A 230,686-nucleotide genomic window follows, 5' to 3' on the forward strand; every position below is an offset into this window, starting at 1 on the left:
GTGACATATTCTTCGGTCTTGAACCCCAGCGGGAAGCGCACGCGCAACCAGTGGTCTTTGACTTGATTGTCGAAATCAATGGCGACCTTGAGTTGTGGGCTGTCGGCTTCGAGCGTCACGGTGATGCCAACGGCGCAGGCTGTGGTGTGCTCACTGCGTTTTAGATCGATCACCTCTGTGGGTAGGTCAAAGCTGTAGTTTATCTTGAGTGCTGCGCTGAACGGGCCGTTGTGGATGGCTTCGATTTGAGCGCTTACGTTGCTGCTGCGGATTGGATGATCCTCGGGTAGGGCATCGACAAAGAAGTGGCCACCGCGATCGCCGACGTCTTCGAGTTCGAGTAAGTCTGTGTAGGTTTCGCCTGTGGATTTATCGGTGAGGCAGAGGGTGCCGTTTGCACTCACTTGCACACAGAGGTGCTCGTTTTCGAGCGTGTTCTCGGCAGTCTGGATCTTATTTGCGATGGCAGGCGGTTCGCCTGCGACGAGGCGGAGGTTTTGGTAACCTGTGCCTTCAAGTTGAAGTGGAAGGGCAATGCGCACGAACGGGGAGTCCTCATGGAGTGGTTCCTTGTAAGGGAATGGCCGTGTGCGGTGGCGCGTTTCAATGCGCTCTAGGATTTGATAATTCAGCTCGGTGCCGTCCGCGGCGAGTAGGCGGAAGCCATTCTCAGCGAGTTCGGGCGTGCTGAGGAAGAAAGATGCTTCGATCACTTCATTGCGCGGGTAGGCGAGTGTATTGAAAATAGTGATACAGTGATCGGATTCACTTTCGACGTTGGCGGCAATTCGTTGAGCGCAGTCTTTAATGATTTCCTCGGCGATGCGGCGCGTCTGTCGGAAGCGTGATCGCATGTCGTGGTCGGTTTCGTCGCTGTAGCTGCCGTAGATGGAGTCGTGGAAATGGTTGCGCAGGAGGTCGCGCCATGCGGCTTCGAAGAGGCCTGGGGCGATGCGTTTCCCGAGTAGCTTCTGTTGCAGTGCGGCGAGGGGCTCTGCGATTTGGCAGAGCAGGATTTCGCAGGCGTGGTTCTGCTGCTTGATCCAGACGCGGTTGGAAAGTGTGCCAGGCAGCACGGCTTGGGCGCTTTCGGTGGCTTTGTGTTTGAGGAGGCTGGGTTCGCGTTGCTCACCTTCGAGGGAGACGTCGACCTTGTCCCAATCGGCGAGTGCGGCGTCGGCATACGTGTCTAAATCGGTATGTGTGACTTGAATGCCGTTCTTTTCAGCGGGAGCGAGGTAGGGCTTGAGTTGCGCGTAGTGAGGCGCATCCCATGCGGCATGGTCAATCCCGTCGAAGAGTAGCACTGCGCCGGGTTGCGTGCAGGTGGCCTCGGAGGCTGAGTAATGTGCGAGGTCTGCGGCGAAGCGCTCCACGCTTGGTGGCACGTCGAATTTGTTGACGTTGCGCACATGCACCCCATAGCCCCAATAGCTGTTTTGACCGAAACGGTAGCAGGGCAGGGTGCTGCCGTCGGCACCGACCCAGTCGAGGTGGCGAATGTCGGGGCGGTTCGTGCCGCGCCAGATGAAGCCCATCTTGAAATCGAAGCCTTTGGCGAGCTGCGGCGCTTGGCTGGGCATACCAAAGACGTCGCAGCAGAAAAGCACGCGCGAGGGCTCGCCTCCTGCTCGACGTGCGACTTGCATGCCGTATTCGAGGTTACGGATCAGTGACTCGCCCGAGGGAATGAAGAGGTCGGGCATCGTATACCATGGGCCGAGTTTGATCTGGCCTGATTGCACGCGTTGCTCGAATTCCTGCCGGCGCTCTGGACGCACTTCGAGGTAGTCATCCATTGGGCTAGATTGGCCGTCCATTTGAAAGGTGCCGACTAGGCGTCCATCGTTGAAGCCATCGAGCACGTCATCGAGTATATCTACGAGGCGGTAGCGGAAGCCTTGGAAGTCTTGATAGAATTCGCGATCCCAGTGTGTGCTAAGGACGTAGTGATAGGTGTGTTCGGTGGACATATGAAATGCTGAAATGCTGAAAACTTTAAGGAATTGAGAGCTTGTGGCTTAATCGAGCGGGCGTCGCCACCAGCCTGCGCCTTTGGATCCCATGTAGAGCCAGTCGTGGCCTTCGACGTGGATTAGGCGCTGTTTGACGGGATAAGGGAAGGGGTGATCGCCTGTGAAGTCTGTCCAGTGCGCGGTGCCGTCTGCTTCGAGTGTCGCGAAGAAGACGCCGTAACCTTTGGCTTGCGACCATTCACTAGTGTAGGCGAGTGCGATGCTGCCGTTTTTGGCAGTGAGGCCTTTGATGTAGAGTTCCGAGGGGAATTTCTTGAGCCACTCAGGAGTGGCACGCAGTTGAGCAATGCCTGTGCGGTCGAGGGCCCGCTGCCAGTTGATGCCGCCATCGATCGAAATTTCGAGGAATTGATCGCCATGGTCGTCAACGCGGATAAGCCCGAGCCCAGTTGATCCGAGGTGATCCCACACGGCGATTTGCGTATTGGTCGTTTCGGACCTGCGGATGACTTCCCAGCTCCAGACGCCGTCAGCTTGACGGGTGCCTTTAAACAAATCTTCGCCGACTTCGTGTGTCGCATCGCGTGTGCCGATGCCCCAGAGCACATTTGGATCATGCGGATCGACCGAGAGCCCAACGCCCTTGTCGTTGATGGTGAATGGACCGTTGGTGTCTGCTGAAATATTGACTGCGTTTTGCTCGCCGCGAATGAATGCTTCGATGTCTTCAATCATCCATGTGTGAGCGCGTCGTGTGCCGATGTAGACACGACCTTTGTGGTGGGGATCTTGGATGATTTGATTGTAAAGTTTGTCGGGTAGGCCGCCGAGTTCGGCTGGTTCGCCGCCAATTTTGATCCACTTGTCTTTGGGGGACATGTGTTCTAGGCGTTTATACCAGAGTGCGCCGCGTTCGGATGAACCGCCGTAGCCAGAGGAGGTGTGTGCGAGCACGATCGGTGGTTCAAAGTCGCGTAGGATTTGGATCGCGTTGCTGCGTGGTAGGCGTAGGCCGACTGCCCATGAGTAACCAGAGTCATAGCTTTCTTTGATTGCGTTGTCGCCATTGGATTGTGCGCTGTAGTTTTTATAGGCTTCGCCATCGAAGATAAAGGTGCACTGCGCGCCCCGTGTGCGGTAGAAGCGCACGCCATCAATTGTCTGCACGTAGCGTGTGTAGATGTTCTGCCAGTCGTAGCGGCTGTTGTATTGGTCGAGCTCCTTATCGGAATTGGTGGTGATGGAGCCGCGAAACATTGTTTGGTCGCCGGTCGTCCAGATCTCGGTGTTAGGCCATGAGGCAGGTGTGAACTCCCAACTTAGCGGACGTGTGGAGTAGTGCTCCCAGCCAGTGTCGAAATCGACACGTGAGTGATGATCGTAGAAGAAGATGCGCTCCCATGAGGCGGTCTCGTTTTCGATATGCACGAGTGTCAGGCCTTCGCGATTGCTGACGGGAGCCAGTGCGATGGTGACTTTGCCGTCGCTTGATTTACAATCGCTCTCGGGCATCCAGTAGTTGTTATTATTACGCCTGCCTGCGTCGAAACTCGGGTTATTGGCGGAAAGGTCGATCCAGTCGCCGTCTGCTGTTTTACTAAACAAATGTGTGAGGCCAGTTTGGGGGTTGCCGATGTGGTCGTCGGGCGTGCGGTGTGCGGGCTGTTCGCTTGTTGCGACACGGTAGGTGGCGAAGAGTTGCTTGCCATCAGGGCTCCAGCATGCGCCCCAGCAGTCGCCAGTCTTGGCAGGTGCATCGACGAGTTGCCAGGTGTCGCCGCCGTTTTCAGAAAGATAGACTCCGCGCAATGAACCTGCGAGAATTTGAGTCGGCTGAGCTGGGTTGTGATAGACGGTGAACACATCTTTGCGACCAGTGACGCCTGTTTCGAAGTGATGGAATTGCCATGATTTACCACCATCGCTGCTACGGTAGATGCCTGGAGTGCCAAGTGGGCTGACGTGGCGACTGCGTGCTCTCCAGCGCATACGTGCGCCGGGGGCGGCGATCAATTCGTCCGTATTCTGCGGGTTGATCGAGAGGAACATGATCGGCTGATCAATTTCTGTGGCACGTTCCCAATTGCGACCACCGTCGAGGCTGCGCTCAAATCCATGTAACTGCCCCATGAATAAGTGGTTCGAGTTCCCAGGTTTTGCGCGCACGAACAGGATGTTATTTTCGGCGGAGTTCTCTGTGATCAGTTGCCAACTGGCACCATAGTCGTCGGTGCGGTAGGCGCCTTCCATGTCAGAGCTGTAGTAGGCGCGTCCGGGGATATTCGGGTCAAGGTCGACGCTTTGGATCTGACCGCCTGCGCCTGGATTCATATTTTCCCATTGGGCTAGACTTGTTAAACAGAGAGCGAAGGAGGATAGGCAGAGCAGTGCCTGTTTTAATGAGGGAGCAAACATGATTTGAGATCGATATCGTTTTACGTATGAATAAAAACGTGCCTCCGATTATGGTAGGCACGTTGAAAGTAACAGATACTGTATGTAATTTATGGCTATTTCTGTCCGGTCCAGAACAGGCTGCCTTCAGGATTGTTAGGATCAGGGAGCTCCTCCTGTGAGATGGAGCGCACGCTTAGATCTGCGAATAGGACATTGATTGAGCCACCATGGCGTGTGGCAGCATCCGTTACGGCTTTAAACGAATTGCCTGCTGGACCAGCGATCGCATGTTGCGCATCCATCGCGAGTGCGGTGCGAGCGGGGAATTCGAATTTCAAAGGTGCGATGGCGGCAGAGTGAGGGCCTTGCTTTTTTCCGTCGATCCAAACTGGATTGGACGGTAACGCTTTATTGAGTCCATAGCCGTTGCGGTTGTTATTCACCTCGACCCCCTTGTTGATGAGGTCGTGTTCAGCTGCAGGGCATTCCCAGATTGTGCCTGTTTCATTATCGTCTCCGGATTCTATTTGGCTCTTTCCTCTGCCAATGTATCTGGCCAAGTCTTCGCTGTCCCACATTTTCCATCCAGCATCCCCTTGTTTGATGCCGGGAGAAGGGTAGCTGCCATTGTGGTCTTGTTTGTAAAGCTCGAGGAGTGGACCGATCTGTCTGAGATTCGCAACGCAGCGTGTGTTTTTTGCATTTTGGCGAACTTTACCCATTGTAGGGATCAAGATGCCCGCGAGCACTCCGATAATTGCGATCACCGTTAAGAGCTCAATGAGGGTGAATCCTTTTGTGTGTGGTGGGGTATGTGGGATTTTTGGCATGGGGGCAGAGGTGGTCTTTTGTTGAATGTATGCTAAGGATGCATAAAATGCTAAATATTGCAATATTAAATATCCATTGGTGATAATTGAACTTTTTCGATACGAGGGGGTGCATGAATGCGTGCACAGAAATTTAGGCGTATCTTGCCCTTTCGGATGCGAGTCGCTTTTGTTTTTTTGATTCGTCTACTGTAGCTCATTTTTCTAGCGAAAAGGGTGTTGGCGTAGGCCGTGATATCGACGATTTTGCGTGACGGGGCCGACTGCTTATGGCTCGTTTTTTACGAGAAACAGTGCTTCACGTGCTGGTAACAGGATCTCGTTTCCGATTTGGCTACCGTCGTTCCAATCTGGATCGACCAGGCCTTCAATCCGGCGATACGTGTGTGACGGATCAATGGAGTGTATGTCAAAAAGGATGTTGTCGTGCTTTGACGTGTTTAAGAGCACAAGGCCATTTTCAAAGCGTCGGTGCATGACTTCCGCGCAGCCCTTGCGTAGTGATAGGTGCGTCAAGGCGACATGTCCTTGTTCGGCTCCGCTTAAGATCTCGAGTTGCATTGATCCGCTTGCGGGCGCGGTCAAAGTTAACCGTGTGGTGTCTCCATTGCGTATTAACAATCCCCATTGCTGTTTTCCAGGCTGCCCGTTGACTACTAGGCGAAAGCCGATTGGCAGGGGGATGTCGCGATATTTTTCGCCGAAGCGATCATAATAGGGATGCCCTTTTCCTATATATTGAATGGTGAATTCCTCGCCCTTTTTGACGTCACCAAGGACTTCTGGCGTCTTGAGTGTCACCATGGCCGCGCGTGCATATCCTTTTGTGAGCGAAGAGGTTTTCCATGCATTGTGGGGTAGTTCGGTAAACACTACATCATACGACAAGGCCGACAGCTCGGGGTTCACTTGGAAATCGATCGTCTTTACGGTAGTATCTGCTATTTCTGGCGACAGTTTCGTGAAGTGTGCATAGGACAACAGTTCGTCGCCTAGGTGGTTAGAATGATACACTCGGTCTTCGAGTGGTTGGCCAAGCCAGCGGTAACGCTGGAGTGAACCTGCATTATACTCATCCCAAGGATATTGGTTTTTAGCCAAAACATAGGGCTTTGCCGTATCGCCAACGATTTCCGCATCCGCGATGTGTAATGTCCGATCCCATGCGTTGTTGGACTTCGGAATCCACGCTCTAGATGCTTCATACACGCACACGCCGTTTCCCATACACGCCACAGCCATGCCTAGGCGTGCGTAATTGTTATGCATGAAATATTCGAGTTTGTTGGTGTATTCGGGGTTGTGATACGCATCAGTGGGAAATCGCATTGCGTTGAAGCTGATGTTAGGTGGCTGCGCATGGTCACACCACCATAGGTGCATGTTGATGTTCTCCGACAGCTCATCCCATTGCTGTATTCCCGGAAAATCCTCATTCTCCGCACCGTTGATCAGTCCTGGGAAACGCTGGTCTCCCATCCATCCGCCATCTTGCACGATGAGTAGATTTTCGCCCAGGCCTGCATCAAAGTCGGAGCCGAACTTCAGATATTCAAAGATGTCACGCATCCCGATGCCGTGCGCGTTGATCCCGTCAATATAGCCGTGGTCGACGATGCCATCTGCGTTGATGTCCGTCCCTTCATGTGGCGCGAAGGTAGGCACGTCGAAGCTGAATCCATCGAGTCCTGATATGCACTTGCGATAATAGTCCGCCAAATGCTTCGCTACATATTCGGCTCCATTCATGCCGGTTTTAGGATCACGCGGGCCGAATTTCGAGCCATTGAGCACCCACAGATTTTCATACTTCGCGAACTTTGTTTGAAAGCCGAGTTGCGACTTGCCTGCTGCATACGCATGCCAGCCCTGTTGCCCTACTTGAGGTAAGCGGCGAAACGTCACTCGCTTCGTATGCATTTCGATCTTCAGCACCTGTAAGAATTCCGACTGTGTATAATCGGGGTGGCCTGCATCATCGAGTGCATAGACCAGTGCTTCTAGGTAGGGTTTACGGACTCGCTTCTGCGCGGCCGCTTGCTGCATGTATTTTTTCCAGAGTGGCGGAATCGCATCAAAGGTGAGGGTGAAGGTCTCCTCGTTGGATGCGATGTTTTCATGGAATGTTCTCGGATACGTTGCTAAAAAGTAGCCATTGAAATCAGGGTAGGGGTAGTAGTCTTCATCGTAATAGTGATCCCCGTGCTGTGCGTATACGGCTTGCTTTGGACGGGTGCGTGGAAAGGCATTCCAATAATATTGTAATAGCACCCGAGCCTCTGGTTTTCGTCTTTTGAATTCTAGAGCCAAGGCTTCATTCTGACGATAGTTCTGATGTTTTGCCGTGTGGACGATCACTTGATCTAGGTGCATTAGCTCATCGATCGACTCCCAGCTAATACGCTTAAAATGTGATACGATGGGGTAATCTCCAAAGGTGCCATCGTCCGCAGGGAGGTAACAAGCGCTCGCCAGTAAGAGAACCAAATAGCGTTTCATTCGGGGAATAAACAGCAGGAGGTTTTGGGGCATGGTCGGGTGGCTTATGTTCGGTGGGCAGACTGGATTGTCTGTGTCACTTCTCAGAGCTACTTACCTGTCATCTGCTTGATGAACGCGACTTCTGCGTCGTCGAAGGCGGTGCCGTCGCTGCGGAAGATGTCGTGAAACCATTGCTTGGGCTCAGGGAGTGGTTCGCCTTCGGCAAGGACGGGATGCACCTCCCATGGGCGGCGGATGTCTTTGCCATCCTTACTCGACCAGGGCCATATTGTTGCGGACTTTCCGGAGACGAAGCCCCAGTTGATTGCACCGATGTTGTGCTTTTTGAGCACGGGTAGATCTTGTTGAAAAAGGCTGTTCGGGCGTGCCATATACTCAGTGCATAAGGCTGGGCGCCCGGATTCGGTGTATTGAGTGCAGAGGCGTTCGAGTTCATCGGGGCCGGCGTAGCAGTGGAAAGACTGTATGTCGGAATTCATCTGCGCGAGTGCGATGTTGCGCTCGCCGACGCTGCCTTCGGCTGTGGAGCAAATCGGCTGGCTTGGCGCTGCAGCGCGCGCCCATTGCCATGCGTGCAGGAGTAGCTTCGCGCTTTGATCGCCAAACCAGTCGCCTTCCTTCTGTGCGGCAAGTTCGAATTCGCGGCCTGGTTCGTTGTAGAGCTCCCACATGAGGACGCGTGGATCTTGGCTGAAGTGTTGGATGGTGTCTTGCACGTAACCTTTGAGGCGTGCGCAATCGGCAGCCGGAAGCGTTCCTTCATTGTAGGCCATCGCGACATCGCGGGCGGGGGAATTCATCCATCCTGAATTGTGATAGCTATGAACAGGCGTGGGTTGCGTGCCGATCTCTGGGAAGGGGCGGTGGCAGTCATCAAAGAAGACAAAGATGACACGGATGTTGTGGTGTTGGCAGATGCTAAGGAAGTGATCCATCCGATCATAAAGCCCGTTAGTGTCGTGTGCCCATACTAGGTCGTGTAAATAGACACGCAGTGTGTTGAAACCGATGTTTTCAGCCCAGCCGAGTTCCTTGTCGATTGTTGCAGGGGCGTAAGTTTCGGCCTGCCACATCTCAAGCTGGTTGATTGCGGTGGCGGGCAGGTAGTTGCAGCCGATGAGCCATGGCTGGCTGGCATACCACGCTTGGGCGTGTTCGAGCGACCAGCGGCCAGCGATTTCAACAGCTTCGATCTCGATGTCGTGGCTAGATTTGTGGGCGTCTGCGCTGACTGCGCCGAGTGTTGCGTTCTGTGTATTAGCCATGGTTAGAAAGAGGTTTGTAATAGGTGTGGGCGTTCGGCATGTAGCTGCATGATGAGTTCGCCAAATAAGGTGTTAGTCCATGCGAACCATTTGCGCGTAAAGATACTCGGGTCGTCTTTGTGGAAGGACTCGTGCATAAAGCCAGTATGGTCGTGCGTGCTACGCAGCATCGCTAAGCAGTGTAGGATCTCATTATCGTCTTGGCTGGTAAGCGCGCGTAGAATGATCCCCATCGGCCAGATTTTTTCTTTGCCGGTATGTGGACTGCCTTGTCCTTCGGCGGCACTACCACGGAGGAAGTAGGGATTGTTCTCGCTGAGTAAGAAACGGCGGGTGTTTTGATAGATCGGATCCTTTCTTAAATCGGGGTCGAGGTATGCGAGCGACATGAGTGATGGAACATTGGCATCGTCCATAAATAAACGGTTACCATAGCCGTCGACTTCATAGGCGTAGATTTTTCCAAAGTGCAAATGATCGACTATGCCATATTGAGTGACCGCAGCTTCGATTTCTGTGGCAAACACGGCGCACTCATTGGCGAAGTCATTGTCTTCTAAGTCGTAGCGATAGATGGAAGCGAGCTGCCTAAGTGAGAGTGCTGCAAATACATTGGAAGGTATCAAAAACGGCAAGATTGTGGCATCATCAGATGGACGAAACATGGATGCGATGAGGCCGACGGGGCGCAGTGGATTTCCAGTGCCCTCGAAGACCGGGGCGTCAGTCATGCGGTCTGAACTGCGGAGGAAGCGGTAGGGCGTGGTGCCGTCCTTGCGCTGTTCCGTGCGCAGGGTTGCCACGAGTAGGCGCATCGCTCGATCCCAATCGTCATCGAGCACGGTGGTGTTTCCAGTTAGATCGAGATATTCGTAAGCCAATCGCACAACATAGCAGAGTGAGTCGATTTCCCACTTACACTCGTGCACACCGTTGACTGGAGAGGGCGAGTCGCTGGCCCATTTGCTTGGTTTTTGTTGGTCTTTGTAAAACGCGTTGGCATATGGGGATTTCAGGACGCACTGTGCTTGTCGGTTAACGAGACCTTTGACCATTGCGCAGGTCTTAGTATCATTTTGGATGAATGGCATGTAGGGCCAGACTTGAGCGGTCGAGTCGCGTAGCCACATCGCATCAATATCGCCTGTGATTACGAAGGTGTCATCACGCCCTTCGGTGTGCGTATAGTCGACGGTGGTATCGAGCGTATTGGGAAAGCAATTACCAAAAAGCCATGCGAGCTCTGGATCGGTGATGTCGGACTGAACTCTTTGAACGGTTTGATCGACGAATGCGCAGCTGAAAGTTCGTTGGTCGGGAGCGGGACGTAGGCTGTTGAATGAGGTCATGGTATATGCGACATCGTATGATTAATAGATCGCTAATGACAGCGAACTCGTGTAAGCGTGTCGATTCTATTTTAACTGCTGTGTTGTCTTTTCATGTATAATATGTCTATTTTTAGTTTTTTATGTTTCCTTTTAGTGGTTTGCGCGGTTGCGCGTGCAGAGGTGAGTCTGCCCCATATATTTGGCGATCATATGGTGTTGCAACGCGATCAGGTGAATCTGGTCTGGGGAAAAGCGGATGCGTTGGAATCGATCATAGTGACGATCGCAGAACAGAGTCATACGACTGTAGCAGATTTAGATGGTCGCTGGCGCGTGGAGTTGGAGCCATTGCTTGCTGGAGGGCCGTATGAATTAAAGGTGGCTGGTGAACATACTGCGAAAAATTATAAGGATGTTTTGGTGGGCGAGGTGTGGATTTGTTCTGGTCAGTCGAATATGAAATGGCCGCTGTCGCGTAGTAATCATGGTGAGCTCTATGCATTATCGGCAAATCAGCCCGAGCTGCGTTTGATAACAGTGCCGACTGTCGGCCGTGCGACCGCTCAGGATGATTTCGGGGGAGCATGGGCGGTTAGTTCGCCAGGTGTCGCAAGTGATTTCTCGGCAATTGGCTATTACTATGGCTTGCGCCTGCAGCAGACTTTAGGTGTGCCAGTCGGTTTGATTGATTGCTCGTGGGGTGGTTCGACTGCGGAGACATGGATTCCGCGCGATCGCTTAGAGGCGAGCGGTGATTATGCTGATTTGATCGAACGCGCTGAGGCAAAGGTATCTGCATATAGCGATGCAATACATGAGGAGCGCCTAGCGCAGCATCGGGCATGGGTGGCAGCAGGGCGTCCTGACCCGAAAGTTCCTTGGGTGAATGATCCGCGCACAGGTAATCATCGGCCTGCGAATGCTTACAATGGCATGCTGCATCCTATCCAAGGCTATGGCATGCGTGGCGTTATTTGGTATCAGGGTGAGTCGAACAGTGGGCGTGGCTATCAATATCGTGACCTCTTTCCGCTGGTGATTCAGACTTGGCGTGATTTGTGGGGGCAAGGCGACTTTCCATTTTATTGGGTGCAGTTGGCTGACTTTAAAGAAGAGGTCACTATGCCGAGTGAGAGTTACTGGGCCGAACTGCGCGAGGCGCAGACGATGGCGCTTGCTTTGCCGAATACAGGGCAAGTGGTGATTATTGATCAGGGCGAGGGGAAGGATATACACCCGCGTAATAAGTTAACGGTGGCAAATCGTTTGGCACGCATCGCGTTGGCTAGGGACTATGAATACGAGGTGGCCTATCAGAATCCACGCTATGCATCTATGCTGCCTGATGCTGAGGGGCTGATGGTGAGCTTTAAGAATACGAGCGTGGAAGGCCTGCGAGCATATGATACTCAGGAAGTTGCTGGGTTTACTATTGCTGGTGCGGATCGTGTGTTTGTGCCTGCTCATGCTACAGTGATCGGCACGCATCAGGTGAAGGTTTGGTCTGATCGTGTGACGGATCCCGTTGCGGTTCGTTATGCCTGGGCGGATAATCCAGTTGCTAATTTGCAGGATCGTAATGGGCTGCCAGTCACCCCATTCCGCACAGATGACTGGCCCGGGGTATCAGTCGAGTCGCGTTAAACCTAGATTCAGGAGTTAGAAGTTAGGAGTCAGAAGTTAGTCTTTGATTATGAAGCCTTTGTAGATTCTCCTATAGCCGCCCTCCGAGCGCAGCGACACTCAACCGAAGGGCGAAGCCATTTGGCGAGCGTCTAAGACGCCATAAAACACTGATGCTCAGCTTCTAACTCCTTCCTCCTAACTTGCTTCGCCATCTGCGGCAGACCTCCGTCTAACTACTCTTTTAAGGTTAAAGGCCTTTCTGCGTTGGGCCGGGCTTGCGCTTGCTCAACGTCGCCGCAATGCCAGGGGGCGTATTTTGGTAGGCGTGTTCGTTTGCACGCGCCCTACCTGGTGTGTGTGATTAGGCGCAGGCTCATGATTTCGAAGGCTTCAAAGGCGACGGATTCGGCGTTCACTGCTTCGTTGGTCTCGCCTGCGAGGTTGGTCTTTTCAATCGTCCATCCTTCAGCGAGTTTAAGTCGTGCGCTGCCTGAGCGGCCGAGTGTTTCGTGGAGGCGTAGTGTCCAGCTGCCGTCGGCGTTGGGCACAGACCAGTGTGGGATGAGTGAGTCGCCACCTTCGATGGCGAGGAGCCCGGCATGAGTGACGTCTGCGCTGCATGGGATTGCGGGCTGCAGTAGGCGCTCGGCGACGGCCGCGGGCTGCTGTGCGCGTGGTAAATCGGCATGGTAGTGTCCGATGCGCAGCTCAAAGCTGGATTTGCCGAGATCGATGAAGTGTGGTCGCTCAGTGTTGCGGCGTAGGCTCTTGGTGACGGGGCCGAGGTGTGTTTCTTCGCCGGTGTAGGCCACGGTATGTAGCAGGCTGACGCCGAGGTTGCCATGATCGCAAGAAAAGCCGTAGCAGGCATCGGTGATGACGGAGAGGCCTTGATGTTGACTATCGTCGGAGACGGTTGCCCAGCGGCTGCCGGGCACTTCCCATTGTGGATAGTCGATGATGGAGGTCTTGATCTGTGGGCGTTGTGTGCTGCCGAAGGCGCTGCCGAAGCGTGCGTAGCGGCCTTGGTAATTGGTCGGGAACTGCAGCTTGAGCAGGCGGCGTTCGGCCTTGAAGTCCATGTCGATGCGCAGGTGCAGGTCGTGCGCTTCGGGGCTCAGTGTGTAGCAAATCGTGAAGCTGCCGAGCGCTTCGATGGTGCGCTCAAAGGTGAGGCTGGCGGTGCCGTTCTCATCGATCGTGGCGCTAATCGTCTGCGCTTCGTCGGCGTGGCCGGCCATGGTGCGGATCGGTGCTTCATCGATATCCCACGCAGGGAACTGCGGGTTGCGATCCACTGCGCTTTGTAGCTGTGCGAGCGGTTCGAGCATCTCTATGTTAGATCCATTGATTTGTAATGAGCTGATTTCGCCCTTACGATTGAACTGTGCTTGTAGTTGGTTGTTGCTGAGACTGAGTGTGTCGGCATCGGCCAGTGTGGCTGTTGCGGTCACACATGATAGCTGCGCGGGATCACTCACGGAGAGTGGCGGCAGTGTGACTGTGTTGAGGCTGCCGTCAGTATCCGTAATAGTGATACGTTGCTCAATCGGCAGCGGGTTGAGCCAGTTGCTCGAGTCGCCTGTGAGTTCGGTGGCTGCGTTACTGCGGGCATCTTGGCTGATGGCACTCATCTCGTCGACAAAAGCATCGGTCACTTCAAAGACAGCTGCGCCGGTCACGCAGTCGTGGAATTGAGCAAAGCTGACGCGCTTCCATGGGGCGGTTGGCACGGGTGCACCGCCTTGTAGAACGCGCGTGGCTTCCCAAAGTTGCAAGCCAGTTTCGGCTTGGCGATAGGCGAGCTTGAGCTTCCGGTTTGTCGTAGCAACGCCGCGGTGTGCTTCGAGGTATAGTTCGCCCTTGTGGGCTTCGAGGTCGTCCTTTCGCGCGCCGAGGCGGTCGAAGAAATTGCTGAGTCGATCCCACTTGTTGGCAGGCAGACCATGGAGGTTTTCGGTGCGGCGGGCGTATTCGCACATTTCCGCAGTGGGACCGCCGCCGCCGTCGCCGAAGCCAGTGGGCAGGAGCACTTCGGGGTGCACATGGGCATCCTGATGGCGGATCGCATTTTCGGTCAGCTCGCGCACATCGCCGTAGCCGTTGTAGCTTTGGATGTTTTCCGGAGCGATGTGGGTGATCAGTTCGTTGCCGTCGGGGCCTTGCCAGCGGAAGGAGGTGCGCTGGAAGGTATTAAAGCGGTTCCAAGTCGGCTTGTTGCCGAAGAAGTAGCGCAGGCCATGCTGCGCGGCGATGGAAGGTAAGCTGCCGGAGAGGCCAAAAGTGTCAGGAAGCCAGAGGATCTCGGAAGGAGCGCCGAGTTTGCTGCGGAACCAGTCTTGGCCGATGGCAAAGGCGCGTGAGAGTGCTTCGCCGCAGGGTATGTGTGTGTCGGACTCAACCCAGAGCGCGCCGAGGGCTTCCCAGCGACCTTCGGAGATGCGTTGTGCGACGCGTTCCGATAGCTCCGGCGCTGCCGCTTCGACCGCATCGTAGCTGGCAGGTTGCGAGTAGCCGAATTGTAATTCAGGGTAGCGCTCCATGAGGTAATCGACATTGGCAAACGAATGAACCGCTTTTTCGATGCCGATGTGCTCAGGCCAGAGCCAGACGAGATCGATGTGGCAGTGGCCGGTGCGAATGGCTTGGAAGTGTTTGTCTGCGCCTTCGAATGTTTGATAGATTGCGTCGAGTTGAGCCGATGCAGTTTCGAGATCGTCGCTATCGATGGTGTCGGCGACAGTGGCGAGACGGCCGAGTAAGATGCGGTCGACTGCTTCGATATTGGTATAATCGGGGATGACGCCACTGTCTTTGTTGAAATTGGAATTGGGAGTTTCTTGCTTCGTGTAGCGGCAACGAATGCGGTCGTGCAGCACACGTAGGTCGTGGTAGAGCTTCCACGTGAGTGTGTCGCGCTGGCAGAGGGCAGGCGGCATGAAGCGACTGCCGTGACCGTCGAGTCCGCTGGCATCTGGGTGCCAGATGGCGCTTTGCACGCAACGCGCTTGTATCCAAATTTCGGAGACAGTGGTTGGTAACTCGAAGTAGCGGTGTGCAGGGTCGAAGCCGAAGGCGACTTTACCATCAATCCATGCGATGGCTTCGGCCTGGTCAGGCCAATGGAGAAACAGGCCGCCGCTAGTGGCGGGCACTTCGAGGCGGAACCATGCTTGATCCCAGAGCTGCCCCCAGTTACGCGGGCCGGTCCATTCCTCGGAGGGCAAGGCGCGCGCTTCATCGAGTGAGATGCGTGCTTCGCCTTGATAGTGGCAATGCACCTTCGGGCGATGAGCGAGGCTGTAGAATTCGTTGTTAAGGCGCACCAATTGTTTGTGGATACGGTAAAAAACGTGAGAGGGGTGTGTGAGTGGATCCATTGGAAAGTGTTTCTGGTCGGGGCGCTGGTCGCGTCTAGTGTTTACTCTTTAGAATAAAAAGTAGCAGTCGTATGTGTGACGCTTAGCGGTGTGTTTGCGTCGTATATGTAAATGTAGCGTAATTTTTGGGGTTATTACAATATAAAACACACATTTATGGATATGTATAATGCGATGCCTGTGGTGTGCGGTGGTGCGCGGGCGATTCGTCAAATTAAATGTATTACTATGCAATACATTTAATTTGACTTCAGTGTTACGGTGTTCGAGCTTGGGCGTATGGCTGTGAATCTATATCAATCGATTTATCGGGAACTACTTCGCCAGATTTTGGATGGGCGTCTGCCAGTGGGGCAGGAGATTCCGACTGAGGCGGCTTTGATGCAGTTGTTTGATGCGAGTCGAGTGACGGTGCGTAAGGCATTGGATGCTTTAAAGCGTGAAGGTGTGCTTAGTTCGACCGCTGGGCGCGGGACGGTAGTGATGGAGCGTGCCGGTGGCTTTGGGTGCGATTTGGATATGGTGGTGATGGTCGCGCCAGTTACGGATCCTTTTTACTATGCATCGATGGTGGAGAAAATGGATGATCTCGTTGCGGAGCAATCAGCGGTCTTGTTGAGCAAGTATGACACGAAGGGGCACTTGCTTGAGGATTCAGATTTATATTTGAATTTGTTAGATCGCGGAGTGAGGCATGTTGTGTTGTGGCCGCATGTGCATCAGCAGGACTGGAGTTTACTTAATCGTATGCGCGCGGTTGGAATGAACATGGTTGTATTAGACCAGCCACATCCAACCGCTGCGGCGGATGTCGTGGCGTTGGACGCGGTGCAGGGGATGGATGCGTTTGTAAAGGCGATTGAGGCCGAGATCGGAGTGGGGCATTCGTATTTGATGTTGGGCCATGATACGGCGTTACCGAGTGCGCATGCGCGTCAGGATGCCTTCGAGCAGCGGCTTGGTGGGCTGGGTTCGGTGCAAGAGTTGCCGCGCTATGCTGATGATGCTGAGCGCGATGCGGCCGTGTTGGCGACGCTAAGGCAGCAACTGAAGGATGATTCGAAGTTGCGCGGGATTGTCTGCTCACATGGTGGTTTAGGGTTGGCGACTGCGCGTGCAGTGGAGCAACTCGGACGGACAGATGTGGTGGTCGCGAGTTATGACTATTTGCCAAGCATGGAAGGACATACGCTGTGGGCGTTGAGGCAGCCGTTTGAGGCGATGGCGCAGGCGGCGATGGAGAGTTTGCGCGCACAAAGCACCGAGCCATATCAGTGGCGCGCGCGTATGCAGCTGTTCCCAGGGGAGCTTGTCGGGTTGGGGCGGAAACTTGGAAAGCGGAAACGCTGAAAAACGGAAACTTGGAAACACTGAAAACTGAAAAGCTAAAGTTTAAACAGGAAGCACTTATGACAAATCGATTAGAACAAAATACGGCGGAGGCGATTGAGCTGCTGCAACAAATGAACGCGTTCTCGACGCAAATTGAAACGGCGGCGGTTATCGTGGCCGAATCGTTGCGATTGGATGGTCGTATGCTGGCTTGCGGGAACGGCGGCAGCTCTTCGGAAGCAGGGCATCTGACGACAGAGCTAGTCGTTCGCTATAAGAAGGATCGCAAGGCTTACGGTGCGATTTGCTTAAACACGAATGGCGGGGATTTGACGGCGATCGGCAATGATTACAGCTTCGAGCAAGTGTTTGAGCGGCAAGTCGAGGCCTATGGGCGTAAGGGCGATTGCTTGATCGTGTTTACCTCCAGTGGGCAGTCGCAGAATATCCTGTTGGCACTGCGTCAGGCGAAAGCGCAGGGGATGAAGACGATCGCATTCCTCGGTAAGGATGGCGGTTTTTGTATGAATGAAGCGGACTGCACAATCTGCGTGCCGCATTTTGAGACGGCACGTGTGCAAGAGGCGCATCTGCTGCTGCTACATACATTGTGTGATCTGGTGGAGGCAGAGTTGGGTCATGCGTGAGAAGCAAACAACGATGTATCTCGGCGTTGATATTGGCGGCACCAAGTGCGCGGTCTGCGTGGGCAGCGATGCGGGTGAAGTGCTCGTGCGCGAGGTGGTGCCGACGACGGATTGCGAAGCAACGGTGACGTGGATCGTGGCGACTGCGAAGCGCTTAGCGGAAACCTATGGCGATGAGCTAAAGGCGGTGGGCATTTCTTGCGGCTCACCAATGGACTCCCAGGCTGGTTTGATTTTGAGCCCACCAAATTTACCAGATTGGGAGCGCGTCGAAATTGTGCGCCACTTACAGGAAGCGACGGACTTGCCTGCGTATTTGATGAACGATGGCAATGCGGGCGCGTTGGCGGAAGGGCTGTTTGGTGCGGGGCGCGGTTGTTTAAATTATATCTTCCTGACCTGCGGCACTGGGATGGGCGCCGGAATCGTGGTGCATGGTCGCGTGCTCGAAGGGGCATGTGGTATGGCGGGCGAAGTCGGGCATGTGCGGTTGAGTGCCGATGGCCCGATCGGCTTTCACAAATCGGGCTCGTTTGAGGGCTGGTGCAGTGGCGGTGGGTTTGCGCAATATGCTGGGATGTCGGCGAAAGAGGCGGGGGCTTTGGCGGTGCAAGGGGATGCGCGGGCGCTGGAATGGTTTACGACGTTTGGCGAATATTTAGGCAAAGGCACGGCGATGTTAGTCGATGTGCTCAATCCGGAACGTATTGTCATCGGAGGTATTTTTCCACGTGCGGAGCAGTGGATACGCGCTGAGATGGAAGCCGCATTGGAACGCGAAGGATTAGCGGCGAATGTCGCAGCGTGCGAAATCATGCCAGCAGAGCTGGGCGAGCGCATCGGTGACTTGGCAGCATTGGCGATCGCGCTGTATGGATTGAATGGAGGATCGCTGTGAAGGTCGATTTTGTAAGGGGCTTTGCTTGCGAAGGCCGCGACAGCACTGAGACCTATCAAACGTAAGCAACCGCTTTTTAAACCACCAATGACTTCCTGTTCACTATTCGCGATTTGACCATTTGCACATGTGCGGTCTTCGCGAGCAAAGCCCCTACGGGAGAATGATGAAACAACTGAATGTCCGACTTGTTATTTGTGATCCAGTGAACGCGTTGCTGATCCAACCGCAGAGCGCTGTGTCTGATCGCCCTTCGTGGGTAGGGGCTTTGCTTGCGAAGACCCCGACAGCACTGAGGCCTATCAAACGTAAGCAACCGCTTTTTAACCCCCAATGACTTCCTATTCACTGTTCGCGATATTGACCATTTGCACGAGCGCGGGCTTTGCTTGCGAAGACCGCGACAGCACTGAGACCTATCAAACGTAAGCAACCGCTTTTTTAACCACCAATGACCTCCTATTCACTATTCGCGATTTGACCATTTGAACATGTGCGGTCTTCGCGAGCAAAGCCCCTACAAAAGAATTATGAAAAAACCAAATGTGTTACTTGTTATCTGTGATCAAATGAATCCGTTGTTGGCCTCTGCTTATGGCGATAAGGTGGCGGTGATGCCGCAACTTGACCGGTTGGCCGAAGAGGGCACGGTGTTTGAGCATGCGTATTGTAATAGTCCGCTGTGCACGCCGTCGCGAGCGAGTATGATGACGGGCCGCACCATTTTTGATATGCGCTGCGCGTATGATAATGGTAGCGAGTTTAGCAGCGAAATTCCGACGTTTGCCCATATGTTAAATCGCGAGGGATATCGCACGATTCTATCGGGGAAGATGCATTTTATCGGCGCAGATCAACTGCACGGTTTTCAGGAGCGGTTGATGCAAGATGTGTATCCTGAGGATTTTCTATGCACACCGAAGGGCTGGGGTGTCGATCCAGAATCACATCAGGCCTATGGTCGTGCGCTATATGATGAAGTCGGCGTAAGTGATTGGAATACGCAGATTCAATACGATGAAGAGGCGCATTTTCAGGCCTTGAAGCGTATACGTAAACTCGGGCGTGAGAGTGATCCGTTTCTATTGACGGTGTCCTATACGAATCCCCATTCGCCGTTTATGGCGCCTAAGCGTTATTACGACCTCTATGAGGGCGTGGATATTCCGCTACCTGAAATTCCTGAGGATATCGAAGCGAGTTTGGACTTTTACAATGCGTATTTGGCGCATGATTTCGGACTGTATAAGCCGGACGAAGCTAAGCTGCGTGAAGTGGTGCGGAGCTACTATGCCCAGTATACTTACATCGATGATAAGCTTGGTGAGTTGCGGGCGGCACTGGAGCGTGAGGAGCTGGCTGACGATACGATCGTGATTTTTATCAGTGACCATGGCGAGATGATGGGGCAGAAGGGCTTATTCGAAAAGCGCACTTTCTTTGAAGCATCCACACGTGTGCCGCTGGTGGTTTCGATTCCAGGTGCGCAGCAGCCGGCACGTGTGTCGCAAGCGGTATCGCTGGTGGATCTGTTTCCGACTTTTGCGGATTGGGCAGGCAGTGAATGGCCTAGTGATCGCCTCGCAGGTGCGAGTTTGTTGCCCTTGCTCACAGAGGGGGCGGCTACAGTGGCGGAGCGTCCGTTGATCACTGAGTATTATGGTGAGTCGGTTTGCACGCCGTTTCGCGCGGTGGTTTCAGAGCGATTGAAATATGTGCATTTCCCGAAGGAGTCGGGGCGTGATATGTTGTTTGATCTGAGTAGTGACCCCGAGGAGAATTGTAATGTCATTGCGGAGTCGCGCTATGCGTCTGCAGTGAAGCGACTGCATGCGGAGGTGACGGATGGTTATGATTATGCGTCGTTTGATGCAGAGATCCAGCAGAGCATTGCGGATCGACAATTGATACTCGGCAGCGTGCAAGACATGAGCGTGCGGCCATGGCGTCACTATCCAGATGTGAAGGATGTGATGTGGCACTGGTTACCGAAGCAAAAGAAAGGTCAAGTGGTGGGTAGGGGCTTTGCTTGCGAAGACCGCGACAGCACTGAGCCCTCGCAAACGTAAGTAACCGATTATTAACCACCAAAGACTTCCCATTCACTATTCGCGATATTGACCATTTGCACATGTGCGGTCTTCGCGAGCAAAGCCCCTACGAAGAAATTATGAAAAAGAAACTTGTTATACATATGGTCGCGAATTCCCACTTTGATCCTGTTTGGCTGTGGGGACTTTCGCAGGGCATGGACGAAGCGATCTCTACTATGCGCACGGCGTGTGATCTGTTGGATGATTTACCGGAGCTGGTGCTGACGCGTGGTGAGGCTTGGGTGTATGATGTGGTGCGGCGTGCCGATCCTGCGTTGTTTGAGCGTGTGAAGGTGCATGTGGCATCACGCCGGCTACATGTGGCGAATGGTTGGTGGGTGCAGTCGGATTGTAATCTGCCGCTGCCGCAGTCGTTGGTAAAACAGGGTGAAATTGGCCATGCCTTTATTCAGGAGCACTTTGGTATACATCCGATCGTGGGTTATAATGTTGATAGCTTTGGACATACCGCGACCCTGCCAGACTTTTTGAAGGCAGGGGGCTTGGAGTATTATATTTTTATGCGGCCTGGTGAGGAAGAGATGAATCTGCCGCATGTGCCGTTTCGTTGGGAATCGCCGAGTGGCGAGTCGATTCTGTCGGTGCGCATCGGTATTTATCAGAGCAATCCGCAACACACGGTGCAGGCCAATATTGAATGGGCGATTGAACGTGCGGATCGTGACTTAGGTCATGCGATCTGCTTCTTCGGGCTGGGCGATCATGGTGGTGGGCCTTCGCGTGCGGAAGTGCAATGGGTATTGGATCATCGGGTTTTTTCAGCCGATGTGGAGCTGCGTATGAGCGATCCATTGGCGTATTTCCGCTGTATTGAACAAGCGGTTGCGGCGGGTGATTTTGAGCCGCCGGTGATCAAGGGGGAGCTGCAGCACCATGCCGTGGGCTGCTACTCGGTGGTGCGCGATATTAAAGTCAAGGCGCGCGAAGCAGAGCAACTTGCCTTGCAGGCCGATGGACTGCGGCAAGTGCTGGGTGCTGTGCCGTGGGATGATGAGGAGCGTGTGCAGTATGATCGCGCGTGGAAGAAGTTATTGTTTAATCAGTTTCACGACATCTTGCCCGGCACGTCGATTCCAGCGGCGTGTGAGGAGGCATTGGACGAGATCGGCTATGCCGCGACGGGCTTTCGCGATCTAGTGAATGGGCGCTTTCGTGCCTTCATTGCGCAGCAACCCGCGGATGAGCGGCAGCGTATTGTAATTGTGAATACCGGCGAGGCCGACTTTGATGGATTGGTCGAGTTCGAGCCGTGGATCGGTTACTACTGGTGGGATAAGACGATGAGTGACCGTATTTGTCTGGTGGATGAGGACGGGCAAGACGTGCCGGTGCAGTTTGTGCAACAGGCGGCGGGCTTCCGGCTGTTTCGTCTGTTGTTTCCTGTCAAGATCACAGGGCGCAGTTCGAAGCATCTATTTATCGTGCGTGAGCGTGATCCAGCGACGGTGCCGAGTATTGTTGCGGCTGAGGCGAATCAGCTCACGCGTGAGGGCTTGCAGGTGCGTCTCGGGAACACGGGGATCGAGGCATTGGTGCTGGATGGCAAAGACTACCTAAGCGCAAGTGGACTGCGGCTGTCGGTATTGACGGATACCACGGATACTTGGTCGCATAAAGTGGTCGGCTACGAAGAGCCGCATGTGGGCGACTTTGAGATCGAAGGTGATTGGGTCGCGTTCGAGCAGGGCCCGTTGCGCGCCGGGTATATGGGGCAGTTCCGCTTCGGGCATTCGCGCGCGACAGTGAAGGTCTCGGTGAATGCCGTGGACGGCAGTGTGCGTCTGTCGTTGCGGGTCTATTGGGCGGAAACGCATAAGATTTTAAAGCTAGTTGCGAGTCCCGGTTTTGCAGTGACATCGCGTCTGGATGGTTGCCCGGGTGCATTCATCGAGCGTGCATTGGACGGTAAAGAGTATCCGCTGCAGGACTTGATGTCGGTCGGAGAGCAAGCGGACGGTGCGCGTTTGAATATAGTGAGTGCGTCGGTGTTTTCTGGTGATGTGAGGACGGATGGTGATATGCGCGCAACTTTGCTGCGCAGTGCGTATTATGCGCACCACGAACCGTATGAGCCAGAGGTGACTGAGGACTTTAAGGTGACGGATCAAGGCGAGCATTGTTTTGAGATCTTGCTGTTGCCACAAGCTAAGCGTGATGATGCCGCAGTGCGTGCCTTGATCGGAGCGCAGCGTGATCCGTTGCTGATCGGTGAGACCACCAAGGGCATGCCGAAGTTTGTGAAGCTTGGCGATGTTTGGTAGGGGCTTTGCTTGCGAAGACCGCGACAGCTCTAAGCTCTCGCGGACGTAAGTAAGTGATTATTCAACGCCAAAGACTCCAATGCATTTCTCGCGATCTATGGCATTTGCACGTGCGCGGTCTTCGCAAGCAAAGCCCCTACGGGAGAATTATGAAACAACCGAATGTCCGACTTGTTATTTGTGATCCACTGAACGCGTTGCTGATCCAACCGCAGAGCACTGTATCTGATCGCCCTTCGTGGGTAGGGGCATTTGCTTGCGAAGCCCGCGGCAGCACTGAGCTCTCGCGGACGTAAGTAAGTGATTATTCAACGCCAAAGACTCCAATGCATTTCTCGCGATCTATGGCATTTGCACGTGCGCGGTCTTCGCAAGCAAAGCCCCTACGGGAGAATTATGAAACAACCGAATGTCCGACTTGTTATTTGTGATCCACTGAACGCGTTGCTGATCCAACCGCAGAGCACTGTATCTGATCGCCCTTCGTGGGTAGGGGCTTTGCTTGCGAAGCCCGCGGCAGCACTGAGGCCTACCAAACGTAAGTAATCGATTTTTAACCACCAATGACTTCCTATTCACTGTTCGCGATATTGACCATTTGCACGTGTGCGCTCTTCGCGAGCAAAGCCCCTACGTTTTAAGCGATCAGTTCTACTGCACTGGTTGCAAGTAGACGGTCGATTGGCATAGGCCGCCTTCGTTGATGTGAATTGGGGAGAGTTGCTCTAGCTCGAAGTAGCTTTCGTCTTTGTAGTCGGGGCTGGTGTAGATCTGCGTCATGTGGCCTAAATCTGGAATCTCACTTGCGGTGAGTGCCTGTGAGTCAGGTGAGATCGTAATGCCGTGGCCTTCGCTGTTGCTTGTGCGGATCGTGGTCGGGGCCATGCCGATTTTGGATTTGTGGTGGTGCCACTTTAAAGTGCCGCCTCGTTCGTGTGGGATTAGCAGTCCTGAGATTCCCATGTTGTCGGGGCCAAAGAAGACGGTGCTGTTGGTCGTGGTAGGTTGTGCTTCAACTTGAACCAGGGTGTCGGCACGCACTGCGAAGATTTGTATCGCAAACCAGGACGCATCGGTCTGTTGCCATGTGATCGTGCACTCTAGGCCTTGTTTTGGGTGCCAGCGGTAGGTTCGTGTTATCGATGGGCGATCGCTTTCGGGGGATTCCAGTGTAAATTGAATACTGTCGAGTGTTCGTCGTATGCTTGTAGGGCTGGCGGGGCTTAATTCCCAGTTGCGTGAAGGGGGCCATATCCAGCGGTCTTGCGGGCCTAGCCAGACTGCATGGGCTCCCCAGTGCGGGATTCCGAAAGTGCTTTTACGAGTTGTGTGGTGTGGCGCAAAGTGAAGTAGGTTGCGGTTCGAATCGTGGTGTAGTAATGCAACTAGTCGACCGTGTTGAGGGCTCACCACTGCGGTCCATTTTCCTTGAGTGCATTGGTAGGTGGGGAAGTGCAGCCAGGTTGCGGGCAGCCATGTCGTATGCGTTGTCACTTTGTTTAGTTTCTGCATATGGACTGAAGTTGAGAATACTGTGGTTTTTTACAATCAGGATTAGCAAGCGATGTCATCGCCACTCTTTGTGGTTCTACTGGTGTGTGATCTTCCACAAAAAAAAGCGTAGGTGTAAACCTACGCTTTTTGCTGAAATGATTGGTCTTTCTTATTAGTCGATTGCGACTAACTTGAAATTCTTAACGGTAAAGGAACCGCCTTTTTGGAGTTGTTTCTCGATGACAAGCAATGGGAAGGTGCCGTCACTCAGTTCGGGGTCGAAGGTGAATTTAGCTTCGATCATTTTCCACTTTGGATTGAGATTATTCCATGTGGTCATTGGCTTGAGTTTGCCTTTGCCGTCTACGGAACCGTCGCCCTTGGCTTCTGGTAGGCTGAGGATGACTGCCACACGGCTTTCTGATTTAGCTGACATGCTGAGCGCGTATCGCTTGCCTGGCACCAGATCTGAGTCTGGTGTGAGTTTAAGCACGGCCATGTTTTTGCCTTTGGCTTTGTTGAGATCAACCTTGAGCTCGCCAGTTTCATTGTAACTTGGCTGATACTTGGAATAGGGTGGTGTCCAGAAGTTTACTGCGGGCTGTGCCGCGAACAGGTTGTCGGCTGCGTTTGCAGTGATTGCTGTGAGCAGAGCCACGGCTGTGCTGAGGAGGAGCGTTTTTAGTTTCATAATATTTTTTAATTAAAAATTAGTTAGGTATGATGACGCGAGCGACGGTGTAGGCCGGGATGACGAGTGTGCCGACATCGTAGATACTAAGTTCTTCTGCGAGCTCGGTGTTGCGCGGCATTTGCCCTGTTAATTGTTCTTCAGTGAGTGTGATCAGTTCGATGGTGCCGCGTTTGCCAGCAAGTTGCTCTAGCTTGATCGTTGCTTCTTTGGCATCGCGATTGACGATGAATGCTTCGTGGCTGTGAGCTTTACGGACGATCGAGACAAGCTGTGGAGCCCCAACTTGTGCGGCTTCATTTGGAATCGCGACGGTTTCGGCATCTGCCCAGAAGTTGCCGAAGAGTTTGAGCAAATAGTAGGTGGCGAAGTAATTGATTTCGCCGCTTTCCTTATTGTATTCGAAGGTGCCAAAAAGTTCTTGGTAAATTTGGTGGTAGGTGATGATGGGGGCGTCGTCACTGATGCAGATATTCTCATGCATGACGGCTGCGATAAAAAGCAGCTGTGCGCCGGTGCCCTTCCATGTGGCTAAGCCTTTGGTGCCCATGTTCCACTCAGTGATCCAGAGAGGCATGTCGTCGCGGTCGTGCTTGTGAGAGAGCTCGACGAGGTGTGTCATGAAGCCGTCGGGGTAGAGCACTTCATCGAGTTTTTTGTCGATGCCAGCATCCACTGCAATGCCTTGCCCGCCGTAGTAGTCGTGGTGCACGATGGCATCGTAGAAGTCTTCTTTGGCGAGTGCTTTATTCCATTTAGTTTCGTATTTGCCTGGTTTGTTGAAGGGGCCGAAATTGGCGCCGAGCTGGATTGTCGGGTCGTAAGCTCGTATGGCTGCAGCGAGCGGTTTGCAGTAGTTGATGTAAGCCTCGACGTCGTTGTGTGAGCGCGGATCCCAGTAGACTTCGGTGCCGAGCTCGATGTGTTTGAGCTCTCCACCGTAACTCTTGATCGTATCGAGCAGGCGGACGGTGCTTTCCGGTGTTTCATGGTAGATGTTGAGCGAATACATGGGGATCATGTTGTTCGTCTCACACAGCTTCACCCATGCTTCCATGTTCAGCTTCTTACCAGACTCCTTGAACATTTTGAGCACGCGGGCAGCCCATTTCGTTTTATCGTCTGCTTGCGTCTCAAAGGAGTCTTTTTCCCACAAATAGTTGTTCGAGATCGTTCCTCCTGGGAAACGTAGACCCGTGGCATTGAGCTCAGCAGTCGCCTCGCGGAGCACATCGCTACCGTAACCCAGATCCACAAATAGTGTGGGTAGTGTCAGGTTCGAATTGTATGTGTTGATGTATCGTTCTGCAGGACGAAAGTCCTCTGGATTGAGTGATACTTTAAGTGCTTCGGCTGTGGCTAAGGTGTGAGCTGCGAATGCTGCGGTCAGGCCAACTATTAGGTGTTTGCTGAATCTATTCATATTTGGGAGTCGGGCACGGGGGGAAGAGTGTGCTCTTTTGTAGGGTAGAACTACTCGCCTTCCTTTGGGATGAATGCAAACAAAAAAGAATTAAAACTTAAATAACAATTAATAAGATCAACTAGGCATATTAATCAAGAAGTCCGTTATTGTTTCTGAATTCTGATGGGTAGCTGCCTTCTCCGATGATGTAGAGTGTATAGCTATAGGGGGGGAGGGTGATTGGTGTGTTGGCTTTGATCGTGGTGTTCGATGCTATTGGTTTTACTTCGAGGGTATTGTCATCGTTGCCCGATTCTAAGGAAGGGGCGGTTAGTAGCCATTGGATGCCAGAGCCCAATGCGGGTGAGTTTGGTTCGAATTGGACGGTTTGGTGCTCGCCAGTTTTATTGACGACTCCGATGGCGACATTACCGTTGTTGTGGCGAAACGCTTTGACGTTTAAGTTGGGGATTTGCAGCACACTATATTGTTTGGAGCCAGTGAAAGTTCCAGCGCCGATAAGTGTTTCTTGAAATCGATCTGTGGCGTAGTTGATTAGGGTTTGATAGCCTTCTGCGGCATAGCCTGCGGGGAGCCGGTAGATTGAGCCTTTGCCTTTATCTTTGTATTCGACCATACCTGCATAGGTCTCCCACATCTGATGAACGTAAAGCCCTGGGTTCATGCCTGGGCGGGTGGTCATGTTGAGCGCGAAGTCGACATTCGCGATCGCATTTGCGAGTTTGTTTTGGAGTTTCGACTGATTGTTGGGTAGTGCGAGATCGTGCCACTCGGTGTGCCAGACGGGAACGGCACGGCCGAGGTATTGTTCTTGAAACGATTCAATATAATAATGGTAGCCGTAATTTGCGCTGAAGGCCCATGCGATCTCCTTTTCGGGAGTATCTTTGATGGCGCGTATGTATGAATGTTCAGAGATGCCTTGATACCATGTCTGATCTTTCAGTGCAGGGTTCCATTGGACGTAGGGCGAGGTGGCTTTCTTTAAATTGTCTTTGGCTTCGTATAGGTTCTTTTGTGAGGCTCCGTTAGCGATGAAGTAAAGTTGCACATCTGGGTTGATCTCGTGTTGGCGTGCACGCACGCGACGCGCGACCTCGGAAGCGATTTCATTATAGACGATCGCGCCTTCGTAGATGCCATCTTTGTCTGTATCGTTGTGATTGTAGTCGGGATAGCGGCGACGCCATGTGAGTTCGTTGCCGAATTCCCAGAGCTTTACTTGGGCATTGAGTTTGTGCTTCGTCTGGCCGTTGACTTCCATCGTCTCATCGGACGGGCCGTTGATGTATTCGAACCAACGGACAGCATTTTCGATGACGGCTCTACGACCTTCCTCGGTGCCGACGGTAACCGATTCGCTTTTACATGAATAGAGGTTAAAGACGAGTAGGGGCTCGACGCGCGCATTGTCGTTTGGTTCACCAGCCATGAGGTCGCAGAGTGTCAGGAAGTCATTGATGGCCAGCTTGCCAGAGTTCTTCTGATTGTTGAAGTAAGTGAACTCGGTTTCCCAATCGAAAAATTGCGAGACTGTGCCTCCGGGGTAGCGCAGGGTGTTTGAGGATAGGCTTCTGTATTCTTTAACGCTTTCAGGATCCGAGTAATCGTTCTGAGAATTAACCCGCTTATTCGTATTTTGACCGACCAGCATACCGGGGAATTTGACCGAATCGGCAAGTTGGATTGTGATCGGATCCGCGAAGAGAGCCGAGCCGATGAGGGCGAGTCCGAGTAGGGGGTGTAAGAGTTTGTTTATCATTGGATATGGTGGGTGTAGTCGTTTTGCAGTATTAGAGGGTTAGCGATGGTTCATGGGGTGTATTAGAGTGAATTAAAGTGAGGTGTGTGGTGACGCCGCTTGCGGCTGCCCTGCGTCGGAGTGGTGTTTGTGGTGACTGGCTTGGGCTCTGCATATACGCGCAAGCGCGATAACCACATTGTCTTGGTTCGGTGACCGAGCGGAATTGTGGTGACGCCGCTTGCGGCTGTCCTGCGTCGGAGTGGTGCTTGTGGTGAGTGGCTTGGGCTCTGCATATACGCGTAAGCGCGATAACCACATTGTATTGGTTGGGTGACCGAGCGGAAGTGTGGTGACGGCGCTTGCGGCTGTCCTGCGTCGGAGTGGTGCTTGTGGTGAGTGGCTTGGGCTCTGCATATACGCGCAAGCGCGATAACCACATTGTATTGGTTGGTGGCCGAGCGGAAGTGTGGTGACGTCGCTTGCGGCTGTCCTGCGTCGGAGTGGTGCTTGTGGTGAGTGGCTTGGGCTCTGCATATACGCGCAAGCGCGATAACCACATTGCTTCTGTAGGTGATACATTCATCTTCGCTTGTCTGGCAATTGATCGGTGGGTCTCTGCAGTTTCAAAAAACCAAAGTTTGATTCTTCAGTGGTGCCAGTGTTGTCGGTATCCAGAAATACGATACAACCACCATCGCTTGTGAGTTGTAAGTATTCTGCTGCGTTATGGCCTGCGTGTGGTGTGTGATGGATGTATTGTGCGATCTTATGGCCACTGGGCGCGATTTTTAGGACGATGGCTGCCCATGTGTTAAACGGATCGTTGGAGTCGGTGACATTTTCAGGCTCAATGCCAGAACCCGCGGCGAGCCAGAAGCTGCCATTGGTATCGATTTGTATGCCGTAGCATTCGTCGAAGATTAAGTGAGGATTACCACCAATGAGCTCTGCAAAGTGCTGCTCCCATATCGTTTCTCCTGAGGTTGATATGTTTTGTAGCCAGACGTCCCATCCCGATTCTGCGTTGGCTCTGCGGTGACCCGCGAGTGCATAGCCCGTTTGTGTGATTGCGAAGTCGTAGCATTGCTCGTCGGCAGTGCTGCCGATGTGATAAGACCTTTGAGTCATGCCTTGAACATCAGTGAGCAGTAGCAAGGCATCTTGATGGTCGATGTCGTTGGTTGCGCTCCAGATGGTGCTGGCTATTGCGTAGCCGTCTGTGTGCGGGTCGACTTTGACTTTGCTGCCTTGAGCGACAGTGGTCAGCGCGCGCTCCCAGATCGGAGATCCACTGCTATCGATTTTTATTAGTAGGCCAGTGGAGTCTTCGGCGATGAATGGGATTTGGGGGCGTGGGCTGTCGATATAGCCAGTGGCAACAAATGTGTCCTCAGTGGCTCTTGCGATGCTGCGTAATGCGCCGCTGCGGTTGCAAGGGTAGCTCTGTCTCCACAGGGGGGCGCCGTTTTTGTCGAGTTTGATGATGGCTGGCTGACTGCGTGTTTTGTCTAGCCCGAGGCAGCCGGCGATCACGTAGCCGTCATCTGTTTCGACAACGCTGCGGGCTTCGTCGTTTTGACTTGGTTGCCCGATGATTTGCTGCCATTGCAATGCGCCGAGTGCATCCACTTTGATGATTAGTATATCGTAATGCCGGCCGAGTTTTTCTTCAGTTTTACCAACGGCGAGGTAGCCACCATCGGTGCATTGGATGCCTTCGATCACATGTTCACCGTGATCAGTGCCATGGCCGTGCAGCCACTCTTGCTGAATGTTCGGTTGCGCATTCATATTGGTAAGCAAAATGAATGCGAGGATCGCTTTGTTTAGAAGCGGTTGGAGCTGTGTGGGCATTTGGGGAATTAGGAAGTGGGGATTCTAATTCATTATTGAGTGTTCAATGTTGGACGTTTGATGTTGGACGTCCCCATCCAAGTTCTCCAAAGATTGCATGGTGTGTGTCGGTCCTTCTACGTGGAGAGAGTCGCCTTTTTGGAAGATTCGATCCATCCGTGGCGAGCGGGCAGTGAACTCGGGATCCCAGCCGTGATAGACGATCCAATCGGTCTCGGGTGTTTCTAGGATCATGTGGTGCCCTGGGCCTTTGACCGTGTCGCTGCTGGATAAAATGGGGCTGTTTTTTGCTTCGGTGAATGGGCCGAGTGGCGACTGACCGGTCGCGTAGCGCACTTGGTAGCGATCTGTTTTCCAACCATGGATACTGTAGGTTAAATAATAGGTGTCATCTCTTTTCAACATGAAGGGGCCTTCTTGCCAGCCATGTGAGTTGACGATACATTTTGGATCGCCTGCGGTGCGGCGCATGTCGATCAGCTTATCGACATAGATTTGCCCTGCTTTTTTGCCTTCAGGATCTCCAAATTCAGTCACGTAATAAAGATACCATTGGCCGTCGTCGTCCTGCCACGCGTGTCCATCGAGGGAGGGAGTCGAGACGACGAGACCTTGATCCACGAATGGGCCTAGCGGTGAATCGCTAATCGCGAGGCCGACTCGGTTGCCTTCATTGCCGGGCAGTCCAGCGCGGCAACCCGTGTAATAGAGATAGTAGCGGTTGTCGTAAACGACGACTTCGGGTGCCCAGAAGTTGTTGCGGTTCCACGCATCTTCATCGCCTCGCTCAACAGCGCCACATTGAAACGTCCAGTTCACTAAATCCTTCGACGAATAGATCGGGAGCTTACGCCCATCCGGAGCGCCTCCAGTGGCAATTAAGTAGTATGTCTCACCATCTGAGTAGATGAATGGATCAGCTAAATTCGCATCAATAATCGGATTAGTGTAGGTTGTCGCGTTCATCGCTGGAGTGGTATGCTTCGTTTCCAGTGAGGGTGGTGCAGTTGTTTCTTTGTTGTGGTGATTGGCTACTGCGGGGCACGATTGTGTCGCTCCGATCAGAGTCGTGGCTAAGGTGATCAATATTTTCATAGACAAAAAAAGACGCCTACCTACTTAAGGTGCGTCGGTCGCGCGTAGCATAAAGAAGCGCCGGTTGGAGTTTTCCGTGGGTGAGGCATCGAGTTCGATGCTTTTGTATGTAGGGGTGTCAGTGACGGATATGACCGCAGGGTGCGCGGTATTGAAAGCATCTGTATCGGTGCTGCTCCAAACGGGAGTGGTTGCGGCGAGTCCGTTTAGGTCGTCATCGGCCATGATCTCGACGATGCCATTTTGACTGTTGGAAATACGGAATCCGACTTCGTGCTGACCGTTTGTGCGTGTGGTTAAGTCGATGACTTTGCGCGAAGCGCCGTTGAGAGGGTCGCTGCCGGTCGCCCACTCCATGTAGTTGGTGATGTTGTCGCCGTCGGCATCGCCATCTTGGCCACGAGCCATGTCGGGTGGGATATTAAGGAGCTCCCATTGTGCGTAGGTGGAGGGCGTGGTCGTGCGATTGTCCACGACGTGCTCAAGATAATCACGGATCGCTAGGTAGTTTGAGTCGTAAGCGAGATTCACGTATTCTTCTGGATCGGCGAGGGAGTCATAGAGCTCGTAGTAAATCTCTTCTGGGTAAATATGATTGGTGTCATTGCTAACATTCCAGCGAACGAATGCGTAACGTGCGGTCTGCACGCGTTCACCGTTTGCGCTGACTTGGGTTGCAAGATGTTTTGTGCTTCTGAAGATGAATGCCTTGGACGGTAGGTTGATGCTCGGATCTTTGAGCACGGGGACGAGCGATTTGCCATCCATCTCTGCGACGTGTGCCGGCAGGGGCAGGTCTGCCCAGTCGACTAGAGTGGGGTAGATATCGACGAGCTCGGCGATGGTGTCCGTGCGAGTGCCAGCGGGCACGGTCCCTGGATCCCAAACGATTAAGGGCACCTGCGTGGTTCCACTTAATAAAATATGCTTTTGGAGGCGCTTGTTGCGACCATTGTGCCAGCCATGATCAGTCGTGAGAACGATGAGTGTGTTATCGAGGACGCCCTCATCCTCGAGTAGCTGGATGGCACTGCCGACTAAATAGTCGGCCCATGAAATACAGGCATAGTAGGCGTGAATGACTAGCCGCCAATCGGCTTCAGTGAAAGTCACGCCGTCATGTCCGCCGAGGGTCCATGCGTTGGGGGGCTCCCATCCCTCTGGAACCTCTGGCAGTGTCAGGCTGGCACGATCGTAGAGATCCCAGAAGCGCTTGGGGCACGTCAGTGATGTATGTGGTTTATGGATACCATAGGAAATAAAAAAAGGCTTTTCGCGATCCCAAGTGGTTTCGACGAACTTTTCGAGTTCAAGGAAGTTGGCACCGTCCATGTATTCCTCGTCTGCGTCGTCGCGTCCCATGTTGGTGCCTGCGCCAGTGGCAGCGTCTGTGGCGGAGTCGAACTTTCGCTCGATCGATTCCACGCGATAGAAATTTGAAATGAGTTTTCCGTCTTCATCGCGGATTTTTATATCGCCGTCGTCTTCTTCACTGACGGTGACATCAAAGTCACCTGGAGTCGTATGGCTGATGTCGTGAAAGACTTTACCGATGCCTGCGGTATGAAACCCGTTGTCTTTAAAGTGTCGTGGGAGCGACTTGAAATTAGGGACGTAATTGCTGTTGGGGTTGCCGTTATTAGGGTTGATCGGTTGGTTGAAGACATAATCAGTCGGGCTGCCGCTTTTAGTGCGGATGCCAGCGAGGAAGGAGTTGCGACTCGCGCTGCAAATCGTGCCGTTGGTGTAGGCGCGGTCGAAGGTGAGGCCTTCGGCGGCGAGTTGGTCGATATTGGGCGTAGAGACTTCTGCGTTTCCGTAGACGCCGACGTCCATGTTTAAATCGTCGATGATGATGAATAGGATATTTTTCTGTGCAATCGTGGCACCTGCGGGAAGCAGAGCGCAGAGCGACAGGCAAAGTGTGGCAGCTAGGCGAAGCGTGTTCATGGGGGAGCTGGGGGGGGGGCTGGGTGGTTTGGGGTGGTTTTGGGTAAGCGGTTGCAGGGCTAATCACTTTTAAGTGTTAGTCGTTTATGGATCTTGTCCTTGGGCTGTGGGGATAAAAAAGCGGCTACCCCCAATTAAGGAAGTAGCCGCTAACCCTATAATATAACCCTATATATTAAATGAAAAGTTATGACTGGCGGCGGCGCAGCGCGACGGCGCTGAATGCGCACATGCCCGCGAGGAGTGCGTAAGTGCCGGGCTCTGGGACGGGCACAACATCTGCGTAGGATGATCCGAAGCGGATTTCGTCTGCTGACCAGTCATTGGCGGCCTTTCGTGTGCGAATGCGGAAGAAGTTGTAATTGTCGGCTGCAGTCGCTTCTGACGATACAATTGTTGTGCCTCCTGATGGCGCGAGATCTGTGGATCCTATGTTGGTTGGATTGATCGTTAGTGACAAGTTGCCAGCTGTGTTCATATTGAACACGAACAGGTATGTTGTTGCTTCAGCCATCGCGAACGATGCTGCGGATAGGTTGCCATCGTTGTCTAGGTATGCTAGAAGGCCATTAGATCCGTCGCTTTGGATGCGTAAGCCAGCTTCATCATTTCCCGAGTTGTCAGCATTTGCTAAGCCAATGTGGAGCATGTCCGTCCCTGCAAGTTGACCGCCTTGGGCGTCGTCAAAGCTAAACAGGAAGCTCATCCATAGGTCTGGATTCGCACCTGGAGTGAATGTTGTTGCACGTGTTAGCGACTGTTGTCCGTTTACACTTTTAGAAATGCTGCCACCAGCTGTTGAAAGTGAGCCAAAGCTTAAGCTGGACGCGCCGACTTGGACATCTGTTGATTGGTCATCGACCCACGCGCCATCCCAGCCTGCGTCTGCAGCTGAGCCGTTGCCGTTTAGGTCGCCAGCCGTGTAAGAGAAAGACTCTTCGCTAACGAGTGTGGCATGGGATAGTGACGCTGCCAACGCAAAAGGTGCAACAAGTGTGAGTGTTTTGGATAATGGTGTATGCATGGGTTTTTAGTTGGGGGTTTCTTGGAAGTTGAACTGCAATAGATCGTATTGATGTGGGCTAGTCAATAGGAAAGAACGTTTTTTTTGCGTAAAGTGTCGAAATGAATGCTTATTGAATGCTGTGTTGATTCGATCTGAGTCGTTTTAATAGGCTTTTTGATGCTTTTTTCTAATAATTTTGTGGCGTGTGAGATGCCTTCTAATGCTGTTTATTACGGTATTGGCTGGGCGTTTGGCCTATGTGTTATTCTGAAATAAATGATGAAATGTTCGAGCGGAAGGACGCAGTTTTTCTGCAATGGATGACACGCCCATTTGGTTTCTCTGGGTAACTTGCAGCGTGGTTGATGCGTTGCTGCATTATGGCCTTGTGGGGAGATGTATCTTACATCGGCATGCGTGTCTTTCGATCCGTAGTCACCTTGTATATTCGGGGCAGGAAAATTGTGTAGCACTATTGACGCGATCAAAGGAAAGCGTCACCTGCAGCTCGATGCACAGCCGATGTGTCGTCTGTATTGTAGCCTGTCGGAGAAATATGTGTCGCCTGCGTGTTGAGCTTCGGCACCGCGCAGGCGTGCTGAAGGGCGTGTCGATTTGACAGTAGAAGCGTGCGTCCAGCTGCTTTTCAGTTTTATAAGCGACAGGATGGCACTGCTACTTTAGCTTAGAAGTGAGGCTATCGCGCTTGCGCGCATACTGCGGAGAGGCAGCCACGTATCCCATACGAGACTCTGCTGCAGGATAGCCGTAAGCGGCGTCGCCACAGCTTCAAGCTCCGCCCAGAATTGCAGTCCGACACCTGCTTCTGTCATTTTAATGGCAAACCTTATACTGTGGTATAAATATCTCACCTTGAGTCTTTACGGCTGTTTCCTATTTGAATTATATGCTGTATGTTGAAAAGAGACGCTTTACTTGAATTTCCCGAAGGACAGATCCGCGTGGTATTAGATACGGATGCCTACAACGAAATTGATGATCAGTTTGCGATTGTTTATACGGTGCTCTCGCCCGAGCGGATGCGATTGGAAGCGATTTATGCGGCGCCGTTTTTGAATCAGCGCTCGGAGAGTGCGGCCGATGGCATGGAGAAGAGCTTTGAGGAGATTGAGCGCTTGCTTGGCTTTTTGAAGACAGGTGATCGTATTCCTGCATATCGTGGCTCGTTGGCTTTTTTGAAAGATGCGCCTGAGCCAGTGGCGACGCCTGCTGTTCAAGACTTGATCGAGCGCGCGCGCGAGCGCGAGCAGGGGCCGTTGTATGTGATGGCGATTGGTGCGATTACGAATGTGGCTTCGGCTTTGTTGCTGGCGCCCGACATCGTCGATAATGTGGTAGTGGTTTGGCTCGGTGGTCACGCGGATCATTGGCCGCATAATTATGAGTTCAACCTGCGCCAAGATCCATATTCGGTGCGTGCGGTGTTGCAGAGTGGTGTGGCAGTGTGGCGTGTGCCATGCGTGCCGGTGGCGGATCACTTGATGATGACGACCTATGAGCTGGAAGCTTACTTGCTGGGCAAGGGGGAGCTGGCCGATTATTTATGTAAGATCTTTCGCGAGTATCGCGAACATGAGGGTGCCTGGTCGAAAGTGATTTGGGATATCGCCGTGGTGGCTTGGTTGTTGAATCCGGACTGGGTGCCGAGTGAGTTAGCGCCGAGTCTAGATTTGCCGTTGGAAGATCCATTGAAGTGGGATTATGCGAAGACGGGATCTGTAGTGCGCACGGCAACGATGGTGCATCGCGATGCCGTGTTTACCGATCTCTTTCAGAAGGTGTTGGATTGGTCGGCGCAGGAGTAGTTCGACGGGCTGCGTTTGGAGTAGTGATGGCGGCGTTTGCGCCTGTCTTGCGGTGGAGTGGTGCTTGGGGTGAGTGGCTTGCACGCTGCGGAATGCGCGCAAGCGCAATAACCACACATCTTGTATGTTGGAGCTGTGGTGACGCCGCTTGCGGCTGTCCTGCGGCGGAGTGGTGCTTGGGGTGAGTGGCTTGCACGCTGCGGTATGCGCGCCAGCGCGATAACTACACATCTTGTATGTTTGAAGCTGTGGTGACGACGCTTGCGGCTGTCCTGCGGCGGAGTAGTGCTTGGGGTGAGTGGCTTGCACGCTGCGGTATGCGCGCAAGCGCGATAACTACACATCTTGTATGTTTGAAGCTGTGGTGACGCCGCTTGCGGCTGTCCTGCGGCGGAGTAGTGCTTGGGGTAAGTGGCTTGCACGCTGCGGTATGCGCGCAAGCGCGATAACTACATATCTTGTCACTAGTGTTCGTAGCAAATCCAGGACACGAAAAAGGGCTGCTTCCGAAGAAGCAGCCCTAACCCTATTATATAACCCTATATGAACATTAAATGATGCGGTATTTAGCCGCTCGCATGCCCTACTTCAGCAATGTGAAGGAGTAGGGTGCGAGTGTGAGCGTATCGTTAACTTTCGCTGTGGTGACTTCTACGTCGGCTGATGTAGCGATGTAGCGATCTGGCTGACTTGTTGTCTGGACGGCTTCGCTAAACTTTTTCGCCAGTTCACCGGATTGCACGGTCACGGGCTCTGGAGTGAAGTTGATTACAATCGCTTGTGTGGATTGCTCGCCTTTGCTGTCGCTGAAGATCCAGCCGCGCACCATGGGGATGTTGTGATCAATGCCCTTGAACTGTGTGCCTGCCGCTGCGCCGAAATCAATCGGAGTGGCTTGGTCGCGTCCAGTGCCAGCGTCAGCGAAGAGCTTCGAGGCGAGGCCGCAAGCAGTGGGGCTCCATGGATCGGATTTGAGGCCTCTTTCAGGAAGGATACCTGCGAGTGAATCTTCGTTGGGATGCACTGCGGCAAACAGTGCCGTGCCGACTGCATTATGCAGGGTCGCCATTTGCACGCGCTTGTCGCGGAGGAAGCCGTCGTAAGCTGCGCCGAGGGCAATGGTCTGTGTCCATGTGCCACGCACGCCGCCGAACCAGTCGTTGGTGTTGAACTCAGTTGCCCAGATTTCTTTATCCACCATCTGTGTTTGTGACATGACTTTGAGCCAATCTTTGGTTGGGGTCAGGATGGCGTGTTGCACGGCTGCGGGATCTTGCAGTAGTTCGCGTTGCTTTTGCTGCTGCGCTTCGTTGCCCCAATGGCCTGATGCGGGACGTCCGGCAAACATGCCGATGCCTGAGTATGGGTGCATGGTCATCGCGTCGACGTCGTCGGAGAGCATGGGTGCGACGCGGGCATTCCACGTTTCACGCCGTTCGCTGGTGCCTTTGGAGACGCCGGCGGTGCCGACTGCGGCTACTTGCGCTTCAGGGAAATCACGCTTGATCGCGGCGGCCCATTTGTTGGCGCCCTCCGCATAGCTTTCTGGCGTTGGGAACTTGACGTGCACGAGTGGTTCCGCGCCAGGACCGAAGTAGTATTCGTTGCCGAGCTCGACGTATTGGATCGGCATACCCATTGCTTTCGCGCGGTGAAGTTGCTTGAGTTGATCTTCGAGATCGCGTGTCACCATGTTGAGCATGAAGACGGGCTCGAAGCCCACTTCGCGTTGCCCTTTGGCAAAGTCTTCAAGTGTGTAGCGGGTCTTTTGTGGCACCAGACGCTTTGTCCAGTGGAGGAATTGACTGGAGTCGATGTCTTGCTCGAGCCAGCCGATGTTCCAGTCCCAATAGTTGCCAATCGTGCCGGCAGGGTAGCGCATGTGGCCGAGGCTTACATCGCGCATGCCTTGGCTAAAGCCTTCATTGTCCCATGGCGCGGAGCCGAGGCCGGAGAGGTTGCCGTTGATACCAAAGAAGCCGCGTGCGATTGTGTGAGGCTCCCCAATTTCTGGCGTGAGTGCTTCTTTGACGGTGAATACCGGCTCTGCGAGGAAGGCAGTGCTGCCAAGTTGGTCGCCGATGATATCATTGTCGCCAAGGCGCACGCTTTCACCTGAGATTTCAAATTCCTGAATGATCGCGGCTTGTCCTTTTTTACCGAAGAGTTTGTAAACCGTGAGTTGTGGCTTCATCGGGTAGGAAGCGAAGCGAGGATCTCCGAGGTCGACGTTGTGCTTGATGGGGCCGTTAATCAGTGACTTGCCCTTAAGTAGGAAGTCGACGGTTTCGCCCTGAATGTCGAAAGTCAGGTCTGTGTTTTTACCGATACGTTTGCCTAGGAAGGTTTCTGAAACAATGACCGTTTGCTCGTCACCCGTCTCTGCTGTAATTTCGAGATGAAGGGTCATCTGACCTGCTGCGCGCACCATGCCCACTTTCGCGAAAATGGCTGGCTTGCTTTTCTCGGCAGCAATACCAAAGACGAGTCGTCCCGCTGGGGAGGTGCCATAAGGGGTGACATCGAGCTTGGATAATTTGACCTTGAGAGTGAGGTCGAGATCCTTGTCGGTGCGAATGTAGGGTGATTGGCGTGAGAGATTCGCGAGGGAGAATCCGGGCGAGGGCTGACCTGCAAGTTGCGCGTCGGACACGAGTCGTAAGCCATCGGCTTGCAGCGTGGCTGTCCCTGTTGGGCCAGCACCCTTTGCTGCCCAAAATTTCGGTTTCCAGTTGTCTTTAAAAGTGCTTTGGGCGTCTGCGCCGATGAACGAGTCAATTGCTGAGTCTCCATGTAAGGGGGAGAGCAGTGCGCAGCATGCGCAGGCAGAGAGCATTGAGAGGTAGAGGCGTGGTTTTTTTATATGCATAGTATTTCTAAATAGTAGCGAGTGGAGGTTATTTCTCTGGAAATGCGCACTTCTGTATCGGGCATGATCTATTGTAGTTATATTAGAATTTATAAATATCAAACATCAAATGCTATATTGTTATTAATAACCAATAAATATCACATAAGTATGCATTGTTGATTTTAAAGCGAGTTGTTTTTGCAGGGGGACCTATCCGTGAAATTCGGTGAAGGCGCCATCTGTAGGCCTAGTTCAAAGGCGATGCCGATCAGATCGAGCAGCTGAAACGCATTGATGTGCTCTATACTCAACTACGCAAAAGCCACACGATGCCGCTTTAGACTATGTTATGCCGACTGATGGCTTTTTCTGGTAGAATTTGTAACTCGCGATGAGTGGCGGTTGATGTTTTACTAGGTTTAGTTACAGGATGGTATTATTCAATCGAGTCGTCGCTTTAAGCATTTTCTCTTGGGTTCTGCGGTTGATGTCATCTGTCAATCGTCTGCTTTATGTTGAATTGAGACGCTTTGTCGGCGGGGCAGTGGTGCGCACGGCAAGATGGGTGCATCGTGATGCCGTGTTTACCTTTCTATTTCAGAAGGTGTTGGATTGGTCGCGCAGGAGTAGGTTTCCTTCAGCTTGCGATTGAATTCTTTGAGCAGCAACGAGTGGGAGGGCCTTTGCTTGCTAAGTGCTCCGTGCTAAAAGGATCGCCGAAGCCAGCTGCTACTTCAAAGAAGTTTCTATTTTTAGGGCAACCCGTTCTGCAAGGAATGCACTGCCTTCTGGGGTGTAATGAACGTCCTTTATTTTTTGAAATTCTTTGAGGTGTGGGCGCATGGCAGCATGCAAATCATTGATTTCGATGGAGTGCGCCGCCATGACTCCGTTGGCAATCGCATTATACGCGAGCTCATCGCTGCTGATGCGGTTGACAGTGCCACCAGGAACGGGGGTTGTCGAAGCCCAGATTAGCTTCGCGTTCGTCAGCTTCAGTTGGCTGACTAATTTGTGCAAATTCTGGCGATACAACTCTGGGGTAACCAGAAAGTCATCGTTGATGTCTTCGGTCCCCTGGCGATCGTCCACTCCATCTGTGACCAAAGGATTGTGACGTTTCAGATCATGTAGCCCCCAATTGAAATGTATCACATCCCATTCGACGTCGCTGAGCCACTGACTCAACTCTTGGAGACCTCGATACGTCCAGCCGCCATTGGTCGGGACGCGATAGACATTTGCTTTTCCCGCGAGTCGCTCTCGAACGGGGATGGTATATCCGATTGAAATCGAATCTCCAATGAGCAAGACATTTGGAAGCGCTGCGTCTGCTTCGACGAAGTCGAAAGCGGGATTCTGACTTAGCATGCTTGGGTTGGCAATTGGCACGCGTTTTTTGACTTGCTCCCAACTGTCTCGATTTGTGTATGCGTCAGGTATTAGAGCCTTTCCTGAGGGAAGGGCCTTTACTGAGTGTGTCATTGAGATTGTTATGAGTAGGAAGGCAACGTAGCGAAAGCGGAGTTTCATTGGTGTGTGTATGACTGTTCGATTCGCACAGTCTGTGTTCTTACTGCACACGCCCTGAGAGTAGTGCATCGCGCACCCAGGGGTTGTCCATGGGGTCGTGCGTTTGCTTATGCCATGCGGCTAACTCTTTCCTTAGATCACTGATGGTCTCGGTGCAGTTGGCGTCTTTGATGCGGTTCTCTAATTCGTGTGGATCGTTTGTCAGATCGTAGAGTTCGTCGATGTCGGTCGCATTCCACACGTATTTCCATTCGTGGGTGCGCACCATGCGTTGTGTGTAAAGGCCGAACTGATTGCCGTCGTAGGCGGAGTAAATAGTTTCGCGTGGCTTGACCGACGGGTCTAGCAGCGACTGCCCGCTGAAGGTTTCAGGCACGGGCACGCCGGCGACTTCGCAGAGTGTGACGGGAATATCGATTGCTTGTGAGACGAAGTGCTCGATATTGGCGTTCTGTTTGATACCGTTTGGCCAATGTAGGATCAGCGGCACGCGGGTGACGTCGTCATACATAATAAAATGCTTATCGAGCATGCGATGGCCGCCGCACATGTCGCCGTGGTCAGACGTATAAATGATGAGTGTGTCGTCGAGAATGCCGAGTTGTTCAAGGTGCTCCATGAGTCGACCGATTTGATGGTCGAGTAGGGTGATATCGCCGAGGTAGCGGCTGACAACGGGTGCCCAGTCTAGCCAGCTGAAGTCGGCGATGTTCCAGGTCTCTAGTTGTTGTTTCTGTATGTAGGGCTTGTTGACGAATTGATCGTCGAAGCTACCCCAAGGCTCAATGCTGTCGGGCGCATACATCGAGGCATACGGCTCTGGCACTCGGTTGGGCAGGTGTGGCGCGAAACTATCGAGACGAATGAGGAACGGTGCGTCGGTGGCGGCGCGTTCTGTTATGCGATCTAACGCGCGATCCATTAACCAACCGAGCTCGGATTGATCGGCGGTGATGTGTGGATCAGTGCAACCGAGGAAGGCGTCGATGCCGATTTCGGAGGTGACGGGATCCAGTGATTGAAGCCCCTCCGCTGCGCGCCATTGGTTGTAATCGTGATCACTGAGATAGCTGCAGTAGCCGAAGTCCGTTGGCGTGTGCTCAGGAGTGACATGCCAGCGGCCAATATAGTCGCAGCTCCAGCCGTGTTCGCTAAATGCCTTTGCCCAGGTGTTGATGCCGGGCTGTATGTATTTGGGCGACGGGCCATCCCAGTTGTGAATCGTGCCGTGCTCGGCAGCCCACATGCCTGTCTCTAGGCAGGTGCGGGCTGGCGTGCAAACTGGCGCGGGTGTGTGCGCTTGTTTATGATTCAGCCCATTCGCAGCCATCCGATCCATGTTGGGCGTTTGCACCAACGGGTGGCCATTGCAACCGAGGCAATCAGCACGGTGCTGATCGGATTGAATCAGAATAATGGCTTTAGGGCGGACGGTGTGTGACATGTAGAGATCTATTGAGATTGGATGGGATTAAGATGCGCCGAAGCTAGTGTCTTCTTCGATGACATGGCCTTTCGGATAGAGCTTACGCATGCAGTAGATGACGCCGACGGCGGAAAGCACTGTGATGACCGCTGAGACAGTGAAGAGTGTCCAAAGTGCGAGGAAGAAACCGACTGAGGTGAAGATCGCACCGAAGGCTAGGCTCAGGCTGACGATTGTCATGCCCCAGAGGAGTGGCATAGAGTCGCCATGGTAGGAGTCTGGATTACGGTCTGCGACAGGACCCCAGTAGCCGTATGGGCGTAGGCGGCGATAGAAGCTATCGAGCTTTTCTTTGGGCTCAGGGCCGTGGAAGTAGATCGCAAACAGGCTGGCCAGCGAACTGACGCTGACGATACACATAACGCGGATCGCATAGAATGCGTCGTTGTGAGTGGAGTTGGTGAGTTCGCCGATCCATGCGACGAGGTTGGCGCCCACTGGAGTGAAGAAGATGAGGACCACCATGATAAGTCCCGCGGCCTGGCCGTAGATTTCGGCGATGCCGTTGGCGCGCCACCAGATCCAGCGTAGTGGTTTGATCAGGCCAGAGGAATTGTGCACGGTCATGGCAAAGATCATGAGCATCAAAATATCTTCGACGAATACGGCGACTAAAACTGATGAAACCGTCAGTAAGCTCATGAAGATACGAGTGACTTTGACGTAGTGCTTCGGGCTCTTGTCTTTGACTAAATAAGGACGGTAGAGGTCATTGACGAAGAGCGAACCACTGATGTGGATGTTGGTGTCGAGCGACGACATGAAGGCGAATAGGAAGGAGGCGACCATGAGGCCGAGCAATCCGACTGGCATGTATTGTGTCACTAGTTCTGGATATGCCATTTCGTAGTCAGGCATGATGTTACCCGCAGTGTCGGTGATTGGGTTCCAGTTCTCGATCAACGAGGCATCAGAAATTAGGAAGATCGAAGCGAGGCCGCAAATAAGGAACGGCCAAGGTTTGATGACGAAGTTCGCAATCGTCGAGAAGTAGTGTGTGTAGAGCACTTCGCGCTCGTCTTTGACAGTGAGCATGCGCTGCACCCCAGGGTTGATATTGCCTAGGCTAATCAGTGGTTGGATGAACCATAGCACGATCAGTGCGGGGCCGAATTCAGGAACCATACTGAGTAGTTTTGTTCCCATGCCATCTTCGAGGCCGAGCACGCTGTCGCGGAGGCCGACATTCCAGCCTACATCTTTGAATACAAAGAAGAAGAGATAGTAAGACGCGCCGACTGCGATGATGAGTTCGACTAAGTCTGTCCAGACCACACCATACACACCCGAAGCGGAGGCATAGGTGAGTGCGAGAATCACTGTGCCGATGACGACGACCCAGTCGGACGGGATATTCAAACCTGCGACGGCGAAATATTCCGGTAGGCCAAACATCACACGGGCGATTTTTTTCATGGCAACTAAGCCGATCGCTGACCAAATGCAGCCATTAATAATACCGAGCACGGCGACATCATAGGTGCGGGCGCATTGTGCGGCTTTGCCTGAGTAGCGGATGTCGTAAAATTCGACCGCTGTGGTCAATCGCGAGCGGCGCCATAGTCGAGAGAAAAAGATAGTCGCGAGGCTGCCAACGATGATCCCTTGCCATGTGAACCAGAGTCCCGAGAACCCATCGGTGCGGATCTTGCGCGCATCGGATAGAGGCGTCGAAGCGTTGAATCCGGTCGCGACGACCGAGGCGCCTGCGAGCCACCAGGGCATTTTTCGACCACCGAGGATGAACTCGTCGGTGCTGCCGCCAGCCTTCTTGGCAAACATTGAGCCGTAGAGGGTAATGCCGAGAAGGGCGGTGATGATAACTGTGTAGTCGATCCAATGCATATGCTAAGAGGTTTGTTCCCTTGCGCTAGTTGTAGCTGATCATGTTATATGGTCAGTTCGGGCTTGGGGTGATTATTGCGAGATAAATGAGCTTTAGAATGAGGGGTTTGGTAAACCTGAGATACTTAAAGTCTTAATTTATTGACTAAAGGTCAATGAAGAATATTTATTTTTCAAATGAAATTTGTAAGATATTCTATTTATAGCCCTGTTCAGCGTGTGCTCTTCGCTTTGTTCATGTTTGGTTGCTGTGCTGTGTTGTCGGCCGAGACGGCTAAGCCGAATGTGTTATTGATCTACACGGATGATCAGGGATATGCGGACTTGAGTATTTATGGAGCGCCGCAAATTCAAACGCCACATATTGATGCACTGGCACGATCAGGCGTGCGGTTGACTAGTTTCTATGCCGCGGCATCGGTTTGCACACCTAGTCGCGCCTCCTTATTGACGGGGCTCTATCCGCCTAGAACTGGTTTGAATGGAGTCGTCAATGAACACGCGACGATTGGCTTGGATGCTGAGTCCACGACGACGATCGCTGAAGTGCTTTCCAGTGCAGGCTATGCGACTGCGGCAATTGGGAAGTGGCACCTTGGCCATCATCCGCAGTTTTTACCGACACGCCATGGCTTTGATACTTTTTATGGAATTCCTTACAGCAATGATATGGAGCCCTACGTATTCCTACGCGATGAAGCGGTGATTGAGAATCCTTACGAGCAGGCAACGCTTTCGCGTCGTGTGACGGATGAGGCGATTCGATTCATCGATGCTAGCGCCGAGAAGCCATTCTTTATTTATTTGGCGCACCCGATGCCGCATAAACCACTCGCGACGACTGCAGCATTTACCGGTCGTTCTAAGGCCGGGCCGTATGGGGATGTGGTAGAAGAGTTGGACTTTGAGGTCGGTCGCTTATTGCAGCACCTCAATGAGCGTGGTTTGCGCGATAATACGATCGTGGTGTTTACTTCTGATAATGGTCCATGGCAGCCTTGGAACCGTGTGGACTATACTGCAGGCGGTAGTGCCGGAATGTGGCGTGGGCAAAAATCAAATCAATACGAAGGCGGCTTTCGTGTGCCAGGGATCGTGAGTTACCCCGGGGTGATACCTGCGGATCGTGTGCTCGATGGTATGTCGAGCCAGCTGGATCTGTTCGAGACCTTGCTGGCTTGGTGCGGTATCGCAGAAGCAGACATCCCATCAAATGATGGGCATAACATGGCAGAGTATTTTATCGGCACCGCGAAGAAGTCGCCACGCGAGCATTTCTTCTATTACCACTATGGGAAGCTCTGCGGTCTGCGTCACGGTGATTGGAAGATCATGTTTTCACGCAAAGTGAAGGATGACCATTGGCATGCATATGGCGACGATGCTGCTGCGGCGACCGAGTTATTCGGCGACCCTGACACCGTGCTGCCTGAGCGCTTGTTCAATCTGCAACTCGATCCGGGTGAGGCCAATGACGTGGCTGCGGATCAGATCGAAGTCATTCAGCACCTGAACGCGATTGCTACAAAAGTGCGTGCTGATTTAGGCGATAATCGTCTAGGGATCAAGGGCACTGGCCGTGGCGAACCTGGTCGCGTTGCGGAGTAGGGCCTTTGTCTCTGTCGATGTGACTGGCGTCGCATTGCTACGCTTGCTCTAGGGCGGAAAAATCCCAGCCATAGCTGGGGGAGGACTTTTCTATGTGAGTGATTACAGCTACGGTTTACTGCGCGCGGTTGCGCAACTTCAACCAGTCTAAGAGTGCCTTGCCCCATGGGTGATTGGCGGCGAGTCCGATGCCGTGGCCGGTGTTTTCGTAGAGGTGCATAGTGGCTTCGACCTTGGCGCTGGTCAGTGCTTGGTAGAGGCGGATCGCATTTTCTACAGGCACGGATGGATCGTTTTGTCCATGTGCGATAAAGCAAGGAGGCGTGCCCGTGTTGATGTTGTTCTCAATCGAAAATGCTTCTGCGTCTGCTTCGCTGTGACCGGGGCCGAGTAGATTATCGCGTGAGCCTCGGTGCGCGCAGTTGTGTGTGAGGCAGACGACGGGATAGATCATGGCAAAGCAATCGGGCCGTGTGTCGATTGCTTTGAGTGCGTCTTCGAGCAAGCCGTCGGCGTGTGTTGGTTGGGTAGCGACTGTGCCGCAGAGGTGGCCACCGGCGGAAAAGCCTATGCAGCCGACTCGATTGGGCTCGAGGCCGTCGGTTTCGCTGGCTCGCTGGCGTAGGATGCGGAGTGCGCGTTGTGCGTCGAGGAGTGGCACGGGGTGGCGCTGTGGCGAGTGGCGATACTCGAGCACCGCTGCGGCGATGCCATGGGCGGCTAGGAATTGCGCGGGACGGTGCCCTTCCTTGGTGGTCGAGACCATGCCGTAGCCACCACCAGGGAGGATGAGCATTGACTGGCCGGTGCGGTATTCATCACTGGGTAAATAGTAGGTGAGTCGTGGGAGCACATCGTCCTCTGAGGATGCGTAAGGTGTCTGGTTGGTTGGCCAGACTGGGATAGATTCTGGAAGGTTGTGTGAGTCTGCGTATTCCATGTGTGTGCTTAGCTGTGTTTGGTGGGCTCGGGCAATTTAAGTAGGACAAGTATTGCTCCGATATTACAGAGAATTGCGATGAGGAATGGGAGTGTGAAGCCAGTGAACTCAACGAGTGCGGCTGCGCCGAGTGCGTAGAGGATCAAGAAGGGCGCGGAGAGTGTGCCAGCGAGTGCGATGTGCGTGGGGCGCTTTTTAGAGCCTGCATGATTGATGACGAGCAAGTCGCTGCAAATCTGCTGGCTGGTTTTGTTCATCGCTTGAAAAATGAAGGCGACAGAAAGAGCGGCGATCGAGATACTGAGTAGTGGAATGGTCAGTGTTAGGATGCAGAAGAGCGCTGAGAGCATGAGGCATTTACGAGCGCCGATACGTGCACTTAGGTGGCCGAATGCGATCGAAGTCACTGTTGCCCCGATCGTGCCGAGTATGACAAACCGGCCGATATCGGCATTGCTGCAGGCTGCCACTTTGATCGCGTAAACCATTAAGAATGCGAGTGCGATGGTGTTGGATTGGCCTAAGATGCGGGCGAGTGTGATGCGCTTTAGATCCGAATCGTTCTTGAAAATTTGTGGAAGGCTCGCGAGGTAGGTTCTTAGATCGGTGTGCTGATAGTCGTGAGCAGGGCGACTGGCGGGTTCGCGATTCAGATTAAAAAAGAAGAAGGAGAACCACAACATCATGGCGGATAGCCCGAAGATGATGGTATAGTTGTAGGGAAATGCGAGCGCGTCGTTCTTCATGATGTAGCCCACCAAGAAACTGCCCGCGATGGTGCATGCGCTACCGATGAGTGCCATGTGGCTGAAGAGTGGGCCGAGCTTGTGTGATGGCATCGACTTGGCCATCAGTTCGCTCCACGCGGGCTTGCCGATACCTGCCATGATCCACGAAAACAAAGACGATAGGATGAAAAGTGCGATCAGTGCATTGTTGTGGCGATCTGCTAGCAACGGCAGGGCGATAGCGAACAGGAGCCATGGGATACGCTGCAGAATACAAATGATACGCAGGAAGGGAAAGACGCGAGGCATGCCTTCGACTTTAGAGGAGAACAGTAGTTGCGGCAGTGTTGAACCGATCAGCATCAGTGATGGTATCAGCGAAAGCACTACATTGCCTGCCCCGAGGTAGATGAGTAATGCGGGCACGATGACTTCGCGGGATGCGATATTGATCCCGAAGCTGTAGAACCCGACGTCGAATATATTGACGAAGTAATTTCGTTTATATCCGTCTTTTAAATAGTTTTCGTAGGTGCGTTCGCAGTATTCCATGTAGAGGTCGTGCTGGCATCACACGGTGCTTTGCGATTTCAGGTGGCAGCAGCTATGTGTCTGCGTCGCTTGAAACAGTGCAGGCTTAAGCCGAGGAGGCCCATGAGCAACGCATAGGCTGCAGGTTCGGGTATGTCTTGATAGGCTTGAAGGTTGTCGATCGCTACAACGGTGCGCTTGCCCCCTATCCCCATGAGACTGACTTGTCGGAAGCGAAGGATCAGGTCATCGTCTGCTTTTAGCTGCTCTTTAATATGACCTTCAAGGTTGCCCAGTGTCGTCCATTTGTGCAGTTCTGATGGTTCTGTATTTAGAATATCGAGCGAGGGGAGTTTCTTGAAGTTGAGAGTATCCATTTCATCTACGGTAGTCGCTAATCCTTGTGGATCGATCGCGTAAGAAACCTCCCATCCGACACGACGTCGATCTGTCTGTTGTAGTAGAAAGGCGTCGAAGCTGACGAAGCATTGATCAGTGTCTTCGAGGAATTTGATCCGGAATTCAAAGGCTTCGACCCTGTCATTTGCGGGGCAATAAGCGAAGGCGCGATTGCCTGGATGGGTCGGTTCTGCCGCATAGAAGCCACCTTTGATTCGGTCTGTTTCCCCCGCAGTTATAATGCCAGCAGCGTAGGATCCACTTATGTTTGAGCTGACAAAGCCATTGTCGTTGGCTGCCCAGAATTGGTCGCCTAATTGGCCGGGCTTCATCGATTCTGATCGTCCGCGCCCAGCATAAGCGGAATTGTTTACTTGGTTGATTGAAGTGGTGAAGTCGACGACTGGTGTCCTGCCGTTCTCAAAGTGCAACTGAGCATGTGTTTGAGTTGCACTTAGGATCGCGAGTAGTGAGATGGAGAAGTATAAAGATTTCATGGCGGTAGATTTGAGGGTAGGGCGCATACCCTATCGTCTGGTATCTACCTTCGTCAATTGGAAATAATGCTACATTGATATAAATAGACCATTAATAGTATAAAATTGTGTAATTATAACCTTTTAGGGCGGTTAGGACTCTAGGTATGCTTGGTCCGGCCAGCGTGTTTCAGCATCGACGAGCTTGTTCATCAGTTGCATTCGCCTGTGGGGGAGCTGTTTGTGGTTTGGTTCTGAATGCGCGAGGTTTATGATTTCGTCCGGATCTTGCTTTAGGTCATAAAGTTCTTCAAAGCCCGATTGATGATAGATATATTTCCAATCATGATCTCGTATCATTTTTGCTCTTATATTGATCGATGTATTTAAGTAGAGAGCAGATTGTTTTTGCTGGTATGCGGTGCATGGCCGTGGCTTGGCATCTGGTGCGACGACGAGTTTTAGCATCTCTGGTTCTTGGCCGCCTTGGCAGAATACGAAGTCGCGATGCGTATCGCTGTCGCCATTCATTACCGGCAATGCGGATCGACCTGCGATGCCTCGGATTGGGGCGTATCCCATAAACTCAAAGAGGGTGGGAAATATATCGATACTCTCGACGAGTGCATCGGAGGATCCTTTCTGGATGCCACCTCCCCACATCATGAGCGGGACTCGGGTGATGCAGTCGTAGAAAGAGGTATCCCACTTTTCGGGCAATTGATGCTCGCCAGCGAAGTCCCCATGATCTGACCAAAAGACGACGATGGTGTCCTCTGCCATGCCTTTTTCATGCAGGTAGTCATTGATACGTTTGGTTTCATGGTCAATGAAGGCGACCATATCGTAGTAAGTCCCGATTACTTCGATCCAATCCTCGTCGGTCATGCGATCGAGACCATATGCTTCGTGAAGTGCTTTATGGTAGCCTGGCTTATCCGTTGGATCATCGAATGTCGGCAGCTTGATTTTGGAGCGATCAGTTACACCGTAGAAGTTTGAAGGAGCACTGTAGGGTGGGTGTGGTAGTCCCCAATTGAGCCATAGGAAAAACGGCTTTTCTGGATCGCGTAGTTGATCAATCCACTCGAGTGCACAATCGGTTTGTGTGGTATCTTTAAAGTCTTCGTATTTGTTTGGATCTTTACCCACCCAATATGACCCGCGGGGCATCGGTGTTTGGATTGGCTCGAGCTGTTGCTTGCCTGGTCCATCGATGCGGTAGTCGAAGGTGAGGGGCATTGTCTCTGCATCAACCACGTGGTTCTTGCCGATGAGTGCTGTCTGGTAGCCGTGCTGCTCCTTGAGGGTGCGAATGTGGTTGGGCTCGTGTGGAGCCGTGTGAATGTCGAGCGTGCGATGCCCGAGCTCATGCGGGTAGGTGCCGGTGAGTAATGAGCAGCGTGAGGGTGTGCATTTCGGGTGCACCGTGTGGCATTGCTCGAATTGATAAGCTGCCTCCGCTGCGAGCTGATCGATGTGCGGACTGACGGGGTGTGTGTTGCCATAGCAACCGAGTGCGGTTGCCTTCATTTCATCGGGGCACAGGAGAATGATATTTCGTTTTTTCATGCTGAAGCAGGTCGGTTGCTCGCGGCAAGGCACAGCCTTGCGGGATTTTACCTATGCTTCAGTGAAAATGGCCACTTGTCAACGTGGCATATGAAAATGGCTAAAAAATCTATTTAATAGCAATAGCCAGCATTCTTAGGGCTATTGGTTTGGAGTTCCTTGCTGTTGGCCGCGGCGGAATTGTAAGGGACTGACCGTGAACGTTTGGCGGAATAGCTTGAAGAAGTGTGGCAGGTTGTTGAAGCCGCAGTCGTAGGCGATTTCTTCCACGCTTTTGGTTGTCATCAAAAGTTGATGAGAGACACTTTGCAGGCGTATGTCGTTGACGAAGTCGGTAGGAGTTTGCTCGTAGAAGCGTTTCATGCTGCGAGAGACGTGCGCGGGTGTCTTGCCGCTGATGCGCACGAGCGCATCGACACCTTCGGGTAGTGGTCGTTCTTCGCGGAAAATTTCCATCGCATTGACGAGCCAGTCTGGAGCGATTTTGGTTTCTTGGAAACGTAGCGGAATGAGCGGTGTGAGGTTTAAAATAAAGCGGTCGATGGCTGCGGGTTCGCGTGGTTCAAGGGCGAGTGTCTCGATCGCGTCATGCACGGCAGCGAGGCGTTCTTCGTCTAGGTGGAATGCGGCCTTGCTGATGTCGTCGATTTGAAACCAGCTGAACTGGTTTGGGTAGCGACGCTTGGCATGCGTGACGACAGAGGGCTTCATGCCGATATTCGTAATGAACAGCTCGTTCTTAGAGGAGGCCGTTACTTTGTGTGCATCCTTTGGGGTGATGATCAGCACATCGCCTTTGGAGATTTTGTAACGGTGTCCGTTGATTTCGTGCGTGCCTTTGCCATCTTCAACGAATGCTAGGTCATAGAAGTTCTGTGCATGGTAGAAGCTGCCTTTGCCCTTATTGAATTTGGAGCGAAAAACGTGGTGACTATGTTCGGCGGGAAAGAAATCATCCCAGTTGTAGGTCTTCTCGATGGCTTTAGTTGGCTTTTTCATATGCTGTGTTGACCAAGCATTAGATCAATTTCCGGCAGGGGGAAGTAAAAAATACGTATATGAGTCTGTTGGGCGTTATTTAACGTCTGGATTGCGCACGAGTTGCACTTTGACGTGTTCATTGTCGTTGATGGCAAACACGAGGATGCTGGACGAGGTGCTAAGTGGCCAGCGCTTGCGATAGATGAGGTTCCACTTTCCTTCTTGGTCGGGCGCTGCGATCGAAGCTTTTAGCTGTGGAATAGAGGGACTGTTGAGCTCTAGATCTTTCGTCATATCTGCAAAGTGGCTTTGATTCGGTTGCAGTGTGAAACGGTCTTCGCCCAGAGCAAAGGCGAGGGAGTCGTTGCTTAGATTATAGATGCTTACGTGTGCGGGCATAAACATTTGACCATTGTCTAGGCGCTTCACTTGCAGGCGATCGGCGTTGGGCGAAATGAGTAAGACCGAGCGCTTGCTGTCAATGGGCACCGAGGCCACGGGTTGGTCAAACTTCAAGCCTTCTGCATTGGTGCCTTCCCTGTAGATAACCATGGGGCTGGGGCCGTAGTAATCGTAGGTGGCGGAGAGTCCGCGATGTGGCACTTTGATCCATTCTTTCTTTTGCCCTTTAAGGACGTATACTGGGTGTGGGATAGGAGCCCATCCCAGACATTGAAATTGGGTGCGAATCGCATCATCGGCAGCATCCAGTAGCAGGCTTGTGCCGATAAATAAAAGGAATATGCGTAGTGTTTGTAGCATTTTGGGTTGGTTAAAGTTCATCCTTAGTGAGCCAGCGAAAGCTGATGATTTTAAATTTTCGACCATAGGTGCGTGCTGCTTGGGAGAGGGCTGCGTTATTATTGCTAGTATATTTCCATTTGTCGTTTTGCCATGTTTTGATATATGCGGGCTCTTCGCTCGGCGAGTCGTCGATATATTCGGGGTAGCGCTGCACGATGGCTTCACACCATGCTTCGCCATTGGCCTGCCCAGTTATTGGATTCAAGGTGTTGCCATAGCTGCGGATGGTAAATGTGTCTGAACGGGGCGTGAGCACAGGAGCAAGTGTCTTCAGGAGATCAGGCTGTAGTAACCATCCCGTATTGCCAGCAGACTGATCGCTAGCGAGAGCTTGTGTGCGGAATGTGCCAGTCCAGTCGTCGTGAGGATTGTATTGAGCGGGCTGCGTGAGGCCAGGGCTGGTGGTGTTGACGGTGTCATCAAGTGCTGCTTGTAGCGCGGAGCGATTGCCCAGATCCGTGTCTTCCAAGCGACGGTTGACGAAGTCGGCCATAGATACGAAGGGGCCACGCTCGCGGACTTGCTCCACGATGCTTGTTGCGAGTGTATCAAGTTCTGCGCTACTGAGGGCTCGGAAGCCGCTCCAACTGCTATTGATGTCAGTGGCTCTGTCTTGCGCGTTGTCGCCAAAGCGCAGCAGTGGGAACTCATCGTTGAGGTTAATGCCGGGGATGTTGACTGTTTGCAGGTGGCCGAGCAGTGCCTTCCATGCTAGAGCGGACGTCGAGTTGACGTTAAATGCGCCATCAACCATTAGGTGTGCGGCGGCGGTGTCGAAGTCGCTCAGCTCTGTCATACTGACGGTGCGGACAGTAGGGACGATGCGCGGATTAGGTAGTTGCCCGCCAGCGAGCAGATAGGTTTCGTCGAACTCTTGATTGAAGGGGGGAGTGGTATTGTTGTCTCGCGCGCTGCTTTCGTCGGGCACCGAGGAGAAGAAGTAGTCGTCGAAGAGGGCTTCATTATAGAGATAGCTGGCGTCGGGTAGGTAGTAGTTCAGGCTCCCGCTGCCGGATGCTTTGCTGAAACTGCGCACGGCGTATGTCTCGCCGATCTCTGTAAAAGGTGAGGCATATCCGGAGCCGATGGTGTAGGTCGGCTGCACATCGTAGATGCCTAGATTTGCGTGCATCAGGCTGCCGACGGATTGCAGAGGGTAGCGCGGAATGTCGTAGACGATGATGTTGTCTTGGCCGCCGGGGCCGAATTCGTTACCCCAGCGTGGCACCCCGTTAATCATATTTTCGATGCCGGGCGTGACGAATGCGCTGGAAGGATCATAGACCTCAGTGGACCATAGGAAACCATCTGGATTGTTGTCGGTAACTTGCAGGAAAGCTTGTGCGGCTGGGTTAAATTGCGCGAAGAGTGGCAATCCCTCACTTGCCGGGCGATCCGCAGGTAGGGAGAGGGATGCGAGGTAGCCGAGCACTTGCACGCCGCGGAATGAGACGTCGTCAACAATGTCTAGGTAGCGATCGGCGTTATTCAGTAGCTCGTTGCCACTACGGTTATAAGCGAGGCCATCAACGGCGGCTCCGGCTGGGCTGAGGTCTTCGATGTTGGTCGCAGAGTTAAATAGGCGGCGGACCGTGCGTCGGCCGCTGGTGCCAGCTTGGGAATCGAGCGATGGGATGGAGGCTGCGATCGCGCGGGCGCGGGTGTTGCCGGCGTTCGCGATGCGTTCGTTGGCGCTGTCGCCATTGACGTCGCTCATGTAGAGGTCGATCCCCCAACTGGTGTCAGTGTCGTATTCGGAGCGTGCTTGCACGTGGTAGGAGATGCCGCTGATAGGTGTGCCACGCGGGATGAGAGTTTTATGTGGCAGTGCGGCCGAGACGATCCCGTTGAGTGTCGTGGAGGGATTACTGGCGCTGGAGACTAATACATTGCCGCCTGTTTTGGGTTCGGCAATGCCATCCATGGCGAACATTTGAATTTGACCGGGAGCAATTGGAGTATCGGACTCGATTTTAAGATTGAGCACATTGTAAGGATCCATGCCGACTAGATCGAGGCGCGATTGCTTTTCTTTGCGGCGTGTCAGGCTTCCTAGCAGTAAGGCTTCGCTATCAGCAAAATTTGCTGCGGAGTCTCTGCTTGGTTTATCGGAGGGCACGTTAAATATGAGTGGATTACCAGAACCATCTAGTATCGCGAAATCGTATTCGGCGAGATTAGGCACGCTGTTCTTATTAACGTGTCCAGAAAACCAACGGATTTCGACTTCGAAATCGTTCAAGCTGACGTTGTAAGGATTCCACACCATGGCATACGGACGCACGATGACGTGTAGTGCGAGGTTGTCGCGTAGTGCGTCGGCGAGTGCGGATTCTGCGGGATCGCTGGTATTGAGCTGCTTGTAGTATTTAGTGAGTGCAGCGGGTGTGGCGGAGATGCTTAGATTGGTGAGAATGCGTTCCCGCGTCCAATAGGCATGGTCACCGTTGGCATCGGAGAAATTGAGATCCCACAGGTCGGCGGCTGTTGCGCTACTGAGCGCGAGCTCGGCGACAGTGCCTAGCACTACTGGTGCGATGACGTGTTGAATCGGCTGTTGGCGCTTATTGTTGACGTTGACGGAAGTCTCTTGGTTGTGGATTGGATTGTGTAAGCCAGCATCGCTGGCGCCTGGGCCACTCGTGTAGAGCCAGCGTGTGGCGTTGGCATAGGTGGAGGCAGTATCTTCAGACGGCACAAACTGAGTGTTGGTTGTAGCAAAAGGCCCCGGGCCACGTGGTTCAAATGCGGTGCTATTATCAGTCGGATCGGTAAAACCAGCCGGGCCGTCGTTGTTGATGTTTTTGATGTAATAATAGTTGCTGGTGCTATTGTAGTCGCCGACTTGATCCTCTGCGGGCGCGGAGCCATCGCCGAAGCCTGCTAGCCATAGTGGATAGGGGCGATAGCTATTGGCATAGGATTGCGCGACATCCCACAGTCCACCTTTGAGATAGTAGTCGCTATTAGTGCGCACCCACCACATCGGACGTCCCGCTAGGGTGGTGTCAAACTGATCGCCGAGCCCGCGCGAGAGATCCTTCTTTAAGCCGCCATCGCGAACATTGGACAACACACCAAAACTATGTGCTGTCCAATGATCCGCCAGTTCGATGATTTTTTCTTCTTTCTGAGTGGGGCTATAACTGGTGCTGCTTAAAATGTTACTGGTGTCGAAGTATTTTGATAGGTCTTCCTTCCAGTCATCATCACTGAGGCTGAGCTCGGTCCATTGGTTGAAGGCCGGGCTGAAGTTGTTCGCAAGGGCGAGTAAATCTTCTTCAGTCGTGCCAGCAGGGGCAAAGCTCTCGTTGCTGTTTATTTTTATTTTCACACCTTCATCGCCGATCCACCAAGCGTATCCGCCAGTGGTGGCGCCTGCGTCAAGGATGGGCACCACACCGGCCTCGGTTTCGATCGTGATTACGCCGGGGCGCCCTGTGGCGAGGCGTTGCTTCGTGCGTAGCAGTGCGACCGTGCCGAGGCTGGGGTTGATGCTCTCCAGATCTAGCGTGTCGAGTGAGGTGATTGGCTGTTCGGAAGAGAGTAGCCATTCTGGGCCATTCTCCCACGTCAGGGCATTGATTCCGGTGGCGGCATCTTGTGCAGTGCTGTTGTTCGCACCTTTTCGCACGCTCCACTTGTGGATGTCAGTCGCGCTGAGATTCGCATCGATCTGGTTTGCAATATCATTTGATTTCCAGACTCCAGTCACTAGCTTCTGGCTATCAGCGATAGTCGCTCGATCACTTAGGATGTCAGCCGTTGCAGTGATGCGCGCATCTGGGCCAGCGGTCTTTTGTAGGTCAGCTAAAGCGATGTTGAGACCCAATAGCGCATTCTGACGTGCCGATTGAATCTTTGTATTCCGCGCGGACTGTTCGGTCTCAACCTGTATTAAAGTGACCATGCTCAGAATCAGCAATAGCACGAATGCCATCAGTGACAGTGCGATTACCAATGCAAAGCCGTCATTTCTTTTATTACTGTGGATAGTCATTCTAGGAGGTAGTAGATTCTTGGAGGGGAGTATTGAAATAATACTCATCTCTAGTTGAGGTATGTCAACCAAAAGAAGTATAATGAGCATTTATTGACATAAATATCAACGTGGGATACATAATAACTTCAATGATTTGCTATTGAGATCCCTTGTTTAACAGGGGCAGGTGGACCCTCCCAAGGCTTACATTGAGCATTTGCTGGGTGAATGGCCAAACTGCTTTTTGAAGGCTCGCGAGAAGTAATAGACGGACGAGTAGCCGAGTTCGCTTGCGGTTTCTGAGATGCTTCGTTGCTCGCGTATTAACAAATCGCGCGCGCGGTTGAGCTTGATCGTATTCTCGAACTCACGAGGTGAGTAGCCGGTCTCTTTTTTGAATGCGAATCGAAAGCGCGAATAGCTGACACCCAATTCACTTGCGAGGGCTTCAAGGTTAGTATGCGTCGATAAGTTGTTCAGCATCGTAGCCTTTGCCAGAATCACCAGCTCTGCATCTTTACTCTGTGACCTACCGACAGTTAGCGCACCTGATTTAAGAAATGCGAGTATGAGGGGCACATGACTCGCGAGCACTTGCTCCTTGGCGGCGATGGGTTGCTGTATCCAGTGTAGAATTTGATCGAAGTGCTTGATCAATGCATCGCCCTGGGCGACCTTGCAGATCGGCTCCTCAGGCGAGAAAAAAGACCCCATGATGCGGCTCGCTTCGCGGCCAAGGAACCCCGTCCAATACTCCGACCAGCCAGTTTCTGGATCAGGCTTATAGCGATGCCATTCATTCGGGAACAGCAATATGGCATCGCCACTATTGACTATCGTCTCCGACAGGGAGCGCGATTCGAAGGTGCCAGACCCTTTAGTGATGTAGACGACCTGAAATTCGTCCAAGGTTCGACGACCATCTGTGTCAAAAAGGTGACTCAATGGGTGACCTGTATGGGGGTATTTTGAATGCGGCGGCACGCTTTGGCGCCCCGCGTGAATTAACCTCCAGCCCCATTCCTTTGCCTGCTGGTCTGTTGGGAGGTAGCGACTGAAACTTTGCGGACTATGAGACATGAACTCATTGAGTTTAGTAATGTCAAAAAGTGCAAATACAATGTCAGAGGGTGTATTCCAATTGTTAGTATATGGGGGTATAATTTGGCGTTTTAACCAATCCTGTAGAACTATGTTTACTCAAGTAAAAGAATTGTATGCGTCGCTAGGCGTTGATGTGGAGCAGGCCCTAGAGGCCATGGCAAAGACGCCGATTTCATTACACTGCTGGCAAGGCGATGATGTTGTCGGCTTTGAGGCTGGCGCTGGTGCGCTTGGTAGTGGCCTCGCCGTCACGGGGAACTATCCTGGCAAGGCGCGCACGATTGCTGAATTACGTCAGGACTTGGAGAAAGTCCTCTCTATGCTGCCAGGGAAGCATCGTTTAAACCTACATGCGATTTACGGTGATTTTGGCGACGAATCTGTCGATCGCGATCAGATTGAAGTGAAGCATTTTCAGAGCTGGATTGATTGGGCGAAGGAGCAAGGGATTGGGCTGGATTTCAATCCATCTTGTTTCTCGCATCCGAAGGCAGATGATGGCCTGACGTTGAGCCACCCCGATCCAGAAATCCGTGCTTTCTGGATTGAGCATTGTAAGCGTAGTCGAGTGATCAGTGCAGCGATGGGCGAGCAACTCGGAACTGCTAGTGTGATGAATGTCTGGGTGCCAGATGGTATGAAGGATATGCCGGCGGATCGTCAGAGCTACCGCCAGCGATTGTCTGACAGTTTGGATGAAGTCTTTTCTGAAAAACTAAACCCTGCGCACCATATTGATGCGGTGGAGTGTAAGCTCTTTGGTATTGGGTCGGAGAGTATGGTGGTTGGCTCGCATGAATTCTACATGGGGTATGCGATCAAAAATCAGACTGCGCTTTGCCTCGACGCAGGTCACTTCCATCCGACCGAAGGAATTGCAGATAAGATTTCTTCCGTGATGATGTATGTGCCAGAGTTGTTGCTGCACGTGTCTCGCGGTGTGCGGTGGGACAGTGACCATGTGGTGCTGTTCGACGATCAAACGCAGGCAATTATGCAGGAACTCGTCCGCTGCGACGTGCTGCCGCGCACTCACATTGGTCTCGATTTCTTCGATGCATCGATCAACCGAATCGGCGCATGGGCGATCGGCACGCGTGCCGCTCAGAAGTCTTTGCTCCTTGCGTTGCTGGAACCTCGCGAGCAATTGCGAGCAGCAGAACTTGCTGGTGATTATACCACACGCTTAGCCCTGCTTGAGCAAGCGAAGGCATTGCCATGGTCGGTGATCTGGGAGGAGTTCTGTAAGCGTAATGAAGTTCCAGGTGAGATGGCACTTCTAGATGCGGTTAAGCATTACGAAGCCACCGTTCTTGCTGGTCGTTGCTAATGGTGTGTGGCACAAAAAAACGGAGCACGTCTGTGCTCCGTTTTTGAAGGTGGTTTGGCGAATGGTGTTTTAGACCTGTAGGTAAACGCGGCCGTTTTCGCGTTTTACGGGATAGGTGACCAGGCTGGCTAGCTCGCCTTCGCCGAGAAACTCGCCCGTGCGGAGTGAGAAGGTGTGCTTGTGCAGCGGACATGCAACCTTGGGCTCTCCGTTTTGGGTGCCCGTTAGGCCGCGGGATAGCACCATTTGTCCGTTATACGGGCTCTGGTTTTGCACGGCATACCATTCGTCGGTGTTGAAGTGGAAGACGGCGATCTGCAGTGCGTCGTGTTGGATGCAGATGCCGAGGCCTTCGGGGAAGTCGGCTTCGCTGCCGGCTTCGATCCAAGTTGTTTGTTCAAGTGTGTCTGACATGAGAATTAGGAATTAGGAATTAGGAAATGTGTGTTAAACGCTGGTGAGTTCGCCTTCGAGAGCGGGTTTGATCTGTGTGCGCTCGCGGGTGAATTTGACGTTCGGGTCGACGGCGTCGCTGTTGCCGAAGTGTTTGAAGAGCTTGAGCTTTTCAGGGTCTTCGATCGCGTCCTTCCACTCGCAGTGGTAGGTGTCGACGAGGTGCTTCATCTGCTGGTCGAGATCGTCGCAGATGCCGAGTTTGTCGTCGACGATGACTTCGCGCAGGTGATCCATGCCGCCTTCGAGTGAGTCGACCCATACCGAGGTGCGGGTGAGACGATCGGCTGTCTTGATGTAATACATCAGGAAGCGGTCGATATATTTGGTGGTCGTTTCCTCATCGAGGTCGATTGCAAATAGATCGGCGTGGCGTGGCTTCATGCCGCCGTTGCCGCCGAGGTATAGGTTGTAGCCTTTCTCGGTAGCGATGATGCCGAAGTCTTTGCTTTGCGCTTCGGCACATTCACGGGTGCAACCACTGACGGCTGACTTGAGCTTATGCGGCGAGCGGATGCCTTTGTAGCGATTCTCCAAACGGATCGCGAGGCCGACACTGTCTTGGACGCCGAAGCGGCACCAGTTGCAACCAACACAGGATTTAATAGTGCGAAGGGATTTTCCGTAGGCGTGGCCACTTTCGAAGCCAGCGTCGATCAGCTTGCGCCAGATCTCGGGGAGGTCGTTGAGTTGAGCGCCAAATAAATCGATGCGCTGTCCGCCGGTGATCTTGACGTAGAGGTCGTAGTCTTTGGCGACTTCGCCGATCACGATCAGCTTGTCGGCTGTGATTTCACCACCTGGCACGCGTGGCACGACGGAGTAGGTGCCGTTCTTCTGAATGTTCGCGAGGAAGCGGTCGTTGGTGTCCTGTAGCTTGGCGTTTGATTTAGCGATGACCTTGTCATTGTGAATCGATGCGAGGATCGAACCGATTGCTGGTTTGCAAATTTCGCAGCCGTGTTCGCCTTTGCCATGTGTGCCGAGGAGGGCGTCGAAAGTGGTGATGCCGGAGACTTTGACGATATCGTAAAGTTCGGTGCGGGTATGAGCAAAGTGCTCACAGAGATCGGTGTTGACCGCTTCGCCGAGCTCGCCGAGTTGATAGTTGAGCAATTTGGTGACGAGTGGCACGCAGCCGCCGCAACCAGTGCCAGCTTTAGTCATGCTCTTAATATCGCCGAGTGTGCGCACGCCGTCGTTAATGATGACGCCGCAGATCGCGCCTTTGCTGACGTTTTCACAGGAGCAAATCGTCGCAGTGTCAGGGAGTGCTGCTGGGCCGCCGCCGATGTCCTCGGAGCCATCACTGGCTGGAAGGATCAACTTCATCGGATCTTCGGGAAGCTCCATGTGGTTGAGTGTCATCTGTAGTAGGGTGCCGTATGCTTCGGCGTCGCCGATTAAGATGCCGCCGATCAGATACTTGCCATCTTCCGTGAGGATGAGGCGTTTGTAGACCCCTGAATGCGGGTCGGTGATGGTAATATTTTTATGCGGCTCCTTGGTTTCGATGTTACCAAAGCTGGCGACGTCAGTGCCGATCAGCTTGAGCTTCGTTGACATGTCAGCACCAGTGAAACCAGCTTCGCCGCCGACGAGCTGGGTTGCGACTGCATCGGCCATGGTGTAGCCAGGTGCGACGAGACCATAGATGAAATTATTGTAGAGTGCGCACTCGCCGATCGCGTAAACATCTGGATCGCTAGTGAGCAGTTGATCGTTGACGAGGATGCCGCCGCGCTCGCCGACTTCGAGGCCGGACTCACGAGCAAGTTCATCGCGTGGGCGAATACCTGCGGAGACGATGATCATGTCGACATCGAGTGAGGTCTCGTCCTTGAACTCCATGCCGGAAACTGCGCCTTCGCCTGCGATGTTGGTGGTCGCTTTGTTGAGGTGCACGGAAATGTTACGAGTCTCGATGATGTCCTTTAGGATCGCGCCGCCTTCGTCGTCGACTTGTCTGGCCATGAGGCGTGGAGCAAATTCGACCACGTGTGTTTCGAGGCCAAGGTCTTGTGCGGCTTTCGCGGCTTCGAGGCCGAGGAGGCCACCGCCGATGACCGCTGCCTTCGATGCGACTTTGGCGTGCTCCATCATACCTTCGAGATCTTCGATGGTGCGGTAAACAAAGACGCCCTTTTTATCGATGCCAGGCACGGGTGGAACGAATGGCGAGGAGCCTGTTGCGAGCACTAGCTTGTCATAGCTGACTTCAACGCCTTTCGCAGAGATGACTTTCTTTGCCGCACGGTCAATCGTGACGGCTTTGTCTTCGAGGTGAATGGTGATGTCATTTTCCTCATACCATTTGAGTGGCTGTAGTGTGAGGTCTTCAGCGGTCTTACCGGTAAAGTATTCGGAAAGATGCACGCGGTCGTAGGCTGGGCGTGGTTCTTCACAAAATGTGATGATGTTAAATTGTTTGTCGGTGTCCTTCTCAACGAGTCGTGAGCAGAACTTGCAACCGACCATACCGTTTCCGATGACGACGATGTTTTGTTTTTTCATATATATAAGAGTGTTAAATTCGTTTTAGGAGTTTGTGGGTGGTTTAGCGTGTGCCGTGCCAGCTTTTAGTATGCGCGATATTTAACTATGAATAATTTACATGAATTATATTAATGAAAATGGGTTGCTGGTTTAAACGCATGGCAATGGGAGAAATCACTTGATTTGAATCTTCACATAGCTGTCTGGCTGTGGCATCTTGCGCCCTTCGTTTTATTTCACGAAACACTGACTTGCATGAACCACGAACAACCTAAGAACCCTTTACACGGCTATACGCTCGAGCAGATCGTCATCAGTCTCTCTGACTATTATGGATGGGACGGCCTTGGCGGTCGTATTGAGATTCGCTGCTTCAACGAGAATCCGTCGGTTAAATCTAGCCTGAAGTTCTTACGTCGCACGCCATGGGCGCGTAAGAAGGTAGAGGAGCTGTTTGTCTATACACTTGAAAAATACGGCACAGATGAGGCTTCGGAGGAAGAGGCGGCGTCTGAAGGTGAGGGGTAGCGGACTTTGGGCGATTATCTTGATGGACATTTGATGACGCGCCGAATGGCACTACCCTGAGATTCGAGTTGAATTCGTAGGGGCTTTGCTCGCGAAGACCGCAATAACACTGAACACTATCGTGTCTCCTTCGCCTTAAACTCCTTTAGCCGCCTGCGACTCAGTTTTCCCAACAATAATATTCAGAATTGTTGAGATTGTCTCCGAGTAAATTCCCGCTACGTCGCGTTTATTCAATCATCCACTGTCCTTTGAATCGTGCCAGTTTAGGTGTGCTTGCGTTACCTTTGGGGGATTCGGTATCGCTTCGCCATTTTTATCTTTAACTCTGTGCGCTCTTCGTTCCTATCTTAGCGCATGAATTTGATTACACCAGATGTGCGTTCCCAGATAACAGAGGTCACCCGTCGTGCCGGCCATATTTGGAGGTATCTTTGACGGGGATACCAAGACGATACAGATCGCTGAGTTAGAGGCGAAGATGGTTGAGCCGGGCTTTTGGGATGACCAGAAGTCGGCACAAAAAGTGATTGGCGAGGCGAATCGCATGAAGGCGATGATTAATCCGACCAAGGCATTTCGTGTCGAGTTGGATGATTTGGCTGCTATGCTTGAATTGGTCGATGAGATGGCGGACGATCCTGATGCCGAGTCGTATCAGCAAGAGGTTTTGGATACTTTGGCACGCATGCAACCGAAGTTGGATGAGCTTGAGTTGGCCTCTTTTTTGAGTGGGCCGAATGATGGCTGTAATGCGCTATTGACTGTGAATTCGGGTGCGGGTGGCACGGAGTCTTGTGATTGGGCAGAGATGTTGTTTCGCATGTATTCACGTTGGGCCGAGCGTGCAGGTTTTTCGGTGGAGGTGCTCGATATCGCTCCGGGTGAAGAAGCGGGCATTAATGCCGCGACGATTCGTATCTCGGGGCCGAATGCGTTTGGCTATGCCAAGGCAGAGCGTGGAGTGCACCGGTTAGTGCGCATTAGTCCGTTTGATTCGGCGGCGCGGCGGCATACGTCCTTCTCGTCGGTTGATGTGATTGCAGAGTTGGAAGACGATGCGGATATAGAGATCGATCCATCGGATCTTCGCACGGATGTGTATCGTGCAAGTGGTAAGGGCGGGCAGCACGTTAATAAAACTGAGTCGGCAGTGCGCTTAACGCACATCCCGAGTGGTATCGTGGTGACCTGCCAGAATGACCGTTCGCAAATTAAAAATAAAGCCACTGCGATGCGCACGTTGAAGTCTCGCTTGTATGAAAAGCAAGAGGACGAGAAGCGCAGCGAAATGGAGAAGTTTTACGGCGAGAAGGGCGATATTGCTTGGGGCAATCAGATCCGCTCGTATGTCTTCCAGCCGTATCAGATGATCAAGGATCTGCGCACCGGTGTGGAGTCTGGTAATATCCAAGCGGTCATGGATGGTGCGCTCGAACCGTTTATTCATGCATGGTTACGTGCCGGTGGTCCGACTTCGCGTAAATCTGCGGCTGAGAGAGAATTTGGAGATGAGTGAGATGGCAGAAGAAGTGCAGGGTTTGAGTCATGCGGCTGTGGTTAAGGCCTTTTCTGAGCAGAGCTTGTTTGAGAACAAGACTTGGCGGTATTCGCCTGTGGCGTTTCCGTTGGATGCAAAACAAGTGGCTGAGATCGCATTGATCGGGCAGGCGTGTTACGATTTCTACCGCGCGCATGAGTCGCTTTATTTGCGCTCGGCAACGGGGAAGAATTTACTACGTAATCGCGAACTTAAGGCGCCGTGGGTTGCGGAGTATCTAGACCGCGGTAAGCCAGACGCGCTGATCGAGCATGCGCGTTCGAAGGCGCTGCGGGGTTCGACGCCAATGGTGGTGCGTCCGGATTTGCTGATGACGGAAAACGGATTTGCGCTCACTGAGATCGATTCGGTGCCAGGGGGGATCGGGCTGACTGCATTTTTAAATCGGCTGTATGAAGGTGTGCATGCCGATGCTCTGATTGGGGCTGGCATGCAGGATATGGTGGAGGCGTTTTATCAAGCGCTCTGCAGTCGCGCGCCGGAGGTCATTTCGCCAATGATTGCCATTCTTGTCAGTGATGAGGCTGCGACGTATCGACCTGAGATGGAGTGGGTCGCCGAGGAGCTACGACTACTCGGACGTCGCGTGTATGTGTATCATGCCGACGATGTGATGCCGCTCGGGGATACGATTTGTGTGCCGATGGATGGTGAACCGCAGCAGGTCGATGTGATCTATCGCTTCTGGGAATTGTTTGATTTGGCGAATGTATCGATCGCTGAGCATTTATTGAAGGCGCGTCGCGAGTCGCAGCTGAGCTTGACGCCGCCGATGCGGCCGTTCCAGGAGGAGAAGCTGAATCTGGCGCTCTTCCATCACCACATGTTGGAGGATTTCTGGAAGGAGGCGTTGCCGAAGGCCTCGTATCGCGTGTTAAAACGAGTGATTCCGCAGTCGTGGATCATGGACCCGGTGGAGTTGCCGCCCAATGCCGTGTTGGATGCGCCCTTGATTGGTGGTAAGCCGATGACTAATTGGTTGCAGTTGGCGGATGCGAGTAAGAAGGAGCGTAATTTGATCATTAAGATCAGCGGATTCCACGAGAGCGCATGGGGCGCACGGAGTGTGACCCTGGGGAGTGACTCTTCGAAGGCCGACTGGGAAAGTGCGATTCAGCAGGCGGTCACCATGGCCGACACCTCGCTGCATATTCTGCAGACTTACGAGAAACCGCGTCGTTTGCGCCACCCTGTCTATAGTGAAGATGGCAGTCTCTATCAAATGGAGGGACGTATGCGTTTGTGCCCGTATTATTTCGTCGATGAAAAAGCGCAGCGTGCGCACTTGCATGGCGTGCTGGCGACATTGTGCCCTGCCGACAAAAAAATCATCCACGGTATGAAGGATGCGGCCTTGTTGCCCTGCGTGCTCGCAGATTGATACCATAGATAGCGATGAGTCCGGTTTGGAGAGGTTTTGCTGGGTTATTCGCAGTTGTTTTCCTTGCTGTCTATGTGACTCAGATGGAGGACAGAGCTGAGGCAGAAGCGGCTCTGATACGCGAAGTTGATCCGATTGAGGTAGCCTCACTGGCATACGAACGTGGTGACCTTACTTTCTATGAAGTGTGGTTTTCACGAACAGACAAGGACGGGCGAGAGGTGGGTGGTTGGATTTTGCTTGGTCAGAAAGAGATCCCTGAAGGGCTCTTAGGCGCTTATCCTGATCGATTCCAGTTCCGCAATTCCAAACATTTTGGCTTAACGCATGAGCAGAACTTATTCAGTCGAAGGGCACGTAAATGGTCACTCGCATACAATACTCACCTAGCAAAACTCCTATCTCCTGAGCTAGCGAATCCCTGAAGTGGGCAAATGCCTAAAATTGCGCCATGTTGGTGTTTTTTTGGCATCCTTTTAAGAGTGAAAATACGCATTATCACGCGTGCGCCCTGTGTGTAAACTGTTGAATACGTGAGGTTTTTTGTATAGTTGCGTGCGCGTAGCGTTTCAACTTGTTCGTTGCATAGATTTTACAAAGAACTGGCCTCTTTTGTGCTTTCACTCTTTCAAATTTTCAAAAAATAGTTAATTTTTTCGCTTTAAATATTACTGCGTCGGCAGAATTTTATAAATTTCCACACATAAATACGTTATGACCAATACAGCAAAAAAAACCGCAAAACCTGCGGCTAAAAAAACCGCAGCCAAAAAGGCTAAGGTTACAAAAGCGACAGATACATCCTTTCGCTTTAGCACTGAATCTACCAAGGACTCGATGAAAGCATCGATTCTCAATCACTTACGCTTCACGCTGGCACGTCACCCAGAGAACGCGACGAAGGACGAGTGGTGGACTGCGACCTGTTACGCCGTGCGTGACCGAGTGCTTGATCGCTTCATGAAGACTCAGGGTGTGCACCATGAGAAAAAGGTGCGCCGTGCTTACTATTTGAGCTTGGAGTATTTGATGGGCCGCTTGTTGGTTAATAATTTGCACAACTCGGGCTTGTTTGAACAGACCCGTGATGCGCTGGGTGAACTCGATCAGGATTTCAATGCCATCGCGAATGAAGAGGCGGATATGGGGCTCGGTAATGGTGGACTCGGTCGCTTGGCTGCATGTTTCCTCGATTCCTTGGCATCGTTGGATCTCCCAGCGATTGGCTATGGTATTCACTACGAATTCGGTCTGTTCCGTCAGGAGTTTAAAGACGGTTACCAAGTTGAGCATCCGGATGCATGGATGGAGAAGGGCTGCCCTTGGGAGGTGATGCGCCCGAATTTTGCGCAAGAAGTTCAGCTCTACGGTCGTGTTGAGCATCATATGGATGACAAAGGCGCTTTCCGTCCTGTCTGGGTCGACCAGAAGACCATTGAAGGGGTGCCATACGACATCGCGATCGTCGGTTATGGTGGCGAGACTGTGAATTTCCTCCGTCTTTGGGATTCAAAGGCATCGAGTGAGTTTGACTTCAACATCTTTAACGATGGCGGGTATGTTGACGCCGTGCGTGAAAAGGCAATGGGAGAGACGATCTCCAAGGTGCTGTATCCGAATGACTCGACAGAGAATGGTAAGGAACTTCGTTTGGTTCAGCAGTATTTCTTCGTGAGTTGCTCGTTGAAGGATATCATCCGCCGCTTCCTTGCGAATCACAGTGATTGGTCTGAGTTCCCTGAGTTCAATGCGATCCAGCTCAACGATACGCACCCTGCGATTACTGTCGCTGAGCTTATGCGTTTGTTGATCGATCAATACGGCCTGAACTGGGATGACGCATGGGCGATCACCAGTAAGACCTGTAACTATACAAATCATACGCTTCTTCCTGAAGCGTTAGAGAAGTGGAGTGTGCCACTCTTTGAGAAGGTGCTTCCTCGCCACTTGGAGATTATCTACGAGATCAATGCGCAGTTCCTCGAAAATGTAGTTGAAGCTAAATGGCCTGGTGACAGCGCTAAGAAGGCTGAGCTTTCAATCATCGAAGAAGGTCATCCAAAGATGATCCGCATGGCATATTTGTCAGTCGTTGGTTCTACTAAGGTCAATGGTGTGGCAGCGTTGCACACTGATTTGCTGAAGAAGAATCTGTTCAAGACCTTCCATGAATTGTATCCGAACAAGTTGATCAACATGACCAATGGTATTACACCGCGTCGTTGGTTGCTCGCATGTAATCCAGGACTCAGTGAATTGATTTCGGAGAAGGTTGGTTGCGATTGGCCGAAGCACCTTGATAAGCTGCAGGGCATTGCGAAATTCGCAGACGATGCAGCATTCCAGAAGCGCTACATGGATATCAAGCGTGCGAACAAGCAGGCATTTGCTGACTTCGTGCTCGAAGATTCCGGCACGGTGATTAGCCCAGATGCGATCTTCGATGTGCAGATCAAGCGTCTGCACGAATACAAGCGTCAACACCTCAACGTGCTGCACATTCTGACGCTTTACCGCCGCTTGCTGAACGATCCAGATTACGACATGAATCCACGTGTATTCATCTTTGGTGCGAAGGCTGCACCAGGGTATGCACTGGCGAAGAACATTATTCGTGCGATTAACAAAATTGCTGAACTCGTTAACAACGACGAGCGCATCAACGATAAGATCAAGATCGTCTTCCCGCAAAACTATCGTGTCACGATGGCTGAGAAGATGATTCCAGCAGCCGACATTTCTGAGCAGATCTCGACTGCAGGTAAGGAAGCATCTGGCACGGGTAACATGAAGCTTGCGCTGAATGGTGCACTCACAGTTGGCACACTCGACGGTGCGAACGTTGAAATCGGCGAAGAAGTCGGCGATGAGAACATCTTCATCTTCGGTAACACGGTTGATGAAGTTGAAGCACTCAAGGCTCAAGGCTATAACCCATACGATTACTACAACAGTAATTGGGAGCTCAAGTCTGTGATCGATTGGTTGCGCTCGGACTACTTCACTCCTGGAGAGAAGGATGCATTTGCTCCGCTTTGCAATAGTCTGCTAGAGGGTGGCGATCCGTATCTCTGCTTGGCTGACTATGCTGATTACGTTCGCGCTCAAGAAGATGCAGATAAGGCATTTAGCGACAAGAAGCGTTGGGCAAAGATGGCGATCATCAACACTGCGAGCATGGGTAAGTTCTCCTCTGACCGCACGATTAGCGAATACGCCGAGCAAATCTGGAACTTGAAGCCAGTTAAGATTGGTAAGTAAGCCAACCGCTTAAACCGCATTACACCGAGGCCGGTGCGCAGCATATTTTTATGCAGAGCGCACCGGCCTCTTTTTTGTCGAGTTACACCGCATCGATCACTGTCTGATCTGAATCGTTGCTTAATTCGTATCCTCGAAACTCTGTTTCGGGGATATTTTATCAAGTATTCTGATTTTCAATAGGGTATCTGATTGTCTCGAATAGATAATTTTCCGGAACTTGAGCGTGAAGACGTAGTTGGCCACCTAAAGCAAGCCGCTTACTTCACCGCGAACCAAGATACTCGTCTGCATACTTCGCACTTGATTTTATAGGGTCTTGTGGCGAGTTTGAGGCTCACTTTTATGCAATACGATTTAGACGATACTCCTTTGATTCTTACTCCTGCAGAAGCCCGTGTGCTGGGTTGCTTAATGGAAAAGTCGGTTACGACTCCTGATATTTATCCGTTGTCATTTAACGGCTTGATTACTGCCTGCAATCAGAAGACGAATCGTAATCCAGTCGTCGAATATGACGACGAGATCGTCGCAGAGGCAGTAGAAGGTTTGCGAGAGAAGCACCTGCTGTATCGTGTGGATGGTGCAGGTTCGCGAGTTCAGAAATACAAGCATCGCGTGGATGAACGCTTTGGCATCGTGCCTGCCAGTCAGGCCTTGCTGACGGTCTTGCTGCTGCGCGGTCCGCAGACCGGAGGTGAGTTGCGCACTCGTAGCGAACGTATGCACTCTTTTGCTAATACTGAAGCTGTGGATGAAGAGATCACTTCAACCACTGAGGACCTATCGTTCCCGCTATGGCGCCGTTTGCCGCAAGCACCTGGGCAAAAAGAGGCGCGTTACATGCACTTGCTATTTGGCGAAGAAGTTGCGGCAGAAGTGCCTACACCATCGTCGGTTGCCGTTGAACCTGCCGTGGCTTCAGTGCAACAGCGCAATGAACGCATCGCAGAGTTGGAAGGTCGAGTCGATCAGTTGGAATCCGAGCTCGCTGCAATGCAGGCAGCCTTTGCGGAGTTCCGCACGCAGTTTGATTAATCCGATTCAGATCAATATTTGATCTGGATCGGGTCTCAGTTCGTAGCCTCCATGTGTTGCTCTCCGGGCTATGCAGGACGCAGTCGAAACTTTGTTTCGGGGGCGGGGCTTGCCGGCTGCCATTAACCTGCGGTGAGCAAATGTCCTGACAGGCAGGAATGCCTGTATCACTTTACAAGCTGCGGACGACTGCTTTGGCGACGCCTTGCACGCAGAGTTCGGTGACAGGGTAGAGCTCTGGGTAGAATTTGTTTTCGGCTTTTAAATACGGTGGTTCACCAGCTTTTTGGATGTAGCGTTTGAGCGTCGTCTCGCCATCGATTAGGGCGGCTACGATGTCGCCATCGTGTGCGTCGCGAGGCTCGATGATGACCATGTCGCCATCGTAAATTTCGGCATCGACCATACTCTCGCCACGCACTTGGAGTGCGAAACTGCGGCGACGGCTGGAAAAGCCTGCGCTTTGAATGTCGACTTGTAGACGGCCAATCTCACCAGCTGGCTCGACGCGGTCAGGATAGCCCGCTGCGATTGCGCCCATTACGGGGATGTCGACAACTTCAGTCGCTTCCTCAGGGATCTCGGGCATGTCAGGTGAGTCGGGGCGATTGATGCGAAAGGTGCGGGCTTGGCCGGGGATACGCTCGATCATTTCCTTCTTCTCGAGGGCGCGGAGGTGCCCCATTACGGCATTGGTGCTAGCGAATCCGAACTTCTCCTGGATCTCACGAATACTCGGCCAGTAGCCGTTGCGCCATTCGTAGTTCTCGATGAAAGTGAGGATTTCTTGCTGCCGTGTGGTTAGATCTTTCATAGTGTTCACTTGTTTAGGTGAACGATTGAGCATTGTCAAGCCGAGGCTTTGCTCGAATTGTTCAAAGGCGCTGCCTCTCACGGTTGGGGATCGCCGTAAAAAGCGAATATTCTTAAAAGGCGAGATCGCCGCCCTTCGCTTTTGCTATCTCACAGGACTCTTTGTTGGGGACGTCGCGTATCTGCGAAGTGCTTACGATCTGTGGGTGCAGAGGTATGCTTATCTCGTTCGCTCTCAGTTATTGCCGAGGACGAATATGCGGCTGGTATGGCGGAGGTCTGCGGCACGACCGAGCTCGCCTAGTCCGGAGATTGCGTGACAATGTCAGTGTCGCAGTTTCGGTAGGACTTCCTGTCTGTTACCGATTCTCGGCTTCCTCTCGAGCGGCTTTGGTCATGCGAACCACGTTGCGGACGGGGTTCTTCGTGACGACGTTACCTCCAGTGGCGCGGCCGCGGACGGCGAGATCGCGGAAGAGGATCTCTTCTTCGGTCTTACGTAGGCGAGGGGCTGGCTTGAGGTTGACTTTCACTGCATCTGGATCGCCGCCTTCAGTGGCGTAGCAAGAGATGTAAAAGACGCGCGAACCAGCCTTACCTTTAGTGAGGTCGTATTCTTTGTCGCGTGTGACCCCGCCGATGGTGAAGTGCTTAGCCACTGTCGGGCCGGTGCGTCCATCGCGATACACCATACAGTAGGTAAGGGCGTTGGGCTCAGCGCGGTTAAACACGTTGAGGTGCAGGATGTTTTTTCCAAAGAAGGCCTTCTCGCTGACCTTTGAGACGATCAGCTTGCCTTCTTGATTGATGGAAATGATATCATCCATGGTAGAGCATTTACAGACGGACTCGTCCTTCTTCATGCCGTAACCTGCGAAGCCTTCCTTGTAATCGACGTAGAGGGTCTCGTTGGCGATGACCACTTCGTGCGCGAGGACTTTTTTGAAGGAGGCGAGCTCGGTTTTGCGCTCGCGACCTTTGCCGTAGTTTTTAATCAGCTCCTTGAACCAGCGGATGGTGTATTTGGTGAGCTGCTTAAGGTGGCGTTGTGTTTCCTCGATCCGTTCTTCGAGGCCTTTGATCAGTTCGTCGGCACGAATCGCGTCGAACTTCGAAATGCGCTTAATCTTGATTTCGAGCAGGCGCAGGATGTCGTCGCGGGTGATTTCGCGCTTAAAGAGCTTCTTGTAGGGCTTGAGGCCGACATCGACGGTTTCGATCACGGCTTCCCATGTCTCTTCCTCTTCGATGCGGCGGTAAATGCGCTTTTCGATGAAGATTTTTTCCAGTGAGGAGAAGTGCCACTTCTCTTCGAGCTCGGCGAGTTCGATTTCGAGCTCCATCTTGAGCAACTCGCGAGTTTTCTCGGTTGCTAGGTAGAGAAGGTCTTGGGCTGAGTAGAAGTGCGGTCGATCGTTCTCGATGACGCAGATATTCGTCGAGATGGAGACTTCGCAATCCGTGAAGGCGTAGAGTGCTTGTTCGGCAGTCTCTACGTCGACGCCAGAGGGTAGATAGACGAGGATCTCGACGGTGTCGGCAGTGTTGTCCTCGACGCGCTGGATCTTGATCTTGCTCTTTTCGTTAGCGGAAATGATCGAGTCGATCAGCGAAGTGGTGGTTTTGCCGAAGGGTAGCTCAGTAATGGCGAGCAGGTTCTTTTTACGCGCTTCGATGCGGGCGCGGCATTTCACGCGGCCACCGCGCTTGCCGTTATTGTATTCGGAGACGTCGGCGATGCCGCCGGTCGGGAAGTCGGGCACGATCTCGGGCGTCTCTTTGCGTAGAAACGAGATGCAGCCTTCGAGGAGTTCGATGAAGTTGTGCGGCAGGATCTTACAAGAGAGGCCGACGGCGATGCCTTCGGCGCCTTGCGCCAGAAGTAGGGGGAATTTGACCGGCTGGGTCTCGGGTTCCTTGTTACGTCCATCGTAGGAGGCGAGCCAGTTGGTGGTCTTCGGATTGAAGACGACTTCGAGGGCAAATTTGGATAGGCGCGCTTCGATGTAACGTGCGGCAGCGGCGGAGTCGCCGGTCAGGGTGTTGCCCCAGTTGCCCTGCATGTCGATGAGTAGCTCCTTTTGACCGAGTTGCACCATGGCGTCGCCGATGGAGGCGTCGCCGTGCGGGTGGTATTTCATCGTGTTGCCGATGACGTTGGCCACTTTGTTGTAGCGACCGTCTTCCAGCTCGCGCATGGAGTGGAGGATGCGGCGCTGCACTGGCTTGAGGCCATCGTTGGCGTGCGGCACGGCGCGTTCAAGGATGACGTAGCTGGCGTAGTCGAGGAACCACTCGCTGAACATGTCGTCCACGTGGCCAGAAAGTGGCTTTTGCTCGAAGATGTCCTCGGTCTCTTCTGGGGCCGTTTCTAGCTCGGTGCCGCTCTCTGCGTCGAGCGCTGGCTCGGTGCTGCTGTCGTCAGCAGGAGTGTCGAGCGGGAATTCTAGGTTGTCGTCGTCTGAGGGCTTTTTGTTACGAGGCATCTTGGGAAAGCTGTAGGTCGGGTCCGTCGAAGGGCAGGGCTTCGATCAATTGCTTATTTGAGAGATGGAGACGGATGGGTTTGGTTCAAGAGTGAATTGCAGGTTTGTTGTGATTGGTGGAGAGTTTTTTTGGATAATGCCCCTTTTTGCTTACCATGTGCACGCTTTTTGCTACGCTTGAGTCATGTCTACTAATGATCACCCTAAGACTGAACATCAGGCGCTTTTAAAGTGGACTGAGAAAATGATAACACTTTGCGAGCCAGCTACCGTGCACTGGTGTGATGGCTCGCAAGCCGAAGCTGATGGCCTTTTCGCCGAGATGGTGAAAAAGGGAATGTGCGTGAAGCTCAATGAGCAGAAGCGGCCGAATAGTTACCTGTTTCGTTCCGATCCCAACGATGTGGCACGGGTGGAATCAAAGACTTTTATTTGTTCGCAAAATAAAGATGGTGCGGGCCCGACGAATAATTGGGAAGACCCACGGGAGATGCGTCATAAGATGAAGGAGCTCTTCAAGGGCTGCATGCATGGGCGCACGATGTATATCATTCCATTTAGTATGGGGCCAGTCGGTGGGCCAATCTCGAAGATCGGTGTCGAAATTACGGATTCGCCGTATGTCGTCGTTAATATGCGCATTATGGCGCGTATCGGTGATCAAGTGCTTAAAGTGCTGGGGACAGACGGCTTTTTCGTGCCATGTCTGCACTCTGTCGGGTGTCCGTTGGACGAAGGGGTGGAAGATGTGGCCTGGCCTTGTAACCCGAAGGATACACATATCGTGCATTTCCCTGAGGAGCGCACGATTGTTTCTTACGGTTCTGGCTATGGCGGCAATGCGCTGCTGGGCAAGAAGTGCCTCGCGCTGCGCATCGCATCGACCTTGGCTCGCGACGAGGGCTGGATGGCTGAGCACATGTTGATTCTTGGCGTGGAAGAGCCGGATGGGCGTAAAACGTATGTGACTGCTGCTTTCCCGAGTGCTTGCGGCAAGACGAACTTCGCCATGGTCATTCCTCCGAAAGAGATGGAGGGGTATAAGGTGACGTGTGTGGGCGACGACATTGCATGGATTAAGCCTGGAGAAGACGGTTGTCTCTATGCGATCAATCCCGAAGCCGGATTTTTCGGTGTCGCTCCTGGCACGTCGTATCAGACAAACCCCAGCGCGATGGATTCTTGCTCGAAGGACTCCATCTTTACCAATGTTGCTTTAACTGACGACGGTGATATCTGGTGGGAGGGCATGACGGAGGAGGCTCCAGTGCATTTGATCGACTGGAAGGGCAACGATTGGACGCCTGAGAGCGAAACGCCGTCCTCGCATCCGAATAGCCGTTTCACTGCACCAGCAGAGAATTGCCCGGTCATTGATGAAAACTGGGAAAAGCCTGAGGGCGTGCGAATTCATGCGATGGTCTTTGGTGGGCGCCGTATGAGTGATGTGCCGCTCGTTACCCAAGCCTTCAACTGGGGGCACGGTGTGTATCTCGGTGCAACGACTGGTTCGGAAATGACGGCTGCGGCTGAGGGCACGATGGGTGCGCTGCGCCGTGACCCGATGGCGATGCTGCCGTTCTGCGGGTATCATATGGGCGATTATTTCCGCCATTGGATCAAGATGCAGCGTAGCCTCAAAGAGACGCCGCGCGTGTTTAATGTGAACTGGTTCCGTAAGGATTCTGAAGGTAAGTGGCTCTGGCCTGGGTTCGGTGAAAATATGCGACCACTACGTTGGATCGTCGAGCGGGCGACTGGCCGTGCTGGTGCGAAAGAGAGTCCGATCGGCTGGATGCCGCGTTATGACGACCTCGACTGGCGTGGTATGTCTGATTTTACGGAAGTCGACTTTGATAAGTTGATGCATATCGATCGTGATCGACTCAAAATGCAGACGCTGCAGCACGAAGAGCTCTTCCTGAAGCTCTTCGAGCACTTGCCGAAGGAGATGATCTTCGAGCGTGAGTTGTTGATATCGCGTTTGTAGGCGAGGGGGTATGATCCGCTGAGCCTGCGCTTGTCGGCGAGTTTCACTCGTATCAATTGAAACTCGTCGACGGTATTGTTACCGAAAAATCTTGGCATGATCGTTGTGCGCTCGTTTGATCGCCGCACGATGAAACCATTCTTCTGCCTACTTACGCTGCTACTTCTTGTCTCCTGCAAGAATACTGAATTGACCCTAATCAACACTGGTTCGGACCCGAATTGGTTGGGTGAGCCTCATTATGAAGTGCTGGTGGCCGTGCTCTCGTATAACCCCGAATTACGTGTGATGTTTGAGAATGAGATGGTCGAGGAGCTGAAGAAAGAAGGAATCAATGCGGTGCCGTCGTTTACGGTCATGCCGAAGTTGGCTTCCTTGAATGCTGCGACATTCACTAAATTTCTCGATGCGGATCCGACTTTGGCTGTTCTTTTTGCTCAGGCAAAGAATGTGCAAAAGGAACAGACTAGTTCGACGGCAGAGGAGCCCAATGTCTTCTCAGGTTTGTTTGGCGGCGGAGAGTGGGATACCACATTCGTGGCGACGATGGAGACTGCGCTCTACGTGAATGGGCAAACCGATGCTGTCTGGTGGAATCGAGTGCGCTTGGAAGCTAAAGAGACAAAGGTTAAGGAAGTCGTTGAGCGGTATGTGCGTAATACCATCAAAGCGATGAAGCAAGGCGGCGCAGTTAGCCGTTTAAAGTAGCCTCGGGTTGCGGGGGGAGGTTGAGAGCGTTGTGAATGTTTGTCGTTCGCTAAGTCAGTTGGAGACGGGGCCCAAAAAAGACAGGGACTCCTGACTCGATGGTCAGGATGTCCCTTTATTGAGCAGGGTTACTGCTGAGGGCGTAGCCGACTACCCCTGAATCGGCGTAACGCCTTTCTTCAACAGAATGTTACCGTATTTCGCGGTCTCACCGGTCATGACGACGGCGAATGCTGCTTCGGCGCGGTCGTAGAATGCGAACCGGTCAATGCGTGCGATCGCGGGTGCTTCCGGTGCGTGCTTATCGATTGCTGCGCGGTAGGTGCTCTCAACTTGTGGATCGAGCGAATCACCTTCGACGGCGGCCATCATCACGAGTGGGTCGGGCACATAGGCGTCGAGCTCTAGCAAGGGTAGGATTGCCTCGAGTAGGGCGTCGATCTTTAGGCCGTCCGCGCGGATGACTTTGTCGTTGAAAGAATCCGCTGGAAAGTGTGCATCCGCGAGGATGATTTCGTCGCCATGCCCCATTTTTGCTAGAGTGGCGAGTAGTTCAGGGGAAATGAGTGGAGAGATACCTTTGAGCATGATGAGAATTAAGAATTAAGAATTAAGAATTAAGAATTAAGAATTTGGAGACTGAGACAAAAAAACTCCCGTGCCGCCTAGGGCAACACGGGAGTTTCGAAAGTGTTAGTGAACGTCGAACACCGAACGTTCAATATCGAATCTTGAATTGCACGACCACGATACGGGAAGCTTCATTCTATTCAAAGTTGGACGTTGGACGTTCGCTCCTGCTTAGGTGTAAAGCGGGCCGTAGGACTCGCAAGCGCGGAAGTCTGCGCCTTCGCGGTCGGATGTGCCGAATGCGTTCCATGAGCTCGGGCGGAAGATGCGCTCTTCACCCACATTGTGCATGTAGACTGGAATGCGGAGCATCGAAGCGAGTGTGATGTAGAGATCACCAACGTGACCGGCAGTCATGACACAGTGATTTGCGCCCCAGTTGTTCATCACTTCATAGGTCGAGCGGAATGCGCCTTCCCCTGTGAGGCGTGGTGCGAACCATGTAGTCGGCCAGCTTGGGTTGGTGCGCTCGTCCAGTGCGTCGTGCACGTTTTCTGGAAGTTCGACTGTCCAGCCTTCAGCAATCTGTAGGCAAGGGCCGAGACCCGCAGCGAGGTTGAGGCGAATCATTGTAGCCTTCATGCCACCCTTGGTCTTGAAGCGTGTGCTCATGCCGCCACCTGGGAAGTATTCCGTGATGGATGGGTGCCAAGTGGTGTTCTTGAGGCTTGCTGCGGCTTCCTCGTCGGTGATTTCCCAGAAGGGCTTCATCGTTGGGTTGCCATCCGCATCTTTCTGGTCGCCTGTGCCATCAAGTGCAGCAGGGCCGGAGTTGATCAAGTGGAGTAGGCCGTCTGCACCAGCGCCTTCGAGCTTGTAGCCGTCAGCAACACGAGCCACTGCATCAGGGCTCCAGTAAGTGCGAAGGTCAGCGAAAATCTGTGCGCTGTTTGTCAGGAGTTGACCAAACAACATGCCAGCGCCGTTGAGAGCGTCGTTCTCTGTCGCGACGATGTAAGGAGGGCGTTTGCCGTTCCAATCGAAGGATGTGTTGAGGATCGCTTCCATGAAGTCGCCATTCGGGAAGTGGTCTGTCCATTGGCGTTGGCCTTGAAAACCAGCAGCGATCGCGAGGTGACCTTGGGCTTGCTCGCCGAAGCCAGCTTTTGCGAGCTCGTCGTTGCCGACCATCAAGTCGCGGGCGATAAGCGCCATCTTGACCGAATCAGTCCACTCGGAGTCGAGTTGCTCACGGCTGCGTTGTGTGTCTTCGCTGTTGTAGTCTTTGCCTTCTGGGCAGTTTTCTTTCACCCATTCGAGGGCTTTATCAAATTCAGCTTGGTCGTAGATGCCCTTGTTCATGCGGCCGACGAACTCTGTCATGTCGATTGCTTCAACACGCATGCCGAGTGTGCGCTCCCAGAATGAGGAGTCGACGACGGAACCTGCGATGCCCATCGAAGTGCCACCCATTGAGAGGTATGCTTTGCCCTTCATGAAGCCAACTGCGAGACCTGCACGTGCGAAGTTGAGGAGCTTCTCAACGACGTCTTCTGGCATTGTTTCGTCACCAGCTTCTTGCACGTCCTTACCATAAATACCGAAGGCTGGGATGCCTTTTTGAGTGTGGCCAGCAAGTGCTGCTGCCAGATACACAGCGCCAGGACGCTCGGTGCCATTGAAGCCCCAGATCGCTTTCGGGCGATGTGGATCCATGTCCATGGTCTCAGAACCGTAGCACCAGCAAGGGGTGACAGTGAGGCTGAGGCCAACGCCTTCGCGCTTGAATTTTTCTTCACAAGCAGCTGCTTCACGCACGCCGCCGATGTTGGTGTCTGCGATCACGCATTCGACCGGGCTACCGTCTGGATTGCGAAGCTCTTTCGTGTAGAGAGCAGCGACGCGCTTTGCCATGTTCATTGTGATGTCGTCAAGCGACTCACGGACGCCACCAAGGCGTCCATCAATTGTGGGGCGAATACCAATTTTGGGAAAAGAGAATGGATAATTATTCATGACCCGCATCATAGCTCAAATCGCACTTGCCTGTTAGTGATATTACTGACTGTCTATGGATATTATTGAACAGAAAATGACGCCACTTATTGTATGGAAAGATCCTCTTTAGAATTATCGCCTCAAGTCCGTCAGGGGCGCTATGCAAACTTCTCCAGATCAGTTGATGCAGCTGACTATATCTTTATGGCAGGCTATGAGGAGTGTGCGCCAGATTACTTTATTGAACGAAATGATTCTCCGTTCTGGACGCTTGAAGTGATTGTCGGCGGGCATGGTTTCTATCGTGAGGGCAAGCAGATGCGTCAATTGCGGCATGGGGCAGTCTTTACGCATGGGCCTGGAGTGGCTCAGCATTTTGGTAATGAGGAAGAGCGACCGTTTCGTAAGTATTTTTTTGTCCGTGGTGGAGCGGCATTTCCTGAGGCATGGGAAGCGATTGGGCTCCATCCTGGGCGTATGTTACAGCTCGGCGATGTCTCGTCGCTGGTCGGAATATTGGACAGAATTGTGGATGAAGGGGAGCAGAGTGATGTGCAGACGGCTCCCGTCGTCGACGGCTTAGAATCTGTGGTCTTGGCGCTCATTGCACGCCATCAAGGCTCTGCTAGCGGTGAGAAATCTGCCTCTCGCGTGGTGTATGACTTAGCGATGGATATTCTGCAGCGCGAATATAAGAACCTGCACGCCTTGTCGGACTTATCGAAGCGTTCGGGGTATAGTAGCGAGTATCTCTGCCGGATCTTTAAAAAGTATCACGGCGAGTCGCCGTATCAAGTATTACTACACAGAAAAATGAGCGCGGCATGGCTTTTATTGCGCGATGGGCAACTCCAAGTCGGCGCCGTCGGTCGGGAGCTCGGCTATGAAGATCCACTCCACTTTTCGCGGGTTTTTCGGAAGGTCATGGGCTGTGCGCCAAGCTCAGTCGGCGCGCGGTAGGCACAAAAAAACTTTCGATGGTGTGTCGGAAGTTTTTTATATTGGGGTGTCTAGTCTCCAAATGAATGGTGGAGGTGGCGGGAGTCGAATCCGCTATCTATTTCGCCGTTAACTACCCGTAGTGGTGCTATTTCACTGTGTATTAGCTGGTTGCGAAGTAATCGTCATTTGCCCGATTTCGTGATTTTTGCAGCTATTTCGTGGTTTTTGAAGCTATTCCGTCATAGTTCTGTCAATGTGTCATGGGGCTATTCACTGCTGTTAGATCAAGGAATTAAGAGATTCGAGCTTTGTTCAACACTATGATACGACTTTATGATTATAGATGAACTACTCTACCAACTGAGCTAAGGTGTCTTGCGGGGTTGGCATCGAATGTAGTCCCGAAACGCTTCAGCATTGTCGAGGAATTGCATTTGTTCTTCGGTTTTTTCGTTACTAGTTTTCTTCATTGCTGGTTTCCATGGTTTCTGATTTCGCGACCGCTCAGCCTTCTGGCTTTGCCGCAGGGAAACCACCTCAAAATTTCATCAACTCACGGTATGCCGCCAATGACAGCTATCTGTTAGTTCGATCCCAGACTGAGCAGCCATCTTGAGAGATTTGCGAACCAAGCCACTAAGTGGTAAACACCGGTTCGTAAATCTCTCTTTTTGTATATACTTACGAAATACTGATGCTGTTTACCACTTTGTCGTTGGTTCGACTTTCGAGTGATTGAGCTTTTCAAATCCCCTCTTTTGAGAGCGATTCTCATTAAAGTGGTAAACACCTTCAAGCAGACTTGATTCTAGTTTCGATAGCCTTGATTTGTTTAGCGGGTGACAACTCGATAAGCTGTTTTCTGAAGCTTCTGCTCACTGAGCGGATCTCCGTCGGTTGACGTAGAGAGCTTATTAAGATTTGAGCTCCTTCAGATAATTCAAGCCATTTCAGCACATGAGATACGGCACCATTGCTTAGTGCTTTAGATCGGGCGAACTCATTCTGCCCAATGCTCAACTCCTCCATTTCCTTTTTCCAGCGGATCGCTCGGTGGATTTCGTGCTCGGTTTTCTTGGGGCGCTTTCTGGTTTTGGGTGCCTTGTGTCCGCACTCCTTGTGGACGGGGGAGAGTATGGCGCAATTCTCCGTCGGTTTCTTTCGGCAGTGGGCGATTTCTAAGGGGATGGTAAATCCGCTCTTTCGGCCTGCGCTTGGATGTTCTTCGCCGAAAAGCGTGTGTATGGCTTCGGTGCGCAGGCGCACTTCAACACTGAGATGTCGTCTGGAATCCCTGTTGCGTCGAGCGTTCTCGTTTATGGGGTCTTTGGCCTTTCCTCCGTCTCGGACGATGATGGATTTGAATAGCAGCCTGTAGAGCTCTCGCTGCTCGTCTTCTGGTAAGCATTTAACCGCCTCTGCGAAGTGGGAGAGGGCGTTCTGAAATTGCTCAGTCGTGAGCACATCAGATTTTAGTATATCGACTTCACGGTTTAACCGAATCTCCTCAGCAACCAGATCGTTTTTCTCAACGGTAAGGGCTTCAATTTTTTCCTGTAGCTTTTCGCCTACGGCTGTTCCTGTTAGTTGGAGAACTTTTTCGACTACCTTGTCCACTGCAGTGTCCAGATCTTTCAACTGACGACGAATCGCCTGACGCTCTTTCGATAATCCGCGAATCTTGGTGGTTTTTACCTTGGGAGCGCTTTCGACAAGTCTTGTGGCTACTTCCGGATTGGCTGCAATCTCGCCGAAAGCTTCCATCAAAAGTGATTCCATGAGACGTGCGGGCACCCGACCAATATCGCAAGTCGATTCATCTCCCTGTTTCTCATGCTTCGAGCAAAGGTAATAAAAGTATTTCTGCATGGAGCCGTCCGACTTTCGCTTTGTCGAGAAGCTTGGCTTCATGGCCGAGTTGCAACAACCGCATCGGATGAGTCCTTTGAGTGGCAGGAAATTCTTGTCCCTTTTCTGAGTGATAACCTCTTCCTTGCGAGGCCGGCTATCCAAAGCGACTTGGGCTTTATCCCAGATTTCATCGGAGACGATGGATTCCGCTGCTGAAGGGAATTCCTCTGCATCGTGAATAAGCACGCCCTTATAGATCGGGTCTCGCAAGAGAGTAAGGACGTTCTCGATTCGGAACCGCTTGCCCCCGGTGACCTTTCCTTTGTTTGAGACGCGCGTGCGCGTCCTGATCTTTCTAACGTTCAGATCGTTAACAATTTCCATCGGCGTCATGCCTTGTATCACCATTTCGAAGATTTGTAAGACCACCTTGGCATCTTCCGGTACGATATAAAGTCTGCCCTTTTCAATGCCGTATCCTGGTTTGGGTACCCCGCCGTGCGTGAGGTCTTCTTGGAGGCGTGATAGTATGGAACGCCTAACATCCTCTGAAATAATATTACTGGTAAGTTCTGCGAGAGCCCAGAAGATGCTACGCACGAATATCTCATAGGATGTGTCAGTTCCTCCAGGTTGTGTCGTTGAAACCAGGCGTACTCCATGTTCTGCAAGCGCCTGATCAAACTCGTGTCCCAATCGGCTGTTTCGGAAGGCTCGGCTGAGCCCGTAAACCAAGACAACGTCGGCTTTCCCCTGAGACACTAGTGTCCGAACCCTATTAATTCCATCTCGTTTGTCGTTCCGTCCAGTCCGGCCATCATCCGAGATGATTTCAACAATATCCCACCGCTCTCTAATACGATACATCTCCTTTGAGAACTTCCGGCAGCAGTGGGTCTGGCTTTTGATCGAGTCCTCTTCCTTATTGTCTAGCTGCTTCTGGCTGGAAACGCGTGCATAGATGATCACGCGCACAGTTTTAATGTCTCGTCAATGTTTTGTTGTGCACTCCCTTTGCGCACTGGGCCTGAATGCTGTGCGTTGGAGTGGGTCATTGGTTTCTTCCTTTCTCGGTGGCGCAATAGGTCCTACCGGTTTTGTTTAAATAGTCATGCTGAAGGAGTTCTCGTAAGTAGCGACCAGCGGTGGCAGGGCTAATCTTGCAGTTCTGCTCGATTAGTTGCCTAGTGGAAGCGCAATTCTGGATCACATGGTTTAGGATCAGTTTGTGCGTCGGTTTCAGTATGATCTGAGACCCGAATCGATCCCTGTTCATTCCTTCAACTTCATTGATAGAAGGGGAACTCTGTTGATTGTGTAACCACGCTGCTTTGTGAAGCAGGCTTGTAAGCCTATCTTCACCGTTAATTACATTTTCCGACTGTCGTTTCTTGCTGATATAAGCTATTTCGAAATAACTTTCTAAAAAACAAGAACTTTTTGATTTTTAATATCTGAGCAGAAAAACTTTAGCTGAGAACTGAGCACTTCGTTGTTACTGGTTCCAAAGTATCTATAGGACGGGCCTGCTTCATAAGTACCATAGGGCGTAGCTAACGCGAATGTCAGGGAGGCGCGTGCGCTTTTACTGTCTATTTACATATCGCGGTAGCTCTGTCCCTATGGACGGAGAGGCAGATTTCTAGGGTTTTTTAGGCGTTTCTACCGACTAGAAATAAAGTTTTAGGGTTTTTTAGGTCTGTATCCGGTATTTTGATACAAGTGAAGTAGCTTTTTAGGTTTTTTGGGGCATCCGGGCGCAGGTTTTTGTAATAAAATACAAATTTTTAGGCCAGTTGCGGGGCCGTTCCTTTTTTACTATAAATGTAGTGGCGGTGGCTACTGTCATGACGCCTCAAATTATAATACAATATAGAAAGTCATAAACATGAATAAACAAATCATCCTTCAAATCTTCGAAACTCATACTGGGGATAGTGAGCAATCGTATCTCGAGTATGTCATGTATTGTGGTGGCGTCGAAATCGCATCGGGAACAGTTCGCTTGGAAGATGTTGGCGGACTCCTTGAACATCGTGGTCCAATGAACACTGTTATTCCCATCTCCGATCTCACTGCACTAATCGCTCTAGATTATTCAGCCAATGTGTTCCCATATGTAAATAATGATCCAATTGTATATGATGAATGGGTAGCTAGCAGCTATAAAAAGCGACTCGTGCGTGGCTATTCGATTTTGACTGATGACCTCATCGCGGTGCTGCCGTCCAGAGTAAGACGACTTGTCAGAGCAGTTGAGGCTGAAGAGGAATTTCTCGAGATAGCTGATCATGAGTATGAAGATGTGCCGTTTTGATTCACTCTCGGCAGGTTCCCCTTTGTGGGGAGCCTGCAGTAGGCAGGTTTCTTAGTCTTGACTGAGTTCCATGCACCCGAGTTCATGTAAAGCGAGCGGATGCTCGTCGATGCCGTGTATTTCCTCGTTATTGATCTGGTAGTGAATGCAAACTGCGACCGCGGCCGATGCTAGGCTGGTGATTTTGTCATCACTCCAGACTTCATAATGCTCAGGCATTCTGAGCCAAGTGGTCTCGTCGGTATCTCGCGTTCGGAAGTCGTAAGGTAGGTCCGTGCCTTGATATACTGAAAAGCAGGCTACAGAGCAGCTTTGAGCATCGTCGAATAGATTGAAGTGTTCCATGTAGGAATCATAACCTGTATACTGGATACGAGAACCGTCAGCAAAGTTCACTAGACTGCGCTCATAGTAGTCTGTTTCATATATTTGGCTAACCATTCTCACAACTTTTGTCCGTAAGGCTGGTGTCAGGGTTACTCGATCTTCACGATCGCGGTGCTTGACGATACAGTGATTGAATATCGGATGCTGTATCAGTTCTTGTGCCCGCAACACCTTGTTGTCGCCAAGATCCAAATATTCCATGTCATCGGAGGATATGCGGATTTTTGGAATCACAGAGCCATAGGGGATTCGAATGAGCTCGACCCAGTCTTCCAAAAAATGATGCCTGCTTGAGCACAACTTGTGGTTGAGCGACCAATCAAGAGCTTCCTGACTGTTGGCAAGAAGGACTTCTTGATGCCCTTTTCGCAACACAAATTCTCCGGTCGTCGACAACAATAGTTCCTTGTCGTCTGTGTCCGTCTTGGCTGTATATAATCGGCGTGCTCTTCCTATTTCACTGATTTTCCGGAAGGTATACATGTGCTTAACCTCCAGTTAATAATCATATAGTTCCGGTGCCGATTCGTAAGGAAGTATCCCTAAGTCTTGCAGGATTTCTAGCGGATACATGTCGGGCGAATAATTGTACTCGTAATTGATTTGGTAATGCATGTTCCAGGCGATTCCCAGCAGCGCAAGCTTCGTGGGAGTGTCGGTCTTATTTAAGTTGTCGAGATGAACCTTGAGCCATGTGACTTCGTCAAATTCCCGTTGCTTGAAATAGTGTGGAAGGTTCTTTCCTGAAAACACGGAGTAAGTTTCCAGTTCATAGCAGTGTTCGTTAGTCCTGACGTAGAACATCTGAACAAATTGCTCATTGTTGCTGTACCCGATTTGGTCGCCGCTCGGCAACAGAACACACTTCCCCGTGTAATAGTCGGACTCAAAGATGCATTGCACGAAGCACACTACCTTCTCGCGCTGCTTGTTGTTTAGGCGAATGACTTCTTCTTCTCCTCCTTCATGCTGCACGATGCAGGTGTTGTAGGCGGGGTGCTGTATCAATTCTTCGATTCTTAGATTTGGATCGACTGGTGACTCTAATTCTGCGGAGCCACCAAAATATGGGCGAACTTCGGGGATGACTGATTTCCATGGAATACGAACTACTTCAGTGCAGCGTTTGAGGAACTCCGCTTTGTCATGACATAGATCGTGATCAACCGCCCACTCTATGGCTGCTGATTGAGAGGGAAGGATGATTTCTTCCGCACCTCGACATCGAAGGTATTCATTCGTTGTGGCGCGGTAGAGTTCTTCGCTGTTTTCGTCAGACTCTGTTTGAAAAAGAAGTCGGCCGCGGCCGACTTCGCTTAGTGTTTTGAATGTTTTCATTATAATTGATGGTTGATTTGTTTTTTTAGGCTACCTGTCAGTGCTTATTATCTCCCTTTTGGAAGATTGCTTCGAAGTTCAACTGCTATTTCCAAAAACATTCCCTTTATTAGAAGGGATGGGGAATAATTTCGGGACAGTGATATCGGTTGCTGCTGGACTGTTTGAAGTCGCCCCCAGTAAAGAGCTGGGGGCGGTGCTAGATCAGGCGGTTCGTTTCAAAAGCGTGACCGAATGAATTCAACTACGTCGTTGAGAAGTATGAATGCGTGAATTACAATGTATCCGATTATGTGAAAGAGCCAAATGAGTGGGCCATACGCGATGGTTTTGCTTAGGGGAGTGGGATCTCCCGGATCGAGTGTGGCTTCGATGTCCATGCTATGGCACATGTCTATCCAGCTGTAAGTCGCTCCAGCTAGAGACCAAACGATGATAAGAATTAGGATTAAAGTTTTCATTTTTTATGTGAGATCGAAAACGACCAAAACTGTGTTAAATCGCTTTGCCGAGAAGCGGATGAATTCCCCATCAATCACGAGTCTGGCGTCAGATTCAGGATCTTTCCGTCGTTCCAGTTCGTAATCTCTCCAGATTACATAAACGAGTTGCTGTTGTTGTCCCTCCTCTGAGATATCGTCGATGTAGTCGACGAGACGCTCAGTTAATAGCATAAAGGCATATGGGGCTTTCGGTTCGATCCCCCACATTTTATATGGTGAGTTGAGTGATGACAATTCATGCACTTTGGTTCTTTGCTCTCGGGCGATAAAGAGACGATCGAACTCTGTGAGAATTACGAGAGTCTGGTCTGCGAGCGTAAGATGAACTTCGGACAGCGTGCGAGCAATGCAGTCATGTGTGACGTGTTGCGTCACCATGAAGACTTCATGTATGTCTTCATTATTATGGTCGTGGAAATATGCGAGCGAAGGGCTCTCAAATGCGATTAGCGGTTTTTTTGCCTTTTGGTCGTAAAGGATGAATGTCATTGGTGGGATACGCATGAGTTGAGTTCTCGCGGCACCCTTTGAGATGATCTGTGCATTGGCCCAGTTTAGTGTTTTTAGGTCTATTTTGTTCATTTTATTAGTTAGTAAGTTTTGGCGTAATTATACGGTTTATTCACCGTGATATATGGTTGAATATTTGTGGTTCGCGCTCCGGTTTCTCCATGCGTAGAGTAGATATATCGAAGCGATTAAAAGAAAATGCGGCAGGCTCGTTGAGAGCCTGCCGCGTGGATATTATGATTCTATGTTGTTAGGATTATGGCTTAGTCTTGTTCACCTCCTTCCTCTTTGGTCATTAGGATGTGTCGGCCACATTTTAATTCTGTCACCGAGAATTCGCAGAATTCGCTATCAACTGTAATCACCTGATCGACCAGCGAACCTGTCTTTGAGCGGTTTAACTCCATCCATAGGTGTTTCATTATGTCTTTTGAATCGCTGGAATCCGTATACCCGCTGAGTTCATGAATCAGGTTGTTTGATAAGATCATACGGTCATACGGATGCTCGAATGGGAGACCCCATTTTTGCATAGGAGATAACGCTGTTTTGGCTTCTTTTTCAGTCATTTCCAACGTTTCGCCTTTGGTGATACAGTCGTTTGTATCAAGGTAGTATAGTGTCATGTCTTCGGTGCGGATGCGTAATTCCGTAAAGTCATGAGATTTTTGGCAAATCTGGCATTCGCATTTCATTACGATGAAATCGTTGATCTCAAGATCTAGAGAATTGATGAGGGTTGAAAATGCCTCTGAACGAAATGCAAAAATAGGATCCTTTTTCCATTCGACGGTGATGGCATACTGGTCGAGATCGTAGCGCCAAATTTTGGGTGCTAGTTTCTCGCTACTGATCAGTAGGGCATTGGTGAGGTTGATGAATTTTGTTGGGAGTTCTTTCATTATTGTATTGGCTTTGTAAATACAAACGGGGCAGCTGTATCGCTGCCCCGTTTGTTACGTGAGTGTTGTTGAGTGGTTATATTGCTTTTTGCTGATTTATTTTTAGGTCAAGCTCGGCAACGTATTGATCTGCGAGTATTCGTAATGCTTTCAGATGTGGATGTATGTTGATGCTGTTTATCAAAATGTCGGCATTCACATTTGTGAGCGCTGGGAGTTGCTTGTTTTTGATACTCAGTGAGCGTTCGACTGATTTCATTTTTGATCGACTGGCGGTCTTGTAGAGATGCCCTGTCCGCAGGTGGCGCTTTGGCACGACTTGAGATACAAACTCTTCGGCTGCTATACGGTGCACTTTCCAATTTCCGAATATTTTTTTGAGTGTGAGTATCTTTCGGTGTTTGAACAGTAGTAGGTGAACTGTAGTATTCTCTTCATCGGATTCGATGATGTGAAAGTAGGGCAACACTAGCAGATGCGAATTCCATCGGCATCGGATCCGTCCATGGAGTTGAGGCAACGAAAACGTGTTTCGCTGTTCCCATATGGACTGATGTTTCGTGACTTGATTGAGACGATTGATGATTTCAGCCGGAGCATTCCGGCACGACTTGATTTGACGCGTTAGCGTCGCTTGTTTAGTATGCATTATTGATTTGATTATGGTTAAACGCCGATGGCGTTGTTGATCGACCTGACCAACACCCAAACCAATTACAGAGAGTCTCAGGACTCGGTGAAACCGAGACAGGAGACTCTAGAATTATGAGATCTGTGAGACTGCGATTTTTAAAGGTTCCAGTATCGAATGTCTTAGAATTGCCCGTTGACCTTTTTGGGCATGGTAAACAAATGCCAACGCAGCCCGCTGCGAGCGGAAGCCTTTGCTCGCGTGCCACCGATCTGCTGCACTCAGTGACGGGATAACACGGACGATAACTCCATCGGCCTCGCTGGTGCTTAAATAGCAAACGTCTCGGGTATGGTGAAAGTGGCCGACATGGAACTCTCGATGCTGCGTATTGCCCCAGTCTGATGCGGCTTCAGTGGCCATTAACATTGGTAGTGACCGAGCTTTTTCCTCATGACCGTGCGCATAGCCCAGTAAGTTTACTCCGAATCGTATGTATTTCCTAGGCTGATCGCAGTGATTTTGCACCTCCACGCTGTGAGTCGACTCATAGAGTGCGCTGAGTAGCTCGCCGAACGCGATACTGGATATGGAGTCATGATTGCCATTTATGATGAGAACTTTCACTGGAGCCACGCGACGAAGGGTTTCGACAGTCTCGCGGAGTAGTTTTACTCCCTGCCTGAAGTGATGTGGGAAATTGCCACTGACATCCTGTCGTGTGCCTCGACTGGTGGTGTTGCGAAGGTTGTCGACTGTCAGAAAATCACTACCTATTGGCAGGACAATTTGCTCGATGTTATAGGCGAATTTTGCCTGGGATAGAAGATCTGCAACTGCGTTTCGATACAGTTGACAGGCAATGTCCACGTCGTAGGCCTCAGCCGTCTCTTCCACGCAGGAGTAGCGACCTAGATGAAGATCCGGGATCGCAAGTTCTAGGAGGTGGCCATTCTGATTCTGATTATAGCAGAGGTCTATTGGAGTAGGAGCTATATCTCTGATTTCGGAAATTAGATTCCGGATTCCCGCCATGATGTCGGTTTCTTCGTTAGGTATTGAGGGAGTGGCGATCTTATTGCTAATCCCCAAAATGCCCTTTGCCCATTTAATCGCGTCACCAGAAGGCTTCTGGTTCGAGGAAAGCCGTTTCTTGGCGATGGCTTTGAGTTCGCCAGCGCGCCCGGAACTGACATCAAGCCACGCTTGTAACTGACGCCCAGTTGCCTTCTCGGTTAGTGTGAGGATTGCCATCATCTTGTCGACTTTCGTTGGGTTTTCCCATGTTTTCTGCCCGAGTTTTTTGCGCGCATATGTCATTAACGAAGCGGCATGTTGGTAGCGTTTTCCGAGTCTTTCTGCGAATTTGTGGATAGTAATATTGGGTTCGGCCTCCATTATTTGGATGGCGAGTTCCTGCAATGTTCGTTTTGATTTTGTCATAATATTTAGTTTGGTTTTGAGTTGATTTTAAATCGCGAGAGCTACGAAAAGCCTTTGCGTGTGGAGCAAAAAAAAAGATCCGCCGATAAGGCGGATCTTTGAGGAGTGTCATTTTTTGGGAATTTATGTGGTCACGTCGCGGTGAAGGCGACACGACCGCATGGGTATTCTCTGATGACAAAGTTTCCGAGCTCACTGGCGATCACCTGGGGATGATCGCCATGGTAATTCATCCCGTTAGCCAGTGTATGGCGATATACGCTCCAGAGATGTTGGAGTGTGTGGCTTGGATTTGAGTGTGAGGCGGAAAGATTGATCTGTTCGATTAGATCCGATTCCATTAGCATCCGATTAAACGGATACGTAGGTGGTAGATTTTCGTAGTAGGTTAGGACTGGACGCAGGTCGTCGTCTTTATACAAATCTAATTCCTCAAGATGAGTCATTGTATAACTCGCTTCGTTTGAGTCGAAGGCCGCAATTTGACCATTTTGGAGATGAAGGTGAATCAAGGGGGCATCATTATTCGCATTGTAGATGTCGATTTTGACGATGGCATCAGTGATCCTATTTAGCAGTCTGGAAAAACCTACGGATTTGAATTTCAAGATGGGCTCATTTTTTAGAGGTTGAAAGACGGCGTATGTGTCGAGGTCGATTCGGACCAAGGTGTTAAGACAAATAGGAGCACTCAGTATGGTGTGTTCATTGGTTTCAGTTTTAGATAGAATTATCATTTCATTAAAAAGGAGTTGAAGTGACGTGTTTGGACACGGCTTAACCACAAGGATTATAGCAAAAAAAAGCGTTAGTAGCGTTTTGTAGCCTCAGAATGAGGCCCGCAAAACTCTAGGCACCAAACGGGTTATCTCCCCAAGCAGTTAAATCGGTGAAAAGAGCCGCAGAATGCTGAACGTTCACCGTCTCTATGTGCTCAACAGTGAGCACTATATTATTGCCATTATACACATGAGGCAGAGCACGTGGAACGTGTGCACTGCCTCATTTTCGACCCCATCATTTTGGGGGAATGAAAGTACCTTCGTTATGCGCCTCGTTTCCCGGCCTGTTGAGGGAGGCCGGGGCGCACAGAATCAGTTGTTTATTGGAGAGGTCGTTTCATTTTCTTGTCATCGTTGTTTTTGATAGACGAATGACAATGCTTCCATGAACTCCAGTTGTCACTGTGTAGCGCTGAAACAACAGATAGTATTCATCCGGCAGTTCGACGACTTGAAATGGCCGCGTTTCAGGAGCGGTTACATCTGGCCAGGTTTTTGCAAAATACTCACCGTTGAATCCCTTCAGGTTGAGTTGATCCAGTATCTGTTTTCTGAGCGTAGTCGGGTCTGAATCATCGGTTAGTGGATCGTAATTTTTCCACTCGTTCTCTTTCCGGATAAAATTAAATGCTTTGTGACGAATCGCCCCGTAGGCTCCACCCGCGTAGACATGACTGTGGGCGATGACACTCAAGCGGTTGCTATCCAGATGGATGAGCCGGAAATCCATTTCGATTACGCGAAATCCTGGATCCGCTGGGTTAAGATTTTTCGCCGTTTGGGCGAGATCATCGCGGATTCTGTCTAATTCAGTAATTCTATATTTTTCGAGAATCTGGTTGGGGATTTCGTAGTCCGATTTCAAGAAACGTAAACTCTGATAGCGTTCAATTAATTCCGTTTCGAAAAATGCGGTTTCGTTATGATGGATTTTAGAGTATTCGACCTGATTGGGGTGGGCAATATTGGGCTCGTCAATCCCTCGGTAGTTGAGCAGCTCTTCGATTGTTTGGCCCTGTGAAGTAGATTGAGCGATGATTAGGAGGCTTAAGGTTAAGTAGAGTTTTATAGAGCGCATAGACTGGACTTTCGCTCCAGTCAGTTGGGAAATGCGAGCTTTTGATTTAAAATTCTGAAGACAGCAGAATATGGGCAAAGTCATTTTATTCTGGCCAGTGATTTACAGGAGATGTCCACTATCTGTGTGCGCTTATGGCTTGGTATTATTCAGCGACTATGTCTATCTAGTGTCTTCGCGCCATTGCATTGCGGTGGCTCTATTAAAAACGATTAAATACAATGACAAAAGGTGAACTCGTAGAAGCGCTCCAGCAGGAGCTAGGACTAGAAAGTAAGGCGGAAGCCACACGTACGCTTGATGCGGTGGGTACTGTTTATCTCAAAGCTTTGAAAAAGGCAGCGAAGGGAATCAAAAAGCCTAAGAAGGGCGAGGGTTCGGTTAAGCCATCCGTGGTTGCACCGCTTCCAGGCGTTGGCAATTTTTACATCGGATGCTCTGCACCCAGAAAAGGACGTAACCCACTTGATGGCTCGGTAGTCAACGTGAAGGCTAAGAAGAAGGTTTCCTTCAAGGCTGCGCCTACTGTGAGCGCTAAGCTTTAAGTTGAGCTTCCAGTTTTAGGATTTTTCAAAAAGCTCCAGACTTAACAGTCTGGAGCTTTTTTATTGCCATGGGATGGGCTCGACTCAGTAACAAGCAAATCTGCGACAACAAAGACCGAATAGCCGCATCTTATTAATTTCCTTATAGGATTGGGCTGACTGAGTTTCTGGTTTTTCGGGTTTTTTGGCAATTATACTACAGGCGCCACTAAAATTTCAGGTTTCTTAGGCGCCGCAGCTATACTTCCGACAATGTGAGGGGTTATAGCGGCGGAATTTTCCTATTTTATATGCACTGAATCGTTAATCTTACGTTTTTTCGCCCATTTCAGAAAACGTCTTGTAAATTTCGCTCTTAATCAAAAAGCGATAATTAGATGACGTTTTGTAATGATAGATTTTTAGGAATGGATAGGGGTTCTTTGTCCATTTCAGCATATATTTGTCGTGGCTCCGTCATCTTCGGGGACGGTTTCTATAGTTCGAGACTAGTCCGGAATACAAATGTTTGGGGGTTCTCCGCCGCGGTGGCGGAAAAGTCCCAAGCTCTAAAAAAAGGAGTTAGTTATGGCGAAAAAGCAAAATTATGATCGGGTGCTGAAAGATCCGGTCGCACTAGACGAGATTAGAAAATGGGTGAATGCCTGCCGGTCGGGATTGCGACCGACTTTATCAGCCTGTGGATTGGTAAAGGAAATTGGATATCAAGGTTCTGAGTTGAATCGAGAATTGGTGGCTTTGATTAAGCTCGACGCAAGCGATTCGAAGTCTTTTTCGGCTTCTGTTGAAGAGGCATTAAAGAAGCCAGGGATACGTTCTAAACTTTTTCCTCAGCTAGCAGCCCTGATCTTTAATTTGAATCCATTGGATCAACTGACCCGATTGGTTAGTTTTGCAGGTCTTGACGCAGCATTAAGTAAGGTCTCCGCTCCGGTTGAGTCGTTGACCGTCGTCATGAATTCCGAAGAGGTAGATCGAAAAGCGCAGTCTGACGCTATCGTCCTCGCGGCCGATCAAATATTCAATGCCCTCGGAAAGATGGATGGAGAGCGAAAGCTGCTAATGTTGCGGATCGTTTGCCTAATCCATTTGGCATTTCGGTGGTCGATCGAAGTGGCAAATGAAGAGCCTGATCTGGTTGGGAAGTTGAGTGAGCGGTTCTACAACTATCTTGGAGTGCCCTTGTCTGATCGTTCTTTGGAACGGCTCAATAACGAATGTGCATCGATTGTCAGTCGTATCCAGACCGATCAAGAACCACTGTCGGTTTTGATGCCAAATTTCACTACTTGGTGGGAAAGCCTATTTATTGAAATAAACCGTCGAGGATCTATGCTCCTCGCGGATCTTGCTCCACAACTCAGAGCCCTTCCCGGGAATCCTTTCAAGAAAATAGTAGAGGGAACAACGAGTGAGGTTGAGGAATTAGAAGATGAAGGCGTGGTTCAAGCTAAGAAAAAAGACCAGTCTGAAGACTGCGAAAATGAGCAATGTCTGGATCCTGTCATAAAAGCTGCAATAGCATTGCGAAAAACGTCTGCCGACGTCAGGCCGAGGAAGTTTGCTAGACGGTTGAGGTCCACGGAGCGTGGTCTTGGGGTCTTTGTATGCGATGTCTATGAGGGGCTTGGTCGAAGCGACATTGCTGATGTCTTGGAAGGGTTGAGAGCGGTGGAAGAAAAGACCAGATTGGCAATTGAGGTGGTCGAGGCAAAGGAACGCCAAGCAGGGCAGGAAGGGGAGTCGTGCCATGAGTAATGAGGTCACCGAATTTCATGCTAAGTTTTTTGCACACGCCCTGACAAGGCGTTGTTCTACCGAGGATTCCGAAAAGTTCGCTGGAACTTTGGTCAGTTCTCCGCAGGTGGATTTGAATCCTCACCAGGTTTCGGCGGCGCTTTTCGCTTTCAAGTCACCACTTTCCAACGGTGTGATTTTGGCCGACGAAGTTGGGCTGGGGAAAACCATTGAGGCCGGGATTCTGCTATCTCAGAGGTGGGCCGAAAGAAAGCGTAAGATATTGATCATTGTTCCCGCTACCTTGCGACCGCAATGGTGTCGGGAGCTTTCTGAGAAGTTCTATCTTCCGTCGAAAATTGTGGAAGGAATCGGCTTTGGGAAGGCTATCAAGCGCGGCGTTACCAATCCGTTTGATCAGAATGTGATCATCTTGTGCTCCTATCATTTCGCAGCCAATAAGGCTGAGTATCTCAGCCAAGTTTCTTGGGATCTTGTCGTGATGGATGAAGCGCACAAGCTTCGGAATGTCTACAAGGATGAAAGCAAGATCGCTCAGACTCTTCTAAGCGCTTTGATTGGGTTTCCGAAAATTCTACTGACGGCGACACCGTTGCAGAACTCGCTGATGGAACTCTATGGTTTGGTTAGCTTCATTGATCCCTACATCTTCGGTGACGAGAGTAGTTTTCGGGAACGCTATATGAAACAATCACTGGCCCCTCAGATCTTTGAGGAACTAAAGAGTCGTTTAGCGCCGATTTGCTACCGATGCCTTCGGCGCGATGTGCTAGAGTACATCAGATACACGAAACGGATTTCAGTTGTTCAGGAATTCACTCCGACGGCAGAGGAGCAGGCTCTGTATGAGGCTATGATCGACTTCATCGGGTATCAGGGGTATTCTTTCGCGCATGGCGTGAAACCTCTGATGGCATTGCTCCTTGCGAAGCTAATGGCATCGTCAACCTTCGCAATCCAAGGGACTTTAGAACTTCTGGCTCGTAGGCTAAAAGCGGAGCTTCGAAATGACGAAAGCGGGGTAGAGGAAATACACGACATTGATCGACATCTTGCTGCAGAGGTCGAAGCCTTGGAGCTTAGTCAAGCAGTGGTTTCTGATGAACCGATGATTGCTGACGGGGACGAGGCGACTATATACGGAATTCAAGAAGAGCTCGCTACGGTGGAGCAATTGTGCATCCGCGCTGCTTCGATCACGGACAATTCGAAGGGCGTTGCGCTACTCGAAGGATTGGATGTCGGATTCAAGAAAATTCGCAAGTTACAAGCAGCCGAGAAGGCGATCGTTTTCACCGAGTTCCGTCGAACGCAACATTATATACTACGCATTCTGAAACGGGTTTATTCTGATGATCAAATTGTCATTTTCAATGGCACGAATAACGACCCAAAATCTCAACGGATCTATGACTCTTGGAAATCACGCCCTGAGAACAGCGGGCGCGTTTCAGGGAATCGGTCGGTTGATGTGAAATCCGCACTCGTTGATCACTTTCGCGAAAACGCAGCGATCATGATTGCAACGGAGGCCGCGGCCGAAGGGGTGAACCTTCAATTCTGCTCTCTGGTGATTAATTATGATTTGCCATGGAACCCGCAACGAGTGGAGCAGCGGATTGGTCGGTGCCATCGCTATGGCCAGATCCATGATGTGGTCGTGGTTAACTTCCTAAATCGGAACAACGCTGCCGATCAAAGAGTTTTTGAGCTTCTGAATGAAAAGTTTAAGCTATTTAGTGGTGTTTTTGGTGCCAGCGATGAAGTTCTCGGCGCTCTTGAGTCTGGGATGGACCTTGAACGGCGCATCGCAGATATTTACAAAACTTGTCGACTTCCTCATGAGATTAACAGTGCGTTTGATGAACTGCAGAATGAATATGATCAGCAGATTGAGAAAGCGATGAGGGCAACGCAAAGACGCTTGCTTGAAAATTTCGATAGTGACGTTCATGACCGTTTGAGGGTCAATTTTGAAGCTGGCAAGGAATGCTTGGGACGATACGAATCTTGGCTCTTAAAAGTGACCAAGTGGGTTTTGAGTGGTTCCGCGCTCTTCACTCCTCCTGAGCCTGTCTTTGATCTGTTTAAGAATCCGTATTCAGACGATTCAATCAAACTAGGGCGATATAAGCTCGGCGCCCTGAGTGGTAGCGCTTTCGTTTACAGGATGAATCATCCATTGGCACACCGCGTTCTTGAAGATGCGATGAGCCAAGAGACCCCATTTAAACATCTGACCTTCGACTGGACTGCATCGCGTCGTAAGGTGGCCATGCTAAAAGAATTGGTTGGAAAGTCTGGGCAACTTGAGTTGACAAAGTTAACTATCAAAAGTGCAGACACGCAGGATCATTTGGTCTGGGGAGCTAGGACAGATGATGGGATTGAATTGGATGCAGAACAGTGCATACGGCTTTTTAGTGCCCTTCCATGTCAGGTTTGCTCGGCTTCGACGAACCCTCTCGATTTGAGTGACTTAACTAATTCTGAGGTGCAAAAAATCGTAGCGCGAGCGGCTGAACAGAATACACGCTACTTTGAAGCTGAGCTCGGAAAACTTGAAGGGTGGGCTAATGACAAGAAGCGAAGTCTGGAGGTCGGAATTAGGAAAGCCGACACGGTGATTCAGAAACTAAAGAAGGCCGCCAGATTGGCGGTAACGTTGGATGAAAAGTTTAAAATCACACGGCAGATCCAGATTCTAGAGAGCAAGTTGACAGGTCTTCGGCGTGAGTATTTCGCCGTACTTGATGAGATCAGGAAGCAGAAGGATAGCATGCTGGATGAGGCAGAGAAACGCCTCCGGCAAAGCTCAAGCACAGAGCTTCTATTCGCTGTGCAGTTCTCGATTGTATGACCCTAGCGGGTTATAAGTATGATCGCAATCGGTTAGGCTTTGAAACCGTAAGGGTCTAAAGCGTGAAGCACATAAGCGTGGGGAATACGTTCCTGCTCCAAGCGTATGTTGTTTTGTCTATCAAAGATTCACCGTGTGTAAGAGCAGGGGTGTATCAAATATCTGGAGGGCATCTTAATAATACATTCGTCTATCCCTTCAGTCGCTCTATCGAATCCTACTTGCCAGTCCATCAGACTTCACCATGTTTTATGCGTTGTGAGTTTAGAAACTAAAATCCAGTGGTGCGATTCGACGGTCAATCCGATCATGGGCTGCGGGGGCTGTGAATTATTCAGTGGCCCAGCGAAGATATTGAAAGAAGTCGATCAGGTTATTAAAAAGCGGAATGCCATGTGGACTCAAGGGCGAGCCAAGAAAACATATCAAGGGCTGATCGACACGGCTTATGGACAAATTGATGCCCCCGGTGAAGGGCACCTGCAGGAAGTGACCACAACGAATATTCATCACTTCAAAAGTGAGTTCTTGGACTTCGTGACCTTGCAATGCGACAAGGATACTGCCAATGCAGCAAAGACTGCGATTGAGAGTCACATCACATGTTACGCTGCTATGTTGCACCTAAATAAGGCCAGCAGTTTGCTGCCGGCCAAAAAAGCTGGGAGTTCTTTGGCCCGGCAGGCGCACAAGGGATACGCGCCGACATTTGAACAAGTGAAGCCCTTTCCGGGGCGGGTTGAGGCGATGGCATCGGAGCGTGATCTTCTCGGCACCCGGGACCCCCATTTTATCGCTTCGGGCAAGAGGACGAAACCTGGGCGGGGGTGGATCGACGGACTACCTCGCCTGATTTTCGTGAGCGATATGGGAGATGCCTTTTCCGATGAAAAGGACTTTGATTTTCTTAAAACGGACACGCTCCCTGCCATTCGCTCCGAAGCCGGCAAGCGGCATCTTTGGCTGTGGTTGACCAAGCGTCCCCAGAAAATGAAGAAGTTTGCCTCCCAAATCGGAGGCTTGCCAGAGAACGTCTGTGCGATGAGCACCTTGACTCAAGCGGATTCAGGAAACCTTAACCGTTTGAAGGCTCTCACTAAAGTGCCTGCCAAAGTCCGAGGCCTGTCAATCGAACCGCTTTGGGATCGTATACCACCCGAAAAATTGCCACTTGAAGGAATTGATTGGGTGATCGTCGGCGGCGAGTCGGGAACCGGTGAGTCCCTTCGTCCTTTCAATGTGGAATGGGCTCGGGAACTACGTGAGCACTGCAGGGAATCCGGCGTGGCTTTTTTTATGAAGCAGATGGGACGTCGTCCAGTCGATGGAGCTGGCAATCCTATCCTATTGAAGGACTCCCACGGAGGCGATTGGGACGAATGGGAGGCCGCCGGACTCGCCGACCTGAAAATCCGGGAATTTCCAAAGTATTTTCACGAATACCGTTCTAACGAAAAACCGCGAAAGTCTCTGCCGACGCGAAGGGGAGCTCGGCAACCCGTAGTCGTGAACCAGCTGGCAACATCTGAATCTTTGAGTGATGAGGAGCGGCGGGAATTCCGGCGACTGGATCAGATGGTGGCGAAAGCTGCGAAAGCCTTTGTCGACGCAGGTATCGCCCTCGCTCGGATCAAGGAGGGTAAACTCTACCGCCAGAGGTTCAAAACCTTCGAGGAATATTGCGCCGACGTGCATAACATCTCGCGATCTTATGCTTATCATCTTGCGAAAGCCGGGACGATCGTACGCGAAATGTCTACAATTGTAGACATTTCGCGTGAGTCTTTAGATCTGCTCAAGTGTGAGGCCCATGTCCGCGAATTGGCGCGATTGCCAGACGTCGAGAGCCGGGGCGAAGTCCTTGAGATTGTGGCGGAAGGCAATGAAGTCACCGCGGCACGTATTCGGGAAGCCGTGGAGGCCAAACTTGAAGCTACGCCCAAGCCTTCCCGATCACCATCACCGAGCGTCCGCATCCAGAATGCGAAAAGGCTCCTCGACGAGTTGGAGGATTTTCTAAACTCCGGAAATTCAGCAAAACAGAGATTGCCTGCTTTGGTTCAGAAATTGCGGGACGCTCTGGTGGGTTGAAAATAGAATGCCGCAGCAGGTTCGAATGAATTGGAGGTCGGTATTAGAAAAGCCGATGCCGAGGTTCAATCAGTGCAGAACGAGTTCAGGTTGGTTGTGTCGCTGGGGGATCAAGTTGTGTGAAATATTTGCGTCCGAGAATAGAAAGTGAAGACAGCTGCACCTTGAGTTTTCTCGGCTCATGACCAAAGCGCCTATTCTCGTCCCAGTTTTCGATCATGCAGCATCTCATAGTCGCTCCCTTGCTAAGTTTCTTTCTGAAGGCAGGACTTTAACATTAGCTAGAAAAGAGTGGACTATTCGCAATTCGCGAATAGCGTATGGGCATGGTGTTAAAACCACAGGATGTTTTGGTTGCCTTGAATTTGTGCCTGCCGGGTGCGAAGGGGCTCAGCTATGCCGAAAAAGCGAAGGTTCTTGGGATGAGTGCCTCGGAGGTGCACGCAGCTGAGAAGCGCTTGTGCGAGGCACGTCTTGTTCAATTGGATTCAAAAGAAGTGCGGCGCGGTCCGCTGTTGGAATTTCTCATACATGGAGTTCCGTATGTTTTTGCGACATCTCCAAAAGAATGGACTCGTGGGATGCCGACAGCATGGGCGGCTCCCGCTCTGGCGGATAAGTTTGCTCAGACTGATCAGCCAACCCCAATTTGGCCCGATCCGGAAGGAACCGTGCAGGGGGTAGCCGTGGAGCCGCTTTACCGCAGTGTCGCTAATGTCGCGAAGAAGGATTCCGAGCTATACGACTTGTTGTCGCTGGTGGATGCTTTGAGGATCGGTCGTATGCGTGAGAAGAAGCTGGCTGAAGATGAAATTCGGAAACGATTGAAGGAATATGCCGGAAGTTGATATTGGAGCCTTGCGGGTCGTGGCGACGCATCTGGATGCAGCGGGGCTGAACTACGCTTTTACGGGTGGTTCGGTCGTTAACCTTCTGCTGGATGCGCCCGACCTATCACCGGCCAGACCTACCAAGGATGTGGATGTCATCGTCGAACTTGTCTCCGGACGGCGCTACTCGGATGTGGAGGAAGTTTTACGAAAAGGTGGCTTTAACCATGATGATTCCGAAGGTGCACCCATCTGCCGTTGGCGCTTGGGCTTACTCGTTGTTGATATCATGCCTACAGACGGTGGCTTGATCGGTCTCAATACGAAATGGTTTAGAGAGGCCTTGGAAACTGCGAAGATCGTTGAATATGCGCATGAGCGCCTGAGGGTGGTGTCTCCGATTGGATTATTGGTTACCAAATACCTCACATTCACTGAGCGTGGGGAAGGGGACTATTATGCGAGTCATGACTTGGAGGACTTTTTAACAGTGGTCGATGGACGGTCTCACATTGTCGAGGAGATTGATCAGGCACGTTCTGACTTGAGGGCTTATCTTGTTCTAGCGTGCCGTGCGCTGTCAGCCGAGGGTGAATTTATTGAAGCCCTTCCCGGTTACTTGCCGCCTGACAGTGCCAGTCAGGCGCGCCTGCCAATACTACTTCGGAAATTGGAGGGGATTTGCAGTCTGCTTGTTTGAGGGCGGACTGAAAGTGGGAGTTATGGCGACTTGGGCAATAGGTGACGTGCATGGGCATTTGACAGTGTTTGAGGCGCTACTTGAATACATTCCACTGGCAGCAGGAGATAAGGTGGTTTTGCTCGGCGATCTCATTGATCGTGGCCCAGATTCGGCTGGCGTGCTGCGGCGGGTGCATCAGCTGAAAAACCAGCGCTCGACTGTGGTCTTGCGAGGCAATCATGAAGCCATGCTACTTGAGGCACGAAATAACCGTACGAGTCTACCGTTTTGGATCGAGTGTGGCGGTGATGCCACTCTGGACTCCTATAACGCGTCGAGCTTCTATGACATTCCTCAGCGGGACTGGGAGCTGTTCGAGAGCAGTGCGCTCTATTATGAAACCGCTGATGTCATTTTTGTGCACGGGAGTTTAGATCCAGACCTGAATATGTGTGATCAGATAGAGAATGATATGCTGTGGAAATTTTACGAGTCACCTGTTCGGCATATGTCGGGGAAGTTGGTTGTGTGTGGGCACGCGATCCAACGGTCTGGACTGCCTAGTTTCGGGAATTATTCGATCTGCATCGACACGCTTCCGTTCTCCGGCCTTGGTTGGTTGACTGCAATCAATTTGGAGTCTCGAACTTTTTGGCAGGTTGATCATCTTGGGCACCGTCGAAAAGACAGCTTCTTGAGTCTCGATTTTTAGAAATCACTTTTTAGCTTTCGAAATATATTTTGAAGCAGCGGATTGATTTTAATTTAAAAACTGATTTTAAAAAAATGAAACTCGTTTTCAAAATGCATTTTGAATTTTGATTTTAAACTTTCGATTTACCTTTTTAAATTAGAGATCAGTTTTCTGAATTTCATTTTGAATTTATATTTTTATTTTAAAAAGCGGATTCGAAAATTGAATCTGATTTTGAAATTCGGTTTTCAGGAATAGTTTTGGAAATTGAATTTTGGTGTTCAAAATATTTTTCATTTCCTAAATTCATTTTTGATTTTAGTTTTGAAAAGTTGGTCACGGATTTTCAAAATTTTTAGTCGGCAACTATTGATCGCCGAAATAGAAATTTGATTTGAATTTCAAAATGCAAAGTCCGATCTGATTCTTCAGGTAGGGCACGCAGCCAACAATCGCCCCCGATGTTGGCGGAAGCTTTTTCGCGAGGTTCTCTTCGGCTGCTAAGCCGAGATGACCTCACTCGCGAAAACAGGGAGACGCCCCTATGCCTCCGGCAAGGGTGCGTCCTTCCTGCACGCGCAAATCGTACCTCCGTTTTCGGGGGGATAAGATTAGCGAGGCATTTTCTGGACATAAAAATGGTGATTTTCGCCATATTTTTGACCGAAATGGGCAGGTCCGAGGAGCTCCTGCGATCGTAGGCCTGTGTGTTGTGCTTTGCCTAAAGCTATGATATGGAGCGCATTAAATGTTGTTTTGGCTGGTTGTGTGCCAGCGAAACTTTGACCGTTATTGACGTATTGCGTCATTTGAGTAGAGGTGCGATTTGCACCGTAGGGGGAGTCACCCACTTGTCGCAGGGGTACGATTTGCTGCTATAGCGTGTCACCCACCTGTCGTTTATGCCTGAAAATGCAGGGTAGAACCGTTAGAGATTGAAAATCACCCAATTTGTCGTTTCGGGTTTATGAGAACGTTCGATCGCGGTCGATAAGATTAGTCAATGGCCGGAATTTAGTCCCTCCCTCATCCGGCCCGCTAGAATGCCGCGTGCGGTCACAATGCGATGTTATGTCTCTTTCCTCCAGGCGACCTGTATGAGAACTCACAGAGTTAGAGTGAGCCGAAACAGAGGAATTGGACATAACATCCGTTGTGAAAAGGACGCGGCCAAACGCACACAGGCGGGCCGGATCAGGGGAGGGTAGTTCTATGCAGATGGACGCCGATCTGTCTTTGATTCGTCGGCGTCTCTCAAACCTTCGTCTGATTGTGACTAGCGACGGAGTTCGACGATTATTTTCATCTCTCAGGTTTGTTATCATCGTTTGGAGTCGGGGTTATGCTTCATGGACGATCAACGATTCCAGCCGTTCGATCTGTTCTTGGATGCTTTGTTTACATCCGTGTAGGGTCGAGGGCTCTTGTTTGCTGAGAATGTTAGTCAGCCTTTCAAGGCTGAACATCGTGGCGTCTACGAAACCGCCATCGAAATGTTTTTTATCATTCGAGCCTGGATCTGTAGCCTCAAATAAGGATTTGAGGCTCTTTATGTGAAGAGCCCATTCAGGTGGTTCTTTGCTGCTTTTAACTTTCCTTTTGCCGGGGACGGTTGGTAGGTAGGGGATTCCGGTTAGATACGAGTCATTCAGGTTTCCTTCAAAATAGCGCTCCACCAAAATAGGGATCTCTTCAATAGATCTCGTATAGAGTGACCAGAGATCTTTTTTGTCTTTTAAGTCAGGTTCTGGCTCCTCTAGGTGGTAGGCTATCGTTTTGATGTATGCTCTTCGAATTCTACCAAGGGTTGCATCCAGGGCGGTTCTAGTGGACTTGTTGAAGTGTCGATTAAGGGCTGAAAGCAGGCGACCGTGTAAGGCCTGGGCGTCTGCTTTATCGAGAAGAGCACATTGGAAACGAAAAAAGATTAGCGCTGCGCCAATATAGAGCATACCTGTTAGGTATCTTCGGGATTGTGCAGCAGCTTGTTCAGTGCTTTGGGTCAGAGAGTCTATGAGGCTGTCAAGCTGATCCGCGCTTAGCTGCTTTTCTTCGTTGTGTCCCTTCAATAGGGTTTTCAGCTTTTGGACGCACGAGTCTTTTCTGTCGTAATCTAGTCCTGTCTGGGGTGATTTGCTGGCAAGGGCCTGGTTCGCACCGCCCGCTTTTAAGGCATCTTTTTGAAAGTCGAGATTCCACAGCTCATTAGCGAAAAAGCGGAGGGGTTTAGGTACGTTGGAGCAACGTATAATATCTAATACTTCTGCGCGCTGCTTTGAAGGGATATTTTTGATATTTTCGGGCTGACCAACAATTTTACTGATTGTAATCAATTCGTCACTGTAACGGTCAAAATGTTTATCTCCTTTTTGAGCGACAGCATTCTTGGTTAATGTTGATTCGGGTTTTAGGAAGTCAGCGACTGCTTCAACGAAGCATGGCTCCATGTATTTGAATTTCGGTTTCTCGACTTTGGTCTCTTGATCCCCCAATGAAAATTCATTTTGTTTTTTTAATGGGGAAGTGTCGGTGATTATATTTGTATCTGTTGTCATGGTTTTTGTTGTGTTTCGTCATTTATATGGGTTTAGTTTCGGTTTTGTGGTCTTGAGATATAAGGATTTATTGATCCTCGTTATAAAGATTCTCCATTGAGAAAACGTTCGGTGAATGTGGATTGACGGCACACTGCTCTTGATTTGTGCGATTGCCTTTGAGAGATGCCCGATCGAGTGAAAAATCAGGCCATTCGCAGGCAGTTAACCACGCTTCGGTCAATACGCACAGTGTCACCGCACTAATTGCTAACACGTTAATCTCGATGTTTGCTACAGGGGCAATCGGCAGGCACCAAACGGCAGAATCCAATTGCGTTTTTTCTAATTTCAATGGAAAGTCCCACTTCGACGGCGCGCAGTTCGTGACGAAATAACAAGTTTCAGTATTCGTTATTAATTCGCCGATCTGTGCCTCTTCGAGTTCCTCGCGAAGACTATTTAATTTCGGGAATCCATCTACGTCATGGCGAGGGTAGCCATAGTCTTTTCCTTCTGGCTCGCACAACTGCTCGATTGTCGAAGCCATGGATTCGTTGATGTCGACCACGCGAATTTCATTGTCGATCAACAGGACGCATGCCCGGTAGATTTTCAGATCAAGCAACTCCTTGACGCGGAAGCGGAATACATCTTCCGCGAGTTGCATTTTATGCGCCATCAAGCCGTTGCTTTTATTTAGCAGCTTTGCGTCGTTGTGGCACATGGCTTTGTCAATTGATCGGGTAAAGTCATCTATCGATCCCACCAGGCCATTGTGCATTGCCCAAATGAAGGCGTGATGGATATCGACGAAAGTCGTGGATGCATCGAGTAATACTCCATCTTCGCTTTCTGCGCTTGGATGATAGATGTGATACCCTCCGTTTGGTATTCTAACTAGCTCGACTCCGTGTTCAGTGGTGAAAATCGTTGTGCCTATTGGGCGAACTCTATCGAGCTCGTCAGTAATCATCCAGTCGGGAATCTCTCCCATGTTTTGTGAGACAGTGCCACCTGTCACATTGTTGACGATTTTATTGCACTCGTCTTCTTCGACTAGTTCATATTTGTTTTTTTTAACGATATTTATTATTTTGTTACTCATACGTATTTATATTTGGGATTTTTTTGCAGTAGCCTAAATCATCAGTCCGAGAAAATGAGACATCCGACTCCTTGGAATAAAGCTGCTTTTTCTGCTTGTCCTAAATATTCAGTGTGATAATTTCAGACAATGTCAATTATCCTTTCAAATATATTTTCCTGTGATTGTAGTTACTTTTTTAGTAAATACGACTTTGCCAGCGAAGTGAGATGTGCCCGGTTGAGGTTAGAAGCGACTCAATTGGATTTGGCCACTAAAGCGGGGTTACAGGTTAATTCGATCAAGCGAATCGAGTCTGGCGCAGGTGATACTGGGATTTTGACATCTATTGCAGTGGCAGAAGCCTTGGATTTACCACTGCCAAGTGTCACGCCGGATTCTGATGTACTCAAATTCGCTGAGAACCTATTTGTTCGCCCGGATCAAGCAGCAGAGGATTACGATCGGTTATTTTATAGAGTCTGCGAGATCGAAAACGAAAACATCGATTTTGTTAATTCTGAGCTTCGACCTAATAATCTATTGTGGCTTTCCGGTCTTGAGCGTAAAGGTTTCGCTTTTCCAGTGACTTTGAGAGAGCCATTTTTCATGAAAAATCAGCTGTATTCGAGCTTGTGCTTTCGAGAGGCGGTTAGCCCGCTAGAACTTGCTTTCCTTTTTGAAGACATGGCAATGTATTGTAAAGGTTCTATTAGCCCAAGCACGCGTAGGAAACTTTACACACTGCCTGCTCCGTTTTGGAGGCACGTGGTAACGGGACGAAGCAATAATGTCGGTCTCGCCAAATTGCTGAAAGAAATCAGAATAGTTGAAGAAAGCTTCATAGTTATTCAGCAGGAAGAACTTAAGGATGGAGGGTTAAGGACATTGGTAGTCGCTGCCTTTTATAACCTATACCTTTTAAAGAAGGAAATGCGACGAGCGGCGAGACTTGAAGATGCAAAATATACAGATGATTACGCGGTCTACTTGGCGTCTTACATTAGGCTTCTAAATTATACAAAGAGTCAGCTCGTGAAGATGTGCAAAGTGAGTAAGAGCCTGCGTGCGGCATTGGACGGTTTGTCTAAAGCTTGATCTACTTTGAGTCGGAATATTCCATTTTTTTTGCCTCGATATGTTCACTATCTGAGGCGCGTTTACGAAAGAGTCTATCGGCGTCGTATGAGCGTAAAGGGCAAATTAGACATAAGGGGTATTGAACTAAGCCGCTTCGCGGAGATCCCATTGACTTGGCTGCTGTCGATTATAGGCAATCGGTATCGCTGGTGTTTGCTAAGGTCGGCTCCCTATGAGTCACCTAAGAACAAAACTAAACGAAGAGATCACCCTGCGCGGCCTAGCCGAGAGCACCCGCGAAAACTATGTTTTCGCAGTCACAGAGCTGTCGCGCTTTTGTCGCCGCTCGCCCGATAAAATAAACAACGAAGCAGTGCGCCATTACCTGCTTTCACTGCACGCCAGAGACCTCGCCCCGCAGACAATCAGCGTAAGAATCGCGGGGCTGCGATTCTTTTATCAACACGTTCTGGGGCGCTCGATTGACGAAGTTTCCAAGGCCTTTCTGCGACCCAAAATCGGACGAAAATTACCGAAGCCTTACAGTGCCAATGAGGTTACTAAAATTCTGGAAGCTTGCCGCAAGCCGATGCACCGCACGATTCTGATGACCGCTTACGCCACCGGCATGCGGCTGGAGGAATTGTGTCGGATCAAGGCCACCGACTTGGATTCGGATCGTATGATGATTCGTATCGAGAACGCCAAAGGAGCCAAAGACCGCTATACTATTTTGTCGCCAGCACTGCTTGAAGAGTTGCGTGTCCACTGGCGTCTCTACCGCCCTGACGGCGAGTATCTGTTTCCCTCGCCACGCACACAGGAAGCCTGCATCGGCAGGAAGACTGTGCAAATGATCTTCACTACGGCGGTTGAGCGTTCGGGCGTGCAAAACCACGGGGGCATCCACAGCTTGCGGCACTCATTTGCCACACATCTGCTGGAAGCCGGAGTCGAGATCACGATCGTGCAGAAGTTGCTCGGACACCGAAGCCTAAACAGCACTGCTGTTTACCTCCATGTCACCGAAGAACGCTTTGCCGGCACGCGCAGTCCGCTCGATTTCATTGACTTGAGTCACTTGCCCAGAGTGCAACCGGTCACGGGTTAGTCTAACCAACCAAGAGCACTTAGCGCGCTTGATGTGTCCGGACTCGATGCCCGCGTCCCCGGCTTCTGCTGGCGGGGTGAGCGGCCCCAGTGTCGCCGATGTTATCCGCATCGGACTGCCTGATTATGTACTCAAACACAAGTTACCGCCCCAACATCATAAAGTGCTCAGCGCGATCATCAAGTGCCGCACGCCCGAGATGGGCGGTCAGCTCTTCCACTGCACTCACTGCGGAAAGCACCACTCGACCTCTCATGGCTGCGGCGACCGTCATTGCCCTGGATGCCAAGGCAGGCAAGCCCGTCTGTGGCTCGACAAGCAAAGTGAAGCACTGCTGCCGGTGCCTTATTTTCATACCGTCTTCACGCTACCGCACTCACTCAATCCACTTATTCGTTACAACCGCGCCGAGCTTTACAAGCTCTTGTTCGATTGCGCCAGTGCCACGCTTTTGCAGTTCGCAAGCAATCGCTTTGGAGGTCAGGCTGGAGTCACGACCGTGCTGCATACCTGGAGCCAGCAACTCACCGATCACTATCATTTGCACTGCATTGTCCTCGGTGGTGCCTTTGATGCGGACGCCTCAAAATGGACATCCGCCAATCCCAACTTCTGTTTCCCAGTTAAAGCCCTGTCGAAGGTTTTTCGAGCCAAATACCGGGATGGACTCTGGAAGCTCTTCGATGCAGGAAGGCTCAACTTCGGCGGGTCGAACGCCCCACGCGCTGATCGCGGAGGGTTCAGAAAATTAATCCACACCATCCTCGCCAAAAAGTGGGTCGTCTATGCCAAGCCGCCTTTCGGCGGCCCTGCTCAAGTCCTCGCATATCTGTCCAGATACACCCACAGGGTGGCCATTGGCGATTCACGCATACTTGCCATCGATCCCGATGCCAAGACGGTCACCTTTAAATATCGTGACTACGCCGACGCATCTAAAAAGAAGGTGTCCACCATCCGGATCGAAGACTTCATTCACCGTTTTCGCACCCACATCCTGCCTCCACGTTTTTGTAAGATCAGGCATTACGGTATACTCTCCAACGCCACCAGAAAAACGAACATCACCCGGATTAAAGCAATCATCGGCACCGCTGAGTTGCCTAAGGAAACAGACAATAGCGCCTGCGAACCTGCGCAAATCCCGTGCTGTCCGCACTGTAAGCACGACACGCTCATACTCGTCAAAAGTTTGCCCAGACGATCCGTATTCGCGAAGAAGCCACCGTAACATGCGAGCAAATCCACTCCATCGGTTATCACTCAAAACCTCATGTCAGCCAAACAAAACGACAAGGGGACGGCGGCGCTTATTCGGGTCGCGCCAATTATTCAGTTTTGAACCGGCCAGCAGCATCGACGCGTCCGCAGACTCTCAGAATAACCCTTGTCATTGGTTCACTCACTCCAAGGCCAGGCTCACCATACTGCAAATCGACTTGCCAACGCTTCCAGTCGAAGCATTCGGAAAATTACTTTCCCCTTAGAGGGCAACTGACAGTTTGAACTCGCAGGCCGAAGCGGCTCAGTTCAACGAGCAAGTATGTGCAATGATGCACGATAAGCACCCCAAAGATGCCAAGCCAACAGGCGTGCATCACTACACATACTTCCCTAAACAATGGGCGCGTGCATTTATCGAGTCCAGATTAGCCAGTTATTCCAGCAGTTTAGGGTCGATTATCTACCACGGTTGAGGCAAATGCATAAAAGAGACCGCACCAGAACTTCCGTCTGATCGTGGAAAAATGATATGCATGTTTCTGATGTGCTCTGAATAGTTGATGAACCCCTTAAAGATGCGAACAGGCTCTTTTAAGCCCCCGTGGATTTCGTCCCGGAGGCTTTCTGTTTGGAGTGCGGTTACGAATCGCAGGGTTCTTGAGCAAAAGTTCTCTGCTTGTGCTTACTTGTTGGTAAGCACGAGGGCTGCCGCTCCCAGCAGCGCGGCTTCGCCGAGTGGGAGCTCGGAAGTCAATATTTTGATTTTGTTTTGGTAGGTCGGGATGATGTGCTTTTCAAATGAACGGCGTGTCGGGCTTAGCAATATATCGCCCGCTTGAACGGGCCCACCAAAGAGGAAGATGGCCGCTGGGTTGGTGACGAGTGCTACGGAGGCGAGCGCTTCGCCTAGTAAGCGCCCTGTAAATTCCATGGTGTCTTTGCAGATCGCATCTCCTTCGCTGGCACATTTGGCAATCAACTTGGAGTCAATATCATCTATCGGAAGGTGGTTGAGTTTTGACGCCTGGCCTGTCTCGGCGAGCATTTCAAAGAAGGTTCTGCGAATGCCCATTGCCGAACAGTAGTTTTCAAGGCTGCCGCGGCGGTGGTAGTTGCAATAGCGGCCATTGGGGATCACAGACATGTGGCCGACTTCGCCAGCCATGCCATGTTGGCCATCGACGAGCTTGCCATCGACGTAGATGCCGCTGCCCAGTCCAGTGCCGAGCGTAATCATGATGAAATGATCGTAGTCTGCTGCGCCGCCGTAGATTTTTTCACCAATCGCGGCTGCGTTGGCATCGTTCGCGAGCCGAATGGTGGGTAGCTTCAGGTGCTGATTGAGCATGTCTGCCAACAGTATTTCGCCTTTGAAGCGCAGGTTAGGCGCATGGTCGATACTGTTTCGTAGGCTGTTGCCGTTTGGTGCACCAATCCCCATGCCGAGCCACTCAACGTCCGCTCCGCCGAGCTCTGCCTCAGTTTGCTGTATGAGTGATGTAACGCTTTCTGCGAGTTGCGCTGCATACTGTTGACTGTCGTCATAGTCATCGGTTCGAAAACTGTGACTACGTATGATTTTTCCTGACGGATCAACAATACCTGTGGTGGTATTGGTGCCGCCAATATCTGTGCCGATTGTAAATTTCATATGTCCACGCGTGGGCCGCGTTGCATGGATGTTTGTCCTAGCTGAAGTTCTCTGTGACGAGGATTTCTGCATCGTTGATCACCTTGTATTCGAAGGTTTCCTTGGCAGGTAGGAGGACGTTGTCTCCACGCTGGATTTCAGAGCCATCGCCTTCTTTGAGCGTGCCTTTGACGACACTCAGAATTCGTGCCTGTCCCGCCTCAAAACGAATGGTTTCACCTTGTGCGCGCACATTCTTTTTAAGTGTGAAGACATCGCTCTGCGCGAGGTCCTGGTCGCTGTCGGTGGGCTTGAGCGTATCTGGCTCAAAGTCGTTAAAGTCAGAACTTTTAAGTGATTCCTCAATGTGCAACGCTCGCGGTGTGCCGTCTAGTCCTACGCGCCCCCAATCGTAAACACGATACGTGGTGTCGGAGTTTTGCTGAATCTCAAGGATGAGATTACCGCCTCCAATGGCGTGGATGCGACCGCTCGGGATGAAGATCGATTCGCCCGCTTGCACAGACATGGTATGCACGAGTGGCTCGAGGTTGTTGTCTTTGAGGCCTGCTTCGAAGGCTTCGCGACTGACGCCCTGTTTGAGGCCGGCCATGAGGGTCGCGTGTGGTTCGGCGTCGGCGATATACCAGTTTTCTGTCTTAGGCTCGCCACCGAGGCTGGGAGCGATGTCGGCGGGCGGATGCACTTGTAAGCTGAGCTTTTCCTGACAATCCAGCCATTTGACGAGGATCGGGAAGGGGCGATCAGCCGACCACCCTGCGCCCATAATACCTTCGGGGTCAGCTGCGATGAGCTCGCGGATCGTTTGACCTTCGGCAGTGGTTGACTGCGCTTCGGGACGATCAACGATTTCCCAGCTTTCGCCGATGACTTTACCGCTGGGTAAGCTGCGCCCGAGCTTTTGCTCAAAGTTCGTGCCGCCCCAGACGCGTTCTTGGTAAATAGGAGTGAATAGAATGTGTTTCATGATAATCTATTTGGTATTGGATAGAGTGCTTCGCAAACTATTCCTGCACCAGTGGTTCCGCCCGATCTGTGCCTGGGTTCTCCTTCGAAGGGAGGTTGCGCCATAGGAACCAGTAGGATCCTGCTATGGCGAATAGGAAGATGGGGAGTGTGATGAAGAACGCGCTATAGGTCTTAATCATCAGCTGCATCGGCAGGAGGAAGATGGTGACCTGTGTGAGCATGACGAAAGGCACCGCCAGCATGTCATTGCGATGTTCTTTGTCCCATTTCTGGAGTTCTGTCGGGTCGACGAGTTCGCGCATAGGTTTCCACCAGCCGAAGGGGCGTGTGGTCACGTAGAAGTTCTTCAACACATGCATCGGAGTTGGCGCGGTCATGTAGGACAATGCGACGGTGCCGATGACGGAGATGCCTGTCATGAGCGGGAATTGAATCAGCTCGGACATTTCCGGGGCAATGAGGCGCTGGATCACGGCGCCGACGCCACCTAGGACGGTGCCGCCGATTTGTCCCCAAGCGTTACAGCGCCACCAGTAGAGGCGGAGCACGTAGGGGCCAATGGAGCCGGCAGTGAGGCTCATGATGAACCACGCCCAGATGTCGTTGATACTGTCGGCGAAAATGCCCATCGCAAAGGAAAGCGCGACGATCACACCGGTGGAGACATAAGCGACGGCGATGAGCTCGCGATTCTTCGCTTTAGGCCGGATGCCGAGTTGGTAAATATCTTTCACGAATTGTGCTGATGTCTTATTCACTTCACCGGTGAGGGTCGACATCATGGCCGCCAGCATCGCAACGATGAGCAGGCCGCGTAATCCGGTAGGAATGCTGTTGAGCAGCACCGCTGGTAGAATTTGCTCGGGATTGACCGTGCCTGAGTAGCCTACCACGGGGAGGCGCTGCTTCCAGTTGTCGCCTAGTGTGGTTTCGATTCGTTCGATCAATTGTGGGTCGTGCTTTTGTGGCGCGTTGATGATCGAGGTCGTGTGTTCGTGCCAGAAGTGTTGTTCGATGTCTGGCTTATATTCTTTGATGATCGCAGTGGTCTGCTCGATCTTACTGCTATCGGGGAAGAGATTATGGATCAGTAGCAGACCCATGATCGCGAAGCCCATCATCATCGGCCAGCGAAAGGCGACAGTGACACCTTGTAGGATGGATTGCAGGGTGCAATCACGGTCACTGCGTGCGCCGAAGTAGCGGTTTTCATCACCAGTGCCGAAGCCATAGAGGACATTACGCAGTAGGTAGAATGCCATAAAGAGTAGGAGCAGGTCATAGACTTCGTAGCCGGGCGGCATCTCCACCTCCCAGGCAGGCATGCTCGAGGTCCAACTGGTGCTGCCAGTCACGCTATGCGCGATTTGCCCCAGTGTTTCGCTGTCGGGCACCAGGTTGAAAGCCATGACAGAGACGATTACGCAAGCGACCAATACGATGAGTCCCTGCACGAGGTCTGTTAAGACCACGCCGTAGAAACCAGCGAGCATCGTGTAGACTGTGCAAAATGCGACGATGATACCCGTGACGAGCATTGGAGACAGTGGAATGAACATGCCTACGAACAAGCTGGTGCCACGCACTAGGTAGGCGAGTAGGCCGACGGTCGTGATCAGAGTCACGATCGCTTTGAAAAAGCGCATCCACTTGGCCTCTTTGCCTTGTCCAAATCGATAGGCGATCCACTCTGCGCCGGTCATACAACCGGAACGCCGGTGCCATTTACCAGTGAAACAGATCAGGAAGGCGAGCACGAGCACGGCGCCGCCGCGAAACTCAATGAACAGTCCCTTCGGCCCGAGCATGTAAAGAAAGGCGGTGATGATCATCGTGCCGGTTAGGTCGAACCACATTGCCATACCCGCCATGCCGAGTAGATACCAGGGGAGGTTGCGCCCGCCCAGGAAGTAATTATCCATGCTTTGGGACGCCTTGCGGGTCATCATGAGGCCAACGCCCATCGTGATGATGAGATAGATGGCGATAATGGAGCTATCGATGATGTTGAGTGAGGTCATGTTTCAGATGTGGCTACTTTTCTTTGGCCTTCGGGGAGAAGGCATGTGCAATTTTGCACTTAAAGGAAAACGTTTTCCGATTGATTGCAAGAAGAAATATCCTGCAGGCTCGATTTGCTGTTCGAGTGCATGGGATTGCCGCATCTGAAGTGGCTGCGGCAATGGGGGGGGGCGGATTAGGCCTTCGGGCTGGCGACGGACTCGCGGTGGATGAGTTCCACGGGGAGGCGGATCGATTGAATCGGGGCGTCAGGGTTGTTGATACGATGTAGGATGGACTCTGCGCCCATCTTTCCGAGGTTTTGCTTGTCGACGCGCACCGTTGAAATCGTTGGTCTGGATTTGATACTATCGCTGTCATCGTTGAAGCCAAACACGCTGACATCCTCGGGCACTTTATAGCCGTCCGCCTGCAGGTCTTCGATGGTTTGGAGGGCAATCGTGTCATTGACGCAGAAAATCGCAGTGGGCGGCTTCGATGATTGCATGCGCTTTTGGATGGCTTCGTAGCTTTCGTGTCGGTCTGCGAAGTCGCGCATGCTGGTGCAGAGTGTTTTCGGTAGCTTGTGCTGTTCGACTGCGTTCAGGAAGCCAGCTTCGCGCTGATCGGTGTTGGTAGCCTCATCGTTGTGGGCGATGAAGAGGATGCGACGGTGTCCGAGGCCGACAAGGTGTTCGACGACTTGCTCAGAAGCGTTGTAGCCGTCGGAAGTGATGTTGTCGATTTTGATTTTATCGCGATGGCTGTCTAGGTGGAGCATGGGCACACCATAGCTGACGAGGCGCGTGACGATGTCGCGCGGGAAGCCGCCCAATAGGATGACGCCATCGACTTTACCTTGGCGCATGAAGCGTGGCGGTGTGTCTGGGCTGTCGGCGAGGTCAAATCCAGTTAATAGGAGGTCGTAGCCTCGTTGATCCATAGTCGCTTCCAGGGGTTCCATTATTTTCGCGTAATAGACGTTGCTAAAGATCGCCGCGCAGGAGGGGTAGAAGAGGAGGCCGACGATTTCACTCTTGCCGCGGCGCAAATTGCGTCCGCCTGAGTTCGGCATATAGTTTTGCTCCTTGCAGATCTTAAAGATCTTTTCACGCAACTCTTGGCTGATGCTGCCTGTGTTGTTCAGGGTTTTGGAGACGGTTGCGATTGAGCAACCCGCCAGTTGGGCGATGTCTTTGATCGAGGTAATGCGTTTGGCTGGTGTGGAACCCATATTTGTATGTGTTTAGAAAGAAGTGACTGGTGCCTTTAAGTAAATCGTTGCCCTATTAGTAGTCGCTGAGGCTACGTTACTTGAGTGGACTGTCAACGTTGTTGAATTGTGCGCTGAGAGGGGTGTTTGGGGCGTAAATTTTTTAAAGTATTGACAGAGGAGAGTTCTGATATCTGCATATAGGAATACGTTTTCCTTCTTTGTTCAAGTATAATCCCAGCGCTTGTGCTTCCGTGCTGGATGCGCTAATTTAAAAATCCCCATCATCCCCCAATGTTTTCAAAATGAAACTGAAATCTAACTACGCTTTATTGTTTTTGCTACTATCGCAGGTGCTTTGCGCTGCTTCGAGTCGGCCGAATGTGCTCTTTTTGTCGGTCGATGATTTGAACGATTGGATTAACCCCATGGGGCATTCGCAGGCGATCACACCGAATATGGATCGTTTGGCGGCCCGCGGGGTGACTTATCAGAATGCACACACTGCAGGGTCATTCTGTGCGCCATCTAGAACTGCGATCTTCACTGGGCGCTATGCCACGACGACCGGATTCTATCATAACCAAGTTTACCACTTTGAAAATCCAGAGATCGTGCCCTTGCATATGGCCTTCCACAATGCTGGCTATGCGACCTATGGTGCGGGGAAGCTCTTTCACCATGCGCATGGGTTCATTGATCGCCGTGCATGGGATGAATTTTATATCCGCGATGATGAGCTGAAGAAGCGCGGTTGGGGCATGGAAACTTGGAAGGAGTTTCACCACGACATGTTGCCGGACCCGTATCCAGCAAGCCCATACAATATTGGTTTGGGCCGAGCTCCAACAAATGGTTTTTTCTTAGAGTGGGGGCCAATTCCGAATGAGAAGGAAGAGCGCATGGCAGATACGATGCGGACGAATTATGCGGTCGAAGTGTTGCAGCGTCAGCATGACGAGCCGTTTTTCTTAGGTCTTGGGCTCTACGCGCCGCACTTCCCGAACTACGTGCCGCAGAAGTATTTCGATCTATATGATCGCGATGCGATTGTCCCGCCGGTGTATTTACAGGATGACTGGGATGATTTGCCAGAAAAACCACGCAAACGTTTGGCGGAGCGTCGGTCCTTTCAGGAGCGAATCGAGAACTTGGACATACATAAGGATGCCATTCGAGGCTATCTCGCGTCAGTGACCTATGCGGATGCTATGTTGGGCCGTGTGTTGGATGCGCTGGATGCGAGCCCTTACCGTGATAATACTGTGATCGTGCTCTGGAGTGACAACGGCTATCATCTCGGTGAAAAGATGAATTGGGGGAAGGAGACGCTGTGGCAGCGCACCTCCAATGTGCCATTGATCTTCGCTGGGCCTGGTATTGCTCGTGGAGCGAGTCTCGAGACCTCTGCAAGTTTGGTAGATATGTATCCGACTTTACTCGACCTTTGCCGCCTCCCACAAGAGGACGGGCTCGATGGCGTATCGATGGCGCGTGACTTGCGTTATCCGGAGCGTGCACAAGATCGTGCAGTGATGCTGCCGGGCACAGAGCCCAATGAGTATGCGATCATGAATCAAAAATGGCGCTATATTCGCTACCGTGATGGCGGCGAGGAACTGTATGATGTGTGCAACGACCCGCACGAATGGACCAATTTGGCAGACTCACCGGAGTATGCATCCGTCAAGCGAAAGATGGCGGCTGAGGCACCCAGCGATTTTGCGGAACCACGTCGCCGCAAACACAGACTTAACCTTGTCATCGAGGGCGATGATTTCCACTGGGAAAAAAAGTAATACGCGGCATCTGATTTTTAGAATTTCGAATGATGAAAACACTTTATAGCTCTTTAGTGTGCGCGGCACTTGCTGCGACAACATGTATGGCCGGCTCGGTCGATGTGATGCAGGACCCGATGGTCACTAATCCGTATCCAGAGATTACGGAAAACCGTATCTGCTTCTCGGAGCATCCGACTTGGGAGAAGCAACCTGCGGAGAAGCTGCGCCAGCGCTATGAGCTCTATAAGGAGATCGGTTGTCAGATGATCCGCATCCATACCGAATGGAATGCGTTTGAGAAGTCAGAAGGGCATTGGGACGAGCATGCCTATGATGATTTGCTTGATGAAGTGAAGCGTGCGCAGTTCAAGATTAAGCTAATCGCTGGCGTCATGATGGCGCCGCCAAGGTGGTTTTATGAGAAAAACCCCGATGCGCGCATGATTGATCAATATGGAGAGTATTCCAAAAATTGCATCAGTCACTGGTATCCGGAGATGGAGCAGGTCTTGAAGTCACGTTTGGAAAAGATCCTCGATACGTTGAAGGGCAAGGACATGTTGCACTTGGTGGAATATATCGTGATCGACCTTGGGCCAGCGGGCGAGGGGATCTATCCGGCCAACTGGACCATGGGGCGCACTGATGTTGCGCAGGCCTTTGCCTGTTACTCGCCTTTGGCTCAAGCCGACTTCCGCAAGCACATGCAAGCGAAGTATGACAGCCTCGCGGCCGCCAACAAGGCATGGGGCACTGAGTTTGCTGATTGGGCGAGTGTCGAAATCCCGATGCCGAAGACTATCACAGGTCAATTCTGGGAAGACATGCTCTTTTGGTATCGCGATACCAAGCGCAATACCTTCCGCGTGCAGATCGAGAATGTGGTCGATCGCATCAAAGACTATGGTCTCGATGCCAAGCCATTGGTCTATCTGCCAGGCGCTGCGATCAATGACGACGACATCCGTAAGGCCGCCAAGGGCGGTGGCGGTCATAATGGCGTGCGCCTGATGATCGATAATGAATACTTGATGGAGATCGCGGATTCCTATGGCTGTATTCTACAGAATACCGGTTTCGAGAATATTCCTGAAGTGAAGCGCATGAAGAAGCGTATGGTCAAGGCGGGCGTCGACTATACGACGGTTTGGGGCGAAAACGCTGGCGTGCTGCGCTGCGCCAAGGACCCCATTCATCTCGCGCGGATCGTGCTTGATGAGAATCTCTGGGGGATTGACTACACGCATACTCGGTTTGCCTTTGAGGAAGATCATGTGACGCCGAATGCACGTTTTGCATTGCTCGCGGAAGCCGGTCGAATCATTCGTAAATACTACAGTTCTGGCAAGAAGCCAGACTTCTCTAAGTATGATTATGATGCGGATGCGATTCCATATTCTGGGTCGAAAGACACGCACTAGTGGCTTTCTGCTAGCGCTGGCCCTGCTGGTCGGCGCTCAGCTGCACGCGGAGCGCCCGAACTTTGTATTCTTTATTGCGGACGATGTATCGCAGGAAGACTTCGGGTGTTATGGGCATCCGACGATTCAGACACCGCAGATTGATGCTTTGGCGGATGCGGGGATGCGTTTCGATAACGCCTACTTGACCATCAGCAGCTGTAGCCCGAGTCGTTGTAGTATTATAACAGGGCGCTACCCGCATAATAGCGGTGCGCCCGAGTTGCATGTTCGATTGCCGGACGAACAAGTGCGTTTCCCTGAACTGCTGCGCCAAGCGGGCTATTATACCGTCTTAGCAGGGAAGAATCATATGTTTGGAAGTGAGGATCGTGCCTTTGATGCCATCCTCACCAAAGGCAAGCCGAGCGGTTCAGAAGATTGGTTGGATGTGGTGCACGAGCGCCCGAAGGATGCTCCATTTTTCTTCTGGTTTGCTTCCAATGACGCGCATCGCAATTGGCAGTTTACGGAGCATGCGCCACGCTATGACTTGGAAGGTATTGTGGTGCCGCCTTATTTGTTTGATTCAAAAGTCACACGAGACGATCTAGCCAGCTATTATCATGAAGTGAGTCGCTTCGACTACTATGTGGGGCAAGTAGTGAATGCGCTTCACGAGCAGGGCGTGTTGGACAATACCGTGATAGTGGTGGCAGCCGATAATGGTCGCCCATTCCCGCGTTGTAAATCGCGCCTCTACGACAGTGGTATCAAAACGCCATGGGTGGTGCACTATCCCAAGTTGCTTCAAGGCGGTGCCACGACGGAAAGCTTCATTAGTAGTATTGATTTAAGCGCCACTTGTTTGGAGCTGGCAGGAGTCGAGGTTCCGGACTGTATTCAGGGGCAAAGCTTTGTGCCGATCTTGCAGGATGCAGACGCCACGGTGCGCGAAGTGCTTTTTGCTGAGCAGAATTGGCATGTGTATTCCAACCATAGTCGACTCGTTCGCATGGGTGATTTTGCATATATTCAGAATAGCTACCCAGATCAGATGAATCTCTCGTATGAGTCGGATACCAGCTTTCCGGCTGGCAATGAGCTTTGGAAAGCACAGGCCGCGGGACAAACGAACGCCGCGCAGCAGCAGATTTTTCGGACACCGTCTCCTTTGATGGAATTGTATGACCTCAGTAAGGATCCCGATCAGTTGGTAAACCTTGCCGCCAATCCGGAATATGCGTCGGTGCTCGAACAGGGGCGTGCGCTCTTAGCGCGATGGTCTGAGCAGACGGGTGATACACTACCCGACAATCCAACGCCGCACCGACATGCGCCGCCACGCATTGAAGCCGGAGTGATTCAGCCCAAGGGGAAAGTCACTGGCTCGCATAATCCGCATGCAGAGTTACCGGGAGCGTCTCGAAATGCCGAGGCGATCCATCACCCGGGCCCAATCAAGGTGCACTAGTATTTTGTATCTTAAGGCTTCAAGAGAATAGAAAAGCCCGGACACCTCATATGAGATATCCGGGCAGTTGAGACACTTCATGCGAAGCATCTGATTTGTGTGTGTGCCTATATTCTTTCGGATATTAGGCTAAGGTGATCTTCAAGCTGCGGATCTCGTAGGGCTGGAAGGAGAGTGCAATTTGATCGTGGTTGAACTCGATCGCTTGTGCGTTCTTTTCCATGAGATCGACTTCTTCAGCGGACTGAATCGCCGTTGGAAACGAGAGGCTTGCCTGGCTGCTGTTGCCATAGCGTTCGACGATGCGGATAATGAGTTCCTTGCCGTCTTCAGCCTGTTTCACTGCTTCGATGAACACACCATTTGCGTCTAGTTGCATGTAGGAGTGTGCTTGTGGCAGTGCACCTTCGTGTGCGTCTTCGAGCACGGCATGCATCGGGTTATTGAGTTCCAATGCTTGCAGCGGTGTTTGTGCCTCACGCCATGAATTCGCGTGTGGATACAGCGAGTAGGTGAAGTGATGCACTTCCTGATCCGACATCGGGTCCGGGTTCATTGGGCCGCGGAGCAGTGTGAGCGCCATCATGCCGTCATAGGCTTCATAGCCGTATTTACTATCGGTGAGTAGGCTCAGACCGTAGTCAGGTTGGCTCATGTCCATCCACATGTGGCCTGGCACTTCAAACTTCGCTTCATCGAAGGAGTTGTTCTTGTAGGTGCTGCGCTCAATGGTGCCGAATGGGATGTCATAGGTCGCAGTGCGCGTGACCAATGGCGTGAAGAAGCGGACTTTTAGCATGCGCTTCTGATCTTGCCAGTCGATCATGGTCTCGAAATCGACGCGTGCACTGTTGCGATAGAGCACCATCTTCTGGACGATGTCGGATGCGCCAGTGGACTTGCGGATTTCCAGTGAGCTTCGGACAGGGCCTTGCTCTGAGATTTTAACAATGCAGCCCGGAAGTTCGAACTCTACCTTGGTGTAGGTCGGTGCGATGTCCCATGCGTCATATTTGCCAGGGACGTCTTCATATAGCTTAAACACATTACCGCGCTGATCCGGAGAGAAGAGCTCTCTACCTGTAGTCTTGTCGTGAATACAGATGATCTCGCCGTTGTTATCCAGTTCGACCCGTAGGCGCTCATTTTCCAAGGTCGATGCAGTTGCAGCGATGTTCTCAAACTGCGCTTTGCCGGCACCCTCGTGGATGTAGTAAACGCTGTAGCCGAAGGCTGGCACTGCTTCAGGTTGGAAGACGAGTAGTGTCTTACCAGTTTCGTAGCAGGTGATGAACTGATGCGGTAGCTCTTGGCCATCGCGGTCAGTGACGTGGATCTCGCTTTCCGCGTGTTCCAACTTGATCACCCCGTCGCGTTTCCATTCCTGAGAATTGAAAATGACGACTGGTTGAGCATTTGCATTGGCGGAGCAACGGGTATCGATCTGCGCGGTGATGCCACCGAAGGCGTTGCTGATCGCAGTGTTGCCGGTCGCGAACGTGCCTTCGTAGGTGTCCTGCAGGTCTAGATAGACTGGAGGAATATGTGAGCCTGGCAGGGAGTCGTGGAACTGATTGGTCAAAACATCCTTCCAGCCAGCTTCCAGCTCTTCGGCTGGATAGTCGGTTGGTGAGAAGTAGGACCATAGCTCTGCATTGCGATAGAGGAATTCGCTGCGACGGTTGAGCTTCTTTAGGCGACCCTTGGTGGTGAACACGCCACGGTGCTCTTCCAGGTAGAGCTCGTCATTCACGACTGGAATATCTGCATCGAGGGCACGCGTGCGCATGCTACCCAGTGCACCTTCGATCGTATTGGACTTGGTTGGAGTGACGCCCGGGAAGTTCTCGTAGCGCTTCATGTATTCCAACATTTCGCAGTCCGGGCCACCTCCACCGTCGCCCCAACCATAGTTGTAGAGGCTCTCTTGGATGTCTTCCTTGTTGCTGTAGTTCTCCCAGTGATCACGCATGTGGTCGGGCTCAATGGTGCCGATGAAGTGAGTTGGCGGAACGACGCCCATGATGCGGGAACCGTCTGGCCCTTGCCACCAGAAGTTGTGCTTGGTCCATTTATTGGTGTCATTCCAAGTCACCATCTTGTGAGTAACGAAATATTCGAGACCACTCTTCTTGAGGATCTGCGGCATGGTCCACGCATTGCCGAATACATCGGGCATCCAGCAAGTCTTCGGGGTGATGCCGAATTCTTTCTCGAAGAAACGTGTGCCGTAGAGTGTCTGACGCACGAAAGACTCACCAGAGATGAGATTGCAGTCAGGCTCAACCCAGAACGCACCGATGACTTCCCACTGGCCAGTCTGGACACGCTTTTTCACTTCCTCGAACATTGTCGGGTAGTTGTCCTTCATTTCCTGATACATCAGCGCCTGACTCTGGCTGAACTTGTAATCCGGATACTGCTCCATGAGGCGCAGCGTGGTCGCGTGTGTGCGGCCTAGCTTACGCACAAACTCGGCGTGGGTCCAGAGGAAGACCACGTCCAAGTGCGAGTTGCCGCAAAGGTGAACCAAACCTTCTTTTTTGAAGAGATCGGTTTCGTAGATTTCCTTGCGGAGCACTTCACGTGCTTTGCGGGCATTGGCGCGCGCTTTCTCAGGATCTTGTTCGTATTGATCAATGACCCAGATGGCTTTATCGATTCCGGCTTTGAGGAAGGCGAGTAGATCTGGGTCTTGATCAGGCACTGCGAGCACATTGTAAGCCGCGCGTAGGTCCCAATAGATGTCACTCATCTCTTGGTCCATCACCGCGAACTCGGAGCATTCGACTCTCTTGATCTCGGATTCTCCAAAGTGCCAGAAGATATAGGCCTCGGTTTCGAAGTCGTAGGTTTCCTCACCGGTTGCACAGTCCGTGAGCATCACGGTGTCGCGGAACGGGTCCAGACCGTGATAGGGGGCGCCATTCAAGTAAAGTAGGCCGTCACCGCCGAAGTAAACCTTGAGCGCGACTTTCTTGCCGGCAAATTCTTTAGGCATCTGCCCTTTGCAGCGAAACAATGCACTGACGTCTGGGCCGCCCCATGTTTCGCCGACTTTGATCGGGCGCCAGTCGCCCTTGAAGATCTTCTCTCGCTTACGCGTATATGTAAACTCACGCACTTCCCAGCCATCGAGCGCGATGCGCTCAGGGTAGATCAGCGCTTTGATCGAGTTGATTTTTAGCTCAACTGTTTCTTCAAACGAGATGATCCGACGCTCTTTATTTTTAACTTCGTGACGCCATCTATCGAGGATTTCGTCGATACCACTTTTGTGTTCTGCCATGTTGTTTCCTTTTAATGGTTAAATTGTTGGATTTGAGCGTTCCATGTAAGTAGCGAATCGCGCGGCGATGCAAGAATAAAAAGAAAACGTTTTCCTTGATATTTATTTTTCGCCTGTTTACGGTGTTTCGTATCATTATGAAGTTTACACGTATGAGTCCTCTATTTCGCTTTATCCCATTTGTTTGCGGCCTGTTTGTATTACTTGCTCAGCCTGCTGCGGCTAAGCCGAATGTATTATTGATTGTCGCGGATGATCTGAATGAATTACTAGGAGCCTGGGGGCACCCAGTGGTGCAAACACCGCACATCGATCAGCTTGCGAGCGAAGGCTACCGCTTTCGTCGTGCGTATGCGCAGGCGGCTGTGTGTGGCCCGAGTCGTGCGTCGTTCTTGACTGGTCGCCGACCGCATGAGGTGGGAGTGATCGATAACAAGGCGCGCTTCCGTGATGCATGTCCGGATTTAGTCACGCTGCCACAGCATTTCCGTGAGAATGGCTACTATACGGCGACGGTGGGTAAGGTCTTTCACCATGATCAGATTTTTGATGAACCGAGCTGGGATACTTGCGATCCGAATTGGCGCTTCGATGAGTTTGGGGCGACCTTTGGTGCATCCAGAGATGTGACTGGCGGTGCTTTGCCTTGGATTACATGGCGCGCAGTCGAAGAGGGCACGCTGTGGGATGACTGGGTGGTGAACACTGTGAAGGTCGAGATCAAGAAGCAGCAGGAGATCGAGCAGCCATTCTTTCTGGCTGCGGGTTTAATGCGACCGCACGACCCGTTTTTTGCGCCGAAGGAATTCTTTGATATGTATCCTCTGGAGAGCATTCGCTTGCCAGAAAATGCAACGCGCGACGGTTTACCGGAGGCTGCATTTGGCTCATTTGACGATTGGATGGTCGAGATCGATGGAATTGATGAGCAAGGGCGCAAGGAGCTGCTGCGTGCGTGGTATGCCTGTATTTCGTATGTGGACTCTCTCGTTGGTGAGATGGTCGCCGAGTTGAAGGTGGCGAATCTGTATGAGGATACGATTATCGTCTTTATGGGGGATCATGGTTACCACAATTGGGAGAAAGGCTGGTGGGGTAAGGCGACTGTTTGGGAGCTATCTTCGCGTTCGCCATTGATTTTGAAAGTGCCCGGGCGGCGTGGTGATGCCGATGTGAATCGAGTGATTGAATTTATTGATTTATATCCATCGTTGGCCGAGCTCGCGGGGTTGCCCGATCCGGAGCGGGTGAGTGGTCGAAGCTTTGTGCCGCTGCTAGAGGATCTGCAGATGGGCGATGCGCAATGGCAAGGGCTGGCATATACGCAGTTTAAGGATGGTCTCTATTCGCTCCGCACTGAGCGTTTTCGTTACTGTGAGTGGGGGAAGGGCGACGAAATCGTCAGCGCGCTGTATGACCACGAAGTGGATCCAGCAGAGCGGAATGACATAAGCGCCCAGCCTGAATACGCAGAGCTGGTTGAGCAGTTCCACGAGCAGCTCGAAGCGCAACGGCGCATGCGCCCCGCGGCGGACGGGCGGTAAGTCCGGAACAGAGGGTGTATTCAGCTGGAATTCGGCTAAATTGCAAAAGGGAAACGTTTACCTTAAAGGTTGACAGAGCCCCGAGCTTCGTGTGGATTTAAGTCATATTCACTCAGTGTTTTTGGCCAATGTGGTCGTCTGGCTGCAGGATCTTCCGGCAGGACCGCGATTCAACTGGCCGTCAATTGCCCTCTCAAAGTAGTGAATCCATTATCGAATTTTTAAGAAAACGTTTTATTTAAAGAGTATTTTTCATATGCAAAAGCATCCCGAGTTAACACTACAGCGCCTAAAGAAGGCGATTGATTCTGATTTTAAGCCACTTCTTTACAGTGAAACGGTGCCGTTGAGCATGGCATCCTTCAAGGTATTAGGGGACGGAGAGCCGATCCCTCCTGCGCAAGCTTTTACCGCGGACTATGAAGCCTTTGAAGTCGGCGGATCCTGGGGGCAGCCGTGGTCGACGACTTGGTTCCGTCTCAATGGTGAGGTGCCAGCCAGCTGGGCTGGAAAAACGGTTGCGGTGCTTTTTGACTATACCGTGCAGACGATACGCGATGAAGAGGGTTTCACCGCGGAGGGGCTTGGTTTCTGGCAGGGTAAGCCATTTGCCGCGATCAATCGTAACCGCAATGATTTGCGCCTATTTAAAGACGCTCAAGGAGGCGAGTCGGTTGAAGTCTATTTAGAAATGGCTGCCAATGGTGAAGATCCCGATTTCATGGGGAAAGCGCCAGATGGCAACTATGTGCGTTTCGAAAAAGAGCCGATGTCTAAAGTCACTCGTGCGGCTTTGGGAGTTTGGGATGAGGACGCATGGTTGACGTATCGCGACTTTCATTCAGCCGTGACCGCGTTGGAGGTGATGCCAGAGCAGAGCATGCGTCGTGCGCAGTTGCTCTACGGATGCAATGAGGCGCTCAATGCATTTGTCCCTGGGGATCGTAGCAGTTTGGCGAAGGTGCGTGAAATTTTACGTCCTCTAATGGAGAAGAAGAACGGCGACACGCAGTGCCATTTCTCTGCAGTCGGGCATGCGCATATCGATACCGCGTGGCTCTGGCCGATTCGTGAGACGATTCGTAAATGTGCACGCACGTTCTCGACGCAGCTGCGCTACATGGAGGAATATCCAGAGTATAGCTTTTCCTGCTCGCAGCCGATTCAGTATGCATGGATGAAGCACTACTATCCGGACATTTATGCGGATATCCAAGCGGCCGTGAAGCGTGGCCAATGGGAGCCGGTGGGCTCGATGTGGATCGAGGCCGATTGTAATGTGACCTCTGGTGAGTCGCTCGTGCGTCAGATCGTGCACGGTAAGCGCTATTTCATGGACGAGTTCGACTATGAGACGAAGGACATGTGGCTGCCGGATGTATTCGGCTATGCCGCGAGTATGCCGCAGTTGCTTAAGCAATCGGGCATCGACTATTTCATGACTCAGAAGATTTCCTGGAGTCAGTTTAATAAATTCCCACACCACACTTTTGAGTGGCAGGGCATCGATGGCACAGGCGTGTTCACGCACTTCCCGCCGTGCGATACTTACAATGCCACACTGGAAGCCGATTTGCTGGTGCCAGCGGCAGAGCGTTTCCGCGATAAAGACCGTGCGACGCGTGCGATCGTGCCCTTCGGCTGGGGTGATGGCGGGGGTGGCCCGACTCGTGCACACTTGGAAGATGCGCGTCGCTTTGAAGATTTTGAAGGTATTCCAAAGGTCACTGTTGAGAAGGTCATGGACTTCTTCCCGAAGGCTGAAGCGGATGCACGCGACCTTCCAGTATGGGTGGGCGAATTGTATCTCGAGCTGCACCGTGGCACCTTGACCACTCAGGCTGCTGTTAAACGTTCGAATCGAGAATGTGAGCGCTTGCTCCGCGAGGCGGAACTGCAAGATGCCTTGAGCTATAGCATGGGGATTGAATCTGAGGCCGCGATGGCACCGGTCGATGCGACATCGATTTGGGATGTCTACGAGCGTCCGGGCGCTGCTGCGCGTGGTGGTCGTGCCGGCGCACTTGATCGCGCATGGAAGTTGTTATTGTTAAACCAATTCCACGACATCATTCCGGGTAGTTCGATTCAACGCGTCTATGACGATGCGAAACGTGACTACGCGATGATTAAGGATTTGGCGGAACAAGCGAAAGCACATGCCGCTGCCGAGACGGTGCAGTCAGTCTCGACTGGAGACGCCGCGGAGCCGGCACTCGTATGGAATTACTCGCCTGTTGAGCGCGCCGAAGTCGTGGTCGACGGAGACCAAGGCCAATGGTTGGAAGCACCAATGCAAGGCTATCAGGTCAACGATCTTGCGACTGTAGCACTGCCGGAATCAGTCACCACTGTCAGCGCGCAGCGTGTCGGTGAGACTCTTGTGCTTGAGAACGGATTGATGCGCTATACGCTGAATTTACACGGTCAAATCATCAGCGCGATCGATTTGGATCAGGGTCGCGAATTGATCGATGGTGCAGCGAACGTGCTACACATCCACGACGATCATCCGATTGAGTGGGACGCTTGGGACCTCGATGTGTTCTATGCGGAAAAGCAAGATACCGTAATGGCGGATGCCAATGCAGAGCTTGTTGTCGACACACCAGAATTTGCAAAAGTGCGTGTTTCGGGTGCCTTTGGTAAGAGCCAATTCACGCAAGAGATTACCTTGCGTGCTGGGAGTGCACGATTGGACATCGCCAACGTGTTCGATTGGCACGAAGACCATAAGGTGCTGAAGGCGGCTTTCCCGTTGAAGCTACATTCTCCAAGTGCGACCTACGAAATTCAATATGGTCACGTCGAGCGTCCGACGCATCGCAATACCTCATGGGATATGGCGAAGTTCGAAGTCTGTGGACATCATTGGGCGCATCTCGCCGAGCCAGACTATGGCGTCGCGTTGCTGAACGACTGCAAGTATGGCTACTGCTGTCAGGGCAATATGCTGCGCTTGACCTTGCTCAATGCGAGCACCTTCCCAGATCCGGTTGCAGACCGTGGGCGCCATGAGTTTACCTATGCGTTCTTCCCGCATGCCGGCACTTTGCAGCAGGGTGGTGTGGTCGAAGAGGGCTACCGCTTGAATCATCCGCTTGCCGTCTCGAAAGTCGCGCCAAGCGCTGAGGGATCTTTGCCTGCACAGCAATCGCTGGTCTCGGTAGATCGTTCGGGAGTGCTCGTGAGCGCTTTGAAGGTTGCTGAAGAGGGCGACGCAGTGATCGTTCGTCTCTACGAAGCGCACGGCACACGCGGCAAGGTCAAGGTGGATCTTGGTCTCGATGTTAATCAGGTTCGCCGTTGCGATCTGCTGGAGCGTCCGGGGGACAGCATTGATTTCGATACGCAGAGCAAGTGTTTCGAAATCGAAGTGAAACCATTTGAAATTGTGACGGTGCACTGCACGCGTGTATAATTTCCGTGCTTAATTTCACCCAACGATAGAGACTTCATTCCATGCGCGATACATTCCTAAAGATACTGACTCTGCTGCCTTTGGCTGTCGCATCTGCGACGCTCACAGCGGATACAACGACACAGCCAAACATTGTCTTCATCTTTTCGGACGACCATGCGCTGAATGCGATTTCGGCCTATGGTGGACCGCTCAAGGATGTCGCGCCGACACCGAATATTGATCGTCTCGCAAATGAAGGGGCGATCTTTACGCAGTCCTTTGTCGCGAATTCGATCTGTGGGCCCTCGCGCGCCTGCATCCTCACGGGGAAGCACAGCCATGTGAACGGTTTTCGCCAAAATGGGGATCGCTTCGATGGTGGGCAGGATACCTTCCCGAAGCGCTTGCAAGATGCTGGCTATCAAACCGCAGTGATTGGCAAATGGCACCTGGGCACCGAGCCCGTTGGTTTTGACCACTGGGAGGTGCTGCCGGGGCAGGGTTATTACTATAAGCCTAAGTTTCGCACGCCTGGGGGGATTGTGGTTCGTGAGGGGTATGTGACGGATTTGATCACCGATATGAGTATCGAGTGGTTGGAGAATCGCGACCAGAGCAAACCCTTTATGTTGATGTCGCAGCATAAAGCGCCGCATCGCAATTGGGTCGCTGCTCAGCGCCATTTGACCTTATTTGACGATGTCGAGATGCCTGTGCCGTATACACTTTTCGACGATTATTCGGGCCGCTCTGAAGTATTGAAAACCAATGAAATGACCTTGGATCGTCATTTTCACTGGAAGCACGATTTGAAGTTTCATGGGCGGACACCGTTTCCTGAGCAATTCTATGACGACTGGCCCAATGACGAGTATCCACGCATGACTGCGCAGGAAAAGGCAAATTGGGATGCCGCTTATGAGCCTAAGAATCAGAAACTAATCGCAGCCATGAAGGAGGGCGAGATGAGTGACGAGGATATCTTACTGTGGAAGTATCATCGCTATATTCGCGACTACCTGCGTGTGATCCGTGCAGTCGATGAGAACGTCGGTCGTCTTTTAGACTATCTCGATGAAGCCGGACTGAGTGAGAATACGATTGTGATTTATTCATCCGATCAGGGCTTCTACCTGGGCGAGCACGGTTGGTATGACAAGCGCTGGATGTTTGAACAGAGCCTATCGATGCCGTTTCTAGTGCGTTGGCCTGCAGTCATTGAGGCTGGCACACGCAACGAAGCATTGATTCAGAACATCGATTACGCGCCCACCTTCTTGGAAGTGGCCGGGGCGGAGGTTCCGGATGCTATCCAAGGCGAGAGCTTGCTGCCTTTATTTCAGGGCGAACAACCCAAAGACTGGCGCGAAAGTATTTATTACGCCTATTATGAGAATCCGGGTGTGCATAATGTGCCGCAGCACGATGGTGTGCGGACTGATCGCTATAAGCTGTTTTATATGCCGCAGTATGATGAGTGGCAGATGTTTGATCTAGAGAAAGATCCTGAGGAAATGACGAGTGTGTATGATCATCCTGAATACGCTCCGATCCGTAAGCAGCTAACCGAGGAGTATCAGCGCATCCGTGAGCATTACGACTGCCTCGACTATAGCGAGTATGTCAAGGAGCCTAGGGCTAAAGGTTTAAAACCGCATCAGTAGGCATATTGGATGCGTGGGCGGCTCCGGTTGGTTCTTCGCCATTTTCAGTGGAATTCTTGTTGGCGGAATAAAGGTGATTGAAGGTAGTCAGATTTTAATCGCTGTGCTCAGGATACGTGTTTGTGGCAGAACAATTTAGGGCAGACGTAGGTCTGCCGGAGATGGCGTAGCAATAATCTACTCTGATGTGGCGATTGTATGGTTTATTGCCGTGTGCGTAGTGTGAGAATTGTTCTGCCAAATGTGCGTTGTTGATGGTGCGTCTGAGAGCCTCCAATGAGCATAGTCTTTAACTTTGTGCAGTTGGAGAAGTTGCAAGCGCTCACAGGAAATGTCGAAGAACCCTCCGGTTCGCCGTATCGTGCACAAGATCATTTAGTTGTGCATTTCTATTCCTGCGTTGGGGTCAGAAATAGGTAGGGGAGTCCATCTATAGCTATGGAGTCCCGTTGAGAGTGTGTGTTATAGTAGAATGGTAAACGTTTACCTCTACCATTCTACCCTCTGAGTGCTACGCTTGGAGGTTTCTACCCAAAACCTACCCCAACCATGAATAACCGACACTTATGTGAGTTCGGCAGATGCTTTGCTGTCTGCCTTTCCTTAACGCTACCCGTTTTCCAATCACAGACTCATGCACAAGGGCACGTCATGCCTGAGGTGCCCTTGATCGATCGCGACACCTTGATCTTGACGACTAATGATTCGCCCACTCAAGAGAGTGATCGTGCATTTTTCACGCAATCGACGATGGGCAATTATCGCACGACACGTGATGGGCGTATTGCTCTGCATCCTGGTGCACAGTTTATCTGGAACATCGTTGCCCCTGAAAAGTTGAGTAAGCACTTCGTTGATACCGACCCGCTTACGGATGGGTTTAATGAAAACATCTTTATCTATGAACAAGGTCCGCGCGACTCAAACAAGATGGGGGTGATGCCTACTCGTAATATGGGTGGGGTAAACCGCAATATATCGCAGCGTATTAAGAAGCGCGATGGCTATAGCGATGCGGTTTTTAAGCAATTTGCAATTGGCGATGTGGACCCGAATTCTCCATATGCAGAGTTCGATGTGACGCATGGCTGGATTGATGTCTATAAGTTCTATGTATATTCTTATGTGCAAGTGAACGGCAATGGCCCCTTGGACTTTCGTATGAATGCGACCGAGGTGAAGGTGAAAAACCCCAAGACCGCGAATGCCGAGTTTATTAGCATCCGACCTTTGCCTTCCAGTGAGTGGGGCGGGCGACCTGAGCGCGACTTCATGGATGTTCTAGGCGATGTGCCTCCCTTTTTGGAACCTGTGGTGACAGCCGACGGGCAACTACTGGTGGTGCGCATTAACAAGGGCAACTGGCAATATAATCATCCCAACACAGGTGCTCCCACTGCGATCTCGTATACAGATATTGTATATGCGTATTCATCAGATGGGACGATCAATGGCGATCCGAATGACCCGACAGATGGGTTTGATAATCTCATCCCGTTCTCTGTCGCACCCTATGACAAGCGTATCAATGGCGAATGGGAAAACGATGGTGATCCGAATACATCAGGCACAACGTATGGCCTGGCAGTTCACAAATTTCGCGACAGCTTTGGCAATGTAATCCCTGAAGATGGCTTGTTTGGAGGCACGTATCCATGGGTCGATTTCAAGGGCGATAATATCGTATTCACCACTTTTCAGAGTAATCTGAACATTGGAGAAGATCCAGTGACTGGCAGTAAAAAGTTGGGCGTCAATCCGCGCTATAATAATGCATCGCGTGTCGCCGGCGCCGATGAAACCTTTGAGAATTCCGATCCGAAGATGGGATTTGCCGTCGTTGGCTTATGGACTCGGGGCAAGATTATTATGATGGATAACCTGATTAACAATATCGATTATGGTATTCGCAAATCCTATGAGTATGTGCGGGATACCGAGTTGTATAGTGATCCTGTGGCCGCGAATCGTTGGCGTTTGTTGGGCTCAGGTAATTCCAATGGCGATGGCGGAGATTTGAATAAGCCGGTCGCAGCAGGGCAGAACACTGCCTTCTTTGATTCGATGGAGAATATTTTCGGTTACAATGAAAAGATGCATCCCACACTGCCGTATGATGTAGTATGGTGGGTGCAAGATGGCGTGACCACTGCGCAATTTCCTTTTGACGACTATTTGAATCCGAATGGCTTTATCGTATCGCGCATGAACGTAGGCCTGGAGTATCTGCATCTCACGAATGCGAGCAATCATACGGTGACTTTGAAGCCGCACGATGGTTGGGATTGGGTGAATGATGAATTCAATGCACCTGTCCGTTTCGATAATGCTGCCACGGCTTCGCCATTGGCAGAGGGTGGTTGGGATACACCACAATATGGTGAGGCATTTCCAGTAAAAGTGGGGTATGCCAATACAATCACGACCAACGGTGTGCGGGTCGAACCCTTGGCCAATGGAGGGGTGCATGGTAAAGGTGTGTGGCTCGAAGATCAATGGGGCGTCAAATATACGGTGCCCAATAATGGCTCGAAAGCCGACGGAAGTAATTGGTATATCGGAGTCTTTGTCGATTGCCGCTTCAGCGATGGTAGTGATAGCCGCCTCTTAACATTTCCCGATGCGACTGAAGTGAGCCTCACACGAATGAGTGGCGACGATAAGGTGGTGATTCGCCAAGGTGGTGTGCTCATTGCCGAGTTCTTGGTGCCTGATCTCAATGGCTGGGCACATCTCGGAATACAAGTGATGAATGCAGGTAAGATGGTAGAACTCTACCACAATGGCTTCTTGCTAGACTACTTCGAGCATAGTTCGGCTCTATTTCAAATGAACACTGCATCGGGGAACCCCGGCACGCTTTATCTTGGCTCTGCGCAAGACGGTGCAACGAGCTTTAGAGGGTGGTTAGATGATTTCAAAGTGTTTGCGCAGTCCTTTGATCCAGAAGTCTGTGCGAATCACGCAGGTGCCACCCTCGTCGGGGTTGAGTCAAATACAGCACTGGCGAATCAAGCGGCGCTTTATCCGGAGCTTTCCCATGATAACATCACCTTTCAGCTAGCAGCCCTCGGCGGGAAGACCTATGCGCGCTATGCTGCATACTATGATTATACCGGAGATAACAAAGCACATCGTTTTAATCTACCTGCCGGCGTGCACAGTGTGAGAGACGACCTGTTGTTCCCTGAGGCGCCCTTGTTTCACGACGGAAAACGCCCAGAGTCCTCGTTCAACATGTTCTGTTTGAATTGTCATGCCTCGGGTGAGCCGCAAGGCTTGGGGCTCGATGCCTTGGCAGTGAATGATGCACTCATTGCGCGCGACGATCCACGTCGTCAACCCATGCAGCCGGAACCGTATATCAGAGGCTATGTGCCGCAGGATTACTTCGTGGATCTCGGCTATAGTGCTACGAATTCGGCACTAGTGGACAGTAGCTCTGATGGTGATCGTTTGATTGATCGCTATATCCTCGAGACACTCGACCCAACGGTGCGCACGATCAACTCTTACACCGTGTATGGCCAAAATCAGGGGGCGGACATCAATCTGGATAATCTCAGCGAGGGGGGTGTGTTTAACTACGCAGAATATGCAGATTGGGTGACGGATCCAAGCTCTTTGGCGATCGTCGCTAATCCGGATGCCGCACAAGGGAGCCTTGTGATTGATTGGGTGGCGCCGGACTCGACGGGATCAGTGACGCGCAATGACTATCCGTTCACTCTGTTTGCGGATGATATATACGCTGTCGGCGAGTATCCGAAGAACGGTCAGTATACACTGACCACGACTCCATACCGCAATGCTAATGGTGGAGGCGTGAGCGGTGTCGTCGGTGAAATCTCTTTTCGCATTAAAAACATGCCAGTGAAAGCGATTAGTTTCGATTACGAGCCAGGTGGTAAAGATTTAACAATTCTTCCACTGAAAACGGTTCAAGGCGATAAGCTAGGGCATACTAATAGTAGCTGGATGCGCTTCGACAATTTCGACTTTGGCACCGGTGCACAGACGTTGACGGTTCGTTATGCGACCAAGAATAATAATACCCGCATTGAGTTCCGAGATGGGAGTGATGCCGGACCGATCATTGCCTCAATCACAACGCCTTCGACTGGCGACTGGGATGCCTTTCAACTACGCACAATGATTCTACCAGAGACGGTCGTAGGTGTGAAAGATCTGGTGGTGAAATTCGTCGGTGCTGTGAACCTGGATACGTTTCAGTTTATTGATACATGGACGAGTGAAGACATTGGTAGTGTGACGTTACCAGGTGCCTTTACTGAGAGCTCGTTGAAAGTCATCGGTAATGGCGATGTGTGGGGGCAGCATGATAGCTTTCATTTCGTGCACAAAGAGTTGTCTGGTGATTTCACGATGACCGCTCGGTTGGCTGCGTTTGATAAGACTGCCCGTTGGTCAAAGGCAGGCATTATGATTCGTGATACACTCGCGACGGATTCGCTCAATATCATGACATTGCTCACGGATGATAAGAAAATCATTCGCACTCAGTATCGCGACGGTGATCAAACCTCAGATAATACACAGTATGTAGCACACTCGTCGCCGGGTAGCACTCAGAGCCCTTGGTTCCGACTTCAGCGCGTGGGCAATAGCTTCACGAGCTCCTATTCGCAGGACGGCACTACATGGATGACTTCAACGACGATGACGATTCCGATGTCCGGAGATGTCTATGTGGGATTGGCGGTATCCTCGCAGAATAATGATCTCGCAACAGCAAACTTTGCGAATGTGACGATCAGCGAGTAAGTTGCTCTGTTCGCGTTGAGCCTGATGCGTATGATACAGACTCAACGCGAACCTTCCTGATCGATTCGGTGAGCCTCTGCTCTCAGATTAGCTTTGCTGGTTTCGGTAGTGGGTCGGCGGGATGCTGTGGATCGTCTTAAAAGCACGTGTGAAGTGGAATGGGTTATCGAATCCGATATCGAGGGCAATTTTTGTCACCGTATCGCTGGTGTTGAGTAATTGGTTCATCGCGTGGTTCATTTTCATCGCAATCAAACAACGATAAGGGGTGGTGTCATGATAACGCTTGAAGAGCCGTGCGATATAGGAGGGATCGATGTTCATTTTCAGTGCAATATCGTCGACACTGCGTAGCGTGAGATAATCTTTCTCTATGAGCTTGAGCACTTGGCTATAGGTCCTATGGGCCTGATCTTGAACCAGTGGTGTCGCGGTCTCTGTCGTCGTGCGTAGTTTGAGTAAGAGTGCATCAAAGAGATGCTGGCATACGGCTGCTTGCGTCTCTGAAGCAGTATGTGCTTCGGAAGTAATCGTTTCCAGTAGGGCGACCGCTGGGCGAATCGGATGGACCTCGATGAAGGGATTTGAGCGAGCGAGTAAATCATCGTTCAGCCATTCGTCGGCCTGAAAGACTGCGAAATGTTTTCTCAGCGGCATCGACTGATCACTTTTCTCGCGCCAACACGAGCCAGGTCTATAGAGATAGGCCGTTCCCGTTTGCAGGTGACTATAGTGTTCATCGATCCAGCATTCGCCGCGGCCACCTGTGATCAGGACGAGGCAATGGTGGCTGTAGTGATCGCGGCGAAAGTGATAGCTGTTGCGACATTCCTGATAGCCGCCATGTAGAAGCTGAACCTGGCTGTTGCACGCGTGATCCTTTGGCACGCTATAGTAATGCGCGCGCTCAATCTGATCCGGATTGCCTAGCGGCACCGGTATCGAGGGGTGTTTCATTGGGTCAGAAATTGGTAGGAAAGTCCGGCTATCGCTATGGATATCAGGAAGGGGTGAATGTTATAGTATTTAAAGGTAAACGTTTTCTATATGTCTAGCTTATAATGAAGCTTACCCTGTCTCCCCACCTAATCCCCCAAAAATGATAAAACACCGACCCCACCAAAGGTTCGGCATGTTCGTAGTAGCTGCTTGCATGCTGACGACTGCCGTTACAATCAACGCTCAGCAATTTGAAGTAGCGTTTGATCATAGTTCAGCTGCATCCACCTGGGCATCTGATACAATCATATCGGACGAAGAGTTTACGGAAATCCTGTTGGATTTCACGATCGATGCCACCGACGGCACCTTGAGCATGGACGCTTCGACTGACGCGGAGAATCAAGCTGAGTTTGTCAGTGCGATTTCGACTTGGTCGAATTCCGATCTAGGGACTATCGCTGATAGTCGCTTTCATGGCATGCACTTTCAGTTGATTGGGCGTATTGCCGGATCCAGTAATCCGCATAAGTTTTCGTTGATTCGTAACCCGATCGGTCTGGCTGCGCCGTCCAATTCGAATGTGACGAATGATGATCGACGCTTCGATTGGGACGAGAAAATGGTCTGGACCTTAAACACCACGGACCCGATCAGACTCGAATTACTGGAGTGGTCCTACACCAATCATACGAGTGGCTCGAGTTTGAGTGTGAGCGATAATAATACCGATCCGATTGATTTGACCGGGTTGACTGGGGCGGAAGTGGTGCGCACATATACGATGGCAACGCCTGAGGATTTTGACCTGACACAGCAAGACTGGATTCAATTTCGTAAGCCGAACAATGCCGTTGCAGGTGTCGCGTTGAGTGGCATGAAGTTTAGGATTTCGCATGCGCACCCTTCGGTTGTCTATCGCAATGGCATCTCGATGAAGACGGATCGTGATGATGATTATGATCGTGTGATTGAGCGTCTCGATCACTATATGGACTTGGGGATTGATTTGATCCGCGTGACCTCTAACGGAGATTACTTTGATAATGATAAGGCCTACCTGAGGGCATTGGAAGATCCGACAAAGAACTATCCGTTTAAGGTGAAGTTGATCTCGAATAATTCAGCCAATGGTAGCGCCGATCAATTACGGGATTACCTCGGAAATAAGAGTATCACAACTGGTGTCTTTGATGTGTGGGAACCATTACTCGAAGATCAGATGTCGTATACGCTGAATCAGAGTCTGGCTAAAATTCGACGCCATGAACATTGGGATCGTGTGACCTCTGTAGTGGTGCCTCTGGGCTATAGCAGTGAGCCGAAGTATCCTTCGGATAAATTGAACCCGGATGGTAGCACCTCTAAACACTATGCATTCTGGTGTTATAGTGACCACGCCAAGGCACACTTCCGTGACACGATGGAAGCGAAATACGCGGGTCAATCGCCACAACAGGTATGGCCGGGGTCGCCTTGGTCGAGTTGGGAGACGGTCACTGTGCCGAACCCAGGGGATGAAACTGTTGAAGTGTGGAAGGATGTGGTCGACTGGTATCGCCAGTCGCACTTGGACTTCATGTATCTCGCGGTGCGCACATTGAAGAAGTATACAAACAAGAAGCCCGTGATTTATATCCCAGGGGGTGCCTATAATGAGGCAGAGTATGAGCTGGCCTATACCTCGAAGGGGTTAAATGCCGCAGGCTCCGTGAAAACGATGAAGAGCATCGATAGTATTTTCGAAGTGGCGATCAATGAAGGCTGCGACATTCAATACACAGGGCTCAATCGAGTCGGTAGTCGCGAAATTGTGGACGCTGCGATTCGGAAAAACTTTGATGGCTATATTTACGGAGAGAATGCGGGGAATGCCGCGGCCGGATATAATCCGCACAGTCTGGCGAGCATTACCAATGAGTGGGGGATCGATGGTATAGATTTCACTTGGGACACCTGGATCTTTGGTGACGGGCAGAACAGCTATGACGTGGATGAGAACGGAAACGGCGTGGCTGACCTTTTAGAAGATCCTAGTCCGAATGAGCCCTATTTCACTGAACTGAAGGAGGGCTATGCCTATATTCAGGATCCTCAAAGTCCGCACCCGGTTGATTACAATGCGGTCGTGGGTGATTTGCCGGAGTTTATTGAGGCAGGTGATGACGAGTCAATTTGGTGCAACCTGGGAACTGGAGCACTGTATCATCTCGGTTATAAAACGACCCGCTATGACTTAGCGACCAAAGTGCTGGTGGGTAGTCCTGAGCAAGCAGGTGGTCAGCTCCAAGGCAGCACTGCCAGCATCAATGTGTTCCACCCGGAATGGGGCTTTGGGCAGTCGCAGAATGTGTATGTGTATGTGAAGTATTACAATCACGGCACTGGAGAGATTAAACTGAGTTATCAATCGGAGCGCGGTGAACTCATACACCCGGATCGTATTGTCCTCGATGATACGAGCAGTCCCGGATGGAAGATTAAGCGCTTCCATATTTCTGATGCCTTCTTTGAGGGGCGTATCGGCGGTCACGATTTTAGATTGTCGGGTGTGAATACCACGGAGCCTATCATCTTAAATAGCGTGGGGCTCAAGCGTGCCGATACGCTGCAGGCCGTCGACTTCGACGCCGAGTCCGATCCGACGCGAGTGAACTTTATTCGCATTATGGACGACCATGTTTCGTATCTGAAAAATAACACATGGATACGTTTTGAGGATATTAATTTCTCCGTGGATACGAATCGGCTGTCGGTCGAGGTCGCTTGTCCGAGTTCATTAATCGGTGGCACTATCGAAGTCGGCATTGGTTCTGCGGCTTCACGTGCGAACGGGGGCATTAACATGCTGGTGGGACAGATGGCGATCAGTAGTGGGCTCACTGCGGATGAGGCTACATACACCTTCGAAACATGCACCTTAAATGATGTCACAGGCGTGCATGACCTTTATCTACGCTTCGTCGGCGCGGAGCCGAGTGGTAACTTCTTCAACCTACGCTCAGTTGCGATCAGTTCACCGGGCCTTGATATTGGTAAGGAACTCAAGCTGATCGATGTGGCCGATCTCGAATCGCATCATGGCAACGACGATGTCGTGCGCTTTGATGAAGGGGCTGATGTGATCTCCTGGATCCAGAATGATAGTTGGATACGTATACCGTTTTTCAATATGGGATCGGGGGCTTCGAAAGTGAAAATGAATGCTGCGAGCCCTGCTGCAAATGGTGGCACCTTGTCGTTTTCAAATTACGCACTGGACGACGGTTTTGCGTCTGTTGGGATTGATGACAGCAAGTTCCCCGGTGGGTGGAATATCTACGAGGGCCATGTGTATGACGTCGCTGACATGCCGCAGAACCGATCGACGGACCTCTATCTGAATTTCTCAGGAGGTGGTTCCTTCCTGTATAATTTGGACACCATTGAATTCATTCCAGATGAACGCTGGCAGATTGCGGATATCAACGGTGCGACTGGAGGCGTCTTTGTGCATGAGTCGACGGACCATTATACCGTCGGCACTGCTTCTAGGGATATCTGGGGGAGTGCGGACACATTCAGGTATGTCTATCGCCAGCATGTCGGCAGCACAGTGACAGTGACCGCGAAAGTGAGCGACTTTGCCGCAGCGCATAACTGGGCAAAAGTAGGACTCATGGTGCGTGAGGATCTGAGCCCTGGCGCTCGTAATGCGTATGCTTGCTTTACGAGTCAAATGGGCACTGCGCGTTTGCAGGTGCGCAATACGACGGGTGCTGGTTATGGTAAGAATGACCTCAATACCGCTCTCGCGACGGATGCAGAGCAATACATACGCTTACAACGTCGTGGCGATGAGTTTCGCGCATTCTATTCTAGCGACGGTATCGATTGGACTGAAATCGGTGCCCCGCGCACGATCACTGGCCTCAGTGAGAACGCCTACATCGGGATTGCGATCTGTAAGGGCGACACGTCTGCGCCAGCAGTGCAGGCCGATGTGAGTCAGGTGGCTTTTGATTTCGAAACCACTTGGAGTGAGCGCACGCTGGGCGATTCGAATGCCGCTGGTAGCTTCACACGCATTGGCAATGAGGGAGCGATCACAGTGAACGGTGCCGGTGGCGATCATGCGGCATCTGCCGACAGCGAGTCGCATTTCGCGTATAGGCATATCATCGATGAGGACTTCCGGTTCACTGCGCGTGTCACCGGTTTTGCCCTGAATGGTGGGGCCGGGCGTGCCGGTATCATGGTGCGTTCCGTGCTCGATCAGCGAAGCCCGCTCGTGATGACTGCCGTCAATCAGCAGGGTGCGTTCGAATTCCTCGAGAAATTTCACTACAACAGCGATGCGCCCAGTGTCATGGCCAATGGGTCTGCGGCTAGCGGAGACCATTGGGTGCGATTGACGCGCACAAAAGACACGCTCAGTGGATTTTATACCTACGATAGTTATCAATCTGCCGATGGTGTGAACTGGACTCTGATTGACTCCCAGCGAATGGATAAGATTCCAGACAGCGCGTATGTCGGTTGCTTCGTAGCTTCGGGCAATAGCACCACACTGGAATCCGCCACCTTTGAGGAGATTCAAATCGAGCGCTACTAGATCGAGCACTGAAATCTCGTTTGAATCTGAGCCCCGTCATCACATGCGAAATCGAATACGTTCACCATAGTCTCCATTTTTTCAGGGGGTATTTTCACTTTGCGGTGGCACCGCTTGCACGATTGTTTGTCAATAGTGACAAGCGGCTGCGGGCAAAAAGGACTTGCCAAATGTTACATTCACATGAAAGGTAAACGTTTTCTTTTGCTGCAGTCCCACCCAAATTATGAAACCCCCCATTCTAAAACGACTCTTGCGCGCCACATTGTGTGTGGCTGCGCTTACACAGTTGGCGACAGCCAAGCCAGAGCATACCAATTTTATCATCATTCTCGCCGACGACCTTGGCTATGGGGATGTCAATTGCTTCGCGGCAACTAAAGGGTTTCAGACTCCGGAGTTGGATCGCATGGCAAGCGAGGGCATGCGCTTTACCCAGTTTTATGCGGGGGACACCGTGTGCACGCCGTCGCGTGCGGCTTTACTGACGGGGCGCTATCCCAGCCGTATGAATACGAAAATGGGTGTATTCTTCCCCTGGAGCAAAAACGGACTGCCGAAGAATGAGGTGACGATTGCCAAGATGCTCAAGCCAAAGGGCTATACCACAGCGCTGGTCGGTAAATGGCACTTGGGGCATGTGGACGGTTACCTGCCAACGGATCATGGCTTCGATACGTTCTGGGGGGTGCCTTATAGCAATGATATGTCGCAGGATGGCGATATGCCATTGTCGGAGAATGTGCAGTTCTTCGAGGGGATGACCGAGGCGGATTATAAGTCTTACCGTCCACGTGCGCCGAAGGAGGCGAGCACGAAGGGTTATAAAGATTTCAAAGACAAGGTGCCGCTGATGTCGGGCAAAGAAGTTATCGAGTGGCCGGTGGATCAGTGCTACCTGACCAAGCGCTATACCAAGAAGTCCATCGAGTTTATCGAAGCCAATAAGGACAAGCCCTTCTTCCTGTATGTCGCCCATGCGATGCCGCACATTCCACTGTTTGCATCGCCCGACTTCAAAGGCACTACCGAGCGCGGCTTGTATGGTGATGTCGTAGAAGAATTGGACTGGTCGGTCGGTCAAATTCTCGAAGCGCTGCGTCAAAATGGTTTAGATGAGAATACCATCGTGCTCTTTACCTCTGATAATGGCCCATGGAAGAGCATGAAGGAGAACGGCGGTTCGGGCGGTCCTTTACGGGATGGTAAGGGAAGCAGCTACGAGGGTGGCTTCCGTGTGCCGACGATCTTCTGGGCGCCTAGTAAGATTCCTGCAGGTTCCGTGAATGAAGCAATGGCGACTGCGTATGATGTGTTGCCAACGGTTGCCCGTATCTCCGGTGCGGAACTGCCGAAGCGCAAGCTTGATGGTCAGGACCTTGCACCCTTGTTGGCTGGACAGGATATGCAGAATGGTCGCGACGAGTTTATGTATAGCAGCCGCCGCGTGATCCGCGTCGGTGACTGGAAATACCGTAAAGGTAAGACGAATGGTGGCTGGTCTGGAGTGGACAAGAGCTTGCCGAACCCTGAAGTCGAGCAGTTGTTCAATCTCAAGGATGATATTGGCGAGCAGAACAACGTCATCGATCAGTATCCGGAAAAGGCGGAAATGCTGAAACAGCGCTTAGAGCTGATTCGTCAGAGCCTACGCAAGAAGTAACTCGGGTTACACCCGCTCTCAATCAGTTACTGAACCAATAAAAATTATGAACAGAGGACTTACTTTCTGTATTTTCTCCACCTTGTTCTCTCTGGTCGCATTCGCAGAGAAAGAACCGGTCGACTATGTGGATCCCCACATTGGTGGCATTAGCGAATTGCTCGCATCGACGGATCCGATCGTGACGATGCCCGGAGGCACAGTTGAAATCGCGCCCAACCCTTGGCCGGAAGTCATGAACCGTGTAGATCACTACATGGCCGGTAAGGTGTGCAGCTTCTCCATCGACGATGTGCCGATCTATGGAAAGAAGATGACGCCGACTTGGATCATGGCGACCACGGGCGAGTTTAAGACAGCACCGGCAGCCATTACGTCACGCTACGATCATGACTTTGAGATCGCGACGCCGTATTACGCGTCCGTATATTTGGAAGATCACGATGTTACCGTCGAGAACACCGCGACACGCAACTGTGCGTTTTTTCGCTTTACTTTCCCTGAAGACGAAGCCTCGCATATACTCTTCAAATCGCATGAAGTTCGGATCGTTAGCGATCGCGCCTTTGAGGCGAAGCGAGGAAAGAATCGCTATTTCTATGTGGAGTTCAGCAAACCTTTTGCGTCCAGTCAGACATGGAAGGGCGGCGCAGCTGCGAACTACGCAACGGAGGCAGAAGAGCAAGTGCTGGTGCGTGTTGGCGTGTCAGGAAAGAGCTACGAAGATGCGCGCAAGGTGCTGAAAGAGGAACTCCCGAACTGGGACTTTGATGCACAAAAGCAAGTTGCCCGTGATGTCTGGAACGAGTCATTGTCTGTGGTTCAGGTCGAAGGTGGCACCGAGCGCCAGCGCCGACTTTTCTATACCGGACTCTATCGTGTCGGCGGACGCGAGAAACTGCTGGAACGCATGAAGTTTAACACCGACAAAATGCTGAAGAAAGCACAGACATTCGCCAGCCGCCCGAGTGACAAATTGCTGCCACATCAGTTGCGTGATGACTGCATGTTCTTCCAGCCGAACATCGTGCATGCTGCTAAGACGATTATGTTTGCTGAAGGCGAGTTTGATTATGAGCGCGCCTTAGAGAATGTGACTGTGGAGTATACGGAGGCGACTAAATTGCCCTGGAGGCATGGCCCCGCTACTGAGCTGGATCGCTTTCATATCGAGCATGGTTTCTATCCTGCACTGCGAAAGGGCGAGAAGGAAACCGTTAAAGGTGTTCACCATTTTGAAAACCGTCAGTCTGTCTCCCTGACTTTGCAGGCAGCTTACGAGGCATGGTGTGCCGCGCAGGTGGCCAAAGCTGCTGGTGATACGGAGGCATACGAATACTTCAAGGGGCACGCTTACGATTATAAGAACGTCTTCAACACGGAGACGAACTTTGTCGCGCCAAAGGATGCAGACGGCAACTGGATCGAGCCCTATGATCCGCGCTTCTCCGGTGGCTTTGGTGGGCGTGAATATTTCGCTGAAATGAACGGCTGGCTCTATACCTTCTATGTGCCGCATGACCCAGAGGGACTCATTCAGCTCATGGGCGGGCGTGAGGCCTTCATCAAGAAACTGGATCGCCTCTTTGAGGGGCAGTATGTCGAAGCGAAGAAAGCGAAATACGATTTCTTTGGTCAGTTTCCGGACATGACCGGACTGGTTGGCATGTATACGCAGGGCAACGAGTTTTCCCGGCACATTCCATATTTCTATATCTATGCCGGCGAGCCTTGGAAAACGCAGCGGCGTGTGCGTGAGATCATGCGCGTGACTTATGACGATGATCCTGCAGGCATTTGTGGTGATGAAGACCATGGACACATGCTGCATTGGTATATGATGGCGGCGATGGGCATCCATACCAACGGTGTGCTACCGAATTATCCGATCTGGTTGCTCAGCAGTCCTGTCTTTAGCAAGACGACGATTGATCTCGGTGACGGTAAGGCGCTTACCATCGAAGCCAAGGATGCCTCTGCACAGAACAAGTATGTGCAGTCTGCCAAGCTGAACGGCGAGGTGTTGAACCAGGCATGGTTTGCGCATGACGCGATTCGCCACGGCGGACACCTGATCCTACAAATGGGCCCCCGTCCGAACAAGGAGTGGGCTAGCGCTCCCGAAGCGTCACCTCCTTCAATGACTCCAGTTTTATAATTACAATGAATTCTCTATTTAAAAGTGTATTGATTGGTCTGCTCGCATTCGCCGGCCTACAAGGCCTTTCGGCTGCAGATAGCAATCATTCGAAGCGCCCGAATATTATCTTCATTCTCTCGGATGATCATCGCTTCGATGCGATGGGATTTATGGATGTGTATCCAGGTTTGGAGACGCCAAATATGGATCGCATACGGGCTGAAGGGGCTCATATGAAGAACGCCTTTGTCACGCTGTCGATGTGTGCACCGTCACGTTCCTCCTTCTTGACTGGGCTCTATCCGCATACACACGGTGTGAGTAATAATAACGAAGCGCGTGAGCCAGACTGGAGCAAGACGCCATCGTTTGGTCAGTATTTGCAGGATGCGGGCTATCACACGGGGTATATTGGTAAGTTTCACCTCGCGCATCATAATGACCCGCGCCCTGGCTTTGACCATTGGGTGTCCTTTACAGGGCAGGGGCATTACAACGGCAATGTGCTGGGAGTGAATGGCAAGGTGGTGAAGGCGCCGGGCTATGTCACTGATGTGCTGACGCGCTATGCGAAGGAATTCATCAATCAAGAGCGCGGCGACAAGCCGTTCATGCTGTATTTATCGCACAAGGCGGTGCATGGCCCCTTCACTCCGGCGAAGCGCCACCAGGATCTCTACCCGGATGCACGTTATCCGATGCCGGAGACTTTGCGCGAAGATCGCAGCAACAAGCCGCAGTGGCAGCGCTCGATTGAGTGGTTTAAGACGGTTTTTGTGAATGGTGAGTTGACCTATGCCACCGAGAATAATCGTGTGCTCGAATGGGATGAAAGCACAGGCTATATCGGACGCACCAAGCCTTATCTGCAGTCACTTTCTGCGGTCGACGAGGGCATTGGCGAGATCCTTGATTTGCTCGAGAAGCGTGGTGAGCTCGACAATACCTTTATCATCTATGCGGGTGACAATGGCTACCTCCTCGGTGAGCACGGCCGCAGCGATAAGCGTGTGGCCTATAACGAGTCGATCCGCATCCCAATGATCATTCGCTACCCGCGCTTGATTCAACCGGGCACAACGGTGGAGGACTACGTGTTGAACATTGATCTCGCTCCGACTTTGATCGATCTCGCATCCGCTCCGGAGGAACCGACCCTACACGGTGAATCCATGTTACCGCTCTTTGCTGGCCAGAATGAGGGGTGGCGCGACGGCTTTCTCTATAATTATAACTGGGACCTGCATCCATTGATTCCGACGATCGTAGCATATCGCACACCGGAGTTTCTACTCTCCACGACGCCCAACCGCGACGATCTGTATGAGCTTTACGATCTACAACGTGACCCGCTGGAGACGAATAATGTCTTTAATAACCCAGAATATGCGTCGCAGCGTAAACAAATGTTTGCGCAACTCGAAGCTGCGAAAGAAGCCGTCGATTTCACTTTGGAAGTGCCGGACCCGATCGTCGGGCGTTGGCATGCGGAGGAAGATAAGACCCATGAGTTCGTGCCGGAGAAGAAGGCGATGCAGTCCGATTCGCGGGTTGAGATTCCGACTGAGAAGACCTTCAACCTATCGCTGGGAACGGTTAGCTTTGAACTCGAGTTTACACCGGAAAGTGATGGCATTGTCTTTAGCCAATACTTCTTTCATCGAATCAATGCGCACCTCACTGAGGGCAACGGCTTTATTCTCTATGTCGAGGACGGCGCGGTGAACCTTTGCTTTCAACGTCGTCAGGTGAGCTACATCCTACGCGATGATCAAGTGCTCACCGGTAAGCCAGTGAAAGCCAAGTTCAGCTTCTCCAGTGATGGCAAATGGATTAAGATGCAGGTGAATGGCGGTGAGGAGTGGAGCACTTCATTCACCGATCCGATCCCGCGCTTATATCATGAGAAAGAGCCACGCGCGATGCTCGGCAAGCCATCGGCGAAGCAGCTCCCTGATACGATCCAGTTGCACGATGGATTTAATGGCAGCTTTGAAGAATTAACGGTGCAGCAAACAAAACAATGAGACTGATCCTATTGATCGATTTCGGCGGTTAGACTTTATACCAGTTTTAGTCATAGGTTGCTATTGTCTAGCGAACATCTGGAGAGTAGACTCCCATGCTACGAACGATGAATCGTTCTGTTTCGCCAAAGCGCAGTCGGAAATCGCGGCCGCTGACTCGGTTCGTAAATTGAGCATCGTTGATACGAAATAGAGCGGTCTTCCAACGCTTGCTATCGCTGAGTTGGATCGTATCGGGATGTTCTTTATACGGTTGATCGGGATCCTCCGAGTCATACTGCAAGCTCACTTGGCCGTGCCCTTCGTCGAAGTAGCGAACATAGATATCTGCACGTGGCGTCTTTCCCATACCAATGGTGTGTTCGGTGATCGCTACGTAGATCGAGTCATTTTTATTCTGAGGCGTATATTCAAAACCACTGAGTCCTTCTCGAGTTACGGTGGGTGGGGGCGTAAACTTAAAGCCATGATACATTGCTTGTAGGCCTTTGCGTTCGGTGATTTCCGGTAAGATCGTCCATGCCCACTGACGTAGGTTTTGATCCGATCGGATGAATTCAGGGCGCATCTTCGGAATGCGTGGTTGTAGGGTCGGATTTTTTGGATAGGCGTTGATCAAGCGGTAGGCTTCCTTGAGTTGCCAGTAGAGCGCATTCCGCGTTTCCATGTCGTTGGTGGGGTCGAGTGTTCCGTCGCCGAAAATCCATGTATTCCATGTATAATCAATACCGCTGAAGCCAGTCTCGTTGATAATGCTTGCCAGTCCGACCGGATAACTTGCCGAGCCGTAATGCCCGGGGTTCTCACCGTAGATAGGCCCGTCATAGCCATGCACCCGCGCGCGCTCCTTGATGAAGAAGCTCTCGGATCGCGAGAGGCCCGTATATTGGAGCACACAGCCTTCTTTCGTTGCGGTTTTGATGATCCAGTCGGAGTCGAGCATCATCCTGATTTTGTTGTTCGCGTGGCGACCGCTTGATTCGACAGCTTGATTCCAATCATTCTGGTTGAAGTGTCCACCCGCGACATAAATGAGAACATCTTTATCGGAGACTTCTTTGATTTGGCGTATGACTTGTAATGCAAATGCGCGCTTTGAGTCGCGATACCATGTTAGAATATCTTCCCAGATCTCAGGGCTACCTTGACCCGGCTTAGCGACTACAACGCTATCCCAATTTGAATACTCGGTGTTCCAGATGCGATTGGCTTTGTGAATGTCTTGATACTTGATTTGCATTTTGGAGCGGAAATCAGCCTGTGCATAGTCGCCGTAGCACCAAAAATCATAATGAGGCATGCTAGGGTAGCGTATTTCATGCATCGGACCAAACTGAGGAGTCAGATAGGCGATGCGGTCCCAAAACCATTTATGCTTCTTGCAGTGGTTGATTTCCCGCCTGATTTTGAATAGCGATTTTTCGATCGATTTGGGGTCCCAAATATTTGTCACACCTACATGATTACTTTTCTGGTTACGTGAGTTCACTAGTGGCACGTGCGCTGCGGTATCAATGATGACTTTAAAGTCGAATTCGTCATACTCTCTGAGCGCTTTGGTATAGGCGGAGTTGCTGTTATTGAGTTCTCCGAGTGTCAATCCGCCGGGAAGCCGAAGGAGTTCAATGCCAAGGTCTCGATAGGTATCAAACTGTGCCTTTACCTTGCGCTCCAGGTCTTTCAAGTGCTGTTCCCAGCTTCCGTTTGGATACATTTCAGCAAACTGTGCTTTCGCTTTCTCATTCGTCGCAGGGAAATTGCGGTGCATGATGGTGATGCCATTCTTGTAGCCAACGCTGGGCACATCGCCGTAGTTGACGGTAAAGACCATTCCACTGAGAGCAGTGCCTGAACGGGCCGACGGTGCTTGGCTGAATTCGATCGCCGTGCCGGCGAACAGGGAGTGCTGGTTGGGCGCTGTGCTTTTCAAATAGCCGGCCTCCAAGCGGATCGGAGCGTGTGTCTCGATCTGATCGCCAAATTTTATCTGCATGCCTGCACCTGATTGGCTGTGGCCATAGCTCCAGCCTACAAAGTCCAGACGTATGGGTGCATCGGATACCAATTGCCATACAAGCGTCTCTGTGGCGGTCGGTTCAGTTCCTTCGATACGAGATGGCATACTGCCGTCCACTGCGATTCCATTGCGTGTGCTTTGTGTCAGCGAGAATTTGGTAGGCTCGCTGGATTGGGTTGCATGCCCGATGAGTCGGAAGGTTTGGCCTAGCAGGCGAGGGTCATTAATCGCGCCAACGTTGGCCTTGTCCCATTCGTCGATCAGCGCTTGGACCGTGGGATCGGTAGCAGTGGTCTTGGCATCCAATGCAAGGATGCCGCGATCGCTGATTAAAAAATCTAGCAGAATGACATCGTGCGCACTCGCGGCTGCGATTGAATCGGCACTGATTCCATTGCTACTGTGGCGAAAATCGATCAGTAGCGGCTGAGCATCCGTGGGTGCAATGTCGCGTGCAGCAGGTGTCACACTGACTTGTATTGGAGGTAGCGCAGTGGACTCGCTACTAGCTGGTCGGCTGGGTGCTGTTTCGACAAGCTCAGGTTCGGGCAACGGTTTCGTAGGCACGGGGACCTCCGCTTGCTTGGGTGCGACGACGGTCGTTGGTGCACTTGGCTCAGCTGTTGGCGTGCTATCGTTGGAGGTAGCCCCATTTTTCTGTATGCTGGCATAATAGAGCACGCCGCCAACTAAGAGGCCGGATAGGAGCATCGAGACAATCAGTGGCATACGGGCAACGCCCGCTTTGCTCTTAGAAGTCATCGTTTCTATAGTCGTGCGCTTTGCTAGTGTCGCTGACGCTGTTGCGTGTTCTCTATCGTGTCTCATTTTCGAATTTCCTAGTGACGATCTATGGGGGGATGCAGTTCGACACTACATAAAAGGAAAACGATTACCTTTAGTCAATCATAGACACACTGAGCCGACTCTATCGGAGCATGCGTCTATGGTCGTCTCTGGATGATTACCGTGATGCTTGAGTATGGTCGTGCAAAAAAATCCCCACCTTCTGAAGGTGGGGATTTTTGATAAACGATTGAGCGCTACGTTTAGACTGTTGGCAGTTCGTAGCCTGGGCGACGTGGGCGATCTTGCATGGACTTCGCTTCTGCATCGCCGATGACTTGCTCGGCAACTGGGTCCCACTTAAACGCACGACCGAGGCGTTCCGCAACCCCAGCCAGTTGGCAGATAGTGCCTGAGCGGTGGCCTACGGAGGCCGGGCAAATCGGTGCTTTGCGTGTCTTTACGCTATTGATGAAGTTGCCGCGGTGGTTGTTGGATTGATAGACTTGAATGTCGTCTGCAGTGAAGCGGTGACGTTTAAGGTCGACAGGCAAGGTTGCCAGCTTGCCGCGGCCTACGTGGACTTCACCCTCGGTGCCGATGAAGCGAATCATATGGCCGTGGTCGGGCTTCTTGTCGCGCCATACGGTGATGCCGTCGGCATAGCGGTAGTGGTGATGCTCTGCGCCGTTGTGTCCCTTCGGGATGAATTCTGTCGGGCCGGTGTCGTCACGGTCGAGTGCCCATTGGACGATGTCGAAGTGGTGTGCGCCCCAGTCGCCAAACTTGCGGCTGCCGTAGTCCCAGTAGCAGCGCCATCCACCACCGTAGCTTTGTTTGACGCGATCTTCGGTGTATTCGTAGAAAGGGGTCGGTCCGAGCCAGCGATCATAGTCGAAGCCTTCGGGGACGGGTAGAACCGGAGCGTTCTTTGGTGGGATGCCAAACTTTCCGAGTTGGCAATAGACTTCTTTGACTTCACCAATCAAGCCGTTGCGCACCAAGTTTGCCGCGATGCGGAAGTGGCCGGAGGAGCGCTGTTGTGAACCGACCTGAAGGATGCGGCCGTATTTTTGTTCCGCTGCGAGCACTGCTTTGCCTTCTTCGACGGTGAGTGTCATTGGCTTTTCAACATAGACATCTTTGCCAGCCTTCATGGCTTCGATGGCCAGCGCGGCGTGCCAATGGTCCGGCGTGGCGATACAGATAATGTCGACTGCGGGATTTTGAATCAGCTCTTCGTAGTAGCCGGTCGCTTGCACGTCCTTCACGCCTTTTTCGGCTAGAACGCCCACCGCTTTGTTGAGGTTGGACTTACGCACGTCGCACACTGCGACTGCTTGCAGGTCGCGCATACCAGAGAAAGATTTTAGGTGCCCTTGCGCAATGAGGCCAGTGCCGATGAAGCCGATGCCCATGCGGGAATTGGCGCCTGTTTTATTGGCGTTGCCGAGTGTTTCGGCCCGGATGATTGAGGGGGCGCCGAGTAGGAATCCGGCTGCGGCAGCGGATTGCTTGAGGAAGCGGCGGCGGGGTGTGTGGGATGAATTCTTCATATATAATGATAATGATTTGATTGGGGTTGATTTCTTGTCTTGACGAAATATGTCAAAAATAGTTTCTCTATATGGGATGTGTTTTAGTTTGTGTGCAAACTAAATTTACGGGAATAATGAATGTTTAACCCTTAATTAACTGAGCTTTCAGCGCATGGTAGCATTGTTGCATTCTAGTGTATCGATTCGAGATGGATTATTATAGACCTTTAGGTGTGAAGGCAAATGACAATTGTGTGATGCCTCGATCTCTAGCGTCGGACTCGCAGGGTGTTCCGATTCGAAGTAGTGTTTGGGGCCACTAGAGGTCGTTTTCCAATGTATTGAGCAATGTATTGTATGTGTTCAGATACTCTTGTGGGGGCACATGCATGAGGTAGTGCGGTGCGGTGTAGGCTAGGTAAACAAAGAACGGATTGTTCTGATTCGCAGTGATGAAGTTGATTGCCTCATTAGTGAATGATTTCCGTGCTATACTCACCCACGCGTGTGCCATTATAGAGGTCTACGACCGTGTCCGTGTCAGTGGTCTTGTGTGTAGTAGTTGGGTTTTCCTCCTGCGATTCCATGAAAGGTATCAAACCTAAACCGTCGGTTTGTCCAAAGTGGCAACTTTAGTCTCTATTGTGCCTGAATACGAGGGGAGGGAGCTCGGCCTAGTCGAGGGTGTGAAAGCGACGCAAGCCTTTCTGGGAGGGCTGAGCCGACAGTAACGAAGCCTGTTGATTCTGATCGACTCAATCGTTTTAATTGGAAAACAAAGAAAACGATTTCTTTTATCTTGACTTGTTTGTCTGTTTGGACGATTTTTCGAATCGTTCGTTTTATTATTCACCTCAATAAAACACAAAATCACTATGAAAAATACACGTATACTATGGCAGGTAGCTGCCTTCGCCTTGATCGCTTCAAATTCACACGCTGATGTTGTTATCGACTGGTCGCCGAATCAGTTTAATAATGGAAGCGCACTGCGCGGAACCACCACATCGGGTGGCAACGCAGTGTTAGCATGGTCTGATAGCACACGCATGTGGGCGGACGACACTTCTGGAGACGTCGATGGGGCTGGCCAAGGCTGGTATGCATCGTATGGTCGCTATACAGATAACGCCTTGGCGACTCTGACTTCCCTTGATGCTTCGGGGCCTTATTCACTATTTGAAGGCCAAGACACTCTAAAGATTGGTATGGGCTATACGGGGCAGGATAATGCCGCCTTACGCGCTTCAGGCATGAACCTCTGGGCAACCGATGAGGTTTTTGGTCATAGTGTGGGAGATGTCTACCAGTTTGGTGGAACGGATAGCCTTAGTCTGGAGAATCATATTATGGCAACTGGCGGGGGGTCTGCTGGCTATCGCATGGTGATTCGTGATGGATCGACTTACTACGTTTCCAGTGCTGAGGGCGGTCGCCGCAATGCCGGAGACTTGACTCTTGCTGCCAATACGGTCGACCTGCAATGGGCAAGCTTTGATGCTGCTAATTCAGCGGACTTCTTAATTACTGGCTCTGGTGATTCCGACATCACTGGTCTTGGCACGCTTACGTTCAATACAATCGCAAACTTCACTGATGTGACGGGTGTCGGTTACATTTTTACAGGCTCCTTCTTTTCGAATGTCGACAAGGAGGAGATCTTCCAGACCACAGGGTTTACGGCAGATTTGGCAGTGATTCCTGAGCCTTCGGCTTTCGCAGTGATCGCTGGTGTATTTGCGATGGGATTTGTTGGTTGCCGTCGCCGCCAGTAAGCGAAGTTTTTGATACTTAACGTTTCAAAGGCGGCTCTTCGGGGCCGCCTTTTTTTGTAGTTGTTGAGAGGTCACGAGGGTTCTCTGGACATCCAATAGCTTCTTAGTTGCGAGACGTGTCGGTCAGCTATGATACTGATGGGCGCTTGCTAACTTCATTACTTTTTGAGTGGCAGGCGCCTATAATGACTCCTTCGGTATTTTTTGCTTGCACACAAGGTTAAAATAAGAAAACGTTTACCTTGTCGCTTGATTATACCCGCTATCCTATTTGACCCCCGTTCGGCGTTGTTAAGCCGAATTTCTAGAAAAAACTGAGTAGTTCGGTGTCAGTGGCAGGCTGTGCACTTTTGGCGTTCAGTCGATAGTGCATTAAAAGCTTCGAATAATAGATACAGGTATGAAAACAGAAATGAATCGTAGATCTTTCATCAAGGCTGCAGCGGGTGCGCTGGCCTTGCCGACGATAGTCCCGTCTTCAGTCTTTGGGGCGAATGCGCCGAGTAACCGATTGCGCCTAGGATTTATTGGAGTCGGGAATATTGGCCTGAGCTACCACGTGCCGAATTTTAGCAAAGAGCGCGGCGTTGAGATCGTTTCGATTTGTGACGTCAACCAGAAGACATGGGGCCCTGCATTGAAGAAGATTGCCGACAATAAGTCGAATGTGCCCTCTAAATATGTGCATTACGAAGAGATGTTCGAGCAAGAGGATTTGGATGTGGTGACTGTCGGGTTGCCGGATCACTGGCATGTTCAATGTGCGATGGATGCGCTACGTCAGGGGCTCGATGTGTATTGTGAGAAACCACTGTCGCGCTATCAGCGAGAGGGGCGTATTTTAACAGACGCGGTGCGCCGCTATCAGCGTGTATTGCAGACTGGCTCGCAGCAGCGCTCGATGGGATCGTTTCAACGTGCTGTGGAGTTAGCGCGCAATGGCTACTTGGGCGAAGTGAAGCGCGTCTGGGCCAATGTCGGCATGCGCATGCCGCGCGTTTGCAATCTGCCTGCAGAACCGGTTCCGCAAGGTTTGGATTGGGATAAGTGGGTGGGTCCGGCGGACATGACTCCTTACAATGAGCGTCGCTTTAACGGTTCCTATAATCATGAGAAAGGCTGGCGCGGTTGGATCGACTATTCGATCTCGATGTTTGGTGACTGGGGCGCACACCATTTTGACATTGGACAATGGGGCATCGGCATGGAGCGCACGGGACCCGTGCGTATATTGCCACAAAGTAAGAGTCCGCAAAATGCGACCACGTTTATTTATGAGAATGGCGTAGAAATGATCCAGAAGCCCTTCTCTGGAGCAGGGGATATGCAAGTGACGTTCGAGGGCACCAAGGGGTGGGCCGCAGCGAGTCGCGGTGGCTTCAAGTGCTCAAAAGAGGTTAAGAATGTGGTGCTCAGTCCCACTGACGAGCGCGTCGGCCGTGGCATGAATCATCAGCAGGATTTCTTGAATTGTGTGAAAACACGCACGCGTCCAATTGCCGATGTCGAAATCGGTCACTGCAGTGCTACCGTGTGCCACTTGGCATATATCTCCAACTATTTGGAACGCCCACTGGACTGGAACCCGAAAGCTGAGGTATTTGCGAATGATACAGAAGCCACACGTATGTTGATGAAGGCTTACCGCGAGCCCTACGCGTTGTAATAGCACAATGGATACATCCACGATGAAAAAGATATTTCTAAGTTCTCTGCTTGCAGGTGCAGTCGGCATCACAAGTCTGTTTGCAAATAGTCCCGCTCAATTGAAGGCGGTGCCTGATGGTGATTTGGCAAAAATTCGCCAAGCGGTGCCCGAGCGCGCTGCGGCGACGCCCGCGAAGCCACGCAAGGTGCTGGTGATGTGGCTCTGTAAGGGCTATTACCACGAGTCTATCCCGTGGGTGAATGCAGCGATTCAGGCGCTTGGCGATGAGACGGGTGCCTATCAAACAGAGTTTACTAATGATCCCGCTGACTTTACCGACAGCAATCTCAAGCAGTATGATGCGATCATTTTTAACAGCACCACGCATCTGGATAAAACCGGCAATGAGGCGATGCGTAAAGCCATCGCACAGTATGCACACAATGGCGGTGGTGTTGTGGGTATTCACGCGGCAACTGACAATTTCTACAAATGGCCTGAAGTGGCTGAATTAATGGGCGGCGCGTTTGACGGTCACCCATGGAATGCTAAAGGCACATGGCGAGTTGAGAACGCGGATCCGATGCATCCGATGAACCGCGTCTTTGATGGTTGCAGCTTCGATATTAACGATGAGCTGTATCAGATGAAAGATCCTTATAATCGCACGAAGCAGCGCGTCATACTCACTGTAGATGCGCAGAGTCCGGTGAATACGAAGGTCAAAGGCAAGAAGCGTAAGGATAATGATTTCGGCCTCAGTTGGGTGCGTCAATTCGGCAAAGGACGTCTGTATTATTCAGGTTTCGGGCACAATAAGCATGTCGCATGGGATGCCCGCATCTTGAAGACATGGCTCGATGGGATCCAGTTTGCAGTTGGCGATTTGAATATTCCTACCGATCCAATTGCGATAGCAGATGCAGCGACACTGTTTCTCGCGTTGCGGGACGGCAACTTTGGTCTGATGGGTAAGCGTGACCTCTGTCGTCGCCTAGAGCCACTGGTCGAACCTCAGCACATGGCAGCGTTTGGGCCAATGTTGCTGGATACTGATATCTCACACTATGTTCGAAAGATTGTGGAGAATACACCCTGTGTTGAAAGTGAAACCGTGCTGATTCAGGCGCTCGCAAAGGCGCCGGATGCATTGAATCCAGGCATCGTCAGTTCGCTCGGCGCATTAAAAAGTGAGGCATCAGTGGCAGCGATTGCACAGTATATGGGTGAGACTGACATGACAGGAATTCGCGCTGCGATGCGCGCACTTGGGAATATAGGTAATGCCGAAGCCTTAGCAGCTCTCACCGGCGTGCAATCGGAGCTTCCGGCGTTGGAGAAAGAGCGCACCTTTGCAGTGATTGAGTGTGCATATGCATTATTAGCCGCAGGCCAGGTTGCCGAAGCTGAGGCTGTCTTTGATCAAATGATTCAGAGTGAGTTCGCGCACATACAGATCGCAGCCTATCAAGGCCTAGTCAGTGCACGATCCGAGACAGCGAGCAAAGTCATCGCACATATGAACAGCTCCGACGACCCGCGCATTCAACAAGCGGGTGCAGTCTTGATCGCAGATTTGCCTAAGGCTGCATTGAATGATTTTGTCGCACGGCTTGGTAGCTTTAGCGAACCGGTGCAATTGACCATTTTGGACACTGTCAAAGCAAAGGGGGGTCATTCTTCCGCGGCAGTCGTGGCAACGCTTTTGGACGCACCGAGCGCCGCGTTGCAAATCGCCGCGATTCAGACATTAGGGGCGGTCGGGGATGCCTCTTATACTGAAAAGCTGTTGGATAAAGCAGGCGAGAGCCGCGATATGGAGAAAGCGGTCGTGCAGTCTATTAGCTCGCTGAAGGATCCTGAAGTGGATCAGATCCTGCGCGGTATCGTGCAGCAACAATCCGCGCATACACTGCTAGCGGTGGAGTGCCTGAGTCAGCGACAGGCGAATCTCGAAACCTTTAAGGTGCTGCTTGGCTGTCTAACCGCTGAGGATACCTCACTCGCTCGCAAGGCCGGTAATGCGCTGATCTCGCAGACGCAGTTCTCTGATCTGCCTGCACTCGTGGCGGTCGTCAAATCGGCTCCGGATAGCTTCGCTTCCAAGGTGTTGGTGAAGATTCTCTCGGATAATACCTATCCGAATGCTGCAGAGGCCGTGGAGGTGACTGAACAAGCCATCGCTGCGCTTCAGCAGTCCAGTCAGCAGGCCTCAGTCACGAAGACGCTCGTTCGTTATCCATTGCCAAAGACTAAAGCACTGCTGAATCAATTGCAGCAGAATGCGGCACTCGCAAAGGTCGCTGCAGATACCTTGCAATCCATCGAGATCTCACTGACTCAGCCGCCGACTTTGGAAAGCTCGCACGGCAAGGAGCGGTTGAAGAACTTATACAACCGCAACCCGAAGGACCGCTGGACAACCGATGCGTTTATGAAGCCCGGAATGTGGCTACAGATCAACCTGGCTGCGCCAATGTCGATCGACACCATCGCCCTCGACAACTCCGGTGGGAGTCAAAATGATTTTCCACGCAGCTATGAGGTCTATATCAGTGATGACGGCCAAAGCTGGGGGAGTCCTGTGCTCAAGGGAAAAGGTGCGAACCCTGTAACACTCATTAAACTAGACGGGCGCACAACGAGCCACGTCAAGATCGTCTGCACGGACCAACAAAATAAATTGTATTGGTCCGTTCATGATCTAAAAATCAACAATATCTCACTAGCCAAATAGGCCTTTGCCTGTTTCCATTACCTATGCCCACCTCACCCCAGTTCAGTCATTTACGGCACGCTCGTCCGCAATGCGCAGGCTTTGCCCTGGTGATTGCGTTGAGCTTGATGGCCTTCGTCCTCTTACTTCTCATGAGTATGGTGGCGCTCACACGTGTTGAGACACGATCCAGTGAAACACAGCGCGCGCTGTCTCTGGCCCGAGTCAATGCGTTAATCGGCATGCAGGAAGCCATAGGCCAGGTGCAAAAGACCATGGGGCCCGACCAGCGTGTCTCGGCGAACGCGGATCTTGTCGGTAGTCATCCACAACGTAGTCAGATCGTGGGTGCGTGGTCCAGTGCACCAGATAATACCCAGGTGAATGACAACACCTATGATCGTGGCGACATCGTGGGTTGGCTGGTTTCGGATGCGCCAGACAGCACTGCAACATCGACTGAACTAACTGCGTTTATTAACTCCGCTGTGATGCCAGTGGATGCCGACCACGTGCCATTGGTATGGACAGGCTCGCTCGGGGATCGCAATGATGATGGTGCGCCGGATGATTTGAACGATGCCGTGGTCGTTGATCTGCGAGCTCGAGTCATTGACGATAATGGCGCGACCACTGGTCGCTATGGCTGGTGGGTCGGAGATGAAGGCGTCAAAGCGCGTGTCAATCTTGAGCGACCTCAAGCCGTCATCGGAACGAATGCTGGCAAGAACCGCTCAGTGCTCGAGTCGATGTCATCCAGCGTGAGTCGCCCGACTGGCTGGGTAGATACGACTAGTGGAACTGCCTTTCCGAACAATATCGATTTGGAAACGAATGCCAGCCGTCTGCTCGAACTTGATAATCTGTCGCTGTTGCCCAACGCCGCAAGTGATGTCGCGCAGCCATATTTTCATGACCTCACGACTTGGTCATCTGGAGTGCTGGCCGACGTCGTGAAGGGGGACCTGAAGAAGGACCTATCGCTCGCCTTTGAGATGGACGATGCGACCTTCAGTGCTTCTGAATTTGCTGCGGGCGGGGCTCAAGCATACAACGTAAGCGGATTCGGCACCGTGCAGCCGGTGTTTGTGCAGCCTAATGAAACGGGTGTAGATGCATATGGTCCGGTCTGGAACCTTCTGCGCGAATACTACCGAATCTACCACCGCATGGAGAACCCGATGACCGATCCAACCTTCGAGGCGCAGATTTTCGGGCCCAATTTGAATCACTCACGTTATTCGATTGAGAATGTCGACAATGGTAACGACAAGTCAATTTATGACCAGCCAGTTGCTCGTTTATCCGGAGGGGTTGTGTATCTGCCGATTCGGGAAGAGACAGAATGGCAGAATGAAGAGCAAAAGGGAGCAGGTGAACCGATCGTTTCGCTTTCAATGTGGAATAATGGTCCAGTTACTTCTCTTTTGTCCGATGGAGGAGACCCCTTTCGATCGTATGCATCTCATGGGAAATACAAGATGGGTGGAGATCAACTAACCACTATGGTTTCAGCCAACTACATGCCCTATCTGATGCGATCGGTGTCTGATATTGGTTTTATTTTTGATCGATATAATGGGGCAAAGACTGTTCCTGACGGGAATGGGGGGCGTGCTGCTATCTATCAAATCCGTCGGACTAAACGCAGTGCAGGTGTTCTGCACAATCCATTCAATGTTAAACTACGCCACAAAGATCTAGCTTATTACATGTATGGCTTAAATGGGAAGGTCTCAATTTACCCCGAAGTCTCCACTGGAGCAGCGCTTTATAAGTGGGAAAACAAATTTATACCATACAGCGAAGCCAAGGAAAACACTTCCGGGACCCTGTATGCGGAAGACAAATCATATACGGAAACCTTTTATCGGATTTCCATACAAGGTGGTGAAGGAACGATCATGGAACCTGGAGAGATTACCGCCTATGAGGGCTTGCCGCGTAAGCGCACCTCTGCGGAGGATAAGATTTATTCAGGTAATGAATTTAGCTGGCATATTGGTGAAGATGTTGCTGCTGGAGACAGCAATCAGGGGAAAGTGCAAAGTCATTTTGAAAACTTATGGTGCATCGCTGATAACAATGAAATTTATGATATCTCCGTGCGCCCCGACGAGGCGCATTTCAATGGAGATCGGTATTCGCAAGTGGTTTTCCAGATGCGGTGCTTCATGAACGATTCCGAGGATGGTTTTCAGTTTGATAATTCACATATGCACCGAGACTGGCCTATGTCTACACTGTTGGCGACGATTTTTACCGGACCAGGGGCGAATTATACTGGTGATGCGAAAGGAGAAGTCTATTTCCCGATGGCAGATGATGGCCCAGAGGGGTATGTGACAGGCCCACCATCTGCGAATAAGCCATATTCGTTTTATAAGGGGAGTATGGCGCCTGCTAATTTCCAGCCTGGTAGTGATGGTAATTTAAGTCAGACCTACCCTTTGATGCGTTATGACCTGCAGTTAAAGCCTTCTGAGTATTTTGTAGATAATTCTGGATCAAATATCAGATACCCAGTATTTGCGATGACAAATCCGCTAGCCCCAGTAAAGGACAGCAAGAATCTCCTGCCACGAGATGACAAAACCGGAGATGGTGCCGGGTTTAATGCGATTTCTCCGGGGTGGGCATTTAGCGTATCCAGGCCGAGCGCAGATATTTCTACTAGTTTAGATGTCTGGGGGCCTGCTGACGGCACTGCCGGCGGCGTTGATTCCGCGGTGCTGCTTGAGTTGCCAACTGCTCCGGTGCTATCTCTAGGGAAGCTGCAGTTCACCAATGTTTCTGTGCATGATCACATGCCGGCATTAGCGATTAGCAATTCATTGGCATCGCCGTATGTGCCGCGAGATCAATCTTACACCATTTTTGAGAATCGCTATGGTCAAGAGCGCTTCTTCCCCGATTTATCGTATCTAATGAACGAAGCACTGTGGGATAGTTATTACTTTTCATCACTGTCGCTTCCCTATAATGCGAATGCGGACGACTATGATGAAGTCGGCACCAATGTGCAGCAGACTTTTAACGGTGCTTTCGATACACAGACGTTTGATTTACCGAATCCACGTGTTGCGCTTGCGCTCGGAGAGGATGCGATCGACGATGTGCGTTCGAAGCTATTTGACAACAATGGTAACCCCAGTTCCGAAAGCTATATCCGAGCCGCTGAAAATTTAGTGATGACAGGCGCGTTTAATGTGAACTCCACGTCGGAGGCAGCCTGGTTTACTGTGCTGGCTGGTGCGCGTGAGCGTTCGGTCGCACAGACTGCGGATCCAGATGATCTGGTTACGAGTGATGACAGCACCGCGTTTCCAAGGTTTGCTCAGTCATCATTTGGTGAAGTGACAAAGGGCGACGATGCGACTGGTCAAGAAGCATGGGGCGGATTTCGCTCAATTGCAGATGATGATTTGCGGAGTTTGGCACGCGCCATTGTGCAGGAGATACGAGACCGCACTGCCGCTCAGCAACATCCTTATTTGTCGTTGGGTGAGTTTGTGAATCGACGCCTGACGAATGATGAATATGGCCTGCGTGGTGTGCTTCAGGCCGCAATTGACAAGTCAGGCATTAATGCCGCTTTTCATCTAGCGGGTGTGGACGATGTGACTGAAGCCTCATTGTCTAGCAATGTTGCGACGTTTCCTCATGCAGATAATATGACTGTTCCTGGTATTGGAGAGGCTACGGCCAATATGAGCGCGCCTGCGTATCTCCTACAGGCAGACATTCTACAATCGATTGGTTCGTTCCTGACTGCGCGCAGTGATACTTTCCGTATCCGCTCATACGGGGAAAGTTTCGACGCGGTGAATGGCTCTGTCAAAGGCAAGGCCTGGTGTGAAGCCATCATCCAACGCCGTGCTGAACCAATTGATCCCAACGGAACCGATTCGACACGAGTCGAGTATTGGTCCACCTTTACCGATCCGGTGACTAAGCAAAATCCAGCCCCGTTTGGTCGCAAATTTGAGGTTGTTTCCTTTCGCTGGCTGAGTGAATCAGACATTTAACACGATCTACTTTTTATATTTATGCACGGCATTTCAAAGACCCTGTTACGCATCGCCTTCCTTACGTTGTTGATTGTCATTCCATTGCAAGGTAAAGACGATGGTGTCTCTGTCGGGTTTGTGTCCGTGGCTTTGGATGCCCGTATTGCTGAGCTAAAGTATCAGAATGGAGCAGAGGTTGAGGAGTTGAACGTGTATAAGGGAGCGCGGTCGAAACGCATCGCTTACAACGGTGATCAAACGGTTCATTTTTTTAGGGAAAGTGAGCAAGTTGATGACAACGGTGATCCCATCCGGACGATTGTGGGCAGTGTGCATTTACCTCAAAAGAACGGCGTTTTTTTATTCATCTTTAGACGACTGCCCGGAGCCGATGAAAAATATAAGATCGTCCCGATCCCCGATGGCTTGAAACAATTTAGGCCCGGCATGTATCGGTTTATTAATCTTACGCCCTATGATATCGCTCTAAAAGTCGGTGAGACTAAATCCTTAATGAAGAAAGGGAAGTTTACGGACCTAGAGAGTAAGGCCGATAGCGGCAGTTATCAGGAAGCGATGATGTATAGTCTCGTAGTGGAGCAGGGGGAAGTAGATATGAAGCCCTACCGCGCCTTCAAGGGTAAGGTGCTCTTTAGCGAGAACCGGCGTAGTATTTATATCATCACCCCTAAAGACGGCGGACGCGCAGGACGTGTCGACATTACCGTCATCCCGGAAAACCTGACAAAGCGCTAGTTGCTATAATCGATAGACCAATGGCGATAATGATGCGTTAATAAGGAAAACGTTTTCACTTTAATTAACCCCTAAGGCAACGTGGTATGTGACTGCATCACATAGCGCTCTAAAATCCCCCCAAACTGATGCGAATAAACTTCGAGAAACTTTTGCGTATCCAGCGGCTTGCTGGACGCTTCATTAGCTGTGCTGCGATCCTCTTTGGAGGTGCTGCGCTTGCTCAAACTTATGAGGATATTGATGGCCTCGTTGTTATTGAGATTGAGCACACACCGTCGGCTCTAGGTAAATGGTTGTTCGAGTCGGACCTCGGCGGATATACTGGGACTGGTTATCTGCGTTTTAATGGAAATTCGCCGCCTTCAGGGCCTGCGGATTCGCCCTTAGAGTATACCTTCCAGATTAACCAGCCGGGCCTCTATTACTTACACTGGCACGCTGCGAAGACGGTATGGGATGGTCGGACCGATGTCGCTAATGATGCCTATGTTCGTGTCGAAGGTGACTATAATGCTGGGCCCAATCCCGGCGACAGTCACGGTGATGATGCTCCACTGTCGATGCTTCAAAGCGATACTAAGTTTTTTGCAGGTAGCGTGGATGCGTTTTCCTGGGCTTCGGGGAATCGACTCGATCCGGGAGGGCATGATAGCAAGCGTGTCGCGGTCTATGATTTTAAAGCGGGTGAAACCTACAAAGTCGTCCTATCGGGGCGTTCGCAGTTGTTCCGTTTTAACCGCATGGTGTTTCGTCATGTCGATGTCGATAAAGCAACGGCTGAAGATCTTTCCCAACCTGAAACTTATGCTGGCGAACGCTATGAGTATGACGCAACCACCGACTTTCCGGACCTCACCAGCGGAGTCGCTGATTACTATGTCGATACGGCGCGCAATGCATTGGGGATCAATGCGTCGATCGTGGAGTTTCGCGATCAGTTTGCACGGGCAAGCCTGACTTTTGATGGTGAGCCGGATACCTACGACGTCGTGGTGACTGCGTTGAAGGAGGAAGATGGCGAATGCACTTATCGACTGCTTGTGAATGGAGTGCAGGTCGGCAGTGCCACGAATGATCCAACGGCGACCGACTATGAGTCCCAGCAGCATTTATTTGAAGATGTCGTCATTCCTGCGGGTGCGGAAATTTCCGTGGAATCGAATAGTGTGACCAACGGGCTCATTCCTGAAGGGAGTGGCACTGCATATGCGCGTGGCCGCTGGACGACCTTGAATCTTTCGCCTCCAGGCTCCGTGATCATTCCGATTCAGACGCCTTTTGGATCCGGATCTATTTTGCCAGGACGCATCGAAGCGGAGGATTTTGACGATGGGGGCGAAGGTCTCGCTTACCATGATATTGGCAACGGCTCGGGTGGGGTGAACTATCGCGCTGGTGAAACAGTGTTTGTAGAGAATTCGGGAGACTCGACCGGGACTTACAACGTGGGCTGGATTGCTGATGGAGAGTGGTTAGAGTATACGACCGATATCACCGGAGGCACGTATGACCTGAATATTCGTATGGCGAGTAACCATTCGACCATCGGTGACTTGCGTATTGTCCTCGGTGGCACGCCATTGCTGAACGATGGTCAGGTGCTGGCGACTGTTGATTTTTCCCATACCGGTGGGTGGCAGACGTATCAAACGTTCACGATTCCTGACATTACACTTCCTGAGGGTGACAACCAAATCGTGCGTCTGGAAGTGGTTGGCGGAAACTTTAACCTGAACTGGTTTGAATTTGTGCCGGATCAAGAGCCTTACAACGGCACGGCAGTTTCGCTACCAGGCCGTGTGGAAGCGGAGAATTATGACACGGGTGGTCAACGGTTCTCCTTCTATGATACGGGTGAAAGTAATCAGGGTGGGGCTTATCGCAGCGATGCAGTCGATATTCAAAGCTCATCCGATACTGGGGGTGGCCACCACATCGGATGGACGGCCGATGGCGAATGGCTTGAATACACGACTGACATTGCTGCCGGCACGTATGATATCGAACTGCGACTCGCGAGTGACAACAGTGCACCCGGAGAGCTTACTTTGGTGCTGGGGGGCACTCCCTTCGGTGGCGACGGCACCGTCCTTGGCACGATCGACGTTCCCGATACGGGAGGCTGGAACTCGTTTCAGACTTTTACAATTTCCGCGGTCGATTTGCCTGCGGGTGATGGCCAGATTATACGGGCTGAGATTACGGATGGTAATTTTAATTTTAACTGGTTTGAAGTGGTTACCAGTAGTCGGCCGGTAGTCGATGCTGGTGATGACCAGGAATTGATCTTTCCCGAGAACTTAACTGCAGTGGCCGGATCAGTTACAGACAATGATGGTATCGACACGCTTAGTTGGGTGCAGGTTTCGGGGCCGAGTGCAGCTTCACTCAATGGCACCGACAGCCTAAACCTGTCGGTTTCCAGTCTTGTTGTCGGCCAGTATGTGTTCCGGCTTACCGCAACGGACATGCTCGGGAATGCCGCGAGTGATGATGTTGTCGTGAATGTGCTACCTGAGGGCGGTCTGTTTGCGGCAGTCACGTCGTTTACTTTAGTCAATGCCGATACCAATGAACCGGTTCCGGGCTTTGATCCAATTGCGGATGGGGCGACGATCCCGACTACTTTGATTGGCACGACGAATTTAAATATCTTGGTGAACACATCACCAGATACGGATTTTGGCCGTGTCTTCGTGGAGGTGAGCGGCGCGACCGCAGCGACCCGCAACGAGAACGGTTATCCATGGGCCTTGTTTGGCGATACGGACGGTGTGCTGTGGGATGGCTCTTTTAATGAGGGTGCGCACACCTTGACTGCGACACCGTATTCCGAAGATGGCAGTGGCGGCGATGTTGGGACGCCGCTGACGATTACGTTTACAGTCACTACGATAGGCGAATACCCAGTCGTGGATGCGGGGGCGGATCGTAATCTATTTCTACCGAATAACTCTGTGATTCTAAGTGGATCGGCGATCGATAATGGCACGATTGCCAGTTACCAGTGGACTCTGGTTTCTGGGCCGAATACGCCGGCTCTCGTTGATTCGGATACCGATACTGTGAGTGTCAGTGGTCTGGTTGAAGGTAGCTATACCTTCCGACTCACTGCGACGGATGATGAAAGCAATAGCGGTCGTGACGATGTGATGGTTTCCGTGGTCGAAGCGGGCGATGGGAGTGTGGCTATTGAGGGCGAACTCAAACGCTGGCATAAGGTGACGCTTACTCTGGATGGGCCTGCGGCCTCGGAGAGCGGAATTACGAATCCATTTGCCGACTATCGTATGGATGTGACCTTCCACCATCCGGAGTCAGGGCTGACCTATGTTCTGCCCGGCTACTTCGCTGCAGATGGTGATGCTGCGAATACTTCAGCGACTGCCGGTAGCTCATGGCGCGCTCATTTGAGCCCGGATCATACGGGAACGTGGACTTATCAGGTTTCGTTCCGCGAAGGTCCGAATGTTGCGATGGAAACAAGTCTATTGGCAGGCGATGCTGTGGCTCCGTTTGATGGCGTCTCGGGGCACTTCGTGATCGAAGAGACCGATAAGGCCGGTCGTGATCTTCGTGCCAAGGGGCGTTTGCAGTATGTCGGCGAACACTATATGACCTTTGCACACACTGGTGAAACGTTCATCAAGCAGGGCCCGGATGCTCCCGAGAATTTCCTCTCATATCAGGACTTTGATGGAGACTTCAAAACGGATGGAGAGAAGGATCATTTGGTAAAGACTTGGACGGCTCACATTCCGGATTGGTCGGAGGGAGATCCGACTTGGCAGGGTGGTAAAGGAAAGGGGATCGTTGGTGCGATCAACTATCTGGCCTCTGAAGGCATGAACGCCTTCTCCTTCCTGACGATGAATATCGAGGGGGATGACCGCAATGTCTTCCCTTATACGACTTACACTGAGCGTTACCGCATGGATTGCTCGCGCCTTGACCAGTGGCAGATGGTTTTAGAGCACGGCACGAACAGGGGCATGTTTCTGCACTTTAAGCTCACTGAGACGGAGAACGAACTCCTTCAGGACGGCGGTGAAGTAGGCCCTGAGCGTAAACTCTACTATAGGGAAATCCTTGCGCGCTTTGGGCACAACTTAGCGTTGAACTGGAATTTGGGTGAGGAGAACCACGACCAAACCGACGCGCAACGAAAGGAAATGGCGCAGTGGTTCCATGATAACGACCCGTATCAACATCCGATTGTGATCCATTCGCATCCTTCAGAGCAAAATCTGGAAGACGTCTATGCCCCGATGCTGGGTGATCTGTCTAAACTCGATGGTGCATCGATTCAAACGGGTTCAGCAAACTTCTCAGATGTGCCCGGCCGCATCAAGGAGTGGGTCACGCGTTCGCGCGATGCGGGTAAGAAGTGGGTTGTTGCCGCGGATGAGACCGGTGGTGCTGCGGCAGGTATTCGTCCGGACGCGGATGCCGGAAACTCACATAGCGATGGGCGTAAAAATGCACTTTGGGGCTGCTTGCTCGCGGGTGGCTATGGCAACGAGTATTACTTCGGCTATTCGTATGCACACTCCGATCTAACTTGTGAAGACTTCCGTAGTCGTGATCAGTGGTGGGACTACTGCCGCTATGCGTTGGAGTTCTTCGAGAAGGTAGAGCTGCCGCTCACCGAGATGATCAACGATAACACGATCAGCAGTGCGGGGAATGACTACTGTTTCTACAAGGAAGGATCTACCTATCTGATTTATCTGAAACTGGGTAACACCACCTCGATTGACCTGACCGGGGTCAGCGGAGAGTTCACTGTAAGTTGGTATGATCCACGCAACGGCGGAGAGTTGCAGCAGGGCAGTGTCACGAGCATCAGTGGTGGCGGTAGTGTTTCAGTTGGCACGCCGCCCTCAGCGACTGACAGCGAGTGGGTTGTCCTAGTGCACCAGCCGAAGCGGGTCGCATACATCCATGGAGATGTGTCCGAAGGTGGCGCTGTTCCTTCTGGTAGCGAAGCTCCTTTTAATCAGATGTTGTTGAGTGATACCGGTAATGAAGGTCTGAGCGCCTTTGAGGATCTCGTTCAGGAGCAAGCGCTGCGGATCGATGCATATTACGACCAGGATACGACCTTAGACGCTAGCTTTCTGAATCAGTTTGATGTAGTCATCTTTGGACTGCACCAAAAGATTTGGTCGGCTAGTGAAAAAGCTGCATTGGACGCTTGGCTGCGAGCTGGTGGTGGTATGTTGATCTACAGTGATTCTGCCTCGGGCGGACGCTTTAACATCGTCGGTGCGCAGAATCCGGTGGGGCAGACGGTGGTGAATAACCTGATCAGCGATTACGGTATGCAGGTGACCGTGGATCAGGCAAATGGTGTCAGAGCGTATCGTGCTGGCTCTGAGCAGAACTATCCCATTGTTTGGGATCAAGCAGTGCTCGAAGGAGAGGGCGTTTCGCCAGTCGCGGTTGATCCTAATGGGGCGGGTTTGGTGCTGATCCCCTATGTGAATGATCCTACGTATCGCGTATCGGGCGATGCGATTATTAATCACACTCAAAATGTAACGATCACAAACCCAGACTATGCCGCGCTGGCATGGGCATATGTGGGGCAGGGGGATCTCATTGTGATGTTTGACCGCCAGCCTATGTGGAATAATGGCGGTGGTTCGAATATACAGAAACGCGACAACGCGCTTATTTTAAAGCGACTCGTGCGCTTCTTGTCTGGCCTGGATCGTTTTGCGGAGATCGATCGCGATGGCGATGGTATTGCCGATCGTGAAGAAGGTTATGAAGATTTGGATGGCGATGGCATACCGAATCATCTGGATGATGATAGCGATGGCGACGGCACTTCAGATGCTGGAGAGTTGCGTTTAGGTCTGAATCCTGCAGATGCGAGTGAGGCTTTTACTGCACGTTTCGTCGCAGAACAGGGTCAACTAGAGTTGCACTGGCCGACCATGCCGGGGAACCGTTTCCGTATGCTGCATTCGAGTGACCTCAGTCTTCCACGTGCACAGTGGGATGTCTATCAGAGTGGTATCATATCGACTGCCAATCGTGCAAGCTATCCGATCGTGCCTGAGTTGGATCAGGACTTTTTCGTGCTCGAATTAGAGTGAATTCGATACGCCTTGACACTCCCCAAAAAATCCCCTCAATGAAGAAAACGTTTTCCTTGTGTTTATTTTCATCTATATCTTATGAGTCAGCTATCTCGTAGAAATTTCATAAAGCAATCTGCTGTTGTGGGGGCTGGCGCTTTTGTGCTTCCTCGGTTTTCGATTGGAAAGCCGGGGGGCTCACCTAATAGCAAGTTGAACATAGCGATGATCGGTGTTGGTGATATCGTTGGCATGGCGTGCAATGGTATTAAGGGAGAGAATATCGTGGCCATGGCGGATGTGGACTCGCGTCAGTTTGGTAATAGTTCGAAGCGTCATCCTGAATTAAAGAAAGCGAAGACCTTTACAGACTATCGTCGAATGTTGGATCAGTTGGGGCACGATATTGATGCGGTCTGTATTAATACACCGGATCATATGCACTTCGCCGCAACCATCGATGCCATGCAACGTGGTAAGCACGTCTGCACACAGAAACCTCTCGCGCATAACATATGGCAGTGTCGCACTCTTAAAAAGGCAAAGGACAAGTATGGTGTGGTCACGAACATGGCGAATCAAGGTCACACGTATCATGGCATCCGTCAGATGCGTGAATGGGTTGAGGCGGATGTATTCGGTGATGTGACAGAGGTTCATATGGGCACCAATGGGCCAAATTGGAAATCTCGCTACTTCGCTTTACCGGAGGGCAGTCGCATCGGTTCGGATCCGCTTCCACGAGAGTTAGACTGGGATCAGTGGCTTGGGCCGCAGGAAAGTCGTCATTTTAACAAAGCCTATCATCCGCTGACGTGGCGCGGGTTTTATGATTTCGGCACTGGGCAATTTGGAGACTGGTTTTGCCATATTGGGGATGGCCCAGTTTGGATACTAGATCTCTATGAACCTGTGTCGGTTGAGTGTATCGAAAAAGGCCCGACATTGGCTGAGGGCATGGTGCCAAATCACAGTGTAATTAAATTTGAGTTTAAGGCTCGTGGAAGCAAAGCGCCGTGCACGCTGTATTGGTATGATGGTATGAATAATGGCGGCACTTCAATTAAACATCCTGAAGAGTGGGATTTAGGCAAGATTCCCGGAGGCGGTTCTTTCTGGTATGGAACCAAGCAGAATGGTTACCTCGACGCCCGTTCGAATAACCCACGTTTGTCGACGAAGCAGGCGAATCAGGACTTTAACAAGGGTGCTGGTATTCCCCAAAAATATGAGCGACTCAATGGTGTGAAAGGTCCGTTTCATGAATGGGTCAAGTGCATCAAGGGTGATCTCAAGGAGTGTGGTTCAAATTTCGATTATGCTGCGCCAATGACTGAAGTCGCTTTGATTGGCTTATTAGCACAGCGCTTTGGTGGACGCATAGAGTGGGACCTCGCGAAGGGTGTCACGAATCGCCCAGAGCTGAATGCTTATGTGAAAGAGCCTGTCCGCAGTGGATGGGAATATGGCACGAACCTGTGGAGATAAAAACACGAGACTATGCTAACTAAAATTATTACTTCTTTCCTCACGCTCAGTTTGCTCAGTCTGACTGTCAGTCGAAGCCAGCATAGCCCTGAGTGGCGCCCCTTGCTAGACCCAGAGCTTTCTCAGTTTGAGATCTGGATGGGGGTGCCGCACGCAAGCGTGGAAGATTTACCAGTAGGCACTTACCAGTCGGAGAATGTGCATAATGGCACACCGATGGGGCTGAATGCCGATTTCAAAAACGTCTTCTCCGTCAGTATTGAAGATGGCGAACCGGTGTTGAAGGTTACTGGAGAGATCTATGGAGGTCTGACGACTTTAGAAGCATTCGAAAACTACCATTTGCGGTTGCAGGTTCGCTGGGGCGAACGCAAGTGGGAGCCTCGTCTTGATAAACTCAGGAATAGTGGACTACCCTATCATTGCCATGTCGGCTGAAATTATGTATCGCAATGTCGAAATTATCGAGTTCGACGAAGCGCTCGCTATCGAGACTTTCGTGCAATAAATCAACTCTAAAAAGGTTTGCGAACTAATTTTCCAGCAACCTGTTAATCCTATCCAGACGCAAAGTCGCAAGCGCCTATGACACAACTACAGAAACGTAAATCCATTCGTGCGAATTCATCCAAACCATCATGAAACTTACCTCGATAATCGCGACTTTAAACCTCTGCTATAGCTTATTGCCATTGAATGCAGCGCTTGTCGTTGATTTTACCCCGAGCAGTACAGCCACCGCAGCCAGGCAAATTCCGTCGCCTCCCTATGCGAATCCTAACGATCCTGGCCCTGACCCTTCTGAAAATAAACTGCCCTGGGATGATGCCTTTCCTTGGTTTTTTCAGGGGACTGCGGGGAGCAATGCGACCGTCTATGGCAGTTTTCGTTACTCGGAGAGGACTGTGCCGAGTTCGGGTAAGCCATTTTACAATGCGAACCTTAGCAACAGCCCTGTTTCTCTGAGTGATTCGCATTTACAGCTGACGGCAAATATAACAAACAATGTGGTTCAAGATCTCCATTATACCAGCTTTTCATCAATGCTGTTCTGGGATTCTAATGACTTCCTTTTGAGCGGCGACAGTTTCCAGTTTTCAGACACATCGGATGATGTATTGCGGCTGGTGTATAGTTACGGGACTCAAAACGGTAACGAACCGGGGGAGGCGATCCGTTTTGTCATCCGCGATGGCTCCACCTACTACGTATCGAATCAGGGAACCAATAGACTCCGTTTTTCCGCGAACAATACTGTGGAAGTCAATGGCGCCTCGAACGGGCTAAAATGGGCGTCTTTTGAGCCAGGTAAATCGGTTTCTTTCAATGCCGATAATGATCCGGCAAACTACGGCCTAGGTGATTCGCTTGTATTCAGCAGTCGCATTTTCAATAATGTTACAGGCGTTGGTTTTTTGGTTAACGCCTCACGTGAGAGCATGAATGCAACGGTGGGCTCACGACTGGATCTCGTCGATTTTCAGGCAGAAATGAGCGCGGCTTCCAATGACGGATATTCGGCGCCTGTGAGTGGGGACAATCTGCAAGGTTGGACGAAAATGTATCGTGATGCATTAGATCCTCTTGCGGACGACGTTTTCCAGCTCAATGAGGCGGGTGTATTGCATATTTATAAAGATTTCCCTCTGGGCTATTGTAGCGATGAGCCGGGAAATCCGACACACGCGATGCTGTTTACAGAAAAACGCTATAGCCGGTATATTTTGCGCTTCGAATACAAGTGGGGAAACAACCTACTCAATAATTATAGGCAGTTTCAATACGACTCGGGTGTTTTCTATCACGTCACAAAAGAGAACGTGTGGCCTCGTGCGCTTGAGTTTCAGGTGCGCTACGATCATGTGAATGATGTCAATTATACCGGTGACATATGGGGTAACGGTATGAAGTTTAAATGGTCTCATATTGCCAAGCGCTATGCTCTACAATCTGAGGGAGGCAAGGTGATATCTGGCCAGGGTGGTCAGTATCGTGCGGCCGAAGTGTCTGAAGTGCACTCCTTGGATGGTCAGTGGAATTTCTGCGAAATCGTGGTAATGGGCGATGAATACGCTATCCATGCAGTTAACGGTGAGGTGGTTAACGTGATCACTGATTTAGAAACCAAAGAGGGCAAGATCGGTATTCAAGCTATGTCGGCTGAAATTATGTATCGCAACATTGAGGTTATCGAATTTGAGGAGTCTTTGCCTATTGAGAGATTTGTAGGTGAGCGTTGAGTGTCGTCACAATAAAAGCCCCAAATATATATCCCTGAAAAATATACCCAGTGCACGGAACTATACTTATAAATCGTGCGCTTGCTGACTTACTTGTAAGATGGTGGGCGTAGTTAGCCATGCCAAGGAAAACGATTTCTTTTCTACTTTTTGCATTCAAATTTTATGAGCCCCTTATCCCGTCGAAATTTCATAAAACAGTCCGCCGTTGTTGGTGCCGGAGCTTTTGTTCTTCCCCGGTTTTCAATTGGTAAACCAGGTGGCTCACCTAACAGTAAGCTGAATATCGCGATGATTGGGCATGGCGATATCGTCGGCATGGCATATAATGGTTTGAAGGGGCACAATATTGTTGCGATTGCCGACGTGGATCAGCGCACGTTTAGTAAACATGCTGACAAGCACTCAGGAGCTCAGACCTTTACCGACTATCGTCGAATGCTCGACCGTATGGGGAAGGAGATTGATGGCGTGTGCATCAATACGCCCGACCACATCCATTTCCCTGCGACGATCGATGCGATGGAGCGTGGACTGCACGTTTGCACACAGAAGCCACTGGCTCATAATATCTGGCAGTGTCGCACGCTCAAGAAGGCGAAGGATAAGTATGGCGTGGTCACGAACATGGCGAACCAAGGTCACACCTATCATGGCATTCGCCAAATGCGGGAATGGGTCGAGGCAGATGTGTTTGGTGACATTAAGGAAGTGCACCTCGGCACCAACGGACCCAATTGGAATTCTCGCTATTTCGCCCTACCTGAGGGAGATCGTATTGGATCCGATGTCGTCCCACAGGATTTGGATTGGGATCTATGGTTGGGGCCTCAGAGTGATCGCCATTTCAATAAAGCTTACCACCCGCTGACATGGCGTGGCTTTTATGACTTCGGGACCGGACAGTTTGGTGACTGGTTCTGTCATATCGGTGACGGGCCAGTTTGGATTCTCGATCTCTATGAGCCTTTTGCCGTCGAGTGTATCGAGAAAGGACCCACTCTAGTTGATGGAATGGTGCCGAATAACAGTCTTATTAAGTTCGAGTTTAAAGCGCGCGGTAGCAAAGCACCTTGCACAATGTATTGGTATGACGGCATGAACAATGGCGGGAGTAAGATTAAGCATTGTCCTGAGTGGGATATGGGTAAGGTGCCGGGCAATGGTTCGTATTGGTATGGGACCAAGCAGAACGGCTATCTGGATGGGCGTTCCAATAATCCACGCTTGACCACCAAGCAGGCGAATCTCGACTTTAATAAGGGTGCGGACATTCCGGAGACTTATGAGCGCTTGCATGGAGTGAAAGGACCCTTCGATGAATGGGCGCGCTGTATCCAAGGCGAGCTCAAAGAGTGTGGTTCGAACTTCGACTACGCGGCCCCGATGACTGAGGTGGCGCTTATTGGACTGATCGCTCAGCGTTTTGGTGGTCGTATTGAGTGGGACCCCGCGAAGGGCATTACTAATCGTCCAGAGCTTAACGCTTATGTGAAAGAACCGACACGCCGTGGGTGGGAATACGGCATGAACTTATGGAAATAAAATTATGCGATCTTTACTAAACCATACGATTACTTACGCACTTGTTCTTGGACTTCTAGGACTGGCTTCCTGTCGTTCTCATACGACTGAATGGCGTGATCTCTTGGACTCAGAGCTCTCTCAATTTGAAGTGTGGATGGGGGTCCCGCATGCTTCAATCGATGGTTTGCCTGAGGGCACTTATAAGTCGGATAACGTGCATAATGGCACACCGATGGGGCTGAATGCAGATGTGAAAGAAGTTTTTTCGGTTTACATTGAAGGCGACGAACCCGTGCTGAAGGTCTCGGGCGAGATCTACGGAGGCTTAACCACGCTAGAGGAGTTTGAGAACTATCACCTACGTGTGCAGGTGAAGTGGGGCGACCGGAAGTGGGAGCCGCGTTTAGATAAACTCCGCGACAGTGGATTGCTGTATCACTGCCATGGTGAGCATGGAAAGTTCTGGAAGGTCTGGAAGGCATGCCTTGAGTTTCAGGTTCAAGAAACGGATCTTGGAGACTTTATTGGTCTCGGTGGGGCTAAAGGCGATGTGCGTAGTCGTAAGGATGGTGAGGGGACTCGCCCGGTCTATGACCGACAGAGCGAAGACTACCACAGTGGCTACATTAGTGCTTATCCTGAGCCTGACCAGCCGCACGGCGAATGGAATCAGTTGGACCTTTATGTGATCGGCAATCGTGCGATCCATGTGGTGAATGGTGAACTAGTGATGGCTGTTGAAAATGCGCGCCGGAAGGATGGCTCATCGCTGACGCGTGGTCAGCTCCAGCTCCAATCAGAAGCAGCCGAAGTTCATTATAAACGACTGAAAATTCGACCGTTGGCTCAGTTTCCCGAGCGGCTCTTAGATTTAGTCAGCTGGCAGTCAGCCGAGTGATAACACCTGTATATCAAAATCAGTAATATGAAGTCTTCATCATATACTTTATTACTTTTAACTGCGAGTATCAGCTTGATGACTGCTTGTAAGAAGCAGCCAGAACCTACTGTGGATACGTCTGAGGTCGTTGAGGCGGCCACCGAATATCCGAAGTTATTTAACGGTAAAGATCTTACTGGTTGGCGTTCGATGATTCGGGATGAAATGGACCCTTTGGCGGATCAGGTGCTTCAAGCGCTTGATGGGGTGCTTCATCTATTCAAGGACTTTCCTGAGGGCTATGGTAATGATGTGAAAGGCAACCCTACGCATGGGATGTTGTTTACGGAACAGTCTTATAGTCATTACATGCTGCGCTTTGAGTATAAGTGGGGGACTAAATTGGTGAATAATTACGACCGATGGCAGTATGACTCCGGCGTCTATTATCATGTGGTGGAGGAGAAATTATGGCCGAGGGGTTTGGAGTTTCAAATCCGCTATAATCATGAAAAAGATCAGAACCATACGGGCGACTTTTGGGGCTCAGGTGTATCGTTCAATTGGTCGACAGGTGCATTAAAACGCTACGTGCCAGTGTCTGCCGGAGGAGAGGTCGTGCGCAAGAGCCAGGAGTGTCTTGCACTCGAGCCCGAGACTGTGCATGCACTGAATGACGAGTGGAACTTATGTGAAGTGGTCGTCATGGGGAGTGACTATGCGATTCATGCTGTGAACGGCCAAATCGTGAATGTTGCGACCGATCTTAGTGTCGGACAGGGGCGATTGGAATTCAGTCCGAAACTGCAGAGATACTATTCCGGAATATTGAAATTATCGAGTTCGACGAAGCGCTCGCTATCGAGACTTTCGTGCAATAAATCAACTCTAAAAAGGTTTGCGAACTAATTTTCCAGCAACCTGTTAATCCTATCCAGACGCAAAGTCGCAAGCGCCTATGACACAACTACAGAAACGTAAATCCATTCGTGCGAATTCATCCAAACCATCATGAAACTTACCTCGATAATCGCTACTTTAAACCTCTGCTATAGCTTATTGCCATTGAATGCAGCGCTTGTCGTTGATTTTACCCCGAGCAGTACAGCCACCGCAGCCAGGCAAATGCCGTCGCCTCCCTATGCGAATCCTAACGATCCTGGCCCTGACCCTTCTGAAAATAAACTGCCCTGGGATGATGCCTTTCCTTGGTTTTTTCAGGGGACTGCGGGGAGCAATGCGACCGTCTATGGCAGTTTTCGTTACTCGGAGAGGACTGTGCCGAGTTCGGGTAAGCCATTTTACAATGCGAACCTTAGCAACAGCCCTGTTTCTCTGAGTGATTCGCATTTACAGCTGACGGCAAATATAACAAACAATGTGGTTCAAGATCTCCATTATACCAGCTTTTCATCAATGCTGTTCTGGGATTCTAATGACTTCCTTTTGAGCGGCGACAGTTTCCAGTTTTCAGACACATCGGATGATGTATTGCGGCTGGTGTATAGTTACGGGACTCAAAACGGTGACGAACCGGGGGAGGCGATCCGTTTTGTCATCCGCGATGGCTCCACCTACTACGTATCGAATCAGGGAACCGATAGTCTCGGTTTTTCCGCGAACAATACTGTGGAAGTCAATGGCGCATCGAACGGGCTAAAATGGGCGTCTTTTGAGCCAGGTAAATCGGTTTCTTTCAATGCCGATAATGATCCGGCAAACTACGGCCTTGGTGATTCGCTTGTATTCAGTAGTCGCACTTTCAATAATGTTACAGGCGTTGGCTTTTTGGTTAACGCATCACGTAAGAACATGAATGCAACGGTGGGCTCACGACTGGATCTCGTCGATTTTCAGGCAGAAATGAGCGTCACAAACCCGTATACGACAGAATCTGGAATGAACGTTATCCTAATTGTTGCGGATGATCTGCGCAATGAGCTCAACTGCTATGGTGCCGATCATGTGATTTCTCCAAACATCGACCGTCTGGCCAATATGGGGATGCGATTTGATAATGCCTATTCCCAGCTATCCGTTTGCAATCCCAGCCGTGCATCCTTCCTCTCCGGTCTGAGGCCCGAACAACTGGGAATACTGGATAATAACGCGCAAGTCCGCATACTATACCCAAACTTGATGACGTTCCCCATCCTCTTTAGGAGTAAAGGCTACTATACCGCGGGCATCGGCAAGATCTACCATGCCGGGGTAAATAGCCAGGGGAACTGGGCTTTCTTCCAAGATCCGTTGTCGTGGATGGACTTTTTTAACGGTACCACGACAGATCTCGGCAAGCAGGGCGCAGGCCGGAATGTAACCAATAATGAGGCAGGATGGGCAAACTGGCTGGCGGCTCTCGGTGATGATGAGGACCAAAGGGATGGTCAGAATGCCACGGAGGCGATGCGCCTGATCGAAAACCACCATGAAGAGCCATTTTTTATCGGGATAGGATTCCATAAGCCGCACGACCCCTTCCATGCTCCTGCCAAGTATTTCGATATGTATCCGATCGAAAATATTGAACTGGAGCAGATGCCGGCGGATCGTTCCACGCTGGTGTCGTATGCGCTCAGTACCCAGTGGGACTTTGCCTCCAATATGAATGATATAGACCGGGCAGAGTTCAAGCGCTCTTACCTCGCCTGCACCACGTTTACCGATGCTCAGATCGGCAGGATCTTTTCCAAGCTGGACGAGCACAACCTGTGGGATAGCACTATCGTAATCTTCATCGGCGACCACGGCTACCACTTGGGCGAACAGGATTGGTGGAACAAAGTCACGCTGTATGATCATGGGGTGCGTGTGCCGATGATCATGTGGGTTCCCGGCGCCAGCGGAATGGGGCAAAGCACTTCCTCGCTCGTGGAATTGGTCGACCTTTACCCCACTCTGGTCGATTATCTGGGTTTTGCTGCGCCCCACCAGTTGGCTGGAAAAAGCCTGAAGCCTATCCTCGACGACCCGGCCCAATCGGTCAAGAACGCCGCATACTCAGCCATATCAAGAGACTCCGAGCCGAACCGCGTTATTGGCCGTTCCATACGCACAGACGACTGGCGCTACACGCAGTGGAACGAAGATGGCATAGAGGGCCGAGAGCTTTACGACGTCAATAATGATACCCTCAACTACTACAACCTGGCGGGAGATCCGGCATACGCAGATGTCGAACAGGAGCTGAAGGCGATGCTGGAAAACCAGGCCAACCAGGGGCGCTTGATTCAGGGGCATGAAAACCTGACACGTCAGAACCCCTTATCGCCATGGTTTAGCGGCAGTTGGTTTAAGACCAATACTGGTATTAGCATGTCCATCGCGGAAACGGGTCTTGAGTACAGCGATCCCAACTACCGCTCCTTCACTCCGGAAAGCATCGTCGGTCCCATCGGCAATGTTGCCCGCAATAGTCGCCCCCTTGCAAACTATTATGGCGACGATACGAATGCCACTTTCTACGTAAGCTTCCTGATGCAAGTCACCGATCTGGATAACACAGGGGCATACAGGGGGCTGGAGTTCCATAGCGGACGACAGTTGCAGGACAACCCTGACCGCCAGCTCCAGATCGCGATTGATGGTGATGCATCCGACTCTTTTTATATCAACCTGCCCAGAATGGGTGAATTCAGGGACTTGGGAACGCTCAACACAAACGTCAACCTGTTCGTCCTGAAGGTTGAAATGACAGATCAGGCGAGAGGCGATAGCGTCACAGTCTGGCAGAACCCCGACCTGAGTGGCACTGGCGAACCCGCCGGCGGCGTGACCATTTCAGACGTTGATTTGCAGCTTGGTTATATGACGCTATCCAGTTTTGGTGGAGGCGAGCCCATCGCGTGGGATGAGATCCGCTTAGGGCGTAGCTTCGAGGACGTGGTTGAAACACCGGATGCCGAGTTTTTTGGCTTCTACGCCAATCCTCCCGCAGGTTTCGCGGAGGTCGAGTTGAGTGGCGTTCCCAACACAACTTACCAGATCGTAGAGTCCGACGACTTGGATTTTTCAGCCACGCCGGTGGACTCGGTCAACATTCAGGAAATCACGGTCGGCTATCCTGAAGGCAGCCATTTCAGCACCGATGCACAAGGAAAAGCAACAGTACGGATCGAATTCGAGGCGGGTAAAAAACAGGCGTTCTTCCGCGGATCCGAAGTCCTATCCGACTGATCTGCAATAACTTCAGATAGGAGGCGAAATCACAAAGAGTGCGATTTGAGGCAACACGAAGGTTCGAAGCGACAACTGAGGGTGGTATGACACAAGGACATGGGTAACAGTTAACACAAGGACATCGGTAACACTATACTGGCGTGATGCTATGGAAGGAAACCGATGCAATGACCGAGAAAGAACGTTTTGTCATACTGGCCCATACGGGCCGCTTCACGATAACCGAGCTGTGCTCTGATTTTGGGTCAAGTCGCAAGACAGGGTATAAATACCGAGTCCGAAGGTCGAGCTGGCTTAAAGGATCGCAGTCGTCGTTCGAAGAGTTGTCCGTTCACAACGCAGGAAGCGATTGAGAATCTTATACCAAGTCCGTCGCGACAACTTTTGCGAATCGCGGTATATGGCTATGTCGTTTCCTTACTTAGTGCCTGGCCGAAAAATGGCATTTGAAAAGAAAACTGCAAAAGTATCAAAATCAAGATTGTGCCAAATCTTCATTTTTAATGCAACGCTCGTATTTTGGGGGATTTCTGGAGGCGTCAATTTGGATTTTCACTGAAAACCGAGGTCCTATAGCGACAGGAAGGCCGCCTGTTCCGTTTTTGGCAGGCTAGTGGCAGCTCAGTGATGTGTGCGAGGCCTGATCTAGGCGGCGGCTCTTGCCGCTCGATCAGCTTCGCGGCGGGCATCTAGCAAATGATTGCCGATTTTGTGCAAGTTGTATGCGAGCACGCCAAGTCCTGCATATTGAGCATAGGCTTGATAGCCTTTGTCTGGGCAGCGATTGAGTCCATGGTGTTCCAGAGAGTTAATGTTACTCTCCACGGCGCTATGTTTATTCGCCAATGTCCGCCATGCTTTCTGGCTCTGTCGCTCTTTATCCGCCGCACTGAGTTTACCTTTCTTGGGCATAATGATGTCAGTCTCTGGCATCGTGAACTCCAAAAGTTCACGATTCTCAATACTACTAAAGCCGCGATCAAAACTGAGGCTGGCAATGTTTTCCTGGCCGAGCTTGGCGATTAAACGATCCGCCAAAGGAGCCACTTCGGCAGCTTCGTCGCCACCGAACATAATCTTGTAGTCGTGAATCATTCCGTATTGATCGGTCGCAATCAGTAGACGATGCCCCAATTCCACGTTGGGGCGACTTTTTCCTTTGTTCACCCATTCAGTGTGCTGCTCGAAGATAGAGTAAAGCTTTTCGCTAGGTGCGATTGTGCGCCCCTCAATCAAGCGATCACTGATCAAGAAGATATGTTTGATCAGCAGGTCGTGATACTCGGCCAGCTCTGTGACCTTTGATTCAAACGCATCTTTTGGCTCTAGAGCCCAGAGCTCATCGAGCAAGCTTAGCACTTTTCCTTCCAGCTCGTAGAGCTTGGTCAAATAACTCTGCGCGGTCTCTATAATGCGATCTTCTTTATTCTTTCCTCCGCCGCGACAAGCCCGCGCACACGCACGAGACAAACCCTTGAGTTGCTTAAACCAATACTGGCTCTTTCGCCAGCCGTTGACTTGATTGAACTTGGCTAGCTCAGTGCTCAGCACGATGCATTTACGCGCACTGTCCCAGGCTAAATTCAAGTCTGTGGGGAAGTGCACATTCGTTTCAAACACGTAGCTATCGGCTTTGATTTCGAGTGCGACGTCTTTTTTTTTAATACAATCGTGCCCGTGCTTAGCGATAATCACATTGATTTGTTCCAGCAACTCTTCACTTAATGGCGGAACGTTGTCCTTTAGAGTGCTCAGCGCGAACTCACACTTCATGTCGAAGGCAGGTTGCCCCAAGAGTTGACGCACTAAAGAATCATAATTGGCAATGTGATGGAGTCGGTCGTAGTTCACGTCCAATGTTAGACGAACCACTCCAAATACCAAAATCTGCCATAAATCCATCCCGCGGCATCCTAGATCAGGGGCCTTACTCAAAATCGCCTTCTCGAGCAGGGCGAATATCTCCTCGCTAATTGCTGGAGTGATGAAAATCCATTGCAACGCTGCTAAGGTGGGCGGCAACTCATCGCGCGTGCGAGTCGGAATCTTTACAAGTTCGATCGGCACCGCGCCGAGTTCGAGTTGGACTTCGAATCTTTTTCTCATGCTTGAAAATAAAGCACAAATCCCGCCGACAGGGCAGCGAATCTTTTGAATTTAGAGCCTTTTTTAAGCCCCGGCGCTCCAGCTGGAAGAAACATTCACGACCTCTCTTGCCTGCTAACCCGCATCAAAACTGATGAAAGACTTTTTCGGCCAGACACTAAATAGACATCAGCTGTGATGGCGCCGCCCGGTGCTGCGGCAGCTTCATCGGATGTGCCGGTATAAACGAACTGGTCACCCATCCATGTGTTGCTACTGTCCTGTAGTCCGATGCGTATCAATGCGTGTTGATTGGGCCACGCATCGAAGGACTCAATGCCGATTCGTGAAATCATGGCGATCTGTTGTCCGCTGGCTTCGCCGACCGTGAGATCATGGCTCGTGCCGTTGCCGGTAGAGGTGCCGGTTAATTTTTGGTAAAACCATTGTGAGTCGCTTGTTGAGGAGCCAGAATTGATCCAGACCATGCCGACTTGGCTTTCTGCACCGAGTGTATTTGCCCACGTGGCGTCAAACCCAGCAGTTTCAACAGTCTTTACATTCGTGCCTGCTTTTTTGACCCAACCTGCGAGTTCCGTATGCTCGCCGGCCGCGAGGTCGTTTTGTTCGAAGTTGCCGTTTGTCAACGGGTTGAGTGTTAGCACTTCGGCTGAACTGAGTAGTGGGGCGAGGAGTAGCGGTGCAAGTGCGATCAGTGTGAATGGACGATATTTTGGGGTATTCATGATACTTTAGAGGTTAAATTTCGACTCTAGCTGACGACTAGAGCTAAAAAACCTAATACCTCCGACACTGAATCTGGGTCAAGTTGAAAGCTAGGAGTCCTTTAGGCACAAAAAAAGAGCCCCCGCAAATGCGGGGGCTCTTTAACCCTAATATATACCCTATATATTAACCCTAAATTTTCTATCGGCGGCGGCGAATCATGACAGATCCGAGTGCCAGCATGCCTGCTAGTAGTGCGTAGGTGCCTGGCTCTGGGACCACTGCGATGCCTGCGTCATCGAAAACCGCACGCGCGTTGCCGCTGTAGCGCCATGCATGAAAGTAGTAGCCTAATGTGCCTGTTTCGGCAGCTAAGCCACTGTCTATTGAGAATGTATCGCTCCAAGCGATGGTATCACCTGTTGCACTGGTATTATCCAAATTGAGGAAGGAGTTAACCGCAGGGGCGCTGGCATTCGGAGTTCCCGCAGCATATTCAACTGTGGTGCCGGTGTAGAGCACCGTTGAGTCTAGCCAGGCATCTTCAGTGGCATCGTAGAGTCCAACTTGAATGATCATATGATTGTTCTGCCAGCCATTAAAGGATTGGATGCCAATGTTGCTGGAGAGCTCAAAGGACTGGCCTGCGGCTTCACCTACTGTTAGAGTATGGCCCGATCCATTGGTATCTGAAGTTCCAGACAACCACTGGAACATGCGTTGATTGCTGTCTCCGTTCGCCCAGAGCACACCAACTTGGCTTTCCGCACCGTGTGAATCTGAGTATTGTCCGTCGTTCGCGAGGTCGGTGTTGAGTTGAAATGCATTGCTGGTGTTGCCCCATCCAGTAATCCCAGACGACTCGTTGCCATCGTTTATTGTCGGATCTTCGAAGTCTGCATTGGTTAAGTTGATACTCGTGACGTCTGCTGTCGCGATTGTGGCTATAGCTAGCGACGCTGCGATATAGAACTTATATGGTTTCAATGCTGTGTAGGAGTTGAATTGAGTGATGGGTGAATTCTGCTCAAAGGTAAACGATTGCCTTGGTGGTAAACGTTTTCCTGTTGTTTTCTCATTACGTCAAGTCTATTATGAGAAAATTGTCTATATTGCATAAATACCTTGGGTTGCAGCGCTAATTCGGCTCCCGGATCTTGATATTACGAAAGTGTAGTTCGCCTTTCTTGCCGGCATGAATCTGGAGGCCAATGAATCCTTCACGGTATTCGTCGTTTTCCCAGTTGGCAGCTGGGACTCCATTGATCCATGTCTTCACGTTGTTGCCGATGGCTTGAATGGTCACTCGATTCCAGCCCTCCATGTTGAGTGCCTCACGTGCTTCTTGATGTGCTTCGAGCCACATGGGGTAATGCCACCCACCAATGCGTTCGCCGTAGATGCCACCGCTCCAGGCGCGGGCTCCGGCACCTTCAAGTTCCACTTGCGGGCCATAGACGATTTCGTGTTGATTGCCCGGTTTGCGTTTAGCGCGAATCATCACGCCACTGTTGCTGTTGACGGCCCAATAGACTTCGACCGTAAAGATAAAATCACCGTAGTCTTCACGCACGGTTGATAGGAATGTGTTTGGAGAACCGGGCACGTTCTTGCCTATGATTTTGTCGCCTGCGGCTTCGAAGGTGCAGGTGCCACCGCGTGGAATCCAGCCGTCCAGATTTTTCCCATTGTAGAGGGACACGAAGTCAGGATGCGTGAGATCGGGCTCGGCATCGGTATTGATCAAGGCCTTCGCAGGTGGCACTTGGTTTTTGAGTCCGTTCTTCGGGAAGTAGCGTTTTTGACTGTCAGCGACAGTTCCTGCATATGCGATGCCTGCGGTGAGCAAGAGTAGAAATATATGTGGAATCTTCATGATGTTTTCTATTCCTAGGATCAGGTCCAAAGGTCGTAGTATTCTTTCCAGCCGCTGCGCGGTGCGGGATCTATCAGTGCATTCGCGACTTTGTTGTTGGTGATTTGCTTGCGCTGTGTGTCGAATTCGAGGGTGCCGCCAAAGCGTTGTGCGAGCATACCCAGTGCGAAGACTTGAGTGAGCTCGCCGCCGACACGGAAGGGGGAGCGCGCCACTTCCTCGCCCTTACATGCGAGTAGAAAGTTCTCCGCGTGGTTGGAATTCTTTTGTGAGAATTCAGGGAGTGAGTCGTGCATCTCACGATATTTAGCGCGGGGCACGATTTGCAAGGGTTGACCATGGTGGCCGCCCTTGAACACGAGATCTTTGCTATAAAGCACTTTGCCGGCGTCTTTAAGTTTCAACGGTTTGCCGTCTTCAGTGTATTCGCCTTCGAGGACTGGATTGTTGCCAAACCCATCATACCATGTGACATCGCAAGCAGGTTTACCTGCGCCACGTGCTGCGAATTGGAATTTGATCGTCGATGCTTCTGGATAGACCAGATCGTATGGATTCACGCCTGCAAGGTGCTCCGCATGAATTGTGTGTGGTAGGCCAAGTTCCAAGAAGCGATGTGGTGTATCCAGAATGTGGGGCCCCCAGTCGCCGAAGCAGCCGCTGCCGAATTCATACCATCCGCGCCAGGCACCCGGGTGTAGCTTGTCGCTGAAAGGGCGATCCGCGGCAACGCAATCGTGCCAGAACTCCCAGTCGACGCCCTTAGGCACTGGTTGAGTTGGGTAGGCATCTGCAGATGGACCCCAGCCATGCCAGCGACGCTTGTAGTTCATGCTCGCGGTGACACGGGTGATGTCTTTGATGACGCCCGCTTCGGTCCATGCTTTAAATTGAAAGTAGTTCGCGCCGGAGTGGCCTTGGTTGCCCATCTGAGTGGCAATATTTGGGTATTTGTCAGCCATACGCATGAGTCGTTCGGCTTGACCAAAGGTATGCGTGAGCGGCTTTTCCACATAGACGTGCTTGCCAAGTGACATGGCGAGCATCGTCGGACAGAAGTGTGCATGGTCGGGCGTCGCAATGAGCACGGCGTCGATGTCGTCTGCCATCTCATCGAACATCTTCCGCCAATCCGTATAGCCCTTTGCTTTTACGGGATACACTTTCTCCTTGTTTTTCCCCTGGGGCGGATTCTTCGCTAGTCCGTGTTGGTAGCGGGATAAGTGTGTATGCTTGCCCTCCATGTCGATATCGCAGAGCGCGACAACATCGCACAGTCCGGTGCCTACCAGTTGACGCCGCACGCCGTTGCCTTGATTACCGATGCCGATGACGGCTAGTCTGATTTTTTCGTTGGGGCTGACCGCTCCCAAGGAGCGATAACTGGGTAAAATTGCGAAGGTCGCAAACGCAGTAGAAGCTTTGACGAATGAGCGGCGACTGATGGGGCTGGATGTATGTTTCATTTGAATTAAGTCGCACGTTAAGGATTTAGTTCGGAAAGTAAACGTTTTCCTCTGAAATTGTCTATTTTAACAAAAATGATGGATGAAGCATTCACCAAATTAGAGCTATTGGGATAGTCTTACCTTACTTAGAAGTTACTAGTTACTATCTTGACCTGTGGGATTGCGGTCGATCGAGAGATAAATGAATCGGTTAACTCCGGAGACTGGGAAGCTGTATTGATGAATGTTGTATTTGTCATTATAGGGCAGTAAGCGTATCGAAGGTTGCTCTTCTGCGGGTATCGTTGTGGACGTAAACCAATTGTTGAGGTCTGTGCTCGTCCATACAGTAGCTGTATAGCCTGAGGCCTCCGTAGGCCAAACATAGCTGTAGGCGATGACATCATCTCGGGCGGGTTCTATACTTGGAGTGCCTGAGGTAATTGGTGGTCCGAGCGTCAGCGGTGGTGTATTGCTTGAACTTGGATCTCCGATACCGAAGAGCGCGTAAAGTATGTTTGGGACTCCATTGCCTGATGTATCTTGGAAATCGAGCGAACCGTCCTGAGGCAGGCCGTATGTATCTCTAAAGTCGACAATCAGGCTGGAGAACTGTGACTGGGTGAACTCTAGGTAATCCAAATCAAAATTGCCATTGATGATCTCCACTCTTAAGGTGCTTTCGGTGTGGCTTTCGAGAGGTATTCCATAGGCGCGCACAAAGTTCCAATTTGAATATCCGCCGGTTTCAAAGGAATCAAAAACCGCTAATTCTTCGCCATCTAGAAGTAATCGAAAGCTCGCGTCGCTGGAGGGCGATGCGACGCGTATCGATAGGTCGTAAATACCTGAGGCTACATCGACCGTGTATTCGAGCCACTCCTCATCCTCTATCCATGCGACTGCGACGCCGTCGTGAATGAGTTTGAGGTCCACGCTGTCTGGTTCTCTCAAGTCACTAGTGGAATGGTTTTCAGGAGTGGTATCGTTGTAGGCTAAACTTTGTCCTCCGAAGTCAAAATGTTCGGCTTGAATGATTCCTGGTAAGGTGTGTGGCGTTTCTAAATACGGCTCTCGCACACGTTCGAAAACAGCCGATACGCTAAAACTCTCTGTGATGACTGTATCTTGCCGTGGATTATCGCTGACGCCGTCGTTCCAGTGAAGAAAGCGATATCCAGGATTTGCTAATATTTCAACTGCCGAGCCGTCTCTCCTGTATTCAACTTCTTGAGACGCATCACCTAGGAGCAATCCTCCTTCTGTGCTTTCGTAATTGATGCGCGAGGCTATATTCGAAAAATCAGTGACACGCACATTCAAAAAGCGAGCGCCTTCTGATACCGGAGCATTATTGGATGCGATGGCATATCCCATATAGAAGGTCTCATTGGGCAAGAGGTTTTCTAGAGCATAGGTGCCAGCGGGGGTCCAGCTTCTAGAGTCGGTGGAATAGGCGAAGCTGAAATGACCATTCGAATGAATCACCCGCATGCCTTTCGGCATGGAGTCATAAGAGCCGAAAGGGGTAGTGGACAGCACCCTTGCGTCGGTGCCTGTGGTGTTGCGTTGGGAAACGACTAGTTGACCGTCTGGAGTCGCATAAAAATACAGGTAGGGCGCGTCAGCGCTTAGACTGGATCGGATCATAATGCCTGCCTGACTGCCGATATCGACACTTTTGTAAATGTCGATGTTTCCAGACAGTGTGAAGTTCCCCGATATGGGCTCATAAGCATAGTGGAACGCGTCGGTGCTACCACCGATGGAGCCAGTGCCGTTGAGAGAGACAAAAGAATCGCTCAAATGGTCGTAAGTTCGGCCTGCTAGGGGAGGTGCACCTATATCTAGAGATTTGAAGTTGGTTTGCCGATTGTGCGCATTCACACGAAAGGAACTCAGGCGGAAAAGGGAGCTGGGCGAGTCGTCATTTCGAAAAACAAAAAACAAATCGTGCACACCTGTTAGGCCGGAGAGGCGGCCTCTCAATGGGGTAAATGTATTAAGATTTTCGGTAATTCCTGTGGAGACCTCGATGGTCGAGTGCCAAATGCCGCCTGCTTCGTAGTTGGGGGCTTGAGTCCATATCTCGATCTTTCCGCCATTGGAGGCATCAAACTCGCTGGGATCAGCACAAGACACATAGGTGTCGATGCTGCTCACATAATCCCCAAAGTTGAAGTCTTCAAATTGTATCCAAGTTCCATTTTTGATAAGACCTACGATGTCTCCGATGAGGCCGTCTTCAGGGGGGAGTTTGCGAATAAAATTGATCGCAGTATCTTCTAGCCCGTTGTCGTCTGCACGGTCGACACGGTTGCTTTCTGCATCGAAGTCTGAAGCCACAATGACATGACCCACGTCTTTGCTGATGAGGGTGGGGCCAAATCTAAAGTTTCTGACATTGAACAAAAAACCGATTTCGTCCGGGTTGCTGAAGTATAAGAATAATGATTTCTCCGGAGCTTGAGTGGGCTGGTTTATAAGGGGTGTCATGAATGTGCCATAGTCATTCCATGTAGTCCCTGTGGGGGTCGTTACATGAACCTCAGCCAGCAATAGACCAGTATCTTGAGGGGAGGCCGTATCTGTGTCTGCTTCATAAACTTGTATCAGCCCGCCGACGCCAAAGTTCGCATTGAAAGAAGCTTCGACATCAAATGATCCAAAGTCTTCAGGATAACTATAATCAGTGTATCGGACCCATGACCCATTCCGGATGGAACCGATGTTTGTATTTGCATTCTCCTTACGAACAGGGTCCTGCGATGAATTTCCGTCAGAGTCTTCAACATAATTTGCCGCACTGAAATAGTCTTGTCGAGTGTCCGGGATCTCATGTAGCCGCTTCACGGCAATGCTTCTAATTTGTAATTGTGCTGGGCTTTCAAAGCGGATTCTGAAATCAGAGCCACCTGCCTGACTTTCAAATGCAGCATCGGTGATCGTCCATCTCGCAAGTTTGAATAAGCCATTGTCGGTGGTGTCTATGGGAATCTGTATCGGAGCATCTTGATAGTTATTATCCCCGGGTGCGTCGTATTGGAGGAGGAGGGGGGTTCCACCGCCGACTGTAGCGTAGTATTCGAGCACGATTTCGACAACGGGCGTTTGGTGCTGGCCTTGGGGCGCATCGTAGATTGAGGCATGGAAGTAGTTATGATTTTGGAAATCGAGGCAGATCCACGTGGGCTCTCCGAGGGTCTCAACGACTTCAGGATACTGGTCTTTGCCGATGCCGCGCCACTCTCCAACGAGACCTTTGCGGCAGCCAGGTTCGGCAACGACATCCCAGGACCAGAGGTGAAATTCATTTTCGGGAATATAGCTCGGTATGTTGGTTAAGGGATCGATGACTGCTCCGGAGCTTGAGTTAATGAGCTCTATGGTGGGAGGGACGTCGGGCTGAATGTCCGGGCGACGATCATGGACCTTCGCGAGCGCAAATGATTTCTTCAATCGATCATAAGATGCATTTTTTTGGGAAAAGCTGTTGTCGGGGTAGCTGGAGGCACCGTCTCCATAGATCCAATTGCTGTGATGGAAATCAATGGCTGAGTTTAAGCCCTCGTAGCGGTTTTGTTCTTTAGCAATCGGAGCATTACCAGTCCATTGGTTGCCAGCGGTTTCTCCGTAAAACAGTCCATTGAAACCTTGGGCGATCGCGTAGGAGGCGATGCGTGTCGTGCCGCCGCGTTCGAGACCGGTGAACTGTATATCGCAGTCATACTTGATTGCTAGATCGATGATGAATTGCTGATCGTTCATCGAGATCACGCTCGCATCATTCGTTCTTCCTAGATCCTGGATGGTTGCTTCGATCTCGTCTTGAATATCGAAAGAACCCCCTTTTATGAAGAGTATGAGCTGCTTGTCTGTAAGTTCTATCCAATCTTTGAGGGTTTCCTCCGCGAAATTTCGGGCTTCATGGCGATACCATTCAAGCACGTCGCGCCAAATCGAAGTGTTGCCAGTTTCGGGCGCGGGTATATCAATATCTGCAAACGATTCATAAGTCAGTCCCCAGGCATTTTCGACTGCTTGAAGTGGGTTGGCTTCAGCGACGTATTTTACATTTTCAAGCCACCTCCTGAAGGCTGGATTTGCATGGGGCCCATAGCACCAAAGTGATTTGAAACCGCCCCCATAAGGGTATCCAGGTTCGCCATCTCTGCTGAACGGGACGACTAGGTAGCGCGTGTTTAGCCAGATCGGCGATTTATAAGCAGTGTTTAGTCTGTTTTCGATTTTTGCACGGACGATATCAATCGCTCCTTCTTCCCAAGGTATAAAATCTTGTGCTGTTTCATTCTCGTAGTTCACGAATTCCTGAAGTGCGAGCACGCTCGTGAGTCCTCCCTTGTATTTAAAGGACCGTTTCGCTAGTTCGCGGGCAAAGGTTGAACTTGAATCGTTTGCACTGGTGTAAAGATTGTCGCCGATGCGAAGCAACTCAGCGCCTAGGTCGTTTTCGAGTTCATCGAGTCTATCTTTGATCACTGTGTAATCATCGAGATCCGTGCCAATGAAAGGCTTTTCCAAATAGGCAATGCCTGTTCTGTAGCCGCCCTCTGGAGCTTTGGGGCGCTGCAGATCGAAGGTCATGCCACGAATCGCAGCGCCCTGATCGTTCCAGCCCCCTGTAGCTTTTTGGGCGGGTTGGATTCTCAGAAACATGTGGGGTTGCACTTCAAGGGGGAGGATGAAGGCCTCTGGGGTCGCGGTTGCTTGTTCGTTCGCTAGCTGAGCAAAGTCGATCGTGCCGTTTGGATCAGATAGGTTAAACGCGTTGACCGATGAAAGTCCGTTTGTCGCAGATAAGTTGGCTTGATCGCTCTCATTGGCCGTGTCGGGTGCGTTGGTATACGCTAATTCGATCAGGGTCAGAGATACGTTTCGACCTTCGGTGAATTGAACGATGAGACTTTCTCTTGAGCCTCCGCCGCGTCCGTCAACACGGTCTGGAGAATGCGGTAAGCTGCTTGTGCCTTCCACGGCCATCGCTCCGCCATCGCGTCCGAGGAGTGTGAGGAAACCATCGGAACCACCGCCCTCTGCGGATAGGGTTAAGACCACGCGGGTGCCGTCCAACTTTTGCGCAAGGTCCTGGCTGAGGGCGTCTGCATTTACGCTTAAGGTGAGATCTTCTACGGCTTGATAAAACAGTGAGGTAGGTGCTTCGCCCATCGTTTTGGCATCTACAAAGGAGATGCCATCTTGAGCGGTGATTAGGAATTCAAGTTGCAGTGTAGTGCTATGCGATTCTGCAATGACGATGTCTTCCTGATCTAAGCTGGTTTGAAAGGTGAATCCAAAAAACACTTCGGCACCGAACAATTGTGAAGAGCCACAGCAAACGAGCGCTATGAGTTGGAAGATACATCGATATGTCATCATGGGTAACTAAGTCTTTTCATACGTTTAAAGATGCGTCTCCCAAATATGCTTGATCGTATTCTCGACGTTCGTTCCATGCGGGCAGGCCTCGGAACGTGTGTTCGCGGCAAAGAACGCGACACCCCCGCCTGGGGCTTTTTTGTATGCTAAGCGTCGCCTTGTCGGTAATTGTAAATGACCGCTCGGATCTTTTTCCTGTAGCCACTGTATGGCATACTCTAGAAATTCAACACGATAGTGCGGGTCTATTTCAGCAAACCATGACATGTCGTCGTAACCCCAGATCCAAATGCCGCCGACTTCTTTGCCGCCTTTGCCACTGTAGCCCCAGTTGTCGAACTCGGCAATATAGGGGAGACTCTTGCACTCCCAGCCGCTAGGAGCCATGCCACCTTGACTGCGACCAAAGATACGTCCTGGGCCCATACGAAGATGTGCTTCCATTGGTTTTCCTTTGGTCTCGTCTGCTCGGAGAGGGAAAGAGTGAAAATCAAATATCAATTTGTCTCTATGTTTCGAACCATGAGTATGGGCATCGCAAAGCACGATTTGACGGCGTGCATGTTGGCGCGCATAGGCTCGGACTCGGCTTAACATATCATACCAATGTGCGAGGTCTTCGTCGGCGTCGTCCATTAGCATGACTTGGCCGAAGTGAATCGCTTCCATGCCGCTGTCGATATAGCGTCGTGCGCGGTAGTAAAACCACATTCGAGTTTCGAGCTGCGACATATCTGGAACGGAACCGTTGTGCCAATGATCGACCTTGTTGCCATCGCGATAGAGCATCGCATGGTAATTAAAATTTCGTCTTTCGACGGGCAGGTCAAACGCCTGAAACACCCATGATGGAATGGGGATGCGGTTGAGTTTGGGTTGCACGATTTCGAAGATGCAGGCCTGTAGCACGACGTGAGGGAGCTCCGCGTGCACTTTGGCAGCATTGGTCTTTACTCGTTCGAAGTGTTGGTCGTCGTCCAGTGCAGTCTCCCATGCAAAGGCCGTGCGCCCAACAAATTTGGCACCAATGTTCTTCAACATCCTGATGTCGTCATCGAGCGTCGTGGTGTTTTCGTTCGTGGCATCGCAAAGACCCACGTGGGTGACGGAGCGGTCGAGTAGCTTGTGCAGGTCCGCTTCCTGAATGGCTCCGTCAAACATGTATAGGCCCGATGAGCGGTCGAAGTAGGGCCGCGAAGGGCTAGAGCCTGCTGCGGCGTGATGCGCGAGCAAACCTGCGATCCCCAAGCATAGAAGGGTGAATCTCTTTGGCTGGGACACTCGCAGTAATCGTTAAGGGTCGATCGTCGTTTGAATGAATAGCTTAGGGTAGCTGTCCATGTCAGTGTGCACTTCGGCAGTCCAACGTTTGGTGTCTGCATCGACGACGGTGACGGTTGGAGTCCATCCTGTAAGGGGATACCATTGCGAGAGATTGTCGCTCCAATTGAGACCGAGCAATGGTTCACGATCGCGTGGGTAGTCTATCGTGAATGTGAAGGTTGCACTGTCGCCAGAGGCCTGAATTTGATGGCTGTGCCCGTCTGAGGCATCGTTAAATTCTAAGGGGTTGCTACCGCGTGCCCATTCCTCTCCATTTTTCAACCCATCGCCGTCCGGATCGTCGTTGATTCCGTCCTCACCGTCCGGAAAAGATAGACTGGATGCCCAGTCGCTGTAACTGACTGAAGTGACTGTGATATCGGCCTCGTCATAGGTTTTGATTTCACTGTCGTTGGCTTCGAGGCGCAGGCGGTAAGAGCCGGGGGCGTTGAAGCTGGCATCTGTTTCAGCTTGGCTCGCGTCATCGAACGAGGCCGTTCCGGGGAAGTTGGTGTCCGCATCGGGGCCGTCAATTTGTATCCAATCTGTCGCTACGATGAGTGTCGGCAGGTCGTCGTCCGAAACCGATCCAGTTAATGTTACGCCGCTACTGATCGAAACGCTTTGATCGTTCCCAGCGGAAACCACCGGACCACGGTTGCTCATTTCGAGAGCGAGCGGTGAACTGGTCAGCGCCGCGATGTCGGTTGCACTGAGTGCCTGGTCGTAGAAGCGTGCAATGGCGAGTTGGCCGTGAAATCCTTCGACAGGCGCGGTGAGTTGATTGTTGCCACCGAGGTCGTTGAAGTTGCCGCTATCAATTTTTCCGTAGCCAGTGTCGCTGCCGCCGCACCAGTCGCTGACGTTGGGAATCGACGCGGAATCAATTAAGCTGCCGTCGATGTAGAGATGGATTTGCTTCGCATCTAGGTCGATCACACCGACTGCATGCACAAATTCGTCGTGGGCGGCCAGCGGGGTGAGGGGAGCTTCGGCGATGGCTCCGTTGACGACGTCTGAGCCGCTGTCGTCGACGACGAAGCGTAGCGTTGCTCCGTCGAGGATGAAGCATGTGCCGACGTCGCCGCCGGTTTCCCAAAGCACTTGCTGGCCTGTGGTAGGTAAGCTGTCTGGCTTAAACCAAAGCTCAAAGCTGGCGCTATCGTTGCCATAAACATTGAAGCTTTCGGAGACACCACCTTCCATTGCTGTGCCGCCAGGGAAACTCCAAGCTTGATCGATGAAGTCGAGCGACGGAGCGGGATCGATGAGCGCGGTAACCGTGCCGTAAATATGTGCGGCGTCGAAGTGTGTGTTGCCGCCTGCGGTGCCAGCGTCCCCCTGCCAGCCATAGAGGCGAAACTCAATGGTGCCTGTCAATTGATTGTTGAGTCCGCGTGCTTCAATGAAGCCGAAGTTGTCCTGACCAGTCTGGGGCACGCTGCCGGTGCCACTCTCGTTGCCATCGCTTGCGGTGAAGCCGGGTCGTCCGTAGAAGATCGCGTAGTTCTCAACCGCCTGGCCGCCGTTACGCCAGACGTCGAACTGCACGCCTTCGAGGTCGAGTTCGTAGCCATCGTCGATGGAGATTTGGAAAGAAATATAATCGTCGGCAGCAATGGAGCCGGCCAGAGTGTCGGCATCGTGCCAGGCATAGCTGAAGTCGTTGGCCTTTTGGCCTTGGCCTTCAGGAGCGCCGATCCCTGCACCGGCCTGGATCGCAATGCCAGTTTCGCCCGGGACGATTGTTAGGTTAGTGTCGAGCGTTGTCGGAGTGCCGAATGCCCAGTTGCTTTCATTTTGACCCGTAATGCCGGAGCTGGTGCCGCCAGCGTTGCCACCGTTGACGTCGCCTTCCATACCAAAGCTCACCACTGCAGGTTGTGCGGTGCGAATCTCGCTAAGCGTTCCAGTGATACGGGCGGCATCGAAGTGAGTGTTACCCGTCGTGCCACCCCAAGGATCGGCATAGCCGTAGAGTCGAAATTCCACGGTTCCGGTGAGCACTTCATTTAAACCGGATGCGGCAACGGCTCCCAGTGAAGAGATGCCTTCGCCGGACAATGCAGTGCTAGCGTCTTCATTGCCATCGACTGCGGTGAATCCGGATGCTCCGTGGAAGAGTGCGTGGCCGTTGGTGGCTGCGCCGCCATTGCGCCAGACGTCGAACTCGTAGCCTTCGAGTGTGAGTTCATAGCCGGGAGCGATGCTGACACGGAAGGTGAGATAGTCGTCGCCTGCGATGGCTGTTGCGATCGAGGTTCCGTCGTGCCCGGTGTAACTGTAGTCGTTATCCAGCTGGCCACCACCGGAAGGAGCGTTGATTCCGGCGCCCGCTTGAATGCCAATGCCTGATGCGCCCAGCTCGAAGGTGAGGTTGGCGGCATTGATCGTGGCGCTGTCGAAGCTCCATTCGGTGCCTGAGTTGCCGTTGCCGATCACGCCGGAACTTTCTCCGCCAGCACTGCCGCCGTTGACGTCGTCGTCCATGCCAAATTCGAGAAGCGTTCCAGAGGTAGTGCCTACCGGAGGACGAGGGCCGGTGATGCCATCGCTTAATGAAATGTCGTTGGAACCGGGAGTGCTAAGGTTGTCCCAAAACGCGTCGGTGCCGTTGTCCTGACTTGCATCGTAAGCCAGTGGCGGCAGGTGCTTGAGTCCGCCATCAGCGGGTGTATTGACGCCGGCATACACGGTGAAGTCGACCGTATCGGTGCCACCTGCAATTGGGTGATCGGTGGCCATTCGCAATTTGTAGATGCCAGCGCTGTCGAAGTGCACGCCTGTTTCGGCGGCGCTTGGATCGGTGAAGCTGACAGTTCCGGGGCCGGAAACTTTGAGCCATTGATAGGTCGTGCCTGCGGGATTGGCTTCACCGCTTAACTGTGCGCTGCCTTCCGCGATCAACCTTACGTCCTCGCTCGTGAGTGCAATCGTCTTGGCTTTGGGCCAAACGAGTGTGCTCTCCATGGCTTCGGCTGCATCGTCATCGACTTCGAATGCAAAGACTTCGCGCACGGCGACATAGCGGTCGGTGCTGATGCGGAAGGTTGCACCGCTGTGGGCCTTGTCTGCATCTTGAGCGGCGGCAAGTGTGACGGTCTGCCAGTCGTCCCAGTTGCTGCTGTCAAAGCTAAGACTTGCGCCGGAGTTGACGGCCAGATCAGTGTCGCCGGAGTAGTGAGTGATGGTGACGTCTGCGCCACTGGCTCCTGGGTCTTTAGAGAGTTTTATGTCAAAGGTAGTGGTGCCGCCTTCGGGCACTTGAATGTCGTTATCGTTCAGCAGGACCTCGAAGTTGGTGTATTGATCGCGCTGTTGATTGTCGGTGGCAATCGAGCTTTCGATGGCGGTCATTTCAGCCTGCATTTCGGCGAGCTTGGCTGCGTTCGCAGGCTCAGCCGAGACGTCGGTGCGCTCCTGAATGTCGTTGGCTAAGTCGAAGAGTTGATACACGTCGGAGCCGTCGTCCTGTTCGACGCGACGCAGCTTCCAATCGTTTTTGACGACATAGGATTGCTTGGTGCCATTCTCAAATTTGTAACTGCGGTCGAGTGTCGGAGCGCTGCCTGTCCAGTGGGGCCAGAGGTCGATGCCGTCGATGGTCGTGTTGGCTGGGTTGGAGCCACCGCCGAGTTGAATAAGTGTGGGCAAGAGATCGACGAGGCCGCCGACTTCGTCGGATTCGGTGCCTGCGGTGATTTGCCCAGGCCAGCGTGCAACGAAGGGCACGCGAATGCCGCCTTCCCATGATTCGGTTTTGCCGCGGTAAAGCGGATAGGCACAGCCGACGGAGTTGTCGGTGTTATTTTTGCCGCCCAAGTTGAGCCATGGCCCGTTGTCGGAAGTGAAGATGACCAAGGTGTCTTCAGCAATTCCAAGATTTTCCAATTGTTCGAGAATACGACCCACACTGTGGTCGGATTCCTTGACGACATCGTAGTAGTAGCTGTCAGTTTGGCCTTGGAACTTTGGCCACGTGGTGCCGTCGGCATTGGTGAACTCGCGATCCGATGGCCAGCAAGGGATGTGGGTCATCATATGCGCGTAGTAGAGAAAGAAGGGCTCATCCTCGGCAGATTTATCCTGAATGAATTCGAGCACTTTCTCGGTCATGCGCCAGGTAATTTCGGCTTGCTGCTCGGCTGAACCAAAGTGGGATTCGAGTATCGTCTCGTTTTCGATCAAGTCGTAATCCGACATGTCGTTACTATGGGGGAAACCGTAGAAATATTGAAAGCCGTGACGTGTGGGCATGAATTGAAAACGGCTGTGCTTGGTTGTTTCATAGCCAAGGTGCCATTTGCCGATCATACCGGTGGCATAGCCTTGTTCGCGCAGCAGTTCGGGGAGGGTGACTTCGTTGGTGCTGAATGCGTAGCCAACCTTGTCGCCATTCTCATTCCTGCCGGCACCACCGCCATTGGGAAAGAAAACTGCGGAGATGTTCAGCCGCTCGTTGTAGCGACCAGTGAGCAAGCTCGCGCGTGAGGGAGAGCACAGGCGTGTTGCGTAGAACTGAGTCATGCGCAGTCCTTCGTCAGCAAGGCGGTCAATCGAAGGCGTCAGGTTTTCGGCTTTGTTGGGCGTCGGCACGCCACTAAATCCCGGGCGAGGACTTGGTCCGTTCTCCAGATCTGGATAAGCGAATGCGCCGATGTCGTTGTAGCCCATATCATCCATAAAAATGACGAGAATGTTGGGGCGTGTGTCTTGTGCCGATAGACTCGTGGCTATTGGCAGCAGCACGGTTGTAAAGAAAGCCGTAAGGAGAAGTTTCATATCAGTTGATGAGGTTGCGCGGGGTTAGCGCTTAATATTGCGACGGACGATCAGGCTGCTTAGGCCTAGTAGGAGTAAAAGGCTATTGGATGACGGCTCAGGAATGGCAGAGTAGGGGGCCATTTCATATTCGGCTTCGACTCGGAACAGATGCGAGTTGCCGCCTGCATGAGTGCCGGTTGGATGCCAGAAATAGAGGCGGACTTCCTGTTGAGTTGACGCGGATGCCTGTATTTCTCGTCTGAATCTAAAGGGGCGCCCTTTGCCTACATGATTGTTAACTTGCGGCTTTCCGATCAGGTCGTCTGTGTCGTAGCCATCACCATCCACATCGTAGGCAAATTGATAATGATTCGCTGCCGCACCGCCATTACGCCAAATCGCAACCGCAATGGATTTCAGGAAAAATGCTTTTGAACTCAGATTCGAGGAGTCCAGTTGGATTGAGATATATGCTTTATGTTGGATCGCCGACGCTGCGTTTTGCGGGATGGATTTACCACGAATGAAATTCACCTCAGAACCGGGACCCGGATAGCCTGTTTTATTCCATCCGGCTTCTGTTCGCTCACCGTTTGCTCCTGTTTGTCCGACACTTAGACGAACTTCTGCGTTGGTCGTGCTCGAAGGTTCCCACGGATCACCCGATTCAGGAATGTGCGAATAATCACTAAAATCCCCCCCTGGAGTGCCAGCTTTACCACCATCGATCACGATTGAACTAGATGCATCGCAGTGGATTACCGTTAATAATACGAGTCCTAGAAACTGTAGGATTATAAGTGTGATTTTCATTGCAGTAAGGGGGGCATATTTGAAATACGAAAAAAGAAAACGTTTTCCTTTGATCGATGATGCCGCCGATCAGGTCAACAAAAAAGCAGTTAAGGAGGCACTGTGAGGGTCAAACTCTAGGCTTTTCTTTGTTTAACCATGCCTTAGGGGGATTTGAATTTCGGATAATGGTATTAGGTTTTACGCCATAAGTGATTCAAATAGCTGCGACGCTTCATGCTGATCCCCATTTCTTTGGCGATCAAATCCCAGACCCAGTGCAACGGTTCGGCTTCGCAGTGTGGATTTGTCGTGTGGTGACGGCCTGTGTTTTTGTCATTTTCGACGTAATTTCATCCAATCTTAGTATGATTATCACAGTAATTATACTGATTGATCGACCGCCAAGCCGCACGAATGCTGGGAGTCGGGCACCTTGCCAAGGTAGATGTCGAGAGTTCGACGGAGCCCTGAGCTTGTCGACGGGCGGAGTGACTCGACCTTCAGGTCGCAGCGCAGCAATCTCTTCGTGTCATTTTCTAATGAAATCAACAATATCGCTCAGTTCCCATATATTTGAGTGTGGACTCACCTGTTGTGGGCGGCGGCGTGAAAGTGGCGTGATGTGGGCGGTTTGATAATCCTGTTGAAAAAAGGCGGGGAAAATTGGATTTCCCCGCCTGGGTTGCTTGCTTTTGGTGCTATTGCGGGTCTTTTGTTTTTCGCATTCGGTAACTGGATCCTTCGATGATGACGGTTTCGCAGTGATGTAGTAGTCGGTCTAGGACGGCGGATGTGAGGGTGCTGTCGTTGTTGAAGATGCTTGGCCAGTCTTTGAAGGCTTTGTTGGTGGTGAGCAGGATCGAGCCTTGTTCGTAGCGTGCGCTGATGATCTGGAAGAGTAAATCGGCTCCGGTTTTGTCGATGGGGAGATAGCCGATTTCGTCTAGGACAAGTAGGTGTGGCGTGGTGTAGCGGCGCATGGCGGGTTTGAGGCGGCCTTGCTTTTGGGCGGTGATGAGGTCGTTGATGGCTTCGACGGCATTGATGTAGAGGACTTTGTGTCCACTGTGGCAGGCTTGTAGTGCGATGGCGGTGGCGAGGTGGGTCTTGCCGACGCCGACGGGGCCCAGGAGGACGGCGTTGTGCTTGTTTTCGACGAAGCGTAGGCGGCTTAAGTGTTCGACTTGGTTGCGGTCAATGGTTTTGGGCCATTGCCAATTGAAGGTGTCGAGGGTCTTCATGACGGGGAAGCGTGCGGCTCGGATGCGGCGCTCGGCGGCGCGTTCTTGACGTGCTTGGGCTTCACCGGCGAGGAGTTCATGTAAGTATTCCAGTGAGCCGGTTTGTTTCTTGAGTGCTTGTTCGAGTAGCGGTTCGTAGTTGAGTCGCATCCATGGGAGCTTGAGTGTTTGTAGGGCTTGGTGGATTTGTTGGTGTTGTGTGACTTTCATTTTTGTTCGGTGTTGGTGGCTGTGTTGTCGTAGATGCTGAGGTCGGCTTGTGGTGTTTCGATGTCGAGTTGATCGCCGGGACGAGTGAGGTGCAGTGGCCCAGGTTCGGCCAACGGTCGTTCGCGTTGGCCGAGCAGGTTGATAATGTATTCGCTGCTGTAGGCTGATATTTGGTGGGCGTCGCTGATGGCTTCGGCGATTTGCTCACGGGTGTAGGCACCTTCGAGTGCGATGATTTTGCGCACGTGTGTGGGGGCGTTGAGTCGACGTTGTTGCAGGCCGTGGTAGAAGGCTTCGGCGTGTTGGCCGAGTTGTAGGAAGCTTTGCAATGTTTTGTGAGTGCGTGCCTTGTGACGAGCTGCGAGCAGCGCTTTCGGATGATCGGGATGTTCAAAGTCGCCGTGGCGTCCGTAGTCGCGGCGGTGTTGGGCGATCTGGGAACCTTGGTAGTAAACACAGAGTTCCTGCGCGCCGAGGTGGACGTCGAGGGTGTGGTTGGCGTATTGAGCGGGGACGCTGTAGCGGTTGGTCTCAATGCAGAGGCGGAAGGTGCTGGTGGCGCGTTGACGTTGGATGGTGGCGGTCTCGGGTGTGTTGAGCGGGAGGCTTTGCAGGTGCGGCCGTTCGGTTTCCCAGAGGGCGCGGGGCGCTTGCTGGGTGACGCGGTGCTGACGTTCGTTGGCAATGGTATCGAGCCACTGGCGTGCGGCGGGTGCGATGTGGTGGAAGTCTTTGAACTGTTGCCCGCTTAGGAAGTTCTTTTTGACGTAACCGACGCCGTTTTCGACGCGGCCTTTTTCCTGTGGTGCGCGTGGATTGCAGGCGACGATGTCAAAGCCGTAGTCATTGGCAAAGTCGGCGTAGCGTGGGTTCCAGCGGGGGCTCTCGCCGCGTTTGTGTTCGAGCACGGCGGACTTGAGGTTGTCGACCATGACCGATTGGGGCACGCCGCCAAAGTATTCGAAGGCGTGTTCGTGGCAGGCCAGAAAGTGCTCTTGTTTTTGCGAGAGCGTGAACTCGATATACATTTGCCGCGAGGAGCTGAGCACCATGACGAAGACACTCAGGGCGCGGCGGGTGTTGCCCACGGCAATGGTGCCGCAGTGCCCCCAGTCCACTTGCGCGCTTTCGCCGGGGGCAAAGCTGAGGCTGAGGAAGGCTTTTTCGGCGCGTGGTCGCACCTTGCGCACATACTCTTTGATGATGGTGTAACCGCCGGCGTATGCGTTCTCGGTGATCAGGCGCTGGAAGATTTGCTGAGCGCTGTAAGGGTGCTTTTCGAGCCAGGCGCGGATGAGGGCTTTGTGCGGATCGAGCTTGCTGGAGCGGCCTGCGTTTTTGCGCGCCTCAAAGCGATCGTGCTTGAGCCATTTGGCGACGGTCTTGCTGTCCAGCGAGAGCTTTTGCGCTATTTGTTGCTGGGTGAGCTTGTCCTGATGATGCAGGAAGTGGATCTGATTGAAGAGGTCGTAGTCGATCATTGTGCGCCGCCTTTCAGGAGATCGGAAAATGTTTGAGCCAAGCGCTGACCTTGGACTCGGCGTTCGTCCTCGCTTAGGACGGGCTCGTGCTGTGAGGTTGCGCTATGCGGGGAGGCCGCAGCAGTGGGCGCAGGCGAGCGTCTTGAGCGCACATTGCTCAAGTCCAGCACCTGATAGAGCGGTGCTTCCCATGCGATCAGGTCGCAAGCGAGTAGTTCCGCTCGTGCGCGGCTTAGCTGTTGCGAGTCGATTCCCAGGTGCTCGCAGATCGAGCGAGAAGAATAATAACTCAGACCCTGTTCGTCGGCGACGCTCACCAGGAATAGATACAGCGCCCAGGCCTCGGTGCTGGTGCCGCTAAGAAGGCGCCCTCGCACGAGGCGGTGATCGACCCAGCTGAACTGAGCGGGCACCCGGCGAAGGCGTTTTGAATCGAGAGGATGTTTTTGCATGACTTTCAGTGTGGTGATTTGCGGCAAAAATCCCGGACCGAGCGTCCAAGATTCGCCGCCCCTGTTTGTGCAAATCTCGGCAAGTCTCGGCGATGTCATCTTGTAACGCACTTCCAGTTGAGGTCGATATAAGTGCCAGTAGGACAAGGCTTTGCGCGATTGAGTCATCTTGTAACGAAAAATACTCTAAGGACGCACTTTCCCTCTCACTATCAATGACTTGTGTAATGCAGTCATCTTGTAACGCAATGGGATCTAAGGGCTCCGTTTTGCGCCGCCAATACCCTGGGTTGGCCGCACGCCAGCTCTGGACACGGATAATTGCTTCCGGCCCTTTGTGATGATCGGGGTTCTTTGCGCGCCATTGCTCATTGGCCTTGCGAGCGCTTGCTTTGCGGCATGCAGCAGCCCCGCAATAGCACTGTTTCTGCGCATTCTGCGGCGAAGGCAGAAAGGGCTCCTTGCAGTGATGGCACTTCCTCTTCCTGCGTCGTTTCATCCACTGAAACTAGCAACTCATCCGCCTCGGCTCGGAGGAAGAAAATACAGGAAGAAGAGATTTATTTGAAAGTCAGAGGAAGAAAATGAGAAGAAGATACACTTTCAAAACGCCAGTCCTACACCACTTCTAAACCGCCGCTGACACCTGTAGTCCAGTTAACCACTTTTCTCGTTTCATCGAGAACCTATGGCCAGACTGCGATGTGAAATTGCCCAAAATCGAACCAGCGACCAAATGGTTAACCAGCCTTATATAAAATAAGCCCCTGAAAATCAGGGGCTTACTAAGTGGAGTTAACCACTTCGAACCTTAGTTCGTGTTTTTATTAGAATGGCTGCTCGGGCTGGGATCGAACCAGCGACCAAGTAATTAACAGAAAATAAGTTGCTTGCGCCAAAGGTGTGAGCGGCGAAAATGAGGCAGACCTGTAACGCGCTCTCTAATGACAACATAGAGACACCGAAGTAGATTGGCCATTAATTAAGCGCTCGAAGTTCATCAGCTGGGGGCTATTATTTAGCCCCTCTTTTGCTTAAAACTCTAAATCTGGGGCTTTCCGGTCATCAGTTTATGATTTCTTATTCTGAGCATCAGATCGTCTATCCTTGGGCTTAATTGTGAAAATTTTGTATATCGTTCGAGTCGGAATAATAGTTTTGAAACTGACTATGTTCTTCCCAAAGAGTGAGAATCAGCTCTTTATTGGAAGTCTTATCGGTCGAGGAAACTTACACCCTTTTGGGTGTCGGTCGTTCGACTTTTGATACTTGGATTGCTGATGGTGAGTTGCCTTATATCAGTGAGTTGGGTGCCCGGAAATACTTCTCACCTCAAGATATCCTCGATTTTCTTCGGCAGAACAAAGTGGTTTATCCGAAGAGAAGTCGAAGGATATTGGCTGGAGTTCGTTCGAAGGTGTTGTTGACGCCGATTTCTGGCGATATAATCGACTGGCCGTTGATGAGACGTAGCGAGTTTTTACGAGCTGGATATTTCCAGCCTGGATTCGCACGGCGAGTGATCGACATGAATTTGATACCATACATCAGAATTGGTAAGACGGTCTTTGTTGATTTAGAGTTGTTGTCGCAATATATACGTATGTGCTGCACCTATGTCCCTCCGACACGGGAGAGCCTTGGGTTCTAATTTTAAGCGATTACTTTGAAGGTGTGATCGTCCAAAATTTCTCAGCGTCTTCGGGGGTGACTCTCTTTAGGTAGTGCTTGCGAAGAATCTGTTCGCTGTTTCCAGCTTGCATTGCGGTGTCGTAGGCAGATCTAGTTTTCGTGGCTAAGTATGAGCAAAACGAGTGTCGCAGACCGTCGTGGGGGATCTTGGTCGGGCATTGTTCGCGAAAATCTGAGTAGTGCCGACTGTAGTAGCTTTTGAGTGATTGGGCTTTGGAGGAGATTATTGGATATTGCTCAAGTGGATACCTTTCCAAGAAGCTTCGAAGGCTAGGTTGGATGTCTATTTGGCGGGCTCCACTTTCTTTTGCGACGTAGGCGGAAATATTGATCACTCCATTTTTCAGATCAATGATACTATTCGGGTTGTTTGATTTAGAGAGCTCTTCATGGAGCCGCACCATCTCGCCGTCTCTGTCCGGTCGAATGCCAGCGAATAGGGCGAGTGCAATAGAGGTAAGCATTTCTCCATTCTTATGGTTCTCCGCAAATTCGATCACTTCCTTGGCTTGATCTACTGAAAGTATCTCTCTCAGATGCTCAATCTTTCTGCCTTTCGCGGGAACAATGATGGATTGACCGGGATTTGAGTCGCATGCGGCGAAATACTTTCGATCATTCTCTTTTGCCCAGTTGAAGAAGCCTATTAGTGCGGCTTGATAGTGATGGATAGTTCCTCGTCCAATTTTTTGTTGGTTTGCGAACTTTTCGAAGCATTTTGAAAGCTCAACTCCTGAAATCTCGTCAACCGAGCAATCAAACCAGTCCTCCAGTTTTCTCAATCGCCCCATTAGGTTATCGCGATACTTTTTAGTGACTTCACGCTTCTTCAAAGTCTCTTCATATTCGTCGATAGCCTCCTTGAGGGCTTTCGTTTGAAGATCGGGGACATAGTGCTTCTGAAATTCACGCACCATCCATGTTAATGATTTTCCTGGATAGTTCTCTTGTAAGAACTGAAGTGCGGCTTCTGCGTCGCGAACTTCACTCTTCGAAAGTGGCGTCATGACTGGCGCGTTCAATTCGCTGATGCCAGCAAGTTCCGCCTCGATGAGCTTTAAAGCCTGATTGGCTTCGGTCTTGGTTTTGTAGCTTTTGCGGGTGCGCTTTCCGTCGATGGTTGCATCAACCTTGTAGGTGATATTGCCAGATGGATGAGGAATTTCTACTATTTTGGGTTCAGTGTTGCGTGCCATAATAGCTTTACATTGACCGAATATCGGTCAATGTAAAGTAAATTCCTTCTTATTGCGCTTGGGTAGTGGTGGAGGTGGCGGGAGTCGAACCCGCGTCCCTCGTGCTTTCATACGTGGCATCTACATGCTTAGCTTTCAATTTATTGTCGTTGCCGGATCGCCTAAATGCGAGCTATCCAGTTTCCAGGCTTCCTAAATACAACCGATGAGCGGAAGCCAAATCATCAGTTATGCCTGCTAGTCGACGCCTCACTCCCTTAGCAGGTGTCTAGGGTGAAACGTTGCCGCTTTAAGCAGCAAGAGCGAATTGTTCTTCGCCAATTATTATTTGTAATGGATTGATACGGAGCCTCCATTATCTCCGACATGCAGCCTCGCATTACGACACAAGGTCGAATCCGTGACACCCCCTAGAAAGAATTAGGAATTCAAAATGTAGAATTAAGAATTTAGGGAAAGATACGGAAAGAACTTGGTCCGCGTTTGCGGAGGTTCTCTCAAAGAACGAACTGAACTGTCACGCGGCTTGAGCCAAATTGCAAGTCTCGCTTTAGTGCTTTATCTCGACTTTCGAGGGCGATTTAGCGGTCTTTGAATAGATACATCAGGCCTGATCCGCCCATCCCGATGACCATTTTTCCTGTGCCAATGTTGCCGTCGTCGACTATTGAATCGAGGTGTAGTGCTTGCTCTGGAGTGAAGTCTAAGTTGTAGACGTAAAAATACGTGAATTTGTCACTATTACGGTAGGACCAACTGTAAGTGCCGTCGGTCCATATTTTGGGTAGGTATCCTTTAATCGGCTCCGGTAGGCTGTTGATGCTCATGCGTGCTGGGTAAGCGCCTTTGGCGGTGCTGTAGTATTCGATGGCTTTGGTGATAACGCGGATGTCGTTTGCCGTTACAGTGGTTTTTGCGCGGTGCGCTGCTGTCATGACCTCTGGGACGGCTAGGAGCGCGAGGATGCTAATGACTGAGACGACAACCAGTAGCTCGACGAGTGAAAATCCTCTGGGGGGTTTGTTCTGCATTGGGGTGGGGTGTATACGCTATTCGTATGGAGTATGAGCTTCTCATCTTCTACGGGAATGTCAACCCAGTGGGCAGATTCGCTGGTTCAGTAACTTGTTGATAGCAACGACTTGCTAGTCGTTGCTAGTCGTTGATTAGATTCTCAACGTAGGCTTTGTGTGTGTGGGGGTCGTATATCACGGTGCCTGTGCGGTGCTCTGTATTCTGGACGATGAGTCCATTGCGCATTGTGATGCTAATCGCGCTTTGCCAAGCTTTGAATTGTTCAGCCGAGATGCTGTTGTCGGGAGTGATTGGTTTGGCTTGCTGGGTCTTATCGACTGGAAGGTAGGCTTTATAGCGGCTGAGGATTTCTGGCTCGCTGAGGTGCTGCACTTTCATCTGATTGCTTCGAGCCCATCGATTGAAATTTTCGGGGCTGATAGTGAACTCGTAGACTTGAACTTGTTTTGAGCGGTAGTAGGAGACTTGGGAGGCATAGTTGGGTAGCCATTTTACAGACTCTACGTTTTCGCCGAAGTCGGGTGAGCTGCTTAGAGAGTAGAAAATGGCGAGTGGCAGGGCTGGGATTAGGGCGCAGAGTGCATACAGTGCTCTTATGTCTCGACGGCTCTTGGGCTTGAAGGATTCGAGTGCGTCTTCGTGGAAGCGCAGCATGATATTTGCTAGTGTTTTATCGATGCCTTCTCGTGCGATGAGTTCTTCATAGGGGAGGAGGCGCCAACGTTTTTGTAGCTTAGTGTAGCGCTCGAGAGCTTCTGCTTTGAGCGCTTGTTCTGTAGCGTAATCCGTGTCTATTTTTAGCACGCTCACATAGCCATCTTGTGTGACCCGTGTCCATGCCTCGCTTTCGCTCTTGAAGTAGCCTGCGAGTTGAAAGCGATCCATATTCCAACGTCGGTGCCCAGCATAGATCACTTCTGTGTCGTCTTCGAAGGGGCCGTTGTGAAAGTCTAAGCGAACTTGGCTTTCTTGCAGGCCTGCCGCAGTTCGGTAGCCGGTTTCTTTTTCTTTGGTGGTGAATGCTCCTAACGCATGTAGCGAACCATCGTCTTCGACGCGTATTAATATATGCAGATAGGAGATCATTTGGGACTCATTAGAGGTGTCACCACTAATGGATGATATGCGTGAATAGTGTCTGGATTTCTCCTGATTCTTCGCTGGTGAGTCAATACTTTGCGGTGCGTTGTTCCCACCTAAATACCATTGTTTTGAATGGCTTGGGCCTTATGTGATTTAGTGTTGGGGGCATTGCCTTAATTATGGGCTACGTTTAATTAGCACTTTCCTTTAGTGCTGGCAGGGCTGTGCTGCGTGCGTTGCAGCTGAGCGCAAAAAAGCCCGACGCGTGTATGCGTCGGGCTTTGTTTGAAAACGATAGACGTTCGACTTTTAGATGAGGTCTTTGACTGCTTCGCGTTCTTCTTCGAGCTCCTTTACGGAGGCGTCGATTTTCGCGCGGCTGAACTCGTTGATTTCGATGCCTTGCACGACTTCGATCTTGGTGCCGTCGGAACGGACTGGAAGTGACGTGATGAGGCCTGGAGTCGTGCCATAGCTGCCGTCGGAGCAGATGCACATGCTGATGCTGTCGCCTGCTGGTGTCGGTGTGACGATCTTGCGAACTGCATCAACGATGCCGTTGGCAGCAGATGCAGCAGAAGAGAGGCCGCGTGCCTTGATGATCGCTGCGCCACGTGTTTGCACGTCAGGGATGAAGGTGTCCTTGAGCCATGCTTCGTCGCCGATGACTTCAGCTGCAGACTTGCCGCCGATTTGTGCGGAGTAGAAGTCTGGATACTGAGTCGCGGAGTGGTTGCCCCAGATGGTCATGTTGGTGACCTCGGTCACGTCGACACCTGCCTTTTGGGCGAGTTGTGTCTTGGCGCGATTTTCGTCGAGCATGGTCATTGCGAACCAGCGATCGTTTGGCACGTTCTCTGCGTTGTTCATTGCGATGAGGCAATTAGTGTTGCAAGGGTTGCCGACGACGAGAACGCGGACGTCTGCTGCTGCGTTTGCGGAGATCGCTTTGCCTTGGCCAGTGAAGACTTTGCCATTGATGCTGAGTAGGTCGCCACGCTCCATGCCTGCCTTACGAGGGACGGAACCAACAAGGCATGCCCAGTTGACATCCTTGAAACCTTCGTCGAGGTCAGTTGTCGCTACGACGTCTTTGAGGAGTGGGAACGCGCAGTCGTCGAGCTCCATGACGACACCTTTAAGTGCGTCCAGTGCGGGTGGGATTTCGATCAGATTCAGTGCAACTGGTTGATCGGGGCCGAACATAGCGCCAGAAGCGATACGGAAAAGAAGGGCATAGCCAATGTTTCCGGCTGCTCCGGTGACTGCGACGCGAATAGGTTGTTTACTCATGATTTTCGTTTTTCTATTGGGTTATGGTGTAATTAAGCAGTGAAGGTGGGTGCTAATGCTTGGTAAGCATCTTTGATCATCTTCTCGGTCGTGTCCCAATCGATGCATCCGTCTGTGATGGATACGCCGTATTTGAGGTCTTCGACTGGCTGCGGGAAGGATTGAGCGCCGTGGTTGATGTTACTTTCAACCATGCCGCCAATGATGCTTGGATCGGTGAGGCTCTGTCTGACGAGTTCTTCGAACACGGCTGGCTGACGAGCTGGGTCTTTTGCGCTGTTGGCGTGGCTGCAGTCAGTCATGATCGCGGGCGTGAGGCCTGCGGCTTCGAGTTGTTCGCGTGTCTTTTTGACATCTTCGACACTGTAGTTCGGGCCTTTAGAGCCGCCGCGGAGGACGATGTGGCAGTTTGGATTGCCGTTGGTTGTCAGCGCGTTGGCCTTACCTTCGTTATCGATGCCGAGGAAAGTTTGTTCTTGGCTGGCTGCCTTGATTGCGTTGAGCGCTACGGTGAGGCCGCCGTCGGTGCCGTTTTTGAAGCCGAGGGGCATGGAGAGGCCGGATGCCATCTGGCGGTGTGTCTGGCTCTCGGTGGTGCGCGCGCCGATTGCGGACCAGCAGATGAGGTCGGCAATGTATTGCGGTGTGATCGGATCGAGTAGCTCTGTGGCGGTTGGCACGCCGAGGTCGATCACTTCTTTAAGGAAGCGGCGGGCGATACGTAGGCCTTCGGGAATGTCGCTCGTGCCGTCGAGGTTCGGATCCATGATCAGTCCCTTCCAGCCGACGGTGGTGCGTGGCTTCTCGAAATAGACGCGCATGACGAGCAGCATACGGTCTTTGACCTCTTCTGCGAGTGCGGCGAGCTTGTGCGCATATTCGCGGCCAGCCTTCAGGTCGTGGATCGAGCAGGGGCCTACGACAACGAGGAGTCGGCGGTCGTCTCCGAAGATAATTTTGTTAATGGCTTCGCGACTCTCAGCGACGAATTTGCCTGCGGCTTCCGTTTTTTCGATCTCTTCGCAAAGTGCGAGTGGAGATGGTAGCAGAGTTTTGGAAGAGATATTGATATCGGTGACTTTTTTCACAGGCGGCGATGTGTAACGAACCTTGTGTGTGGGAACAAGCCATAATTCCAATCCGTGCGTGAAACTCGAATTCTCACATTGATAATTTGTAAAAGTCGGGCAAGTTGCGGCCTATGGAGTCTGTTTTTGGATATGAGTATGAGCTAGCGGCACACCTGCTGGTGACGGATGAGGATGCGGCGGATTTTTTGCAGAGCCAGTTCTCGAACGAGCTGCGTCCGTTTGAGGCGGGGCAGTGCACCTATGGGCTGTGGCTGGACGTCAAAGGTAAGGTGATTGCCGATAGTGTGGTGCTTTGCGAGGGCGAGGAGCGTTTTCGTGTTCTCAGTGAATGCTCCGCTGCTGAGGTGATTGAGCAGAAACTGGAGCAGCATATCATTGCGGATGATGTGGAGATCGATGTTTTGCCAACGGGTGCGTCGATCGCACTGGTGGGGGAAGGAGCTGAGGATACATTGAGTGCGATGGGCTATTCGCTGCCAGCGACTGATGCGTTTGTGGACGTGGACGGACTACGGATTTTTCGTGGGCGTCGTTCGTTGCAGCCATGCTTTGAGCTGTGGTCGGAGTCATCGGCGGTGATTGCAGGGCTTAAGAAGCGCATTGAGGACAGCGGGGTTATCTTTGTTTGTGAGGCACAGGTGCAACTGGCGCGGATCGCGGCGGGGGTGCCGAGTGTGCCTGATGAGATCGGTCCGGGGGATTTGCCTGGTGAGGGGGCATTGGTTGGCAGGGGTGTGTCGCTGACGAAGGGCTGCTATCTCGGGCAGGAGGTGGTTGCACGGATGCACAATGTGGGACGACCGCAGCGTGCTTTGTTCCGGGTTTCTGGTGCTGAGAAGGCTCCGCAGTGCCCGATTGCATTATATAGTGCAGAGTCGAAGAAAGTTGGGGAGTTGCGCAGTGCATTTTCGACTGAAACTGGGTGGCAAGGTGTGGCATTGTTAAAGACGCGTTATGCTGTGGTTGGAGAGTCGCTGAACCATGACGGCGGATCTGTCGAAATTGAGGCGCTGTTTTCGGCGAAATCGGAGGGCTCTGAATAATGGAAACCGAGCAGGATCAGCTGAATCTTATCAAATCGTTATTTTTGAAAATGGGAGCTTCTGAGGAGCAGGCTAAAATGATGGCTTCGCAGCTTTTCAAACGAGCGGGTCAAATTGCATCAGATCGAGGGGTTTCAATTGTTGAGGCGGTCGAAATCCTTTTAAAACAGGTGGTTGAGGCGCAACAAGGGCGTTGATATAGCTCTGGGAGCGGTGTGGCGGACGGGTATGCCCCGTAAACGTAGGGAAATAGCACCTTCAGGGCGATTTGATGTTGACGATTCCGAGTTCGAGGCGTCTCTTCTCTTACGGTCATAAGGCCAAATAACCTCAATAACAAATATACACGTTTATGAACAAAGCAGAACTTGTTGCAGAAGTGCAAAAATCACTAGGGGCAGACACATCCAAAGCAGCGGCAGAGCGCGCTATCGAAGCCGTTCTTGAAGGTATCAAGAAGGGCATCAAGAAGGACAAGAATGTTCAACTTATTGGTTTCGGCACATACTCCGTAACACAACGCGCAGCTCGTGACGGCATCAACCCACAAACTGGTGAGAAGATCCGCATCAAAGCTTCTAAAGCAGTTAAGTTCAAAGCAGGAGCTGGCCTCAAGGCTGTTCTCTAGTCTTTACCCCAAGACCACGCTTTTCAGAAACCCGCAGCTTAGGCTGCGGGTTTTTTCGTTGATAAGGAGTGGAATGCTGTGTGGTTGGCGTGCTGTGGGCGAATCTCACTGTGTGGGAATGAGCTGTGTGTTGAAAACCAGATCGAATGATCCGCACTTTCATAGGGCAATGCTAAGTGCGTGATTAACCGTGGGGGAGGGGGCAACTTTGCCGACTCACCCTTCGTGAGCAGCTCTAGCCTTACGCCTACCAGACGTAAGAAGCCGCGAGCGCAAAGCTGGTGCTGTCGAAGCCTTTGTCGGTTTGTGTTTCTGTGCCGACGTAGGCGGCCTTGACTCCAAAGCGAGGGGTGAATGAATAGCCAGCGCTGAATGCCCACGCTAGGTTGCGCTTGCGGTCGTGCTTGCGGATGCCGTTGACTTTCGACTCGCCGCCTTCGCCGTAACCGATGCTGGCGCTTGCCCAGATGCCGGGCTTATAAGTATAGATGAGGTGCCCTTGGGCGGCATAGAACGGGTCTTGCTCGAGTTCATTGTCGTTCCAGAAATCGTCGTTCTTGGTGTAGCACCATGCTGCGACGGTGCCTTCGTAAGTCCATTTGCCGCGATTGTGGACGACCCCGAGTTGTGGACGGATGACGGTGCGGTTGCCGCTGATATTGAGTAGCTTGTCGTTGTAGTATTGGCCGGTGGGTAGGGTGACGACGACACCTGCTCCCACGATCGTTTCAGATTGATAGACGGATTTTCGGTAGTCTTTGAACGCTTTGCCTTTGAGGGCGGGGGCGCCGTAGAGATTAATGGCGAAGCGCATGGAAGAGTCGGTAATGCCATTGCGCTTGGCTTTCGCCTCTACGCCGTCGACTTTACCTTCCCATTCGGCGTCTTGATAACCTTGGGCTAGTTCGATGCGGGCAGACTTCTCTAATAGTGAGAAGGTGCGCACGTAACGAACGGCCGTGGTGTGGATCGTCATTTCGACGTCCTCTAGGTTGAGGGCTGGGTCGAAGTAGATGTCGCCCTCTGTATAGACCTGGCCGACTCCGATCACGTTAATGTCGGACGGCAAGTGACTCCAACGCCGTGGCGTGAGCTCCTGTGCGCAGAGCGATGTTGCCAAACCTCCAGCTAAGCTGAAAGCGAGCAGGAGGCGTTTGGCAATATGCTTGAGCATCGGAGTTGTTACTTACTTACCGAGCTTTTCGGCCGTTTCTTGTTCGAGGCGTTCGATGTATTCGGAGACGTTACAGGTGAGCATACGTGTGCTGCCAGGAGAGACTTCGAGCACCTTGTTGACCACGCCATCGAGGAAGGCACGGTCGTGACTGACGAGAATGACGGTGCCTTCGAAGAGATTGATCGCTTCCTGTAGCACTTCCTTGGATTTGATATCAAGGTGATTGGTCGGTTCGTCGAGAATCATGCAGTTGCTCGGATGCATGAGCATCTTGGCAAGTGCGACGCGGTTTTTCTCACCCCCAGAGAGGACGGATGTCTTCTTAAGTGCTTCGTCGCCGGAGAAGAGCAGTGCGCCCAGTGCCCCGCGCGGGTTGGCGTCGTCGTTGCCGATTGCGGCCTCTTCGACTTCCTGTAGCACGGTGTTCTCGGGGTCGAGCTCTTCGGCTTGCGACTGGGCGAAGTAGCCGAGCACGGTGTTGAGACCCTTTTCGACAGTGCCGCTTTGATAGGGTTCGGTGCCGGCCATGATGCGGGCGAGGGTAGATTTACCGGCGCCGTTGACACCGACGACTGCGATGCGGTCACCTTTGTCGATACGAAGGTTGAGGCCGTTAAAGATGACGTTGTCGTCGTAGGCTTTGTGCAGGTCGGTGATGGTGATGACCTTGGCGCTGGCTGGTGGTGCCTTCGGGAAGCGGAAGAACATCTTCTTCTCATCGCGTGGGATAGTGATGAGCTCCATCTTGTTGAGCGCTTTAATACGGCTCTGCACCATGCTTGCCTTTTTGACGTTGGAGCGGAAGCGGGTGATCCAGTCTTTGACTTCCTTGATCTCCTTTTGCTGGTTGGCGTAGGCCTTGCGCAGCACTTCGAGGCGCTTTTCGGTCTCTTTAACGTAGAAGGTGTAGTTGCCCTTGAAGCTGTTGAGGTCGCCCATCTTGAGTTCAAGTGTGCGGTCAGTGACTTCGTCGAGGAAGGCGCGGTCGTGAGAAATTACGATGAGTGAGCCTTGGTAGTGTTTGAGGTATTGCTCGACCCAGTTCTGCGAAACGATGTCCAAGTGATTGGTCGGTTCGTCGAGAATGATGAGGGACGGGTTTTGGAGAAGCAGCTTGGCGAGCGCGATACGCATCTGCCAACCTCCGGAGAACTCGCCAGTGTCACGGTCGAAGTCGGTCGCCTTAAAGCCCATGCCCATGAGGATCTTCTCGACGCGGGACTTCATCTTGTGCGGCTCGTGGTCTTCGAGTTGTTGCTCCCATTCACCGATTTGGTCGATCAAGTCGTAGTAAGCATCTTCACTGGTGTCCATCTCGACCATTTCTTCTTCGGCCTGCTCAACTTTCTTTTGAAGTTCGAGCACGTCGCCGAATGCACTCTCGGCTTCTTTGAAGAGGGTCTTGCCAGATACGGAGATGCCGTCCTGTGGCAGATAGCCGACGCTGACGTAGTCTGGCTTGTCGATGGAGCCTTCTTCTGGCTCGAGCTCATTCATTAGCATGCGCAGTAGAGTCGTCTTGCCGGAGCCGTTGGAACCGATGAGTGCGATGCGATCACGTGCACCGATGACGGTGTTAATCTTGTTAAAGAGAACCTTCTTGCCGAAGTTGTGATAGACTTGATTGATCGTAATCATGAGAAAAGTGATGAGTGGTGGTGAGCGTGAGAGTGATTAAAGCGTGAGGAGGCTGGCGGTCAGCACTTGCACCTTCACTCTCACTTTAGGCCCGAAGGGGCAAAGGCGCGGTATGTAAGCAGCTGATTTCCGAATGGCAAAGAAAAAGGTGTGCGTGACTCAGGACACAAAAAAGCCCGAGGAGTTCTCGGGCTGTATCATACTCACGCGCATCATGATTTCTGAAAAGTGCTGTGGCTCATGTGGACCTGCTGAATGTGTGAGTTGTTGGGGGAGGGATGGCCTCCGCGCCGTCCGCCGAGCCCCAGCACCGAACCTCAGCACCGAGCCTCAGCACCGACCCTCAGCACTAGCACACCGCAAGACGAAGCGGAGACATCTGAGCTAGTCCACGCCCCTCCCGAATGTGTTGAGCGAAAAATCACAATTCTTGATGTGCGGTTCTTACCGGTTGCGATACCGGATCGGCGACAGGCCTTCTTGCTTTTTGAAGGTATTACTAAAATGGGGAGCGTGGCAGAATCCGGTTAACGCGGCGATGGTTTCGATGGGCTCGTCGGTATAGCTGAGCAGGCGCTTTGCTTCGTCGATACGAATGCTGATCAAATGCTCACGAATACTCGTGTGCATACTCGTGCGAAAGCGGGTCTCTAAGCTGCGCCGGCTGATGCCAAACATTTCGGCGAGTTCGACGGTGCCGATCGAGCGCTTGAAGTTGGACTTTAGATATTCCAGTAGTTTGCGGATCAATGGGTCAGTCACCGCTAGGGCATCGGTGCTTTGGCGAATTGTGATGCCGCGCGGCTGGATCAATTTGAGACGTTGCTCCAGCCGTTGACCGTTCATCAATTGGTCGAGCATCGCGGCACCTTCGTAGCCGATCGTCTTTAAGTCGTGACGCACGCTCGAGAGTGGCACCGCTTGGTTTTCGCAGATCAGCCGATTGTCATCCGCTCCGAGGATTGCGATGTCGTCGGGCACGCGCAGTCCCGCGGCCATGCAGAGGTTTGAGAGCCAGACCGAGTCGTAGTCGCTCTTCGTGTAAATGGCGCAGGGCTTTGGTAATTCGTGCAGCCGCTGCGTGATATAAGTGGCGTCTTGGGGGCGCGTGGTGTCGAGTCGAATGCATGTGATACCAGCGTCCAAGAGGCGCTCGCTATAGGCGATATAGCGTGCGCGGCTCACAGGATTGCTCGCCAGCGCAAACCATGCGCAATGCCGATGCCCCATGTTCAAAAAGTGTTCGGCGCCTACTCGGCCAAGCGCTGGATTGTCGGCCGCCACCCGAGGTAGGTCGATATCCTCACGCCAAATCGACAGATCCACTGTGGGCACGTTGGCCTGCAATACAAATTCCTCCAACGCGCGGCTATTATTGAGCGATGTGATAATGCCGTCGCCCTGCCAATGCTCGGGTAGTTGAAAGTCCTTTAATATACTGACGTTCAAATGCCAGCCATGCTGCCCTGCATATTGAGCGATCCCTTCGTGCGCCGACTGGTCGTAGCTGCCTAATACCATGAATACATGTTTCACCTGCATATCCTGCGCATTTATGCAAAATATATCTATATTATGCAATTATAATGTCGGCGACAATCCACTAGCATTCTTCGTTTGTTGAGCTGCAGACTCATCTGCTCACGTCACTTTCCTAAATTAACAAACATTAACCCCACATTTAAACATCTCATGGCTATTGATATCAAATCCCCCGAATCTTGTGAATACGCATGCATCTCTCTTGGCGAGGTGATGCTCCGCCTCGACCCAGGCGAAGGCCGCTCGCACACCGCTCGTCAATTTACTGCCTGGGAGGGTGGGGGCGAATATAACGTCGCTCGTGGGCTACGTCGCTGCTTCGGCCTGAAAACAGGCGTTGTCACCGCATTTGCGGACAATCCAGTCGGGCGCTTGGTTGAAGATTTCATCCTTCAAGGCGGCGTGGATACACAATTCATCAAATGGGTGGACTACGACGGTATCGGCCGCAACGTCCGCAACGGGCTGAACTTTACTGAGCGTGGCTTTGGTATCCGAGGTGCAGTGGGTTGCCCAGACCGTGGTAACACCGCCGCGAGTCAGCTCAAAGTCGGCGATATCGATTGGGAAGCTATCTTTGGTAAACGCGGCGTGCGTTGGTTCCACACCGGTGGTATCTTTGCCGCACTCAGCGAGACCACTCCAGAGTTTGTGCTCGATGCCGTGAAATGCGCCAAGAAGCACGGCACCATCGTCAGCTACGATTTGAACTATCGCCCGTCCTTGTGGAAGGACTTCGGCGGCCTTGCCAAATGCCAAGCAGTGAACCGCGAAATCGCAAAGTATGTCGATGTGATGATCGGTAATGAAGAAGACTTTACCGCATGCCTCGGTTTCGAAGTCGAAGGTGTGGACGAAAACATTTCTCACATCCCAGTTGAAGCGTTCAAAAACATGATCACTAAAGCGACCAAGGAGTTTCCGAACTTCAAGGCGACCGCCACGACACTCCGTGCCGTAAAATCCGCGACCGTCAACGACTGGGCAGCGATGGCTTGGCACGATGGTGAATTCTACGAGTCGATTAAGTTTCCTGATCTCGAGATCCTTGACCGCGTCGGCGGTGGCGATAGTTTTGCATCCGGTCTGATTTACGGATTCCTCACCGAGAACGATCCGCAGGAGGCAGTCGACTACGGCTGTGTTCACGGCGCGCTCGCAATGACTACTCCTGGCGATACCACCATGGCGTCGCTCAAGGAAGTTCAGAAGGTTAAGGCTGGCGGCGGTGCACGCGTCGATCGCTAAGTCTGCATGAACATCCGTCGGCATCGGGTTGCCGACGGATGTTCGTTGCGATCAAAACGTTATCCATTAAAGCATGCCCCCAGCTGAGCCCTTAGCTTGATTGAAGTATGTCTAGGTGGCGCTTTGATGTTAAGCTTTTGATTTATTCAAATTCACTTATCAGAACGCCTTAAGTTCGTGCCATTCCGGACTGTTTTTTCTTTCCCACCATTTGCGTCTCATGGATCGGGGAGGGCTGTATGCATTGTAGCGATGTGACGCTAGTCACGTCTACGTCTTCAAGGTAATGCTTTTCGGGGATTTTTTTAATGAATGTATAACAATGATAGCTTAGTGATTATAAGAATGACGGAATGTCCCCATTTGGGCCCTCTCACTGCGATTGGTTCGATCATTCGCTAGTCCCATATAAGTGGGGTATTAAGGCGTGGGTGATAAATCTCATATCTTCGTTTAGTTCTATTTAGTTCACATTTGTATGTAGCCTCAGGATCTAAGGTGTCAGTCCAGTTTTGGTCACCTTCGTATGCAATCGACCATTCAATGAGTGCTTCTAGTGAGACGTCCTTTGCTTCTTTATTCTCGAAAAAGTAAAGGTCGGCGGTAACATCGATGAATCGGCGGTCTGCTTTCATCGAATTGGAAATCTTTTTTTCTGTTACAGATTGGTAACGTAAAGTCAGGGTCATGACTACGACGGCAGATATAATGACAACGGTTAATGCGACAATTTTCTTCATCGAAGGTGAGCTTGCGTCAAAAAAACTAATTTGCTACGGGTAAGGGGTCAAACGCAAAATCTAAAGATTTATGCTTTATTCACTAGATTACTGACGTAGTTTGGATGTCCCATTTGCAGGCGTTCTGCGATCCATGGATTCTTCGCTGTGGTTTCTTTGCGGAGGCGTTTGGCGATGCTGACCTTCCAGTCCGCTCCTTTAGGGTCTTGCGTGATGGCGTCTTCCTTCTTCTTTAAGCGCTTTAGCTCGTTTTGAACAATCTGCTCCCAGCGCACTTCGTTCAGTTCCTTTAGATCGACGCCCTCCCAGTTCACCAACGGAGCTGATTTCGCTAAATCTTTTGCTAGATCCTTCTTGGCTTTGGGGCTTCCCAGAAACCACCCTCGGCAATATTGCTTCGCTAGGGCTTCACGTTTTCGTGGATCTGCCTCGTCCTGTAGCTTCAGGTGTGTTTCATACTTTCGCATCCCAGCAAGCGTATCTGGCAAGTCACAGAGCGAAAGCAGTGTCGCGCGATCCAGCCCTTCGGGCCGTTTGCGTTTCCAATACTTCGGATAGCTGGACAACGCGTAGTCTTTCAGCTCATCAACGGTGCAAAGCTTCGCGCGCACTGGGTTTAGATGGATGTAGTTGATCAATCCGATCAATGGCCTATCCTCATTGATCAGGATCGATTTATAGCGCCCTTGGAATACATGACCGCGCTCATTGCGGAGTCGGTTAAAGCGCGTAGCAAAGGTGCTCTGTAGCCAGCGCATTCCGTCCACTAAGTTCGGATCCGGAGTCTCCACCGCCAAGTGGTAGTGGTTACTCATGATCACATAGGCGTGCAACTTCCACCCACAGCGCTCCACTGCTTCGAAGATTGCCCTCTCAAATGCAGCCCCAGTTGTCTGAGCGGTAAACAAGTTTTTGCGATAATTCCCACGGCTGATTACGTGGTAAATCGCTCCCGGATACTCAATGCGTTCTTTACGTGGCATTTGACAACATTAACGAGAGTCGGTGAGTGTCGTCAAATCTTTATATTTTGCGTTTGACCCCTTTTATCTTCCCTGCGATCCATGGATTCTTCGCTGTGGTTTCTTTGCGGAGGCGTTTGGCGATGCTGACCTTCCAGTCCGCTCCTTTAGGGTCTTGCGTGATGGCGTCTTCCTTCTTCTTTAAGCGCTTTAGCTCGTTTTGAACAATCTGCTCCCAGCGCACTTCGTTCAGTTCCTTTAGATCGACGCCCTCCCAGTTCACCAACGGAGCTGATTTCGCTAAATCTTTTGCTAGATCCTTCTTGGCTTTGGGGCTTCCCAGAAACCACCCTCGGCAATATTGCTTCGCTAGGGCTTCACGTTTTCGTGGATCTGCCTCGTCCTGTAGCTTCAGGTGTGTTTCATACTTTCGCATCCCAGCAAGCGTATCTGGCAAGTCACAGAGCGAAAGCAGTGTCGCGCGATCCAGCCCTTCGGGCCGTTTGCGTTTCCAATACTTCGGATAGCTGGACAACGCGTAGTCTTTCAGCTCATCAACGGTGCAAAGCTTCGCGCGCACTGGGTTTAGATGGATGTAGTTGATCAATCCGATCAATGGCCTATCCTCATTGATCAGGATCGATTTATAGCGCCCTTGGAATACATGACCGCGCTCATTGCGGAGTCGGTTAAAGCGCGTAGCAAAGGTGCTCTGTAGCCAGCGCATTCCGTCCACTAAGTTCGGATCCGGAGTCTCCACCGCCAAGTGGTAGTGGTTACTCATGATCACATAGGCGTGCAACTTCCACCCACAGCGCTCCACTGCTTCGAAGATTGCCCTCTCAAATGCAGCCCCAGTTGTCTGAGCGGTAAACAAGTTTTTGCGATAATTCCCACGGCTGATTACGTGGTAAATCGCTCCCGGATACTCAATGCGTTCTTTACGTGGCATTTGACAACATTAACGAGAGTCGGTGAGTGTCGTCAAATCTTTATATTTTGCGTTTGACCCCTTTTATCTTCTTTAGTTCTCTTACCTAGCGTGGAGGCCACTCGATAGATGAGCGGTAGCGAAATCTATTGAGTGCGCCGTTTGGTTAGCCTGTTAGCTCGGTTGAAATTGCAAGTGCTGGCAACATTAGTCCCAACGAGATCGCGGTAAAGTATAGCAGTTCAGTCAATGCGCAGGCAGCAAATAGTGATGACCATGCCTGTTGGTTATCTTTTTTTCTATTTATGAAGCTAAAAGCGAGTGTGACTAAGCTGATCGTCAAAAAAAGAAGTGTTCCTAGTGAACCGTATTCAAATGTCAGTAGTGCCAATTTGGGGTAGGCAGCTCCGTCAAGCAGGCTCGCCCAGTAATGCTCCATTCGAGGAATTAAGTTCAGAAATAAATACGTGAAAAACACATTCGTTGCCGACAGTAGTAGGAGGTGAATATGTGGTTTTCCTATCATTTATTTTTCTGGCTAACGTGGAGGACTGGCACCCAGCCCGAGTGATTAGTGGTTTAAATGATTGTCGAATACCCTGCGGCGAAAATGGGTTGACCAGCTCCGTCTGGATCTACTCGGCAGTGTGAAGCGGGTGAAGTTCGATTCCCTGAGGAACAACCACAATTCCACTATAGGGTGATGCAACATAGCTTTTGGTGTGAAGTTTGGGAGTCTTCGGTGCGGTTGAATGCTCCTCTTCTTTGATTTCTTTTTTAACGGCTTGAATTGGGCGATAGCTGATATTCTCAACAAGCCCACCAGTTATGTGTATGATTTTATTTTCGTAATTCAGAATTTCTTTCGACGAAGACTGAATGTAAGACCTCGGTTGACCAAGCTCACTCAATACTGATGCCTTTGTTTCTCCAATTTCGACAGCGTCCAAACTCGCTATGGATGCTATGAATGCTGTTACGCTTAATACGGTAGATGCTTTCTTCATTTTTTTGTAGATCGTCGAGGACTATCGCGTAGTGAGCGAGGGACGAGCGAACGGAGTTGATAGCTCCGTTTGGTTGTGATTTAGTTTCATTTGTAGTTCGTGGATTCTTGAAATGGTCTCCTTTTCATCAGATTCAGATAACTGCATTCCTTTTTCAACCTTTTCGCAGAGAGAGTCAGCGAATTCGACCATGCTTCTAGGGAATGTATCAACTCGTGGCGACCATATCACACCATGATATCCAGTTTGCATATGACCCGAAGAAAAGAAGTAATCGGTTCCATCCAATCCGCGATAGTTCTCTTTAGAGTAGGCAGTCTGTAGCAAACACTTCATCCACAGTCTGTTGAGCTCAACTGCTAGTGCACGTGAAACTTCTACCACATGCGGAGTCTCATCCTTGACTATCCGGAAAGTTAAAAAGAAACCTAGAGATTTTCTTTTCTTTTCAGCTTCGAATGTGAACTCATCGCTTTCTTGAAAATCTGGGTTTTCTTCCCACTCAATTTTCTCGTGTAGAGTGAGTGAATAATCATCAGCGAACGAAGGTCTCGCGGCATAAAAAGCCAGATTTGTGATTTGTTCTGGACGGAGAACTTCTGGGATTCTGCGCAGCCAAAGGTTATCAGGCTCTAAATGATTAGGTGCTTTCCCGTTCGGTAGCTGATAGAACTCCGCAGACTGCAGTCCTACGAGCCAGAAGCTAAGAAACACGATGGCTATTATGTTACTTTTCACAACGTGGAGCTCTGGCATCCCAGCCAGAGAGCTTTGAAGTTTAAGTGGTTATCGGATGTTTGGGAGCGTGAATGGGATTGTCCAGCAGCGTCTGGATATGGATTCGAGCGTGTCCCGTGAGTCTGCTCTGGGCAAGTGCTTTATCTTTCCTTGGCTCGGTTTGTTTTTAACCGCAGATTACGCAGATGAACGCAGATTCCTTTTATTCTGCAGCCTTTAGATCTGTGCAAATCGGTGTCATCTGTGGTTCTTCAATTCTTTCCCATATCGTAGAGGACACTAATGAGTGAGCGGAAGCGAAACTCATTGAGTGCTCCGACTGGTTCACATCTCATTCTTCTATTAAGTGAATGGAACTGCTTGGTTCGACATACACTGGAATGCCACCTCCTGCCCTTCTTCTCTGGCCCCAGATTAGAGTCTTCATGCTGCCACTGAGATCGAATTCAACCTTCCTGTCTTCACTTCCTGATTCTCTTAAAGCGTTAGCGTGATCTCTGATTGAGGCGCTCAACAGATATGCGCTCAACACAAGTGCGACTGAAATTAAGAGTGATGGTATTATGTAATTTTTCATTCTTTCTGTGAACGTGAAGATGTATCGATGGAGTGGAGGCGGAGCCGTAACGGAATTGATACTATCGACTGGTTGGCTTTTCGATTCGCCACTGAGGCTCACCATCGAGCATTACTTCTGATTTTATTTTAAATAATTTCGTGATTTCGATTTCAAATTCCGTATTCAATTGAGCTTTTTCAGAGTCACTGAGACTATCGTCTTCTAGCTTGATTTTCAGGGAGTCTAATATTGCTCGTTGAGCCTCGACCTCCTTCATGGTTCTGTCGATTGTCGAAGTTAAATTAAAATTGACGATCTCGTCTGCAAAATTCGATTCGATAAGTCCTCTGAAATCCCCCCGTTCTTCAATAGTGATTATACTCTCATAGGGCAGGAAACAGACTTTCACAGATTCTATAGCGGCTAGATCGAGGTTGCCTTTTAGTTCTTTTTCGACTCGTCCTTGAACTTTGGTTTTAAAAGAGTCTGTCAGGATCAGGTTCATCACTTCAGCATAGTGTTTTTTCCCTTTTTCAGTCGTAGTGTCGTATCGAACCATTTTCAGCGCGGTTTCTCCCTTAAGAGCCGAAAACATAAGGAGTATAGTAAGTGCTATGATGATAAAACGGTTCATTTTTAGTAGCCAACGGAGACGAGAGGAATAGATGAGCGCCAGCGAAATCTATTGCCTCATCGGACTGGTTCTGGACTCACTAGTTCTTGTTGGTTGATCTTTCGGTATTCGTCAAAAATAGGATTCAGGGAGTTATCGTTGATTTCCGTTTCTAGGAGGAATACTTGCTCGCATAGGAAGTCGATTTTTTGCTCCATCGATTCAGTTTTTCCTTCATTCATATCACGTTGAATTTCAGACATGGCCACTTGAAGAGGTCTGATTACGTCAGTGAAATGAACCGTTCTATCAATTCTTATTTTGATTGTGTGAAAAACGCTACTCGCACCCCATGTGATCAGGGCTGTTAAGATTATGGTGAACAGTATTTTCATTTCTTTCCCAGAACGTGGAGGCCACTCGATAGATGAGCGGAAGCGAAATCTATTGAGTGCGCCGTCTGGATATACCAGTGGGCGTTGCAATCGGGTTCGGCGCTTCGGAGTGGTTGAGGTTCATTTCAGTGGGTGATGTGTCCTGAGAAAACTGGACACGGGATTCTCTTACCAAGAGGATCATACTATGAAAAAGCAACGCTACACTGCGGAGTTCAAACAAGAGGCAGTTAAACTGATACTAATCGACGGGACTTCAGTGAAGGAAGTTTCGAAGCAACTGGGAGTCCCTGAAGGGGTTCTCTACAGCTGGAGGCAGAAGCATCTGGACGAATTGGAGGCGAATGCTCCAGAGGGTGCTCAAAGTCCAAAGGCATTGGCCAAGGAGAACGAACAGCTACGTAAGGAGCTGGCGAAAGCTCGGCGAATGAATGAGATTCTAAAAAAAACGGTGGGCTACTTCAGCGAGGGCGCGTGATGCAGTATCGATTTATTGATCAGAACAAGGATCGCTACAGTGTGAAGGAGCTGTGCGAGTGCTTCGAGCTGAGTCGGAGTGGCTACTACGACTGGCAACTGCGCAGCCCGAGCGCACGCAGCCTGGAGGATAACTCCTATAAGAGCCATATTCTCGAAGTTCACAAGCAAGCCAATGGGCGCGTCTACGGGCATCGTCCAATCCACCGTCACCTTCAAGATGAAGGGCTCGATTGTGGCCGCGACCGCACCCTGCGTTTAATGAAGGAACTACGGATCGACAGCACTCAGAAGAAAGGGTTCAAGCCATTGGGCACAAACAGTAAACATGATTTCGGTTACAGCCCGAACCTACTGAAGAAACTCGGCAAGCCGCAGGGATGTGATCAAGTTTGGGTAGCCGACACCACTTATCTACGCGTTCAAAACGGCTGGTGCTATCTGGCGACAGTGATGGATCTGTTTAGTCGGCGCATTATTGGTTGGAGCGTCTCCTCTGACAATGACTCGAAGCTGGTTTGCAAGGCCCTTAAATGCGCGGTTCTGACCCGAGGTGGTGATCTGCCGGAAGGACTGATCCATCACAGCGACCGAGGCAGCACCTACGCCAGCTACAGCTATGAAACATTGCTCAAGTCCTTTGGCATCTGTCAAAGTATGAGTGCTAAAGGCAACTGCTATGATAATGCTGCCCAGGAATCTTTTTACGGGAGATACAAAACATCGAGTGTCGGTGATACCATCTTCTTTGATGAGGCTGCCGCTCGTAGTCATGCCTTCGAGTATATCGAAGTCTTCTATAACCGTTTCAGAAAACACTCTTCACTGGACTACAATAACCCCATTCAGTTTGAGGAAAAATTTTACCCCCATGGGGGTAAGCAGAACGCAAGCCTACCGGCTTGCATCAATCACAACTAAACCACATAACACTAACAAAAGAACGGAATCCTCTGTCCGATAAACTCAGGACACATCAGGGACTTTTTAGATTCGTTCAGGGTGGTTAGAATGTGGTTTCATTCAACTCAAATATTCACAGAGGCCAGCGGAGCTGGAGACCGCTTATTTCCGCTTATGAACGCTTATTCTTAAGATTTAAATTCTGTCGCACGCCGTGCTGGATAAGTGTAAATTAGCGTCAATAAGCGGTTAAAAAATCTGGGTTCCTTCCTTCTGTATATCGTCGAGCATGAGCGATGGCGCGTTAGCGACATTGCTCACTGCGACTGGTTCGCATCCCTTCTAAGGTGGACAAGCACTTACTTGCTCTTTCGATAATTTCGGCTGTATCAAGCTTCCCCGTCATATATTTCATTTCTTTGTAACGGGGGGCAATGGACTGTGGCTCCCCGCGAGCACTTTCTAACAGCAAAATGCCTAAATCCCGCATCCTTGCTTTCCGTCCTGGATGCTTGATCCTTCGTTTCTGCAGATGGTCTCGAAACCTCTCTGAGATTATGATTTTTGATAAACTGTCGATTCTCTTTTGATTCACTTCGATTGCATTGAGCAAAGTATCAACTAGTTGTTCCTCATCGCTGCCAAGGATATGCAGGAATTGTGAAGTAGCATGGCCGTCGCACGGATCAGACTCGAATCGAGATAGTAAGTCTGCTCGATACTCATCAGTCCATTCCTTCTTCTTTTGAGGTGGTATGCGATCATACTCATCTGAATAGCCATCCCTTGCCATGTGGAACGAACTGCAGCCATAGCGGATGAAGAGTTCTCGAAGCTCTTCAAGCTGGATTGAGTTTGTCATTTTCTTTTTGCGAACGTGGAGCACTATCGCGACTGAAGCGCGGAGCGCGAAAGGAGTTGATAGCTGTGACTGGATCTACGCTTCATCGTCTGTAGTAGGCCATTCGACGTGATCACCGTCAAACTCTTCCCATGGATCATTCCATGACTCATTCATTTTCTTCCAGATCATACTTAGGACTTCATCTTTATCCATACCTGCCTCTTCTTCGAGTGCTCGGGAGATGTGACGAGCGGCATCTGCAAGCAGGACTCCCCAATTCTCAGGGTTCTTCTCGAAGACGCTTGGGTAGAGTGAGCACTGTAGCTTCTGATCGACAATCCAACCACTGATTAGCTCGATTGCTTGGTCGGCAGAGTGGCAGTCAGGAGGAATGGGAAGTTTTCTCATTTATTCTGTAGACGTGAAGAGTGCTCATGAAGTGAGGCACGAACTGAATTGAGCAGCTCGACTGGATCTACGCTTCATTTTGTCTGTTGATTGTGGGTGTGCTGAATCTCTTTTTTGTAATATGGATTTATTTACGTCAGAGTCAGCTCTTTTCATCGGTTTGCTTCATTCAATTATTTAACTTCGAGTTTGAAGCCATGAGACCCCTGAAATCGTCGCACCTGCTAGGACGAGTATGACTGGGACGACTCCAGATGCATCTGTCACAAGCGCTCCTAGTATCATGATCAATATGCCAGCAATGATTCCTATGTTCATTTCTTTTTGTAGATCGTGGAGGCCACTCGATAGATGAGCGGAAGCGAAATCTATTGAGTGCGCCGTCTGGATATACCGAGGGCTGTGCAATCGTGTTCGACGCTTCGATGGGGTTGAGGTTCATTTCAGTGGGACTTTTAAGATTCGTTCAGACTGGTTAGAATGTGGATTCATTCAATTCAAATATTCTCAGAGGCCAGCAGAGCTGGATCCGCTTAACTTCGCTTAAAATCAAATCTCTGACGTCGTGCTGGATAAGCGTTCAATTAGCGTCCATAAGCGGTAAAAAAATCTGGGTTCTTTTTCTGTATATCGTCGAGCATGAGCGATGGCGCGATAGCGACATTGCTCACTGCGATTGGTTCTAATTTCTTCGAGTGTTTTTTACCTGAGGCACTACAATGAATCCGCTCGATAAGATATTCACTGATTGTTCAGGCAGAGTTTTCTCTATATGTGCAAATGAAATCGATATATACCAGCGGTTCATGACATGATCCTCAGTAGAGTCTGGATCAATACGACGAACCTCGATTGCGTGAACGGAACGACCTTCATCTAGGTCATACTTTCTCTTTAGGTAATCATGCGCTTTACTTACAAAATCAGAAACATTGAATGGCAATTGGCCGTGGCCGTCCCAAGGCTTGCATTCTTTGATTCTATCCTGCGATGCGCTCCACTTGCTTTCCTGAGCCCAAGGTGAATCTGGCTCAGATGATTCCGAAACGCTGAACAGGAAGTCTTCTGCGTTCGCATAACTATAAATGAGTATGGATAGAGCGATGGCGTTAAAAATTCTCATTATTCCTTCTTAGAACGTGGAGGACTATCGTGGAGTGAGCGAGGGACGAGCGGACGGAATTGATAGCTCCGTCTGGATATGCCTGTTCATCGCTGAACCTCCATGTGCTCATCAAAATTTTCGATGTATTCGTCAAGGTTCTCTTCAAGCATCTTGATGTATTCTGTCGCAAAGTAATCTATGACTTCTTCTTTCTGTGCTTTCATTTCATCGCCTGACGAATAGCCGGTCGCAGTGACCCAAGCATTGAATCGGGCTGCAGAATATAGAAGTGATGCACTCACTTTTCCCGGGCCAATGTCTGCCTGAATCTGGCTATTGGAGAGGTTGATGTGAGCATCAGCTCGACTGAAAAATTCAGGATCAGTTTCCATTTTTAATTTTCTGCATATCGTAGAGCACTATCGACGTAGTGAGTGAGGGACGAGCGAACGGAGTTGATAGCTGCGACTGGATCTACGATTCATTTGGTCGGTTGGTTGTGGTTGATCTAGCTCCTCTGGATTTTTCAATTTCTGAGTTCACTAGAAATGGCCAGATTATGAATCCGATTCCACCAAAGGCGGTGAATATAATCGCAAGTGTTAGATTTCTTTTTGCATAGCCTGGGCTAATTAATTCTTTCGCGGCTAAATACATCGCGGTAAATGTTGCTAGGATCATGCAAATCATCGATCCGAGTAGGATCGTATCAAAGTTCGATTCTTTCCCTTTTAGGTAGATCGCAATGACCAGCACCACCCAAGTGCTTTTGTATAAAGTCATCATTGCTTTCTGCTTATTCATTTTCTGTAGATCGTCGAGGATGAGCATAGATGAGCGCAGCGAAATCTATTGTCTCACTCCGCCTTGATCTGCTTTTTGAGTCCCACCATGTAGAGCTTGTCCTCGCTCTTGCCTAAGACGTAGCTCCAACCAGCAGAACCTCCTTCGATTTTATTTTTGTATTTAATCTCGAGCATTTTGTAGGGCTCAAGATTGATGACGTATTCAGTTCCTTCGATGGTCATCGGTTTCTTTATTCTTTCAGCCATCATTGGGTAAATCTCAACAATCGCTAGGCTGTCTAATCCTCGGCTTATAGTGGCCTCCAGATTTCCTTGGGTTCCAATGAACTGTTTCGTTGGTGTATCCTCGTAAACCCAGACTTCTTTGAGCGCATCCATCGAGACATTCCCGGACTCAATGAATGTTCGAAAACGTGCCTCAAATTCTGCTTCCATTTCATCGGATGCAAGGCAAGTAAGCCCAATGCTGAAGAGTGTTATGAGTGTGATTATTTTTTTCATATTCTTTCGCAGATCAGTGTTAAGTCATTCATTCAATGAATGATATCAAGGGTGCGGGGTGTGTGGTTTTTATGGGAACTGCACTTCATCTGGTTAGTTTGGGACGTCTCTATTGTAGTGCTAGTATGGGATTGATCAGAATTAAGATTTGGAAGGTAAATCTATAGGGCGTTGCGGAGCAAGGTTTTGTTTCCGGCAAATCGTGCATTCAGAGGGCTTTTTCAAAACGAATGCATGATATCACTTTTATGAATATATGCGTTAGCCTGCGTCTTGGAGGTGTAAGAGTCTTATAATCAGTGGATAGTGGTTTGTTCGCTTTGGTTCTAATGAGTAATTCGTCCCGTCGAATCGTGCATTCAAATGTGCACGATTTTCGCCTGTTTATCACTGACCAATCGGGTTCAATCCTAGTATTCATGGTATTTGACGTTTTTTTACGCGTTTATTAGATGAGCCATATTGGTAGTTTGCGTATTTTTCGCATTTTTGGGGTTTTAAGCGGGGTGATGGTCTGAATGAATGATATCACTATTGGGGAATCCCCTAGGAATTTCCTGTGAATTACGTAAGTGACTCATGTGCAGTAGATAATAGAGTGGGTTGTTCGTGTGAGGCTTTCGTGTTTCCGGCGAATCATGCATTTAATTGCGTCTGAAATTTGATTTTAATGAATTTATGATCACCATCTAGGTTGTTATGAAAACCATACAATTTCCCCGTTGGGCGGAGGTGTTGGGAGCCTCCGATTTTCCGCAGAAAGATCGCGAAAGTTATCGCGTAAAAGGCTTCGCCTCACGCGGTTTAATAATAAGAACCGCGTGAGGCGCAGCCTTTTTACGCGGGAGACGACGCAGATCTACACACATGTCATGAAGAAGCCTGGGATGGGGGTGCGTAGTCCGCTGGATTCGTTGTGACTCGGCTGACTCGGCTGCGCCGAGAGTGAGCGCCTGCGGCGAGTGACCGCGTAAAGAGCTTCGTGCGCGTATCAGACTTCGTCTAACGCGACTTCGCTCCACGCGGCTTTGAAGTGTAAGTGAGAGTGTTAGTGAGAGTGGGAAGTGTTAGTGCGAACGAAACGGTTGGTGAATCTTCGCGCTACGGCTGGGGCTCGGAGGACAGACAAGACGGAGGTCTGCCGTAGATGGCGTCGCGTAAAAGACGATGTCTCACGCGATGGCAGCAATGTCTGTGTCACGGCGGTCTCGCGCGGATGGCTTATTGGGCTCTGCTGGGCATTCTTTTTGACTACTAAAGGCACGAAATATGCGAAACTCCTCTCTCTCTCTCTCTTCGTGCTCTGTTGCGTCGTTCAGGCTCCGTGCCTCTGTGCCCTCCAGTGACCATCGGGAACGGGTGGTTAAAAGATGCCTTGGAGGTGCACGGTTGGTGAATCTTCACGCTACGGCTGGGGCTCGGTGGACAGACAGGACGGAGGTCTGCCGTAGATGGCGTCGCGTAAAAGACGATGTCTCACGCGATGGCAGCAATGTCCTTCGTCACGGCTTGGGGAAAAACGAATTAGGTGTCTCACAAAGGCACAAAGGCACAAAGTGTGAGGATGCGGAGGGGCTTTTTACTTATTTATTTTTGGTGTGTTTGGAGCCCATTGCACGGTGCGGTCTTCCCAAGGAAAGCCCCTACGAAGGTAATCCTGAAAGCAGTTGTCTGGGCTTTGTGCCTTGAGCGTAGCGGGCGTGAGCTATTGCAGATGCAACGAGCCGAAACCAGTTCCTGGATCCGCTACACTTGGGTTCGGTGCTGGGGTTCTGTGCTGCGGTCTAAAGACTGGCGCTACGGCTTTGGTGCTATGGCTCGGTGGCCGAAACCAGTTCCTGGCTCCGCTACACTTTGGCTCGGTGCTATGGCTCGGTGGCCGAAACCAGTTCCTGGCTCCGCTACGCTTGGGCTCGGTGCTGGGGTTCTGCTCTGCGGCCGAAACCAGTTCCTGACTCCGCTACGCTTAGGTTTAACTTACAGTTTATAAAGCGCTGTTGCGTGAATGATGACGTTGTCGGGAGTCGAGCTTTCGGTCACTGTGCCGGTCACTGCGACCGTGTCTTGCTCCTTGAGGCCGATGGTTGCTTTTAAATCCTGTTGGATCGGGTTGCCGCTGGCGTCGACGAATTGCACCGAGACGCGCATCGCTTTGAGTTTGTCTTTATCTTCGCAACAGGCGTCCCATGGGGTGGTGCAGTGATCATCGCCCATCTCGTTGCAAAATTCGAGTTCGGGGTCGGCTAATACGAAGCCGGCATAGCCATCGACAAAGGGCGCGCGTGTGCCGCCTATTTGTCCACGCACTTGGATCGATTCGCCGGGCTTGGCTTGAGCGCGCGCGTTGGCGACGCTGAGCGCATTTGCCGGCGCTTCTGTTAGTAATAGTTGGATGCTGGGTGCGCTGTTATCGCTGGGTGCTTGGCTGGCGCTGGGCTGATCTTTGGGGCCGCAGGCTGTGGCAAATAGGGCAATGGCTCCGAGTGCGAGTGCCGCTGTGAGTGTGGAGGATGTGTTTGTTTTTGTGTTCATACTATTATTTGTGGTGGTTGATTTAAGTGATGGTTAGGAGCGCAGTGTGCTGGGGAGTGGTGCGGCGAGGCAGCGAATTGCGGGTGGCACTGCACCTAGCACGCCGAGCAGTAGCCCCATTATGAGGCCGGAGCTGATGACGCTGCTACTGAGCTCTAGTGCGAAAGTGCCGATTGAAAAATGCACCGTGCGGCCTTCGAGTAGAACGACCGCGGCAAATGCTGCCAGCAAGGTGCCGCTGAGGGTGGCCAATAGGCTCTCCTGCACCAGTGAGATAAATACTGCGGCTCGTCGAAACCCGATCGCTTGTAGTGTAGCGAGCTCGCGAATACGTGAGGCGAAGGCGGCGTAGAGTAGGTTAAATCCACCAAAGATTGCACCTGCGGCAATCAGTCCAGCTGTCAGCCAAGTCATGGCACGAATCGGCGCAAAGAAGCCAGACAACTTGTCGTAGTAGTCGACCTCGCGAATGGCACTGAGCTCAAGATCGAGCCGTTGCTTGGCAAACAGATCGGCAGCAGCGAAGCTGGCAGGATCTTCTAAACGCACGATCACGCAGGAGAGTGACTCGCGCTGGGTCAATGTCATCAGGTCATTGCGGTCAAACCAGATCTCCGACTCCATCACGGTGCCGGGCGCTTCGAAAATCCCTGAGATCGTAAAGCGCTGCCCTTCGAATTCGACTTCGGCTCCGGGGCGAATGGCCTCTGCCGAGACGCCGAGCATATGGTGCGCGAGTCGTCCTGCAAGCACTTCACCCGAGCCTGGGAAATCGCCCTCCAGAATGCGCACTTCGCGATGCACCTCGAAGGCCGAGGGCGTGATGCCACGCAGCAGTGCTTGACTATCACCACCGTCGATCGTTGAGAGTGCGCCCATAAAGTGCACCTCTCCGGAAACGGCTGGTTGTCCTAAACGCGACTCGATGCCGCGGATGCCAGCGGCTGCGAGTGATTCGACTTGCACGTCGATTTCGCCGCGCTCGACACTTTCTTCGGAGCCCGCACTCACTAGAATGACATTGTTGGCCGAGCCGCTGGCACGCAGCACGGATTTCATGCCTTCATTAAACGCACCTGCGGCGAGAATCAAAAAGACCACCACGCAGGAGCCGCCAATCTTTTGCAAGAGGCGCGGTATGTCACGCAGCAGGTTGCGCGTCGCATACGCGAAGGGGAGGCATTGTAGTTTTAAAAGCTTCATCGGTTAATCAGCGCAGGGATTCAACAAGTGGGCGTTTTGCGGCGACCCATGCTGGCCAGAGTGAGGCCAGCAGGCCGAGCGCACAGGCGACGCCCAGCGCGGTTACGGTAACGCTTAGGCTCGGTGCGAGTGCGAGCGTCAGCCCTTCGTTGCCGAAGGTGTAGCTTTTGAGATAGAAAAAGAGCGACGCCCCTAAGCTGCCTACTAGCCCACCTGCGAGCCCGAGCACTGCACCTTCGCCGACCATGATCGCGCCCACTGCAGTGCGTGAGAAACCGATGGTTTGAAAGACCGCGCTTTCCTGCACGCGGCCACGTGCGGCCAGTAGTAGTGCATTGGCTACGAGACCGAGCACGGCAACCACTGCGCCTAAACCGATCCAGCGTGTGAAGGCGATCATCTCGATCATATCGCGTGCGGTCTGCACGAAAAAGGCCTTCTCGGGCGTTGTCGTGGTGGGTGCTTGGTCGGATGCAAAGAGTGCGTCGATCTCTTGAGCAACCGATTCGATTTGTGAGGTATCGCTCACACGCACGTTAAACTGAGTCACCGTGCCGAGTCCGATACGCGATGCCTGTTGCAAGAAGGGGAGGTGCACATAGGCAACGTTGTTATCTTGCTGTAGCGGTGAGCGCACAATGCCGGCGACCCATACGCGCACGCCGACTGCCTCAAAGGTATCGCCAGGGCTGAGGCCGCGCCGACGAGCGAAGTGCTCGCCTACCAGTGCGGCATCGCTGCGTGATTGCCATTGATCCATCGTGCCCCGCACCACCTCTAGCTCTGGATTGTAGCCGCTCAGTGTTTCAGGTGGCACACCACGAAAGGTGATGACGTCGAGACTCGCGCCGCAGTTGTTCACGGCGATTTGAATCGGGATGGCTTCGGTGACGCCAGCGATGCGTTGAATCTCGCCGAGGTAGTGTTCCGGTAGGCGTGAGGTCATTGGGCAAAAGCGATTCTCACGATAGACAACAAGCACATTGTCGTTCGCGCCGCTTTGGATGACGCGCGCGAGCGAGTGCTGCATCGTCTGCACGGAGGTGAAGAGAAACATCCCTGCGCCGACACCTGCCACAGTCAGCAAGCTGCGCACTCGGTGGCGTAGCACTTGCTTGAGCGCGAGGTTGAGTGTGTGGTGAAGTTTCATGAGGTCGCGTTTGTATTGGTTTTATGAATACGATCTTGCTCAATGAGCTGACCTTTCTCCAGATGCAGTGTGCGACTCGCTGCTTCGGCGGCGACGGCGTCGTGCGTGACCATAACGATGGTCTTGCCAAAGTCGGAGGAGAGCTCTCGCATCAAATTAAGGATCGATGTTGCGGACTCGCGGTCGAGGTCACCCGTGGGTTCGTCGGCGACTAATAGCTCGGGATCCGTGACGATGGCGCGGGCAATGGCGACGCGTTGTTCTTGGCCGCCGGATAGCTCACTCGGGCGGTGATCCATACGGTCTGCTAGCCCGACGAGGTCGAGTGCGGCATTGACCTTGGCGCGTCGCTCATCGCGGCTGAGCTCTGGGTTGAGCAGTAGCGGGAGTTCGACATTCTCGAATGCCGTAAGGATGGGCACGAGGTGATAGAGTTGAAAAATGTAGCCACAGTGGCGTGCGCGCCAACTGGTGAGTTCGCCGCGCGAGAGTGTGCCGAGGTCGCGATCGCCGACCCAGAGTTCGCCCGTTGTAGGATGGTCGATGCCGGCGATTAGATTGAGCAAGGTCGTTTTGCCGGAGCCGGAAGGCCCCATGAGCGCAAGGAATTCGCCACGACCGACGTCGAGGTCGAGCGCTTCGAGCGGAGTGACGGTGGTGCTGCCCTTGCGATAGGTTTTAGAGAGTCCTCGGCAACGAATCAGGCTTTGTGGTTGAGAGTCGGTCATCTTTGAAAAGTGGTGTTAAGTGGTTTAGTCCTGTGGACGTATGCGGTCGCCTTCTTCGAGGTCTGCGGGTGGGTGGATGACGACGCGGGCACCAGGCTTGAGGCCTTCGAGCACGTGCTGATAGCCGTCACGTATTTCAGTTGCGACACGTAGCGTTTGTAGGGTCGCGCGTTTTCCCGAGGCATCCAGTGTCCAAGTCGCAGTGTTACCGTCGCGTTCAATGAGTGCCTTGGTTGGCACATAGACGGTGGCGCGACCAGTGTTAGCAGCAGTATTGTTGAGGGTGCCGGATGAGGCAGGTGCGAGAAACTCTGCGCGGCAGAGCATTTCAGGGCGCAGGCCGTCGGCACTGTTGAGTAGCTCGACTTTGGCCTGCAGGGTGTTGCGCTGTAGGTCGGCTTGGCCTTCGATGCGGCTGACTCGGCCTTCGAAGATCTTGTCTTGTAGGAATACGCTGCGCAGGCGCACGGCTTGGCCGACACGGAGTTGTGCGGCTTCTTCGAGTGGCACGTCGATGCGTGCTTGTAGTGCCTCTGGCATATATAGTTTTGCGATCGTGGCGGATTCTGGATCGTCCATCATGGCGAAGCGCTTCTTGCCTGGGCTCACATAGAGCTGCTGGATGATCCCGTCGATCGGACTACGGATCTCCATGCGGTCGAGTGCCAGTTGTTTGCGCGCAACATCGGTCTCTGCTGCATGGAGTTCGTGTTCGGCACGTCGCACGGTGGCCTTACGTGCGGCGAGCTCGGCCTCCAATTCCCCGCGGTTGGCTTCGAGCGCTTGAATCACGGCTTGCTGCGTCAATACACGGAGTCGCGATTGGGTGATCTCTTGTTCAGAGACGCTTTGAGCGCCTGCCGATTTGAGTCGAGTGGCGTCGTCGCGCAGCTCTTCGATGCGCGCGTGTTCGATATCCACCTCTTCGACTAGACGTTCTAGGCCGGCTTCGGTTGCACGAACCATTGACTGCATTTCAGTCAGTGCGGCGGCACGTTGTCCGCTTTCGGCTTTCGCGGATTGTAGGTCTAGGCGAGCGTCATCATCGACGAGTTTTACCAGCAGTTGCCCTTTCGTGACTGTTTGTCCTTCTAAGACATGAACCGTGTCGACAAAGCCATCGTTGAGTGCTGCGACACGAATTGGTAGCGGGTCGGCTTCGATCCAGCCAGAGGCTTGAAACACGGCGTCGCCTCCGAAGTCGTCTGCGTGGCTCGGCGGAGTCGCTGAGCTTGTTTGCACGACTTGTTGACTGCGTTGTGTGACGACTGACTCGAGTTGCACCTCATGTGCGGGCACGAAGCGCTCACCGAAGAGTAGTGCGAGTAGTAGCACGAACGCGATAATCAGTGCGAAGGGTATCAGTTTCGCGAGTCGTTGCCGCGATTGCTTGGCTTGAGGTGGGGGCGATTCGTGGCTCCCTGGTTTGTTATATAGATCTGATGCTTGGGCCATGGTGTGTGATTCGTTGGCAGTGCGGTCGGCGCATGGGCCGACACGTAGCTAGAGCACGAGCCGTCAGCGACGGTCGTGCGTTCGGACGAATCACAAAATCAGATTAACCAGGACTGCAGGGTGCAGCGCTGTGCGCTGACTGGCAGGGGAGGCGGGCGTGCCCGCTGCGCATGTAAACCTGCCTGTGGGCGGAGAATCGCCCGGTCATCGCTCAATGTGGCGAGGGCGACTAATGTCAGCTGGAAAGTGTCGACTTTGTGCACCACGCTGAGCAGTGGTTGCTCCGGTGCAGGTTCGCGATTTTGCTGCATACAGCAAGTTGCGGGCGATTCTTGGCAGCATGGCACTGCGTCGATTCCTGCTTGTGCGCTCTCAGACTGTGGGCACACACAAACTGCTGCATTCAGAGAAAATCCCATGAATGGCAATAGAGCGAGTAAGCTGATGTAGAAGATGCGCATGACCTTAGAGGCGATCCAATCGAAACATAAATAGAAGGCAAGTCCTGACCTGTATGATTAGATCCTGTCTTGCGATCTTTTATTCCCAGCGGGCCTGCGATCCTCTTCTTTTGTTCTTTTTTGAATGTGGGATTAAGTGGAATCGGATTTACAGAAACACACAGGTCCAGCCGGCGACAGTCGCAAAGATTGCTATGCCGAGCGCGATCCACAGCCACTTGCGCGCATGATTGCGTTCATCGAATTGGCAGCAGGATGCAATCGGTAGTGTGGCGCTGCTGGTGAGGCTGCGCCCTAGCTTTGGCGAGATCAGCGTGCGGCCGTTCACTGCCCATCCAGATGCGTCGAGTAGGGGAGCGAGTGTGCGTTTACGGATCTTGAGCCAGGCGATCAGCATGGATGGGAGTGAGATCATCAGCACGAGCCCACCGATGACGAGTGGTATCTCCCACCAATTAAGTGCGTTGAATGTCTCAAAGAGTGATGCGAGACCCGCGCCGACTGCGCCGAGTGCGATGCCCCCCGCGGCTAGCATGCCTGCGACTCCGCCGATGTTGCTGTCCTTGCTTGTTTTGCCAGAAGTGTTTCCGTTGCCTACGGTTTCTACGCCAGTTTCCATTTGCTTTTGCATGGCTTTGTCGCGTGTCACGGCCCACTTTTCTAATTTATCGCCAATGAAACGGCCGACGCGTGCATATGGCATTAGAAATGCCTCGCGGATGCTGATCGGGTTTTCAATGAGGCGCACGATGGTGGTATCCCAAAGACGACCTTGCCTGTCTTGGAAGATGCCGTTGCGACCAACGATTAAATTTGCGGAATCACCAGCAGAGAACACTGCAGCGATGTAGAATTTGTCTTTGGAGTCTTTGCGTCGGCATTCGCAGTAAGCGACGAAGGCGCGTGATAGGGTGGCGAGCACTGCGTGTTTCGCTGGGTTGGCAACGCGTAGGCATAGGCGGCATTCGCGGCCGTCCAAATAGAGGACGCCGGCTTGAAAGATCGCGGGCTGTGACTCGTCGTAAAAGTCGTTGAAGTTGACGAAATTGTTGAGCACGCAAATCAAGTCGCGGTGGAAGCGGGCGAGTTTTTCTACCGCATCGACGGACTTCATGAGCGGAGCCAAGGCGTGGTCTTCGGCGAGCAGGGCGGCGAGTTGTGCGCCCAAGTCAGAGTCTAGGATCTCGCGCACGCGTGTGATGGGGAGTTTCTCTGTTTGGGTCTCTGGCTTGGA

The 230,686-nt window shown here is 51.4% G+C and carries 155 protein-coding genes and 1 other RNA gene (2 of these 156 running past the window's edge); 60 read left to right on the plus strand and 96 right to left on the minus strand.

Annotated elements, in window-relative coordinates; genetic code table 11:
- From GZZ87_RS09790 to GZZ87_RS09815, 6 genes are all read right to left on the minus strand, one after another.
- Positions 1-1,973 carry the 5' portion of a glycoside hydrolase family 38 C-terminal domain-containing protein gene (locus GZZ87_RS09790; protein ID WP_162028232.1) on the minus strand. Its footprint begins 673 nt before the window's first position, so 1,973 of the gene's 2,646 nt are visible here — the first part of the coding sequence; the start codon lies at positions 1,971-1,973; its stop codon lies off the left edge, out of view.
- 48 nt (positions 1,974-2,021) lie between these two features.
- Positions 2,022-4,391 (minus strand): hypothetical protein, encoded by a 2,370-nt coding sequence (locus GZZ87_RS09795; RefSeq protein ID WP_162028233.1) that lies wholly within the window; start codon positions 4,389-4,391, stop codon positions 2,022-2,024.
- Positions 4,392-4,486: 95 nt separating this feature from the next.
- Positions 4,487-5,203, minus strand: a complete 717-nt coding sequence (locus GZZ87_RS09800; protein WP_162028234.1) for a prepilin-type N-terminal cleavage/methylation domain-containing protein — start codon at positions 5,201-5,203, stop codon at positions 4,487-4,489.
- A 267-nt stretch (positions 5,204-5,470) separates the two neighbouring features.
- The gene (locus GZZ87_RS09805; RefSeq protein WP_162028235.1) at positions 5,471-7,735 is read right to left on the minus strand and encodes a hypothetical protein; all 2,265 of its coding nucleotides are present in this window, start codon (positions 7,733-7,735) and stop codon (positions 5,471-5,473) included.
- Between the two features lie 56 nt (positions 7,736-7,791).
- The gene (locus tag GZZ87_RS09810; RefSeq protein ID WP_162028236.1) at positions 7,792-8,970 is read right to left on the minus strand and encodes a 1,4-beta-xylanase; all 1,179 of its coding nucleotides are present in this window, start codon (positions 8,968-8,970) and stop codon (positions 7,792-7,794) included.
- Positions 8,971-8,972: 2 nt separating this feature from the next.
- Entirely contained in the window at positions 8,973-10,319 is a 1,347-nt protein-coding gene (locus GZZ87_RS09815) for a glycoside hydrolase family 125 protein (RefSeq protein ID WP_162028237.1), read from the minus strand.
- Between the two features lie 102 nt (positions 10,320-10,421).
- Here GZZ87_RS09815 and GZZ87_RS09820 point away from each other — a divergent pair, with 102 nt between their 5' ends.
- Positions 10,422-11,945 (plus strand): sialate O-acetylesterase, encoded by a 1,524-nt coding sequence (locus GZZ87_RS09820; protein ID WP_244648219.1) that lies wholly within the window; start codon positions 10,422-10,424, stop codon positions 11,943-11,945.
- A gap of 326 nt (positions 11,946-12,271) precedes the next feature.
- Here the strand turns inward: GZZ87_RS09820 and GZZ87_RS09825 are convergent, their stop codons facing one another.
- A complete protein-coding gene (locus tag GZZ87_RS09825; RefSeq protein WP_162028239.1) occupies positions 12,272-15,307 on the minus strand; it encodes an alpha-mannosidase in 3,036 nt (1,011 codons plus the stop codon).
- A gap of 279 nt (positions 15,308-15,586) precedes the next feature.
- Here GZZ87_RS09825 and GZZ87_RS09830 point away from each other — a divergent pair, with 279 nt between their 5' ends.
- The 5 genes from GZZ87_RS09830 to GZZ87_RS09850 all read left to right on the plus strand — a co-directional run bounded on the left by GZZ87_RS09830 (position 15,587) and on the right by GZZ87_RS09850 (position 22,559).
- Positions 15,587-16,657 (plus strand): GntR family transcriptional regulator, encoded by a 1,071-nt coding sequence (locus tag GZZ87_RS09830; protein ID WP_162028240.1) that lies wholly within the window; start codon positions 15,587-15,589, stop codon positions 16,655-16,657.
- 59 nt (positions 16,658-16,716) lie between these two features.
- On the plus strand, positions 16,717-17,286 hold the full coding sequence (locus GZZ87_RS09835; protein WP_162028241.1) for an SIS domain-containing protein: 570 nt from the start codon (positions 16,717-16,719) through the stop codon (positions 17,284-17,286).
- Positions 17,279-18,184, plus strand: a complete 906-nt coding sequence (locus GZZ87_RS09840; protein WP_162028242.1) for an ROK family protein — start codon at positions 17,279-17,281, stop codon at positions 18,182-18,184. The genes GZZ87_RS09835 and GZZ87_RS09840 overlap by 8 nt, the downstream gene beginning before the upstream one ends.
- A gap of 530 nt (positions 18,185-18,714) precedes the next feature.
- Complete coding sequence (gene betC, locus GZZ87_RS09845) at positions 18,715-20,253, plus strand: choline-sulfatase (RefSeq protein WP_162028243.1); 1,539 nt, start codon at positions 18,715-18,717, stop codon at positions 20,251-20,253.
- A gap of 101 nt (positions 20,254-20,354) precedes the next feature.
- Positions 20,355-22,559 carry a glycoside hydrolase family 38 C-terminal domain-containing protein gene (locus tag GZZ87_RS09850; RefSeq protein WP_162028244.1) on the plus strand — a complete coding sequence of 735 codons (2,205 nt, stop codon included), beginning with the start codon at positions 20,355-20,357 and terminating at the stop codon, positions 22,557-22,559.
- Between the two features lie 651 nt (positions 22,560-23,210).
- Here the strand turns inward: GZZ87_RS09850 and GZZ87_RS09855 are convergent.
- The 8 genes from GZZ87_RS09855 to GZZ87_RS09890 form a co-directional block, all read right to left on the minus strand.
- The gene (locus GZZ87_RS09855) at positions 23,211-24,071 is read right to left on the minus strand and encodes a hypothetical protein (RefSeq protein ID WP_162028245.1); all 861 of its coding nucleotides are present in this window, start codon (positions 24,069-24,071) and stop codon (positions 23,211-23,213) included.
- Between the two features lie 154 nt (positions 24,072-24,225).
- Entirely contained in the window at positions 24,226-24,744 is a 519-nt protein-coding gene (locus GZZ87_RS09860) for a hypothetical protein (protein WP_162028246.1), read from the minus strand.
- A gap of 19 nt (positions 24,745-24,763) precedes the next feature.
- Positions 24,764-26,167: a hypothetical protein gene (locus GZZ87_RS09865; protein ID WP_162028247.1), complete on the minus strand. Its 1,404-nt coding sequence runs from the start codon at positions 26,165-26,167 to the stop codon at positions 24,764-24,766.
- 130 nt (positions 26,168-26,297) lie between these two features.
- Positions 26,298-27,932 (minus strand): hypothetical protein, encoded by a 1,635-nt coding sequence (locus tag GZZ87_RS09870; RefSeq protein WP_162028248.1) that lies wholly within the window; start codon positions 27,930-27,932, stop codon positions 26,298-26,300.
- 561 nt (positions 27,933-28,493) lie between these two features.
- Positions 28,494-29,768, minus strand: coding sequence for a hypothetical protein (locus GZZ87_RS09875; RefSeq protein ID WP_162028249.1), 1,275 nt, complete (start codon positions 29,766-29,768; stop codon positions 28,494-28,496).
- 24 nt (positions 29,769-29,792) lie between these two features.
- Complete coding sequence (locus tag GZZ87_RS09880) at positions 29,793-30,863, minus strand: glycoside hydrolase family 43 protein (protein WP_162028250.1); 1,071 nt, start codon at positions 30,861-30,863, stop codon at positions 29,793-29,795.
- A 24-nt stretch (positions 30,864-30,887) separates the two neighbouring features.
- Positions 30,888-32,813: a sulfatase gene (locus tag GZZ87_RS09885; RefSeq protein WP_162028251.1), complete on the minus strand. Its 1,926-nt coding sequence runs from the start codon at positions 32,811-32,813 to the stop codon at positions 30,888-30,890.
- A 187-nt stretch (positions 32,814-33,000) separates the two neighbouring features.
- Entirely contained in the window at positions 33,001-33,837 is an 837-nt protein-coding gene (locus GZZ87_RS09890; protein ID WP_162028252.1) for a PEP-CTERM sorting domain-containing protein, read from the minus strand.
- 896 nt (positions 33,838-34,733) lie between these two features.
- On the opposite strand from GZZ87_RS09890, the gene GZZ87_RS09895 reads away from it, so the two are divergent.
- On the plus strand, positions 34,734-35,645 hold the full coding sequence (locus GZZ87_RS09895) for a nucleoside hydrolase (RefSeq protein WP_162028253.1): 912 nt from the start codon (positions 34,734-34,736) through the stop codon (positions 35,643-35,645).
- A gap of 583 nt (positions 35,646-36,228) precedes the next feature.
- On the opposite strand, the gene GZZ87_RS09900 is transcribed toward GZZ87_RS09895, so the two are convergent.
- The 4 genes from GZZ87_RS09900 to GZZ87_RS09915 all read right to left on the minus strand — a co-directional run bounded on the left by GZZ87_RS09900 (position 36,229) and on the right by GZZ87_RS09915 (position 43,360).
- Positions 36,229-38,514, minus strand: coding sequence for a hypothetical protein (locus GZZ87_RS09900; protein WP_162027201.1), 2,286 nt, complete (start codon positions 38,512-38,514; stop codon positions 36,229-36,231).
- A gap of 711 nt (positions 38,515-39,225) precedes the next feature.
- The gene (locus tag GZZ87_RS09905) at positions 39,226-39,981 is read right to left on the minus strand and encodes an SGNH/GDSL hydrolase family protein (protein ID WP_162027202.1); all 756 of its coding nucleotides are present in this window, start codon (positions 39,979-39,981) and stop codon (positions 39,226-39,228) included.
- An 88-nt stretch (positions 39,982-40,069) separates the two neighbouring features.
- Entirely contained in the window at positions 40,070-41,473 is a 1,404-nt protein-coding gene (locus GZZ87_RS09910) for a sulfatase-like hydrolase/transferase (RefSeq protein ID WP_162027203.1), read from the minus strand.
- Between the two features lie 27 nt (positions 41,474-41,500).
- On the minus strand, positions 41,501-43,360 hold the full coding sequence (locus GZZ87_RS09915) for a hypothetical protein (RefSeq protein WP_162027204.1): 1,860 nt from the start codon (positions 43,358-43,360) through the stop codon (positions 41,501-41,503).
- 177 nt (positions 43,361-43,537) lie between these two features.
- On the opposite strand from GZZ87_RS09915, the gene GZZ87_RS09920 reads away from it, so the two are divergent.
- Positions 43,538-44,968, plus strand: coding sequence for a sulfatase (locus GZZ87_RS09920; RefSeq protein WP_162027205.1), 1,431 nt, complete (start codon positions 43,538-43,540; stop codon positions 44,966-44,968).
- A gap of 115 nt (positions 44,969-45,083) precedes the next feature.
- On the opposite strand, the gene GZZ87_RS09925 is transcribed toward GZZ87_RS09920, so the two are convergent.
- From GZZ87_RS09925 to GZZ87_RS09960, 8 genes are all read right to left on the minus strand, one after another.
- Entirely contained in the window at positions 45,084-45,908 is an 825-nt protein-coding gene (locus GZZ87_RS09925; protein ID WP_162027206.1) for an alpha/beta hydrolase, read from the minus strand.
- Between the two features lie 8 nt (positions 45,909-45,916).
- Entirely contained in the window at positions 45,917-47,188 is a 1,272-nt protein-coding gene (locus tag GZZ87_RS09930) for an MFS transporter (protein WP_162027207.1), read from the minus strand.
- A 38-nt stretch (positions 47,189-47,226) separates the two neighbouring features.
- A complete protein-coding gene (locus GZZ87_RS09935) occupies positions 47,227-48,063 on the minus strand; it encodes a hypothetical protein (RefSeq protein ID WP_162027208.1) in 837 nt (278 codons plus the stop codon).
- Between the two features lie 132 nt (positions 48,064-48,195).
- A complete protein-coding gene (locus tag GZZ87_RS09940; RefSeq protein ID WP_162027209.1) occupies positions 48,196-49,614 on the minus strand; it encodes a sulfatase-like hydrolase/transferase in 1,419 nt (472 codons plus the stop codon).
- Between the two features lie 141 nt (positions 49,615-49,755).
- Positions 49,756-50,613, minus strand: coding sequence for a helix-turn-helix domain-containing protein (locus tag GZZ87_RS09945; protein ID WP_162027210.1), 858 nt, complete (start codon positions 50,611-50,613; stop codon positions 49,756-49,758).
- A 75-nt stretch (positions 50,614-50,688) separates the two neighbouring features.
- Positions 50,689-51,357 (minus strand): hypothetical protein, encoded by a 669-nt coding sequence (locus GZZ87_RS09950; RefSeq protein ID WP_162051265.1) that lies wholly within the window; start codon positions 51,355-51,357, stop codon positions 50,689-50,691.
- 10 nt (positions 51,358-51,367) lie between these two features.
- Entirely contained in the window at positions 51,368-55,447 is a 4,080-nt protein-coding gene (locus GZZ87_RS09955) for a hypothetical protein (protein WP_162027212.1), read from the minus strand.
- A gap of 138 nt (positions 55,448-55,585) precedes the next feature.
- Positions 55,586-56,461 carry an AraC family transcriptional regulator gene (locus GZZ87_RS09960; protein WP_162027213.1) on the minus strand — a complete coding sequence of 292 codons (876 nt, stop codon included), beginning with the start codon at positions 56,459-56,461 and terminating at the stop codon, positions 55,586-55,588.
- A 112-nt stretch (positions 56,462-56,573) separates the two neighbouring features.
- On the opposite strand from GZZ87_RS09960, the gene GZZ87_RS09965 reads away from it, so the two are divergent.
- Complete coding sequence (locus GZZ87_RS09965; protein ID WP_162027214.1) at positions 56,574-57,815, plus strand: L-rhamnose isomerase; 1,242 nt, start codon at positions 56,574-56,576, stop codon at positions 57,813-57,815.
- A 69-nt stretch (positions 57,816-57,884) separates the two neighbouring features.
- Here the strand turns inward: GZZ87_RS09965 and nirD are convergent, their stop codons facing one another.
- A complete protein-coding gene (nirD, locus tag GZZ87_RS09970) occupies positions 57,885-58,229 on the minus strand; it encodes a nitrite reductase small subunit NirD (protein ID WP_162027215.1) in 345 nt (114 codons plus the stop codon).
- A 33-nt stretch (positions 58,230-58,262) separates the two neighbouring features.
- Entirely contained in the window at positions 58,263-60,782 is a 2,520-nt protein-coding gene (gene nirB / locus GZZ87_RS09975) for a nitrite reductase large subunit NirB (RefSeq protein WP_162027216.1), read from the minus strand.
- Positions 60,783-61,019: 237 nt separating this feature from the next.
- Here nirB and GZZ87_RS09980 point away from each other — a divergent pair, with 237 nt between their 5' ends.
- From GZZ87_RS09980 to GZZ87_RS10000, 5 genes are all read left to right on the plus strand, one after another.
- Positions 61,020-61,292: a VF530 family protein gene (locus tag GZZ87_RS09980; RefSeq protein WP_162027217.1), complete on the plus strand. Its 273-nt coding sequence runs from the start codon at positions 61,020-61,022 to the stop codon at positions 61,290-61,292.
- 357 nt (positions 61,293-61,649) lie between these two features.
- A protein-coding gene (gene prfB / locus GZZ87_RS09985; protein WP_178092134.1) for a peptide chain release factor 2 occupies positions 61,650-62,811 on the plus strand; the annotation gives its coding sequence in 2 pieces (ribosomal slippage) (positions 61,650-61,727 and positions 61,729-62,811; 1,161 coding nt in all).
- Entirely contained in the window at positions 62,804-64,234 is a 1,431-nt protein-coding gene (locus tag GZZ87_RS09990) for a hypothetical protein (protein ID WP_162027218.1), read from the plus strand. The genes prfB and GZZ87_RS09990 overlap by 8 nt, the downstream gene beginning before the upstream one ends.
- 714 nt (positions 64,235-64,948) lie before the next feature.
- Positions 64,949-67,495 (plus strand): glycogen/starch/alpha-glucan phosphorylase, encoded by a 2,547-nt coding sequence (locus GZZ87_RS09995; protein WP_162027219.1) that lies wholly within the window; start codon positions 64,949-64,951, stop codon positions 67,493-67,495.
- Positions 67,496-67,840: 345 nt separating this feature from the next.
- Entirely contained in the window at positions 67,841-68,533 is a 693-nt protein-coding gene (locus GZZ87_RS10000; protein ID WP_162027220.1) for a YceH family protein, read from the plus strand.
- 172 nt (positions 68,534-68,705) lie between these two features.
- On the opposite strand, the gene lexA is transcribed toward GZZ87_RS10000, so the two are convergent.
- Together lexA and GZZ87_RS10010 are read right to left on the minus strand one after the other, a co-directional pair.
- Positions 68,706-69,347 (minus strand): transcriptional repressor LexA, encoded by a 642-nt coding sequence (gene lexA / locus GZZ87_RS10005; protein WP_162027221.1) that lies wholly within the window; start codon positions 69,345-69,347, stop codon positions 68,706-68,708.
- 358 nt (positions 69,348-69,705) lie between these two features.
- Positions 69,706-71,832 (minus strand): DNA gyrase/topoisomerase IV subunit A, encoded by a 2,127-nt coding sequence (locus tag GZZ87_RS10010; RefSeq protein WP_162027222.1) that lies wholly within the window; start codon positions 71,830-71,832, stop codon positions 69,706-69,708.
- 184 nt (positions 71,833-72,016) lie between these two features.
- On the opposite strand from GZZ87_RS10010, the gene GZZ87_RS10015 reads away from it, so the two are divergent.
- Together GZZ87_RS10015 and GZZ87_RS10020 are read left to right on the plus strand one after the other, a co-directional pair.
- A complete protein-coding gene (locus GZZ87_RS10015) occupies positions 72,017-73,822 on the plus strand; it encodes a phosphoenolpyruvate carboxykinase (GTP) (protein ID WP_162027223.1) in 1,806 nt (601 codons plus the stop codon).
- 75 nt (positions 73,823-73,897) lie between these two features.
- Complete coding sequence (locus GZZ87_RS10020; protein ID WP_162027224.1) at positions 73,898-74,530, plus strand: hypothetical protein; 633 nt, start codon at positions 73,898-73,900, stop codon at positions 74,528-74,530.
- 150 nt (positions 74,531-74,680) lie between these two features.
- On the opposite strand, the gene fucU is transcribed toward GZZ87_RS10020, so the two are convergent.
- Positions 74,681-75,118, minus strand: a complete 438-nt coding sequence (gene fucU / locus GZZ87_RS10025; RefSeq protein ID WP_162027225.1) for an L-fucose mutarotase — start codon at positions 75,116-75,118, stop codon at positions 74,681-74,683.
- Positions 75,119-75,331: 213 nt separating this feature from the next.
- Entirely contained in the window at positions 75,332-77,128 is a 1,797-nt protein-coding gene (locus GZZ87_RS10030) for an L-fucose isomerase (protein WP_162027226.1), read from the minus strand.
- 81 nt (positions 77,129-77,209) lie between these two features.
- Between GZZ87_RS10030 and GZZ87_RS10035 the strand changes: the two genes are divergently transcribed.
- Positions 77,210-78,058 (plus strand): AraC family transcriptional regulator, encoded by an 849-nt coding sequence (locus GZZ87_RS10035; protein WP_162027227.1) that lies wholly within the window; start codon positions 77,210-77,212, stop codon positions 78,056-78,058.
- Between the two features lie 774 nt (positions 78,059-78,832).
- Here GZZ87_RS10035 and GZZ87_RS10040 read toward each other — a convergent pair.
- Positions 78,833-80,866, minus strand: coding sequence for a recombinase family protein (locus GZZ87_RS10040; protein WP_162027228.1), 2,034 nt, complete (start codon positions 80,864-80,866; stop codon positions 78,833-78,835).
- Positions 80,867-81,779: 913 nt separating this feature from the next.
- Here GZZ87_RS10040 and GZZ87_RS10045 point away from each other — a divergent pair.
- Positions 81,780-82,208, plus strand: coding sequence for a hypothetical protein (locus GZZ87_RS10045; RefSeq protein ID WP_162027229.1), 429 nt, complete (start codon positions 81,780-81,782; stop codon positions 82,206-82,208).
- 51 nt (positions 82,209-82,259) lie between these two features.
- Here the strand turns inward: GZZ87_RS10045 and GZZ87_RS10050 are convergent, their stop codons facing one another.
- The 9 genes from GZZ87_RS10050 to GZZ87_RS10090 all read right to left on the minus strand — a co-directional run bounded on the left by GZZ87_RS10050 (position 82,260) and on the right by GZZ87_RS10090 (position 89,782).
- On the minus strand, positions 82,260-83,078 hold the full coding sequence (locus GZZ87_RS10050) for a hypothetical protein (RefSeq protein WP_162027230.1): 819 nt from the start codon (positions 83,076-83,078) through the stop codon (positions 82,260-82,262).
- 15 nt (positions 83,079-83,093) lie between these two features.
- On the minus strand, positions 83,094-83,933 hold the full coding sequence (locus tag GZZ87_RS10055) for a hypothetical protein (RefSeq protein ID WP_162027231.1): 840 nt from the start codon (positions 83,931-83,933) through the stop codon (positions 83,094-83,096).
- A 218-nt stretch (positions 83,934-84,151) separates the two neighbouring features.
- A complete protein-coding gene (locus GZZ87_RS10060; protein WP_162027232.1) occupies positions 84,152-84,394 on the minus strand; it encodes a hypothetical protein in 243 nt (80 codons plus the stop codon).
- 3 nt (positions 84,395-84,397) lie between these two features.
- A complete protein-coding gene (locus tag GZZ87_RS10065; RefSeq protein WP_162027233.1) occupies positions 84,398-85,018 on the minus strand; it encodes a hypothetical protein in 621 nt (206 codons plus the stop codon).
- 191 nt (positions 85,019-85,209) lie between these two features.
- Positions 85,210-85,848, minus strand: a complete 639-nt coding sequence (locus tag GZZ87_RS10070; RefSeq protein ID WP_162027234.1) for a hypothetical protein — start codon at positions 85,846-85,848, stop codon at positions 85,210-85,212.
- 76 nt (positions 85,849-85,924) lie between these two features.
- Positions 85,925-86,497, minus strand: coding sequence for a hypothetical protein (locus GZZ87_RS10075; protein ID WP_162027235.1), 573 nt, complete (start codon positions 86,495-86,497; stop codon positions 85,925-85,927).
- A gap of 114 nt (positions 86,498-86,611) precedes the next feature.
- A complete protein-coding gene (locus tag GZZ87_RS10080; protein WP_162027236.1) occupies positions 86,612-87,922 on the minus strand; it encodes a hypothetical protein in 1,311 nt (436 codons plus the stop codon).
- A 131-nt stretch (positions 87,923-88,053) separates the two neighbouring features.
- Positions 88,054-88,659 (minus strand): hypothetical protein, encoded by a 606-nt coding sequence (locus tag GZZ87_RS10085; protein WP_162027237.1) that lies wholly within the window; start codon positions 88,657-88,659, stop codon positions 88,054-88,056.
- A gap of 382 nt (positions 88,660-89,041) precedes the next feature.
- Positions 89,042-89,782 (minus strand): hypothetical protein, encoded by a 741-nt coding sequence (locus GZZ87_RS10090; protein ID WP_162027238.1) that lies wholly within the window; start codon positions 89,780-89,782, stop codon positions 89,042-89,044.
- A 221-nt stretch (positions 89,783-90,003) separates the two neighbouring features.
- On the opposite strand from GZZ87_RS10090, the gene GZZ87_RS10095 reads away from it, so the two are divergent.
- The 7 genes from GZZ87_RS10095 to GZZ87_RS10125 all read left to right on the plus strand — a co-directional run bounded on the left by GZZ87_RS10095 (position 90,004) and on the right by GZZ87_RS10125 (position 99,260).
- Entirely contained in the window at positions 90,004-90,327 is a 324-nt protein-coding gene (locus GZZ87_RS10095) for an HU family DNA-binding protein (RefSeq protein ID WP_162027239.1), read from the plus strand.
- Positions 90,328-90,894: 567 nt separating this feature from the next.
- A complete protein-coding gene (locus GZZ87_RS10100; RefSeq protein ID WP_162027240.1) occupies positions 90,895-92,085 on the plus strand; it encodes a hypothetical protein in 1,191 nt (396 codons plus the stop codon).
- Positions 92,078-94,945 carry an SNF2-related protein gene (locus tag GZZ87_RS10105; protein ID WP_162027241.1) on the plus strand — a complete coding sequence of 956 codons (2,868 nt, stop codon included), beginning with the start codon at positions 92,078-92,080 and terminating at the stop codon, positions 94,943-94,945. Before GZZ87_RS10100 ends, GZZ87_RS10105 begins: the two co-directional genes overlap by 8 nt.
- A gap of 258 nt (positions 94,946-95,203) precedes the next feature.
- On the plus strand, positions 95,204-97,036 hold the full coding sequence (locus tag GZZ87_RS10110) for a DUF5131 family protein (protein WP_162027242.1): 1,833 nt from the start codon (positions 95,204-95,206) through the stop codon (positions 97,034-97,036).
- 326 nt (positions 97,037-97,362) lie between these two features.
- Positions 97,363-97,884 carry a hypothetical protein gene (locus tag GZZ87_RS10115; RefSeq protein ID WP_162027243.1) on the plus strand — a complete coding sequence of 174 codons (522 nt, stop codon included), beginning with the start codon at positions 97,363-97,365 and terminating at the stop codon, positions 97,882-97,884.
- Entirely contained in the window at positions 97,871-98,566 is a 696-nt protein-coding gene (locus GZZ87_RS10120; RefSeq protein WP_162027244.1) for a hypothetical protein, read from the plus strand. Before GZZ87_RS10115 ends, GZZ87_RS10120 begins: the two co-directional genes overlap by 14 nt.
- A 22-nt stretch (positions 98,567-98,588) precedes the next feature.
- Complete coding sequence (locus GZZ87_RS10125; RefSeq protein ID WP_162027245.1) at positions 98,589-99,260, plus strand: metallophosphoesterase family protein; 672 nt, start codon at positions 98,589-98,591, stop codon at positions 99,258-99,260.
- Between the two features lie 1,322 nt (positions 99,261-100,582).
- On the opposite strand, the gene GZZ87_RS10130 is transcribed toward GZZ87_RS10125, so the two are convergent.
- Together GZZ87_RS10130 and GZZ87_RS10135 are read right to left on the minus strand one after the other, a co-directional pair.
- Positions 100,583-101,797, minus strand: coding sequence for a hypothetical protein (locus GZZ87_RS10130; RefSeq protein ID WP_162027246.1), 1,215 nt, complete (start codon positions 101,795-101,797; stop codon positions 100,583-100,585).
- Between the two features lie 67 nt (positions 101,798-101,864).
- Positions 101,865-102,884 (minus strand): hypothetical protein, encoded by a 1,020-nt coding sequence (locus GZZ87_RS10135; RefSeq protein WP_162027247.1) that lies wholly within the window; start codon positions 102,882-102,884, stop codon positions 101,865-101,867.
- Positions 102,885-103,013: 129 nt separating this feature from the next.
- Here GZZ87_RS10135 and GZZ87_RS10140 point away from each other — a divergent pair, with 129 nt between their 5' ends.
- The 3 genes from GZZ87_RS10140 to GZZ87_RS10150 all read left to right on the plus strand — a co-directional run bounded on the left by GZZ87_RS10140 (position 103,014) and on the right by GZZ87_RS10150 (position 106,285).
- Positions 103,014-103,961 (plus strand): helix-turn-helix transcriptional regulator, encoded by a 948-nt coding sequence (locus GZZ87_RS10140; protein WP_162027248.1) that lies wholly within the window; start codon positions 103,014-103,016, stop codon positions 103,959-103,961.
- A gap of 214 nt (positions 103,962-104,175) precedes the next feature.
- The gene (locus tag GZZ87_RS10145) at positions 104,176-105,054 is read left to right on the plus strand and encodes a site-specific integrase (RefSeq protein WP_162027249.1); all 879 of its coding nucleotides are present in this window, start codon (positions 104,176-104,178) and stop codon (positions 105,052-105,054) included.
- A 46-nt stretch (positions 105,055-105,100) separates the two neighbouring features.
- A complete protein-coding gene (locus GZZ87_RS10150) occupies positions 105,101-106,285 on the plus strand; it encodes an IS91 family transposase (RefSeq protein ID WP_162071437.1) in 1,185 nt (394 codons plus the stop codon).
- 675 nt (positions 106,286-106,960) lie between these two features.
- Here GZZ87_RS10150 and GZZ87_RS10155 read toward each other — a convergent pair.
- From GZZ87_RS10155 to GZZ87_RS10170, 4 genes are all read right to left on the minus strand, one after another.
- Positions 106,961-107,929, minus strand: a complete 969-nt coding sequence (locus tag GZZ87_RS10155; RefSeq protein WP_162027251.1) for an ROK family protein — start codon at positions 107,927-107,929, stop codon at positions 106,961-106,963.
- A gap of 37 nt (positions 107,930-107,966) precedes the next feature.
- Positions 107,967-108,896, minus strand: coding sequence for a type I phosphomannose isomerase catalytic subunit (locus GZZ87_RS10160; RefSeq protein WP_162027252.1), 930 nt, complete (start codon positions 108,894-108,896; stop codon positions 107,967-107,969).
- Positions 108,897-108,933: 37 nt separating this feature from the next.
- Positions 108,934-110,919, minus strand: a complete 1,986-nt coding sequence (locus GZZ87_RS10165) for a sodium:solute symporter (RefSeq protein ID WP_162027253.1) — start codon at positions 110,917-110,919, stop codon at positions 108,934-108,936.
- A gap of 176 nt (positions 110,920-111,095) precedes the next feature.
- Positions 111,096-112,133: a LacI family DNA-binding transcriptional regulator gene (locus tag GZZ87_RS10170; protein WP_162027254.1), complete on the minus strand. Its 1,038-nt coding sequence runs from the start codon at positions 112,131-112,133 to the stop codon at positions 111,096-111,098.
- A gap of 284 nt (positions 112,134-112,417) precedes the next feature.
- Between GZZ87_RS10170 and GZZ87_RS10175 the strand changes: the two genes are divergently transcribed.
- The 3 genes from GZZ87_RS10175 to GZZ87_RS10185 are packed head-to-tail and all read left to right on the plus strand — an operon-like array spanning position 112,418 to position 116,770.
- Positions 112,418-113,911, plus strand: a complete 1,494-nt coding sequence (locus GZZ87_RS10175) for a sulfatase (protein WP_162027255.1) — start codon at positions 112,418-112,420, stop codon at positions 113,909-113,911.
- 29 nt (positions 113,912-113,940) lie between these two features.
- Positions 113,941-115,317: a beta-galactosidase gene (locus GZZ87_RS10180; protein ID WP_162027256.1), complete on the plus strand. Its 1,377-nt coding sequence runs from the start codon at positions 113,941-113,943 to the stop codon at positions 115,315-115,317.
- Positions 115,280-116,770: a sulfatase gene (locus GZZ87_RS10185; RefSeq protein ID WP_162027257.1), complete on the plus strand. Its 1,491-nt coding sequence runs from the start codon at positions 115,280-115,282 to the stop codon at positions 116,768-116,770. The genes GZZ87_RS10180 and GZZ87_RS10185 overlap by 38 nt, the downstream gene beginning before the upstream one ends.
- A 124-nt stretch (positions 116,771-116,894) precedes the next feature.
- Here the strand turns inward: GZZ87_RS10185 and GZZ87_RS10190 are convergent, their stop codons facing one another.
- A complete protein-coding gene (locus GZZ87_RS10190) occupies positions 116,895-120,059 on the minus strand; it encodes a glycoside hydrolase family 38 C-terminal domain-containing protein (protein ID WP_162027258.1) in 3,165 nt (1,054 codons plus the stop codon).
- 152 nt (positions 120,060-120,211) lie between these two features.
- On the opposite strand from GZZ87_RS10190, the gene GZZ87_RS10195 reads away from it, so the two are divergent.
- The 4 genes from GZZ87_RS10195 (at position 120,212) to GZZ87_RS10210 (ending at position 131,455) form a co-directional block, all read left to right on the plus strand.
- The gene (locus GZZ87_RS10195; protein WP_162027259.1) at positions 120,212-121,603 is read left to right on the plus strand and encodes a sulfatase; all 1,392 of its coding nucleotides are present in this window, start codon (positions 120,212-120,214) and stop codon (positions 121,601-121,603) included.
- Between the two features lie 256 nt (positions 121,604-121,859).
- Entirely contained in the window at positions 121,860-125,024 is a 3,165-nt protein-coding gene (locus GZZ87_RS10200; protein WP_162027260.1) for a glycoside hydrolase family 38 C-terminal domain-containing protein, read from the plus strand.
- 41 nt (positions 125,025-125,065) lie between these two features.
- Positions 125,066-126,670, plus strand: coding sequence for a sulfatase (locus GZZ87_RS10205; RefSeq protein WP_162027261.1), 1,605 nt, complete (start codon positions 125,066-125,068; stop codon positions 126,668-126,670).
- Positions 126,671-127,321: 651 nt separating this feature from the next.
- Positions 127,322-131,455 (plus strand): carbohydrate-binding protein, encoded by a 4,134-nt coding sequence (locus GZZ87_RS10210; protein ID WP_162051212.1) that lies wholly within the window; start codon positions 127,322-127,324, stop codon positions 131,453-131,455.
- 87 nt (positions 131,456-131,542) lie between these two features.
- Here GZZ87_RS10210 and GZZ87_RS10215 read toward each other — a convergent pair whose 3' ends face one another.
- The gene (locus GZZ87_RS10215; RefSeq protein ID WP_162027263.1) at positions 131,543-132,412 is read right to left on the minus strand and encodes an AraC family transcriptional regulator; all 870 of its coding nucleotides are present in this window, start codon (positions 132,410-132,412) and stop codon (positions 131,543-131,545) included.
- A gap of 142 nt (positions 132,413-132,554) precedes the next feature.
- Here GZZ87_RS10215 and GZZ87_RS10220 point away from each other — a divergent pair, with 142 nt between their 5' ends.
- The 4 genes from GZZ87_RS10220 (at position 132,555) to GZZ87_RS10235 (ending at position 142,818) form a co-directional block, all read left to right on the plus strand.
- Positions 132,555-136,988 carry a carbohydrate-binding protein gene (locus GZZ87_RS10220; RefSeq protein WP_162027264.1) on the plus strand — a complete coding sequence of 1,478 codons (4,434 nt, stop codon included), beginning with the start codon at positions 132,555-132,557 and terminating at the stop codon, positions 136,986-136,988.
- 226 nt (positions 136,989-137,214) lie between these two features.
- On the plus strand, positions 137,215-138,651 hold the full coding sequence (locus tag GZZ87_RS10225; RefSeq protein WP_162027265.1) for a sulfatase: 1,437 nt from the start codon (positions 137,215-137,217) through the stop codon (positions 138,649-138,651).
- Positions 138,652-138,697: 46 nt separating this feature from the next.
- Complete coding sequence (locus GZZ87_RS10230) at positions 138,698-140,809, plus strand: GH92 family glycosyl hydrolase (protein ID WP_162027266.1); 2,112 nt, start codon at positions 138,698-138,700, stop codon at positions 140,807-140,809.
- Positions 140,810-140,814: 5 nt separating this feature from the next.
- A complete protein-coding gene (locus tag GZZ87_RS10235; RefSeq protein ID WP_162027267.1) occupies positions 140,815-142,818 on the plus strand; it encodes a sulfatase in 2,004 nt (667 codons plus the stop codon).
- Positions 142,819-142,885: 67 nt separating this feature from the next.
- On the opposite strand, the gene GZZ87_RS10240 is transcribed toward GZZ87_RS10235, so the two are convergent.
- From GZZ87_RS10240 to GZZ87_RS10250, 3 genes are all read right to left on the minus strand, one after another.
- Positions 142,886-145,663, minus strand: a complete 2,778-nt coding sequence (locus tag GZZ87_RS10240) for a family 14 glycosylhydrolase (RefSeq protein WP_162027268.1) — start codon at positions 145,661-145,663, stop codon at positions 142,886-142,888.
- A gap of 221 nt (positions 145,664-145,884) precedes the next feature.
- Complete coding sequence (locus GZZ87_RS10245) at positions 145,885-147,177, minus strand: Gfo/Idh/MocA family oxidoreductase (protein WP_162027269.1); 1,293 nt, start codon at positions 147,175-147,177, stop codon at positions 145,885-145,887.
- A gap of 301 nt (positions 147,178-147,478) precedes the next feature.
- Positions 147,479-147,673: a sulfatase-like hydrolase/transferase gene (locus GZZ87_RS10250; protein WP_162027270.1), complete on the minus strand. Its 195-nt coding sequence runs from the start codon at positions 147,671-147,673 to the stop codon at positions 147,479-147,481.
- A gap of 361 nt (positions 147,674-148,034) precedes the next feature.
- Here GZZ87_RS10250 and GZZ87_RS10255 point away from each other — a divergent pair, with 361 nt between their 5' ends.
- The 13 genes from GZZ87_RS10255 to GZZ87_RS10315 all read left to right on the plus strand — a co-directional run bounded on the left by GZZ87_RS10255 (position 148,035) and on the right by GZZ87_RS10315 (position 174,467).
- Positions 148,035-148,934, plus strand: coding sequence for a hypothetical protein (locus tag GZZ87_RS10255; RefSeq protein ID WP_162027271.1), 900 nt, complete (start codon positions 148,035-148,037; stop codon positions 148,932-148,934).
- A gap of 400 nt (positions 148,935-149,334) precedes the next feature.
- Positions 149,335-150,600: a Gfo/Idh/MocA family oxidoreductase gene (locus GZZ87_RS10260; protein WP_162027272.1), complete on the plus strand. Its 1,266-nt coding sequence runs from the start codon at positions 149,335-149,337 to the stop codon at positions 150,598-150,600.
- Between the two features lie 22 nt (positions 150,601-150,622).
- Entirely contained in the window at positions 150,623-153,319 is a 2,697-nt protein-coding gene (locus GZZ87_RS10265) for a ThuA domain-containing protein (protein ID WP_162027273.1), read from the plus strand.
- A 23-nt stretch (positions 153,320-153,342) separates the two neighbouring features.
- Positions 153,343-157,326, plus strand: coding sequence for a hypothetical protein (locus GZZ87_RS10270; protein WP_162027274.1), 3,984 nt, complete (start codon positions 153,343-153,345; stop codon positions 157,324-157,326).
- A 21-nt stretch (positions 157,327-157,347) separates the two neighbouring features.
- Positions 157,348-158,064: a hypothetical protein gene (locus GZZ87_RS10275; RefSeq protein WP_162027275.1), complete on the plus strand. Its 717-nt coding sequence runs from the start codon at positions 157,348-157,350 to the stop codon at positions 158,062-158,064.
- Between the two features lie 128 nt (positions 158,065-158,192).
- Positions 158,193-164,174, plus strand: a complete 5,982-nt coding sequence (locus tag GZZ87_RS10280) for a carbohydrate-binding protein (RefSeq protein WP_162027276.1) — start codon at positions 158,193-158,195, stop codon at positions 164,172-164,174.
- Between the two features lie 81 nt (positions 164,175-164,255).
- A complete protein-coding gene (locus tag GZZ87_RS10285; RefSeq protein ID WP_162027277.1) occupies positions 164,256-165,644 on the plus strand; it encodes a Gfo/Idh/MocA family oxidoreductase in 1,389 nt (462 codons plus the stop codon).
- A gap of 12 nt (positions 165,645-165,656) precedes the next feature.
- Positions 165,657-166,082, plus strand: coding sequence for a family 16 glycoside hydrolase (locus GZZ87_RS10290; RefSeq protein WP_162027278.1), 426 nt, complete (start codon positions 165,657-165,659; stop codon positions 166,080-166,082).
- A gap of 200 nt (positions 166,083-166,282) precedes the next feature.
- Positions 166,283-167,884 carry a DUF1080 domain-containing protein gene (locus GZZ87_RS10295; RefSeq protein ID WP_162071440.1) on the plus strand — a complete coding sequence of 534 codons (1,602 nt, stop codon included), beginning with the start codon at positions 166,283-166,285 and terminating at the stop codon, positions 167,882-167,884.
- 165 nt (positions 167,885-168,049) lie between these two features.
- Positions 168,050-169,429, plus strand: a complete 1,380-nt coding sequence (locus GZZ87_RS10300; RefSeq protein ID WP_162028335.1) for a Gfo/Idh/MocA family oxidoreductase — start codon at positions 168,050-168,052, stop codon at positions 169,427-169,429.
- Between the two features lie 4 nt (positions 169,430-169,433).
- Positions 169,434-170,309, plus strand: coding sequence for a DUF1080 domain-containing protein (locus GZZ87_RS10305; RefSeq protein WP_162028334.1), 876 nt, complete (start codon positions 169,434-169,436; stop codon positions 170,307-170,309).
- A 27-nt stretch (positions 170,310-170,336) separates the two neighbouring features.
- On the plus strand, positions 170,337-171,200 hold the full coding sequence (locus GZZ87_RS10310) for a DUF1080 domain-containing protein (RefSeq protein ID WP_162071441.1): 864 nt from the start codon (positions 170,337-170,339) through the stop codon (positions 171,198-171,200).
- 102 nt (positions 171,201-171,302) lie between these two features.
- A complete protein-coding gene (locus GZZ87_RS10315; protein WP_162071442.1) occupies positions 171,303-174,467 on the plus strand; it encodes a sulfatase in 3,165 nt (1,054 codons plus the stop codon).
- Positions 174,468-175,115: 648 nt separating this feature from the next.
- Here GZZ87_RS10315 and GZZ87_RS10320 read toward each other — a convergent pair.
- The 12 genes from GZZ87_RS10320 to GZZ87_RS10375 all read right to left on the minus strand — a co-directional run bounded on the left by GZZ87_RS10320 (position 175,116) and on the right by GZZ87_RS10375 (position 196,268).
- Positions 175,116-176,576 carry an ISNCY family transposase gene (locus GZZ87_RS10320; protein WP_162027921.1) on the minus strand — a complete coding sequence of 487 codons (1,461 nt, stop codon included), beginning with the start codon at positions 176,574-176,576 and terminating at the stop codon, positions 175,116-175,118.
- A 95-nt stretch (positions 176,577-176,671) separates the two neighbouring features.
- Positions 176,672-177,301: a hypothetical protein gene (locus GZZ87_RS10325; protein WP_162027920.1), complete on the minus strand. Its 630-nt coding sequence runs from the start codon at positions 177,299-177,301 to the stop codon at positions 176,672-176,674.
- 181 nt (positions 177,302-177,482) lie between these two features.
- On the minus strand, positions 177,483-178,268 hold the full coding sequence (locus GZZ87_RS10330) for a PEP-CTERM sorting domain-containing protein (protein ID WP_162027919.1): 786 nt from the start codon (positions 178,266-178,268) through the stop codon (positions 177,483-177,485).
- Between the two features lie 151 nt (positions 178,269-178,419).
- Positions 178,420-179,157: a DUF1080 domain-containing protein gene (locus GZZ87_RS10335; RefSeq protein WP_162027918.1), complete on the minus strand. Its 738-nt coding sequence runs from the start codon at positions 179,155-179,157 to the stop codon at positions 178,420-178,422.
- 20 nt (positions 179,158-179,177) lie between these two features.
- Positions 179,178-180,623, minus strand: a complete 1,446-nt coding sequence (locus GZZ87_RS10340; RefSeq protein WP_162027917.1) for a Gfo/Idh/MocA family oxidoreductase — start codon at positions 180,621-180,623, stop codon at positions 179,178-179,180.
- Positions 180,624-180,761: 138 nt separating this feature from the next.
- A complete protein-coding gene (locus tag GZZ87_RS10345; RefSeq protein ID WP_162027916.1) occupies positions 180,762-186,002 on the minus strand; it encodes a carbohydrate-binding protein in 5,241 nt (1,746 codons plus the stop codon).
- Positions 186,003-186,026: 24 nt separating this feature from the next.
- Positions 186,027-187,235: a hypothetical protein gene (locus GZZ87_RS10350; protein ID WP_162027915.1), complete on the minus strand. Its 1,209-nt coding sequence runs from the start codon at positions 187,233-187,235 to the stop codon at positions 186,027-186,029.
- 60 nt (positions 187,236-187,295) lie between these two features.
- The gene (locus GZZ87_RS10355) at positions 187,296-192,107 is read right to left on the minus strand and encodes a sulfatase-like hydrolase/transferase (RefSeq protein WP_162027914.1); all 4,812 of its coding nucleotides are present in this window, start codon (positions 192,105-192,107) and stop codon (positions 187,296-187,298) included.
- Positions 192,108-192,131: 24 nt separating this feature from the next.
- Positions 192,132-192,902, minus strand: coding sequence for a hypothetical protein (locus GZZ87_RS10360; RefSeq protein ID WP_162027913.1), 771 nt, complete (start codon positions 192,900-192,902; stop codon positions 192,132-192,134).
- 680 nt (positions 192,903-193,582) lie between these two features.
- Positions 193,583-194,335, minus strand: coding sequence for an IS21-like element helper ATPase IstB (gene istB / locus GZZ87_RS10365; RefSeq protein ID WP_162027912.1), 753 nt, complete (start codon positions 194,333-194,335; stop codon positions 193,583-193,585).
- Positions 194,332-195,816, minus strand: a complete 1,485-nt coding sequence (istA, locus tag GZZ87_RS10370) for an IS21 family transposase (protein ID WP_162027911.1) — start codon at positions 195,814-195,816, stop codon at positions 194,332-194,334. The genes istB and istA overlap by 4 nt, the downstream gene beginning before the upstream one ends.
- The gene (locus GZZ87_RS10375; RefSeq protein ID WP_162027910.1) at positions 195,813-196,268 is read right to left on the minus strand and encodes a hypothetical protein; all 456 of its coding nucleotides are present in this window, start codon (positions 196,266-196,268) and stop codon (positions 195,813-195,815) included. Before GZZ87_RS10375 ends, istA begins: the two co-directional genes overlap by 4 nt.
- Before the next feature lie 1,186 nt (positions 196,269-197,454).
- Between GZZ87_RS10375 and GZZ87_RS10380 the strand changes: the two genes are divergently transcribed.
- Complete coding sequence (locus tag GZZ87_RS10380) at positions 197,455-197,919, plus strand: helix-turn-helix domain-containing protein (protein WP_162027909.1); 465 nt, start codon at positions 197,455-197,457, stop codon at positions 197,917-197,919.
- A 10-nt stretch (positions 197,920-197,929) separates the two neighbouring features.
- Here GZZ87_RS10380 and GZZ87_RS10385 read toward each other — a convergent pair whose 3' ends face one another.
- The 6 genes from GZZ87_RS10385 to GZZ87_RS10410 all read right to left on the minus strand — a co-directional run bounded on the left by GZZ87_RS10385 (position 197,930) and on the right by GZZ87_RS10410 (position 203,655).
- Positions 197,930-199,156: a hypothetical protein gene (locus tag GZZ87_RS10385; protein ID WP_162027908.1), complete on the minus strand. Its 1,227-nt coding sequence runs from the start codon at positions 199,154-199,156 to the stop codon at positions 197,930-197,932.
- 66 nt (positions 199,157-199,222) lie between these two features.
- Positions 199,223-199,567, minus strand: a transfer-messenger RNA (tmRNA) gene (gene ssrA / locus GZZ87_RS10390).
- Positions 199,568-199,737: 170 nt separating this feature from the next.
- Positions 199,738-200,187: a prepilin-type N-terminal cleavage/methylation domain-containing protein gene (locus GZZ87_RS10395; protein WP_162027924.1), complete on the minus strand. Its 450-nt coding sequence runs from the start codon at positions 200,185-200,187 to the stop codon at positions 199,738-199,740.
- Positions 200,188-200,311: 124 nt separating this feature from the next.
- The gene (locus GZZ87_RS10400) at positions 200,312-201,277 is read right to left on the minus strand and encodes a hypothetical protein (protein WP_162027907.1); all 966 of its coding nucleotides are present in this window, start codon (positions 201,275-201,277) and stop codon (positions 200,312-200,314) included.
- A 306-nt stretch (positions 201,278-201,583) separates the two neighbouring features.
- Positions 201,584-202,567, minus strand: a complete 984-nt coding sequence (locus GZZ87_RS10405; RefSeq protein WP_162027906.1) for a malate dehydrogenase — start codon at positions 202,565-202,567, stop codon at positions 201,584-201,586.
- Positions 202,568-202,599: 32 nt separating this feature from the next.
- Positions 202,600-203,655, minus strand: a complete 1,056-nt coding sequence (locus tag GZZ87_RS10410; RefSeq protein WP_162027905.1) for a 3-deoxy-7-phosphoheptulonate synthase — start codon at positions 203,653-203,655, stop codon at positions 202,600-202,602.
- 113 nt (positions 203,656-203,768) lie between these two features.
- Between GZZ87_RS10410 and GZZ87_RS10415 the strand changes: the two genes are divergently transcribed.
- The 3 genes from GZZ87_RS10415 (at position 203,769) to GZZ87_RS10425 (ending at position 205,329) form a co-directional block, all read left to right on the plus strand.
- Positions 203,769-204,701 carry a hypothetical protein gene (locus GZZ87_RS10415; RefSeq protein ID WP_162027904.1) on the plus strand — a complete coding sequence of 311 codons (933 nt, stop codon included), beginning with the start codon at positions 203,769-203,771 and terminating at the stop codon, positions 204,699-204,701.
- Complete coding sequence (locus GZZ87_RS10420) at positions 204,701-204,898, plus strand: hypothetical protein (protein WP_162027903.1); 198 nt, start codon at positions 204,701-204,703, stop codon at positions 204,896-204,898. Before GZZ87_RS10415 ends, GZZ87_RS10420 begins: the two co-directional genes overlap by 1 nt.
- 155 nt (positions 204,899-205,053) lie before the next feature.
- The gene (locus GZZ87_RS10425; protein WP_162027902.1) at positions 205,054-205,329 is read left to right on the plus strand and encodes an HU family DNA-binding protein; all 276 of its coding nucleotides are present in this window, start codon (positions 205,054-205,056) and stop codon (positions 205,327-205,329) included.
- Between the two features lie 247 nt (positions 205,330-205,576).
- Here GZZ87_RS10425 and GZZ87_RS10430 read toward each other — a convergent pair whose 3' ends face one another.
- From GZZ87_RS10430 to GZZ87_RS10440, 3 genes are all read right to left on the minus strand, one after another.
- The gene (locus tag GZZ87_RS10430) at positions 205,577-206,503 is read right to left on the minus strand and encodes a transporter (protein ID WP_244648143.1); all 927 of its coding nucleotides are present in this window, start codon (positions 206,501-206,503) and stop codon (positions 205,577-205,579) included.
- A gap of 12 nt (positions 206,504-206,515) precedes the next feature.
- Positions 206,516-208,144: an ABC-F family ATP-binding cassette domain-containing protein gene (locus tag GZZ87_RS10435; protein ID WP_162027901.1), complete on the minus strand. Its 1,629-nt coding sequence runs from the start codon at positions 208,142-208,144 to the stop codon at positions 206,516-206,518.
- A 444-nt stretch (positions 208,145-208,588) separates the two neighbouring features.
- Complete coding sequence (locus GZZ87_RS10440) at positions 208,589-209,686, minus strand: DNA-binding transcriptional regulator (RefSeq protein ID WP_162027900.1); 1,098 nt, start codon at positions 209,684-209,686, stop codon at positions 208,589-208,591.
- A gap of 150 nt (positions 209,687-209,836) precedes the next feature.
- Here GZZ87_RS10440 and GZZ87_RS10445 point away from each other — a divergent pair, with 150 nt between their 5' ends.
- On the plus strand, positions 209,837-210,934 hold the full coding sequence (locus GZZ87_RS10445) for a sugar kinase (protein ID WP_162027899.1): 1,098 nt from the start codon (positions 209,837-209,839) through the stop codon (positions 210,932-210,934).
- 398 nt (positions 210,935-211,332) lie between these two features.
- Here GZZ87_RS10445 and GZZ87_RS10450 read toward each other — a convergent pair whose 3' ends face one another.
- From GZZ87_RS10450 to GZZ87_RS10480, 7 genes are all read right to left on the minus strand, one after another.
- Entirely contained in the window at positions 211,333-211,674 is a 342-nt protein-coding gene (locus GZZ87_RS10450) for a hypothetical protein (protein WP_162027898.1), read from the minus strand.
- Between the two features lie 68 nt (positions 211,675-211,742).
- Positions 211,743-212,657, minus strand: a complete 915-nt coding sequence (locus GZZ87_RS10455; RefSeq protein ID WP_162027897.1) for a transposase — start codon at positions 212,655-212,657, stop codon at positions 211,743-211,745.
- A gap of 40 nt (positions 212,658-212,697) precedes the next feature.
- Entirely contained in the window at positions 212,698-213,588 is an 891-nt protein-coding gene (locus tag GZZ87_RS10460) for a transposase (RefSeq protein WP_162071444.1), read from the minus strand.
- 614 nt (positions 213,589-214,202) lie between these two features.
- The gene (locus tag GZZ87_RS10465; RefSeq protein ID WP_162027896.1) at positions 214,203-214,574 is read right to left on the minus strand and encodes a hypothetical protein; all 372 of its coding nucleotides are present in this window, start codon (positions 214,572-214,574) and stop codon (positions 214,203-214,205) included.
- Positions 214,575-214,595: 21 nt separating this feature from the next.
- The gene (locus GZZ87_RS10470; protein ID WP_162051217.1) at positions 214,596-215,330 is read right to left on the minus strand and encodes a hypothetical protein; all 735 of its coding nucleotides are present in this window, start codon (positions 215,328-215,330) and stop codon (positions 214,596-214,598) included.
- 620 nt (positions 215,331-215,950) lie between these two features.
- On the minus strand, positions 215,951-216,505 hold the full coding sequence (locus GZZ87_RS10475) for a hypothetical protein (protein WP_162027894.1): 555 nt from the start codon (positions 216,503-216,505) through the stop codon (positions 215,951-215,953).
- Positions 216,506-216,561: 56 nt separating this feature from the next.
- Positions 216,562-216,747, minus strand: coding sequence for a hypothetical protein (locus GZZ87_RS10480; protein WP_162027893.1), 186 nt, complete (start codon positions 216,745-216,747; stop codon positions 216,562-216,564).
- A 319-nt stretch (positions 216,748-217,066) separates the two neighbouring features.
- On the opposite strand from GZZ87_RS10480, the gene GZZ87_RS10485 reads away from it, so the two are divergent.
- Both GZZ87_RS10485 and GZZ87_RS10490 read left to right on the plus strand, forming a co-directional pair.
- Positions 217,067-217,357: a transposase gene (locus GZZ87_RS10485; RefSeq protein ID WP_244648024.1), complete on the plus strand. Its 291-nt coding sequence runs from the start codon at positions 217,067-217,069 to the stop codon at positions 217,355-217,357.
- The gene (locus tag GZZ87_RS10490) at positions 217,357-218,277 is read left to right on the plus strand and encodes an IS3 family transposase (protein ID WP_162026961.1); all 921 of its coding nucleotides are present in this window, start codon (positions 217,357-217,359) and stop codon (positions 218,275-218,277) included. The genes GZZ87_RS10485 and GZZ87_RS10490 overlap by 1 nt, the downstream gene beginning before the upstream one ends.
- Positions 218,278-218,563: 286 nt before the next feature.
- Here GZZ87_RS10490 and GZZ87_RS10495 read toward each other — a convergent pair whose 3' ends face one another.
- The 7 genes from GZZ87_RS10495 to GZZ87_RS10525 form a co-directional block, all read right to left on the minus strand.
- A complete protein-coding gene (locus GZZ87_RS10495) occupies positions 218,564-219,121 on the minus strand; it encodes a hypothetical protein (RefSeq protein WP_162028301.1) in 558 nt (185 codons plus the stop codon).
- A 75-nt stretch (positions 219,122-219,196) separates the two neighbouring features.
- Positions 219,197-219,511, minus strand: a complete 315-nt coding sequence (locus tag GZZ87_RS10500; protein ID WP_162028300.1) for a DUF5076 domain-containing protein — start codon at positions 219,509-219,511, stop codon at positions 219,197-219,199.
- A 177-nt stretch (positions 219,512-219,688) separates the two neighbouring features.
- Complete coding sequence (locus tag GZZ87_RS10505; RefSeq protein WP_162028299.1) at positions 219,689-219,829, minus strand: hypothetical protein; 141 nt, start codon at positions 219,827-219,829, stop codon at positions 219,689-219,691.
- Between the two features lie 364 nt (positions 219,830-220,193).
- Positions 220,194-220,634 (minus strand): hypothetical protein, encoded by a 441-nt coding sequence (locus tag GZZ87_RS10510; RefSeq protein WP_162028298.1) that lies wholly within the window; start codon positions 220,632-220,634, stop codon positions 220,194-220,196.
- Positions 220,635-220,720: 86 nt separating this feature from the next.
- Entirely contained in the window at positions 220,721-221,008 is a 288-nt protein-coding gene (locus tag GZZ87_RS10515; protein ID WP_162028297.1) for a DUF3144 domain-containing protein, read from the minus strand.
- An 82-nt stretch (positions 221,009-221,090) separates the two neighbouring features.
- On the minus strand, positions 221,091-221,420 hold the full coding sequence (locus tag GZZ87_RS10520; RefSeq protein WP_162028296.1) for a hypothetical protein: 330 nt from the start codon (positions 221,418-221,420) through the stop codon (positions 221,091-221,093).
- 53 nt (positions 221,421-221,473) lie between these two features.
- A complete protein-coding gene (locus GZZ87_RS10525) occupies positions 221,474-221,923 on the minus strand; it encodes a hypothetical protein (protein WP_162028295.1) in 450 nt (149 codons plus the stop codon).
- A 1,700-nt stretch (positions 221,924-223,623) separates the two neighbouring features.
- Here GZZ87_RS10525 and GZZ87_RS10530 point away from each other — a divergent pair.
- Positions 223,624-223,878, plus strand: a complete 255-nt coding sequence (locus GZZ87_RS10530; RefSeq protein ID WP_162071445.1) for a hypothetical protein — start codon at positions 223,624-223,626, stop codon at positions 223,876-223,878.
- A 22-nt stretch (positions 223,879-223,900) separates the two neighbouring features.
- On the opposite strand, the gene GZZ87_RS10535 is transcribed toward GZZ87_RS10530, so the two are convergent.
- The 7 genes from GZZ87_RS10535 to GZZ87_RS10565 form a co-directional block, all read right to left on the minus strand.
- Positions 223,901-224,455: a hypothetical protein gene (locus GZZ87_RS10535; protein WP_162026691.1), complete on the minus strand. Its 555-nt coding sequence runs from the start codon at positions 224,453-224,455 to the stop codon at positions 223,901-223,903.
- A 33-nt stretch (positions 224,456-224,488) separates the two neighbouring features.
- Positions 224,489-225,658, minus strand: coding sequence for an ABC transporter permease (locus GZZ87_RS10540; protein ID WP_162026692.1), 1,170 nt, complete (start codon positions 225,656-225,658; stop codon positions 224,489-224,491).
- Positions 225,659-225,665: 7 nt separating this feature from the next.
- Positions 225,666-226,808: an ABC transporter permease gene (locus GZZ87_RS10545; protein WP_162026693.1), complete on the minus strand. Its 1,143-nt coding sequence runs from the start codon at positions 226,806-226,808 to the stop codon at positions 225,666-225,668.
- Positions 226,805-227,536 carry an ABC transporter ATP-binding protein gene (locus GZZ87_RS10550; protein WP_162026694.1) on the minus strand — a complete coding sequence of 244 codons (732 nt, stop codon included), beginning with the start codon at positions 227,534-227,536 and terminating at the stop codon, positions 226,805-226,807. The genes GZZ87_RS10545 and GZZ87_RS10550 overlap by 4 nt, the downstream gene beginning before the upstream one ends.
- A gap of 24 nt (positions 227,537-227,560) precedes the next feature.
- Positions 227,561-228,991 (minus strand): efflux RND transporter periplasmic adaptor subunit, encoded by a 1,431-nt coding sequence (locus GZZ87_RS10555; RefSeq protein ID WP_162026695.1) that lies wholly within the window; start codon positions 228,989-228,991, stop codon positions 227,561-227,563.
- A gap of 98 nt (positions 228,992-229,089) precedes the next feature.
- The gene (locus tag GZZ87_RS10560; protein WP_162026696.1) at positions 229,090-229,452 is read right to left on the minus strand and encodes a hypothetical protein; all 363 of its coding nucleotides are present in this window, start codon (positions 229,450-229,452) and stop codon (positions 229,090-229,092) included.
- Positions 229,453-229,600: 148 nt separating this feature from the next.
- Positions 229,601-230,686 carry the 3' portion of a hypothetical protein gene (locus GZZ87_RS10565; protein WP_162026697.1) on the minus strand. It continues 1,053 nt past the right edge of the window, so 1,086 of the gene's 2,139 nt are visible here — the last part of the coding sequence; its start codon lies off the right edge, out of view; the stop codon is at positions 229,601-229,603.

It is taken from the genome of Lentimonas sp. CC4, assembly GCF_902728235.1.
GTDB lineage: Bacteria > Verrucomicrobiota > Verrucomicrobiia > Opitutales > Coraliomargaritaceae > Lentimonas.

Excerpts from the sequence above, each read along its gene's own strand:
- GZZ87_RS09795 (WP_162028233.1), bottom strand. The coding sequence starts at position 4,391 with ATGTTTGCTCCCTCATTAAAACAGGCACTGCTCTGCCTATCCTCCTTC.
- GZZ87_RS09800 (WP_162028234.1), bottom strand. The coding sequence starts at position 5,203 with ATGCCAAAAATCCCACATACCCCACCACACACAAAAGGATTCACCCTC.
- GZZ87_RS09805 (WP_162028235.1), bottom strand. The coding sequence starts at position 7,735 with ATGCCCCAAAACCTCCTGCTGTTTATTCCCCGAATGAAACGCTATTTG.
- GZZ87_RS09810 (WP_162028236.1), bottom strand. The coding sequence starts at position 8,970 with ATGGCTAATACACAGAACGCAACACTCGGCGCAGTCAGCGCAGACGCC.
- GZZ87_RS09815 (WP_162028237.1), bottom strand. The coding sequence starts at position 10,319 with ATGACCTCATTCAACAGCCTACGTCCCGCTCCCGACCAACGAACTTTC.
- GZZ87_RS09820 (WP_244648219.1), top strand. The coding sequence starts at position 10,422 with ATGTCTATTTTTAGTTTTTTATGTTTCCTTTTAGTGGTTTGCGCGGTT.
- GZZ87_RS09825 (WP_162028239.1), bottom strand. The coding sequence starts at position 15,307 with ATGGATCCACTCACACACCCCTCTCACGTTTTTTACCGTATCCACAAA.
- GZZ87_RS09830 (WP_162028240.1), top strand. The coding sequence starts at position 15,587 with ATGGCTGTGAATCTATATCAATCGATTTATCGGGAACTACTTCGCCAG.
- GZZ87_RS09835 (WP_162028241.1), top strand. The coding sequence starts at position 16,717 with ATGACAAATCGATTAGAACAAAATACGGCGGAGGCGATTGAGCTGCTG.
- GZZ87_RS09840 (WP_162028242.1), top strand. The coding sequence starts at position 17,279 with ATGCGTGAGAAGCAAACAACGATGTATCTCGGCGTTGATATTGGCGGC.
- betC (WP_162028243.1), top strand. The coding sequence starts at position 18,715 with ATGAAAAAACCAAATGTGTTACTTGTTATCTGTGATCAAATGAATCCG.
- GZZ87_RS09850 (WP_162028244.1), top strand. The coding sequence starts at position 20,355 with ATGAAAAAGAAACTTGTTATACATATGGTCGCGAATTCCCACTTTGAT.
- GZZ87_RS09855 (WP_162028245.1), bottom strand. The coding sequence starts at position 24,071 with ATGCAGAAACTAAACAAAGTGACAACGCATACGACATGGCTGCCCGCA.
- GZZ87_RS09860 (WP_162028246.1), bottom strand. The coding sequence starts at position 24,744 with ATGAAACTAAAAACGCTCCTCCTCAGCACAGCCGTGGCTCTGCTCACA.
- GZZ87_RS09865 (WP_162028247.1), bottom strand. The coding sequence starts at position 26,167 with ATGAATAGATTCAGCAAACACCTAATAGTTGGCCTGACCGCAGCATTC.
- GZZ87_RS09870 (WP_162028248.1), bottom strand. The coding sequence starts at position 27,932 with ATGATAAACAAACTCTTACACCCCCTACTCGGACTCGCCCTCATCGGC.
- GZZ87_RS09875 (WP_162028249.1), bottom strand. The coding sequence starts at position 29,768 with ATGCCCACACAGCTCCAACCGCTTCTAAACAAAGCGATCCTCGCATTC.
- GZZ87_RS09880 (WP_162028250.1), bottom strand. The coding sequence starts at position 30,863 with ATGAAAATATTGATCACCTTAGCCACGACTCTGATCGGAGCGACACAA.
- GZZ87_RS09885 (WP_162028251.1), bottom strand. The coding sequence starts at position 32,813 with ATGAACACGCTTCGCCTAGCTGCCACACTTTGCCTGTCGCTCTGCGCT.
- GZZ87_RS09890 (WP_162028252.1), bottom strand. The coding sequence starts at position 33,837 with ATGCATACACCATTATCCAAAACACTCACACTTGTTGCACCTTTTGCG.
- GZZ87_RS09895 (WP_162028253.1), top strand. The coding sequence starts at position 34,734 with ATGTTGAAAAGAGACGCTTTACTTGAATTTCCCGAAGGACAGATCCGC.
- GZZ87_RS09900 (WP_162027201.1), bottom strand. The coding sequence starts at position 38,514 with ATGCATATAAAAAAACCACGCCTCTACCTCTCAATGCTCTCTGCCTGC.
- GZZ87_RS09905 (WP_162027202.1), bottom strand. The coding sequence starts at position 39,981 with ATGACACACTCAGTAAAGGCCCTTCCCTCAGGAAAGGCTCTAATACCT.
- GZZ87_RS09910 (WP_162027203.1), bottom strand. The coding sequence starts at position 41,473 with ATGTCACACACCGTCCGCCCTAAAGCCATTATTCTGATTCAATCCGAT.
- GZZ87_RS09915 (WP_162027204.1), bottom strand. The coding sequence starts at position 43,360 with ATGCATTGGATCGACTACACAGTTATCATCACCGCCCTTCTCGGCATT.
- GZZ87_RS09920 (WP_162027205.1), top strand. The coding sequence starts at position 43,538 with ATGAAATTTGTAAGATATTCTATTTATAGCCCTGTTCAGCGTGTGCTC.
- GZZ87_RS09925 (WP_162027206.1), bottom strand. The coding sequence starts at position 45,908 with ATGGAATACGCAGACTCACACAACCTTCCAGAATCTATCCCAGTCTGG.
- GZZ87_RS09930 (WP_162027207.1), bottom strand. The coding sequence starts at position 47,188 with ATGGAATACTGCGAACGCACCTACGAAAACTATTTAAAAGACGGATAT.
- GZZ87_RS09935 (WP_162027208.1), bottom strand. The coding sequence starts at position 48,063 with ATGAAATCTTTATACTTCTCCATCTCACTACTCGCGATCCTAAGTGCA.
- GZZ87_RS09940 (WP_162027209.1), bottom strand. The coding sequence starts at position 49,614 with ATGAAAAAACGAAATATCATTCTCCTGTGCCCCGATGAAATGAAGGCA.
- GZZ87_RS09945 (WP_162027210.1), bottom strand. The coding sequence starts at position 50,613 with ATGAAAAAGCCAACTAAAGCCATCGAGAAGACCTACAACTGGGATGAT.
- GZZ87_RS09950 (WP_162051265.1), bottom strand. The coding sequence starts at position 51,357 with ATGCTACAAACACTACGCATATTCCTTTTATTTATCGGCACAAGCCTG.
- GZZ87_RS09955 (WP_162027212.1), bottom strand. The coding sequence starts at position 55,447 with ATGAGTATTATTTCAATACTCCCCTCCAAGAATCTACTACCTCCTAGA.
- GZZ87_RS09960 (WP_162027213.1), bottom strand. The coding sequence starts at position 56,461 with ATGTCTCATAGTCCGCAAAGTTTCAGTCGCTACCTCCCAACAGACCAG.
- GZZ87_RS09965 (WP_162027214.1), top strand. The coding sequence starts at position 56,574 with ATGTTTACTCAAGTAAAAGAATTGTATGCGTCGCTAGGCGTTGATGTG.
- nirD (WP_162027215.1), bottom strand. The coding sequence starts at position 58,229 with ATGTCAGACACACTTGAACAAACAACTTGGATCGAAGCCGGCAGCGAA.
- nirB (WP_162027216.1), bottom strand. The coding sequence starts at position 60,782 with ATGAAAAAACAAAACATCGTCGTCATCGGAAACGGTATGGTCGGTTGC.
- GZZ87_RS09980 (WP_162027217.1), top strand. The coding sequence starts at position 61,020 with ATGAACCACGAACAACCTAAGAACCCTTTACACGGCTATACGCTCGAG.
- GZZ87_RS09990 (WP_162027218.1), top strand. The coding sequence starts at position 62,804 with ATGAGTGAGATGGCAGAAGAAGTGCAGGGTTTGAGTCATGCGGCTGTG.
- GZZ87_RS09995 (WP_162027219.1), top strand. The coding sequence starts at position 64,949 with ATGACCAATACAGCAAAAAAAACCGCAAAACCTGCGGCTAAAAAAACC.
- GZZ87_RS10000 (WP_162027220.1), top strand. The coding sequence starts at position 67,841 with ATGCAATACGATTTAGACGATACTCCTTTGATTCTTACTCCTGCAGAA.
- lexA (WP_162027221.1), bottom strand. The coding sequence starts at position 69,347 with ATGAAAGATCTAACCACACGGCAGCAAGAAATCCTCACTTTCATCGAG.
- GZZ87_RS10010 (WP_162027222.1), bottom strand. The coding sequence starts at position 71,832 with ATGCCTCGTAACAAAAAGCCCTCAGACGACGACAACCTAGAATTCCCG.
- GZZ87_RS10015 (WP_162027223.1), top strand. The coding sequence starts at position 72,017 with ATGTCTACTAATGATCACCCTAAGACTGAACATCAGGCGCTTTTAAAG.
- fucU (WP_162027225.1), bottom strand. The coding sequence starts at position 75,118 with ATGCTCAAAGGTATCTCTCCACTCATTTCCCCTGAACTACTCGCCACT.
- GZZ87_RS10030 (WP_162027226.1), bottom strand. The coding sequence starts at position 77,128 with ATGATGCGGGTCATGAATAATTATCCATTCTCTTTTCCCAAAATTGGT.
- GZZ87_RS10035 (WP_162027227.1), top strand. The coding sequence starts at position 77,210 with ATGGAAAGATCCTCTTTAGAATTATCGCCTCAAGTCCGTCAGGGGCGC.
- GZZ87_RS10045 (WP_162027229.1), top strand. The coding sequence starts at position 81,780 with ATGAATAAACAAATCATCCTTCAAATCTTCGAAACTCATACTGGGGAT.
- GZZ87_RS10050 (WP_162027230.1), bottom strand. The coding sequence starts at position 83,078 with ATGTATACCTTCCGGAAAATCAGTGAAATAGGAAGAGCACGCCGATTA.
- GZZ87_RS10055 (WP_162027231.1), bottom strand. The coding sequence starts at position 83,933 with ATGAAAACATTCAAAACACTAAGCGAAGTCGGCCGCGGCCGACTTCTT.
- GZZ87_RS10060 (WP_162027232.1), bottom strand. The coding sequence starts at position 84,394 with ATGAAAACTTTAATCCTAATTCTTATCATCGTTTGGTCTCTAGCTGGA.
- GZZ87_RS10065 (WP_162027233.1), bottom strand. The coding sequence starts at position 85,018 with ATGAACAAAATAGACCTAAAAACACTAAACTGGGCCAATGCACAGATC.
- GZZ87_RS10070 (WP_162027234.1), bottom strand. The coding sequence starts at position 85,848 with ATGAAAGAACTCCCAACAAAATTCATCAACCTCACCAATGCCCTACTG.
- GZZ87_RS10075 (WP_162027235.1), bottom strand. The coding sequence starts at position 86,497 with ATGCATACTAAACAAGCGACGCTAACGCGTCAAATCAAGTCGTGCCGG.
- GZZ87_RS10080 (WP_162027236.1), bottom strand. The coding sequence starts at position 87,922 with ATGACAAAATCAAAACGAACATTGCAGGAACTCGCCATCCAAATAATG.
- GZZ87_RS10085 (WP_162027237.1), bottom strand. The coding sequence starts at position 88,659 with ATGATAATTCTATCTAAAACTGAAACCAATGAACACACCATACTGAGT.
- GZZ87_RS10090 (WP_162027238.1), bottom strand. The coding sequence starts at position 89,782 with ATGCGCTCTATAAAACTCTACTTAACCTTAAGCCTCCTAATCATCGCT.
- GZZ87_RS10095 (WP_162027239.1), top strand. The coding sequence starts at position 90,004 with ATGACAAAAGGTGAACTCGTAGAAGCGCTCCAGCAGGAGCTAGGACTA.
- GZZ87_RS10100 (WP_162027240.1), top strand. The coding sequence starts at position 90,895 with ATGGCGAAAAAGCAAAATTATGATCGGGTGCTGAAAGATCCGGTCGCA.
- GZZ87_RS10105 (WP_162027241.1), top strand. The coding sequence starts at position 92,078 with ATGAGTAATGAGGTCACCGAATTTCATGCTAAGTTTTTTGCACACGCC.
- GZZ87_RS10115 (WP_162027243.1), top strand. The coding sequence starts at position 97,363 with ATGGTGTTAAAACCACAGGATGTTTTGGTTGCCTTGAATTTGTGCCTG.
- GZZ87_RS10120 (WP_162027244.1), top strand. The coding sequence starts at position 97,871 with ATGCCGGAAGTTGATATTGGAGCCTTGCGGGTCGTGGCGACGCATCTG.
- GZZ87_RS10125 (WP_162027245.1), top strand. The coding sequence starts at position 98,589 with ATGGCGACTTGGGCAATAGGTGACGTGCATGGGCATTTGACAGTGTTT.
- GZZ87_RS10130 (WP_162027246.1), bottom strand. The coding sequence starts at position 101,797 with ATGACAACAGATACAAATATAATCACCGACACTTCCCCATTAAAAAAA.
- GZZ87_RS10135 (WP_162027247.1), bottom strand. The coding sequence starts at position 102,884 with ATGAGTAACAAAATAATAAATATCGTTAAAAAAAACAAATATGAACTA.
- GZZ87_RS10140 (WP_162027248.1), top strand. The coding sequence starts at position 103,014 with ATGTCAATTATCCTTTCAAATATATTTTCCTGTGATTGTAGTTACTTT.
- GZZ87_RS10145 (WP_162027249.1), top strand. The coding sequence starts at position 104,176 with ATGAGTCACCTAAGAACAAAACTAAACGAAGAGATCACCCTGCGCGGC.
- GZZ87_RS10150 (WP_162071437.1), top strand. The coding sequence starts at position 105,101 with ATGCCCGCGTCCCCGGCTTCTGCTGGCGGGGTGAGCGGCCCCAGTGTC.
- GZZ87_RS10155 (WP_162027251.1), bottom strand. The coding sequence starts at position 107,929 with ATGAAATTTACAATCGGCACAGATATTGGCGGCACCAATACCACCACA.
- GZZ87_RS10160 (WP_162027252.1), bottom strand. The coding sequence starts at position 108,896 with ATGAAACACATTCTATTCACTCCTATTTACCAAGAACGCGTCTGGGGC.
- GZZ87_RS10165 (WP_162027253.1), bottom strand. The coding sequence starts at position 110,919 with ATGACCTCACTCAACATCATCGATAGCTCCATTATCGCCATCTATCTC.
- GZZ87_RS10170 (WP_162027254.1), bottom strand. The coding sequence starts at position 112,133 with ATGGGTTCCACACCAGCCAAACGCATTACCTCGATCAAAGACATCGCC.
- GZZ87_RS10175 (WP_162027255.1), top strand. The coding sequence starts at position 112,418 with ATGAAACTGAAATCTAACTACGCTTTATTGTTTTTGCTACTATCGCAG.
- GZZ87_RS10180 (WP_162027256.1), top strand. The coding sequence starts at position 113,941 with ATGATGAAAACACTTTATAGCTCTTTAGTGTGCGCGGCACTTGCTGCG.
- GZZ87_RS10185 (WP_162027257.1), top strand. The coding sequence starts at position 115,280 with ATGCGATTCCATATTCTGGGTCGAAAGACACGCACTAGTGGCTTTCTG.
- GZZ87_RS10190 (WP_162027258.1), bottom strand. The coding sequence starts at position 120,059 with ATGGCAGAACACAAAAGTGGTATCGACGAAATCCTCGATAGATGGCGT.
- GZZ87_RS10195 (WP_162027259.1), top strand. The coding sequence starts at position 120,212 with ATGAGTCCTCTATTTCGCTTTATCCCATTTGTTTGCGGCCTGTTTGTA.
- GZZ87_RS10200 (WP_162027260.1), top strand. The coding sequence starts at position 121,860 with ATGCAAAAGCATCCCGAGTTAACACTACAGCGCCTAAAGAAGGCGATT.
- GZZ87_RS10205 (WP_162027261.1), top strand. The coding sequence starts at position 125,066 with ATGCGCGATACATTCCTAAAGATACTGACTCTGCTGCCTTTGGCTGTC.
- GZZ87_RS10210 (WP_162051212.1), top strand. The coding sequence starts at position 127,322 with ATGCCTGAGGTGCCCTTGATCGATCGCGACACCTTGATCTTGACGACT.
- GZZ87_RS10215 (WP_162027263.1), bottom strand. The coding sequence starts at position 132,412 with ATGAAACACCCCTCGATACCGGTGCCGCTAGGCAATCCGGATCAGATT.
- GZZ87_RS10220 (WP_162027264.1), top strand. The coding sequence starts at position 132,555 with ATGATAAAACACCGACCCCACCAAAGGTTCGGCATGTTCGTAGTAGCT.
- GZZ87_RS10225 (WP_162027265.1), top strand. The coding sequence starts at position 137,215 with ATGAAACCCCCCATTCTAAAACGACTCTTGCGCGCCACATTGTGTGTG.
- GZZ87_RS10230 (WP_162027266.1), top strand. The coding sequence starts at position 138,698 with ATGAACAGAGGACTTACTTTCTGTATTTTCTCCACCTTGTTCTCTCTG.
- GZZ87_RS10235 (WP_162027267.1), top strand. The coding sequence starts at position 140,815 with ATGAATTCTCTATTTAAAAGTGTATTGATTGGTCTGCTCGCATTCGCC.
- GZZ87_RS10240 (WP_162027268.1), bottom strand. The coding sequence starts at position 145,663 with ATGAGACACGATAGAGAACACGCAACAGCGTCAGCGACACTAGCAAAG.
- GZZ87_RS10245 (WP_162027269.1), bottom strand. The coding sequence starts at position 147,177 with ATGAAGAATTCATCCCACACACCCCGCCGCCGCTTCCTCAAGCAATCC.
- GZZ87_RS10250 (WP_162027270.1), bottom strand. The coding sequence starts at position 147,673 with ATGGCACACGCGTGGGTGAGTATAGCACGGAAATCATTCACTAATGAG.
- GZZ87_RS10255 (WP_162027271.1), top strand. The coding sequence starts at position 148,035 with ATGAAAAATACACGTATACTATGGCAGGTAGCTGCCTTCGCCTTGATC.
- GZZ87_RS10260 (WP_162027272.1), top strand. The coding sequence starts at position 149,335 with ATGAAAACAGAAATGAATCGTAGATCTTTCATCAAGGCTGCAGCGGGT.
- GZZ87_RS10265 (WP_162027273.1), top strand. The coding sequence starts at position 150,623 with ATGAAAAAGATATTTCTAAGTTCTCTGCTTGCAGGTGCAGTCGGCATC.
- GZZ87_RS10270 (WP_162027274.1), top strand. The coding sequence starts at position 153,343 with ATGCCCACCTCACCCCAGTTCAGTCATTTACGGCACGCTCGTCCGCAA.
- GZZ87_RS10275 (WP_162027275.1), top strand. The coding sequence starts at position 157,348 with ATGCACGGCATTTCAAAGACCCTGTTACGCATCGCCTTCCTTACGTTG.
- GZZ87_RS10280 (WP_162027276.1), top strand. The coding sequence starts at position 158,193 with ATGCGAATAAACTTCGAGAAACTTTTGCGTATCCAGCGGCTTGCTGGA.
- GZZ87_RS10285 (WP_162027277.1), top strand. The coding sequence starts at position 164,256 with ATGAGTCAGCTATCTCGTAGAAATTTCATAAAGCAATCTGCTGTTGTG.
- GZZ87_RS10290 (WP_162027278.1), top strand. The coding sequence starts at position 165,657 with ATGCTAACTAAAATTATTACTTCTTTCCTCACGCTCAGTTTGCTCAGT.
- GZZ87_RS10295 (WP_162071440.1), top strand. The coding sequence starts at position 166,283 with ATGAAACTTACCTCGATAATCGCGACTTTAAACCTCTGCTATAGCTTA.
- GZZ87_RS10300 (WP_162028335.1), top strand. The coding sequence starts at position 168,050 with ATGAGCCCCTTATCCCGTCGAAATTTCATAAAACAGTCCGCCGTTGTT.
- GZZ87_RS10305 (WP_162028334.1), top strand. The coding sequence starts at position 169,434 with ATGCGATCTTTACTAAACCATACGATTACTTACGCACTTGTTCTTGGA.
- GZZ87_RS10310 (WP_162071441.1), top strand. The coding sequence starts at position 170,337 with ATGAAGTCTTCATCATATACTTTATTACTTTTAACTGCGAGTATCAGC.
- GZZ87_RS10315 (WP_162071442.1), top strand. The coding sequence starts at position 171,303 with ATGAAACTTACCTCGATAATCGCTACTTTAAACCTCTGCTATAGCTTA.
- GZZ87_RS10320 (WP_162027921.1), bottom strand. The coding sequence starts at position 176,576 with ATGAGAAAAAGATTCGAAGTCCAACTCGAACTCGGCGCGGTGCCGATC.
- GZZ87_RS10325 (WP_162027920.1), bottom strand. The coding sequence starts at position 177,301 with ATGAATACCCCAAAATATCGTCCATTCACACTGATCGCACTTGCACCG.
- GZZ87_RS10335 (WP_162027918.1), bottom strand. The coding sequence starts at position 179,157 with ATGAAGATTCCACATATATTTCTACTCTTGCTCACCGCAGGCATCGCA.
- GZZ87_RS10340 (WP_162027917.1), bottom strand. The coding sequence starts at position 180,623 with ATGAAACATACATCCAGCCCCATCAGTCGCCGCTCATTCGTCAAAGCT.
- GZZ87_RS10345 (WP_162027916.1), bottom strand. The coding sequence starts at position 186,002 with ATGATGACATATCGATGTATCTTCCAACTCATAGCGCTCGTTTGCTGT.
- GZZ87_RS10355 (WP_162027914.1), bottom strand. The coding sequence starts at position 192,107 with ATGAAACTTCTCCTTACGGCTTTCTTTACAACCGTGCTGCTGCCAATA.
- GZZ87_RS10360 (WP_162027913.1), bottom strand. The coding sequence starts at position 192,902 with ATGAAAATCACACTTATAATCCTACAGTTTCTAGGACTCGTATTATTA.
- istB (WP_162027912.1), bottom strand. The coding sequence starts at position 194,335 with ATGAAAGTCACACAACACCAACAAATCCACCAAGCCCTACAAACACTC.
- istA (WP_162027911.1), bottom strand. The coding sequence starts at position 195,816 with ATGATCGACTACGACCTCTTCAATCAGATCCACTTCCTGCATCATCAG.
- GZZ87_RS10375 (WP_162027910.1), bottom strand. The coding sequence starts at position 196,268 with ATGCAAAAACATCCTCTCGATTCAAAACGCCTTCGCCGGGTGCCCGCT.
- GZZ87_RS10385 (WP_162027908.1), bottom strand. The coding sequence starts at position 199,156 with ATGGCACGCAACACTGAACCCAAAATAGTAGAAATTCCTCATCCATCT.
- GZZ87_RS10395 (WP_162027924.1), bottom strand. The coding sequence starts at position 200,187 with ATGCAGAACAAACCCCCCAGAGGATTTTCACTCGTCGAGCTACTGGTT.
- GZZ87_RS10400 (WP_162027907.1), bottom strand. The coding sequence starts at position 201,277 with ATGATCTCCTATCTGCATATATTAATACGCGTCGAAGACGATGGTTCG.
- GZZ87_RS10405 (WP_162027906.1), bottom strand. The coding sequence starts at position 202,567 with ATGAGTAAACAACCTATTCGCGTCGCAGTCACCGGAGCAGCCGGAAAC.
- GZZ87_RS10415 (WP_162027904.1), top strand. The coding sequence starts at position 203,769 with ATGGAGTCTGTTTTTGGATATGAGTATGAGCTAGCGGCACACCTGCTG.
- GZZ87_RS10420 (WP_162027903.1), top strand. The coding sequence starts at position 204,701 with ATGGAAACCGAGCAGGATCAGCTGAATCTTATCAAATCGTTATTTTTG.
- GZZ87_RS10425 (WP_162027902.1), top strand. The coding sequence starts at position 205,054 with ATGAACAAAGCAGAACTTGTTGCAGAAGTGCAAAAATCACTAGGGGCA.
- GZZ87_RS10430 (WP_244648143.1), bottom strand. The coding sequence starts at position 206,503 with ATGCTCAAGCATATTGCCAAACGCCTCCTGCTCGCTTTCAGCTTAGCT.
- GZZ87_RS10435 (WP_162027901.1), bottom strand. The coding sequence starts at position 208,144 with ATGATTACGATCAATCAAGTCTATCACAACTTCGGCAAGAAGGTTCTC.
- GZZ87_RS10440 (WP_162027900.1), bottom strand. The coding sequence starts at position 209,686 with ATGCAGGTGAAACATGTATTCATGGTATTAGGCAGCTACGACCAGTCG.
- GZZ87_RS10445 (WP_162027899.1), top strand. The coding sequence starts at position 209,837 with ATGGCTATTGATATCAAATCCCCCGAATCTTGTGAATACGCATGCATC.
- GZZ87_RS10450 (WP_162027898.1), bottom strand. The coding sequence starts at position 211,674 with ATGAAGAAAATTGTCGCATTAACCGTTGTCATTATATCTGCCGTCGTA.
- GZZ87_RS10455 (WP_162027897.1), bottom strand. The coding sequence starts at position 212,657 with ATGCCACGTAAAGAACGCATTGAGTATCCGGGAGCGATTTACCACGTA.
- GZZ87_RS10460 (WP_162071444.1), bottom strand. The coding sequence starts at position 213,588 with ATGCCACGTAAAGAACGCATTGAGTATCCGGGAGCGATTTACCACGTA.
- GZZ87_RS10465 (WP_162027896.1), bottom strand. The coding sequence starts at position 214,574 with ATGAAGAAAGCATCTACCGTATTAAGCGTAACAGCATTCATAGCATCC.
- GZZ87_RS10470 (WP_162051217.1), bottom strand. The coding sequence starts at position 215,330 with ATGCCAGAGCTCCACGTTGTGAAAAGTAACATAATAGCCATCGTGTTT.
- GZZ87_RS10475 (WP_162027894.1), bottom strand. The coding sequence starts at position 216,505 with ATGAACCGTTTTATCATCATAGCACTTACTATACTCCTTATGTTTTCG.
- GZZ87_RS10480 (WP_162027893.1), bottom strand. The coding sequence starts at position 216,747 with ATGTCTGAAATTCAACGTGATATGAATGAAGGAAAAACTGAATCGATG.
- GZZ87_RS10485 (WP_244648024.1), top strand. The coding sequence starts at position 217,067 with ATGAAAAAGCAACGCTACACTGCGGAGTTCAAACAAGAGGCAGTTAAA.
- GZZ87_RS10490 (WP_162026961.1), top strand. The coding sequence starts at position 217,357 with ATGCAGTATCGATTTATTGATCAGAACAAGGATCGCTACAGTGTGAAG.
- GZZ87_RS10495 (WP_162028301.1), bottom strand. The coding sequence starts at position 219,121 with ATGACAAACTCAATCCAGCTTGAAGAGCTTCGAGAACTCTTCATCCGC.
- GZZ87_RS10500 (WP_162028300.1), bottom strand. The coding sequence starts at position 219,511 with ATGAGAAAACTTCCCATTCCTCCTGACTGCCACTCTGCCGACCAAGCA.
- GZZ87_RS10505 (WP_162028299.1), bottom strand. The coding sequence starts at position 219,829 with ATGAACATAGGAATCATTGCTGGCATATTGATCATGATACTAGGAGCG.
- GZZ87_RS10510 (WP_162028298.1), bottom strand. The coding sequence starts at position 220,634 with ATGAGAATTTTTAACGCCATCGCTCTATCCATACTCATTTATAGTTAT.
- GZZ87_RS10515 (WP_162028297.1), bottom strand. The coding sequence starts at position 221,008 with ATGGAAACTGATCCTGAATTTTTCAGTCGAGCTGATGCTCACATCAAC.
- GZZ87_RS10520 (WP_162028296.1), bottom strand. The coding sequence starts at position 221,420 with ATGAATAAGCAGAAAGCAATGATGACTTTATACAAAAGCACTTGGGTG.
- GZZ87_RS10525 (WP_162028295.1), bottom strand. The coding sequence starts at position 221,923 with ATGAAAAAAATAATCACACTCATAACACTCTTCAGCATTGGGCTTACT.
- GZZ87_RS10535 (WP_162026691.1), bottom strand. The coding sequence starts at position 224,455 with ATGAACACAAAAACAAACACATCCTCCACACTCACAGCGGCACTCGCA.
- GZZ87_RS10540 (WP_162026692.1), bottom strand. The coding sequence starts at position 225,658 with ATGAAGCTTTTAAAACTACAATGCCTCCCCTTCGCGTATGCGACGCGC.
- GZZ87_RS10545 (WP_162026693.1), bottom strand. The coding sequence starts at position 226,808 with ATGAAACTTCACCACACACTCAACCTCGCGCTCAAGCAAGTGCTACGC.
- GZZ87_RS10550 (WP_162026694.1), bottom strand. The coding sequence starts at position 227,536 with ATGACCGACTCTCAACCACAAAGCCTGATTCGTTGCCGAGGACTCTCT.
- GZZ87_RS10555 (WP_162026695.1), bottom strand. The coding sequence starts at position 228,991 with ATGGCCCAAGCATCAGATCTATATAACAAACCAGGGAGCCACGAATCG.
- GZZ87_RS10560 (WP_162026696.1), bottom strand. The coding sequence starts at position 229,452 with ATGCGCATCTTCTACATCAGCTTACTCGCTCTATTGCCATTCATGGGA.